Source organism: Bradyrhizobium sp. LB11.1 (genome assembly GCF_040549385.1).
Taxonomy (GTDB): Bacteria; Pseudomonadota; Alphaproteobacteria; order Rhizobiales; family Xanthobacteraceae; genus Bradyrhizobium.
Genome location: NZ_JBEPTH010000008.1, coordinates 165,754 through 343,551, shown reverse-complemented (window position 1 = coordinate 343,551; position 177,798 = coordinate 165,754). Strand labels below are relative to the sequence as shown.

Below are 177,798 nucleotides of genomic sequence, written 5' to 3'. Positions count from 1 at the left end.
CGCCGAGCCCAGCTTCTCGGCCGCCCGAGCTCTGACCTTCTCGATCAGCGCCAGAAGCCCGACGTGATCGCCTCCCTCGAGCTTGTGACGTGAGACCCGGTCGCGATCCGGACTGTGCAGCGTCACCAGCCAGGTCTTCTGACTCAGTTCGATCGCAATGAAAATTGTGCCAATATGGCCGGCGGTGGGCGTGCTCTCGGTCGATGCTTGCATCAGACGCTCCGTGGGTTCGAGTGTGGAAACCCAAACCTAACGGATAGGGCCCGCTCACCGCCCCATGGAATCTACGAGACCTGTGCCTGCCCCGCGAACAGCGGGGATGATTTCGCCCCGGCCCATATCCATTTGAGTCCGCCTCCCTATATTGGCGCCTGATCCCCGAATCAGGCAGCCCATGCGCGTTTTCAGCGTCCCCCTCTCAGTTTCGTTCCTGCGCACCATCGTATCAGCCCTGCTCGACGGCCGGCTGGTCGACGGGTTCGAGGCGCGCAAGGAACCGGCACGGCTTGCGGACGCCACGCTGTACTTGCCGACGCGGCGCGCCATGCGCGTCGTCCGCGAGATCTTCCTCGACGAGATGGCGGCGGACGCCGTGGTGCTGCCGCGCATCGTCGCGCTCGGCGACATCGACGAGGACGAGCTCGCTTTCGCTGATGAAGGCGAGCAATTTTCCGGCGCAACGCCGCTCGAGATTCCACCACGGCTCGGCGAGCTCGAACGGCGGCTGACGCTGGCGCAGCTCGTTGCCGCCTGGGCCAAGGGCCCGGTGCTGGCGCCACTGGTGGTCGGCGGACCCGCCTCGACACTGGCGCTGGCCGGCGACCTCGCCCGCCTGATCGACGACATGGTCACGCGCGGCGTCGACTGGAGCGCGCTCGACGGCCTCGTGCCGGACCAGCTCGATCGCTACTGGCAGCACTCGCTCGAATTTTTGCGTATCGCCCGCATCGCCTGGCCGAGCCACCTTGCGGAGATCAACCGGATCGAGCCCGCGGCGCGGCGCGATCTCCTGATTGCGGCGGAAGCCAAACGGCTGACCGCGCATCCGCATGGTCCGGTGATCGCGGCCGGCTCGACCGGCTCGATGCCGGCCACCGCAAAGTTCCTGCACGCGGTCGCTTCGCTGCCCCATGGCGCCGTGGTGCTGCCGGGTCTCGACACGGATCTCGATGACGACGCCTGGCGCAGCATCGGCGGCGTGCGCGATTCGCTCGGCAAGTTCGCCGAGCATCCAGCATCCAACCATCCGCAATATGCTCTGCATGCGCTGCTGGATCGCTTCGGCATCAAGCGCCGCGACGTCGAGATTCTCCAGCCGCCGGCGGAAGGCGGCCGCGATCTGCTCGCATCCGAATCGATGCGGCCCTCCGCCAAGACGGAGGTTTGGCACGACCGGCTGAAGCAGCCGGATGTCGCCGCGAAGATCGCCGGCGGCATGAAGAAGCTCACGGTTGTTGAAGCCGCCAATCCGGAGATGGAGGCGCTAGCAATCGCCATCGCAATGCGCGAAGCGCGGCATCTCGACAAATCAGCGGCGCTGGTGACGCCCGACCGCGCGCTGGCGCGGCGTGTCATGGCCGCGTTGACCCGATGGGATCTCGCTGTCGATGATTCCGGCGGCGACGTGCTGATGGAAACCTCCGCCGGCGTCTTTGCACGCCTTGCGGCCGAGGCGGCGACCAAGGGATTGGAGCCGTCGACGCTGCTGGCGATGCTGAAACATCCGCTGTGCCGGCTCGGCCGTGCGTCGGGCGGGTGGAAGACGGCAATCGAGGGCCTCGAGCTCGCAGTGCTACGCGGCACGCGGCCCCCGGCAGGCACCGGCGGCCTCTCGCGCGAATTCAACCGCTTCCGTGAGGAATTGGCAAAGCTGTGGCGCAGCGAGGTCTCTGCGCTCCACCACGCGGAGCCACGCGCGCGTCTCAAGCCGGAAGACCTCGATCGGATCCAGGCGCTGATCGATGCCTTGCAGAAGGCTTTGGCGCCGATCGAGAGCCTGGCGTCATCAAAGCCGTTCGACTTCGCCGAACTCGCGCACCGCCATCGCGAAATCATGATCGAGCTGTCGCGCGACGAACAGGACATTCCGCTCGCCTTCGAGGAGCGCGAAGGCCTCGCGCTCGCCAGCGCCTTCGACGATCTCCTGCGCGGCGGCACCACCAGCGGATTGATGGTGACGCTGCCGGACTATGCCGACGTTTTCCAGACTGCGTTCAGCGAGCGCGCGGTGCGCAGGCGAGACAAGCCCGGCGCGAGGCTCCAGATCTACGGCCCGCTGGAGTCGCGCCTGATGCAGGCCGACCGAATCATCATCGGCGGGCTGATCGAGGGCGTCTGGCCGCCGGCGCCCCGCATCGATCCCTGGCTCAGCCGGCCGATGCGGCACGAGCTCGGTCTGGATTTGCCGGAGCGGCGTATCGGCCTTTCGGCTCACGACTTTGCGCAGTTGCTCGGCGGCGACGAGGTGATCCTCACCCATTCCGCCAAGGCCGGCGGCGCGCCGGCGGTGGCTTCGCGCTTCCTGCACCGGCTAGAGGCTGTCGCGGGCGAAGAGCTCTGGAAGGCGGCCGTTCGCGCCGGCGAAAAATACGTGCAGTTCGCTGGCGCGCTGGACCAGCCCGCCGAGGTCACGCCGATCAAGCAGCCCGAGCCGCGACCTCCGCGCGCGACGCGGCCGGTGAAGATGTCGGTCACCGCAATCGAGGACTGGCTGCGCGATCCCTATACGATCTACGCCAAACACATCTTGCGGCTTGACGCGCTCGATCCGGTCGACATGCCGCTCTCGGCCGCCGACCGCGGCTCGGCGATCCACGATGCGCTCGGCGAGTTCACCGAAACGTTTGCTGCGCATCTGCCCGACGATCCTGCGCGTGTGCTGCGCACGATCGGCGAAAAGTATTTCGCCCCGCTGATGGAGCGACCCGAGGCACGGGCGCTGTGGTGGCCGCGCTTCCAGCGCATCGCGCGCTGGTTCGGAGAATGGGAAACGGTGCGCCGTGACGCAATCGAGGCGATCACCGCGGAGACCCGCGGCGAGATCTCGATCTCGCTCGACCACGGGCGCAACTTCCGCCTCTCCGCGCGCGCCGACCGAATCGAGCGGCGCCGGGGCGGCGGCTACGCCATCCTCGACTACAAGACTGGCCAGCCGCCGACCGGCAAGCAGGTCCGCATGGGCCTGTCGCCGCAACTCACGCTGGAAGCCGCAATCCTGCGCGAGGGCGGCTTTCCCGGTATCGACGCCGGCGCCTCGGTGAGTCAGCTCGTCTATGTCCGCTTGAGTGGCAACAATCCGCCGGGCGAGGAGCGCATCCTCGAACTCAAATACAAACAGGGCGACGAACCGCAGCCGCCGGATACGGCGGCGGCGGAAGCGCGGGCCAAGCTGGAAGCGCTGATCCGCGCCTTCGAGGACGAGAACCAGCCCTACACCTCGCTGAATTTGCCGATGTGGACCAACCGCTACGGCGCCTATGACGATCTCGCCCGGATCAAGGAATGGTCCGCGGCCGGCGGCCTGGGGATCGAGGAATGGTAAAAGCTCCCCGCCCCATCCCGGATGAAGTGCGCGCGCGGCAGGCACGTGCGTCCGATCCGACCGCGTCGGCCTTCGTGTCGGCCAATGCCGGCTCGGGCAAGACGCATGTGCTGGTGCAGCGCGTGATCCGCCTGCTGCTGTCGGGCGTACCGCCGGAAAAGATCCTCTGCATCACCTTCACCAAGGCCGCTGCCGCCAATATGGCCGAGCGCGTGTTCACGACGCTTGGGCATTGGGTGACGCTTGATGATAACGGGCTCGACGCCGCGATTCGTGCCGTTGGTATTCCTCACCCGGACCGAGAGGCGCGGCGCAAGGCGCGAAAACTGTTCGCCTGTGCGCTGGAGACGCCCGGCGGGTTGAAGGTCCAGACCATCCACGCACTATGCACCCGCCTGCTCCAGCAATTTCCGTTCGAGGCCAACGTACCGGCACGCTTCGCCGTCATGGACGAGCGCGACCAGACCGACATGATGGAGCGCGCCAATTTGAAGGTGCTGCTCGAGGCCGCGCGCGATCCGGAGAGTGTCACCGGACGCGCATTGCTGACGGCGATGGCGAGCGCTGCCGACGTCACGTTCAAGGAAGTGGTTCGCGAGGCGTGCCTGAGCCGCGATCATTTCATGGCCTGGACTGATGAGGCCGGGCACGCTGGGGCGGCTGCCGAGCAGATGGCGGCCGTGCTGGGCGTTGATGCAAGCGACCGCATCGAGGATGTCGAGGACAATATATTGAACGGTCCTCATCTGCCGAAATCGAGATGGGCTCAGACCGCTGAAATCCTCGATACCAGTACAAATGCAGACAGAAAGCAGGCAGATCGACTACGAGCGGCGTTGTCATTCTCCGGTTCCGATCAGGTCGACACCTATTTGGGTGTATTTCTGACTGATGCCGATCGAACGCCGCGCGCGACTGTCATTACGAACACCTTCGCGACAAAGAACCAAACTATTGGAAAAATGTTCGAGAACGAGGCGTCTCGCCTCGGCGGGTTGATTGAGAAGCGCCGCGCGGTCACCATGCGCGACCGCACCGCGGCGCTGCTGCATATCGCGACCGCCGCCGCTGCAAACTACCGCCGCGAGAAGCAGGAGCGCGGCCTGCTCGACTACGACGACCTCATCGACAAGACGCTGGCGATGCTCAACCGCATCTCCTCGGGCTGGGTACATTACAAGCTCGACCGCGGCGTCGATCATGTGCTGATCGACGAGGCGCAGGATACCAGCCCGCGGCAATGGGACATCGTCGCCCACATCATCTCGGAATTCACGGCGGGAGAAGGCGCGCGCGAAGGGCTGAACCGCACGGTCTTCGCCGTCGGCGACGAGAAGCAGTCGATCTTCTCGTTCCAGGGCGCGGAACCCCGAGAGTTCGATCGTCGCCGATATGAGCTCAAAAGAAAATTTGAGGCCGCTGAGCTCAAGTTCGATCCGGTCTCGTTCAACTACTCCTTCAGGTCGGGCGCGGCGATCTTGCATTCGGTCGATCATGTCTTTCGCGAGGAGACTATCTATCGCAGTATCCACGCGGAGAAGGCCTATCCTGTGCACAATGCGCTCGCCGATGCCGGCCCGAGCGTGATCGAGCTCTGGGATCTTGCCGAGGCCGATGACCGGCAGGAAATCGAGGGCTGGCGCGCGCCGTTCGATGGCGTCGCCGTCACCAGTCCCGAGGTCAAGTTTGCCCGCCGCATCCAGTCCGAGATCAAGCGGCTGGTGGAGAGCGGTACGCTGACGGGACATGAGGGGGAACGGCGGCCGCTGCGTTATGGCGACATGCTGATCCTGGTGCGCCGGCGCGGCAACGCGTTCGACGCCGTGATCCAGGCGCTGAAGCACGCCAACGTTCCCGTCGCCGGCGCCGACCGGCTGAAGTTGACCGAGCACATCGCGATCATCGACCTGATGAACCTCGCCGATGCATTGCTGCTGCCGCAGGACGATCTCGCGCTTGCGGTGGCGCTGAAGGGCCCGCTGTTCGGCCTCGATGACGACGATCTCTTCACGCTTGCCCATGATCGCAAGGGATCGCTGCGCCGCGCACTCGGCGAGCATGCGGCAGGAAGCGAGAAGTTCGCGACAGTGTTGCAGCGCCTCGAAGCCTGCGAGACGCGCACGCGCGAGGAGACGCCGTTTGCCTTCTACGCCTGGCTGCTCGGCGGCGACGGCGGACGCGCGCGCATTCTGCGGCGGCTCGGCCATGAGGCCAATGACGCGCTGGACGAATTCCTGGAACTGGCGCTGAACTGCGAGCGCAAGGCGCCGGCCTCGCTGCAGGGTTTCATGGCCTGGCTGCGCTCGGCCGACACAGAGGTGAAGCGCGACATGGAAATCACCCGCGATGAGGTGCGCGTGATGACGGTGCACGGCGCCAAGGGTCTCGAAGCCTCGGTCGTGTTCATGGTCGACACCACATCATCGCCCGCGGACTCGCAGCGGGTCCGGCTGATCCACGTGCCGCGTGGCAATGGCGGCGAGGTCGTGGTCTGGGCCGGGCGCAAGGCCGACGACCCGAAGCCAGTCGTCGAGGCGCGCAAGGCCATGTTGGAAGAGACCGAGGACGAATACCGGCGCCTGCTCTATGTCGCGATGACGCGCGCGGCCGATCGCCTGATCGTCGGCGGCTGTTTGCCCGGCAACATGAGGACAGTCCGCAAACTGAGCTGGTACGACCTCGTCGACACCGGGCTCACCGGCTCGGGGCTGGAGAAAGAGACGATCGAGACGCCGCTCGGCAAGGTGACCCGATTCGCCCGTCCCGAGGATGTCGCGACGCTGGGTACGCCGGCGACGGCCGTGGACCAGGCGATTGCGCTGCCGGGCTGGCTGCGCGTGCCGGCGCCACGCGAGACCGTCGACGATGATCCGGTGCGCCCGTCAGGCCAGTCCGCCGAGGAGGGCCGCGCCGTGCGGACCGGCGAATCAGTCCAGTCGCGCGCACTGGCACTCCAGCGCGGCACCCTGGTGCACCGGCTGCTGCAATCGCTCCCGGATATCGCCATTGAGCGCCGGCGCGAGGCCGCGTTCGGCTTCATGGCGCGCAATGCCTCCGACTGGACGGAGCCCAACCGCTCTGCGCTGGCAGACAGGGTGCTCGCCTTGATCACTGAGCCGCGCTTCGCCCCGGTCTTTGCCGCCGGCAGCCGCGCGGAGGTCGCCATCGTCGGTAAGCTCGACCGGCCGGGCCGAACCCCGGCGCTGGTGTCGGGGCAGATCGACCGGCTGGTTGTTCGTCCCGACGAGGTGCTGATCGTCGATTTCAAGACCAACCAGACCGCCCCCAAAAGCGCCGCGGAAGCCCCCGCCACCTATGTCCGGCAGCTTGCGCTGTACCGCGCGGTGCTGTCGCGGCTTTATCCCCAAAAGCCGATCCGAGCCGTCCTGCTCTGGACCGAGGCCCTTGAATATATGGAGATTTCAGCCCCCGCGCTGGACGCGGCGCTGGCATCCCTTCGTGCCGGCGTGAGCGTCCTTGACCCGGCAAGGGGCCGTTCATAGGTTGAGGCCATGATCCCGGGCGCGATTCCACGTCGCGCCGATTCTCTTTCAACCGAGTGAGGTACTCCAATGGCCGTTGGCAAGGTTTCCGATACCGATTTCGAAGCCGAAGTGCTCAAGGCGAACGGTCCGGTCGTCGTCGATTTCTGGGCCGAATGGTGCGGCCCCTGCCGCATGATTGCACCCGCTCTCGATGAGATCGCCGGCGCAATGGGCGACAAGGTCAAGATCGTCAAGCTCAACGTCGATGAGAGCCCGAAGACCGCGTCGAAGTACGGCGTGATGTCGATCCCGACCTTGATGATCTTCAAGGGCGGCGAGATGGCCTCGCGGCAGGTCGGCGCGGCGCCGAAGGCGAAGCTTCAGCAGTGGATCACCTCCGCGGTCTGATCCACGACGCGAGCGACGGAAATTCTGCAACGGCCGGCGTCACGCCGGCCGTTTTGTTTTGTCGTAGCCCGGATGGAGCACAGCGCAATCCGGGGCCGTCAGCGTTTGTGGCACGATTCCCGGATTGCGCTTCGCTCCATCCGGGCTACGCAGCCTCTATGCAGGAGGCGTGCCGTTGAGCCCGAGCACGTGGCCGGCGAGATAGAGCGAGCCGGTGATCAGGATACGCGGCGGCACTTCGTAGGCGAGCTGCGACAAGGCGCGCAAGGCGGCCTCGATGCCTGGCGCGATCTCGACGCGCATGCCGAGGCCGCGCACGGCGTCGGCAAGACGGTCGACCGGCATTGCGTGCTCGGTGTCCGGAATCGGCACCGCGATGATGTGGCGCGTGAGTCCGGCGAAATTAGCCAGAAACGCCTGCGCATCCTTGTTGGCCATCATGCCGGCGATGACAACCAGCGGCCGCGACACGCGCTCTTCGAGATCACCGAGCGCTGCGGCTGCGACGCGACCGCCTTCGGCATTATGCCCACCGTCGAGCCAGATCTCACTGCCATGCGGACCCCAGGAGAGCAGCTCGCCCGAGGTAAGACGCTGCATCCGCGCCGGCCATTCGGCGCCGACGATACCGGCCTCGAACGCCGCCTGGTTAACCTTGAAAGTCTGGATCGCGCGCAGCGTCGCGATCGCGAGGCCGGCATTGTCGAACTGATGGCGGCCGAACAGGCGCGGCGCCGCGAGATCCATCAAACCGCGCTCGTCGGAATAGACCAGACGGCCATGCTCGACATTGACGTGCCAGCTTTCGTTCGCGGCAAACAGCGGCGCGCGCATACGTTTGGCCTGCGCCTCGATCACGGCCATCGCCTCAGGCGTCTGCTCCGCGCACACCACGGGCACGCCGCGTTTGATGATCGCGGCCTTCTCGCCGGCGATCGACGCCAGGGTGTCGCCGAGGAACTCCGTATGGTCCAAGCTAACAGGCGTGATCACGCAGGCCGTGGGCGTATCAACCACATTGGTTGAATCGAGCCGGCCGCCGAGGCCGACTTCGAGCACCACCGCATCGGCCGGATTTTGCGCGAACAAAAGGAAGGCGGCCGCGGTCTTGAGCTCGAAGACGGTCGCGGGCTCGCCGGCATTGACGCGCTCGACCTCTTCCAGCGCCGCACGCAATTCGTCGTCGGAGACGAGCACGCCGCCGCCGACGCGGCCGAGGCGAAAACATTCGTTGATGCGGACCAGATAGGGCGACGTGTAAGCGTGGACGTGCAAGCCCGCGGCCTCCAGCGTCGCGCGCAGATAGGCAACCGTGGAGCCCTTGCCGTTGGTGCCCGCGACGTGGATCACCGGCGGCAGCTTGCGCTCGGGATGACCGAGCCGCTCGAGCAGGCGGTGCATTCGCGTCAGCCCGAGATCGATGCGTTTCTGATGCAGGGCCGACAGCCGCCCGATCAATTCACCGAGCGGCGGCTTTGCGCTGTCGGAGGCCGCGTTCACGCGTGAGGCGCGGCCGGCGCCGTCTCGGCGGCCGATACGATCTGTGCCGGGCTGACGACAGGCTGCACCGATTTCGATGCGCTCTCCTGCGCCGGCGCTCTGGTCAACAGGCGGCAGAGCCGCGCCAGGGTCGGGCGCAAATCATGGCGATGCACGACCATGTCGACCATGCCATGCTCTTTCAGATATTCGGCGCGCTGGAAACCTTCCGGCAGCTTTTCGCGGATGGTCTGCTCGATCACGCGCGCACCGGCGAAGCCGATCAGCGCGCCGGGCTCGGCGATCTGGACGTCGCCGAGCATTGCATAGGACGCAGTGACGCCGCCGGTGGTCGGATTGGTCAGCACGACGATGTAGGGCTGTTTTGCTTCGCGCAGCATCTGCACGCCGACCGTGGTGCGCGGCATCTGCATCAGCGACAGGATGCCTTCCTGCATGCGCGCGCCGCCGGACGCGGCGAACACGATGAACGGCGACTTCTTTTCGGCCGCGAGCTCGAGCCCGCGCACGAGGGCTTCACCCGCAGCCATGCCGAGCGAGCCACCCATGAAATCGAAATCCTGCACGGCGATGACGACACCGGCGCCCTCGAGCTTGCCATAGCCGACCTTGACCGCGTCGTTCAGATTGGTGCGCGCGCGCGCATCCTTGATGCGGTCGACATATTTCTTCTCGTCGCGAAACTTCAGCGGATCGGGCGTGACGTCGGGCAGGGCGACGTCGAACCAGGTCTCGTTGTCGAAGATCGATTTCAGACGCGCCACCGCACCCATGCGCATGTGGTAGTTCGAGCCGGGGATGACGAACTGGTTGGCCTCGACGTCCTTGTAGAACACGAGCTGCCCGGAATCCGGGCACTTGATCCACAAATTCTCCGGCGTCTCCCGCCGCAGCATGTTGCGGATCTTCGGCCGGACCACATTGGTAAGCCAGTTCATGGTTTGCTCCGATGTGCGAACCCGCAGGGGATCGCCTGAAGGACTATATGGCGGCCGGGCCCTTGCCCGGCAAGCCGCCGTGTCGCCCGCCCTGGCAGCGGAAGTATGGCCTATTCGGCCGCTCGTTTCGCGCCCTTGACGCCCTGGGCCAGGGCCGCCGTCAGCTCAGCCACGGCGTTAACGGTCTTGGCGGTCGCGCATCCCTCGGCATCGAGGCTGTTCTTGAGCGCATCGACCAGCGCGGTGCCGACGACCGAACCATCGGCCTTTTCGGCAATGGCACGCGCCGCCTCCGGCGTGCGGATGCCAAAACCAACGCAGATCGGCAGCTTGGTGTGCCGCTTGATGCGCGCGACGGCTTCACCGACGGCATTCGCGTCCGCCGCCGCAGCACCGGTGATGCCGGCGATAGAGACGTAATAGACAAAGCCTGACGTGTTCGCGAGCACCGCGGGCAGGCGCTTGTCGTCGGTGGTCGGGGTCGCGAGGCGAATGAAGTTCAGGCCGGCCTTCAGCGCGGGAATGCAGAGCTCGTCGTCTTCCTCCGGCGGCAAATCGACGATGATCAGGCCGTCAACGCCGGCCGTCTTGGCATCAGCCAAAAACTTGTCGACGCCGTAAATGTAGATCGGATTGTAATAGCCCATCAGCACCAGCGGCGTGACGTTGTCGTCCTTGCGGAAGCCGCGCACCAGCTCCAGCGTCTTCTTCAGCGTCATGCCGACCCTGAGGGCGCGGAGTCCGGCGGCCTGGATCGACGGACCATCCGCCATCGGATCGGTGAAGGGAATGCCAAGTTCGATGACGTCGGCGCCTGATTTCGAGAGCGCCTTGACGATCTCGAGCGACGTCGCCGGATCGGGATCGCCGGCCATCACATAGGTGACGAAGGCCGCGCGGCCGGCTTTTTTCAGCTCGGCAAAACGGGTGTCGATACGCGTGGTCACTTGGTCTTGCCCTTCAGGATGTCGCCGACCTGGGGCACGTCCTTGTCGCCGCGGCCGGAGAGATTGACGACCATGAGGTGATCCTTCGGCCGCTTCGGCGCGAGCTCCATCACCTTGGCGATGGCGTGCGCGGGCTCGAGTGCAGGAATGATGCCTTCGAGCTTCGAGAGCAGCTGGAACGCGGCGAGCGCCTCGTCGTCGGTCGCGGAGAGATAGTTGACGCGGCCGATCTCGTGCAGCCAGGAATGCTCGGGGCCGATGCCGGGATAGTCGAGCCCGGCCGAGATCGAATGCGCGTCCTGGATCTGGCCGTCGGCATCCATCAAGAGATAAGTGCGGTTGCCGTGCAGCACGCCGGGACGGCCGCCCGCGATCGACGCCGCATGCAATTGCGTGAGCCCGTGGCCCGCGGCTTCGACACCGAAGATTTCGACAGAGGGATCGTCGAGGAACGGGTGGAACAGGCCCATCGCGTTCGAGCCGCCGCCGATGCAGGCGACCAGCGAATCCGGCAGGCGGCCTTCAACCTCCTGCATCTGCACCTTGGTCTCGTTGCCGATGATCGACTGGAAATCGCGCACCAGCGTCGGATAGGGATGCGGCCCTGCCACCGTGCCGATGCAGTAGAAGGTGTCGTGCACGTTGGTGACCCAGTCGCGCAGCGCCTCGTTCATGGCGTCCTTCAGCGTGCGCGTGCCCGACTGCACCGGGATCACCGTTGCGCCCAGCATCTCCATGCGGATCACGTTGGGCTGTTGCCGCTCGACATCGACGGCGCCCATATAGACCACGCATTCCAAGCCGAAGCGCGCGCACAGCGTCGCGGTGGCGACGCCATGCTGGCCGGCGCCGGTCTCGGCGATGATGCGCTTCTTGCCCATGCGTCGCGCCAGCATGATCTGGCCGAGCACGTTGTTCACCTTGTGCGAACCGGTGTGGTTGAGCTCTTCGCGCTTGAGATAGATCTTGGCGCCGCCGAGATGCTCGGTGAGGCGCTCGGCGAAATAGAGCGGCGAGGGCCGGCCGACATAGTTCTTGAGATAGCCGTTCATCTCGGCCTGAAAGGCCGGATCGGCCTTGGCCGCGGTGTAGGCCTTCTCCAGATCGAGGATCAGCGGCATCAGGGTTTCGGCGACGAAGCGTCCGCCGAAGATACCGAAATGGCCGTGCTCGTCGGGGCCGCTGCGGTAGGAATTTGGTTTGGCGATGTTCATCGAACGCTCAACTCTTGAGTGGCGCGCGCGGCGCGAATGAAGGCCTTGATCAGCTCGGGGTCCTTGACGCCGGGGGCGCTTTCGACACCCGAGGACACGTCGGCGCCACCGGCGCCGGTGACGCGGAGGGCTTCCGCGACATTGTCGGCGTCAAGCCCGCCCGAGACCATGTAGGGCAATTTCAGGTCGAGATTTTCCAGCAGGTGCCAGTCGAAGGGCGCCCCTAGGCCGCCGGGTCGGGTCGCATCCTTGGGCGCACGCGCATCGAACAGGATACGGTCGGCGATCGCGGCATAGCCGGGCAGCACGGCGAGATCGGCCGATGTTGCGACCGGCACCGCCTTCATCACGGGGCGGCCGAATCTCTGCTTGATGTCGCGCAGCCGCGCCACGCTCTCCTTGCCGTGGAGCTGAAAAATGTCCGGCGACAGCGCGTCCATGATGTTGTCGAGCGTGGCATCGTCGGCATCGACAGTGAGCGCGACCTTGAGCGCGCGCCGCTTCACCTGCCGGCCGAGATCGCGTCCCGTCTCCAGCGACACATGCCGGGGCGAGGGCGGAAAGAACACGAACCCCACCATGTCGGCGCCCGCATCGAGCGCCGTTTCGAGCGTCTCGCGCGTGGACAGGCCGCAGATTTTGACGAGCAGGGACATGGTCACAAAGCAGGTGGAAGCCGCAAGCGGCGGCCGGGAAACGGGTTTTTCAGTCGGGGCCGCTTCTACAACGTCGCGCGCTGCTTGTCTCGCCCAACGGGCCCGTAAAGGCCCACCCCAGAGGGCGCCGGGAGGTGCCGGGACTCGGGCTTGGCCGGGGCCGTCTGGGCCCGCAAATCGGCCAGCTCGGCTCGGGCGGCCCGGGCATCCGCCTCATTCCGGCGTGCGGCGCGCCGCCAGTGCCGCTGGCCGAACCAGACGGCGCAACCGCCGGCGATGACGCCGAGGGCCGCCACCAGGATCAGCAGCAGGAACAGCGGCAGCGTGACCGACAATGACGGGTCGTTCGACATGAAGGGATCGAATGAAACCGTGATGGAATGGTGGTTGGCGACGGTGAAGTCCACCAAGACCAGGCCCAGCGGAATCACGATCAGCGCGGTCAGGAACTTTCGCATCGCGATCGCTCGTCTTGAATCAAGCTTGCTGCCGCATCATGCGGCCGTTCGGTTAAGTCCGGACGACAGACTAAGAGCATGATCCGGAAAAGGGCGCAGCGGTTTTCCGAAAAGATCATGCTCAAACAATACCCTAAAGCGCGATCTCATCGCGCTTTAGTCCGGCGCGCCCGGATCCGGATGATCGCGGTTCAGCCGCTCGCGCATTTCCTTGCCGGTCTTGAAGAACGGAACGCTCTTCTGATCGACGGGGACATGGGCGCCGGTGCGCGGATTGCGACCAGCGCGCGCGGGGCGATGCTTGACCGAGAAAGCGCCGAAGCCGCGCAGCTCGACGCGATCTCCGCGCGCGAGTGCTGCGACGATCTCCTCGAGAATCGCATTCACAATGTTCTCGACATCCCGCTGGTACAGATGCGGGTTGTGCTCGGCGATACGCTGAACAAGTTCGGATTTGATCATCGAGAGATAGGACCCGGAAGCGTGCGGATGACCATTTCCGTGAAAATACCGTGATCTGTCAAGACGCTAAATGAAGGTTGAGCGTCGTGAAAATGCGTGACAAATGCCGAAAAAGCGGACTGCACCGCTACCCGCCGGGCGGGAAAAGGCTCTTAGACTCGCGTTGTTCCCGCTCAATCCCGGTCAATTCGACGCAGCCGGCTGCCACAGGGCCAGCATTCCATCCATCCCGGCGCGATCGACCGCCTGCACAACCCCGATTTGCGCGATTTGGTGCGCAATCGAGCCGAATCCAAGCGCTTCCAGCGTCACTGAGGCGGCCGTCTTGAGGAACGATAGATCGCCAAAGCGCGGCTCGAGCTTGTAATCGCGGACCGAAAGACCCTTCTTGACGCCCTTCTGCTCCTCGAGCCAGGTCACGGCGGTCTTTTCGTCGCCGAGCTGATCGATCAGCTTGAGATCGATCGCCTGGCGGCCGGTGAAGACGCGACCGTCGACCACTTTTTCGAGCTGCGTGTCATCCATGCCACGGCGCTGCTTCACCAGATCCTTGAACCAGGCATAGGAATCCTTCACCAGCGCATCCAGCGCGGCCCGTGCCTCGGGGCTGGTCGGCTCAAAACCATTGGGCGCGGCCTTCAACGGCGTGGACTTCACCTCCTCGACCTTGACGCCGATGGTCTTCAAGAGCTCCGAGAAGTTGGGAAACTGGAACAGCACGCCGATCGAGCCCACCAGCGAGCTCTGCTGGGCAATGATGTGGTCGCTCGCAATCGCAGTGATGTAGCCGCCGGACGCTGCAAGTCCCTCGACCACGACGACCAGCGGCTTCTTGGCCTTCAGGCGCGTCAGTGAATCGTACAGCTGCTCGGAGCCGGCGGTGGTGCCGCCAGGCGAGTTGATGTGAACGATGACGGCGGCGGCCTGCGAATTCTCCAGCCGCTCCAGCGCCCGCGTGCGCTCGGAATCGCTGCGGATCAGGCCCTCGATCTGCACGCGCGCGATTGAGCCTGAGGCGAAGCTACCGCGCGCACCGGGCGTAACGATCAGCGCAAAGCCCGCGATCGCAGCGATCGCGATCAGCGCTGCCACGACGCGCCAGAACGTCAGCTTGCGGCGGATCCTGCGGCGATCGACGATGATGTCCGAATCGAGCGACATCTCAATATCTCCAAATGAAAGGCCGCTGGCGTTGTGCCGTCACAACGTAACCAATGGCCTGTCTGGATACATCAATTGCGGCGCAATTTGAAGAAAACAAGGCCCCGCGCACCCTGGTTGGGGCCACAACAAAAAAGCCCCGGCTTGCGCCGGGGCTCTGATGTCAACGAAAGGAAGCCTTTCGCTTACTTGCTGTCGCGGTTCTTGAGCGCGGTGCCCAGAATGTCGCCGAGCGTCGCACCCGAATCCGAGGAGCCGTACTGCGCGATGGCTTCCTTCTCTTCGGCGACTTCGAGCGCCTTGATCGACACCTGGACCTTGCGGGCCTTCTTGTCGAACTGGATCACGCGGGCATCGACCTTCTCGCCGACGGCAAAGCGTTCGGCGCGCTGATCATTGCGGTCACGCGCGAGCTCCGAGCGCTTGACGAAGGTGGTGAAGTCGGTACCGGTGATCTTCACCTCGATGCCGCTTTCCTTCACCTCGATCACTTCGCAGGTTACGACCGCGCCCTTCTTGACATCGCCCGGCTCGGCGAATGGGTCGCCTTCGAGCTGCTTGATGCCGAGCGAGATACGTTCCTTCTCGACGTCCACATCGAGCACCACGGCTTTCACCACGTCGCCCTTCTTGTAGTTGTCGATCACCTGCTCGCCCGGAAGCTTCCAGTCGAGGTCGGAGAGATGGACCATGCCGTCGACGTCGCCCTCGAGGCCCAGGAACAGACCGAACTCGGTCTTGTTCTTGACTTCGCCCTCGACGGTCGAACCGGTCGGGTGACCTTCGACGAAGACCTCCCACGGGTTGCGCATGGTCTGCTTGAGGCCGAGCGAGATGCGGCGCTTGACGGAATCGACTTCCAGCACCTGCACGTCGACTTCCTGCGAGGTCGACACGATCTTGCCGGGGTGCATGTTCTTCTTGGTCCACGACATCTCGGAGACGTGGATCAGGCCTTCGATGCCCGGCTCGAGCTCGACGAACGCACCGTAGTCGGTGATGTTGGTGACACGGCCGGTGAAGCGGGCACCCAGCGGGTACTTGGCTTCGATGCCCTGCCACGGATCGTCCAGCAGCTGCTTCATGCCCAGCGAGATGCGGTGCGTCTCGTGGTTGATCTTGATGATCTTGACCTTCACGGTCTGGCCGATCGAGAGCACCTCGGTCGGGTGGTTGACGCGGCGCCATGCGATGTCGGTGACGTGCAGCAGGCCGTCGATGCCGCCGAGGTCAACGAACGCACCGTAATCGGTGATGTTCTTGACCACGCCGTCGATGACCTGACCCTCTTCGAGATTCTGCACCAACTCCTGGCGCTGCTCGGCGCGGGTCTCTTCGAGAACCGTGCGGCGGGAGACCACAATATTGCCGCGGCGGCGGTCCATCTTGAGGATCTGGAACGGCTGCGCGTTGTTCATCAGCGGTGCAACGTCGCGGATCGGACGGATATCAACCTGCGAACGCGGCAGGAAGGCAACGGCACCGTCGAGGTCGACGGTGAAGCCGCCCTTGACCTGGTTGAAGATGACGCCCGTGACCTTCTCGTTGTTCTGGAACGCCTTCTCCAGCTTGCCCCAGCTCTCTTCGCGGCGCGCTTTGTCACGCGACAGCACGGCTTCGCCGAGGGCGTTCTCGATGCGATCGAGGAACACTTCCACCTCGTCGCCAACCTTGATCTCGCTGTCACGGCCGGGGCCGGAAAATTCGCGCAGCGCAACGCGGCCTTCGGTCTTCAGGCCGACGTCGATGACGGCCATGTCCTTTTCGATTGCAACAACCTTGCCCTTGACGACGGAGCTCTCCTGCAGGTTGCCACCTGCGAAGGACTCGTCGAGCATCGCAGCGAAATCGTCGCGCGAGGGGCTATAGGTATCGGCGGAAGTCGAAGCCATTTGTTCTCCAGTTGCGGATGTCTTGCCGGCCGTTGGGTTTTTGGGCGTATCGCGCGCGCAGTGTCGGAAGGTCCGCAAGACCTTCGGGCGACCGCTCGTTGCGCCGGTCTTGCGACCAGAACAGCGGAAGCGGGCCGGCTGGGCCCGCACGTTCGATACGTGAAATCTTTTGTCCGGAGCCTGGATCGCGTCGGCCCCAAGCGGGGGACCGAGGTATCGACCTCAAAGAGCGGGAGCGGGCACTTCCTCCAATGACGGCTGCGGCTTAACCCCGCGACCGGCCCGCTCGGACGGCCTCGATAATGTCGATGGCGGCCCGGACGCCGCCTTCTATATCCAGTTGGGAGTTATCAAGCAAGTAAGCATCCGCGGCCGGTTTTAGAGGCGCAATCGGCCGGTTCTTGTCCCGTTCGTCGCGCCGGATGATGTCGGCGAGCACCGCCGCCTCATCGGCCTCCTCGCCCCGCGCCTTGGCCTCCATGGTGCGGCGGCGGGCACGGACCCTGGGGTCGGCCACCACGAAAATCTTCACGTCGGCATCGGGGCAGATCACGGTTCCAATGTCCCGTCCGTCCAGCACGGCGCCGGGCGGATCGGCGGCGAATTGCCGCTGGAAATTGACCAGGACCTCGCGAACCCTGGGGATCGCCGAGACGATGGAGGCGCCCTCACCGGCTTCCTGGGTCTTCAGGGCGGGATTGCCGAATTTTTCTGGATCGAGCTCCAGCGCTGCTGCGACTGCCGCCGCTTCGTCCCGAAGGTCATGGCCGGACTGCATCAGGGCGTAGGCGACCGCGCGATAGATCACGCCGGTATCGAGGTGACGGTAGCCGTAATGATGGGCGAGGCGCTTGCCGAGCGTGCCCTTGCCCGACGCCGCTGGTCCGTCGATGGCGATGATCATGAAAACTCGGCCCCCAGCGACCGCATCATCGGAATGAAGTCCGGGAAACTGGTGGCGATGAAGGCGGTGTCGTCGACCGTCACCGGCTGATCGGAGGCGCAGCCCATCACCAAAGCGGACATCGCGATGCGGTGGTCCATATGCGTGGCGACGGTGCCGCCGCCGGGGACGTGGCCGCGGCCCTCGACGATCAGATCGTCGCCGGAGACAGTGACGTTCACACCGTTGACGCGGAGCATGTCGGCGGTGGCCTCGAGCCGGTCGGATTCCTTCACGCGCAGCTCCTGCAGGCCGCGCATGATGGTCGTGCCTTCGGCGAAGGCGGCCGCGACCGCCAGCACCAGATATTCGTCGATCATCGAGGGCGCGCGCTCCGGCGGCACCTCGACGCCGCGCAGCTTTGACGCGCGCACGCGCAATTGCGCCATCGGCTCGCCGGCATCGCCGCGCACGTCGCTTTCCTCGATGGAGGCGCCCATTTCACGCAGCGTCGTGAAAAGGCCGGTGCGCAGCGGATTGGTCATCACGTCCGAAAGAACCACATCGGAGCCTTCGACGATCAGCGCCGCGACGACCGGAAAGGCCGCTGAAGAGGGATCGGCGGGGACGATGACGGTGGCGCCGTGCAACTCGGGCTGGCCGACCAGCGTGATGCGGCGGCCGTGAGCCCCCTCGGCCGCCGAGGTGATATCAGCGCCAAAATGTTTCAGCATCAATTCGGTGTGGTCGCGGCTGGCCTCGTTCTCGATCACGGTGGTGGTGCCCGGCGCAGACAGGCCCGCCAGCAGCACCGCCGACTTGATCTGGGCCGAAGCGACGGGGGTCTTGTAGGTGATCGGCAGCGGATCGCGCGCGCCCTGGATGGTCAGCGGCAACCGGCCGCCCTCAGCGGTGGACGCGACCTTGGCGCCCATCTTTTCGAGCGGATCAAGGATCCTGCGCATGGGACGGGTGCGCAGCGAGGCATCGCCATCGAACACCGCCGTAATAGGACAGCCCGCGACCGCCCCCATGACCAGCCGGCAGCCGGTGCCGGAGTTGCCGAAATCGAGTGCGGCCTTGGGCTGGGCAAAGCCTCCGACGCCCACACCCTGCACCTTCCAGGCGAAATCACCGGTGCGTTCGACCGTGGCACCGAGCGCCTGCATGGATTTCGCGGTGTTGAGGACGTCCTCGCCCTCCAGAAGACCCGAAATCCGGGTCTCGCCGACCGCAAGCGCACCCAGGATGAGAGCGCGGTGGGAAATCGATTTGTCCCCGGGCACCCGTACTTTTCCGGTCAGGGGACCGCTTGAACGCGACTGAAGCGGCGTCGGCTGGTCGGAATGGGTCAAGATTGTGTCCTTGGATGCGCCCGTGCAGGCTGCGGGCAGGTACCACATGGTCTCCCCGCCGTCACGGGCATGTCGTTCTCTCGTAATGCGCTATTGACAGCGGGCCGCCAACTAGCCAAGTGAAACACCGCTTTTCAGACATTCCCAGGATTCCTCTGCCGTGGCCAAGTCCGAACTCGGAACCAAACGTATTTGCCCAACTACGGGCAAGAAATTCTATGACCTCAACAAGACTCCGGTGATCTCGCCGTATACTGGCGAAGTCGTGCCGCTCGCGCCCGTGGCGCCGGCTCGCGCAACCCGCGGCGCCGAACCCCGTCACACGCCGGCCGCCGACACCAAGCCGGAGCCGGCGGAGGTCGAGGAGGTCTCGCTCGAGGAGGCCGATGCCGAGGAGAACACCGGCAAGGTCAAGGCCGCTGTCCCCGAATCCGAGGACGATATCGAGGCCGACGAGACGATCGACGACGACGATGACGATGATTCGACCTTTATCGCCGACGACGAAGAGGGCGATGAGGACGTGACCGACATCATTGGTGACGTCGGTGGCGATGAAGAGACTTGAGATCAGCCCTGATCTGTGAAAAAGGGTGCACCGCGCGAGTCGCTTAGGGCTCGCCGGCCGGGACGGATCCCCCAGGATCATCCCAACTGAAGACTTAGGGGCCATAGCTCAGCTGGGAGAGCGCTTGCATGGCATGCAAGAGGTCGGCGGTTCGATCCCGCCTGGCTCCACCAGCCTTCGCAGGCTACGCCTGCTTCGGCTGGGCAAGCCCTTTCGTAGCGAAGGCTGTCCCGCCATAGCCCGAAGGGCGACGGCGGACTGTGACGGCCCCTCCAAGACTTTGATTGGCCTGCTAACCTCCTGCCGGGGGAGGAAGCGCTATGAAGTATGTCTACATTCTCCAAAGCCTGGACGGCGAGCACTTCTATGTGGGCATCACGGACGACCTTCGGGCTCGCCTGGTGAAGCACAATGCCGGCGAAGTGCCACACGCATCGAAATACGGACCTTGGCGAATACGAACCTATTTCGCGTTCGATGATACGGCGCGCGCGGTCGCGTTCGAGCGATATCTGAAATCCGGCTCAGGCCGCGCATTCGCGAAAAAGCACTTCTGACTATCCACGGGGCAAAGGCACTCCCCTACTCCGCAATCACCGCATTCAACCGGTCCCGCAGCGCGACGATCTCGTCTTTCATCGCGACCAGCTCTGATACCGAGCAATCCGACGCCGCCAGGATCGACTGCGGCACGCTGCGCGCCTTGTCTTTCAGAGCGTGGCCCTGCGGGGTCAGGGCGATCAACACCTGTCTCTCGTCCTCTCTGCTCCGCGTGCGTTTGACGAGATGCGCGGCTTCGAGCCGCTTGAGCAGCGGCGTCAGCGTTCCCGAGTCGAGAAAGAGCTTTTCGCCGATGTCCTTGAGCGGCACGTCATCGCGCTCCCACAGCACCAGCATCACCAGATATTGCGGATAAGTCAGGCCGAGCCGGTCCAGAAGCGGCTTGTAGACGCGGTTGAAGGCGTGCGCGGCCGAATAGATCGCGAAGCAGATCTGGTTGTCGAGGCGTTGTGGATCGAGGGTCGATAATTTCCGAACCATAGAGAATCTCACGAGATTGATCCGCATTGTGGGACCGCACGGACCTACATTCAATTGCGAACAATTAAATGTGAGGCATTCAAATTTCAATTGTGCGCAATATAATTGTTTGCGATAGAGGTTCGCACCCCAACCCGAAGACCCAAGGGAGACGAAAATGTCCGTGAACGTCCTCTACAAGACCAGTGCAAAAGCCACCGGCGGCCGCGACGGCCATGCCGCGACCCTCGACGGCGCGCTCGACGTCAAGCTCACCACGCCGAAGGAACTCGGTGGCGGCGGCGGCGCCGGCAATAATCCCGAGCAGCTGTTTGCGGCCGGCTATGCCGCCTGCTTCATCGGCGCGATGAAGTTCGTGTCCTCGCAGGGCGGCCCGAAGGTCCCCAACGACGCCTCCGTGACCTCGACTGTCGGCATTGGCCCGCGCGCTGCCGGCGGCTTCGGCCTCGACATCGATCTGGCCGTCTCGCTGCCGGGCCTTGCCCGCGCGGACGCCGAGGCGCTGGTCGAGAAGGCCCACCAGGTGTGTCCGTACTCCAACGCGACCCGCGGCAATGTCGACGTCCGCCTGACGGTCGTCTGATCTGACGGTGGATTGGCTGGCCCGAGATCCCCCTCGGGCCGGCCGCTTCCATTTTGCCATGCTGCGGGATTGCCGCCTGCGCTGCATGACCCTCTACGCAACAAGCCATTGCTGGCTTGGACGAACCTCGCTAGGCCTGTGGTCAATTATCGACACAGGGGAAGCGAAGGCATGACTGAAGCGGCCGGTTCTGGAGCAGCTACGGGCGCAATGAGCGGCCTGCGCGTCATCGATCTCACGCGCGTGCTCGGCGGTCCCTATTGCACCCAGATCCTCGCCGACCATGGCGCCGACGTGATCAAGGTCGAGCCGCCCGCGGGCGACGAGGTGCGCGACTGGGGCCCTCCCTTCCACGAGGAAGACGCGGCCTATTTCATCGGCATCAACCGCAACAAGCGCTCGATCGGCCTCGACCTCGCCTCCGAGGGCGGCCGTGTCGTGCTGCTCAAGATGCTGGAGACGGCCGACGTCCTGATCGAGAATTTCAAGCCGGGCACGCTGGAGAAATGGGGCATCGGCAACGATGTGCTCAGCCAAAAATTCCCCCGCCTCGTGCATTGCCGGATCTGCGGCTTCGGCGCCGACGGCCCGCGCGGCGGCAATCCCGGCTATGACGCCATCATCCAGGCCATGACCGGCATGATCGCGGCGACCGGCTCGCCCGAAAGCGGCCCGATGCGGATCGGCGTGCCGCTGGTCGACATCGGCACCGGCCTTTATGCGGCGATCGGCATCCTGATGGCGCTGTCCGAGCGGCAGCGCTCGGGCAAGGGCCAGTTCCTGGAGACGACGCTGTACGAGACCGGCCTTGCCATCATGCATCCGCACACCGCGAATTATTTCATGCACGGCAAGCCGCCGGGCCTCACCGGCAACGAGCACCCGAACCTCGTGCCTTATGCAATCTTCCCGACCAAGACCGACAACATTTTCATCGGCGTCGGCAATGACGGCACCTTCCGCAAGCTCGCCAAGGAAATCGGCAAGCCCGAGCTCGGCACCGATCCGCGCTTTGCCCGCAACAAGGACCGCATCGCCAATCGCGAAGCGCTGCGCGCCGAGCTTGCCGCGGTGTTCAGCCAGCACGAGGCCGAGCCGCTGTGCAATCGCCTGCTCGCCGCCGGGCTTCCTGCCGGGCCCGTGCAGAAGATCGACCAGGCGCTGACCAACCCGCACACGATCGCCCGCGGCGATGTCATCGAGAAGGACTGGTACAAGGGCGTGGCCTCGCCGATCCGACTTGATCGCAGCAAGCCGAGCCTGCGCCGCTTGCCGCCGAAGTTCAGCCAGCACTCCCAGGAGGTGTTGGGCGAGTTCGGCTACTCGAAGGCGGAAATCGACGCGATGGTCGCCAACGGCGTGGTCTGCGGGCCCGAACGCAAGCGCTAGGGCCCTCGCCTCCGCACCCAAACAAATGCCGCAGTGCGGCGCGGGCACCCATGTGCACCGCGAACGGAGGGGGTGTCCGAGCGCGCCTTCGCCTATTTGACGGCTTCCCTTTTAGCAGCGCTTGCTGCTTTCGTTTCGGCCGCTTACACAGTCATGTGAACGTCATACGGCGCTGCTAGCGCAAGCGATCTTTTTGACGGCCAAGGGAGGTTTACTTGATGGCTCTTCGACATTTTGGGGCAGCTGCCGCTGTTGCAATCGCGGTTGGCATGACGGCTTCGCCGGCGCTGGCCGCGACTGAAATCCAGTGGTGGCACGCGATGACGGGCGCGAACAACGACGTCATCGTCAAGCTCGCAAACGACTTCAATGCATCGCAGAGCGGCTACAAGGTCATCCCGACCTACAAGGGCAATTACGCCGACACGATGAACGCGGGCATCGCGGCATACCGCGCCGGCAACGCACCGCACATCATGCAGGTGTTCGAAGTCGGAACCGCGACCATGATGGCTGCGACCGGCGCCGTGAAGCCCGTCTACAAGCTGATGGCCGAGACCGGCGAGAAGTTCGATCCGAAGGCCTATCTGCCCGCGATCACCGGTTACTACTCGACTTCCAAGGGCGAGATGCTGTCCTTCCCCTTCAATTCGTCGTCCACGGTCATGTGGGTGAACCTCGACGAGCTCAAGAGGGTCGGCGTCGCGATCCCGAAGACGTGGCCCGAAGTCTTCGAGGCCGCCAAGAAGCTCCATGCCAACGGCCATCCGAACTGCGGCTTCTCCAACTCCTGGGTCACCTGGGTCAACCTCGAGCAGCTCTCCGCCTGGCACAACGTACCCCTCGCGACCAAGGCCAACGGCCTCGACGGCTTCGACACCAAGCTGGAATTCAACGGACCGCTCCAGGTCAAGCACCTCGAGAATCTGATCGAGCTGCAGAAGGACAAGACCTACGACTATGCCGGCCGCACCAACACCGGCGAAGGCCGCTTCACCTCGGGTGAGTGCGCGATCTACCTGACCTCGTCGGCCTTCTTCGGCAACGTCAAGGCCCAGGCCAAGTTCGCCTTCAACGCCGTGCCGATGCCGTATTATCCGGACGTCAAGGGCGCGCCGCAGAACTCGATCATCGGCGGCGCCTCGCTCTGGGTCATGGGCGGCAAGTCGGCCGACGAATACAAGGGCGTCGCAAAATTCCTGACGTTCCTCTCGGACACCGATCGTCAGGTCTACATCCATAAGGCCTCGGGCTATCTGCCCATCACCAAGGCGGCCTACGCCAAGGCGAAGGAAGAGGGCTTCTACAAGGATCAGCCCTATCTCGAGACCCCGCTGCTCGAGCTGACCAACAAGGAGCCGACCGAGAATTCGCGCGGTCTGCGCCTTGGCAACATGGTTCAGCTCCGTGACGTCTGGTCAGAAGAGATCGAGCAGGCGCTGGCCGGCAAGAAGACCGCCAAGCAGGCGCTCGACGCCGCCGTCGAACGCGGCAACACGATGCTGCGGCAGTTCGAAAAGACCGCCGTCAAGTGAGGCGATGAGCGGCAGGTCGCCACCCGGCCTGCCGCTCACCTGACATCATGCAAAAGCAGGCCATTTTCCAATCGAAGCTGCTGCCCTACGCGCTGGTTGCCCCGCAACTCGCGATCGTCCTGATTTTCTTCTATTGGCCTGCATTGCAGGCAATCATCCAATCGTTCCTGCTCCAGGACGCTTTCGGACTCTCGATCACCTTCGTCTGGTTCGATAATTATATCGAGCTGTTCAAAGACCCCGCTTATTTCGAGGCGATCGTCCGCACCTTCTTCTTCTCGTTCGCGATCGCGATATCGTCACTGTCCTTCGCGCTGCTGCTCGCCGTGATGGCCGACAAGCCGCTGCGCGGCTCGATGCTCTACCGCACACTCCTGATCTGGCCCTATGCGGTCGCGCCGCCCGTCGTCGGCGTGCTCTGGATCTTCATGCTACATCCCTCGCTCGGCGTGCTCGCGCGTTACCTGCGCGCCGCCGGCATCGACTGGAATCCGCTGCTCGACGGCAATCAGGCCGCAGGGCTGATCATCATGGCCGCCGCGTGGAAGCAGATCTCCTACAATTTTCTGTTCTTCCTCGCGGGTCTGCAAGCCATCCCGAAAAGCGTGTTCGAGGCTGCCGCGATCGACGGCGCGCGCCCGATGCGCAGGTTCTGGACCGTGACCTTCCCGCTGCTGTCGCCGACCATCTTCTTCCTGCTGGTCGTCAACATCGTCTACGCCTTCTTCGACACCTTCGGCATTATCGACACCATGACCCGCGGCGGTCCGGGCACGTCGACGGTGACGCTGGTCTACAAGGTCTATTCCGACGGCCTGCTCGGCGGCAATCTCGGCAGCTCCGCGGCGCAATCGGTGATCCTGATGGTCATGGTCATCGTGCTGACGGGAATCCAGTTCCGCTTCGTCGAACGCAAGGTGACCTACTGATGGTCGAGGAAGAAGGTTTTCGTCGCTACGTCGCTCACGCCATCCTGTGGATCGGAATCGCGATCGTCGCGTTCCCCGTCTACATCGCGATCGTCGCCTCAACCCAGGACAACGCGCTGATCGCCAATGGGCAGATGTCGCTGCTGCCCGGCGGGCATTTCTTCGAGGTCTACTACCAGACCATCTTCGTCGGCACGAGCGGCTCGACCCGCGAGCCCGTCGGCAACATGATGCTGAACTCGCTGGTGATGGCGCTGCTGATCGCGGTCGGCAAGATCGCGATCTCGATCATCTCGGCCTATGCGATCGTGTATTTCCGCTTTCCGTTCCGGATGCCGATCTTCTGGATCATCTTCATCACGCTGATGCTGCCGGTCGAGGTGCGCATCTATCCGACCTACAAGATCGTCGCCGACCTGCACATGCTCGACAGCTATGCGGGCCTGGCACTGCCGCTGATTGCATCCGCCACTGCGACGCTGCTGTTCCGCCAATTCTTCATGACCGTACCGGATGAATTGCTGGAGGCCTCGCGCATCGATGGTGCGGGTCCCTTGCGGTTCTTCTGGGATACGCTGCTGCCGCTGTCGCGCACCAACATGGCGGCGCTGTTCGTGATCCTCTTCATTCTCGGCTGGAATCAATATCTCTGGCCGCTGCTGATCACCACGCGCGACGACATGCAGACCATCCAGGTCGGCATCCGCAAGATGATCACCACCACCGACGCGCTGACCGAATGGCCCATCGTGATGGCGACCGCCGTGCTGGCGATGCTGCCGCCGGTTTTCGTCGTCGTCGCCATGCAGAAATTGTTCGTGCGCGGCCTGGTCGAGACGGAGAAGTAGAGAGTTATGGCCAACGTCACCCTGCGCAACGTCCGCAAGACCTATCCCGGCGGCTTCGAGGCCATCAAGGGTGTCCACGTCGATGTCGGCGACGGCCAGTTCTGCGTGCTGGTCGGTCCCTCCGGCTGTGGCAAGTCGACGCTGCTCCGGATGGTCGCGGGGCTCGAGACCGTCACCGGCGGCGAGATCGACATCGGCGGCCGTGTCGTCAACCAGGTCGAGCCCGCCGATCGCGACATCGCGATGGTATTCCAGAACTACGCGCTCTATCCGCATATGAGCGTCTTCAACAACATGGCCTATGGCCTGCGCAACCGCGGCATGAAGGAGGCCGAGGTCAAGACCCGCGTCGACGAAGCCGCGCGCGTGCTCGAGCTCTCAGCCATGCTGGAACGCAAGCCGCGCCAGCTCTCCGGCGGCCAGCGCCAGCGCGTCGCCATGGGCCGCGCCATCGTGCGCCAGCCCAAAGTGTTCCTGTTCGACGAGCCGCTGTCGAACCTCGACGCCAAGCTGCGCATCGCGATGCGCGTCGAGATTCGTAAATTGCAGCGCCGCCTCAACACCACGTCGATCTACGTCACCCACGACCAGCTCGAAGCGATGACGCTCGCCGACATTCTCGTGGTGATGAACGGCGGCCAGGTCGAGCAGGTCGGCAATCCCCTCGCGATCTACGAGAAGCCGGCGACGACCTTCGTTGCCTCCTTCATCGGCGCGCCGCCGATGAATCTGATGTCGACGCGCACGGACGAGATCAAGTCGCAGCTCGGCAGCGCAGGCGACGCCGGCATCCTCGGCATCCGTCCGGAGGATTTCGTCATCACCGACCAGACCCCCGCCGGCGGCATCGCATTGCCGCTCACCGTGGAAGCGATCGAGCGCGTCGGCGCCGAAACTTTTATTTATGGCTCGCGCGCCCAGGACGAGCAGCGCGTCGCCGCCACCCCGGGCGAACTCCCGCCCGGCGAAGTCATCGTCCGCATCCCCGGCTCCGAGGCGCCGCCGATCGGCCAAAAGATCCGCGTCGCGTCGGTACGCCAAAAGCTGCACCTCTTCAGCGGCGACGGGCGGACGCGAATCGAGGCCTGAGATCAAAAGCTGCGAAAACAACCCCATGCACAGTAGAAGGGGGTCTGTTTTCGTTGAGATAAATCGGCCCGCAAACCCATCATCACCGGGCCACGCGGAAACAGTGAATCCACAGCCCTCCGCTACGTCCTTGAACCCCCACGGGGATATGCCCATATTGCTGACCAAGGGGCGCCGCTTCCGGGCCCTGAAATGCCAAAGTCGCTTCGAGAGGACTTTGTAAACTATGTCTCGTGTTCCCACGCTTTCCAGCCCGTTCCTTCTGGGCTTCGACGAAATCGAGCGCGTGCTCGATCGCGTCGTCAAAGGCGCCGACGGTTATCCTCCCTACAATATCGAGAGGTGCGACCGGTCGGACGGCCAGCCCGAGCGTTTGCGCATCACGCTGGCGGTCGCCGGATTCACCCGCGACCAACTCGATGTAACCATTGAGGAAAACCAGCTCGTGATCCGCGGGCGGCAGCAGGACGACAAGACCCGGCAATACATCCATCGCGGCATCGCCGCGCGCCACTTCCAGCGCACCTTCGTGCTGGCGGAGGGGATGCTGGTGCTGGGTGCGGATCTGAAAAACGGGCTGTTGTCGGTCGAACTTGCCCGGCCTGAACCGGAGAGGATCGTTAAGACAATCGCTATCAATGAGCACGAATAATGGAACGAGTAGCGGACTCGACCGCTTAGTTTCTGTGAAGGAGTCGAGACCATGAGTGAAGGTCACGTTGCGTTCGAATACGAAGCCAAGGCCGTCTCGCCCGAGACGCTGGCAACCCTCGGCGAAGGTCATATCGCCTATGTGAAGCAGATCCGCTCCGAGGATGTGCCCGGCCTGTTCCCCGAAGCGCCGAAGATTGCGCCCGGCCTCAAGCTGTTCGCGCTCCACGCCGCCGACGGCACGCCGATCATGCTGACCGACAGCCGCGAAGCCGCGGTGGCGAATGCCTGGAGCAACGAGCTGCAAGCGGTGAGCGTGCACTGACGCACGCGCGTCGCACGAATAGAGTTTTGAGCGGGCATGCCTTCAGACGAAGGCGTGCCCGTTTTCATTTTGTGAGATGACGTCCCCTCCTCGTCATTGCGAGCGCAGCGAAGCAATCCAGAGTCTTTCCGCTGAGGGAATCTGGATTGCTTCGCTACGCTCGCAATGACGCATGGATAGATCAGGGTTCGATCGTCCGCGCCTTACGCGCGGGGCAGCTTGATCAGGTCAATCAGGTCAATCGCGCGCGGATGTCCGGCTTCAGCACCTTGCCGACCTTGGAACGCGGAAGATCGTCCCAGACCTCGATCTGCTTCGGCGTCTTGACGCTGCCGATCTGTCCCTTGACGAAGGCGGCGAGCGCCACGGGGTCAATTCGATGGCCGGCGCGAGGCTGCACCACGGCGACGATCCGCTCGCCCCATTTCTCGTCCGCCAGTCCGATCACGGCGCAATCCTGCACCGCCTCATGCGCCCGCAGCGCGTTCTCGACCTCGATCGAGTAGACATTGAACCCGCCGGTGATGATCATGTCCTTGGCGCGATCGACGATATAGAGGTAGCCGTCGTCGTCGATGTAGCCGATGTCGCCGGTGTGGTGCCAGCCATGCGCTGAGGCCTCCGCCGTAGCCTCGGGATTTTTGTAATAGCCCTCCATCACCAGCGAACCGCGGACCACGATTTCGCCGCGTGCGCCGTTCGGCAGCAAATTGCCGTCGCCATCCATGATGCCGGCCTGCACCAGCGGGCTGATCCGCCCGGCCGAGGCGAGACGCTCCATCGCGATCGTGCCGTCGGCATTGTAATGCTCGCCAGGTGCCATCATCGAGATCATCATCGGCGCTTCGGTCTGACCGAACAACTGCGCCATCGGCCCGATACGCTGGAGCGCCTCCGCCAGCCGCGCGGCCGAGATCGGCGCCGCGCCGTACCAGAAGCATTGCAGCGACCCGAGCCTCGCGGAGCTGAGCTTCGGATGATCGAGCAGCATGTAGATCACGGTCGGCGGCAGGAAGGTGTGCGTGACGCGATAGCGCTCGATCAGATCGAGAAATTCGGCGATGTCGGGGTGATGCATGATCACGATGCGGCCGCCGAGCGCCATGATCGGGAAACACAGCACGCCGGCCGCGTGGGTCAGCGGCGCGAGCGCGAGATAGATCGGACGTCCCTTGAAGGGATAGCCCATCAGCGTCAGCGCCGTCATGGCCTCGATGTTTCGGCCCGACAGCATGACCCCCTTCGGTTTGCCGGTGGTGCCGCCGGTGCCGGGAATCATCGCGAGATCGTCGACCGTCTCGCGTTGATAATGGTCCTCAGTGAGGCCCGCGAGCCAGCTGTCGAACGAGGGCGCGAAGGATAACTCGGCATCGAGGCAGACAAGGGCGCGCAGCTTTGGCAGCTCTGCGCGCACCGCCTCGACCATCGGTGCGAAGCTCGAATGAAACAGCAGCAGGCTGCAGTCGAATTGGTCGAGGATGAGCCGATTTTCGGCCGCCTCGTTGCGCGGATTGATCGGGCACCAGACCAGGCCCGCGCGGGAAATGCCGAACACGCAGGCAAACGCGACCGGATCGTTGCTGGAGAGGATTGCGACCTTCTCGCCGGCAGCTAGACCCGATCGGGCGAGCCCGCGCGCGACGCGATAGCTCAGCGACTGCACCTCGCGATAGCTGAGGTCGCGTCCATCCATGGTCAGGCACGGCGCATCAGCGCGGAGCGAGGCGCCTTTGTCCAGGTAATCGATGAAGCGCATGGTCAACACCCGAAGCGGCAGCGGGTGACGCAAGGCCGCGCCACCCGCGATTGACTTAATCGTGCACGGTCAGGATGGGCTTGCTTACGAGCCCGAAGCTGCGCAATTGCCCGAGCAGCTCGTGATGGCCGAACGCCTGGCAGCCGGAGGCGAATCCCACGCGCTTGGGCGGCTGCTGCAGCAAATGCGCCGCGGCATAGGCTTGCAGCAAGCCGGTCTGCTTGTAGTTGCTGTTGCCGTAGATGACGCAGTGCGCGCGCCCCAGCGGTCCCGAGGCGTGCACCGAATCCATCGACTTGTTGACGCGCGGGTTTTCCCGTGGCGGCATGGTGTTCATCACGCCGGCGGCGGTCTGCGCCAACGCGGCATAGCGGTCGTCGGGCTTCATGTCCTTGGTCGCATCCAGCGCGGCGGCAACGATCTGCGGCACGGCCAGCATCAGGGCGCGGTTGAACACGCCGCCCAGCACCTTGACGTTGGCCACGCGGGGATCGCGCTTGAACCACACCGGGTGCGAGGTGCCGCCCCAGGGCAGCGCCAGCGCCAGCTCGTGCTGGCCGGGGATGGCGAGATTGTAGAGACCCGCATCGGGCTGATGCTCGACGTACCTGTTCTGCTCCAGATAATAGGCCTTGGCCATCGCGGCGTTGACCAGGATGGTCTGCGTCGATGCGATGGTCGGGCTGCCGCCCCAGAACACGGCGATGTCGAGCGTGTCGAGGCCGGGCGTCTCCAGGCACAGCTGCGCGGCGATCTCGCCGGTGGTGTACATCTGCGCGATGCCTGGCGCCAACAGCAGCCCGGCATTGGCGAACTGAGTGCCCCACTCCTGCTCGAGCGTGATCAGCCAGTCCTGCTCACCGGTGGTGTCGGTGTAATGACACTTGGAGGCGAGGCAGGCCTGTACGACCTCGCCGCCGAATTTGGCGAAGGGGCCCACGGTGTTGAGCACCACCGAGGCGCCCTTGAACAATTCAGTCAGCGCGGCCACGGTGTGCGGCACCTTGACCACCTCGTAGTCGGCGGTCTCGATGCCCGCTACATTCGACTTCATCGCAGCGTTGAGCTTCTCATTGCTGCGGCCGGCGGCGATGAAGGGGATGTTGTACTCGCGTAGATATTCGCAGACCAGCCGGCCGGTGTAGCCGGAAGCGCCATAGACGATGACGGGCTTCTTCTCGCTCATTGCGATCCTCCGAAATGCTTGTTGTCGGCTTTGTCGTTACATGCCCATGCCGCCATCGACCGGCAATCCGATGCCGGTGATGAAGCGCGCCTCGTTCGAGCACAGGAACACCGCGGCATCGCCGATATCCGTGACCTCGGCGAGCCGGCCAAGCGGGGTTTGCTCCACCACCGAGCCGACCGCGGCGTTGACGTCAGCCGCGAGCCCGACCTTGACGATGTCGTTGGCGAGCTGCATGCCCATGTCGGTCGGGATCAGGCCCGGATAAATGCAGTTCACGCGCACGCCGAAACCGAGCTTGCCGGCTTCCATCGCTCCCACCCGCGTCATGCGGTCGACCGCGGATTTGGTGCCCGAATAGACCGCGATGCCTGGGAAGGCGATCGTTGCCGCAACCGAGGCGATATTGACGACGGCGCCGCCCTTGCCGGCCGGCCCGCCCGGGCGCATGGCACGGAAGGCGTGCTTCATGCCGAGCACGGTGCCAACGATATTGACGTCGCACATCCGCCGCGCGTCCTCGGCCTTGACCTCGGAAATCAGCGACGTGATCTCGATGCCGGCATTGTTGATCAGAATGTCGTAGCCGCCGAGGGTTGTGACGGTCTTGGCAACCGCCTGCTCCCATTGAGCGTCGTCGGTGACGTCGAGCTGGACGAAGCCCGTCGCGACGTCTTCCTTCGCAATGGCGGCTGCGCTGGCGCGGCCGGTCTCCTCCAGGATGTCGGCGATCATGATCGAGGCGCCGGCTCGCGCCAGCGCCTGCGCGATGGCCGCGCCGATCCCTCGGGCACCGCCGGTGACCAGGGCTTTCCTGCCTGCAAGGCTCTTCCCACTCATGACGCACTCCTCCGTTGCTGGTGATTGATCTTTTCGTGCCGCGCCAATCGGCGCGCACCAGATCGATGGGCGCAGGCCTTTCGGCGGCACCCAGCGAAGCGTTCCTCCATGGTCGGACGTCTTGACGACTGTCCAAATTCTTGGTGCGAACCTCCGCCAGAATCTTGACACTTGTCAAGAACGAATTTGACAGTTGTCAAAGGAAGTGGTTGTGAGGGATGGAGCTATCCGCGATCGACGCGGTATAAGTCCTTGAAAGAACGGGACTGAGGAAGGGACGAGATGGCGCGGCAGGTGACGGGAGCGGCCCGGCGTGTGGCTGATGCGGCCGAGGTGCTGCGCGACGAGAAGTTCAACGCGCGGCGCATCGAGCTTGCCGAGGCCGCGCTCGAAACGCTTGGAGAGCTCGGCTTCGCACGCACCAGCCTGCGCGAAATCGCGCAGAACTCGGCGTTCACGCACGGCGTGTTCCACTATTATTTCAGCGACAAGCTCGACCTGATCTGCTGCTGCGTCCGCCACTACAAGGCAAAGTGCGTGACGCGATATGACGATGTCGTCGCGACCGCAACGAGCCGCGACGCATTGACGGAGGGTTTCCTCGCCAAGCTCGCAGCAACTCTGCAGAGCGAAGCGCGTATGCACCGCCTTTGGTACGATTTGCGCTCGCAGGCGATGTTCGAGGCGGCGTTTCGCAAGGATGTCCTCGAGATCGACAAGAGCCTGGAAGCGATGATCTGGCGCATCGCCTCCCGCTATGCCGAGCTCGGCAACAAACGGCCGGCGTCATCGCCGGCTGCGCTCTACGCGCTGTTCGACGGTCTATTCCAGAGTGCGCTGCTCAAGCACCTCGCGGGCGACAAGACGGCGATTGCCGAACTGCTCGACGAAGTCCGGCGCCTACTTCCGACGGTCTGCTGACGCGCACGAGCGGCGCCGGCGTGGCCGTTTTCATTTTGGGAGATGATTTTTTCGCGCCGTCATTGTGAGCGCAGCGAAGCAATCGCGGACCCGGTGGCTCGCAATGACGATCAGGCTGCAGCCGAAGCATGTTCAACGTTCGGCCATCGCCGACAGATATTCGATCATCCACTGTCCGGCGCGACCCAGCCGCTGATCCGCTCGATAGGCGCCAGCCATGACGAGTCGAGCAGCACGGGCATCGAACTCGACCGGGCGGATGATTTTCAAACGCCCCCGCGCGATGTCGTCCTCAACCATGTGCGCGGGCATGTTTCCCCATCCAAGGCCGGCCAGCAGCATCGAATGTTTTGCGCTGAGATCCGCGAGGCGCCAGGTCTGACCGGAGAGGACGCCGTAGTCCCGGCCCGCGGTCATCGCCGATCGGTCTGTCAACACGAGCTGAACATGTCGTTGCAAAACACGTGTCTCGATCGGACCATCGTATGCAGCCAGCGGATGCTGCGGGGCGACCACGGGGATCAAGTCGATGGTCAGCAAGTGGAAGCGCTTCAGCTCGGCGATGTCGGTGAAGATGAATTGCAGCAGCCCGATCATGCAGGTCCCGTCGAGCAGGAGCTCCGTTGCCGCCCCCAGGGCCTGCACGTAAACGCGTGGCGGAACGGTCGGAAACTTCTCTGTAAACGCCTTCAACGCATCGACGACCGGACGCATCGGAAACATCGAGTCCAGCACGATGGTCAATTCGGCTTCGAGCCCGCTGGCGAGACTTCGCGCAGAATCGCGAAAGGCACTCGTCTCTTCCGCGATACGGCGCGCCCGGAGCAGGAGCGTGCGGCCTGCCTCGGTCAGGGCCGGGCGGTAAGCGGTGCGATCGAACAGCGGCATGTCGATCTGTGATTCGAGCTTCTGAATCCCATAGGTCACGGCCGATTGAGCGCGGTTCAGCTTCTTCGCCGCCTTCGAGAAACTGCCCTCGTCGACGATGGCGAGGAAGATCTGAATTTGATCGAGGGTCAGGGCGTCCATATTCTAATTTATAGATCGAGATGAACTAAAGTTCATCAGTTTCTTCGGCGGCAACAACCGTCTACCGAGTCCCAACGCGAACGATGGCGCGCCCTGATGTCCAACCCGTGTGTCGAGGACCCGACCAGATGACCCATGTCTTGATGCTTCTGTCCAGCCCGCGCGGCAAAGCCTCGCTTTCGACGCGAGTCGCGAACGCGCTCGCCGACCGGTTGACCCTGAGGCCGGGCGCGACACTCAAGGTCCGCGATCTTGCCGCCGAGACCCTGCCGCACATCAATCCTGCCTATGTCGTTGGCCGCATGCTCGCGCCCGAGAAGCGGACGGCCGCCCAGCTTGAAGCGGTGGCGTTGGCCGAGACCCTGGTCGCTGAACTGGAGGCCGCCGATGTGTTGATCATCGCCGCGAGCATGATCAACTTTGCCCCGTCTTCAACGCTCAAGGCCTGGATCGACCATATCGTATGGCCGGGCCGCACGATGCTCCCGACACCGGAGGGGCCGCGCGGTCTGATCAAAGGCAAGAAGGTCTTCGTGGTCGCCGCCAGTGGCGGCATCTATTCGAGCGGCCCGATGGCGGCCAACGATATGCTGGTTCCCTATCTGAAGCAGATCCTCGGCTTCATCGGCATAACGGACATCGAGACCATCCGTGCTGAGGCCCAAAGCTTCGGTCCGGACAAGGCGGCGCAAGGCGCTGCTGCCGCCCTGGAGCAAGTTGCGGTGGTGGCGTAGCCATCTCGCGCGAGAGCGGTGCACGAAGAGGATTTTGGCGGGCATGCCTTCACATGAAGGCGTGCCCGTTTTCATTTTGAATGATGATGCTCTCGCGGCGTCATCGCGAGGAGCTCGCGACAAGGCAATCCGGAATCCTTCCGCGGAAAGATTCTGGATTGCTTCGCTTCGCTCGCAATGACGGAGTGCGAGGCTAACAGCGTGCTCAACTCTCGTGTCCCGGCTGCGCTGGATCCGGGGCACGAGCGAGTTGCGACACTCGCTCTCTCGCTGGTCGGCAATGATGCGAGGCGTTAAGCCGCGGTCGCCGGCGGCAGGGCCAGCACCGAGTAGATCGCCTGCGCATCGCGCGAGGCGCGGAGCTTCTTGGCGATGTCCTGGTCGCGCAGCAGGCGGGCGATGCGGGCCAGCGCCTTCAGATGATCGGCGCCGGCGCCTTCGGGGGCGAGCAGCAGGAAGACGAGGTCGACCGGCTGTCCGTCCATCGCCTCGAAATCGATTGGGCGATCGAGCCGGGCGAACAGGCCAAAAATCTTTTCCAGCTTGGGCAGCTTGCCGTGGGGAATGGCGACGCCGTAGCCGACCGCGGTGGTGCCGAGCTTCTCGCGCTGGAGCAGCACCTCGAACACCGCGCGCTCGTTCTGGCCGGTCTGCTCGGCGGCCTTGGCCGCGAGTTCCTGGAGCGCCTGCTTCTTGCTGTTGACCTTCAATGCCGGGAGAATCGCCTCCGGGGCGACCAGATCGGTAATCGGCATGGAAGTGTTCCGAGGTGAATTAAACCGTCAGGTTCCGAATTGGCCGGCTCGGTGAAACCGAGCCGGGCCGGCGTCAAGAAGGTGAAGCAGGAGGCGGACTTAGCCCCGATCTGATGTGGGGCGCTTCTACTCCAACGCAATCCCGGTGCCAACTCCCGCGTGCGGCTTTGCCCCGGTCATTGTTAAGGGCTGTGGTTGATACGGGCTCCCGTGCGCCGGCTAATCGCCCGATTTGGCGCCAGGGGGGTCGATCCAGCCGACATTGCCGTCGGCCCGGCGGTAGATGATGTTCACCCGGCCCGAGGAACCGTGCTGGAATACCAGGCAAGGTGCCCCGCTGAGGTCGAGTTCCATGACGGCTTCGCTGACCGACAGCTGCCTCAGCGACGTCGTGGCCTCCGCGATGATCACGGGGCTATAGCCGGTGACCTCGTCCTCATCGTCGCCCTCGCCCGGCGCCTCCAGCACGTAACTGGTCGCGTCGAGCGCAGCCAGCGCTGCCGAGGCGACATGGGCTTTGCGCGCCGAGCGGTCCTTGAGCCGGCTCTTGTAGCGCTTGAGCCGCTTCTCGATCATCACCAGCGCCTGGTCGGCGCTGGCATAGGCATCCTGCGCGTTCGAATCGGCTTCCAGCGTAATGCCGGAATCAAGATGCAGCGCGCAGTCGGTGCGAAAGCCGATGCCGTCCTTGCTGAGCGTGATGTGGCCGGAATAATTGCCGTCGAAATATTTACGGAGGACCTCTTCGGTCCGGTCGGTCACGCGGCCGCGCAAGGCCTCGCCGACGCTAACGCTCTTGCCCGAGATCCGAAGAGTCATCTGATACCTCGCTTGGTTTGCTTGCCCAGCTTGGATCGGTCGCGATGGGGGAGGAGAGTAGCGCGATTTCGCGCCAGCGCAATCAGGCCGGCTCGGTGTTGCGGGAGCGATCGGGCATTGCGGTGGAAAGGACGTTACCAAGAGCGCTCTGCTTGTCACGACGGCGTTGCACCGAGGACGGAATGCGCATGGCTTCGCGGTACTTCGCGACCGTGCGGCGGGCAATATCAATGCCCGAGGCGCGCAAGCGTTCCACGATGGTATCATCCGACAGGATCGCGGCAGGCGCTTCCGAATCGATCAGTTGCTTGATGTGGTGGCGCACGGCTTCGGCGGAATGCGCTTCGCCGCCGTCGGCCGAGGCGATCGACGCCGTGAAGAAATATTTCAATTCGAATGTGCCGCGATTTGTCGCCATGTATTTGTTGGCGGTGACGCGCGACACCGTGGATTCATGCATCTGGATGGCGTCGGCAACCGCCTTCAGATTCAGCGGCCGCAGATGCGCGACACCATGCGTGAAGAAGCCGTCCTGCTGGCGCACGATCTCGGTCGCAACTTTCAGGATGGTGCGAGCGCGCTGGTCGAGCGCGCGCACCAGCCAGGTCGCGTTCTGCAGCGCGTCGGTGAAATACGATTTGTCGCCGTCCTTGCCCTTCTTCTTCGACAGCTCGGAATAATAGGTCTGGTTGACCAGCACGCGCGGCAAGGTGTCGCTGTTGAGCTCGACATGCCAGCCACCGTCCGGACCCGGGCGAACATAAACGTCCGGCACCATGGTCTGCAGGCGCGCCGCGCCAAACTTCATGCCGGGCTTGGGATTGAGGCGGCGGATCTCGCCGATCATGTCGGCGATGTCCTCGTCGTCGACACCGCAGAGCTTGCGCAAGGCGGCGATGTCGCGCTTGGCGAGGAGATCGAGATGCTCGATCAGGGCCTGCATCGCCGGATCATAGCGGTCGAGCTCGCGGAGCTGGATCGCCAGGCATTCGCTCAAATTGCGCGCGCAGACGCCGGGCGGATCGAATTTTTGCAGCACGGCAAGAACGCCCTCGACGTCGGCGTGCGTTGCGCCAAGACGCTCGGCAGCCTGGCCGAGATCGGGCGGCAGATAGCCGGCCTCGTCGACGAGATCGATCAGGTACTGCCCGATCATACGCTGCGCCGCACCGGTGAAGGCGACCGAGAGCTGCTCGGCGAGATGATCGCCAAGCGTGGTTTCCGCGGCGACGAAGGCTTCGAGATTGTAGTCCTCGTCACCGGAGGCACCGCCGCCCCATTCCGTATAGGTCGTCGGCGCGGCATCCTGGGCGTTTCGCGCCGCCGCCTCGGCGGGTTCCTCGGAGAAGACGTTGTCCAGGCCTGTGTCCAGGGTCTGCTCGATCTCGGCGCGGGTGCCGAGATCCTTGCTCAGCCATTCTTCCTGGCCGGGCTCGAAGGCGTCGCCGCTGCCGCCAAATCCGTCAGTATCGCCCTGACCGTCCCCTTGGCTGCCTGAATCGTCGCCATCGCTGCCGCTGAACTGGCCGGCCTCGGCCGGGGCGTCGCCGCCGGGGGCCTCGTCATTGGCCCGCTCCAGCAGGGGATTACGCTCGAGTTCCTCTTCCACGAAGGTCGTGAGATCGAGATTGGACAATTGCAGCAGCTTGATCGCCTGCATCAACTGCGGCGTCATGACCAGCGACTGCGATTGCCGGAACTCTAATCTCTGCGTCAGCGCCATCGAACAAGAACCGTTCCCAAAAATTGGTCCGATTCTTGCTTATCTCAGTCGCGGTCCGATGTACACGCCTTGACGAGATGGAAAAAAGGGCTAGAGGCGGAATTCCTCGCCAAGGTAAAGGCGGCGAACATCCGGATCAGCGACGATCTCCTCCGGGCTGCCCTCCGTCAGAATTTCACCGGCATAGACGATATAGGCGCGATCGGTGAGGCCGAGCGTCTCGCGCACATTGTGATCGGTGATCAGCACGCCGATGCCGCGATTGGTGAGATGACGGACGAGGTCCTGAATGTCGCCGACCGCAATCGGATCGATGCCGGCGAAGGGCTCGTCCAGCAGCATGTAGTTCGGACGCGTTGCCAGCGCGCGCGCAATCTCGACGCGGCGGCGCTCACCGCCGGACAGCGCAATCGACGGCGATTTCCGCAGGCGCGTGATGTTGAATTCGTCGAGCAGCGAGTCCAGCTGTGCCTCGCGCTTCTTGCGTGAGGGCTCGACCACTTCGAGCACGGCGCGGATGTTCTGCTCGACCGTGAGGCCGCGGAAGATCGAGGCTTCCTGCGGCAGATAGCCGATGCCGAGCCGCGCGCGCTGATACATCGGCAGCTTGGTGACGTCGTGACCGTCGAGTTCGATCGCGCCGCGATCGGCCTTGATCAGGCCGGTGATCATGTAGAACACGGTGGTCTTGCCGGCGCCGTTCGGCCCGAGCAGGCCGACCGCTTCACCGCGCCGCACATAAATGCTGACGCCGCGCACCACCTGCCGGCTGCCAAAACTCTTTTCCACGCTATGCACAGCCAGGAAGCCGGGCCGCCGCAACAGCTGCGGGCCGCTCGAGCCGTTTGTCCTGGTTTTGGGAGCGGCCTTCGGAGGCTGCACCGCCCCCGGCCGCGGCCGCGGCGGGGCCTCGACGCCATAGGGGTCCGAGGCCTGCATCGGCTGGTCACGGGCAATCGGCGGCGCGTCCCGCACCGGGCTCGCCACGAGGCCGCCGACGCTGTCACCGAGCGCGGTGATGTCCTGACGGGCAAATCCTGGCCGGCCGCGCTTGGCGGGGCGCCGACGGAACATGCTGAATAGATCGACCATCCCCGCCTTCTAGCCCTCTACGGATCCTGCGCGGTGCTCGCGCGGTCTCCCGCGCCGGCCTCTTGCTTCGCCGGCGCAGCATGAATGTAGGGATGTCTCATGCCCAGTGAAACACGCCCGAAAAGCGGCGGACCCCGCTTCGAAAGCCCTGGGCGCTAGATACAGTCTCGCCGGGCAAGCTTCAACCTCGGATCGGCCGCATTAGGGCCAAGCCATTGAATTTACTTTTGTTTACTTCCGCCAGGCAATTGCAGAGGCGATCCCGCCCCCGGGGCTGCGGGGGTTCCGCATTTGCCGTTCGCACCACCCTGGGACTGGATGAACAGGCCCTGCACCCGGCCGCTGTCGGATTCCACCCGGGAGACGCCGGTGGTCATGTCGACCATCAGGCGGTCACCGCGCAGCACGTTCTGGCACTGGGTCAGGACCACCTGGCCAGCGGGTCCGCCAACCATGGTGATGAGGTTGGTCTTGGTGTCGAACACGGCAGTCTCTCCGGTCACCACCTGATCCTTCTGGGTCACCACGACATTGCCGCGCGCCTCGAGCCGCTTGATCGAGGAAGCGCCGCCGGGCCCCGGCGTCGCCGATTGCATCGGCGCCGCCTTCGCGCCCTTGGCAGGTGCCGACTGCGGTGTGGCAGCCGTCTTGTCGCCGCCCGACTCGTAGAACACCACCAGCGTCTTCGAGGTCATGGTGGTGTCACCCTGCACGACCTTCACATTGCCGGAGAAGGTCGCTTCCTTCTTCTTGTCGCGCATCTCCAGCGACGCAGCGTCGATCTGGATCGGCTGATCGCGGTTCTGCGAAAACCCCTGCATGGCGTTGGGTACGCCCTGCATGGCACCTTGCGCGTACGCTGCGCCTGCCGCGATCAGCGACAGGGCGAGGATCAGCACTGCGGCGCTACGCTTGTTTTCGCTGCGCATGAAAAATCCGGTTCTGGAAATCATTTTGAGTTGGCTGATTTGTTCTTGGACTTCGGCTGTGGTGCCGGCGCGGGCTGCTCGACCGGCGCGGGGGCGGTCTCGTCCGTGCTGATCTTGTCCAGATGCATCACGACATTGCCTTCGAAACGAATGACGTCACCACCTTCGGTGATGCGGAGCCGGTCGGCGGTGAGCGTACCGTTGGTCAGCTTGACGTCGACATGATCATCCGAAGAAACCGTGCCCTTGTTCATGTCGACGAAAGCGGAGTTCAACCGCGCCTCGTAGCCGGTCGAGGTGCGCAGGAAGACGTCCTTGTGCAAATCGAGCTGCTGCTGCTTGTTGTCGAAACGGCCGGTGCGGGCATCGAGGAACAGGGTCGACTGGTCTTCCATCAGCACCTTCGCGCGCAAATCGTTGAGGTCGACATGATCGGGGTCGGTGATGTCCTGCGTCGCGGTCTTGGCCCAGAGCTCGTAGGGCCGCTGATCCGGAGTGAAGCCGGAGAGGTGCGGCGATTCCATCGTGATCCTGGTGCCGGTCACCACGAGATTTCCGGAGTCGAGCTTTATGGGAATCTTGAAGGGATTAAGGAAGGTCGAGATGACGACGATGGCGGCCATGGACACGGCCACCGTTACCGGCACCGCGATGCGCAGAATCCGCACCAGGCGGCTGTGGCGCGCCGCGCTGGCAAACTTCGCCGCGAGTGCGGCGTCGTAGGTGGAAAACTGGGCCGAATTCACCGCTGCTCCAGGGTGTCGCTCGCCTTGTCCGGTTCAAGGGCGCCCCATTGTACCCGGCGCCGCCAAAATATGCAGCCTTGGACATATCAGCCTTGGACAGGCCGTACGAAAGTGTCCGAAACGGGGCGATTGCCCTGGGCAAACCGTCGCCGGGCCCGCTCAGGAATGCGCGAAAATGTCCTCTTCCTCCCAGCCCTGGAGGTCGAGCAAAGCGCGGGTCGGCAGAAAGTCGAAGCAGGCCTTTGCCAGCGCGCTGCGGCCCTCCCGGACCAGCATGGCGTCGAGCCGCTCGCGAAGTGCGTGCAGATGCAGCACGTCGGAGGCGGCATAGGCGAGCTGCGGCTCGGTCAGGCTGTCGGAACCCCAATCGCTCGATTGCTGCTGCTTGGAGAGGTCGACATTGAGCACCTCGCGGACGAGGTCCTTGAGGCCATGGCGGTCGGTATAGGTGCGGGTCAGGCGGGAGGCGATCTTGGTGCAGTAGATCGGCCCGGTCATCACCCCGAAGCTCTGGTACAGCACCGCGACGTCGAACCGCGCAAAATGGAAGATCTTCGTGATCGCGGGATTGGCCAGCAGGGCCTTCAGGTTCGGCGCGTCGGTGTGGCCTTTCGGGATCTGCACCACGTCGGCGCTGCCGTCGCCGGGCGAGAGCTGGACCACGCAGAGCCGGTCGCGGTGCGGGTTCAACCCCATGGTCTCGGTGTCGATCGCCACCGCTGAGGTGTAGCGGGAGAGGTCAGGCAGGTCGCCGCGATGCAGGCGTACGGTCATGGCGTTTCAAACCCTCAATCGAATCGGTCGCGTCGATATCATAAGCCAATCGATAGTCCGCGATGTATCGACTGCCGCCGGACCACGCAAGCGCCGGATAGGGGCCAGATCGGGGCTGCAGTCAGATCGCCGCCAGCATGATGCAGACCATCGCCGCCACCGTGGTGCGGCTCGCGCCGTCCCGGAAGGCGTAGATAATGGGATCGTCGGGCATCTCGCGGCGATGCGCGATCATCAGGGCGCGGCCGAACCAGTAGAGCAGCAGGGGCGCGAGCAGCCAGAGCATCCAGGGACGGCTGTAGAGCGGCGTCACCGCCGAGGACGACACATAGAGCGCAAACACTGTCACCGCATTCATCGCGCTCGCGGCCGCCATCGCGGCGATGATGTGCAAATCACTCACGCGATAGTCGCGGTTGGAGGGATCGGCGAGGCCTTCGCCCTGGCGCATGCTAAGTTCGCTGAAGCGCTTGATCAGCGCGAGCGCGGTGAACACGAACAGCGAGAACACCATCAGCCATTCCGACAGCACGACACCCGCCGCGACCGCGCCGGCGCCGATGCGCAAGGAGTAGAGCCCGGCGAGCGTCACGACATCGACCAGCATCTTGCGCTTGAGCACGAGCGAATAGGCGATGGTGGTGGCGAGATAGGCGGCGAGCACGCCGAGGAAGGTCAAGGAGATGCAGAGGCTGGCGGCGAGCGCGAACAGCCACAGCGCCGGGATCACCGATAGCGCCGACGAGATCGGCAAGTCGCCTGCCGCGAGCGCGCGATGGCGCTTGGTCGGGTGCTGCCGGTCGGCGGCGAGATCGAGCAGATCGTTCATCAGATAGGCGCCCGACGCACAGGCCGAGAACGCCAGGAACGCCAGCAGCGTGGTGCCCAGCGTGGCGACATTCACCTGATGCGCGGTGATAACAGGCACGAACACCAGCGTGTTCTTGGCATATTGATAGACCCGCAGCGCCTTCGCCCAAATCTTCAGGCTGGCGCGGCGGCGGTTGACGTTATCGATGCGCTCGATTGCGGCGCGATCGAACGGCAGGCTGTCGCCCGCAGCAAGATCGGCCGGCGTCACGACGCCGTCGAAGCCGAGATGCGCGGCAATGCCGGCGGCATGGCGAGCGAAGCGGCCTGCAACGAGATAGATTTTCTCGCCCCGGGCCCGTGCCGCCAGCGCCTGGTTCAGCACATCGGACTCATAGGGCAGATGGGCGTAGTCGATCTCGGCCCGCGACAGAATATCGATGAGGGCCGCCATGCCCGGACGTCCGCCTGCGCCGAAACGGCCAAGCATTCGGCCGGGGCTGCTGAACAGCGCTTCCATCAGCAGCTCGGACCGCAACAGCGCACCTTCGAGATCGATCACGAGGGTGCGCCCCGGCGCCGAAACAGCCTGCGACGCGGCCTCGCTCCGATCGTACTGCCTGACGGGCTGCTCCATCCGAAAACGCTCTGACTGACTGTGACTCGGCCGGCCCGAGGGCTGGCCGGGAAGCCGGAAAAGGACGGCCGCGAGCCTAGGCAGCATTGGCTAAGGGCGGCTTAATTCGGCCGGAGAACGGCAACCGAGAGAGCCCGCCGCCGGGCTGTTGCAGGGATCCCACAATCCGGCGCGCACTCGATATACCAGCGGAACTCAGGCCCGGCGCCCGTGGAAATCGCCGACGCGCACCCTATCTGAGGCCAGCTTCCCGCGCCCTTGCCCCACGTATCAGGTGTCATGACAGACCAGACGCTCGCCGCGCCGATCGACGATCAACAGGAACGCCAGCGCGGCTTTACGCGCTACCAGTCACTGCTGGTGGCGCTGCTGGCGTTCGCTCAGTTCACGATCATTCTCGACTTCATCATCATGTCGCCGCTCGGCGCCATCCTGATGCCCTCGCTCAACATCACGGCCGGGCAATTTGGCGTCGCGGTGTCGGCCTATGCGTTCAGCGCCGGATTTTCCGGCATCCTGGCCGCCGGCTTTGCCGATCGCTTCGATCGCAAGCGCCTGCTGCTGTTCTTCTATGTCGGCTTCACGCTCGGAACCATGCTCTGCGCCGTGGCCCAGACTTACCAGGTCCTGCTGATCGGCCGGATCGTGACCGGATTGTTTGGCGGCGTGATCGGCTCGATCGTGCTCGCCATCACCACCGATTTGTTTCCGCTGCACCTGCGCGGCCGCGTGATGGGATTCGTGCAAACGGCCTTCGCCGCGAGCCAGGTGCTGGGCGTTCCGGCCGGGCTGTTTCTCGCCAATCACTGGAATTGGCATGTCTGCTTCATTGCGATCGTCGGCCTGTCGATCGCAGCAATCGCCGTCATCGCTTTCGCCATGGAGCCGGTCGACGCGCATCTGAAGCTGAAGCAGGACAAGAACCCGTTCCGCCATCTGGTCGCGACCATCGGAGAGCCGCGCTACACGCTGGCTTTCGTCGTCACGACATTGCTGGCGACGGGCGGCTACATGCTGATGCCGTTCTCCAGCGCCTTCACCGTGAACAATATCGGCATCGACCTCGAGCATTTGCCCACGATCTATCTCGTCTCCGGCCTGTTCAGCATCATCACGGGACCGCTGGTCGGCCGTGCCAGCGATGCGTTCGGCAAATATCCGACCTTCGTGTTCGGCTGCGCGATGACCGCCGTCATGGTGCTGATCTACACCCATCTCGGCCACGTCTCGCTGGTGACTGCGATCATCGTCAACGTGCTGATGTTCGTCGGCATCTTCTCGCGCATGATCCCGTCGCAGGCGCTGATGTCGGCGATCCCCGATCCCAGCCAGCGCGGCTCGTTCAGCGCGGTCAGCGCCTCGCTCCAGCAACTCTCCGGCGGGCTCGGCTCGGTGTTCGCCGCCGCGATCATCTCGCAGCAACCGGACGGCTCGCTGCTCCATTTCGACCGGATCGGCTACGTCGTCGTCACGACGACGATCATCACGCTGGTGATGATGTATTTTGTGCAGAAATCGGTGGCGGAGCGGGCGGGGAGGAGCGTGGTGTGAGGGATTTTGGTCCCATCAGCCATCCCGCGGCGGCGATGCGAAGATCGCGGTCCGGCTAGCTCCGATGATTGGAAGCAGGCCTATTTGGGGACCAAATCCCGCAAAATGGTGCCCAGGAAAGGACTCGAACCTTCACGGCCGTTAAGCCACTGGCACCTGAAGCCAGCGCGTCTACCAATTCCACCACCTGGGCATGCCGTTTGGGGCACGGAGGCGGTTACTACGGTTCAGTGACGCGGTTGTCAATTCATGGTTCGGCTTGCGGATTGCGCATCGCAAACCGGCCCGATACAAGCCTGATAACACGCACTCTTCCCGCAGGAACGGACCCAGGATAATTCCTATGGCATCGAATCTGGAAACTCTCGTCACGGTTTTCGGCGGATCGGGGTTTTTGGGCCGGAATGTCGTCCGCGCGCTGTGCCGGCGGGATTACCGGGTCCGGGTCGCGGTGCGGCGGCCGGAGCTTGCCGGCTTCCTCCAGCCCTCCGGCAAGGTCGGGCAGGTCCACACCATCCAGGCCAATCTGCGCTATCCGGCCTCGGTCGAGGCGGCGGTGCGTGATTCGCATGTCGTGATCAATCTGGTGGGCATCCTCACTGAGGGCGGCGGGCAGACGTTTGACGCCGTCCAGGCCAAGGGCGCCGAGACCGTCGCCAAGGCGGCAGCCGCCGCGGGTGCGCACCTGATCCATGTCTCGGCGATCGGCGCCGATGCCGAATCGCCCGCGCGCTATGCCAAGGCCAAGGCGGCCGGCGAGGCGGCGGTGACGGCTTCCGTGCCATCGGCCACGATCTTTCGCCCCTCCGTGATGTTCGGCCCCGAAGACCAGTTCACCAACCGGTTCGCGGCGCTGGCGCGGATGTCGCCGGTGCTGCCGCTGATCGGCGGCGACACGAAGATGCAGCCGGTCTATGTCGGCGACGTCGCCACCGCGATCGCCGATGCCGTCGACGGCAAGGCCAGGGCGGGCGCGACCTATGAGCTCGGCGGGCCGGAAGTGCTGACCATGCGCGAGATCATCGAGGCCATCGTCGAGATCGCCGATCGCAAGCCGATGCTGGTGCCGCTGTCGTTCGGCCTCGCCCGCCTCCAGGCCGCCGTCCTGCAATTCGCACCGGGCGCGCTGAAGCTGACGCCGGACCAGGTCACGCTGCTCGAGCGCGACAATGTCGTGTCGGATGCCGCGAAGGCCGCCGGGCTCACGCTGGAAGGCCTCGGCATCACGGCTGACTCGCTGGAAGCGATCGCGCCGCAATATCTCTGGCGTTTCCGCCCGCAGGGCCAGTTCCAGCGCAAGAGCGCGTAACCCTACGTTGACGGCGGTCTTTCTTAACCTCTCCCGCTTGCGGGAGAGGTCGCCGCGTAGCGGCGGGTGAGGGCTTTCTCCTCGTTGGGAGTCTCTCTGCGGAGACACCCTCTCCCCTGCCCTCTCCCGCAAGCGGGCGAGGGAGCGCACCGCCGCCGCAGCAGCCTCAAAACTTCAGCTTCTTGAACACCGCCTCGGGCAGCGTCTTGATGATGAGCATCACGAGACGCCATTTGCCGCTGACATAGACGACGTCGGTCTTTGTCTCGACAGCATTGAGGATCGCATCGCCGACGACAGGCGCGTCGACGGTGAGCGGGCCGATCAGCTTCATGCCTTCCGTCATCCTGGTGCGGACGAAACCGGGCTTCACGGTGACGACGTGCACGCCACCGCGGCTGGCGCGGGCGCGCAGGCCCGACAGGAAGGCGGAGAAGCCGGCTTTCGCCGAGCCGTAGACATAGTTCGAAGCGCGGCCGCGATCGCCTGCGACCGACGACACGCCGACAATCGTGCCATTGCCGCGCGCCAGAAACTTCTCCGCAAACAAGCCGAGGATCAATGACGGTCCCTCGTAGTTCGAGCGCATGATCGTCGTCGCGTGGGCGAGATCGCTCTCGGCGTTTGGCTGCACGCCCAGCAGGCCGATGATCGAGACGACGACGTCAGGCAAGGCGGGAAGGCCCGCGACAAAGCTGTCGAATGAGGCGGTGTCGAGCACGTCGAATTTGCACGTGCTCGCTTCGACAGCGTAGCGCGCGCGCAAATCCGCCGCGTCAGGCTCCAGCGCGGCAATGTCGCGGCCTGCGATGCCCACATCGTAGCCGGCCTTGGCAAAGGCGCGCGCTGCGGCGCGGCCGATATCGGAGGAGCCACCGAGCACCAAAACGGTCTTGCGTGACGTCACGGCTTAAACCTCATCGAACAGACGTTGTGAAAGTTTTGAGCGGATGTTCCTGGCGGGATCGAGCGATTTGCGGATCGCGTTGAAGCGCGGCAAAGCGGGATACCCGGCCTCGAAGGTCGCGCGCGACTGCCGCGCGTCCTTCGCGAGATAAAGCCGTCCGCCGGCGGCGACGACCAGACGGTCGATCTCGTCGAGGAAATTCAGGATGTCGCCCTTCACCGGGAAATCCAGCGCGAGCGTGTAGCCGGGCCGCGGGAACGACAGCAGGCCATCGCCGTGGCCGAGTTTTTTGAGTACCGCGAGAAACGAGGCATCGCCGCGCTTCGAGACACGATCGAGGATGTCACCCAACACGTTGCGCGCGCCGGCCTCGGGGATCACGCATTGATGCTGGAGGAAACCGCGTCGTCCATAGATGCGGTTCCAGTCGGCAATGCTGTCGAGCGGGAAGAAGTACGGATAGAGCGAGACGACATGATCGCCGCCGGCGCGCCGCGCGCCCATACGATAGTAGAGCTCGTTGAAGGCGCGGATGCTGAAGCGGTTGAGCGTCACCGACGGCAGGTCAATCGGCACCGCAAGGCCGGGATTTTTGCCCACGGGAAAACGATCGGCGCCCTCAGTAAGCTCGTCGGCGCTTGCGTGCTCACCGAGATAGATCAGCGAGCGGCCGAGATCGCGCCCGCGCGCCACGCAATCGATCCACGCCACCGAATAGGTCGCGGCCTCGCTCGCCTCGAGCGCGCGCATCGCCGCGTCGAGATCGGATGCCGGGATCACGCGCTCGCGAATCCAGCCGGTCTCGACGGTGCGCAGCCGCATCGTGGCCTCAAGAATGATTCCGGTGAGGCCCATGCCGCCGACGGTCGCGAAGAAGGCATCGGGATTTTGCCCGCGCGAGATCTCGATGGTCTCGCCTGCCCCGGTGCGCAGCAGAATGCTGTCGACATAGCGGCCAAAACCGCCCTCGCCATGATGGTTCTTGCCATGCACGTCGGCAGCGATGGCGCCGCCGACCGACACGAACCGCGTGCCGGGTACGACGAAGGGCAGGAAGCCGCGCGGGCCAAAGGTATCGATCAGGTCCGACAGCAGCACGCCGGCTTCCAGGCGGATGCGGCCCGTGGCCGGATCGAACGACCTGACCCGGTCGAACCCGGTCATCGCGATGGTCCGGCTGACGCCGATCGCGGCATCGCCATAGGCGCGGCCATTGCCCCGGGCCACGGAGCCGGTCACGTCAGCGACAGCCGCGCCCACGGCCTCGAACGAGCGCGGCCGAAGCACTTCGCTATCGACGACCGGGAAGCGCCCCCAGCCGCTGACGAGGGTCATTGGTCAGCTCCGCCCGCGGGCCACCCCGCTCCGGACACTGCCTACCGGTCAAAAGCTGATATTGCGTTGAGGCTTGTCAGCGAGTTTTCAAAAGTTAACGCCCGAGCGCAGCTGCGTAGCCCGGATGGAGCGTAGCGAAATCCGGGATCGTGCCACAAGCGATGCCGGCCCCGGATTGCGCTACGCTCCATCCGGGCTACGGCCACAACGAACTGTCAGAAGTTAATGGCCGAGCGCCAGCGCGATCAGGCCGAGGGTGCCGACGATGACGCGCCACCAGGCGAACACCACGAAGCCGTGGCGGGTGACGTATCCGAGGAACGCCTTCACCACGATGATCGCGGTAATGAACGACACCACGAAGCCGATGGCGACGATGCCCATGTGGTCCATCGTCATCTCGGAGCGGTTCTTGTAGAAATCGTAGGCGAACGCGCCGATCATGGTGGGGATGGCGAGGAAGAACGAGAATTCCGCCGCCGCCCGCTTGTCCGCGCCCAGAAACATTGCCGCGACGATGCTGGCGCCGGAGCGCGACACGCCCGGGATCATCGCGATGCACTGCGCGATGCCGATATAGAGGTACATCAGTAGCGGAAACTTGGTGGCGTCACGCTCGCGCACCTTGAGATCGAGCCGATCGACCCACAACAGGATGGCACCGCCCACGATCAGCGAGAAGCATACGACCCACGGATTGAACAGCATGCTCTTGATGTATTTGCCGGCGACGAGACCGACGACCACCGCAGGCAGGAACGCGACCAGCACGCCGATCACGAAGCGACGCGCATAGGCATCGCCCGTGAACATGCCGATCGCGACGTCCCACAATTTCTTGAAGTAGAGCACGACGATCGCGAGGATCGCGCCGAGCTGGATCAGGACGGTAAACGAATCCCAGAAGGCGCCCTCGCCGAGGCCGAAGAAGCGCTCCGCGAGCAGCAAGTGGCCGGTCGATGAAACGGGAAGGAACTCGGTCACACCCTCGATGATGCCGAGGATCACTGCCCGTATTGTATCTGACATATTTACGGTCCATTTCCGCTGGAAAAGCGGGGTTCTTCTCGCCTATTCGCCCCTCGCTCGCAATCGCAAAATGCGCTATCGCGCCTTTGCCTCGCGGTTTTGAAGGGCTAGTGTGGCGCCGCACAAATATTGATGGATTCTTAAGCACCATCAAATAGTCAAAGGCTTCATGTTTACGCTGTTCCATCATCCGTTCTGTCCGCATTCGCGTTTCATCCGCCTGATCGTGGGCGAATACGGGCTCGAGTTGAAGCTGGCCGAGGAGCGCAGCTGGGAGCGGCGCGAGGCATTCATGCTACTCAATGCGGCCGGCACGACGCCGGTGCTGGTGGACGACGAGCAGCCGCCGATTCCGGGCGCGGCCATCATCGCGGAGTATCTCGACGAGGCTTATGGCGCAGAGATGGGACCCAAGCGCCTGATGCCGGAGACGATCGCCGAGCGCGTCGAGGTGCGCCGGCTGATGGCCTGGTTCAACGAAAAATTCTTCGAGGAGGTCTCCCACCCGCTCGTCACCGAGCGCATCTACAAGCGCTTCATGAGCGAGGAGAATGGCGGCGGACCGCCCTCGCCGGACGTGATGCGCGCGGCCAAGGCCAACGTGCGCTATCATCTCGCCTATATCGGCTGGCTGGCGCAGACCCGTAACTTCCTCGCCGGCGACCGGCCCACTTACGCGGATCTCGCCGCCGCGGCGCATCTCTCGGCGATCGACTATCTGGGCGACGTGCCATGGAGCGAGGACGACGCAGCAAAGGCGTGGTACGCGCGGGTGAAATCCCGCCCGTCGTTCCGTCCGCTGCTGAGCGAATGGCTGGCGGGCGTGCCGGCGTCGCGGACCTATGTGGACCTGGATTTCTGAACTCCGATCCGACTGAACTGAAGACGGCGCTTGCGCGCGAAGCGCAGGCGCTCGGCTTCGACTGCATCGGGATCACCGAGCCGGGCACGATCGAGAACGCTGGACAACATTTCCTCGAGTTCATCGCCGCGGGCGGCCATGGCGACATGGAGTGGCTCGCGAACCAGCCGGAACGCCGTGTCGATCCGCGCGGGCTGTGGGCTGACGTGCGCAGCGTGATCATGCTCGGCGTCAATTACGGCCCCGACCAGGATCCTCTCGCGATCCTGCGAGAGCGCACCCGCGCGGCGATCTCGGTCTACGCGCAGGGCGACGACTATCACGATCTCATCAAGAAGCGGCTGAAGGCGCTGGCGCGCTGGCTGGTCGCGACCGCGCCGTCGGACGTGAAGGTATTCGTCGACACCGCGGCGGTGATGGAGAAACCACTCGCGCAAGCCGCGCATCTCGGCTGGCAGGGCAAGCACACCAATCTCGTCTCGCGTGAATTCGGCTCGTGGCTATTTCTTGGCGCGATCTACACCACGCTCGATCTGCCGCGCGATCATGCCGAGATCGATCATTGCGGCTCGTGCCAGGCGTGTCTCGACATCTGTCCGACCGCGGCGTTCCCCGCGCCCTACAAGCTCGATGCGCGGCGCTGCATTTCGTATCTCACCATCGAGAACAAGGGGCCGATCCCGCGCGAGTTTCGCAAAGCGCTGGGTAACCGCATCTATGGCTGCGACGATTGCCTTGCGGCGTGCCCCTGGAACAAATTTGCGCAGGAGGGACGCGAAGCCAAGCTCGCCGCGCGCGATGAATTGCGTGCGCCGGAGCTTGCTGAACTTTCACGGCTCGACGACGCCGCGTTTCGCGCGCTGTTCACGAAGTCGCCGGTGAAGCGCATCGGCCGCGACCGCTTCCTGCGCAACGTGCTGATCGCGATCGGTAACTCCGGCGATGTGGCGCTGGCGGAGGAAGCGCGGCGGTTGCTGGATGATGCGAGCCCGCTGGTGCGCGGGGCCGCGGTGTGGGCGTTGGGGCAGTTGCTGGAGCAAGATCAGTTTGACGCGATGAAAAGCGCTGCAATGAGCAACGAGCGAGACGAAAATGTGCGTGAGGAGTGGGGCAAAACCTGATCCTCATCCTGAGGAGCCGCGCAGCGGCGTCTCGAAGGATGCAGGCCGAGATGCAGCAGCGGGGCCTTCATGGTTCGAGACGGCGCTTCGCGCCTCCTCACCATGAGGATTGAGCATCTTGATTTCCCCGCGCGATCCTTCAAGGTCGCGCGCCATGATAAACATGCCTTTCTTCACCCGCGACGGCGATACATTCCATCCGACGGAAGTGGCCAACGGCCCCTGGGATCCGAAATCGCTGCACGGACGCGTCATCATCGGCCTGCTCGGCTTTGCCATCGAGGAGCGCCATTCCGGGCCTGAATTCGTGCCGGCGCGGTTGACCGTCGACATGTTTCGGCTGCCGACCATCGACAAGCCGATCGAGGTGACGACGCGGCTGGTGCGCGACGGAATGCGCATCCGCGTGATCGAGGCGGAGTTTGTCTCCGGTGGCGTCAGCATGGCGCGCGCCTCGTGCCAGCTGTTGCGGCGGACGCAAAATCCTGACGGCAATGTCTGGTCGCCGCCGAACTGGGACGTGCCGAGGCCGGACGATATTCCAAAGCCGACCGATCCCAGGCTCGGCATGAACGGCAAATGGACGACGCGGCCGATCGTCGGCCATATGGGCTCGCTCGGACCGCGAAAACTCTGGATGAGCGAGGTGCGCGAGCTCGTCGCGGGCGTACCGATGTCGCCGTTCGTCCATGTCGCCACGGGTGCCGATTTCGCGAGCCCGTTTGCCAATGCCGGCGACAAGGGGCTCGGTTACATCAACAGCGACGTGACGATCTACCTGCACCGTCTGCCGGTGACGAACTGGATCGGTTTCGACGTGGTGAACCACCAGGCTACCGACGGCGTGGCGATCGGCGAATGCTGGCTCTACGACGAGCAAGGTCCGATCGGCACCGCGACGGTGGCGGCCCTGGCGCAGCGCAAGCCGATGGCGAAACCGCCGCCGCCGTAAGGGCTCCCCCGTCAGCCCAGATGCCGCTTCATCTCCGGCCGCGCCTTGAGCTCCGCACCTTGCTTGCCGACGATTTTCACAATCCGTTCCGGCGCAAATTTCAGATCGACAAACGCCGGCGCGGTGTTGGCGACCTCATGATAGCTGGCGATCTTGCCGTCGCGCAGCGTCATGATTGCGACGCCCTCGAACATCGCTCGCGCGCCGTTCGCTTCCGGCAGGGTCGACTTGTAGCTGAAGGTGTAGCGCGCATAGAGCGTGGTGCCGTTGGTAACGGGGTCGTGCATGTCCCAGCGGAAATCCGTCGCCGTGCGATAGAAGAAGTCGTCGACCATCGCAGTGATTTTTTCGCGGCCCGTGAACGCGCCGTAGAATACGTCGTGATAGACGCCGTCCTCGGTGAACAGGTCAGCGAAGGCATTGCCGTTGCGCTGTTCGACCGCGTCGCAGAAGGCGCGCAGCATGGCGGTGGTGGTCATCGGATCGCCTCCCGGTGTTTTTTAGCTCCGCTGGTAGACACGCATTCACTTGGGTGAGGGGTCTATCTCCGCGGAAGGAACCCCTCATCCGGCGCTTCGCGCCACCTTCCCCCACAAGGGGGGAAGGAAACAAGACTTCACCCGATCTCCGCCACCGCGGCAAGAATGCGCGCGATGTCCTGCGGGCGGGACAGGCGATGGTCGCCGTCCTGGATCATGGTCAGCACGACGTCGTCCGCGGGCAGGCGGTGCGTCAGCGCGAAGGCGTGCTGCCACGGTACGTCGGGATCCTGCGCGCCTTGCAGAATGCGGACGGGACAGCCGAGATCGATGGCGCTGCCGAGCACGAGATGGTTACGCCCCTCCTCGATCAGCCTGCGCGTGATCGGATAGGGCGTGCCGTCGCCATATTCGGACGGCCGCAGCCAGAAGCCCCTGGTCTCGATCTCGGTCTTCACCTCGGGCGAAAACTTCTTCCACATCAGCTCTTCCGTGAAGTCGGGCGCCGGCGCGATCAGCACCAGGCCCGCGAGCGATGCCTTGGCTTGCTGTTTCTCTTGCCGCTTCCTGATTTCGCGCGCCAGCAGCAGCGCCATCCAGCCGCCCATGGAGGAACCGATCAGCACTTGAGGCCCGGTGCAGAAGCGCTCGAACACCGCGACGCTATCCTCGAGCCAGGTTCCGATGGTTCCGTCGGCGAAATCGCCGCTGGACTCGCCATGGCCGGAATAGTCGAACCGGACGGCGGCACGGCCATGCTCTGCGGCCCAGGCGTCCAGCGCGATCGCTTTGCCGCCCTGCATGTCGGATTTGAAGCCGCCGAGCCAGACCAGGCCGGGCCCTTGTCCTAAGCGTCCTTGCCCGGCGCGGCGACGCACCGCGATCTTGCGCGCTGACGGGCCCTCGCCGATTTCGATGAAGTCGAGCACGGCTTCGGAGATCGCGTTGGTCATGGAACATTTACTCCGACTGCGCGGTTTAAGCTGTCCAGGCCGGTTTGACAGCATAATCCGATATCAACCCTGACCCTTTGGGACGCTTGCGGAACCGGAGCAAGGTGTCTATGTCCAGCACCGTGCCGTCAGGCGTGACCCAAAAGCCTCGCATTTGAGGCTTTTTCGATCGCGATACACGCGACTTGCTTGCCGGCAAACGCATCTTCCTTCAAAATAGCCGCTTGCTTCCACAACTTTGGAGAACCACCCATTCGCCGTCCCAATAGAGCCCCGCCCGTTGCCAGCAAAGACGGGCCGCGCATCAATGATGATATTCGAAATGCGCAGATCCAGCTGATCGATCAGACCGGTGACAACAGAGGCACGGTCGAGACGATGATGGCTATCAAGTTGGCCCAGGAAGCCGGCATGGATCTGGTCGAGATTTCGCCAAATGTCAGCCCTCCCGTCTGCAAGATCATGGACTACGGGAAGTACAAGTATGGCGCCCAGAAGAAAGCCGCCGAAGCCCGCAAGCGCCAGAAGACCGTCGAGATCAAGGAGATCAAGCTCCGTCCGATGATCGATGATCACGATTACGACGTGAAGATGCGCGCGATGCTGCGGTTCTTCGAAGAGGGCGACAAGGTCAAGATCACCCTGCGCTATCGCGGCCGCGAAATGGCGCACCAGGAGATCGGCACCAAGCTGCTCGACAAGATCAAGACCGACGTCGCCCAACTTGCCAAGGTCGAGCAGGACGCCCGGTTCGAGGGCCGTCAGGTCGTCATGGTGCTGGCGCCGCGCTGACGCCTGCTCGTTACAGCCAGAGTTTCAACGGCCCGTCCGGATCTCCGGCGGGCCGTTTTGTTTTGTCGCAGGTGCAACCCCGAGCTCCACTGCACCTCTCCCGCTTGCGGGAGAGGTCGTGTCGCGTAGCGACGCGGGTGAGGGCTTTCTCCTCTTGGGGGTTCTCGCCTGGGGAGACACCCTCTCCCCAACCCTCCCCCGCAGGCGGGGGAGGGAGCGCACCTAGCGCTTGGCGCCTAAGTTCGCGTCGCCTGCCAGGTGCCGCTGCATTGGTCGCCGGAAATGATGCCTTTCCACGAGCCGCCCCCGACTGCGCCGCCGAGCCGGCCGCCGCCGCTGGCGTGAGAAGCGCCGACCGACACTTCGACCGCAACGGCCCCACCACGATTGACCGAACCCGAGACCCGTCCGCCGCCGGCGGACGACACCCGGCTGCCGGTTACGGTGAAGGGAACGCTGTAGCCCGAGCTGCAATTGCCGCGGGTGGTGGCGAAGGTGACATTCCAGACGCCGTCATAGCCGCCGATGCGGGCATCGGCCGTCGATGGGACGGCGGCCGTGGCAAGCACGGCAAACAGCGCCAGACGGCGCGGAGAAGCGAAGACAGACAAAAGCGATTGGGAAAAATGGGCCATTTTGGTCCTGCTCGAGCCACGCGACTTGGACAAGGATGTAGTAACTCCGAATAGTCGGCGCCCGGGTTCGGGCGGTTCATCGTTGCCAATTCGCCCGTTCTCTGTCATAAGCCCGGCCTTCATCGCCCGGCTGATTAAGGGCTGCCGTGGCGGTGTTCCGTGCGGGTTTCGCGCTTGTTCGTAAAACCTGAGCACAATCACCGCTCTAACGAGCATTTTGACGGCCAGCCGCCTTCGCGGGCGGAATTCTGTGGCCATTAGGAGAGCTAAATGCCCAAGCTGAAGACCAAATCGGGCGCTAAAAAGCGCTTCAAGGTGACTGCCACCGGCAAAGTGATGTTCGCTCATCGCAGCAAGCGTCACGGCATGATCAAGCGGACAAAGAAGCAGATCCGTCAGCTTCGCGGCACCGCGGTGCTGTTCAAGACCGACGGCGACAACGTCAAGAAGTACTTCTTGCCGAACGCCTGATCGCGTCCACGATCATTGCCATTTGCGCCGCGTTCGCGCGGCGATCCGAAAAACCAAGTCATCTCTGAAGGATTATGTCATGTCTCGCGTCAAACGCGGTGTGACCGCCCACGCCAAGCACAAGAAAGTCTACAAGGCCGCCAAGGGTTTCCGCGGCCGCCGCAAGAACACGATCCGCACCGCCAAGCCGGCTGTCGACAAGGCCCTGCAGTACGCCTTCCGTGACCGCAAGCGTAAGAAGCGCACCTTCCGCGCGCTCTGGATCCAGCGCATCAACGCTGCCGTCCGTCCGTTCGGCCTGACCTACAGCCGGTTTATCGACGGCATGGCCAAGTCGGGCATCACGGTCGACCGCAAGGTGCTGTCGGATCTCGCGATCAACGAGCCCGCGTCGTTCCAGGCGATCGCCGAGAAGGCCAAAGCTGCGCTCGCAGCCTAAAGGCTTACGTTAGCGGGCCTTCGGGCCCGCAGCCTTCAGCGCGCGTTGCGAGTAGCGCTGGGCGACCTCCGCCCGGCAGAATGCCGTGAACGAGAGATACATGGTGCCGGACTTGTTCCGGTACTTGCGGTCGCATACGCGCATCTCGCGTTTGTAGGCCTGCCTCTCGGCGGCGTTGAGGCCGGACTTGAAGTCCGCCTCGCATTTCTTTTCGACGGCGGCACCGAGTTGGACATCGCCGCTCGCGGTCAGTTCGCAATCCCTGAAGACCTTCATCGCGCTTTCGCAGCCCTTCTGGGCGCTGATGGTGTCGGCGACCTCGTCCAGCGTCATGGATTTGTCCATGCAGACCATGGCGCACGCCGGGGTGGCAGCGACCGCGAGAGCGATGGCGAGAGCGGCCAAACAGGATTTCAAAAGCATCGCAAAGGTCTCCTCGTATCCCCCTTGGTGCCCGGCCCCCGCGCGAGGTTCAACCCAGCTGGTCCTGGGTGCGAAATGACCGGCTTTTTGCTTGACGTTACGGCCTTCGGGCGGCGACAACCCAGCCGAATTTGGCAGCAAGGATTTGACTGTGTCCGACCTCGCAACGCTCGAAGCATCCATCCTCGACCAGATCGCCGCCGCCGGCGATGAAGCCGCGCTCGAAGCGGTGCGCGTCGCAGCCCTCGGCAAGAAGGGCTCGATCTCGGCACTGCTTGCCACGCTCGGCAAGATGTCGCCCGACGACCGCAAGACGCAAGGCGCTGCGATCAACCAGGCCAAGGACAAGGTCACCGAGGCGCTCGCCGCACGGCGCGACCTGCTGAAGTCGGCGGCGCTCGACGCGCGTCTCGCATCCGAGACCATCGACGTCACCTTGCCGCTGCGCGATGCGCCGGCTGATACGGGCCGCATCCATCCGCTGAGCCAGGTCTGGGACGAACTGACCACGATCTTCGCCGACATGGGATTCTCGGTCGCCGAAGGCCCTGACATCGAGACCGACGACTACAACTTCACCAAGCTGAATTTTCCGGAAGGCCATCCCGCGCGCGAGATGCACGACACGTTCTTCTTCAATCCGAAGGAGGACGGCTCGCGCATGCTGCTGCGGACCCACACCTCACCGGTGCAGGTGCGCACCATGCTGACCCAGAAGCCGCCGATCCGCGTGATCTGCCCGGGCCGCACCTACCGTATCGATTCCGACGCGACCCACACGCCGCAATTCCACCAGGTCGAAGGCCTCGTCATCGACAAGCATTCGCATCTCGGCCACCTCAAATGGATCCTGCACGAATTCTGCAAGGCGTTCTTCGAGGTCGACCACCTCAACATGCGCTTCCGCCCCTCGTTCTTCCCGTTCACCGAGCCGTCGCTGGAAGTCGACCTCCAGTGCCGCCGCGACAAGAACGAGATCCGCTTCGGCGAGGGCGAAGACTGGATGGAGATCCTCGGCTGCGGCATGGTGCATCCGAACGTGCTGCGCGCCTGCGGCATCGATCCCGACGAATACCAGGGCTTCGCCTGGGGCATGGGCATCGACCGTATCGCCATGCTGAAATACGGCATCGCCGATCTGCGCCAGCTGTTCGACAGCGACGTCCGCTGGCTCAACCATTACGGCTTCAAGCCGCTGGAAGTGCCGACACTTGCGGGAGGGCTGAGCTCGTGATGCTCGGTTTCAAACAAGAGCTAGCGAAGACTCTCTCCGTTCCCTTCGCGGAGACAACCCTCTCCCTGCCCCTCCCCCGCAAGCGGGGGCGGGAATGGATAGAGCGCGCGTGTGACCTTGATTGTATGGATACGTTCCCTCTGTCCGCTCAAGAGGTCGGACTCCCTCCCCCGCTTGCGGGGGAGGGTTGGGGTGAGGGTTTCTCCTCGATGGGGTTGCCAATGGTCGATCCTGAACATCCGGATTGGAAAATACCGGCCAAGCTCCGCGCCAATGCGCGCGCACTTAGGCGCAACTCGACCGATGCGGAGCGTATCCTGTGGTCCGAGCTGCGCGCCGGCCGATTGAACGACATTATTTTTCGCCGCCAAGTGCCGATCGAGCGCTACGTCGCCGATTTCATCTGCCATGCGGCCGGGCTCATCATCGAGCTCGATGGCGGCCAACACTTCTCGGACGACGGCGAGCGCGCCGATGCGCGGCGCTCTGCCGCAATCAAAGCGAAGGGCTTCAAGGTGCTCCGCTTCAGCAATCTGGATGTCATGACCAACCGTGCCGGCGTTCTCGAAACCATCGCGACCGCCATCGCGGAGAGAGCCCCCTCCCCAACCCTCCCCCGCAAGCGGGAGAGGGAGCAGACCGTCTCCGTGGAGAAAAAGCAGCCATGAAATTCACCCTCTCCTGGCTGAAGGATCATCTCGACACCGACGAGCCGCTGGAAAAGCTTGCCGACAAGCTCACCATGATCGGGCTCGAGGTCGAGAACATCGAGGACAAGGCGAAGGCGCTCAAGCCGTTCACCATCGCGAAGGTGATTTCGGCCGAGCAGCATCCGAATGCGGATCGGTTGCGCGTCTGCATGGTCGACACCGGGGACGGTGGCGCGCCGGTGCAGGTCGTGTGCGGGGCGCCGAATGCGCGGGCTGGCCTCGTCAGCGTGTTCTCGCCGCCCGGCACCTACATTCCCGGCAAGGACATCACGCTCGGCGTCGGCACCATCCGCGGCGTTGAGAGCCGCGGCATGTTGTGCTCGGCGGCCGAATTGCAGATCTCCAACGACCATGACGGCATCATGGAATTGCCGGCGGATGCACCAATCGGCGCCGGCTATGCCGAATGGGCCGCGCTCGGCGATGCCGTGATCGAGATCAATTTGACGCCGAACCGGCAGGACTGCACCGGCGTGCACGGTATCGCGCGCGACCTTGCGGCTGCCGACATGGGCAAGTTCAGGGATCCGTCGATCAAGCCGATCAAGGGCGAATTCCCCTGCCCGGTGAAGGTCACGGTCGAGGACGCGACGCTGTGCCCGGGCTTCGCGCTCCGCCTGGTGCGCGGTGTCAAGAACGGCCCGTCGCCGGAATGGCTGCAGAAGCGATTGACCGCGATCGGCCTGCGTCCGATCAATGCGCTGGTCGACATCACCAACTTCATGACCTACGACCGCGCGCGTCCGCTGCACGTGTTCGACGCCAAGAAGGTGGTCGGCAATCTCGTGGTGCGCCGCGCCCGCGACGGCGAGGCGCTGCTCGCGCTCGACGGTCGCGCCTACAATCTCGATCCCTCGATCTGCGTGATCGCGGACGAGCACGGCGTCGAATCGCTGGCCGGCATCATGGGCGGCGAAGCCTCGGGCTGCGACGAAAACACCACCGACGTGCTGATCGAATCGGCGCTGTGGAACGAGATCAACGTCGCCCAGACCGGTCGCAAGCTCGGCATCAATTCGGATGCGCGCTACCGCTTCGAACGCGGCGTCGATCCGGCCTTCATGGTGCCGGGGCTGGAGCTCGCCACCAAGCTGGTGCTGGAGCTGTGCGGCGGCACGCCGTCAGAGAACGTCGTGGTGGGCAAGACCTTCGGCGATGATCGCGTGATCGATTTCCCGCTCACCGAGGTCAAGCGTCTCTCCGGCATCGAAGTGCCGCAGGTCGAGATGAAGCTCATTTTGACCCGTCTCGGCTTCATGATGGCGGGTCCGGGCCCCGTGGTGAAGGTCGCGGTGCCCTCCTGGCGCACTGACGTGCATGGCAAGGCCGACATCGTCGAGGAAGTCGTCCGCATCTACGGCGTCGACAAGGTGCCGATGACGCCGTTCGAGCGCGGCGAGGACGCGCGCAAATCCGTGCTGACGCCGCTCCAGCTTCGCACCCGCCGCGCCAGGCGCGCGCTCGCGAGCCGCGGCATGGTCGAGGCCGTGACGTGGTCGTTCATCACCAAGCCTGCGGCACAACTATTTGGCGGCGGACAGCGCGAGCTCGAAGTCGCCAATCCGATCGCCGCCGACCTCTCCGACATGCGGCCGAGCCTGTTGCCGGGTCTGGTCGCGGCCGCGCAGGCCAATGCTGATCGCGGCTTTGGCGACGTCGTGCTGTTCGAGGTCGGCCAGATCTTCAAGGGCGATCGCCCGCAGGATCAGTTCGTGGCCGCAAGCGGCGTGCGCCGCGGCCTTGCGTCGTCGGACGGATTGGGACGGCACTGGTCGGGCTCTGCACAAGCCGATGTGTTCGACGCCAAGGCCGATGCGCTGGCGGTGCTGGCTGCGGCCGGCGCACCGATGCAGGCGCTGCAGATCGTTGCCGGCGGGCCCGCTTGGCTGCATCCGGGCCGTTCGGGCACGATCCAGATCGGACCGCAGAATGTGCTCGGCACTTTCGGCGAGATGCATCCGCGCGCGCTGGAAGCGCTCGGCGCCGATGGTCCGCTGATGGTGTTCGAAGTGATCCTCGACCGCGTTCCGGAGGCGAAGAAGAAGCCGACCCGCGCAAAACCGCTGATCGAGCTGTCGGCATTCCAGCCGGTCTCGCGCGACTTCGCCTTCATTGTCGATCGCGCCGTGAAGGCTGGCGACATCGTGCGCGCCGCGCAGGGTGTCGACAAGAAGCTGATCACCGGCGTCAACGTGTTCGACGTCTATGAAGGCAAAGGCATCGACGGCGGCAAGAAGTCGATCGGCATCGCAGTGACGATCCAGCCGCGCGAGAAGACCTTGACCGATCAGGAGATCGAGGCCGTCGCCGCGAAGATCGTGGCGGAGGTCACGAAGAAGACCGGCGGCACGTTGCGGGCATGACGCCGAAAAGTGTGAAGCGGTTTTCGGACAACGTCATGCTCAAGAGTCATGGAGCATGAGTTTTACGGACTTCCTTCCGAAGGATGTCAGCCTCACCATCGCGATGGCGCTCTGCGCCATCGCTTTCGTTTCGGGCACCGCGCGCGGCTTCTCCGGCTTCGGCTCGGCACTGATCTTCATGCCCTTGGCGAGCAGCGTCGCGGCACCGCGGCTGGTTGCAGCACTGCTCCTCGTCATCGATCTTGTCGCGGCCGCGCCGCTGCTGCCCGACGCCTGGCGGAAGGCCGACCGCAAAGCGACCGCCGTGATCGTGCTGGGCGCGCTGGTCGGCGTGCCCGTCGGCACCTATTTCCTCAGCGTGCTCGAGCCGATCACCACGCGCTGGATCATCTCGTGCTTCGTGGCCGCGCTGCTTCTGTTGCTGTTGTCGGGCTGGCGCTATCGCGGCAAGGACCACAATTGGCTTTCGGTCGGCATCGGCGGCCTTTCCGGCTTTTGCAGCGGACTGGCGCAGACCGGCGGGCCGCCGATCGTCGGCTACTGGCTCGGCCGCCCCATTGCTCCCATCGTCGCGCGCGCCAACATCGTCTTGTTTTTCGGCGCGTCGGATTTCTTCTCGATGGTCAGCTATGCCACGACCGGATTGATCTCCCGCGAGTCGCTCGCGCTCGCGCTCATCGTCGGCCCGGTCTATGCGATCGGCGTCGCCTTCGGCGCATCACTGTTCGGCCGCGCCAGCGAAACGATATTTCGCGCCATTTGCTATGTGCTGATTGCGATGGCGGTGATCGCCGGGCTGCCCGCGCTGGATGGGATTTTGCGCTAGTTGCTCTTCGGCCGCGGCGCGCGGCGGCGTTTCGTCGACTGCGTCGGCACCTCGGCCGGCTCAACCTTCAGCGCACCGATCTTGCGGAGCGCAGCGTCCGCCGCGCGCTCGCCGCTTTCCCAGGCGCCGTCGACGGTGCCCCACAGCGTCTCATGCGTGGCTTCGCCGGCGAGAAACAAATTGCCGATCGGCTCGGTTAAAACCTTTCGCGAGAGCTGGCCGCCCGGCGAGGCCGCCGACATTGCGCCCATGACATAGGGCGAGGCGTTCCAGCGCGTCACCGCGGTCTTCTGCACATTGGCTGCGGCCTCGCTGCCGAACAGCTTTGTGATCCACTCCCTTGCGAAGGCCGTCATCGCCTTCTCACCCTGCTCCGAGAGATCACGGCCGAACGAACCGCCGACGTCGATCGAGCACAGCGAGGATCCGCCGATATTGGCGAACATCAACGCGGTGCGCGTCGAGTTGCTCTGCTCGATCAGGATATCGTCGCGCGACAACCCGAGCGGATTGCCCGGCAGCTGCAGCACGATGTGATCGTAGCTACCGAGGCCAAGTTTTGACGCCGCATCGAGCGTGCGCTTGGGAATATCAGGCGCGAACTTGATCGCGCCGCTCGTGAGCACATTGGTCGAGACCGTGATGATGGCCGCGCGCGCGGCGATCTTGCCTCCTTGCGTCTCCACGCTGACGTCGCGATTGCTCCAGACGATCCGGCTTGCCGGTGTCGCGAGCGCAACCGGCGCCTGCTCGCCGAGCCTGGCGATCAGGGTGCCCAGACCTTGGCGGCAGGCGATCGGGGCATTGCGGTCCTGCGCGCGCGCCTTGTCGATCGCCGACAGTTCCTTGAGATCCTTGCCGGCAAAACCTGCGCCGAGCACGAACTCGGCGGCGCCCGCCCAATCGCCGAGATCCTTCGGCAGCACCGACGCGCACGAGGTATCGAGCTTGCCGCGCGCCGCCTCGTCGATGGCACGGTTGGCGCGCACCAGCGCCGCCAAAAATTCCTCGGTCTCGCCCGCGCGCGCATTGCGGCGGCCGATGCGCATCTTCTGGCCCGACGGCGCAGGCGACACATCGAGCCCGGCGCCGCGCGCAAGGCGAATCATCGGGTTGGTGTCGGGATTGTGCATCCAGCGCGCGCCGCGATCGAACGGCACGTCGAAGGTGATGCTGTCGGTGATGCAGCGCCCGCCGATCTGCGACGCCGCCTCCACCACCACCACCTTGCGATTGGCCGCCATGACGCGCCGCGCCGCAGCGATACCCGCCGCACCCGCACCGATCACGACAATGTCAGCCTCGCGCGGCAGCGGCGCGGCCGTTGCGCGCAGGACCGGCGCTGCGGCAAAGGCCGCCGACGCCGATAGGAAGCAGCGGCGGGTGATTGTCATGTCATGGTTTCCGGAGACTTGCGGCGAACGGGAACAGCAAGCGAACCTTGCCGCATCTGATGTTGCGCAGCAACCATCATGGTGAATCAATCGTGCTTGACCTCACAGACCCATGAACCGAATTGCAACAGGTTTCGACCATGATACAGATGGAAAAAAGGCGGCCAGAAAGGCCCGGGGAGAGTTCATGGGGACGGTCCTAGATTCAGTCGGCAAGGTGATTGCCGCGTACCTCTCGAAGGAGGTGCCGGGCTACGAGCCGTTCACGCCGAGCGACCCCGAGCACCTGCGCGGCGTGATCCAGCCGGGCGACGTGATGCTGGTCGAAGGCAACAATCGCATCTCCGGCATCATCAAATATCTGACGCAGTCGACCTGGTCGCATGCGGCGCTCTATGTTGGCCCGGTCGAGGGCGCACAGGAGCCCGACGGCGAACCGCATGTGCTGATCGAGGCCAATATCGGCGAAGGCGTCACCTCTGCACCGCTGTCGAAATATTTCCCTTACCACACCCGTCTCTGCCGTCCGGTCGGGCTGTCCTACGAGGACCGCACCACGGTGTGCCGCTATGCGATCAACCGCATCGGCTTCGGCTACGACACCAAGAACATCATCGATTTGATGCGCTTTCTGTTTCCGCTGCCGATTCCACAGCGCTGGCGGCGGCGCATGATCTCGATCGGCTCGGGCGATCCGACCAAGATCATCTGCTCGGCGCTGATCGCGCAGGCCTTCGACGCCGTGCGCTATCCGATCCTGCCGAAGATCACCAAGGCCGGCAGCCGCGCCGCCCGCCGCGAGATCCTGCACATCCGCGATTCCTCGCTCTACATGCCCCGCGACTTCGACATCTCGCCCTATTTCGAAGTGGTCAAACCCACCATCGTGCATGGCTTCGACTACACAGCGCTGCACTGGGCCGACAAGCAAAAGCCGCTCGAGGAGGTAGCAGGCTCATTCGGGGTGTTTCCAGAAACGGTCAGGGCGCCGCCGCTCGTTCCTGAAGCGGCTGACGAAGAAGCGCCGGCTGAAGTTCAGGCTGAGCAAGTGATGACCGAAGCGGCTGCTGAGATGGGCGTCGCCTTCTCGGAGCATTTTGTGATGCTGAAAGAGCTCGCGACGTATCGCGCGCGGCACGACGGACACGTCCGCGAGATCGCGGCGTAGGCATCGGTGTCGTCCCTGCGAACGCAGGGACCCATACCGCGGAATCTATCGCGTATCGGCGGTGGCAGTACCGAACAAGCAGTCGTCGCCAAACCTCTCCCTGGGGTTATGGGTCCCTGCGTTCGCAGGGACGACACCTGAGGGTGGGGTGCGCATTTTTCTCCCCGTCATTGCGAGCGCAGCGAAGCAATCCAGACTGTCTCAGCGGAGGGACTCTGGATTGCTTCGCTGCGCTCGCAATGACGGAAGAGAGAGCGCGCCCTACCGCTCCGCCCGCCCGATCACCGCCATCAGCTCCGCGATCTTCTCGCGTTGATCCGACTTGTCACCGCTTGCAATCGCGTGCTCGACGCAATGGGCGACGTGGTCCTTCAAAACCTCTTCCTCGACCCGGCGCAGCGCGGCGCGCACCGCCGAGATCTGGGTGACGATGTCGATGCAGTAGCGGTCCTCCTCGACCATTTTCGACAGGCCGCGAACCTGGCCCTCGATCCGGCCGAGACGTTTTCCGACGGATGCCTTGATGTCCTTGCGCATGGGGTCTATATACCCCTACCGGGTATAGGTTACAAGGCCGGAGTGCAGCAATGAACGACGCGGACCACAAGCATCATCACAGCGGGGACACGCATTCCGGATGCGGCTGCTCCGCCAGGACCGCGGCGCCCGCTCCGAAGCCTGCCGCCTCGTCCTGCTGCGGCGGCCACGGGGATCATGCCCATCACCACGCCCATGACCATGGCGCAGCCGCAACAAAGGTCCTCGATCCCGTCTGCGGCATGACGGTCGACCCCGCGACCTCGAAGCACCGCTTTGATCACCACGGCGAGACCTTCCATTTCTGCTCGGCCGGCTGCCGCACCAAGTTTGCGGCCGATCCCGCAAAATATCTTGCGAAAGAGAAGGCGCCCGAACCGGAGATGCCGGCGGGCACGATCTACACCTGCCCGATGCATCCGGAGATCCGCCAGGTCGGACCCGGCAGTTGCCCGATCTGCGGCATGGCGCTGGAACCGGAGGTCGCGAGCCTGGAGACCGGACCCAATCCGGAACTCGCCGACATGACGCGGCGCTTCTGGATCGGCGGCGCGCTGGCGTTGCCCGCTGTGGTGCTGGAGATGGGCGGACACCTTGCCGGCCCGCACAACTGGATCGACCCGACCTTGTCGAACTGGATCCAACTCGTCTTCGCCACGCCTGTCGTGGTCTGGGCCGGCTGGCCGTTCTTCGTCCGCGGCTGGCAGTCGCTGCTCACCCGCAACCTCAACATGTTCACGCTGATCGCAATGGGCACCGGTGTTGCCTATGTCTACAGCCTGATCGGCACCATCGCGCCGCAGATTTTCCCTGACACGTTCCGCGGCCATGAGGGCGCGGTCGCCGTGTATTTCGAAGCGGCTGCCGTTATCACCGTCCTGGTGTTGCTCGGCCAGGTGCTGGAGCTGCGCGCCCGCGATGCCACGTCGGGCGCAATCAAGGCACTGCTCCAGCTCGCGCCAAAAACCGCGCGCCGCGTCGATGCCGATGGCAGCGAGCATGAGATCGAAATCGACTCTCTACACGCCGGCGATTCCCTGCGCGTACGTCCCGGCGAAAAAGTGCCGGTCGACGGAACTATCCTCGAAGGCCGCTCCTCGCTCGACGAATCCCTCGTCACCGGCGAATCCATGCCCATCACCAAGGAGGTTGACGCCAAGGTGATCGCCGGCACACTCAACCAGTCGGGCAGCTTCATCATGCGCGCGGACAAGGTCGGGCGCGAGACGCTGCTGTCGCAGATCGTGCAGATGGTCGCGGATGCGCAGCGCTCGCGCGCGCCGATCCAGCGCCTGGCGGACCATGTCGCCGGCTGGTTCGTGCCGACCGTCATCGCCATCGCTATCGCAGCCTTCGCCGCCTGGACCTGGTTCGGGCCGGAGCCGCGGGTGGCCTTCGGCCTCGTCGCCGCCGTCAGCGTGCTGATCATCGCCTGCCCCTGCGCGCTGGGCCTGGCGACCCCGATGTCGATCATGGTCGGCGTTGGCCGCGGCGCGCACGCTGGCGTCCTGATCAAGAATGCCGAAGCACTGGAGCGGATGGAGAAAATCGACACGCTGGTGGTCGACAAGACCGGCACGCTGACCGAGGGCAAGCCCAAGGTGGTGTCGATCGTGGCGGGTTCCGGCTTTGCCGAGGATGACATCCTTCGGCTTGCAGCCAGTGTCGAGCGCGCCAGCGAGCATCCGCTCGCCGACGCGATCATGCGCGCGGCAAAGGAGAAGCAGCTTGCGCTGAGCCAGGTCGAAGAGTTCGACTCGCCGACCGGCAAGGGCGCGACGGGCATGGTTGACGGCAAGAGTATCGTGCTCGGCAACGCCAGGTACCTGACATCGATCGGCATCGACACCAGGGCGCTCGATACAGAGGCTGAGCGCCTGCGCGGCGACGGCGCGACCGTCATCAACATGGCGGTCGACGGCCGGCTTGCCGGCCTGTTTGCCATCGCTGATCCCGTGAAGACTTCGACGCCCGAAGCGCTGAGAGCACTCGCGGCCGAAGGCATCAAGGTGATCATGCTGACCGGTGATAACCGCACCACGGCCGAAGCCGTCGCGCGGCGGCTCGGAATCTCTGATATCGAAGCCGAGGTGCTGCCGGACCAGAAGAGCGCGGTGGTGACAAAACTGCAAAAGGCCGGCCGCAGCGTCGCGATGGCCGGCGACGGCGTCAACGACGCGCCGGCGCTGGCGGCGGCCGAGGTCGGCATCGCCATGGGCACCGGCACGGATGTGGCGATGGAAAGCGCAGGCATCACCCTGCTCAAGGGCGACCTCACCGGCATCGTGCGTGCACGAAGACTATCGCAGGCGACGATGGGCAACATCCGCCAGAACCTGTTCTTCGCCTTCATCTACAACGCCGCCGGCATTCCAATTGCAGCCGGCATCCTCTATCCCGCTTTCGGCGTGCTGCTGTCGCCGATCATCGCGGCAGCGGCCATGGCACTATCCTCAGTGAGCGTTGTCGGGAATGCGTTGAGGTTGCGTGGGACGCGATTGTGAGGCGAGCGAGCTGAATTCGTAGCCCGGATGGAGCGAAGCGAAATCCGGGTCTTGCTCACAAATTGGCACCGTCCCGGATTGCGCTGCGCTCCATCCGGGCTACGGTTCACGGGCATAGGCAAGACACGGGACATATCTCATGCAGCGGATTACGATCACGATCGAGGACGATTTGCTGGCGGAGATCGATGCCGCAGCCGAAGCGCGCGGTTACCAGAACCGCAGCGAGATCATTCGCGACCTCGCCCGCGCCGGGCTGCAGCAATCGAGCGAGGACACGGCCCAGAGCGGCCCCTGCGTCGCCGGCCTCGTCTATGTCTACGACCACGCTGCGCGCGATCTCTCAAAGCGGCTGGTGCAGGAATTCCACGGCCATCACGACCTCGCGCTCGCGACCCTGCACGTCCATCTCGACGACAACAATTGCATGGAGATGACCGCGCTGCGCGGCGACGCCGCCGAGGTCAAGCATTTCGCGGACCACATCATCGCGGAGCGTGGCGTGCGTTATGGGCGTGTGGTGATGATCCCGACGGGAGAGGGGAAGCCGGTCAAGGTGCGTAAGCACGGGCATCGGCATGAGTAGGCTTTGAGCCACGCGGACCATGCGGATCTCTCTCTGCGAGTCGGGAATCGCAGGGTGGGCAAAGGCGCACTTGCGCCGTGCCCACGATTGATCGAAGACGTCACCAAGATGGGCGACGCCATCCTGGGCCTCGTCGCTCAGGAGATGGGTGCGAAGGCACCGCGCTGGCTGGCGATCCGCAACGTCTCCGATCCGCGGATCAAGGCCGAAGGCACGCTGAAGCAGCAGGAGCAGGCCGCCGCTCTGATCTACAGGGGCTTTGGCCGCTGGAGCACGGTCTGTAGTGCCATCACCTGCTGGGCCAGTATCGTGGCGGAGCCATAGGCCTCTGTCGTCCCTCATGGTGAGGGGCGAGAGTGCTTATGACGCAATCAGAGCAGGTCAGCCTCCCTTGCCGAACGGGCCTGGGGTGTCTACCTCTCGCGGGTGGTTTCGTGAGAGGTTCCCATGCTGGATGCCGCCGTGAAGGCGCTGTCGCAAATGATGTCGCCGGCCATGCGTTCGATCCTGTGGCGCTCGATCGGGTTTGCGCTGGTGCTGATCGTCGTGCTCGCGATCGGGTTGCAGCGGCTGCTGAGCTGGTTCGCCACCTATGGCGAGGTCTGGCTTGAGGGCCTGCTCGGGCCGAGCTGGCACTCGTCGCTGGAGGTGCTGGCGTGGATTATCTCGATTGCGGCCGGTCTCGGCGTCGTGTTCGGCAGCGTGTTCCTGATGCCCGCGATCACCTCGCTGGTGGCGAGCTTCTTCGTCGACGACGTCGCTGACGTCGTTGAGCGCGAATATTATCCTGCCGAGCGACCGGGCACGGCGCTGCCGTTCAACCAGGCCATCCTCGAAGGCATCAAGACCGCGCTGCTGACCATCCTCGTCTATCTCGTCGCATTGCCGCTGGTGTTTCTGGCCGGCGCCGGTTTCCTGATCTTCTTCCTCGCCGCCGCCTGGCTGTTGGGGCGCGAGTATTTTGAGCTCGCCGCGATGCGCTTCCGTTCGCCGGAGGACGCCAAGGCGATGCGGCGCGACAATGCCGCAACGATCTTCACCGCCGGCCTGTTCATCGCGGCCTTCGTCTCGATTCCGATCGTCAATCTGGCGACGCCGATCTTCGGCATGGCCTTCATGGTCCATATGCACAAGCGCCTGTCGGGATCGCGACCCGAGCTGATCGAGCCGGCGCGGCAGATGCGGTGATTGACTAATCCGCGCGGACGGTGCGCTCCCTCTCCCGCTTGCGGGAGAGGGTGTCTCCGCAATGGGACACTCCCCAAGAGGAGAGAGCCCTCACCCGGCGCAATGCGCCGACCTCTCCCGCAGGCGGGAGAGGTGACCGACCCCGCGGCGCGATTGAACGAACCAACCGCCATCCGATTCAAGTCCCCTGCACGCCGCACTTTCGCAACAGCATCCTGGCGAAGCCGAACGGCGCCGGGGTGAACGGGCCCGGCGGCGCGCGGGTGATCAGGGCGATGACGCCGAGCGCGACCAGCGCCAGCCAGAAGCAGAGCCAGAAGCCGTCGATATAGGCGAGCACATTGGCCTCGCGCTGCACGAAGCTCGCGAGCGTGCCCAGCGCGCGCGCCGGCGCCGAGCTGGCGCCATGCGCCGCGAAATGATCGGCGAGCTGTTTCAGCGCACGCACCACATTGGCGTCGCCGACTTCGAGATTCTGGCCGATATAGAAAGAATGGACCTGCTCGCGGACACGCAGCCACGTCCCCATCAGCGCCACGCCGATCTCGGCACCGCCGAGCCGCATGACCTGGATATAGGCGGCAAAGGAGGTGGCACGGCTCGGATCGGAGTTCGACAGCAGCGTGATGATGAGCGGCAGCAAGGTCAGCGACTGTCCGATCGCCTGGAGCAGGACGATGCCGATGAAGTCCTCGCGGGCCCAGTCGTGGGTGAGCTGTGTGCCCCAGAGATTGGCTGCGGCAAAGCAGGCAAATCCGACAACCACCACCGTCCGCGCATCGAAATGCCGTAGCAGCCAGATCGAGAGTGGCACCAGCACGAACATCGGCAGCGCGCCATAGGTCAGCAACAAGAGGCCGCTCTGCTCTGGCCTGAGCAGACCGACATTGCCGAGGAAGTTTGGCACCAGCGACGAGTTAGAGAGGCTGGTCAGCGTGTAAAGCAGGATCAAGACCAGGCCCAATCCGATGTTGCGCGAGAACAGCACATCCACATGGGCCCAGGGTTGGCGCACCAGCGATTCGTTGATCAGGAAGCCCACGAACAACACGGATCCGCCAACGAGCAATGCCATCACCGTGCCGGAGCCGAGCCAGTCGAGGCGATTGCCCTGGTCGAGGCCGGCATAGATCATCGAAACCGATGTGCCGAGCAGCAGCATGCCGCCCCAATCGGCCTCGCGCAGCAGTACGCGATTCACCGGCTCGCTCGGCGTGCCCAGATAGACCATCAGGCCCATCAATGGCGCGATCACCACGCTCTGCCAGTACACCCATTGCCAGCCGAGATGATCGACATAGAAGCCGACCAGCGAACTCGACGTGTCGAACGCAAAGCCGACGCGGATCGAGTAGAGCGCGATCGCCGGCAGCCACCAGCGGATCGGCAGATTGCGGAACACGATCATCAGCGTCGCTGGCACGAAAGTGCCGAGGAGGAGGCCATGTACGACGCTGAGTGCGATCAGCGTCGTATAATCGTGCACGAAGGGGACGATCAGCGAGATCACCGCATAAATCAAACTCGGGATGCCGAGCACGCGACGCAGACCGAACACGGTCGCAAGCCACGGCACTGCGGGCGCGATCAGGATCTGCGATCCGATACCGGCGGTGGAAAGCCACGCACCCTCGTCGAATGAGAGCGAGAACGCACCGCGCAAATCCGGCAAGCCGATTGTGGTCAGGCGGCTGTCGACATTGGTGAGGAACGAGCCGAGCAGCACCGCCGCCACGGCGAACAGCGGTTGAGGCGCAATGCCGCCGCGCGAGACCGGTCCGCGGCGGGCATCGTCATTTTCCGCCATTGCCGGCCCTGGTGTCGATGCTGGTCACGACCGACATGCCCGGCACGAGCCTCGCCAGCAGCGGCTGATTGTCGTCGAACTGGATGCGGACGGGAATGCGCTGCACGACCTTGGTGAAATTTCCGGTCGCATTGTCGGGCGGCAGCAGCGCGACCTGTGCGCCGGTCGCGGGCGCGATACGCTCGACCCTGCCCCGCAGCTTTTCGCGCGAGAAACCGTCGACGGTGATCTCGACCGGCTGGCCAGGTGCTACGTGCGTCAGCTGGGTCTCCTTGTAGTTCGCGATCACATAGACTTTCGGCAGCGGCACGACGTTGATGAGGTTGGTGCCGATATTGACGTAGTCGCCGGGCTGCACCTGGCGCTCGCCGACGACGCCGTCGAACGGTGCCGTGATCTTCGTATAGCCCAGCTTGAGCTTGACGCTCGCCAGCGTCGCCTTGGTGGCGTCGAGATCGGCGGCGCGCTGCTTCCTGGTGCCTTGCAGGACCTCGAGCTGATGCTGCTGGGCGGCGATCACGGCGCGGCTGGCGCGCACGTCGGCCTGCGCCTTGGCGAGCCCGGCGACCGCCTGCTCGAGCCGCTGCCGTGTGCCGGATTCGGTCTGCGACAGCGATTGCTGGCGCTCCTGCTCCTGCTTGGCCTCGACTTCCAGGGCTTCCGCCGACAGTCGCGAAGCCTCGGCCTGGGCGATCGTCGCATATTGCAGCTCGATCTGGTTGGCGAGATTGTCGAGCACGGCCTGCGCGGCGGCAACCGCCGCTTCCGACTGCGCGACCTGGGCCTGATAGTCGGCGGGATCGATCTGAATCAGGAGATCGCCGGCCTTGACGCGCTGAAAATCGGTCACCGCGACGGTCAGCACCTCGCCGGAGACGCGGCTTGCAAGCCGCGTCAAGTCGGCGCGCACATAGGCGTCATTGGTGGTCTGGACCACCGCATTGCCGACCCATTCGTCGAACCGCAGCGTCGCCAGCGCGACGAAGGCGAGCGCGACGATCACGGCGAACAGCGGGATCGCGAGCCGGCTCCAGAGCGAAGTCGCCGGCCGCTGCGTCGGCTTGGGCGGCGGAACCGGTGTGGCTGCGGGCGGCGGCGAGGTTTGTTCCTGCTGACTCAACGAATGCCCCCAAAACCACTTTGCCCGAACGCCATGCTCAGACCGTCTTCTCCGGCCACCGGCAGAGATCGTTGATCAAGCAGACCTCGCAGCGCGGCTTGCGCGCGAGGCAAGTATAGCGGCCGTGCAGGATCAGCCAATGATGGGCGTGCAGCATGAACTCGGACGGGATCACCTTTTCGAGACCAAGCTCGACTTCGAGCGGCGTCTTGCCGGGCGCGAGCCCGGTGCGGTTGCCGACGCGGAAGACATGCGTGTCGACCGCCATGGTGTGCTCGCCGAACGCCATGTTGAGCACGACGTTTGCGGTCTTGCGTCCTGCGCCCGGTAGCGACTCGATCTCGGCGCGCGTGCGCGGCACCTCGCCGCCGAAATCGCTGAGGACCTTGGCCGACAGCGCGATGACGTTCTTCGCTTTGGTGCGATAGAGGCCGATGGTCTTGATGTAGTCGCGCAGGCGCTCTTCGCCGAGGTCGAGCATCTTCTGCGGCGTGTCGGCGATCTCGAACAAGGCGCGCGTCGCCTTGTTGACCCCGGCATCGGTCGCCTGCGCCGACAGCACCACGGCAACCAGCAGCGTAAACGGATTGACGTGCTCGAGCTCGCCCTTCGGCTCGGGATTGGCCTTGCGGAAACGGCTGAAGACCTCGCGAACCTCTGCCGGCGTCCAAGGTTTGATAGCCTTGAGCGATTTCTTCGCCGGCGCCGATTTCTTCGCGGGCCTGGGCTTCGCGCTGGCTGCCTTTGCCTTTTTCTTCGGCATCGCCGCTTTGCGCGGGGCCGGCTTGCGGGTGATTTTCGCCATGATCGGGATATACTGAGGGACGATGAGCACAGGCAACGAAATTGAGCGCGCAGACTCTGAAGGTCTTGCCGAAGTGCAGATCTTTTCCGCGCTGCTGACGCCACACCGCTCGCTCAACCGCACCGGCTTCCTTGCCGTGATGCTGTTTCTGAGCGTCGTCAGCTTCGTCACCGGAATTGTCTTCCTGCTGAAGGGCGCCTGGCCGGTGTTCGGCTTTTTCGGCCTCGACGTTCTCGTCGTCTGGTGGGCGTTCAAGGCCAATTTCCGCACCGCGCGGGCGCGCGAGGAGATTACGGTCACGACCACCGAATTGCGCGTGCGGCGCGTCAGCCATCGCGGCCAGGTCGCCGAATGGACCTTCAACCCGCTCTGGGTCCGCCTCGACATGGAAGTCGACGAGGATTTTGGCATCGAACATCTCTATCTGATCTCGCGGGGCCGCCAGATCCAGATCGCAAGGTTCCTCGGGCCTGATGAAAAGGCAAGTTTTTACAAAGGCTTGGTTGAGGCACTCAACGCCGCCAAGCGCGGCCCGACCTATAACCCGGTGACCTGAGCGCGGTCAGAAATCGGGTGGTTTCGAAGCCTCCCCTCTCCTACATTTCCGGTCATGATGACACTCGCCATACATGATCAGCGCCTGGCCAAGCCGGGCTCCCAGAACGCCGCGCTGCGCGACTATGATTCCGTGCGCCGGGCCATCGCCTTCATCTCGGAGAATTGGCGCACGCAGCCGGCCATCGAGGCGATGGCGGATGCGGCCGGCGTCACGCCGGATGAGCTGCACCATCTGTTCCGCCGATGGGCCTCGATCACGCCAAAGGCCTTTATGCAGGCGCTGACGCTCGACCACGCCAAGGGACTTTTGCGGGACTCCGCGAGCATCCTCGATGCGGCGCTCGACTCAGGTCTCTCAGGTCCGGGCCGGTTGCATGATCTCTTCGTCACGCACGAAGCGATGTCGCCGGGTGAATGGAAGAACGGCGGCGCGGGATTGACCCTGCGCTACGGCTTCCATCCCTCGCCGTTCGGCACGGCGATCGTGATCGCGACCGATCGCGGCCTGTCGGGCCTCGCCTTCGCCGACCCCGGCGAGGAGAAGGTCGCGCTCGCCGACATGACCAGACGCTGGCCGAACGCGACCTATGTCGAAGATCACGAGGGCACGGCCGCGCTGGCCCAGCGCATCTTCGACACAAAGCTGTGGCGACCGGACCAGCCGTTGCGCGTGGTGATGATCGGCACCGATTTCGAGGTGCGGGTGTGGGAGACGCTGTTGAAGATCCCGATGGGACGCGCGGTGTCTTATTCCGACATCGCCTGCAACATCAGCAATCCGAAGGCCTCGCGCGCCGTCGGTGCAGCCGTCGGCAAGAACCCGGTCTCCTTCGTCGTGCCCTGCCACCGCGCGCTCGGCAAGAGCGGCACGCTCACCGGCTATCACTGGGGCATCACCCGCAAGCAGGCGATGCTGGGCTGGGAAGCCGGACAGCTGGGGATGCAGTGATCACCGTCCCGGCGAAGGTCTTGTAGGGTGGGCAAAGGCGCTCTTGCGCCGTGCCCACCATATCTCTCGATCGGAAAAGGCGTGGGCACGCTGCGCTTTGCCCACCCTACGGCACTGGTGCTAACCCGCCAGATCCAGCTTCGATGCCACGGTCGAATCCGCATTGAGCCGATAGATGATCGGCACGCCGGTGGCGAGCTCGCGCTTCAAGATACCTTCGGGCGACAGCTTTTCCAGCACCATGATCAGTGCGCGCAACGAGTTGCCGTGGGCGGCAACCAGTGTGCGTTTGCCGTTGAGCACGCCAGGCAGGATTTCCTGCACGTAATACGGCAGCGCCCGCGCGAGCGTGTCCTTCAGGCTTTCGCCGCCGGGCGGCGGTACGTCATAGGAACGGCGCCAGATCAACACCTGGTCCTCACCCCACTTCTTGCGCGCATCGTCCTTGTTGAGGCCGGAGAGATCGCCGTAGTCGCGCTCGTTCAGCGCGAGGTCCTTCGAAGTCGGCAGACCCTTCTGGCCAAGCTCGCCGAGGATGAGATCGAGCGTCTGCTGCGCGCGCGTGAGCACCGACGTATAGGCGACGTCGAACTCGAGGCCCTGCGCCTTCAGCTTGCGGCCCGCTTCCGAAGCTTCCTTCATGCCGAGCTCGGTGAGGTCAGGATCCTTCCAGCCCGTGAACAGGTTCTTCAGATTCCATTCGCTCTGACCGTGACGCACGAGCACGAGAAGACGTTCGCTCATTGACTATTTCCGTTCCAGTTAACGTTTGAGCATGATCTTGTCGGAAAACCGCTTCACATTTTTCCGGATCATGCTCTCGCTCAGATGTCTGCGAGGCCGAGCACGTCGGCCATGGAATAGTGTCCCGGCTTCTTGCCATGCGCCCACAGCGCCGCCTTGAGCGCACCGTGCGCGAACAGCATGCGGTCTTCGGCAAGATGCGACAGCGTCAGGCGCTCGAACGGGCCGAGGAAGGTCACGCTGTGCTCGCCGGCGACGGTGCCACCGCGCAAGGAGGCAAAGCCGATCGCGCCCGGCTTGCGCGCGCCGGTGATGCCGTCGCGGCCGCGTTCCGAATTGTCCTCGAGCGAGATGCCGCGGCCGGCCGCCGCAGCCTGGCCCAGCATCAGCGCGGTGCCGGAGGGGGCATCGACCTTCATGCGGTGATGCGCTTCGACGATCTCGATGTCGAAACTCTCGTCGAGCGCCTTGGCGACGCGCTTCACCACCGCGGCGAGCAGATTGACGCCCAGGCTCATATTGCCTGATTGCACGACGATGGCGCGATTGGTGACGCTCTTGATCACGGCGTTGTCCGAACCTGAAAGCCCGGTGGTACCGACGACGTGCACGATGCCACGCTCGGCCGCGATCGCGACATTGGCGATGGTCGCGGCCGGCACGGTGAAATCCAAGATGCCGTCGGCCTCTTTCGACATCGCCCAGAGATCAGCGGACAGCTTGATGCCGTTGGCCGGGAGCCCTGCGAGCACGCCGGCATCCTTGCCGAGCAGCTCCGAGCTCGGCGCCTCGAGGGCGCCAGCCAGCACCGCGCCTTTGCTGTCCGCAATCGCCCGTATCAGGGCGCGGCCCATCCGGCCGCCGGCTCCAGCAACAATCAAGCGCATGTCTGACATGGTGCGATCCTCTCAGGTGCGTTGTAGCGGCGGGATGCAGTTCCGGCAACCGAGGGGGATTAGACACCATCGTCATTCCGGGGCGCCTGAAGGGCGATCCTCGAATGACGATGTGTCTCAACCGTCCGACGGCTGCGGGCCGTCATGGCCCTCGATGATGATGAGGTCGGCGATGGAGTGCGGCTGGCGCACCTTGATGTTGGCCTGGTATTCCGGCGAGTTGTAGCAGGCGATCGCGGTCTCGTAGTCCGGGAATTCGATCACGACGTTGCGGGTGCGACTTGCGCCCTCGACGGTGGTGAACTTGCCGGCGCGGACGGCGTAACGGGCGCCCCATTTCTTGAAGATCGGACCGTTGGCGACGGCATAGGGCTTGTAGCCCTCGTCATTGCTCACATCGACGCGTCCGATCCAGTAGCCTTTTGCCATTGTTCTTCTCCTTGGTTGTTATTCAGGTGATTGCTTGTGCGATCTCGGCCTGGATGGCTTCTGCGACCGCCTTGGGCTCGGTGGCTTCCACCACCGGCCGCCCGACGACGAGATAATCCGCGCCCGCGGCAATTGCCCGGCCCGGCGTCATGATGCGTTTCTGGTCGCCGCTTGCAGCACCAGCCGGTCGGATGCCGGGCGTGACGAGATGCATCTGGTGGCCGACGATCTTGCGCAGGCTTCCGACTTCCTCAGGCGAGGACACGAGCCCGTCGATGCCAAGCATTTGCGCCTGTTGCGCGCGGGCTTCGACGAGCTCGGAGACGCCGAGCCGGAAACCTGCCGCATGCAGATCGTCCTCGTTGTACGAGGTCAGCACCGTGACGGCGAGGATCTTCAGCTTCGAGCTGCCGCGGCCCTCGACGGCGCCCTTCATGGTCTGCGGATAGGCGTGCACGGTGAGGAAGGTTGCACCCAGTTTGGTGATGCTTTCGACGCCCTGCGTCACGGTGTTGCCGATGTCGTGCAGCTTGAGATCGAGAAAGACCTTCTTGCCCGTGTCGGCAAGCCTGGCGACCAGCGGCAAGCCGCCGGCATAAGCGAGGCGATAGCCGATCTTGTAGAAGGTGACGCTGTCGCCGAGCCTTGCGATCATCGCCTCCGCGGCATCGACGCTGGGCAAATCGAGCGCAACGATCAGGCGGTCCTTCGGAGCGATTTCGGCTGGCGTCATGTCACCTCACATCATGCGTTGGGAAATGTCGATCAACTGCCGCACCATCTCCTTCAGCCCATCGCTATCGGCCTGGTTCTTGAGCCTGTCCATATCGTCATAGGCCTGGTCGGCAAAGGCGAGCGTGAACTGGCTGGCGATCACATTGGCGTGGCAGGAAGTCAGAATCAGCCGCAACGCCCCGAGCGCGCGAGCGGCACCGAGCCGGCTCTGCGACGCACCGGCGAGCGCGAAGGCACGGTCGCGGAACACGTCGCCGCGCGTCTCGTGCGGATCCTGCACGCGGCTGACCCAGTCGATCGCGTTCTTCAGGAGCGGCGGCACCGAGGCGTTGTATTCGGGCGAGACGAACAGCACGCCGTGATGCGCGCCGATCATGCGCTTGAGATTGATCGCGTGCTTGGGCACGCCGGATTTGGCCTGGAGATCGCCGTCATAGATCGGCAGTGGAAAATCGGCGAGCGAGACGCGAGTCACGTCCACGCCGGCCTGGGCGAATTCATACGCGGCGACCGCCGCCAGCTTCGCGTTATGCGAGCCGGTGCGCAGCGAGCCGGGAATGACCAGGATTTTCGGAGCTGACATCCAATCCAATACGTTCGGCGAAACGAGCCCGCCGCGCAAAGCAGGAAGCCGGCGGAATTAGTCCTTGCGATACACCCAGACGCGGGCCGGCGGAAGGTTCATCCAGATCCGTTCCGAGGCCTCTGTGGATACGCCGGGCAGCGATTTGGGGATCGGCGGCACCACCGCATAGGTAAACTGGACGAAGGGCGCGCCGGGCGTGAGCGCCAGGAAGGCGTCGCGGATCAGCCGCAGCCGCGTCAGCATCGGTTTTGTGACGAGCGGCAGGCCGGAGACCACCGCGGAGGCCGGCGCACTCAAAACGTTCCAGAGCGTGTCGCGCAGGCGATAGGCGTCGCCCTGCACCACCGTGGCCTGCGGATAACGGTCGCGCAGCAGCGCGCAGAAGCCGGGATTGTATTCGACGAGCACGAGACGCTTCTGGTCGACGCCGCGCTCGACCAGGGCCGAAGTGATGGCGCCGGTGCCGGGCCCGAGCTCGACCACCGGAGCATCCGAATTGACATCGACGTAATGCGCCATGGTCCGGGCCAGGAGCTTGCCCGACGGCATCACCGCGCCCATGTGCAGCGGCTTTTCGATCCACGACCTGAGAAAACGCACCTCGTCATCAAGACGGGGCTTCTTCAACGCTCGCGCGGACGATGGCAATGGCATGTCAGGACCGGCCGGGACCGCGTGACCGCGGCGTGTCAGAAAATGGTCATAAACAGGTATAGGCCGAACACGATACGGTCAAGCCGAGTCAATTCGCCCGATTACCGAAGAAATCCTTGACCTTGGCGAAGAAACCCTCGGATTCCGGCTGGGTGTTGCCGGAGGAGAGCTTTTCGAATTCGGCCAGCAATTCCTGTTGCTTCTTGGTGAGATTCTGCGGGGTCTCGACCACGACCTGGACGTACATGTCGCCCATCTGGCGCGAGCGCAGCACCGGCATGCCCTTTGATGCGATGCGAAATCGGCGGGCGGATTGGGTTCCGGCGGGCACCTTCACTTTGGCCTTGGCCTTGTCGATGGTCGGCACCTCGAATTCGCCGCCGAGCGCCGCGGTCACCATCGAGATCGGCACGCGACAATGCAAATCAGCGCCATCGCGCTGAAAGAACTGGTGCTGGGCCAGCGACAGGAAGATGTAGAGGTCGCCGGGCGGGCCGCCACGGACGCCGGCCTCGCCTTCGCCGGCGAGCCTGATCCTGGTGCCGTCCTCGACGCCCTGGGGGATGTTGACCGACAGCGACCGCTCGCGGGTGACACGGCCCTGGCCCGAACAGGACGGGCAGGCGTCCTCGATCATCTGGCCGCGGCCCTGGCAGCCGGGGCAGGTGCGCTCGAGGGTGAAGAAGCCCTGCGACTGCCGCACGCGGCCGGCGCCACCGCAGGTCGAGCAGGTCTTGGGCTTGGTGCCGGCCTTGGCGCCGATGCCCGAGCAGGCTTCGCAAGTGACGGAGACCGGAATCTCGATCTGCGCTGTCTTGCCGCCAAAGGCTTCCTCGAGGGTGATTTCCATGTTGTAGCGCAGATCGGCGCCACGCTCGCGGCCGCCGCGGCCACGTTGTCCGGCCATGCCGAACAGGTCTTCGAAAATATCGGAGAAGGAGGAGGCGAAACCCGCGCCGAAACCAGCGCCGCCGCCGGGGCCGCCCTGCTCGAAGGCGGCGTGGCCGAAGCGGTCATAGGCCGCCCGCTTGTCCTTGTCCTTGAGGATCTCGTAGGCCTCGTTGATTTCCTTGAACTTGACCTCGCTGGTGTCATCCCCGGGATTGCGGTCGGGGTGAAACTTCATCGCAAGCTTGCGGAACGACGATTTCAGGACGGAATCGTCGGCAGAGCGTTCGACTTCGAGGGTTTCGTAATAGCAGCGCTTGGTGGACGTGGACATGTGGGACTCGGTCTATCCAATCGCGATTCAAGTCGGAGCGAAACAACGTCGCCACGCGACGATATAGTCAGCCTTCCGCCTCACGGCAGAGGGCTGCATGGCAGCGTTGAGCATAGCGGCTGGGAATTGATTGATCGTAACGGGCGTCCCGCCCGTCGAGCCCGACACGACAGCCTCCCCCCTGAAGGGGGAGGCTGTGAGAGCGTGTGGGGTCCAAGCCGTCCGCATCATACCCTCTCGGGGCTTATGCGGACTTCTTGTTGTTCTTGTCGTCGTCGACTTCGGTGAATTCCGCGTCGACGACGTCGTCCTTGGCCGCATCCCTCTTGGCGTCGGCCTCGGCCTGCTGCGTGTACATCGCTTCGCCGAGCTTCATCGAAGCCTGGGCCAGCGTGTTGGTCTTGGCCTTGATCGCTTCGGCATCGCTGCCCTTCAGCGCTTCCTTGAGGTCGCTGACGGCGTCCTCGATGGCGCGGCGCTCGGGCTCGCCGACCTTCGAACCGTGTTCGGCCAGCGCCTTCTCGGTGGAGTGCACCAGCGCGTCGGCATGGTTCTTGGCATCGACCGCCTCGCGGCGCTGCTTGTCGGCCGCGGCATTGGCCTCGGCATCCTTGACCATCTTGTCGATGTCGGCTTCCGACAGGCCGCCGGAGGCCTGGATGCGGATCTGCTGCTCCTTGGCCGTCGCCTTGTCCTTGGCCGAGACGTTGACGATGCCGTTGGCGTCGATGTCGAAGGTCACCTCGATCTGCGGCATGCCGCGCGGCGCCGGCGGAATGCCCATCAAATCGAACTGGCCGAGCATCTTGTTGTCGGCCGCCATTTCACGCTCGCCCTGGAAGACGCGGATGGTGACGGCGTTCTGGCTGTCCTCGGCGGTCGAGAACACCTGGCTCTTCTTGGTCGGGATCGTGGTGTTGCGGTCGATGATGCGGGTGAACACGCCGCCCAGCGTCTCGATGCCCAGCGACAGCGGGGTCACGTCGAGCAGCAGCACGTCCTTGACGTCGCCCTGGAGCACGCCGGCCTGGATCGCGGCACCGATCGCCACGACTTCGTCCGGGTTGACGCCCTTGTGCGGCTCCTTGCCGAACAGCTGCTTCACGACTTCCTGGACCTTCGGCATGCGCGACATGCCGCCAACCAGAACGACTTCACCGATCTCACCGGCGGTGAGGCCGGCATCCTTGATCGCCTTGCGACAGGGCTCGACGGTCTTCTGCACGAGGTCGTCGACCAGCGCCTCGAACTTGGCGCGGGTGAGCTTCATCGTCAGATGCTTCGGGCCGGTCTGGTCTGCGGTGATGAAGGGCAGGTTGATCTCGGTCTGCGTCGTCGACGACAGCTCGATCTTGGCCTTTTCAGCGGCTTCCTTCAGGCGCTGCAACGCGAGCTTGTCGTTGCGCAGGTTGATGCCCTGCTCCTTCTGGAACTCGTCGGCCAAATAGCCGACCAGGCGCATGTCGAAATCTTCGCCACCGAGGAAGGTATCGCCGTTGGTCGACTTCACCTCGAACACGCCGTCGCCGATTTCGAGAATGGAGATATCGAACGTGCCGCCGCCGAGATCGTACACGGCGATCGTGCCGGTCTTGGTCTTGTCCAGACCATAGGCCAGCGCAGCCGCGGTCGGCTCGTTGATGATGCGCAGCACCTCAAGGCCCGCGATCTTGCCGGCGTCCTTGGTGGCCTGGCGCTGGGCGTCGTTGAAGTAGGCGGGAACGGTGATGACCGCCTGGTCGACCTTCTGGCCGAGATGGGCTTCCGCGGTCTCCTTCATCTTCTGCAAGATGAAAGCGGAGACCTGCGAGGGCGAGTAGGTCTGGCCGTCGGCCTCGACCCAGGCGTCGCCGTTGGAAGCCTTCACGATCTTGTACGGAACGAGCTTCTTGTCCTTCTCGACCATCGGGTCGTCGTAGCGGCGGCCGATCAGGCGCTTCACTGCGAAGAACGTACGCTCTGGATTGGTGACGGCCTGGCGCTTGGCTGGCTGGCCGACGAGGCGCTCACCGTCGTCCGTGACGGCGACGATCGAAGGCGTCGTGCGCATGCCTTCGGAATTCTCGATGACTTTGGCGTTCTTGCCATCCATCACGGCGACGCACGAATTCGTGGTGCCGAGATCGATCCCAATGACCTTTCCCATGGTCCTGATATCCTTGTTTTTGCGGCAGGCTGGCTGGGCCCAGAAGGCACCCGAACCGAACCCCCTAAGATCAAACATCCGCGATATTGCGATGATTGAAGGCTCATATAGGAGGGGGGGTGGGCCCCGCAAGGACCGAACGCAAGTTTCAGCCGTGAAAACATTGGGTTTTGGAAGAACATATCTGGGCTGAACCGCTCTTGCAGGTGATGAATTATTAACAGGTTCAGGCTTCAGCCAGCCCTTCCGCCACCGTGATCTGCCCTGCCCTGTTACCGGCGAACTAAACCCGCTAAAAGGCGGCGGCCGGACAACCTCGCCATGGGGCTGCTTTGCGCGACAAAGCGGCCTATTGGCCGACCATCGAACGGCCTCAATGTGAACCAATCAGAGTGCCCATGAAGCTGACCCGCCTCCTCGCCGCGCTCGCGCTCCTCGTTGCCACGGCACTTCCGGCGCTTGCTGCCGACGCCGTCTACCCGCCCGGCTTGCGCCTCGGCATGGTGCCGCTGGTCGGGCTGAACACGGCAAAAACCTTTCCGGGCTTCCAGAGCGAGGACGGCAGCGTCAAGGTGCTGATCACCGAGCTGCCGCCGGCAGCCTATGGCGAGGTCGTGAGCGCCCTCAACGCCAATCCGAACGGCTCTAACGGCGTCAAGCCGGACAAGATCGAGACATCAGCGGGCCTTGCCTATTTCACCGCCGAGAGCGGCAAGGCCGGCACGACGCCGGTGAAGCGCTATTCGATGATCGTGCCGGGCGCCGGCTTCTCCGGCTATGTCGCGGTGCAGGTTCCCGAGAACGCCTCGAAGATCTATACCGACGAGGCGGTGCGGCAGATGTTTGCGACCGCGGTGATCCGCAAGGAGGTGTCCGCTGACGAGCAGATCGGGCTGCTGCCGTTCAAGGTCACCAATCTCGCCGGCTTCAAGGATATCCGCACGCTGGTGCCGGGCTCGAGCATCATCCTGGCCGACGGCAATGAGAGCTCCGGATATGAGTCGAAGCCGTTCCTGATCCTCGGCCTGATCGGTGCCACCCCGCAGCAGACTGACGACCGCGCCCGCTTCGCCCAGGAGGCGGCGCTGCAGATCCCCGGCCTGCGCGAGTCCCGCGTCACCATGTCCGAGCCGATCCGCATCAACGGCCAGCCGGGCTTTGAGACCCGGATCGACGGCGTCAGCGGCAAGGACAAGACCCCGGTGACCGTGGTGCAATGGATCCGCTTCAGCGGCGCCAGTGCCTCGCTGCGCATCATCGCCAGCGCTCCGCGCGACCAGTGGTCGGACGCCTTCACCCGCTTCCGCGCCGTGCGCGACGGCATCCAGCCCAAGGGTTAGAATCTGGGGCTGATAGCCCAAGCGCTCACCAGGGCCGGCTGCATTTTCGGGCTTCTGGTCGTACACGAACGGAATTAGGCTGCCCTCCATTGGATCATCCCAAGGGGAGGCGGACGATGCTCAATCGGCGACGGATTTTGGCGGCGCTTGGGACCACGGCGCTTGCGAGCCTTGCTCCCACCCGGTTGTTTGCGGCGGCTTCGATCAAGCCGGATGATTCATCCGCGCTGCTCGTAATCGACGTGCAGAATTGCTTCCTGCCGGGCGGCAGCCTCGCGGTGAAGGAAGGCGAACAGGTCGTGCCCGTCATCAACAGAATCGCGAAAGCGTTCTCGAACGTGGTGATGACGCAGGACTGGCACACGGCCGGCCACATCTCGTTCGCATCGGTGCATTCCGGCAAGAAGCCGTTCGAGACCATCGATCTGCCCTACGGCAAGCAGGTGCTGTGGCCCGACCATTGCGTCCAGGGCACCGATGGCGCCTCGCTATCGAAGGACCTCTCGATCCCGCAGGCCGAGCTCATCATCCGCAAGGGCTTTCACAAGGACGTCGACAGCTATTCGGCGTTCCTCGAAGCCGACGGCAAGACCTCGACCGGACTTGCCGGCTATCTCAGGGGTCGCAAGATCAAGCGCGTCTTCGTTGCCGGTCTCGCCACGGATTTCTGCGTCGCCTGGACCGCGCTCGATGCGCGCAAGGCGGGCTTTGAAGTCTACGTCGTGGAAGACGCCTGTCGCGGCATCGACAATCAGGGTTCACTCGCAAAGGCCTGGGCCGATATGGCCAAGGCTGGCGTGAAGCGGATTCAGTCCGCGGATATCGCCGCGGGCGCGTAAGGCGCGCTCACCTGCCAGACCGAGGCGCGCGCGAGCGCGCTCCTCGGGATGAGGTTCATGCCGCTCAGTTCGCTTCGTTGCTGTTCGCGGCGGGCGCGGGCTTTGCGCCACCCTTGGCAACGCCGACCAGCGCCGGGCGCAGCACGCGCTCGCCGATGGTGTAGCCGGCTTGCATGACCTGCACGACAGTGCCTGCGGGCACCGAAGCATCCGGCACCTCGTACATCGCCTGCTGGAAGTTCGGGTCGAACTTCTGGCCCTGCGGATCGAACTTCTTGACGCCGTGCTTTTCCAGCGCGTTGAGCAGCGAGCGCTCGGTGAGCTCGACGCCCTCGATCAGCGAGGTCAGGCCGGGATCGGCCGCGGCACGGGCTTCGACGGGAACGGCATCGAGCGCGCGCTGGAGATTGTCGGCGATGTCGAGCACGTCGCGGGCAAAGCCGGTGACGCCGTAGAGCTTGGAGTCGGCGACCTCCCTGGCGGTGCGCTTGCGCAGATTTTCCATCTCCGCCAGCGTCCGCAGCATGCGGTCGTGCGCCTCGGCGGCTTCCTTCTGCAACAATTCCACCGAACCGGGCTCGGGATCGTCGGGCATGATGTAGGGTTTTGACACCACGGGCTCGCCGGTCGCTGCAGTCGTGTCTTCGGGTTGCCGGTCTCGATCGGTCATCGGCTCTCTTCTCGAACTGGTCTCAAGGGATTTTGCTGGCCCGGATATCGTGCTTCGGGCGCCGAAAATCAAGCGCCCGTGATCAGCCCAAATGCCGGTCAGCCCCCCAGAAGGCGGCTGACGATGCGGGCGGCGTAGTCCACGGTCGGGATCACGCGGGCATAATTCAGCCGCGTCGGCCCGATGACGCCCAAAACACCGACGATGTGGCCGGCGGCATCCCGATAGGGCGAGATGATGGTGGAGGAGCCCGACAGGGAAAACAGCTTGTTCTCCGAACCGATAAAAATCCGCACGCCTTCGGCGGTTTCGGCGCGCCCCAACAGGTCGATCACCCCGCGCTTGGTCTCGAGGTCCTCGAACAACAGGCGCACCCGCTCGAGATCCTCCAGCGCGTGCAAGTCCTCGAGCAGATTGGCGTGGCCGCGGACGATGAGCTGGCGGTCCTCGTTTTCGCCGCCAGACCAGCTCGCGATCCCGGCCGAGATCACCTTCTGCGTCAATTGATCGAGCTCGGCGCGAGCCTGTCCGAGCGCGGTTTCCAGCTCGAGCCGTGCCTCGGCCAGCGTCCGGCCGCGAATCCTGGCGTTGAGGAAATTGCCGGCTTCGGTGATCGCCGAGGAGGGAACCCCCGGCGGCAGCGTCAGCACGCGGTTTTCAACCTGGCCGTCTTCGCCGACCAGGATCACCAGCGCCTTCTCCGGTTCCAGCCGGACGAACTCGATGTGCTTCAGTCGCGCATTGGACTTTGGCGTCAGCACCACCGCGGCGGCCCGCGTGAGACCGGACAGTCGCGTCAAGGCCTGATCCAGCGCCGCCTCCACCGAGTGCGCCTGGCCGACAGAGGTGAGCTGGCTCTGGATCGACTGCCGCTCGGCGTCAGTGAGATCTCCGACCTGCATCAGCGCGTCGACGAAGAAACGCAGTCCGAGTTCCGTTGGCAGCCGACCCGCGGACGTATGCGGGGCGTAGATCAGGCCGAGCTGTTCCAGATCGGCCATGACATTGCGGACCGAGGCCGGCGACAGCGGCATTGCGATCAGCCGCGAGATGTTGCGCGAGCCCACGGGCTCACCGGTCGCGAGATAGCTTTCGACAATTTGACGAAAGATGTCGCGGGAACGCTCGTTGAGCTGGGCGAGGCCTGCGCGCGGCGCGATCAGATGGATCGGATCGTGATGGGCCACAGACGGTAACTCCTCTCGGATGCTTGTAATTTGTCCATCCGGGACCGTTCTGACAAGCATGGCGTTTGCGGGTCGTGAATCAAGGGGTGAATAAGGCCTTGCCGCATACCCTCGCCCCACCTACAAGCTCGGCGAATAGCCCTTTTTCGAGAGTTTTGGAGGATTTCCCATGCGGCCAAGCCACCGTGCGCCCGACGAATTGCGCCCCGTGACGCTGGAGCGCGGCGTGGTCAAATACGCGGAAGGCTCCTGTCTCGTGAAATTCGGCGACACCCATGTGTTGGTCACCGCCACGCTGGAGGACCGCCTGCCGCCTTGGCTGAAGGGCCAGGGCCGCGGCTGGGTCACCGCCGAATACGGCATGCTGCCGCGCGCGACCTCCGAACGCACCCGCCGCGAAGCCTCCGCCGGCAAGCAGAGCGGCCGCACTGTCGAGATCCAGCGCCTGATCGGCCGCTCGTTGCGCACCATCGTCGATCTCGAAGCCCTCGGTGAGCGCCAGATCACGGTCGATTGCGACGTACTCCAGGCCGACGGCGGCACCCGCACCGCCTCGATCACCGGTGCCTGGGTCGCGCTCGCCGACTGCATCAACTGGATGAAGACGCGCAATATGATCAAGGCCAACGTGATGCGCGACAATGTCGCTGCAATCTCCTGCGGCATCTATAAACGCACGCCAGTGCTCGACCTCGATTATGCCGAGGATTCCGAGGCCGAGACCGACGCCAATTTCGTCATGACCGGAGATGGCCGCATCATCGAGGTGCAGGGCACGGCGGAGCGTGAGCCGTTCACACAAGACGAGCTGCTGGCGCTGATGGCGCTCGCCCGCAAGGGCGTCGCGCGTCTTGTTGACTTGCAGAAACTGGCGGTCGCGTAGTCAATAAGCCATGCACCGCCGAATCACCGGAAAGCTCGTCATCGCGACCCATAATCCCGGCAAGCTCGCCGAGATGAAGGAGCTGCTCGCGCCTCACGGCATCGAGGTGGTGTCGGCCGGCGAACTCGGCCTGCCCGAGCCGGACGAGACCGGCGACGATTTCCGCAGCAATGCCGCGATCAAGGCGGTCGCGGCGGCGCAGGCGACGAAGTTGCCCGCTTTCGCCGATGATTCCGGCATCGTGGTCGACGCGCTCGACGGCGCGCCCGGCATCTACAGCGCGCGCTGGGCCGGACCGTCCAAGGATTTCGCCGCGGCGATGGCGCAGATCGAGCGCCTGTTGCAGGAGCGCGGCGCCACCACGCCGGACAGGCGTAAGGCACATTTCGTCTCCGCGCTCTGCGTGGCCTGGCCCGATGATCATCTCGAAGAGGTCGAGGCCCGCGTCGACGGCACGCTGGTGTGGCCACCGCGCGGCACAGCCGGCTTCGGCTACGATCCGATGTTTTTGCCGGATGGTTACGACCGCACCTTCGGCGAGATGACCAGCATTGAGAAGCACGGCCTGCCGCCGCTTGGCCTCGGCCTGTCGCACCGCGCCCGCGCCTTCGTGAAACTGGCGGAGATCTGCCTTGAGCCGCGCTAAGGAAGCCTTTGGCGTCTACGTGCACTGGCCGTTCTGCCTGTCGAAGTGCCCCTATTGCGACTTCAACAGCCATGTCCGCCATGCCGCGATCGACGAGACGCGCTTTACGAGCGCCTTCGCGCGCGAGATCGAAACGACCGCGCAGCGCTCGCCCGGCCGCGAGGTCACTTCGATCTTCCTCGGCGGCGGTACGCCCTCGCTGATGCAGCCGGCAACCGTCGGCGCCGTGCTCGATTCCATCGGCAAGCACTGGAATGTTGCCAACAACGTCGAAGTGACGCTCGAGGCAAATCCCACCAGCGTCGAAGCCACCCGCTTTGCCGGCTATCGCACGGCCGGCGTCAACCGCGTCTCGCTCGGCGTGCAGGCGCTCGACGATGCCTCGCTGAAAGCACTGGGCCGCATGCACAGCGCACGCGAGGCGCTCGATGCTGTCGCCATCGCGCGCCGCTCGTTCGACCGCTACTCGTTCGACCTGATCTACGCCCGCCCCGACCAGACGCCAGCGATGTGGGCCGATGAACTGCGTCTCGCGATCGATGAAGCGGCCGAGCATCTGTCGCTCTATCAGCTCACCATCGAAGAGGGCACGCCGTTCTTCGGCCTGCACCAGGCCGGCAAATTGAAGACGCCGGATGAAGCGGTCGCACGCGCGCTCTATGATGTGACGCAGGAGACCTGCGACAGACTGGGCCTGCCCGCTTACGAGATTTCCAACCACGCGCGGCGTGGTGCCGAGTGCCGGCACAATCTGGTGTACTGGCGCGGCGAGGAATATGCCGGCATCGGTCCCGGCGCCCACGGCCGCCTCGATATCGACGGCGTGCGCCATGCCACCGCCACCGAGAAGCGCCCCGAAGCCTGGCTGATGCGCGTCGAAAGCAGCGGCCACGGTGTCGTCACCGACGATCTCCTCAACAGCGAAGAACGCGCCGACGAATTTTTGCTGATGGGATTGCGCTTGGCTGAAGGTATCGACCCCGAGCGCTACAGGGCGCTGTCGGGCCGCTCGCTCGATCCCAAGCGCATCACACTGCTGCGCGAAGAAGGCGCGATCACGGTGGATGCGACGGGACGGCTGCGCGTCACGAGCAGCGGATTTCCGGTGCTGGATGCGGTGGTCGCAGATCTCGCGGCATAGCGAGATCTCGGGTGGGCAAAGGCGCACTTGCGCCGTGCCCACGAACTCTCTCGATCGCAAAAAATGCGTGGGCACGCTTCGCTTTGCCCACCCTACGGCACCGTCGTTCCGAACTACGCCCCAAAACTCTTCGGCGAGCCCGCGACCGCGACACCGCCGCCCGTCGTCACTTTCATCACCGCGAGCCCGCGCTCATTGGTGCCGTCCGCGCGGAAGCGGAACAGGCCGTCGATGCCGGCGAAGCCTGAGGGATTGGTGAGCACGTCAGGCGAGAAGCGCGTGGTGCCCTGCGTGCGCGCGAGTGCGGCGACGAGAGCCACGGCGTCGTAAGCGAGCGTTGCGGTGCGGATCGGATCGGCTCCGTATTTGGTGCGGTAGCGGCCGGAGAAAGCGCGGAAGCCGGCGGGATCGGGCGCGGCGTAGAGACCGCCTTGCAAGGCCGGGCTCGCATAAACACGCGGGCTGTCCCACAGGCCGGTGCCGAGCAGCTGGATGTTGCGCAGATTCGCGCCCGCCGCGGTCAGCGCGTCCGCGACCGAGACGACGGCATCGCCGTCATCGGCAATGAACAGGGCGTCCGCGCTGCCGAGTTGCTGCGCCACGGTACGCGCCGGCGTGGCGCGATCGGCGCCGTATTTCTCGAACGCAACGATGCGTCCGCCGCGCCTGGGCACGGCGGCCTTCACCGCGGCTTCGACCACATTGCCATAGGCATTGTCCGGCACGAGCACGGCGACCGAGCGTTTTCCGATGCTGGCAGAATATTCGACGATGCGATTGACGTCAGACTCCGGCAGGAAGCTCAGCAGATAGACGCCGCGGCCCGCAATGCTCGAATCGGTGGAGAACGCCATCACCGAGATGCCGCGCGTACGCGCGACCTGCGCCACGGCCGGGACCGATTGCGCGAACAACGGTCCCAAAATGATCTCGGCGCCTTCGTCGACCGCCTGCTGCGCGCCCGCTTGCGCGCCCTGCGGGCTGCCATTGTCGTCCTTGATCAGGAGCTGGATGTTCGGATTCTGGAACTCGGCCAGCGCCATCTCTGCGGCGTTGCGCATCGATTGCGCGGCAAGCCCGGCATTGCCGGCGGCCGAGAGCGGCAGAATCACGCCAACCTTCACGCCACCAGTGCCGGCGGTGGTCGCCTGCTGCGGCGGGCCGGCCGGCTGGGCCGGCGATGAAGAGGAGCTCGAGAACGGGCTGGAAAACTGGCTGAGGCTCTGCTGCACGCCAGCGCAGGCCGACAGCAAGGGCGTGCCGAGCAGCAGGCCAAGCGCACTCCGCCGGGTCGCCCCTGTTAATCGGGGCCCCGGGACGGGAGACTTCGGATCGCGCGGGCGCACCATGGCAGCTTCTCTTCTGATCGACCGCAGCCGGCCAGTCACAACATTCTTCGCCCGCGACAGAAGCCGCAGATTCAGGCATATTGTCGGCAAATAGTTAACCAAAACAAAAGGATAATACCCGCTTAACGCGGCCGCCCTTGGTTCCCGGCTGGCTATTCCCCGTCCGTCATCCAGCATCAAGGCGGGGTTTCCGCCGCGAATAAGGTGCTGACGCTTCATTCCCGAGGGAATGTGATACCGGATGGATCACATTCCAGTCCTTCCTCGCCTAAGTCTTAGTATCAAGCCTCAATATCCTGGCGTGGCACGATCTTTTTCGAAGGACCGGTTCCCAGCCCCGGGGATCATGCCTAAGTTCGATTCATTATGCGCGCAAAGCCGGCCCCAATAAATACGCCTGAAGGCACAGACGCCGCCCCGCGCGGTTTCTCCATCGACGCCCATCGGCTCACCGCGCCGAAACCGGCGGCGGGCCTCTATCTGGTCGCGACCCCCATCGGCAATCTCGGCGATATCACCCTGCGCGCGCTCCAGACGCTCGCCGGGGTCGATGTCATCGCCTGCGAGGACACCCGGATCACGCGGCGCCTGACGGAGCGTTACGACATCTCGGCGCAGCTCAAGCAATATCACGAGCACAATGCCGAGGCCGCGCGACCAAAGATCCTGGAGGCGCTCGCGGCAGGTGGCTCGGTCGCGCTGGTGTCGGATGCCGGCACGCCGCTGATCTCCGATCCCGGCTTCAAGCTGGTGCGCGAGGTCTGCGCTGCGGGCCACGCGGTCTACGCGCTGCCCGGCCCGTCCTCGGTGCTGGCGGCGCTGTCGGTCGCGGCCCTGCCGACCGACCGCTTCTTCTTCGAGGGCTTTCTGCCGTCGAAATCCGCCGCGCGGCGGTCGCGCCTGGCCGAACTCGCCCGCATCGATGCGACGCTGGTGATGTTCGACTCCGGCAACCGGGTGCAGGACACGCTCGCCGAGCTCGCCGAGATCATGGGCAACCGTGAAGCCGCGATCTGCCGCGAGCTGACGAAACTGCACGAAGAGATTTCGCGCGCGAAGCTCTACGAGCTGGCGCGCGAGGCAGACACGCTGGAGACGCGCGGCGAATTCGTGCTGGTGATCGCTCCGCCCGCTGCGGATGCCGACGTGCTGACATCGGACGCGCTGGATGACCTGCTGCGCGAGCAGCTCGCCACGCACAGCGTCAAGGACGCCGTCGCGCACGCCGTCGCGCTCTCGGGACGGCCACGCCGCGAGGTCTATGCCCGCGCGCTCGAGCTCGCAAAAGATTTGCGGGGCCGCGATGGCGAAGACTAAGGATGCCCAAGAACCGAAACATGAGCCTAAACAGGAACCGAAGATCGCCTCGCCTGAGCGCGTCGCCGCGTTCCGCACCGGCATCTCGGCCGAGAGCCGCGCCGCTGCCTTCCTTATGGCGAAGGGCTACCGCATCCTGGCCAAGCGCTACCGCACCCCGCATGGCGAGATCGACCTCGTGGCGCGGCGTCGCAATCTGATTGCCTTCGTCGAGGTCAAGGCGCGCGCCAGCCTCGATGAGGCCGCCTATGCGGTAACGCCGCGCCAGCAGCAGCGTATCATCGACGCCGCGCAGGGCTGGCTTGCCACGCATCCCGAGCATGCGGAATTCGAATTGCGATTCGATGCCATGCTGATTGCGCCGCGATCACTTCCACGCCATGTGTTGGCGGCATTCGACGCCTCGACCTGAAAGGCAGACCATGAAACTGAACGTCGCCGTCCAGATGGACCCTATCGCCCGCATCAACATCAAGGGCGATTCCACTTTTGCGCTGCTCCTGGAGGCGCAGAAGCGCGGCCACGGCCTGTCCTATTACACGCCCGACAAGCTCTCGATGGTCGGCGAGGAGATCGTTGCGCCCGTCCAGCTCCTGACCGTGCGCGACGAGTCTGGCGACCACTTCACCCTCGGCGAGCCCAAGCGCGAGGCGCTGAACGGCTTTGACGTCGTGCTGCTGCGCCAGGATCCGCCGTTCGATCTCGCCTACATCACCTCGACGCATCTGCTCGAGCGCATTCACCCGAAGACGCTGGTCGTCAACGACCCGGCCTCGGTGCGCAACGCGCCCGAAAAACTGTTCGTGATGAATTTTCCGCAGTTGATGCCGCCGACCCTGATCTCGCGCGACCTCGACGAGATCAACGCGTTCCGCGACAAGTACGGTGCCGTCGTGATGAAGCCGCTGCATGGCCATGGCGGCGCCGCGGTGTTTCGGGTGATGCCGCAGGACATGAATTTCGGCTCGCTGTTCGACATGTTCTCGGTCACCTTCAAGGAGTGCTGGGTGATCCAGCAGTTCATCCCCGAGGTGAAGCTGGGCGACAAGCGCATCATCCTGGTCAATGGCGAATTCGCAGGCGCGGTGAACCGCGTGCCGGCCACCGACGACCTCCGCTCCAACATGGTGCGTGGCGGTGCGGCAAAGGAGACCGAACTGACGCCTCGCGAACGCGAGATCTGCGCCACCGTCGGCCCGGCGCTGCGCGAGCGCGGCCTGCTGTTCGTCGGCATCGACGTCATCAACGGCAATCTCACCGAGATCAACGTCACCTCGCCCACCGGCATCCGCGCCATCGCGCGGCTCGGCGGCCCGGATGCTGCGGCGAAAGTCTGGGACGTGATCGAGCAGAAGCGGGCGAAGTAGCCCCGGCTCGTAGCCCGGATGGAGCGAAGCGAAATCCGGGATTCCGACAACACGCTCAGCTGCCCCGGATTGCGCTTCGCTTCATCCGGGCTGCGGAGATCGATAGAAACACATCCCTCCCTTCACTAACCACCCGTTCACCATGACGCCCCGCGTCTCATGCGAACGCAGGGGCGCACTTGCGTGATTCTACGGGGCCGGGCGCTGTCCGAATAACGCGGCATTCACCATCTGCCCAAAACTCGCGTCGTCACGGACCATCACACTCGGCCTCGCAACACCCCTTATACTTTTACTCCCTACTCATCGACGCCGGGGAACCCGCCATGTGCGGTTCGAGTGCCCTGCGTAAGAGTAGAAGCGTATGAACACCGCACGCATTGTCGTTCTCGTCATTGCGCTCGGCGCCGGCGGCGTCGCTGCGTATCTGGCGAGCGGCTACGACAACAAGCCCGCGCCCGCGCTCCCGGTGGCCGAGAAGCTGCCCACGGTCGAGGTGCTCGTCGCCAAATCCGACATTCAGCTCGGCCAGGCCGTGAGGGCCGAGGATCTGCAATGGCAGACCTGGCCGCAATCGACCGCAAGCAGCGCCTTCATCCGCCGCGACAGCAGGCCCGAGGCACAGACCCAGATCGCCGGCTCGATCGCACGCGTGCCGTTGATGCAGGGCGAGCCGATCCGCGAGCAGAAGCTGGTGAAGGCTGACGGCTCCGGCTTCATGGCCGCGATCCTGCCGTCCGGCATGCGGGCCGTGTCCACCGAGATCTCCGCCGAGACCGCGGCCGGCGGCTTCATCCTGCCGAACGACCGCGTCGACATCGTCCTGACGCGCCGCCAGAAGAATCCTGAAGGCGCCAACTCGACCGGCGGCGATGACCTGATCCTGTCGGAGGTCATCCTGACCAACATCCGCGTGCTCGCGATTGACCAGGCACCGAAGGAAAAAGACGGCCAGAACGCCGTGGTCGGCAAGACCGTCACGCTCGAGCTCCGGCCCGACCAGGTCGCGACGCTCTCGGCCTCGCGTCAGGGCGGCTCGCTGACACTCGCACTGCGCAGCATCGCCGATGCCAGCGCCTCCGACGGTGGGCCAGAGGACCAGGCGCGAAAGCGTCAGAGCAGCGGCGTGAACGTGATCCGCTACGGCGTGCAAACGCGACAAATGACGTCACAGAAGTGATGGGGACATGATGAACTACGGGGACAATCGGACGGGCCTGCGCATTCGGGGGAAGCGCGCCGGCTCGTTCTGGGTCGGGGCAATGCTGATGTTGGGGCTGGTCGCAGCCCCCGACTGGGTCCGCGCTGCGGATGCGCCGGTCGGAGACCAGGCGCCGATGCAGGCGCCGGACCTCGGCGTGTCACCGGTCGCGACCATCGCGCCGGCGCGAACGCGCTCACTGTCGCTCGGCGTCGGCAAGTCGGTCGTCATCGACCTGCCGCGCGAGGTCAAGGACGTGCTGGTGGCCGATCCCAAGATCGCCAACGCGGTGATCCGCTCGGCGCAGCGCGCCTATATCATCGGTGGCCAGGTCGGCCAGACCAATGTGGTGTTCTTCACCGCCGATGGCCAGCAGGTTGCTTCCTACGACATCGCGGTCAAGCGCGACCTCAACGGCATGCGAACGGCGCTACGCCAGTCGCTGCCAGGCGTGCAGGTCGAGGGCATCGGCGACAGCGTGATGCTGACCGGCTCGGTGTCGAGCCCGGTCGAGGCCCAGCAGGCCGGCGACGTCGCCGCCAAGCTCGTCGGCGGCGCCGAAAAGGTCGTCAACAACATCGTCGTGCGCGGCCGCGACCAGGTGATGCTGAAAGTCGTCGTCGGCGAAGTCCGCCGCGATATCGTCAAGCAATTGGGCGTCGATCTCAGCGCCAGCCTGAATGCCGGCACCGCGGTGGTGAATTTCAACAACTCCAACCCGTTCTCGGCCAGCGGCGGGCCGCTGGTCAGCAGCAACGGGCTTGGCGTCACGGGCCTCGCGAAGGGCGTGGCCACTGTCAACGCCACGATGCGCGCGATGGAAACCGCGGGCGTGATGCGGACGCTGGCCGAGCCGAGCCTGACCGCGATCTCCGGTGAATCCGCGACCTTCATCGCGGGCGGCGAATTTCCAATTCCCGGGGGCTATGCCTGCGATCCGACCACGCATGTCTGTACCACCCAGATCACCTACAAGAAATTCGGCATCTCACTGAACTTCACGCCGGTTGTGCTCAGCGAAGGCCGGATCAGCCTACGGGTGATGACGGAAGTGTCGGAGCTGTCGAACCAGAACGCCATCACGGTGACGCAAGCGCTGTCCTCAAGCTCATCGAGCTCCATCACCATTCCCTCGATCCAGACCCGCCGCGCCGAGACCACGCTCGAGATTCCCTCGGGCGGCTCGATGGCGATGGCCGGCCTGATCCAGCAGCAGACCAAGCAGGCGATCAACGGCCTGCCCGGCCTCGACCAGGTGCCGATCCTCGGCGCGCTGTTCCGCAGCCAGGACTTCGTCAACAACGAGACCGAGCTGATGGTGATCGTAACCCCCTATGTGGTGCGCGCGGTCGCCCAGAAAGAATTATCGCGGCCCGATGACGGCTTCGCGCCGTCCTCGGATGCGCAGTCGGCGCTGCTCGGCCGCATGAACCGCCTCTACGGAATCGCGCAACGCGTTGATCCGATCGACGGCAATCGCGGCGATTTCGGCTTCATCATCGACTGACACGAACGGTTTGGGGACCGGGGCAAGAAACTGGACAAGACAGGGGCAAGAGGGGACCGGGCGATGACGAAGACAACCGATCGACGTCGCAATTTGCGCATTGCGCTCGCGCTGACGGGGCTCTCCGTCATGCTGGGAGCCTGCAACACCACGGGCGAGGTCCTCACCACCCAGACGGTGCCGACCGACTATCGCATGCGTCACCCGATCGCGGTGCAGGAAGGCAAGCGCTCGATCGTGATCTTCGTCGGCAAGGCGCGCGGCGGCCTTTCGGCCGCGCAGCACGCTGACGTGAAGGGCATCGCCCAGGACTGGGTGCGCGAAGGCACCGGCTCCGTCGTCGTCGACGTGCCCATCGACACCGCGAACTCGCGCGCCGCGGCGGCGACCTATCACGAGATCCGGACCGTGCTCGGCAGCGGCGGCGTACCGTCGCGCGCCATCGTCCAGCATCCCTATCGTCCCGAAGATCCCGCCCTGCTGCCGACCATCCGGCTGAGCTATTCCAAGATCGCGGCGGTGGCCGGTCCCTGCGGGCTGTGGCCCGAGGACATGGGACCGTCGATCCTGGACCCCGGCTACAACGAGAACCGGCCTTACTTCAATCTCGGCTGCGCCACCCAGCGCAATCTTGCCGCGATGATCGACAACCCCGCCGACCTCGAGCAACCGCGCGCGGAGACGCCGGCCTACACCGCACGACGCGACATCGCCTTCGACCGCTACCGCAAGGGCAATGCGACCACGACCATGTATCCCGAGGCTGACAAGGCCAAACTCAGCGACACAGGCAAATGACAAACGTCCACGACGAAGAGGCGGACGACCCGCAGCACCCCGAGGAACACATTGCGCCGGTTCCGCGTATCTCGGTGCAGGCCTTTTGCGAGACCGAGCAGACGCTCGCTGCGATGACGGCGGCCGGGCAGGATCGCCGTCTCGGCAAAGCGCATCTCACCGCCAGGAGCGGCGGCCTCGCCGCGGCGATCGAAATCTATGACACGATGCCGACGCCGAACGTCATCGTGATCGAATCCGACGGCACGCGCGACATCCTCGAAGGGCTCGACGACCTCGCCGGCGTCTGCGATCCCGGCACCCGCGTCGTCGTGATCGGCAATCCGAACGACACCGCGCCCTATCGCGAGCTGGTGCGTCGCGGCGTCAACGACTACGTGGTTGGGCCGGTCGAGACCCTCGACGTCGTGCGCTCGATCTGCAGCCTGTTCTCGGCTTCCGAGGCCATCATCACCGGCCGGGTCATCGCAGTGGTCGGCGCCAAGGGCGGCGTCGGCGCCTCCACCGTCGCGCACAACGTGGCCTGGACCATCGCGCGCGACCTCGCGCTCGATTCCGTCGTGATCGATCTCGACCTCGCCTTCGGCACCGCCGGCCTCGACTACAACCAGGATCCGGCGCAGGGCATCGCGAACGCGGTGCTGTCGCAGGATCGGCCTGATACGGCGCTGATGGAGCGCCTGCTCTCCAAATGTACCGAGCGCCTCAGCCTGCTTGCTGCACCCGCCACACTTGATCGCGTCTACGATTTCGGTGCGGAAGCGTTCGATGCGATTTTCGATACGCTGCGCATGACCACGCCCTGCATCGTGCTCGACGTGCCGCATCAATGGTCGGCGTGGACCAAGCGCGCGCTGGTCAACGCCGACGACATCGTCATCGTGGCCGAGCCGGATCTCGCCAATTTGCGCAACACCAAGAACATGCTGACTGTGCTCAAGGCGGCGCGGCCGAACGACCGGCCGCCGCTCTACTGCATCAACCAGGTCGGCATGCACAAGCGCGCCGAGATCGACGTCAAATCCTTTGCCAAGACCATGGAAAGTCAGCCGCTCGCGGTGATCCCGTTCGATTCAAAGCTGTTCTCGACTGCGGCCAATAACGGCCAGATGATCGCGGAAGTCTCCAAGAGCCACCGCACCACCGAGCTGTTCCAGAACATGGCCAACCGCCTCGCCGGGCGCGGCGAGGTGAAAAAGCCGAAGCGTTCGCTGCTCGGACCGCTGCTGAAGAAGCTGAAGGGCAGGACGGGACGCGGATCCGCTCCGCATCGCAAGGCGTCGTAAGGGCGAGAGCGTTTTTGCGCGAGCTGGACTCTCGGCGGCCGGTTACTTCTCCGCCCGCTGCCGCTGCTTCTTCGACAGCAGCTGGCGCAGCGCCGTGACCTTTGCCGCCGCCTGATCCGGCGGCAGATCGGCCTTCACGATAGTCTCTGCCTCGGCCTCGCGGCCCTGCAATCCCAGCACGAGCGCAAAATTGGCGCGGACCCGCGCATCGTTCTGATTGCGCTGATAAGCGCGGCCGAGCACCTGTTCGGCCTTCGGCAGATTGTTTTGCAGCATGTAGGATAGGCCCAGATTGGACAGCACGGTCGGCTCGTCGGGCACGATCTTCAGCGCGGTCGCATAATATTGCTGCGCTTCCTCGTTGCGGCCGAGTTGATCGAGCGCCGCGCCCTGCGCCGACAGGATGTGCCAGTCCGGATCTTCGGGCGTATGCGCGCGGCTGAGCACGTCGAAGGCCTGCTGGAAATTGCCGTTGTCGGCGAGCGCGCGGCCATAGCCGGCGAGCAGCGCCTTGTTGCTGGGATGGGCAAGCACGGCCTGCTCCATCACGGCGACCGCCTGGGCGCGCTGGCCGGTCTGGCGCAGCGCCTTGCCGTAGTCGAGGGCGATGGCGGGATCGCTGGGCTTGGCGCGATAGCGCTCGCGTAGGCCGTCCATGTCCGGCCTGGCGTCGGCCGTGGCCGCGGGGTCGGATTTGCCGCCGGTGCCAAGCGCGCCGGTCACGTCCTCCAGGCTCGTGGTCTGGCAACCACCGAGGGCAAGCACCGCGAGCGCGGGAAGCAGGAATCTCGCCGGGAAAGAGGCAAGGGACGAACGCTTGGACATACTCTGATCACCGCCGGCGGACTGATCAGAGATGCTTTGCCGATTAACGCTAAATTCCCGTTAAGGAAGCGCGCCTCGGGACTCAATTGTTAGCGCATGATCTTTTTGAAAACCGCTTCACAGTTTCCGGATCACGCGCGCTCAGTCGGTGAATTCCGCACCAAACTCGCAACCGATGCGCCAGCGCAGGCGGCATTGGCGGGAATAGTCGGGGGCGAAGATGATGGTGAATTGCGGCGGCAATTCCAGGAACTCCGCCACGACCTTCACGCCACCATCCGAGATATCCGTGATCGTGCAATCCCGCGGCAGCGATCCGGCGCCAAGATGAATCTTGGCAAGCCGGGTGCACATCCGACGTTCGCTCTTCCGGCGATTTGCAAGCATTTGAATTGTTCACCCGTTAGAGCACGGCCCATCCCGCACCTCTAGGAGTAGCGGACATTCGTTGGAATGTGCTGAGGAGAGCCGGTCGCATTCGAGGCGTAGTGTCCGCACCCCGTTTACGATTGGTTAGGGCTCGCGGCGCCGCCATCATCGTTCCCGTATTGTTCTTGTCAGGGCGATCCCGGTCTGCTACCCCTAATTGTGCGAGGGGGCAGCATGGTTCAGCGGGTTTCGACAGTCGCCTTTGAGGGGATCGAGGCTCGTGCGGTCGACGTACAGGTCCAGGTCGCACCGGGCCTGCCGGCGTTCGCCATTGTCGGCCTTCCAGACAAGGCGGTGTCGGAGGCGCGCGAGCGGGTCCGGTCGGCGCTGATCGCCTCGGGGCTTGCGCTGCCGGCGCGGCGGATCATCGTCAATCTCGCCCCCGCCGACCTGCCCAAGGAAGGCAGCCATTACGACCTGCCGATCGCGCTTGGGCTGATGGCGGCGATCGGTGCGATCCCGCCGGATGCGCTGACGGGTTTCACCGTGCTTGGCGAGCTTGGCCTCGACGGCTCGATCGCGCCCGTGGCCGGCGTTCTGCCCGCCGCGATCGGTGCCAATGTGCGCGAGGAAGGCCTGATCTGCCCGGCGGCCTGCGGCTCGGAAGCGGCGTGGGCGAGCCCGGATATCCAGATCGTCGCCGCACATTCGCTGATTCAGATCGCCAATCATTTCAAGGGCACGCAGGTGCTGTCGCGGCCCGTGCCGAAGGTGCATGAGGCGGCAGCCTCCCTGCTCGATTTGCGCGACATCAAGGGCCAGGAGAGCGCCAAGCGGGCGCTGGAAATCGCGGCCGCCGGCGGACATCACCTCCTGATGGTCGGCGCGCCCGGTGCAGGCAAATCGATGCTGGCGGCGCGTCTGCCCTCGATCCTGCCGCCGCTGTCGCCGGGTGAACTGCTTGAGGTCTCGATGATCGCCTCCGTCGCCGGCGAGATCAAAGGCGGCGCGTTGACCTCGCAGCGGCCGTTTCGCTCGCCGCATCATTCCGCCAGCATGCCTGCGCTCACCGGCGGCGGCATGCGCGCAAAGCCCGGCGAGATTTCGCTGGCGCATCAGGGCGTGCTGTTCCTCGATGAGCTGCCCGAGTTCGATCCGCGCGTGCTGGATTCGCTGCGCCAGCCGCTGGAGAACGGTGAGGTCTCGGTCTCCCGCGCCAACCACCGCGTGACTTATCCCGCGCGCTTCATGCTGATCGCGGCGATGAACCCGTGCCGCTGCGGCCATGCATTCGAGCCGGGCTATGCCTGCAAGCGCGGGCGCATCGACCGCTGCACCGGCGACTACCAGGCCCGCATCTCCGGCCCGCTGATGGACCGCATCGATCTGCGGATCGAGGTTCCGGCCGTGACCGCGGCGGATCTGATCCTGCCGCCGCCGGCGGAAGGCTCGGCCGAGGTCGCCGCACGCGTCGCGGCGGCGCGCGACATCCAGCTTGCGCGCTACGCGGATGCCGGTCTGCCGCAGGTTCGCACCAATGCCGAGGCGCCGGCGTCCGTGCTCGAAGACATCGCCAAGCCGGACGCGCAGGGACAAAAGCTGCTGCGCGAGGCCGCCGAAACCATGCGGCTGTCGGCGCGCGGCTACCATCGCGTGCTGCGGGTGGCGCGCACGCTCGCCGACCTCGACGGCGCCGACAAGATCGGCCGGCTGCATCTCGCCGAAGCGCTGTCCTATCGCGCACTCGCGGAGGATGTGCGCCAGATGGCCTGATCATCCAGCGCATCAACCCGGCGGTAACGAGTTTCCTTTACGCTCTGCAAACCATAGGCCCACAAGTTCCCGAGCGGCCTTCGCGAGTAGCTTGGCGAGTAGAGTGTCATGTTGCGTTTCAAGGTCCTGGCCTCAGTGGTTCCCCTGTTGGCGGCTGCGATATTCGCCCGCGGCGAGATTGGATCGGTCTCCCATCCCTGCGTCGCCCTCGGCGATACTTCAGTCGAGCTGACATCCCTGTTCTGGACGGCCGGCGTCCATGTCGCCTTCACCGACGACCAGTCGCGGGCCACGGTGCGGGTCCAGATCACCGACGATGCAGACGCCGCGGACTTTGCGGTCGTGGACGACGGTCTCGGCTCCGAGACAGAGTCGTGCCAGGCCAATCCGGCGGCACGCCTGATCACGATTGCCGCCCAGCCGGTCGATGGCGGCCCGGTCATTTATCTCTCCACCGAAGGCCCGGCCGATTACCGCATCTATGTGCGCTCGAAATCGTTCTCGCAGCGCGAGGCCGCGGCGCTGATCGTCGGCGCTCATGACGGCCACCGCCCTCTCCCCCTTCAGGCCGCCTCCCTCTGAGGCATTAACACCTCGTCAACCCTGTTTGGAGGCGGCCCCAAAGCCTCAAGCTGTTCGCAAGGTCGGCGAGACATCGTCGCAAACGGCGGTGGCGGGACTTCAGGAATCAGGGTCGGTGGCGATGGGTCGGACGTTCCGGATCAAGGTGCACATGCGCCGCTTCAGGCGACAGCACCCCCGAATTGCTTTCGCGATCCGCTCCTTCATGATCTTCTCGGCGACGTTCGGCGGCGCCTATGGCTTCGTCACCGGCAGCCGCGCACAAAATTCCGGCTACGATCCCAACACGTTTGCGATCGGCGCGAGCTTCCTGTTCGCGCTGGCCTGCCTTGGCCTCGCGACGCTCAGCATGCGGCTGCGCTTCGTCAACAAGCGGATGCGCAAGCTCGCCGCCCATAACGAGGCGCTGATCGATCGCAATTGGGAGCTGAAGGAAGCCGAAGAGCGCGCCCGCAGCCTGTTCGAATCGCAGGGTGACCTGATCGTGCTGCGCGACCACCAGGGCCGCATCAATTTCGCCAACGACGCCTATTGCGCGCTGGCTGGGCAGACGCGCAGCGCGCTGATCGGCACACGGTTCGACTTCGACGTGCTCGAACAGGGCGACAGCGCGCGCGAGAGCAACGGCACGCACGTCCACGACCAGAGAATTTCCACCCCGCTCGGCGCGCGCTGGATCGCCTGGCGCGAAGGTTTCGTGCGGCTCGATGCCGGCCAGCCCGCCGAACTGCAGAGTGTCGGCCGCGACGTCACCGACCGCACCGAGACCGAACGCGCCCTGTCGGATGCCCGTGATCAGGCCGACGCCGCCAACCGCGCCAAATCGCGCTTCCTCGCAATGGCCTCGCACGAGATCCGTAACCCCCTGAACGGCATCATCGGCATGGGCGGCCTCTTGCTCGACACCGCGCTGACGCCGGAGCAGACGACTTACGCGAGGGCGGTGAAAACCTCCGGCGAAGCGCTGATGGCGCTGATCGAGGAGCTGCTCGACTATTCCAAGATCGAAGCCGGCAAGCTCGATCTCGACCAACGTCCCTTTGCGCTCTCAACCTTGATTGAAGAGGTCACCGAACTGCTGGCGCCCCGCGCGCAGGCCAAGAACCTCGAGATCGCAGCCTATGTCGACGAGCGATTGCCGCTCGAGGTCACGGGCGATGCCGCGCGGCTGCGCCAGGTGCTGCTCAACCTCGCCGGCAACGCCATTAAGTTCACCGCGAGCGGCGGCGTCGCGCTGATCGTCGAGCCCGGCATCTGGCCGAACGAGATCAGCTTCCTGGTCCGCGACACCGGCATCGGCATCGCGCCCGAAGCGCAGTCGCGCATCTTCCGCGAATTCGAACAGGCCGACGACCGCGTCGCCCGCACCTATGGCGGCACCGGGCTTGGCCTCGCCATCAGCGAGCGCATCGTCAAGCGCATGGGCGGCCGCATCACCCTGGAGAGCGAGCCCGGCAAAGGCTCGACCTTCGAGGTCGCAATCCCGCTCGCGCCATCACAGGGCGACGCCGGACAAACCGCGTTCCCGAGTCCGGACCTCGCCGGCAAATCGATGCTGCTGGTCGCCGACGGCATCGAAGCGTCCCTGATCGCGCGCCGGCTGGAGCGCTGGGGCGGCCAGACCTGCCTGGTCTCCGATACGTCCGCCGCGGAAGCGTTGTTGCCGGAACGCTCATGGCATGCGGTGCTGATCGACCGCGCACTCGGTCCGGCTGCTGCCGATCGCCTGGGCGAAGTTGCCCGCGCCCATGCGACGCAGCGGCTCGTGCTGCTGACGCCCAGCTCGCGTCATGACAAGCTCTCGCCGGCCTTCACCGGCTTTCTGGTCAAGCCGCTGCGCGCAGCGTCGCTCGCCACGCGCCTCTCGCTGGCGCCGGAAGTCGCCTCGCCCGATCTCGCGCCCGAGCCTGTCGAGCCCGCCGCGATCCGAACGCCCGCGAAAGGTCTTTCAATCCTCGTCGCCGAGGACAACGAGATAAACGCGCTCTTGATGCGGTCGCTTCTCACAAAACTCGGCCACCGCGTCGTCATCGCGGTCCATGGCGAGGCCGCGCTGGAATCGTGGCTTGCGGCCAGCTCGGCCGGCACGCCCTATGATCTGGTCTTGATGGACATCCAGATGCCGCAGCTCGACGGCATCGAAGCAACGAAACGCATCCGCACGCATGAGGCTGCCACCGGCGGCCGCCACACGCCGATCCTCGCACTCACGGCGAACACGCTGGTGGAAGATCGCTACGCCTGCTTCGAAGCGGGCATGAACGGATTTTTGATCAAGCCGCTCGATCGCGAGAAGCTGGACGAGGCACTGGCGGGGCTGGCGGCGGCGCGGCAGCTGGCGGTGTAGAAAGGTCTCTCCTTCGTCATTGCGAGGAGCACTTGTGACGAAGCAATCCAGATTGCCTCCCGCTGAGGGATTCTGGATTGCTTCGCTACGCTCGCAATGACGGTGCGGGGACAAGCGTGCCACGAAGCGTGAAGCCGGAGGGTGGGCAAAGGCGCACCGCGCCGTGCCCACCACCTCTGCATGGTCGAACGAATTGGTGGGCACGCTACGCTTTGCCCACCCTACAGCGCCGCTGCTTACAGCCGCCTGAGCGCCACGCTCTCCACCGCGTGGTCCGCGCCCTTCTTCAGGATCAGCGTTGCGCGGGGGCGGGTCGGCAAAATGTTGTCCTCGAGATTGGCGAGGTTGGTGCGCTCCCAGATCGCGGTCGCGGTGGCGGTGGCCTCCTCGTCCGACAACAGGGCATAGCGGTTGAAGTAGGACTTTGGATTGGTGAACGCGGTGTCGCGCAGCGCCAGGAAGCGCTTGATGTACCAGCGCCGCAGCGCCGCCTCGTCGGCGTCGATATAGACCGAGAAATCGAAGAAGTCGGAGACCACCGGCACCGCCTTGCCGTCGCGCGGCAGTTTGCCGGTCTGCAGCACATTGACGCCCTCGACGATCAGGATGTCAGGCTGGTCGATCTCGGCCCATTCGTTCGGCACGATGTCGTAGGTCAAATGCGAATAGACCGGCGAGCGCACATGGCGGCGGCCCGCCTTGATATCGGACAGAAACCCGAGCAGCAGCGGCAGGTCGTAGCTCTCCGGAAAACCCTTCTTCTGGAGGATGCCTTGCTGCTCGAGCAGGGCCTTCGGGTAAAGAAATCCGTCGGTGGTGATCAGCTCGACCTTCGGACGCGGCGACCAGCGCGCCAGCAGTGCCTGGAGCACGCGGGCGGTGGTGGACTTTCCGACCGCGACCGAACCGGCGACGCCGATGACGTAGGGCATCTTGCGGTCGCGGATGTTGAGGAACTGGCGCTCCGCGTAGTACAGGCGCTGCATCGCATCGACATAGATCGAGAGCAGTCGCGACAGCGGCAGATAAATATCCTCGACTTCCTTGAGATCGAGGCGATCGTGCAGCGAGCGCAGCCGGTCGAACTCGCCCGGCTCCAGCGTCATCGGCGTGTCGTCGCGCAATCGCGACCACTGCTCGCGCGTATAGATGCGGTACGGATTATACTGCTGCTCGGGTGCGCGGATATCCATGACGCGACCTTCTCCGTAAAGAGCTCGACTAGCTGCCGCCCTTGCGAGACGCTTTCTCTTCCAACCCGGACATATTTGTCCGCTTGTCCAGCGCCGCTTCCACCTCTTCCAGCTTTATGCCGCGGGCCTTGAGCAGCACAAGGAAATGGTAGAGCAGGTCGGCACCCTCGGCGATCAGATGATCGCGATCGTTTTCGACTGCTGCGATTACGGTTTCGACTGCTTCCTCACCGAACTTCTTGGCGCAATGTTCGGCGCCCTTGTCGAGGAGCTTGCGGGTATAGGAGCCCTCGCCACCGGACGCCGCGCGGGCATCGATGGTTGCGGCCAGATCGTGGATCGTGAAACGCGGCATACTGAATACTCAGAAACACATCCGGCCAGAGGCCAATCCCTGCCAGCCTATGTAGCATTTTTATGAAGCGGAGTCGTCAGGCATCCAGGCGCATGGGTAGTCCACGCCGGGCCATGTGCTCCTTGGCTTCACGGATGGTGAATTCCCCGAAATGGAAGATCGAGGCGGCCAGCACGGCGGTGGCGCGCCCGTCGCGGATACCGTCGACGAGGTGGTCGAGGTTACCGACGCCTCCCGAGGCAATCACGGGAACGGGAACGCTGTCGGCAATCGCCCGGGTCAGCGGAATGTCAAAACCCTGCCTGGTGCCGTCACGGTCCATCGAGGTGAGCAGGATTTCACCAGCGCCGAGCGAGACCACCTCCTGGGCATATTCGATGGCGTCGATACCAGTCGAGTTACGGCCGCCGTGGGTGAAAATCTCCCAGCGCTCGGAGCCGCCGGCGCGCTTGACCCGCTTGGCGTCGATCGCGACCACGACACACTGCCCGCCGAATTTCTCGGCGGCTTCCTTGACGAACTCGCGCCGCGACACCGCGGCGCTGTTGATCGAGACCTTGTCTGCGCCAGCGCGCAGCAGCGTCTTGATGTCGTTGACCTCACGCACGCCGCCACCGACGGTAACAGGCATGAAGCAGGCCTCCGCCGTGCGCCGAACCACGTCCAGCATGATGCCGCGGTTCTCATGCGTCGCGGTGATGTCGAGGAAGGTCAGCTCGTCGGCGCCGGCGGCATCATAGGCGATCGCGGCTTCGACGGGATCGCCGGCGTCACGCAGATCGACGAAGTTGACGCCCTTGACGACGCGGCCGTCCTTGACGTCGAGACAGGGGATCACGCGGACCTTGAACATGTGTCAGCTCCCGGGCGCGTTGCGGATCAAAGTGAGGGCGGCGGCGGGTTCGAGCCGGCCATCATAGAGCGCCCGGCCGGCGATCGCGCCCGCGAGCTTCCTGGCGCGCGGCGTCAGCATCGCCTTGACGTCCTCGATCGAGGCGAGGCCGCCGGAGGCGATCACGGGAATCGAGATGGCGTCGGCAAGCGCGATGGTCGCATCGAGGTTCAGACCCTTGAGCAGGCCATCACGCGCGATGTCGGTGAAGATGATCGCGGCGACGCCGGCATCCTCGAAACGCTGCGCGATCTCCAGCACCGTCACCTGCGAGGTCTCGGCCCAGCCTTCGACCGCGACCTTGCCGTCGCGGGCATCAAGCCCGACCGCGACGCGGCCGGGGAATTTTTTCGCAGCCGCCTTCACCAACTCGGGATCGCGTACCGCGGCCGTGCCGATGATGACGCGGGTGATACCCTTCTCGAGCCAGGCTTCGATGGTCGCGAGATCGCGAATGCCGCCTCCGAGCTGCACAGGGATCTTGATCGTCTTCAGCATCCCTTCGACCGCCTGCGCATTCACCGGCTTGCCGGCGAAGGCACCGTCGAGATCGACGACGTGGAGATACTCAAAGCCCTGCGTGACGAAGCTCTCGGCCTGCGCGGCAGGATCGAGATTGAACACGGTCGCGCGCGCCATGTCGCCTTGCTCGAGGCGCACGCACTGGCCGTTCTTGAGGTCGATGGCAGGAAAGAGGATCACGGTTTCCATCGCAAAAAGTTCGAGATCAGAGCCAGACCAAAACGCTGGCTCTTCTCGGGGTGAAACTGCGTGCCGATGACGGTGTCCTTGCCGACGATCGCGGTGACAGGCCCGCCATACTCGGCGCGCGCGAGCACGTCCGCCTCATTGGCTGCGTTGAGGTGGTAGGAGTGCACGAAATAAGCGTGCTGGCCTTTCGGGCCGAGCGGCAGCTTGTTCAGCACCGGATGCTCTTGCAACAGGTCGAGCGTGTTCCATCCCATGTGCGGGATCTTCAGGCTCTCGTCGCGCGGCGTGATCTTCTCGACGTCGCCGCCGATCCAGTTCAGGCCTTCGGTGATGACATGTTCCTTGCCGCGGCTCGCCATCAGCTGCATGCCGACGCAGATGCCGAGGAAGGGCCGCGCCTTGACGCGCACGGCTTCGGTGATCGCCTCGACCATGCCGTTGACGGCGTCGAGACCGCGCCGGCAATCGGCGAAGGCGCCAACGCCCGGCAGCACGAGACGATCGGCACTGTAGGCCCGGTCCGGATCGCTGGTGACGAACACCTTCTCGCCGTTCTCAAGGCTGCGCGCGGCGCGCTCGAAAGCCTTGGCGGCGGAATGCAGATTCCCGGAACCGTAATCGATGATGGCGACGCTCATCTTGACCCTCCCGGTTCTGGAAACAATCCGATAATGCCGCCGGCCGGCATCGGCGGCGGACTTGAGAATGGCTGACCCGGTACGCCGCGGGTCGGCGGCGGGCCGCCGCGATCGACGGCCCATTGATCGTTGACGATGCCGCGCTGCTTCTGGCTCCAGCGCTCGAAGAAGCGGCGCTCGGCGGTGTCCTCGTCGTCAGCGACGACGACGTCGAGCTGCCGCCACTTGCCGCGCGACAGCGTCCAGCGGCGCAGGCTCGAGGCCTCGAAGCCCATCAGCAGCGCGACGATGGTGTTGGCGAAGACAATCGAGCTCCGGCCGACACCGAGGCTGTGTAGCCCGGCATCGAACGCGGCGAGGAAAACGATCCAGCCGATCAGGGCCAGCCAAAGCCTGTTCCAGGCCAGCCAGAGTGGCCCAAAGATCATCGCCCAGAAATGGAAGCCGTCGCGCACGAACACGAATCTGTCGGTCGCGCGCAGGTCGGCCCCGCCTGGGGTGGGAGCGTGAACTGTGTAGACAGGCATTTTCGATGCCCCGTTTTCAAGAATTCAGTGATGCCGCCGGCGGCGTTTGCCACCAAAACGGAGATGTCAGCCGCCGAGCGAGCCCTTGGTGGACGGAATTTCGCCCGCCGTCTTGGGATCGATCGCAACGGCGGTGCGCAGCGCCCGCGCCAGGCCCTTGAAGCAGGACTCGGCGATATGGTGGCTGTTATCGCCATATAGGGTCTCGACGTGGAGAGTCACGCCGGCGTTCATGGCAAAAGCCTGGAACCATTCGCGCACCAGCTCGGTGTCGAACTCACCGATCTTGTCGCGAGGGAAGTCGGCCTTGAACACCAGGAACGGGCGGCCCGAAATGTCGATGACCACGCGCGACAGCGTCTCGTCCATGGGCATGTGCACGCCGGCATAGCGGGTGATGCCCGCCATGTTGCCGAGCGCCTGCTTGACCGCCTGGCCAAGCGCGATGCCGGTGTCTTCGGTGGTATGGTGATGATCAATGTGCAGGTCGCCAACCGCCTTGACCGTGAGGTCGATGCGGGAATGGCGGGCGAGGAGATCGAGCATATGGTCGAAAAAGCCGATGCCGGTCGCGATATTGGCCACGCCGGTGCCATCGAGGTTCACGGTGACCTCGATGTCGGTTTCCTTGGTCTTGCGCTTGATCGTCGCGGTGCGCATTGAAACTAGCTCTCATCCTGGCTCGGGGGCCGAAAACGCCGGTCTTTTAACAGCCAAATGACGCCTTCGCTACTGCGGGAACGCTCCGGCAGGGCAGCACTTCCGCCTATGGTGAGCGAATTTGAGGCCGGAACGGCCCGTTGTGCGCCTGTTGTCCCCTTGCCCCCGACCGCCTAAATCAGGCCCGACAACGAGGTACGTCATGCAGGATACCCAGAACAGCTCGCCGGTCTGGCACGGCACCACGATTTTGACGGTCCGCAAGGGCGGCAAAGTCGTGATCGGCGGCGACGGCCAGGTCTCGATCGGCCAGACCGTGATCAAGTCCAACGCCAAAAAGGTCCGGAAACTCGGCAAGGGCGACGTGATCGGCGGCTTTGCCGGCGCCACCGCCGACGCCTTCACACTGTTTGAGCGGCTGGAGAGCAAGCTCGAGCAATATCCGGGGCAATTGACACGGGCCGCGGTGGAACTCGCGAAGGACTGGCGCACCGACCGCTACCTCCGACGGCTGGAGGCCATGATGATCGTGGCCGACAAGGACGTCTCCCTGGTGCTGACAGGCACCGGCGACGTGCTCGAGCCCGAGGCCGGCGTCATGGCGATCGGCTCCGGCGGCAATTACGCGCTGGCCGCGGCCCGCGCCCTGATCGACACCGACAAGGACGCCGAGACCATCGTCCGCCGCTCGCTCGATATCGCCGCCGACATCTGCGTCTACACCAACCGCAACGTCACCGTCGAAGCGCTGACGGCCGGTTAAGGGATCGATCTGTGGATGAACAGCCGCGCTCAGGACTCGGTGTAACCTCTCCCGCTTGCGGGAGAGGTCGCGCCGAAGGCGCGGGTGAGGGCTCTCGCCTCTTGGGGGTTCTCTCTAGGGGAGGCACCCTCTCCCCAACCCTCTCCCGCAAGCGGGCGAGGGAGCGCACCGGCGCTTGGGCATGATGCTCGCGCCCGCCAAGAGCACAAGGACGACGATCCCCGCGGTCTATTGGGTCGGCATCGCGCTCCTGCTGCTGGCGCTGCAGGCCTCGATCCTGTTTGCGATGGGGCGGGTGCCGATCTGCACCTGCGGCTACGTCAAGCTGTGGCACGGCGTGGTGAACAGCTCGGAGAACTCCCAGCACATCGCCGACTGGTACAGCTTCTCGCATGTGCTGCACGGCTTCCTGTTTTACGGATTGACGTGGTTGCTGTTCTCGCGGCGTCTCACCTGGCCGGCCCGATTGATCATCGCGATGCTGATCGAGGGCGCCTGGGAGATCGTCGAGAATTCGCCGTTCATCATCGAGCGTTACCGCGCCGGCACGATCTCGCTGGATTATTTTGGCGACAGCATCGTCAACTCGGTCTCGGACACGCTGTTCATGGTGCTGGGGTTCCTCACCGCGCGCGTGCTGCCGATCCCCGCAACCGTCGTCCTCGGGCTCGCCTTCGAGATCATACTGGCGCTGCACATTCGCGACAATCTGACGCTCAACATCCTGATGCTCATCCATCCGATCGAGGCCGTGAAGCAATGGCAATCCGGTCCGCCGATCATCTGACCGTCAAAAAAGCGGCTTGTCCCCGCCGGCTTCTAATCCTAGCTAAGGTCCCATGACAGACTTCTCTCCCCGCGAAATCGTTTCCGAACTCGACCGTTTCATCGTCGGCCAGGCCGACGCCAAGCGCGCCGTCTCGATCGCGCTGCGTAACCGCTGGCGGCGGCAGCAACTCGAAGGTTCCTTGCGCGAGGAAGTGCTGCCGAAGAACATTCTGATGATCGGCCCGACCGGCGTCGGCAAGACGGAAATCGCGCGCCGCCTCGCCAAGTTGGCCAATGCACCATTCCTGAAGGTCGAGGCGACGAAGTTCACCGAAGTCGGCTATGTCGGCCGCGACGTCGAGCAGATCGTGCGCGATCTCGTCGAGGTCGCGATCGCCCAGGTGCGCGAGAAGAAGCGCAAGGATGTGCAGGCGCGCGCCCAGCTCGCCGCCGAAGAGCGTGTGCTCGACGCGCTGGTCGGGGCCAATTCCAGTGCCGCAACCCGCGAATCCTTCCGCAAGAAGCTGCGCGCCGGTGAGCTCAACGACAAGGAAATAGAGATCGAGACGCAATCGTCCGGCAGCGGCATGCCGATGTTCGAGATTCCGGGCATGCCGGGCGCGCAGATGGGCGCGATCTCGATCGGCGACATCTTTGGCAAGATGGGCGGCCGCAGCAAGACCCGGCGGCTGACGGTGGAGAACTCGCACGAGATCCTGGTCAACGAAGAGTCCGACAAGCTGCTGGACACCGATCAGCTGACGTTGGAAGCGATCAGCGCGGTCGAGAACAACGGCATCGTATTCCTGGACGAGATCGACAAGATCTGCGCCCGTGACGGCCGCGTCGGCGGCGACGTCTCGCGCGAGGGCGTGCAACGCGACCTGCTGCCGCTGATCGAGGGCACCACGGTCTCGACCAAGCACGGCGCGGTCAAGACCGACCACATCCTGTTCATCGCGTCGGGCGCCTTCCACGTTGCAAAGCCGTCCGACCTGCTGCCGGAGTTGCAGGGCCGGCTGCCGATCCGCGTCGAGTTGCAGGCGCTGACCCGCGACGACATGCGCCGCATCCTGACCGAGCCCGAGGCCTCGCTGATCAAGCAATATGTCGCCTTGATGCAGACCGAAGGCGTGACGCTCGACATCGCCGACAGCGCCATCGATGCGCTGGCCGACGTCGCGGTCGCCGTCAATTCCACCGTCGAGAACATCGGCGCCCGGCGGCTCCAGACCGTGATGGAGCGGGTGCTGGACGAGATCTCGTTCACTGCCCCCGACCGCAACGGCGAGACCGTCCGGATCGATGCCGATTTCGTGCAGAAGCACGTCGGCGACCTCGCCAAGAACGCCGATCTGAGCCGGTTCATTTTGTAATTTTGGGCGGCCGCGCTATCAATTGCCGCGTGACCGCTCGCATCTTGCAAAACCCCTGGCGCCTTCTGCTCGCGATCAACGCCGCCGTGATCGTCGGCGTGTTTGTTCACAAGATCCAGCTGCCGCCTTACGTCCCCTACGTCCATCTCCTCGTCGACTACCATTTCGGCTTCATCAAGCGCGCCCTGATCGGGGCGATCGTTGCGTTATTCGTGGCCAAGGTGCCGGCCTGGCTGGTCTTCGCGCTCGGCGGGGCGGCGTGGCTGCTCACGCTCGCCCTATACGCAAAACTGTTCCAGAAGACGTTCGGCTTCACCGCAAAGACGCTGCCGCTGTTCGTCTTAATCGCGGGCTCACCGTTCTTCCTGAAAAACTTCATGCACACGCTCGGCCATTTCGACATCTATGGCTGCGCGCTCGCGATCGTCCTGCTGCTGATGCCGGCGAGCTCATTGTTGTTTGTTGCAACGGCGGCGCTGTTCTCGATCACTCTCGTCCTGATCCACCACATTCATCTGCTGATGTATGTGCCGACAATTATCACCATCGTCGTGACCAGGCATTATCTCGTCCACGGCATCACCCGCACGAACGTCGGGTTCGGTCTGGTCGCGCTGCTTTCCGTGACCATCCTGTTCTTCGCCGCGCAGTTCCTGGGAACGATGCCGATCCCGGAGGCGGATTTCGTCGCCTATCTGAAGACCCGGATGGTTGATTCCTCCCGCACCGATCTCTTGCAGTTCAGCTACATCTGGTATCAACCGCTGGCGAAGGAAATCTCGGACACCTGGGCCCGCCTGCCGCACAACATCCTCGGCGTGCCCGTCTTCGCCCTGCTGATCTGGCTGCACGCGCCGCTGTGGCGCTATTTTGCGAAGCTGATCGGTGCGCTCGCGAGCGAGACCCACCGCAGGCTCGTCATCGCGGCATTGATCGGCGTCAGCCTCGCCTACCTCGTGATGTTCGCGATGGTGTTCGACTATTCGCGCTGGATCTCGAACTGGGCGGTCTGCATGTTCCTGATCCTGCATGCGGTGAAGATGCTGCCGGCCAGCAAGGAGGCAGCGCTGATTTCTGAAGAGGATCGGAAGACAAATATCCTCGGTCTGATCATCACGCTGATCCCTCGCGTCGGAATCGTGCGGCCTTTTTAGACGGTGTGCTCCCTCTCCCGCCTGCGGGAGAGGGCTGGGGAGAGGGTGTCTCCAAAAAGGGGTTCCCCAAGAGGAGAGAACCTTCACCCGGCGCTTCGCGCCGACCTCTCCCGCAAGCGGGAGAGGTGTAGAGCCGCTAGAATCTCGCCCGCCTGATCCGCACGTAAAGCGCGCCCTCGCCGCCATGGCCAATCCCAGCCTCCTCGAACCCGACCACGAAAGCGCGGAATTCCGGCAGGCTCAGCCATTCCGGCACGTGCCGACGCAGCACGCCGCTTTCGCCACCGCTCCGGCCCTTGCCCGTGATGACGAGGACAAAGGTCAGGCCATCGTGATGGGCGCGGTGGAGGAACCCGGTCAAGGCGCGATGTGCCCGCATCTGGGTCATGCCGTGCAGATCAAGCCGTGCCTCGATCTCGCTGCGGCCGCGTGACAGCTTTGTACGTTCGCGCTTGCCGAGCGGCGCAAGCGGCGGCATGGCCGGTTTTGATGGACGTGGGGCCGGCGCTTGAGCCAATGGCCGCGGCGACAGCGCAGGCTTCGCAACCGGCGCTGCGGACGAAGGCTCGGCGCGCGGCGCGGCGTGCGCCTTCTTTGCGCGATGCTTCCGCAGCGGCTTGACCTGTTTCGCAACGAGCTCCCACAGCTCGCGATCTTCCTCGGTGAGCCCACGACGGCGCGGCGAGGGACGCGGATCCAGCACGGGCGGACGGGACGATCGCTTCATTGCTGGTGGGAACGACTTTTCATGTGCCTGCGCGGTTCGCGGACAGGTTCTATCACAGGACGCGGCGCCGGTAGCGGTACCGGGCCGGCAATTGCGACAGTCTCGCCCTTCCCCGGGTCCTTGGCGGGATCGATCTGCGGAAACAGCTTTGCAATCTTCGCCGACGGCCGCGGATCCGGCACCGGCAATCGCGCGGCACGCACGCCGGGATCGAGGCTCTTCGGCACCAGCATCACGAAATGCATGGGATGACGCAGCCGCCCCGAGACACGGCCGGCATCGGCCCCCGCGCCAAAATAGAGATCGGCACGGGCGGGGCCGATGATGGCCGATCCGGTGTCCTGCGCGATCATCAGGCGGTGGAACGGCGTCTTGGCGCGCTCGGACTCGATCGGCAGCTCGCCTTCGATGAAGAACGGCGTGCCATAGACATGGAGCGATTTGTCGACCGCGATCGAACGGCCGGCGGTCAGCGGGATGCCTTGAGCACCGACCGCCTCGTCCTTGTCGGACAGATTGACCTCACGGAAGAAGATGTAGGAGCGGTTCTGGCGCCGCAGCTCCTTGGCGCCGTCGGGGTTCTGCGCCATCCACTCCCTGATCTTCTGCATCGACATCTCTTCCTTCGGAATGATGCCCCGCTCGATCAGGACACGCCCGACGGCGGTGTAGGGATAGCCGTTATAGGAATCGTAGTTGAGCCGGAGGGTGGCGCCGTCGTCGAACTTGATCCGCGCCGAGCCCTGAATCTGGGCAAACAGCAAATCGGTCGGATCCTTCAGCCAGGCGATCTCGAGACCGCGGCCGGCGATCTTGCCGTCCTCGATCTCGCCGCGGTCGTAATAGGGCACGAGCTTGCGGCGGCCGATCTTGCGATAGACCGCACCCTTGTTGGGCAGGCTGACGGACGCCTGATTGTAGCCGCGCACGAACAGGTTCGAGGGCCGGCGGTAGACCGGGACGTTGTAGACATCGGTCTGCGTGCGCGAGCCGTCCAGCACCGGCTCGTAATAGCCGGTGACGAAGCCGTCGGGCTCGCCGAGACGCGAAATACGCAAGGGCGAAAAGTTCTCCTCGAAGAAGGTTTTTGCTTTCGCGTCCTCGGTGAGGTCGAGCGATTTGGCGGCCCGGCAGGGCTCGCCCAGCGAGCCGCTCAGTGCCTTGGACTCGGCAGCACCGGTCTGTGGATTGATCGAACGACAGCTTGCGCGAAAGGTCTTGTAGGCCGCGAGATGATCATCGTCGCTCCACCCCTTCACGTCCGCCCAGGCCAGCGGCAGATATTGTGCGCCGGGAATTTCGAATGGGAGAGGGAGGTGCGGATAGGGCAAGGCCCGCGGAGGGATCGCTGCCACTTCGGGAAGATGATGGTAATGGCTGCGGTAGTGGCGCCGCGCAGCTTCGGCGCCAAGCGAAAACGAAGCCAGCACGACGGCACCTGCGCAAAGCGCCGTCGCGCTGTTCTTCAGAAAACTCTTAATTCGCGCTTCCGGTGCCAACCAGCTTCCAGTTCGGATCGCGAGAGGTGATATCGCGGGCGAAAGTCCAGATGTCGGTAATGTCGGCGACCGTGTCGGCGCTGCCGTCGACGATATTGCCGGCCTTGTCACGGGTGGCCGAGATCATCTGCGAAACGAAGCGGATCGTGAGCTGGGCCGTGCGGTCGCGCAGCTCGGCGCCGACCAGCTCGGCCTTGTCGATCGAAACGAAACGGGTCTCGGTCTTCTGCTCGTTCTTCTCGCGGTCCTTGATGGCGGCATCGAAGCTCTCATAGACCTCCGACGACAGCAGATCGCGCAGCGCACGGCGGTCGCCATTGGCAAAGGCCAGTACGATCATCTCATAGGCGCCGCGGGCGCCTGAGATGAAATGGCGCGGGTCGAAGGTGGAATCCTTGTCGACGATGGCATCGAGGCCCTGGGCCAGCGGGGTGCCCGGCTCGGTCAGGCCCTTCCAGCGGTCGGAGGGCGGGGTCGGCTCGGCTGCCGGCGCCAGCGGCGCCTGGTCGATCACCTTGCCGGGCATGGTCACGACGTTCTTGTCCGGGGCTCCCCCTAGCGCATTGCGAGCCGTGCGGTCGAACGGCGGCCGCTCATTGCCGGTCCGCTGCCCCAGCACGCTGCGCAGCCGCAGGAAAATAAAGACCGCCAGCGCAAGGAAAATGATGGTGTAGATGTCCACGTCGAATCGCTTTCTGGTCTTTTCAGAGGGTCGTTGCCGGGAAAATCAATCCGGCCAGTAGACCGTTCCATACCGGAACGGCAAGATGACATCACCACTTTAAGCCGGCGTGTCACGTCCGCCGGATGTAGGCACGAAATCTGGCCCGGCCAATGGCGCCTTTTGGCACAGCGGGAAGTGTAGCGCGTTTTATGCTTAAGGGGAAACCCGATCGTGCCCGGAAATCGCGCATCTTCAAGCGTTTACCATGCGATTTCGGGTCCGGGGCCGGTCAAACGTCACAGTTGTGGGCGCGGCCCCGATCGACCCTCCGGAGCCGTTCGTCCTTGTGGAATGAGGCGCCCCTATGTTAGCCAACCGCCGCGAAATTCAGCCCCCAATCGGGTAAGGAGACACTTCGATGACCAACGGTAACGGCACCCCTCCCGAGGCGGCCCAGGTTCCCCAGCTCAACGTGCTGGCGCAATATACCAAGGACCTCTCGTTCGAAAATCCGAACGCTCCGACCTCGCTGCAGCCGCAGAGCCAGGCGCCCCAGATCAACATCCAGATCAATGTCAGCGCCAACAATCTCAGCGAAACCGAGTTCGAGGTGACGCTGTCGGTCGAAGGCAAGGCCGAGAACGCCGGTAAGGTCATGTTCTCGTTCGAGCTTGCTTATGCCGGCGTGTTCCGCATTGCCAATGTGCCGAAGGAGAACCTGCATCCGCTGGTCATGATCGAGTGCCCGCGCTTGCTGTTCCCGTTCGCCCGCGAGATCATCGCGACCGCCGTGCGGGACGGCGGGTTCCCGCCGCTGATGCTGGACCCGGTCGACTTCGTCGGTCTCTATCGCCAGAACATGGAGCGGCAAATGGCCGCCGGTGGTCAGGTAGGCCAGGCTTAACTGATAGGCCTAACCGGCAGGATTGACGGCAGCTGGAGCGGACAAGAACTCGTTCCAGATCGCCTTGTCGCCGAGCGTTGCGATGAAAGCCCGATGGGCCTCGCGCTCGGCGTCCGACACCCGCGGCGCGAGCGGCACCAGCCGCTGCCGGCGCGGAGCATCGCCGGCTGCGTTGACGCGAATATCCGCGGCATCCGAGGCGAGCAGCAGTTGCGACTGACGCGCCCCGACCAGATCGACATAGACTTCCGCGAGCAATTCGGCGTCGAGCAACGCGCCGTGCTTGGTGCGGTGTGAATTGTCGATCGAATAGCGCGAGCAGAGATCGTCGAGCCGATTCGACACGCCGGGATGCTTGCGCCGCGCCAGCAACAGCGTATCGACCAGCCGCTCGCGCGGGATCGCGGCACGCTTGATCCGGTCGAGCTCGGCATTGATGAAGCTGATGTCGAACGAGGCGTTGTGGATCACCAGCGGCGCATCGCCGATGAACGCCAGAAACTCGTCGACGACCTCGTGGAACAGGGACTTGGTCGAGAGAAACTCGGCCGACAGCCCGTGCACGGCGAACGCTTCCGCCGGCATGTCCCTCTCGGGGTTAATATAGACGTGATACGCCTGTCCCGTCGGCATGCGGTTGAATATCTCGACGCAGCCGATTTCGACCAGGCGATCGCCGCGAAGCGGATCGAGGCCGGTGGTTTCGGTATCGAGAACGATTTCACGCATGTTTCAAAGAGGCTCAAAGCGGCGTGTGAGGCAGCGAATCAGGCTCGCCGTTGCGGCATCTTAACGACCTCGGCCAGGATATGCGTGATTTGCGCGCGTACCGGCTCAAGTCCGTATGACGTATCCACCACGAAATCAGCCCGCTTGCGTTTCTCGGCATCGGGCGTCTGCTTGGCGATGATGGCGTCGAGTTTGGCCTCGTCCATGGTTCCCCGCGCCAGTACACGCTCGCGCTGAAGCTCCGGCGAGGTCGATACCACGACGACGGCGTCAACGCGTTTCTCGCCACTGGTCTCGAACAGCAGGGGGATGTCGAGCACCACGACCGGCGCCCTAGCCGCTTCCGCGTCAGCAAAGAATTTTTGGCGGGAGGCCCCGAGCATGGGGTGAACGATCTGCTCGAGCTGCTTGATGGCAGCGGGATCATGCACCACACGGGCGGACAGCTTGGGACGATCGACCTTGCCGTTCGCGGTGGTGCCGGGGAAGGCGGCCTCGATCGCGGGTGCGGCCGCACCTTCATAGAGCTGATGGACGGCGGCATCGGCGTCGTAGACGGGCACACCGGCCTCCGCGAACAATTTCGCGGTGGTGGATTTGCCCATTCCGATCGAGCCGGTCAGTCCAACGATCCGCATCAGCGCAGAACCATCCCTGTCAGTCACACCGCAACTAGCCGCACGCGCCGCAGGAACGCAAGCAGCGGCAGCAGTGGCAGGCCGAGAATGGTGAAATGGTCGCCCTCGATGCGCTCGAACAGATGGATGCCGAGGCCTTCGAGCTGATAGGCGCCGACGCTCGTGGTGACGGCGTCGCCGGCGGCGTCGAGATAGGCTGAGAGCTCGGCCTCGGACATTTGCCGCATGGTCATGCGGGCAACCGAAATATCCTCGAAGACAATCTTGCCGTCATGGGCGACGGCGACCGCGGAATTCAGCTCGTGGCTGTGACCGGCGAGATCGCGCAACTGGGACAGTGCCTGTGCGCGACCGGCGGGCTTGTTGAAGAGACGATCGCCAAGGGCCAGCGTCTGATCGGCACCGATCACATAACTTCCGGGACGAGCGGCGGAAACGATCTTGGCTTTCTCGCGCGCCAGCAGCAGGCCGATCTCGCGCGGGTTCGAAAGCTTTGAAGCAGCCTGAATACCGCGCTCGTCGATATCAGCGGTAACAGTCTCGAATTCGAGCCCGGCGTTCGCCAGCAGCATCTTTCGTGCGCTGCTCTGCGAGGCCAGGATCAGGGAAGATGTGCCGCGCCAAACACCCATTTTCGAAAACTATTCCCGAGACTATTCAGAAGGCCGGTTGCGCTGGCGATCGCTGTAGAGCTTCATGATCGCTGCCGCGGTTTCCTCGATCGAGCGCCGCGTGACATCCAGCAGCGGCCAGTCGTGCTTGGCGCTCAGCTTGCGCGCAAACGCGACCTCCTCGGTGACCGACTGCCTGTCGGTATAGGTGTCGCTGCCGGATTCGGCGCCCATGGAGAGCAGGCGATTCTGACGGATCTGGATCAGACGTTCCGGCGTCGCGTGCAGACTGACGACCAGCGGCCGGGTCAGCGTCTCCAATTGCGTCGGCACAGGAATGCCCGGCACCAGCGGCACGTTGGCAGTGCGGATGCCGCGATTGGCGAGATAGATCGACGTCGGCGTCTTCGAGGTGCGGGACACGCCGACCAGGACGACGTCGGCATCCTCGAGCCCGTCGACGTGCTGGCCGTCATCGTGGATCATCGTGTAGTTCAGCGCGTCGATACGCTTGAAATATTCGGCATTGAGCACGTGTTGCGCGCCGACGCGACCGGTGGTCGCTGCTCCAAGATAGGCTTCGAACAATTGCATGACCGGGCCAATGATCGAGAGGCTCGGAACGTTGATGTTTTTGCATTTGTCCTCGAGCCTGGAGACCAGGTCCTTCTCCAGCAGCGTGAACAGCACGATACCCGGCGCTTCCTCGATCTCGTCGAGCACGCGGTCGAGCTGCTTCTGGCTGCGCACCAGCGGATAGACGTGCTCGACCGGCGTGACGTTGGCGTACTGCGCGGCGACGGCGCGCGCGACCGTGATCAGGGTCTCGCCCGTGGAGTCGGAGACGAGGTGCAGATGGAAATAATTGCTCGAGGTCGGCACAAAAACTCTTTGTATGAGGGCGGTGTGGTTTGTGGATTTCTGTGGACCTTAACCCCTCGGAAAGGGTTGCGCGACACCAGGGTCGGGATAAGTGCGAACTTTGTTCACACCACTGCCCATCGGAACAAGTCCGGCGCCCTGCCGAGAGGGAAGCCGGATTACGCGGACAACTCCCTTGATAAGTTGCCGACAGAAAGGCGCAAGCCTTTGAAGCTGCCTGCCTTATCGGAAGGCGCCAGAACGGTCTGGGATATGTTGATGGATGTGAACAAGCGCGCGTGAACTCGCGGACGGAATTGTGTGAGTCCAATCCACGGTCACATAGACTCAAACCTTAAGAATCTAAGATTCTATATTTGAGGAAGGCGCTACGGACGGATAAGTGTGCAAGGTAAGACCTTAACGAGTTCTTACTATCCCCAACCCGCCGGAAGGCTGGGCGCAAAGTCGGACGCTGCACATGTTTGAAGATGTCTATCTCTGGATCAAGGCACTGCACGTGATCGCCGTCATCTCCTGGATGGCGGGCATGCTCTATCTGCCGCGGCTGTTCGTCTATCACTGCGAGGCCGAGATCGGCTCGAAACAGTCCGAAACCTTCAAGGTGATGGAACGCCGCCTGTTGAAGGCGATCATCAACCCCGCCATGATCGTTACCTGGCTCGCCGGGCTCTATCTCGCCTGGGCCGGCCATTGGTTCACCTTCGGCTGGCTGCACGTAAAACTGGCACTGGTCCTGGCCATGTCCGCGGTCCACGGCTTTTTTTCCCGTTGGCTCAAGGACTTCGCGGCCGACCGGCGCCCTCACAATCAGAAATTCTTTCGGATTATCAATGAGGTGCCGACCGTCCTGATGATTATCATCGTCATCATGGTGATCGTGAAGCCGTTCTAGGCAACGATCTTGAACGATCGCTCAGCGCTTCGGCTTGCGGAGTGGAAAGCGATTTTCTATATTAGCGGTATCCCACCCAACGCAGGCGGATGTGGTTGTGTCTGAGCTTTTTAAAGGCCGGACACCGCATCGGGTTTGAAGCCTCACCGGCACTCACCTCGCCAGACCTGCGGACCTTACCTTCTCGCGTCCGCATGTCAGAGCCTCCTCGCACCCCCTCCCAAGGTTACCCCACAGGACCACCCCAATGCGGGAAATTAAACTCCAGGATCTCAAGTCGAAGACGCCGGCCGAGCTTGTCTCGTTCGCGGAAGAGAACGGGGTCGAGAATGCCAGTACCATGCGCAAGCAGGAGCTGTTGTTCGCCATCCTCAAGCAGCTTGCGCTCGCCGAGACCGACATTGTCGGTGAGGGCGTCGTCGAGGTGCTCTCCGACGGTTTCGGCTTTCTCCGGTCGCCCGATGCCAATTATCTGCCGGGCCCGGACGACATCTACGTCTCGCCCTCGCAGATCCGCCGTTTCGGCCTGCGCACCGGCGATACCATCGAAGGCCACATTCGCAGCCCGAAAGAGGGCGAACGCTATTTTGCGCTGCTGAAGGTCAACACGCTCAACTTCGAGGACCCGGAAAAGGCCAAGCACAAGGTCAATTTCGACAACCTCACGCCACTGTTTCCGAATCAGCGTTTCCACATGGAAATCGACGATCCGACGCGAAAAGACCTGTCTGCAAGGGTGATCGACATCGTCGCGCCGATCGGCAAGGGCCAGCGCGCGCTGATCGTGGCGCCGCCGCGCACCGGTAAAACCGTGCTGATGCAGAACATCGCGCACTCGATCGCGCATAATCATCCCGAGTGTTATCTGATCGTGCTCTTGATCGACGAGCGTCCTGAAGAAGTCACGGACATGCAGCGTTCGGTAAAGGGCGAGGTCGTCTCTTCGACCTTCGACGAGCCGGCAGTGCGTCACGTCCAGGTCGCCGAGATGGTGATCGAAAAAGCGAAACGCCTTGTCGAGCACGGCCGCGACGTCGTCATCCTGCTCGATTCGATCACGCGTCTGGGCCGCGCCTACAACACCGTGGTGCCGTCATCCGGCAAGGTGCTGACCGGCGGTGTCGACGCCAACGCACTGCAGCGTCCGAAGCGCTTCTTTGGCGCCGCCCGCAATATCGAGGAGGGCGGCTCGCTGACCATCATCGCGACCGCGCTGGTCGATACGGGCAGCCGCATGGACGAAGTCATCTTTGAAGAGTTCAAGGGCACCGGTAACTCCGAGCTGATCCTCGATCGCAAGGTCTCGGACAAGCGGACCTTCCCGGCGATCGACATTTCGCGCTCGGGCACCCGCAAGGAAGAGTTGATCACCGATCCGCTGGTCCTGAAGAAGATGTATGTGCTCCGCCGCATCCTGAACCCGATGGGTACGATGGACGGAATCGACTTCCTGCTCGACAAGCTGCGATCCACCAAGAGCAATTCAGAGTTCTTCGACTCCATGAACACCTGAGCCGGGGTGCAGCAAGAGATCAGAGGGCGCCTTTGGGCGCCCTTTTTGTTGTGCGGCTTTGCTGCAGGAAAGGCGCAGCATTCGGATGCATGAGCGTCGCCGCCGAATTTCACATAATATGTTGATATATCTGAATAATGATTGATTTTGACCCGACCAATGCTGGTGGACGCGAGCGATTACTACCGCTGAATGCTGCGCCCTACATCGCATTGCAATATGAAATCGCTGCGGATTTGGATCGCAGCAATGCGGGTCACGGGCGCCCAACAGGCCGTTTGCCTTTTTCCCATGAGCCGGACAAATAGGCCATGCATCCGCGAGACCAGACCATCTTTGCGCTATCGTCCGGCCGTCTGCCGAGCGCGATCGCCATAGTGCGTGTCTCGGGTCCGCAAGCCGGCCTGGTGCTGACGACGCTTGCGGGCAAGGTGCCAGCGCCGCGGCAGGTTAGCCGTCGGTTGCTCCATGACGGCATGGGCCAGCCGATTGACGACGCGGTGGTGCTCTGGTTCCCGGGGCCCGGGAGCGCGACCGGCGAGGACGTCGCCGAATTCCACGTCCATGGCGGCCGGGCAGTGCTGTCGGCACTTCTCGCCTCAATTTCTGTAATTCCGAATACCCGCGCGGCCGAGCCGGGGGAGTTCACGCGGCGCGCGTTTGAGAACGGCAAGCTCGATCTCACCGAGGCCGAGGGCCTCGACGATCTCATCCACGCCGACACCGACCGCCAGCGCCGCCAGGCGCTGCGTCAGTTGCAAGGCCTGCTCGGCAATCGCGCGCGCGACTGGCGCGAGCGCATCATCGAGGCGTCAGCGCTGATCGAGGCGGGCATCGATTTTTCCGACGAGGGCGATGTGCCCGCGGAATTGATGGCGCCGGCGGTGAAGGCGATCAAGGCGCTGCACGACGAAATTGCAAAAGCCCTTGCGGCACAGGGACAAGCTGAACGTCTGCGCGACGGCCTAGTGGTTGCGATCGCAGGCGAGCCGAATGTCGGCAAGTCGACGCTGATCAATCAGCTCGCCCGCCGCGAGGTCGCGATCGTCTCACCGCACGCCGGCACCACGCGCGACGTGATCGAGGTGCAGCTCGATCTCGATGGCTACCCGGTCACGGTGATCGACACCGCCGGCATCCGCGAGACCGATGATCCCGTCGAGCAGGAAGGTGTGCGCCGCGCGAGAGCGCGCGCTGAAGAGGCCGATCTCGTGCTGTGGCTGGTGGAGGGGGAGCGAGCGGTGGATCCGTCGGGCGGCCAGTTTTGGATTGTCCGCAATAAGATCGATCTCGGGGGAGGTGGGTCGCTGGGCGAGTTTGGGATTTCGGCGAGCCGGGGCGACGGCATTCCGGAGCTGGTCGAGGCGCTCGTCAAATTCGCGGCTGACTTCTTCGGAACCACCGAGGGCGCGTTGGTGACCCGGGCGCGGCAACGAGACCTGTTGAGCCGGGCCTCCGACAGCTTGCGCCGGAGTCTGGAACTTGTAGAAGAAGGCGAAGAGCTCGCCGCCGAAGAGTTGCGTGCCGCCGCCTATGCCCTGGGTCGGCTGTTGGGTCGGGTCGACGTCGAGGACGTCCTTGGGGCCATTTTCCAGAAGTTTTGCATCGGAAAGTAGCGCTAGTTCTTCAATGTAGAACTAGTACTTGCTCCATTACTTTGTTTTGCGTGAAACGGGATTCGAGGCTTCCGGGTTGTTTCACATGAAACGAAGAGGACCGACGTGCGAAGCGCGGTCGTGCCTCGATCTCCGTCATTGCGAGGAGCTCTTGCGGCGAAGCAATCCAGATTTCCTCTTCGGGAGAATTCTGGATTGCTTCGCTTCGCTCGCAATGACCGAGTGCGAAGTGGTCATCCCGATCGAGGGCCTGCGTCTATCCCCGCTGCGCGGTCTATTTTGTTTCACGTGAAACAAGCGCTTTGGGCTGGGTTCCACGTGAAACATGCTCCCGGACCTCAACCCCGTCATTGCGAGGAGCTCTTGCGACGAAGCAATCCAGAGTCGTTCCGTGGAGCGATTCTGGATTGCTTCGCTGCGCTCGCAATGACGGAGTGTGCGGTGGGCTCGGAGCCAACGACTGCATCTTTCCGCACTGAGCGGTCTCTTGTTTCACGTGAAACAGCAGCCGCTCCAACGCACTTCCTACTGTGCATGGGGTTGTTTTCGAGAAGCCGCACCGGCCGGTGCCATCTCGTTTCACGTGAAACACCCGCCCTACCCAGTTTCCACTTCCGGCTTTCCTGCCCGTGAGCTAGAAGTCCGCTCATGCGACCAGAGCGAGAGAGTTTCGACGTCATCGTCATTGGCGGCGGCCATGCCGGCTGTGAAGCCGCGGCTGCGTCTGCCCGGATGGGCGCGGCGACAGCTCTGGTGACGCATCGTTTCTCGACCGTCGGCGCGATGTCCTGCAATCCCGCGATCGGCGGTCTGGGCAAAGGCCATCTGGTCCGCGAGGTCGATGCCCTCGATGGTCTGATGGGCCGGGTCGGCGACGCCGGTGGCATCCAGTTCCGCGTTCTCAATCGTCGCAAGGGCCCCGCGGTCCGCGGTCCGCGAGCCCAGGCCGACCGGAAGCTATATGCTGCCGCCATGCAGGCCGCGATCCAGGAGACCGCAGATCTTTCCGTCATCGAAGGTGAGGCCGACGAGCTGGTCGTGGTCGATGGTCGGGTGGTCGGACTGCGCCTCGCGGACGGTCGCGAGCTTCGGGCAGGGGCTATCGTCATCACCACCGGCACCTTTCTCCGCGGTCTGATCCATCTCGGTGAGAAAAACTGGCCCGCCGGGCGGGTCGGAGAAGCCCCCGCGATGGGACTTTCGGGCTCGTTCGAGCGCGCCGGCTTCACTCTTGGGCGACTCAAGACCGGCACACCGCCGCGTCTGGACGGCTCCACGATCGATTGGTCCGCGGTCGAGATGCAGCCCGGAGACGAGCCGCCGGAGCCGTTCTCGGTGATGACCGAGCGGATCACGACCCCTCAGATCCAGTGCGGGATCACCCGGACGACGTCGGCAACCCATGAGGTGATCCGGGCCAATGTCCATCGGTCCCCGATGTACTCCGGTCAGATCAAGAGCTCCGGTCCACGCTATTGCCCCTCGATCGAGGACAAGATCGTCCGCTTTGGCGACCGGGACGGTCATCAGATATTCCTGGAGCCGGAAGGGCTCGACGATACCACGGTCTATCCCAACGGCATCTCGACCTCGCTCCCGGAGGAGGTCCAGCTCGCAATCCTCGCCAGCATCCCCGGTCTGGAGCGGGTGAAGATGGTCCGTCCGGGCTACGCCATCGAATACGACCACATCGATCCCCGGGAGCTCGATCCGACCCTTCAGACCAAGCGTCTGCGTGGTCTCTTCCTGGCCGGGCAGATCAACGGCACCACCGGATATGAGGAGGCCGCCGGCCAGGGCATCGTGGCGGGCTTGAACGCTGCGCTCTCCGCCAGCGGCGCAGCGCTGACCGTGTTCGATCGTGCCGACGGTTATCTCGGGGTGATGATCGACGACCTCGTCACCCGCGGGATCAGCGAGCCCTATCGGATGTTCACGTCCAGGGCCGAATACCGGCTGACGCTCCGGGCGGACAATGCCGATCAGCGCCTGACCGAGAAGGGGATCGCGCTGGGATGCGTCGGCGGTGCCCGGACCCGGCATCATCGCGCCAAGATGGACGCCCTGGCTGCGGCCAGGACGCTCTCGAAGTCGCTGACGATCACTCCGAACGAGGCCATCAAGCACGGGCTGTCCCTGAACCGGGACGGACAGCGCCGGACAGCCTTCGAGTTGATGGCCTATCCGGACATCGGCTGGAGTCAGGTCCGCGCGATCTGGCCGGTGCTGGCGTCGATCGATCCCGTGATCGCCACCCATCTCGAAATCGACGCCAAGTACGACGTCTATCTCGAGCGCCAGAGCGCCGATGTCGAAGCCTTCAGGCGCGACGAGGGGATGGTGCTGTCGGAGGTCGACTACAGCCGCGTCCCCGGTCTCTCCAACGAGGTCCGGGCCAAGCTGGAGAAGGCACGGCCGTTTACGGTCGGCCAGGCCGGCCGGATCGACGGTATGACGCCGGCGGCGCTCGGCATCCTCGCGGCCTATCTCCGGCGTGAGGCGCGGAAGACTTCCAAGGCAATTGCATAGGCGTTTCACGTGAAAAAGCGCGGACCGGGCGGGGATAGACCGCTGTCGCGACGACCCGGAGCAGGTGAGGGCACGAGCCCTCGACCTGGCCCGGCGTCGGCCAGACCGAAGATCGACAAAGCCAGCGCCAACGACCGGGCACTCGATTCCATCATCGCCGCTGACAAGCGCGATGCGTTGAAGCTCGCGCCCGTTTCACATGAAACGGAGGCCCGGCTCGATCGCTACATCGCGCTGCTCAGGGAGTGGCAGGCCAAGACCAATCTGGTCGCGCTCTCGACCTTGCCAAACCTCTGGACCCGGCACATCGCGGACTCGCTTCAGCTTGTGGATCTCGCGCCGGCCGCAAAGCGTTGGGCCGATCTCGGCAGCGGCGGCGGCTTCCCCGGCATCGTCCTGGCGTGCGCGATGGCCGGGACGCCCGGTGCGAGTGTCCATCTCGTCGAGCGAATCGCCAAGAAGGCCGCGTTTTTGCGCGAAGCGATTCGCGTCACAACATCTCCGGGAGTCGTACATCTCGCGGAGATCGGGGATAATGTGGATAGAATCACCGGCCCCGTCGATTGCGTCACCGCGCGCGCGCTGGCTCCGCTACATCAACTCATCGGCTTTGCGGAGCCGCTGATGCGCCTGGGCGCAAAAGCGCTATTTCTCAAGGGTCAAGATGTAGAGGCTGAATTGACCGAAGCCGCTAAATATTGGAGTATTCAGCCGCAGCTCCACCGAAGCCGGACCGGTGACGGTTGGATCATCGAGCTGACTTCAGTTGAACGGCGCGGATGAGCGTTCAGGGGTTGAGTGGGGAATTTCGATGACCGTGACTGACGAGCCGCAGCAAGAGCAGACCGCCCAAGAAAAGACTGCAGAAGTCCCGCATGGTCACCCGCGCATCCTGGCGCTGGCGAATCAGAAGGGCGGCGTCGGAAAAACAACCACAGCGATCAATCTCGGAACGGCGCTCGCAGCGATTGGCGAGCGCGTCCTGATCGTTGATCTCGATCCGCAGGGCAACGCCTCGACGGGTCTCGGCATCGATCGCCGCAATCGCTCGTGCTCAACCTATGATGTGCTGATCGGCGAATCGAGCTTGCGCGAAGCGGTGGTCTCGACCGCAGTGCCGCGGCTGCACATCGCGCCCTCGACCATGGATCTCTCCGGCCTCGAGCTCGAGCTCGGCGCCACGCCCGGCCGCGCCTTCAAGCTGCGCGATGCGATCTCGTCGCTCAACAACAACGTTTCGCCGGACGCTGACTATACCTACGTGCTGATCGATTGCCCGCCGTCGCTCAACCTGCTCACGGTGAATGCGATGGCTGCGTCGGATGCGATCCTGGTGCCGCTGCAGTGCGAGTTCTTCGCGCTGGAAGGTCTGTCGCAATTGCTCCAGACGGTGGAGCAGGTACGCTCGACGCTCAATCCGAACCTGTCGATCCACGGCATCGTGCTGACCATGTTCGACTCGCGCAACAACCTCTCGAACCAGGTCGTCGCCGACGTCCGTCAGTTCATGGGCGAGAAGGTCTACAAGACCATGATCCCGCGCAACGTGCGCATCTCGGAAGCGCCGTCCTACGGCAAGCCGGTGCTAGTCTATGATCTCAAATGCGTCGGCAGCGAAGCATATCTGCGGCTCGCCACTGAAGTGATCCAGCGCGAGCGCGAGCTGCGCGTCACGCATTGAAGCGACGTTGATTCGTAGGATGGGTAGAGCGCAGCGAAACCCATCGTCACATGCACGAACAGCGATGGGTTTCGCTTCGCTCTACCCATCCTACAAGTTTCGATAATTCAGTTCTGGAGTGCTGCAGCGTGAATCCAAGGGAGCTGGCGATGGCCGATGAAGCGCGTTCGCGACTGGGCCGGGGTCTTGCGAGTCTGATCGGTGACGTGGGCGGCGAGGCTCAGCACGTCGACCGTCCGCGTGCACAGCGCAAGGTGCCGATCGAATTCATCAAGGCCAATCCGCGCAACCCGCGCCGCGCCTTTTCGGACACCGAGCTCAAGGAGCTCTCCGAGTCCATCAAGCAGCATGGCGTTATCCAGCCGATCGTGGTGCGCCCCGTGAAGGGCGCGCAGGATCGCTTCGAGATCATCGCCGGCGAGCGGCGCTGGCGCGCCTCGCAGATGGCCGGCCTGCACGAAGTGCCGATCGTGCCGGTCGACATCAGCGACAGTGATGCGCTGGAGTTCGCGATCATCGAGAACGTGCAGCGCGAAGACCTCAACCCGATGGAAGAGGCGCAGGGCTATCACGCGCTCGCCAACGAGTTCAAACGCAGCCAGGACGACATCGCAAAAGTCGTCGGCAAGAGCCGCAGCCACGTCGCCAACATGATGCGATTGACCAAGCTCCCGGCCGAGGTGCAGGCCTTTATCGCGACCGGTGAGCTGACCGCCGGTCACGCCCGCGCGCTGATCGGCGTGCCCGATCCGCTCGCCGCCGCCAAGCGCATCGTTGCGGAAGGCCTCAACGTTCGCCAGGCTGAAGCGCTCGCGCATGAAGAGGGCGTGCCGGAGCGCAAGCCGCAAAAGGCGCGTGCCACCGGGGGCAAGGAAAAGGATCCTGACACGATCGATCTGGAGAAGCGCGTCAGCGACGCGCTCGGCCTCAAGGTCACCGTCAGTCACCGCGACCCCGGCGGCTCGGTCCAGATCAACTACCGCAACCTCGATCAGCTCGACGAGGTGATGAAGCGGCTGGCGAAGGGCGCGCTGTAGCCTTCGTTGCTCGCGCAACTCTCCACTCGTCATTGCGAGGAGTTCTTGCGACGAAGCAATCCAGAGTCCTTCCGCGGAGGGACTCTGGATTGCTTCGCTGCGCTCGCAATGACGGCAGATGGAGCGGCGGCCCTAGCCCCGCCGCTTCGCATTCGCCGCGATCGCCATCAGCGTGCGCTGGGCGATGGCGGCGGCCAGAGTCGATTGCTTGCGGGTGTCGAGCGCGGCGGTCGCTAGTTGTTCGATGATTCCCGCAAGCCGCGCCACGCTGAAATTACGCAGCGCCGTTTCGACCGCGGGCTTTCGTGAGAAATGCAGCCGCGGATATCCGCCGTCGAGCACGGTGGAGGCCGGGGTACCGTCGGCGATGGCGAGCGCGGATTTGTGCAGCCACGCGGCTTGGCGCTGTGCGGCCGAGATGATCACGCCGGGATAGGTGCCGGCAATCATGGCCTTGGCGAATTCAGTCTCGACGATGTCGGGACGGCCCGCGAAGGCGCCGTCGACGATCGGATCGAGTTTTAGCTCGGACGCATCCGCGACCACGGACATCACGTCGTCCAGCGTGATCTCGCCTTTACCGTGGGCGTAGAGCGTGAGCTTGCGCAGCTCGTTGCGCGAGGCCTGGCGATCGCCGCCGAGAAACGACATCAGCGCGGCGCGGGCATCCTGCGCGATCCGCAAATTGGCGATACGGAGCTCGTCCTCCATCAGTTTTGCGAGGTCGCGCTCGGTGTCGGGATAACAGCCGATCGCCACGGCCGCCTTGGCCTTCTCGCAGGCCTTGCGCAGTGGTGACTCCGGGCGCAGCTCGCCGGCTTCGATCACGATGCGGCAATCCTTGACGCCCATCTCGGCCAGCGTGTCGACGCCGGCGGCAAAGCTGCGCGAGCCGGCGCGGATGCGAATGGCGCGGCGACCGCCGAACAGCGGCACGGTCATGGCTTCGTCGACAAGGCGCGACGGCTCGGCGGAGAGCTCGTCGCCGTCGAGTTTGACAAGCGAGAAGGGATCGTTGGGATCGTCGATCGCAGACGCAATCAGCGCGTCGGCGCGCTCGCGCACGAGACCGGCATCGGGACCATAGAGCAGGATGATCGGACGACCCGCGTCGGGGCGGGTGAGGAAGGCGTCGATCTCTTTTCCGCGCAGCGCGACCATCGGGCCCAATATGGATCGAGATTCCGGGTTTGCCCGTCAGGCGCCCCGGAACGATAGACTACGTCAGGTGCCGGCGGTGAAGAACGCGGCGAGCCGGGTATTGATGTTGTCGGCGATCTCGTTCGAGGCACGATCCTCGGCGTCACGCACCGCGCGGTTGCGGGCGAAGCGCTGATAGGAGCCAGGCATGTCGTAGGACACGCGTGAGAACGTCGTGCCGGTCATCACCGATTTGCCTGTCGCGACCTCGATCAGATTGTACTGGCAGTCGATGCCGTAGTTCTCGCTGTTCGGCAGGCCGGTGTTGGGATCGACGATCAGGGACGACTTGCTGGAGTTGAATCGGATCACCAGGCGGTGGGTCGGCGGCATGCCTGTGGCCGAGCCGTAGAGCTTGAATGCCAATGCGTTGCGGACCTCGACGCCGACCCGGGCTTCGCGCGAGGCATTCGCCTTCTCGACCGGCGGGAGCTCGACCCCCATCAACTTTTCACGCAAGCCCGGGGTGCCGTCGGTATGCTCGGCGTACATCGGCTGGAAGCAGCCAGCCGTCAGCGCCGCCAATGCGGCGATTGCCAGCAAGCGGGCTGCGATGCGGATCCTAGCCGACAACATTCACGATCCTCTTGGGGACGATGATCACCTTGCGGACGGGTTTACCATCCAGGGCCAGTTTTACAGCATCAAGGGCCAAAGCGGCAGCCTCGATTTCCGGATTCTGGGCCGCTGTTGCAACCGTGACCTCACCCCGTTTCTTGCCGTTGACCTGAACCACGAGGGTCACGCTGTCTTCAACCAGCAAATCGCGTTCGATTTGCGGCCAATCGGCCTCCGAAACCAGCCCGGGCTGGCCCAGAACCTGCCAACACTCCTCAGCCAGGTGCGGCATCATCGGGGAGAACAGCTGGACCAGGATCTGGCTGGCCTCCCGGATCGCCCAAGCCAAGTCAGGGGCCGGTTCGCCAGGGCGCTGAAGCACCTCCGAGAACGTGTTCGTGAATTCACGGATATGGGCGAGGCAGACGTTGAAGTGCAGCCGCTCGACCCCGGTCGTGACCTTGTCGAGCGCCCCGTGGGCGGCCTTGCGCAGGGCGATCGCATCCGGACCGAATGAGGCCGGCCGGGCCGCGGGGGCAGCCTTGTCGAGTTCCTTGCCGATTTCTTCGGCATCGTTCACCAGTCGCCACAGCCGCTGCACGAAGCGCGAGGCGCCCTGGACGCGTTCGTCGCTCCAGATCACGTCGCGGTCGGGCGGGGAGTCCGACAGCATGAACCAGCGGGCGACGTCGGCGCCGTAGGTCGCGATGATGTCGTCGGGGTCGACCGTATTCTTCTTCGACTTCGACATCTTCTCGATCGCGCCGATCGTAATGTCTTCGCCGGTTGAAAGCAGCGTCGCGCGGCGTCCGTTGCCGCTAACCTCGACCTTCACCTCGGCCGGCTGCACCCAGCTGCCGTCGGCCTTCTGGTAGGTCTCGTGCACCACCATGCCCTGCGTGAACATGCCGGCGAACGGCTCGTCCAGCGCGATGTGCCCGGTCGCCTTCATGGCGCGGGTGAAGAAGCGGCTGTAGAGCAGATGCAGGATCGCGTGTTCGACGCCGCCGATATATTGGTCGACCGGTAGCATCCGGTTGGCGACCGCGGGCGTCGTCGGCGCGTTCTCGTTCCAGGGATCGGTGAAGCGCGCGAAGTACCAGGACGAATCCACGAAGGTGTCCATGGTGTCGGTTTCGCGCAGGGCTTTAGCCCCGCATTTCGGGCAGTTGACGTGCTTCCAGGTCGGGTGATGGTCGAGCGCGTTGCCCGGCTTGTCGAAGCTCACATCCTCCGGCAACACCACCGGCAGATCGGCGTCAGGCACCGGCACCACGTCGCATTTCGGGCAGTGGATGACGGGAATCGGACAGCCCCAATAGCGCTGCCGCGAAATGCCCCAGTCACGCAGGCGGAAATTGACCTGACGCTCGCCGACCGGCGCGTTGCCGCGCAGCTCGTTTTCCAGGCGCTTTGCGACCTCGTCCTTTGCCTGCTCGATGGTCATGCCGTCGAGGAAACGCGAATTGATCATGCGGCCGTCACCGTCATAGGCGGTGTCGGTGATGACGAAGGTCTTGGGATCCTGGCCCTCGGGACAGACCACAGGCGTGTTGCCGAGATTGTATTTGTTGACAAAGTCGAGGTCGCGCTGGTCATGCGCGGGACAGCCGAAGATCGCGCCGGTGCCGTATTCCATCAGCACGAAGTTGGCGACATAGACCGGCAGTTTCCAGGAGGGGTCGAACGGGTGAACCGCGCGGATGCCGGTGTCAAAACCCTGCTTCTCCGCGGTGTCGATGATCGACTGAGCGGTGCCGATCTTCTTGATGTCGGCGATGAACTCCGCGAGTTTCGGGTTCTTCGCGGCCGCGGCCTGCGCCAGCGGATGATCCGACGAGATCGCCATGAACTTTGCGCCGAACAGCGTGTCGGGACGGGTGGTGAAAATCTTCAGCTCGTTCTCGCCGGCGGGCGTAGTCGCCTGATCCAGCGCGAAGCGGACCAGCAGGCCCTCGGAGCGGCCGATCCAGTTGCGCTGCATCAGCCGCACCTTGTCGGGCCAGCGCTCGAGCCCATCCAGCGCGGACAGCAATTCCTGCGAGTACTTCGTGATTTTGAAGACCCACTGGCTCATTTCCCGTTGTTCGACAACGGCACCGGAACGCCAGCCGCGGCCGTCGATCACCTGCTCATTGGCGAGCACGGTCATGTCGACCGGATCCCAGTTCAGCTTGCGCTTCTCACGCTCGGCCAGACCTGCGCCGAGCATGTCCAGGAACATCTTCTGCTGATGCTTGTAGTAGCTGGGGTCGCAGGTCGCGAATTCGCGGGACCAGTCCAGTGACAGCCCGATCGAGCGGAGCTGCTTCTTCATCGCGGCGATGTTGTCGTAGGTCCAGGCCTTTGGCGCGACCTTGCGCTCGATGGCGGCGTTCTCGGCCGGCAGGCCGAAGGCATCCCAGCCCATCGGGTGCAGCACGTTGAAGCCCTTGGCGCGCATGAAGCGGGCCAGCACGTCGCCAAGCGTGTAGTTGCGGACATGGCCGATATGGATGCGCCCGGACGGGTAGGGGAACATCTCCAGCACATAGTATTTCGGCCGCGAATCGTCGTTCTTCGAGACGAAGATCGCCTGTTCGTCCCATTGGCGTTGCCAGCGCGGTTCGGCGTCGCGGGCGTTATAGCGTTCGGAGGTCATGGAATCGTTGGGTTTTCGTGGTTTCGGCCGGCTGAAGAGGCCGGACTAGGCCATAGAAGTCCTCGGGGGGTCAATGGGTTGCCGCGAGCGGCGGCACCCCGCAATGCTGCTCCGCAAAAGTACGGATGAGCCTATTGGGATCGGATTAAGGGGTCGGTGCGAGGTTGGCCGCCAACAGCACCCGCGTCAGGCAATGGACTCAGATTTCGACGATCCCGATTATGACTATGCCGCGTCCATCGCCGGACGGGCGATGCGGGGCATGGCCGAGCAGCGGATTCCGCCGACACCGACCAATTTTGCCGTCTGGTTCCAATATTTCGCAGGCAGCCATGACGATTTGCGCAACGCCATCGAGCTTCTGATCGACCACAACCGTCCGTTCGACAGCCGGACCAATCAGAATCTGTTCGAGGCCTATATCGCGCCCCAGGTGAGCGCCGTTGTCGTCAACACCTCCGAGCGGCTGCATACGCTGATGGGGACCGCGAGGGAGTTTCTGACGACCGCGATTGCCGACAACCGCTCCCAGATGCAGGTGATCAGCCAGGTTGCCGACCAGGGCCAGGCCGGCGTCGATCCGAAGGCGCTGGTTGCCCAGCTCATGAACGAGCTGGCGCGGGCCGCCACCAGGACGACACGGCTCGAGGCAGGCTTTGCGGAAAAGACCCGCGAGCTCGACGTGATCCGCGATTCGCTCACCAAATCCGAGGAGCACGCCCGGACCGACACGCTGACGTGCCTCGCAAACCGGCGGGCGCTCGATGAATTCCTGCGCAAGGCGCAGACGACTGCGGATTGGGGCGAACCGCTCAGTGTGCTCATGCTCGACATCGACCACTTCAAGACCTTCAACGACAATTTCGGCCACGGCGTCGGCGACCAGGTGCTGCGGCTGATGGCAAAGGTGTTGCGCGAAAAGGTTCGCGCGCAGGATCTGCCGGCGCGCTATGGCGGCGAGGAGCTGATCGCGGTGCTGCCGGACGCCGATCTTGCCGCCTGCACCGACACCGCCGAGCGCATCAGGCGTGCGCTCGCGGAATGCACCATCACGCGCCGTTCGACCGGCGAGGTGCTGCCGAGTATCACGGTTTCAATTGGCGTTGCGCAATATCGCCCCGGCGAAACCACCGCGGATTTGATCGAGCGCTGTGACCGCGCGCTCTATCTCGCCAAGGGCGGTGGCCGCAATCGCGTGGTGACTGAGAACGAGCTCGATCGCGCCTTCGCCGCGGGCTAGAAACTAGCCCGCCATCGCGATATCGGCGGTGGTGCCCTCGATCCGCACAATGCCGTGCTCGACGACATTGTTGCGGCCGCGGTGTTTTGCGGCGTAGAGCGCGGCGTCAGCAGCTTCGATCAGATCGCCGGGCCGCAAGGTCTCGTTCGGCTCCGTTGCGGCGACGCCGATCGAAACGGTGACGATCATGTGCGCGGACGTGATGTGCGGCAGGCAGAGCTTCAGCACTGCGGCACGCACCAGCTCGCCGATCTCGACCGCGCGCATCACGTCGGTGTTCGGCAGCAGCAGGCAGAATTCTTCGCCGCCATAGCGCGCCGCAAAGCCCATCGTGTCGGCGGCGATGCCGGACAGCGACTCGCCGAGCCGGGTCAGGCAGGAATCGCCTTCGAGGTGGCCGTAGGTGTCGTTGAACAGCTTGAAATGGTCGACGTCGATCATCAGGAGCGCGAGTTCGCTGCCATATTGCTGCGCGCGCATCCATTCGAAGTCGAGCCGGCTCTGGAAGCCGCGGCGGTTGGCAAGCCCCGACAGCATGTCGATCGAGGCCATCACTGTCAGCCGGTCGTTGGTCGCGATCAGCTCGCGCTCGCGCTGGCTGAGCTGGGCGGCCATCGCGTTGAACGCGCGCGCCAGCGGCACGAATTCGGAGGGTAGCCGATTGCGCGCCGCGCGGGCCGACAGATCGCCCTCGCCGAGACGCTTGGCCATGTCGGCGAGCATTTCGATCGGCTTGATCACCAGCTTCTCGGCCGCGATCAGCGCACCGAGCAGCACGAACATGACGACGAATGCCAGCTGGAGATAGGCAGTGCGAATGTCGCGGCTGACCGCCGCGGACACCTTGTCCTCGTCGATGCTGGCGATCAGGCGGGCATTGGTGCCGGCGATGCGGATGAAGCTGACCGCGCGCCGCGATCCGTCGGCGGCGAGGAACGACAGCGAGCCTTCGTCCTGGTCTGAGCGCAGGGCCATGTCTGCGATCGCCGACATCAGCGGCATGTTGTCGAGCGGACGACCGACCGCGCTGTGCTGGTCGGTGGGCGCAGCCAGCACGGTGCCGGCGCTGTCGACCAGCACCGCCGTGATCCCGGCGCGGCCGCCCAGATTGTTCATCACCTTCGACATCCAGTCGAGGTTGACGGTTGCGAGTACGACAGCGTCGGCGACGCCGCTGAACACGGAGACCGGATAGACCGCCATGACGGTCGGCGACTGCACCGGCCGCGACAGGATGAAGTCGGACAGCACGAAGCGCCCGGTTTGCTGCGCCTGCTGGAAATAGGGCCGGTCCGAGAGGTCGAGGCCGACATACATGTTGTTGGTCGCGCACTGGATGCGGCCGTCCTGGCCGGCGATCAGCAGCGTACGGATCCAGGGCAGGCTCGTCGGCAGGCTCGCGCGCAGCACGTCGCAGCTCTTGCTGACGCCGCCGGCGGATGCGCGAATGAAGGCCTCGGATTTCAGGATGGTCTCGACTGACGAGATCACTTCGCGTTGTGCGTCGGCGCTGTGCCTTGCCACCGTGGTGAACTCGGCCGCGGCCTGCGCAATCTGCTTGGTGCGGGTGTCTTCAAGCGAACGAATGCGCTCGAGCATCAAGGGCGCGACCAGAATCACCGCGAGCAACGCAAGCCGGGCCCTGATACCCAGGACCTGCTTGAGTTTTGCTCGTTTGCGGTTGAAACTAACGTTTGCCATCTTCGCTACCACCCCGCGGGCTAAGGTAAAGCGAAGGGTTCAAAAACTCTTTCTTGAACTTGGTAAAATTGGAACTACCTCCGTTACTCCTGCGATTGATCGACGTCATGACAGAAGCCAATGCCGCGCCGGTAACCGGCGATTCACCAAGCGCGCTCGCTGAGGTCGAGACGGAGATTGCACGTGCTTGCAAAGATGCGCGGCGCGATCGTGCCTCGGTGACGCTGATCGCGGTGTCCAAGACTTTCGCGGCGGATGCAATTACCCCGGTGATCGGCGCCGGGCAGCGCGTGTTTGGCGAAAATCGCGTGCAGGAGGCCAAAGGCAAGTGGCCGGCGTTAACGTCTGTTTACCCGGGCATCGCGCTGCATCTGATCGGACCGCTGCAATCCAACAAGGCCAAAGAGGCGGTGGCGCTGTTCGATGCCATCCATTCGGTCGACCGTCCGAGCATTTGCCAGGCGTTAGCCAAAGAAATCGAATCCCAGAACAAGCACCCGCAACTCTTCGTTCAGATCAACATCGGCGAGGAGCCGCAGAAGGCCGGCGTCGCGCCCGGCGAGGCTGACGCCTTCCTCGCGAGCTGCCGCGACACCTATGGCCTGACGATCTCCGGCCTGATGTGCATCCCGCCGGTGGACGAGCCGCCGGCGGCGCATTTCGCGCTGACCGCCAAGATCGCCGCGCGCAACGGATTGCAGAACCTGTCGATGGGCATGAGCGCGGATTATGCGACCGCCATCATGTTAGGTGCCACCCATGTGCGCGTGGGAAGCGCGATCTTCGGGCACCGGTAAGAGCCGTCGGCGAGGGCAGTGCCCACCAACGCGCTTTTGATTTCGTCATTGCGAGCGGAGCGAAGCAATCCAGAATCGTTCCGCGGAGGGACTCTGGATTGCTTCGCTCCGCTCGCAATGACGGACGGAGAGAGATGGGCTCGCGATGATGGCGGAGCCCGCGCGGCCTACGCGAACCCCACCGACACCTTCCCGAACACGCCGAAATCCGCCGCAAAATGATCGCCGGCCTGGATCGGGAGTGGCGGATGGCAGGTGCCTGTCGTCACCACCTCCCCTGCCCGCAAGGTGAGGCCGAGTCCGCGCAGCTCGTTCGCAAGCCAGGCCAGTGCCGCGCGGGGATCGCCGAGCACGTTCGCGCCGTGACCGACATAGCGCTGACCGCGCAGCGTGATCTGCGGCCGCTCCTCGATGAGATCCATTGCGCGCCAGTTTGCGGTCGTCGCCGCGCCCAGCACGAACTGATGGGCACAGGCATTGTCGGCGATGAGCTGCGCCTCGCCTGCGCTGGCGAAATCGATGAAGCGCGAATCCGGAATCTCGATCGCGGGATGCAAGGTGTCGACGGCGGCAAGCACCTCGTCGACACTGTACGACGAGGGTCGCGGCGCCAGATCGTGTCCCATGCGGAAGCAGAATTCAGGCTCGCCGACGCGCATCGCGTTGCCCTTCATCGATGCGATGCCGCCATCGGCGATCACCGTGTCGCGCATGATGCGCCCGGCCAGCGGTCCCGCGACATTGATGTGCTTCTGTCCGGCCTCGCTCGTTGCTGCGATCTTCCAGCCGAACAGCTGACCGCCAAGTGCTGCCTGCACCGCGTAACCTTCGGCGCGGCTCTGCGGCCGCAGCCGCGTCTCCAGCGCATCAAGCTTGCTGCCGTCACGCCAATGTTGAACGAGGACCCGCGAGGCAGCGGCGATCTGATCCTTGTCGAGCATGTGTCCTCACCCGATGATGATTTTTGTTCTTGGTCCTATCAGCCGCAGCAATTGTAGCATCGCCGCCCTGGTCATGGAGACACAGCCCGCGGTCGGGCCGAAATTGTCGCGCGCCAGATGCAGGAACACGGCGCTGCCGCGGCCGGCGATGCGGGGCCTGGTGTTGTGGTCGATTTCGATGATGAAGTCATAGAGTTGGTCGGCGCGCTTGAGCCGGTCACCGCCCTCTCCCTCCCCGCGCCGTATCCACTGGTTGTAGTGGCGATTGCCGGGATCTTCGCACCAGGCGTCCGCGCTGGTGATGATCCGGGCCGGCAGAAACGTCCTGGGCCGGCTGTGGCGGTCGCCCCGCCACCACAATTGCCGGGGCCGAAAGCTGCCCCTGGGGGTGCCGCCGTCGCCCTCGCGCTTGTTCGCCAGAATACCGCCGCGCCCCAGTGCAACCGGGATCGTCAGCGCGCCGGCCGTCAGCCAGCCCCTGCGCGGATTGCCGGCGGCGGGCTTAACGCGGATCGCGGAAAGCGGTCCGGAGCCTCGTTTCCTGGGGTAACCGACTGACACAGCTTTGTTTTTCATATGAACGTGCGATGTAATATTCATTACAGGACATTCATCAAGACGGCCTGCTATTCTGGGTTAGAGTAATTCCGGCTTGTGAATCGGTAACAGCCCACTACTTCAACACGAACAACAATAAAAACAGCGACCCTTTAAACTTCCCATCACGGCTGGGTGCGGCATGCATGCGCGCCTCGTCGGACTCCAAAAGGATGACCCCCTATGGCCAATGCCCGCAAGATCCTGATCGTGGATGACGATACCGATCTGCGCGACACGTTGGTGGAGCAATTATCGCTGCACGAAGAATTTGAAGCCTCCGCCGTCGATACTGGCGCCAAGGGCGCGAGCGCCGCAAAGGCCAACGCCCCGGATCTCGTGCTGATGGACGTCGGCCTCCCCGACACCGACGGTCGCGAGGTGGTCCGCTCCTTACGCAAAGGCGGCTTCAAGGCGCCGATCATCATGCTGACGGGGCATGACACCGATTCCGATACGATTTTGGGCCTGGAATCAGGCGCCAACGACTATGTGGCAAAGCCTTTCCGTTTCGCCGTGTTGCTGGCCCGCATCCGCGCCCAGCTCCGCCAGCACGAGGCCAGTGAGGACGCAGTCTTCTCGGTCGGCCCCTACTCCTTCCGTCCCGGCTCGAAGATGCTGACCGCCGCCAATGCGCGAAAAGTCCGCCTCACCGAGAAGGAAACGGCGATCCTGCGCTTCCTCTACCGGGCCGGCCAGATGCCGGTCTCGCGCGAGACCCTGCTCCAGGAGGTCTGGGGCTACAATTCCGGCGTCACCACCCACACGCTGGAAACCCACATCTACCGTCTTCGCCAGAAGATCGAGAAGGATGCCGCCAACCCGGAAATCCTGGTGACGGAAGCCGGTGGCTACAAGCTGGTGCCGTGATACGCTCCAGGAGCGCGCGATTCGTCGTAAATTAGCGCGTTCCATGAGCCTCGGACCGGAATGTCAATCGACGACGACGTAGCGCTGCTCGAGCGTGTCCCGACACTGCGCCTGTTGGGAGACGCCTCGTTGCGCATGCTGGCGATCGGCTCCGAGCAGCGTGACTTCGTCCGCGGCGACATCCTGTTCAATCTTGGAGACGATGCCGACGCCGGCTTCGTGGTCCAGCGCGGTGCCTTTCGCGTCGATGACGGCGCCGGCGCCGAGATGATCGCAGGCCCCGGCACGCTGATCGGCGAGCTCGCGCTGGTCGTGCCGATGAAGCGGCCGTCCGGCGCTGTCGCGATCGAGCATTCCTCCGTCATCCGCGTCGCGCGAAGCCTGTTTCAGCGCGTGCTCGAAAGCGACCCTGCCGCCGCAGTTCGCCTCCGCGACGAATTCGCGGTTCGCTCCAGCCAGATCGCGAGCGACATTCTGATGGCCGGTGCGAAGCTGAGCACCTGAGCGGGGCGGGATTTAGCCGTGCCCTCCTCCGCGGATTTCATTCTCTGCTGAATTCAAACAGCGCGCTGCGGTCGTCCTGGTAAAGCCGCCGCAGTCCCGGAATGACCGCCAGCTGCGACGCATCGATGTCGAGCAACCAGACATGGTCGAAGCGATCGCGAGGAATTTGCGCGATCCTTTGCGCGAGCGTGGCACTCAGATCGCTATCGCAGCCGCCCGGGGGCACCACAATGTACTGCGACGGATCTGCGTTGAACGCGGTGCCGCGGGCACGGAGTGGCGTCAGCAACTGTTGACCACCCGATGCATCCCATTGCGAGTTGACGAAGGCGTCCCGTCGGACGATGGCGAGCGACCCCAGATGCGCCACACGCGGTGCACGCCATTGCTCGCAGGCCGGCGGCCGTGTCAGAACCGCGATGCTTGCACCGCGCGGGACGTCCTTCAGGGCCTGCAAATGCTGCACGTAAGCGGAATCATAGGCCGCAAACCCGACAGCCATGGCGACGATCCGAATCGCAAAAACAGCCAGCGCGATGCCCGCGATGATCGCGGAGCCGCGCTTCATGCGGCCGGTGGGCGCGATGGCGGTGAGGCCGACGATGAAGAAGACCGGCCATAGCCGGACATCGGCATAAACAGCGCCGAACATCTGGCCTGGCATCAGCAGAATCAGAATGAGGAAGCTCGCTGCTCCGACCAGCAGTGTTGGATTGCGCCTGACGTCACGGCTGCGGATCCCGAAATACAGCAGGCCGATCGCCAACAGCAGGCTCAGCGTGTCCAGCCAGATATTCTGATCACGCAGCGTCCAAACCAGTCCAAGGACCTTTGTGCCGATGTCGAAGAAATGCCCCGTCGAGGCGGCGCCATTGCCTTGCCGCCAGGCAATCATGAGCACAGCGGGAATCATGACGGGCCAGGCGCGTCGCAGAATGACGAGCACCATGGAAGGCCACGCTCCTGGCGCGCGATTCCAGCTGCGGCAGAGCTCAAAGGCGCCGACGAGGACGACCAGGACCACCCAGCCATAGGCGTGAGCGAGCCAGACCAGGCACGAGGCCGCCGCGAACAGCGCGGCACGCATCACCGAGCCATTCTTCCCTGTCGTCTCGACCCAGGATGCGAAAACGTGAAACGCGAGCGCACAGCCAAGCCAGTAATTCACGAAGCCGAGCTGGAACGGATAGGACATCGCGAACCATGCGGCCACGATGGCAAAGGGCGTGAGCTCCCCATGCAACGCTCGGCTGATCCGCCCGATGGCAGAGATCATGACGAGCGGAAGCGCCAGCGCAATCAGCCAAGCCGCGCGTTCGAGACCGAGCACCGGTGCCAGCGGAGTGATGAGCAATTCAACGCCCAGATTGCCGACCAGCTGCCAGTGAAAATCCCAGCTCTGCTGGAGCGCCGGCGAATCCGCCAGATGCAGCTGCACATGGTAGCGGCCGATATGGGCGAGGAAATCGATCAGCGGCGGCGTGTGCACGAACCAGAAGGGTATCGTGCTCAGCAACATCAATCCCGGGACGACGAAACGGGAATTCCACCATGCACGAACCGGTGATTCTGCAGGGTCCGACGGCGCTTGTGTGCGCATCATCCTCTCCGAAGGCTTGGAGCGTTTTCCAGCGCAGTGAATACCGGTTCGCGTTAAGAAAACGCGTCAAGACAAAAATTCAGACGTCCAGCGTCACCGTCACCGGCACGTGATCCGACGGTCGCTCCCAACTGCGCGCATCGCGCAAAATCTTGAAATCCTGGACCGCGTCTTTTAGCGCGCGCGACACCCAGATGTGGTCGAGCCTGCGGCCGCGGTCGCCGACGGTCCAGTCGGCGGAACGGTAGCTCCACCACGTATAGACCTTTTCCGACATCGGGATGCGGTCGCGCGCGACGTCGACCCATTCACCGGCGCTGAGTGCTGCCTGCAGCTTTTCGGTTTCGATCGGCGTATGCGAGACGACTTTAAGAAGCTGTTTGTGCGACCACACGTCGTTCTCGTGCGGCGCGACGTTGAGATCGCCGACCAGGATGTGGCGATCTTCTCCGCGTGGATGCAGCGGTTCGCACGCCTTCATCTCGTCGAGAAAGCGGAGCTTGTGGTCAAATTTCTCGTTCAGGGCAGGATCGGGGATGTCGCCGCCGGCAGGTACGTAGAAATTATGCACCACCAGCGGCTTTGCGATGTTGGCTTTTGCGCCGAACGACACCGAGATGTGACGCGAATCCACCTTGTCGCAGAAGGTGCGGATGTCCGTGGATTCGAATGGAATCTTCGAGACGATGGCAACGCCGTGATAGCCCTTCTGCCCGTTCAGCGCGACGTGCTCGTAGCCGAGCCGCTTGAAGCGCTTCAGCGGAAAGGCGTCGTCGATGCACTTGGTCTCCTGGAGACACAGCACGTCGGGTCGCGCGCTCTTGAGAAACTTCGCGACCAGATCGATGCGAAGCCGCACCGAATTGATGTTCCAGGTTGTCAGGGAAAGACGCATGCGAATTGCGTCATAGCATGGATTGGTGCGGGCAAAATGCTTGTCCACAGGCGAGGTTTCGTAGGGTGGGCAAAGCGAAAGCGTGCCCACCATGCCGACCGCGACGGGAGATGGTGGGCACGGCGCAAGTGCGCCTTTGCCCACCCTACGGGACCTACCCCGGTGATGGCACGTTGTAATTGGTGAAGTCGATCTTGAACATGTTGGGATCGAGCTTCTTGCTCGTATCCAGATTATAAACCGCGAATGTGGTGTCGTAGCCCTGAGGGTCGGTCACCGTCCATTGCTTCAACTGGCCGTCCTTGGCGCCGAGCATCAGCAAGAGGCGACTGGTGCCGACCAGCGCCTGCTTTTCCTCGATGGTCACACTGATGAAGAGGTCGTCCGCGGTCACGCTGACGACGTTGGTGTCCTTCATCAGGTCGATGCGGTCCGAGAGCAGAAAGCGTAGCGGCGTCTGCGACAGCGGGTAGACGTCCTGGGTTGCAAGTTTGCGGTCACGCACGACCACCGATGATCCGTCGGCAACGATGTCGATCGGGCTAGGCGGATCATATTCGACGCGCATCTTGCCCGGCTTCTGGATGTAGAAATCGCCTTGCGTCTTGCTGCCGTCGGGGCCGACCTGGACGAAATTCCCGACCAGCGTCGACAGCGAGGACAGATAGGCGCTGACCTTGGCCGCCTGCGCCTTCTGGTTTGCATCGAAGGTTTGGAAGATGCTGCTCGGCACGTTGCGGCGCGGATCGGGAATGACCGGATTCGGCGGCGCCTGCGTTGCACCCGTGATCGACGGTCCGCCCGAGGGCTGAGCAGCGTCGCGGCCCTTCGGCGCGGGCTTCGGTACGGGCACGTTCTGCGCAAACGACGCCGCGGTCACCATCGCGGCCGTGACCAGTAGCACGCTCGCCACGCGCGCGCTGCGCGCAGCGAAAGAGGCCGCGAATCGAATGTCCGGATGTTGGGTCAACGCGTCGTCCTGTGTGGCTGGGCGTCGTTTTAGCGTGATTTCGGGCAAAAGCAGATAACGTTTTTGCGTGAAATGGGATTTTGAGGTCGCTCGCCTCACATATGGCTGTCTTCTTCCTCGACCAGAATCTCGCGCTTGCCGGCGTGATTGGCGGGTCCGACGATGCCTTCCAGTTCCATGCGCTCCATAAGCGATGCGGCGCGGTTATAGCCGATCTGGAGGCGGCGCTGGATGTAGCTGGTCGAGGCCTTGCGGTCGCGTTTGACGATGGCGACGGCCTGCTGGAACAGGTCGCCGGCGCCATCCCCGCCCATTCCGGTGGCGTCGAACACCGCGCCATCCTCGCCCTCTGTCGACTCTTCGGCGGTGACGGCCTCGAGATATTCGGGCTGACCCTGCGTCTTGAGGTGGCGCACCACCTTCTCGACTTCTTCGTCCGAGGCGAATGGGCCGTGTACACGGCTGATGCGGCCGCCGCCGGCCATGTAGAGCATGTCGCCCTGGCCGAGCAGTTGCTCTGCGCCCATCTCGCCCAAAATGGTGCGGCTGTCGATCTTCGACGTGACCTGGAAGGCGATACGGGTCGGGAAGTTCGCTTTGATCGTACCGGTGATGACGTCGACCGACGGACGCTGCGTCGCGAGGATCACATGCAGGCCGGCGGCGCGCGCCATCTGCGCGAGGCGCTGCACGGCGCCTTCGATGTCCTTGCCGGCGACCATCATCAGGTCGGCCATTTCGTCGACGATGATGACGATGTAGGGCAGCGGATCGAGCGAGAGTTTCTCTTCTTCGTAGATCGCCTTGCCGGTTTCCTTGTCGAAGCCGGTGTGAACGGTGCGCGTCGGCTCTTCGCCCTTGGCCTTCAATTCGCCCAGGCGCGTGTTGTAGCCGTCGATATTGCGCACACCGAGCTTGGCCATGTTCTTGTAGCGCTCTTCCATCTCGCGCACGGCCCATTTCAGCGCGACCACCGCCTTCTTCGGATCGGTCACGACGGGGGTGAGCAGATGGGGAATGCCGTCATAGACGGAGAGTTCGAGCATCTTCGGATCAACCATGATCAGCCGGCACTGGTCCGGACGCAGCCGGTAGACGAGGCTCAGGATCATGGTGTTGATTGCGACCGACTTGCCCGAGCCGGTGGTACCGGCGATCAGCATGTGCGGCGTGCGTGCGAGATCGATGATGACGGGGTCGCCGCCGATGGTCTTGCCGAGGCAGAGCGGCAGTTTTGCCACCGTGTCGACGGTTTCCTTGGCGATCAGCAGCTCGCGCAGATAGACTTTTTCGCGATGCGCGTTCGGCAGCTCGATGCCGATGGCATTGCGGCCGGGTACGACAGCGACGCGCGCCGACAGCGCGCTCATCGAACGCGCGATGTCGTCGGCAAGCCCGATCACGCGCGACGACTTGATGCCGGGTGCGGGCTCCAGCTCGTACAGGGTGACGACGGGACCCGGATTGGCCTTCACGATCTCGCCGCGCACGCCGAAATCTTGCAGCACGCCTTCGAGCGCGCGCGAATTGGCTTCCAGCTCTGCCTTGCTGAGCGGCTGGCGATCGCCCGCCTTGGGCGCGGCCAGCACGGACACGGACGGAAGCTCGAACTTGTCGGAGGATTTCCTGGAAGCGGCCTTCGGCGCAGCCTTCTTGCGCGGAGCACGCGCGGCCGGCTCCTCCTCTTCCTCCTCCTCGTCTTCCTCTTCTTCGTGTTCGCCCTCGTCGTCCTCGTCTTCGGACCGCGGCGAGATCGAAGGCGCGGCGCGGCCACCGAGATTGGGTTCCTGCCGGCTGAAAGCAACCGCCTTGGCCTTTGGTCCGCTCGAGACCAGCGAGCGATAGGCAGCTCCAAACAGCCAGATCAGCCGAGCCTTGGTGCTCATCAGCGCGTGGAACAGCCAGCCCAGCGACACCGAGCCACGATCGCTCTCCTCGTCTTCGTCGAGCGGCTTGTCGTCGTCCTCGATCTCCGCGAGCTCTTCGTCATGCGCGCGTGCGCCGAGCCCGCAAGCAATCAGGAAGGTCGCAGCCAGCGCGACGAACAGGATGCTGCCGAGCGCCATGCGATAGATCGCGCCGGGCAGCCCGAAGATCACCGCGGGCGCACGCACCAGCGCATCGCCGACCACGCCGCCGAGCCCTGTCGGCAGCGGCCAGGCGCCACCATGCGGCCAGCAGCTGACAAAGCCCGCCGCGATCACCGTGCAGAGAATCCAGGAGCCGAGCCGCAGCGCCTCGCGGTCGAACGGGCGATGGGTCATCATGCGCCAGCCCCACACCGCGACCGTCAGGATCAGCATGATCGCGCCGAGCCCGAGGATCTGCATCGCGAGGTCGGCGCCGATGGCGCCGGCATAGCCGAGAATGTTGTGGATCGGCCGCGATGTCGCGTGGCTAAGGCTCGGGTCCTGCACCGACCAGGTCATCAGCGCAGCAGACGCAACGCCCGACAGCGTGATCAGGCCGAGACCGGTGAGTTCGCGCACGCGCCGGCTCAACGCCTCGCGGATCGAGGGCGGCAGATGGCCGACCAGAGGAATCACACGTTCGATTGCCGACATGCTCATGGGCCCCGCCTAACCCAGAGTTTCGACCAGCCGGTGCAGCGCCTGCGCCGTGGTCTCACTGTCCTGCACCAGCGCCAGGCGAATGTAGCCGGCACCGGGATTGAAGCCATCGGGCTGACGACGCGCCAGATAGGAACCGGGCACCACGCGCACGCCGGCTTCCTTGAAGAGCCGGAGAGTCACGGAGACGTCGTCACCGATCTCGGACGTGTTGAGCCAGACGCAGAAGCCGGCGTCGGGCCGGCGATAGCCGTAACGATTGCCGATGATCTGGTCGGCGAGATCGAACTTGATCCGGTAGAGCCTGCGGTTCTCCTCGACATGCGCTTCGTCGCCATAGGCAACGGTCGCGACATGCTGGAGCGGCACCGGCACCTGCGGCGCTGCGATATTGCGCAGCTCCAGGAACATGCCGATCAGCTTCATGTCGCCTGCGGCAAAGCCGACACGCAGGCCCGGCAGGTTGGAGCGCTTCGACAGCGACTGGAACGCAACCACGCGGGTGAAATCGGGGCCCGCACATTCGAGCGCGCTGCCCGGTGCCTCGCGGGTGTAGATCTCGGAGTAGCACTCGTCGCTCAGGATCACGAAGTTGTAGCGATCGGCGAGGCTCTTCAGACGCGTGAAATAATCGCGCGACGCCACCGAGCCCTGCGGATTGGCGGGTGACGCGAGATAGAACGCCACCGTGCGCGCGAGCGTCGCTTCGTCGATGGCGTCGAGATCAGGCAGGAAACCGTTTTCGACGGTGGTCGGCAGATAGACCGGCTCGCAGGCTGCGGCGCCGGCGCCAGCGCCATAGACCGGATAGAAGGGATTCGGCATCAGGATGGCGGGCTTGCCGGGACGCGGGCCGACATAGCGCGCTGCTGCGATCGCGGCGAGGAACAGCCCCTCCCGGCTGCCATTGAGGACGAGAATCTCGCTCTTGGGGTCGAGCGGTCGCGGCAGCCTGAAGCGCGATGATAACCAGGTGCTCGCTGCTTTGCGGAACAGGTCGGTGCCCTGGTTCATCGGGTACCGGCCGAAATCGGCGATGTGCTTGGCCAGGACCGGACCGACGAAATCCGGAACCGGATGCTGTGGCTCGCCGACCGCGAGCGAAATCAAGGGCTTGCCGGGCTGATGCGGCGCCAACAGCTCGTTCAGCCGGACGAAGGGCGAGCGCTCGCTGTCGGAGCTTCCACCGGCCTGCGGCGCACGGGATGAAGCGGTCATGACCATTCTGGGCGCCAGCACTCTTGGAACGGCCGACGCATGGATACGCCGGCGGGAAAGCGGTTCAGTTCACCATAGATAGGGCGAGGTTAAGACGCGATTAACCATCGGTCGGTCGGTCCGTCCAGAGCGGGAATAATGAGGCCGGATAACAACGTGGGCGGTTCTATCCTCTCCCGCTTGCGGGAGAGGAAGCACACCGTCTTGCTGGCGCGATCGATGTCTAGTGCCCCGGCAGCTTCTCGAACGTCGCCATGCCCTCCGGGATCGCGTGGAACTTCTGCTTGTCGCAGGTGTAGATCGCCATCTGCGGATGGAACTGGTTCGGTTCGTCCAGCGTGCCGACCTTCAGGACCGCCGCCGGCAGTCCCGGAACTTTCGTCACCAGATGGGTGCCGCATTCGGCGCAGAACTCACGTGTGACGGCGCGCTCGAGATCCTTGCGCGTGAATTGCTTGGGTTGCCCCGTGATGTAGCTGAAGCCCGCCGCCGGCATCGCGATGAAAGTGTTGGGCGCGCCGCCCGAGATGTACTGGCACTCGCGGCAGTGACATTGGGCCTGCATCATCGGATCGCCCTCGGCCACGTAGCGTACTTCTCCGCAATAGCATCCGCCTTCCAAACGCATGACGACCTCCCGGTTTGTTGTTCGTTGTGGTCGTTAGTTCTGCGCCGGCAATCTGGAATGGCAATCCTTTTCTTCTTTGCACTGGCCAAAAAGAATCCCGCCAAAAAGAAAGGGGCTCCAACTTGCGCTGGAGCCCCTCAACGGTCGGGGCATTGCCGGGTATGTGCCCAAACCGTAGTTGAGGACGCGATCCCCGAGGAGAGATCGCGCCCGGGAGAAGAAGTTACATGTTGTAGGCGCGCTCGGTGTGATCGGTGATGTCGAGGCCTTCACGCTCGCTCTCGACATTGGCGCGGAGGCCGACGATCACATCGACGACCTTGTAGAGGATCGCCGAACCGACACCCGACCACACCAGCGTGGTGCAGACGGCTTCGATCTGGGAGAGCATCTGCGCCGCGAAGTCGTAATCGGCAACCTTGGGCGGGATCGCGGTGTAGTCCATGATGCCCGCACCACCGAGAGCCGGATTGACCAGGATGCCGGTGCCGAGGGCGCCGATGATGCCGCCGATGCAGTGCACGCCGAACACGTCGAGCGAGTCGTCGTAGCCGAGTGCGTTCTTCACGACGGTGCAGAAGAACAGGCAGACCACGCCGACCACGAGACCGAGGACGATCGCACCCATCACGCCGGAGAAGCCGGCGGCAGGGGTGACGGCCACGAGGCCCGCGACAGCGCCGGAGATGACGCCGAGCACCGATGGGTGACCCTTGATAATCCACTCCGCGAACATCCACGACAGCGCGGCGGCCGCGGTGGCGACGAAGGAGTTGGTCATGGCGAGCGCAGCGCCGCCGTTGGCTTCGAGGTTGGAGCCGGCGTTGAAGCCGAACCAGCCGACCCAGAGCAGCGAGGCGCCGATCATCGACATGGTCAGCGAGTGCGGAGCCATCAACTCCTTGCCGTAGCCGGTGCGCTTGCCGATCAGGAGAGCGCCGACGAGGCCTGCGATGCCGGCGTTGATGTGCACCACGGTGCCGCCAGCGAAGTCGATCGCGCCCTTCTTGAAGATCCAGCCGGCGTCGGCGTTGATCTCGTCGAGCTTGGCCTGAGCCGCGGTCTTCGCCGCGCCATCGGCCGCAGCAGCAAGCGCCTTGGCCGCATCCTGGATCGCGTCCGGACCGGGCCAGTACCAGACCATGTGCGCGATCGGGAAGTAGATCAGCGTGACCCAGAGCGGGATGAACAGGGCGATCGCCGAGAACTTCATGCGCTCGGCGAAGGCGCCGACGATGAGGGCGGGCGTGATGGCCGCGAAGGTCATCTGGAAGCACATATAGATGAGCTCCGAGATGCTGGCGTCGACCGAGAAGGTCGCAGCCTTCGAGTCGGTGGTGACGCCCATCATGAAGGCCTTGGAGAAGCCGCCGATGAAGTCGGAGCCGCCGGTGAAGGTGAGGCTGTAGCCGTACACGGCCCAGATCACGGTGACGACGCAGACGGTGTAGAACACCTGCATCAGGACCGAGAGCATGTTCTTGGAACGAACGAGGCCGCCGTAGAACAGCGCGAGACCCGGGATCGTCATCAACAGCACGAGCACTGTCGATGTCAGCATCCAGGCGTTGTCTCCCTTGTTGACCGTTGGCTCGGCATAGGCTGCGGTCGCAGCGAACAGGCCAACTGCGAGAGCCGCCAATCCCGCGCCATAGGGACGCTTAAACGTCATTTCATTTACTCCTGATTGGATTTTGGTTGAGCGCGAAATCAAAGGGCCGCGGCGTCGGCCTCGCCGGTGCGGATGCGGACCGCATGATCGAGGTTGATGACGAAGATCTTGCCGTCGCCGATCTGTCCGGTTTTGGCGGCGGACGTGATGGCGTCGATGGTCTTGTCGACCTGCTCGGAGGCGACGGCGACTTCGATCTTGATCTTGGGCAGGAAGCTCACGGCATATTCGGCGCCGCGGTAGATTTCCGTATGGCCTTTCTGACGGCCATATCCCTTGACTTCCGTCACCGTGAGACCGTGAACGCCAATGGCGGTCAGGGCGTCACGGACTTCTTCCAGCTTGAATGGCTTGATAATCGCCATAACAATTTTCATGGGTCCTATCCCCGCTTGGGCCCGGTCCGGACGTGGCCGGGCGCTTCTCGGCTGGTTCGCCACGAGGGAGAAAGTTCACTACGCGGGCACAGCCGGGACCCTTAGAATCAAATGCCGTGCCAGATCGGGCGCGTTGCCTAACGGACTATGAAAGCGGGGCTTTTCGCGTTGGGCGGGTGTTCCGCTGCAGTGCGCTAATACGTCGCGCTCAATCCATGGTCAGGCCTGATCAAAAAGCAGGCATGACAGGCTGTCGACACAATTGCTGCTCACGCGTCGGGCAGCGGAGAGGTATTATATTAAAGGAGCAGCTCGCTGGGCCGCGCCGCGCTGCAAAATATCGACGCCGCTGGCGGCGTGCTCGCGGGATACGCGCAACCTGTCTGGACCGTCAGGCGGCCTCACGCTCCGCAAAGACGCGGTCGATCAATCCCCACTCGACCCCCTGCTGCGCGGTCATGAAGTGGTCGCGGTCGAGGGTCCTCTCCACCTCCTCCTCCGAACGCCCGCAATGCTGCGCATAGAGCCGGGTGATCCGCCGCTTGGTCTCCTGCATTTCGTTGGCATGGATCAGGATGTCGGACGCCTGGCCCTGGAAGCCGCCGAGCGGCTGATGGACGTGAAGGCTCGCATTGGGCAGCGCGGCGCGATGACCGGCCTCGCCGGCCATCAGCAGGAACGAGCCCATGGAGCGCGCGGTGCCCATGCACAGCGTATGAACCGGCGCCTTGATGAACTGCATGGTGTCGTACATCGCCAACCCGGAGGTGACCACGCCGCCATAGGAATTGATGTAGAGATTGATCGGTCTGTTCGGGTTTTCCGCCTCCAGGAACAGCAGTTGCGCGCAGACCAGGCCGGACATCGCGTCATTGACCTCGCCGTTGAGGAAGATGATGCGCTCGCGCAGGAGCCGCGAGTAGATGTCGAAGGATCGTTCGCCGCGGGCGGATTGTTCGACGACCATAGGGACGAGCTGAAGCATGTCGCGCATCGGCGACCTCCATGTCTGCAGGTGATGAAGTCTGTTTGCTGTTAGGCCGCCGCGCGCATCACGCAGCGATTGCTGTTGGCCGGCTGCGGCAGCTCGACGCCATCGTCGCAGGCCCGCTGGATGATGCGAAAACGCGTGCCGCCGTCTTCGTTCGGCTCGATGCGGAAGATGACGTGGCTTTCGCGAAACGGCGGCTCTGAATCGCGAAGCCGGTAGCGCACCTCTTCGCCTGCGATCGATGATTCCGGCTCGGCGCCGGCAAGGTCGCAATCCGGCAGCCAGCGCTCGCGCAGGGCCGGAATGGTCACGGCGCGCCAGACTTTTGCCGGCGGCGCATCGAGTTCATATTCGAGCACCAGGGCGGCGTCGGAGGGATCAGGCTTCGCTGCGTCGCTCATTGATCCATATCCTTCAAGAGATCGGCGAGTGCGTCCATGCGCTTCGGCCAGTAGGCGCGGTAGCGCGCGAGCCAGGCTCCGATGGCGATGATTCCGTCCGGGTCGACTTCGTAATTCACAAAGCGGCCCTGCCGCTGCTCGCGCACCAGGCCTGCCGCGCGCAGCACCGAAAGATGCTGCGACATCGCCGGCTGGCTGATCTCCAAGCCGTCGCGCAAGACGCTGGCATTCAGGCTTCCGCCCGCGAGCTTCTCAAAGACTTTTCGGCGCGTCGGGTCGGCCAGCGCCTTGAAGATGTCGGCTTCAATCATGTCAACACATAAGCATGTACTTATGTATTGTGCAAGCCCCGATTACTGAAGCGCTTCGCCGTGCTGCGAGATATCGAGCCCCTCGAGCTCGTGCTCGCGCGATACGCGCAGGGGCACGAACAGGCTGACCAGCTTGAGCAGGACAAAACTCACACCCGCCGACCAGACGAAGGTGACGGCGACCCCGTAAAGCTGGATCAGCAATTGCTGCGGATGGCCCTCGAGCAGGCCGGCCGTGCCGCCGATCGCGCTGGTCGCGAACACGCCGGCGAGCAGCGTACCGGTCAACCCGCCGATACCGTGGACGCCGAACACATCGAGCGAATCGTCGTAATTGAAACGGTGCTTCAGCCAGGTGCAGGCCCAGTAGCAAATCCCGCCTGCGGCGATGCCGATGACGATGCCGTGCCACGGTGCGACGAAGCCCGAGGCCGGCGTGATGGTGCCGAGGCCCGCCACCGCGCCCGAGATCATGCCGAGCACGGACGGCTTGCGCCGCGTCGACCATTCGATCGCACCCCAGGTCAGCGCACCGGAGCAGGCCGCCAGATGCGTCGCGATGATCGCCATCACCGCGCGCGAATTGGCAGCGCCCGCCGAGCCGCCGTTGAAGCCGAACCAGCCGACCCACAACAGGCCCGTGCCCATGACAGCGAGCGAGAGATCGAACGGCGACAGATTTTCGGTGCCGTAGCCGTGACGGCGCCCCATCACTTTGGCGGCAACGAGGCCTCCCGTGCCGGCCGACAGATGCACGACGAGACCGCCGGCGAAATCCAGCACGCCCATGCCGGCGAGGAAGCCACCGCCCCACACCCAATGCGCCAGCGGAATGTAGACAAAGATGAACCAGGCCACCGAGAACAGCAGATAAGCGGAGAACCGCATCCGGTCGGCGACCGAGCCTGCGACCAGCGCCACCGTGATGATCGCAAACGTCATCTGGTACAGCATGAACAGCGCTTCAGGGATCGTTTTCGCGGCCGGATTGACGCTGTCCATGGTCATGCCGGCGAGGAACCAGCGATCGAGCGAGCCGATCCACGGGCCGTCGCCGACGAAGCACAGCGAATAGCCGAACGCGACCCAGAGAATGGAGATGATCATCACCGCGGCAAGGCTCTGCGCCATGGTCGCGAGCACGTTCTTCTTGCGCACCATGCCGGAATAGAACAGCGCAAGTCCCGGAATCGTCATCATCAGCACCAGCGCGGTGGCGACGATCATCCAGGCGGTGTCGGCGGGGTTGATCTCGGCGTTTGCCGCCTGCGCCGGCGCTGCCATGATCGACAAGAGTACGATCGGCGCAGCCATAGCGGCTACGCGGCGCAACAATCCCGCCATGTCATTTCCCCCAGCACAGTGATGGCGTCGCACGCGATGGCGTCGTTGCCCGGTGCGATCGAATGGATGTGTTTAGAGCGCGTCGCTGTCGGTTTCGCCGGTGCGGATGCGCAGCGCGTGGTCGATCGGCGTGACGAAGATCTTGCCGTCGCCGATCTGCCCGGTGCGGGCGGAGGCGGTGATCACGCCGACGGCCTTATCGGCGATGTCGGAGGCGACCGCGATCTCGATCCGCAGCTTCGGCAGGAAGTTCACGACATATTCCGCGCCGCGATAGATCTCGGTGTGACCCTTCTGGCGGCCGTAGCCCTTGACCTCCGTCACGGTCATGCCGTGGACGCCGATCGCCGTCAGCGCCTGGCGGACTTCATCGAGCTTGAAGGGTTTGATGATCGCGACGACGAGTTTCATGGTCAGGCCTATTCCCCGGGATGCGCCCCGCCGTATGTCCCCGGCGCTGCGTCAATCTGGCATCTTTCCGGGCAAATGGCACAAAAAACTTGCAGATTGAAGCGGAAAAACGTTTGGCCAAGGGAGGCCATGTGAACGGCCGCCTCTGTACAGGGCAACGATTCATCCTTCACACTGTATTTTCGGCATGGATGCGGTGAACCCGCACCTGTCGAGCGGGACATAAGTATTTTGGGGGACGCGTCATGGCGAGTTGGTTCTATGCATCCGAGGGCAAGCAGCAGGGCCCTTATCCGGAGGGGCAATTCCGTGACCTGATCGCCCAGGGCGTCGTGCGGCCGGATACGCTGGTGTGGTCCGAGGGCATGGCCGGCTGGCAGAAGGCCGGTGAAATTCCAGGTATGATGTCGGGCGGGGGCGCACCGCCGATGATGCCGGCTGCCGGCCCCCCGATGATGGGCGGCGGTGGCTATACCGGTGCCGGCAGCGCTGCCGGCGGATCGCTGTCGGTCGATTTCGGCATCCTCGAGTTCACCTGGCGAACCCTTGTGCTGCTGATCGGCTCGTGCCTCGTCATCCCGATTCCGTGGCTGTTCGTCTGGTACACGCAATGGATCGTGTCCTGCGTGAAGGTTCCGGGGCGGCCGAACCTCTCCTTCACCGGCACGGCCATGGCGATCGTGCCCTGGTTCTTCGGCTTCATCGTTCTGGCGATTGTCGTCGGCTACACCGGCATCCAGATTTTGAGTACCGCGCTCTACATCGTCCAGGTCGTTCTCTACTGGATGCTGCTGAAATGGATGATCGCCAACATCGCCTCCAACGGGCAGCCGCTCGGCCTCAGCTTCACCGGGTCGATCCTGGGCTATATCGGCTGGAGCCTGCTGTTCGCAATCTCCATCATCACCATCATCGGATGGGCCTGGGTCGCCGCAGCCCAGCTGCGCTGGGTGTATCGCAACATCCAGGGCACGCGGCGGGAGATCATCTTCAGGGGCAGCGGGCTCGGGATCCTCTGGCGCGGAATCGTGGCCGCGATCCTGTGCGGCTTCATCATCCCGATTCCGTGGGTGTATCGCTGGATCATGAACTGGTTCGCATCACAGACCGAGCTCGCACCGCGCGGTTCGATGTAAGCACGACTCAAAAAGCCCTGAGCACGATTCATCGCGCTCGGGGTGATCAGCTCCGCCGCTCGCGCACGGAGCCTTCCTGCGCGACGGAGGCGACCAGCGTGCCGTCGGGCTTGAAGATCGAGCCCCGGGTCAAGCCGCGGCCGCCTTGCGCGCTCGGTGAATCCTGCGCGTAGAGCAGCCATTCGTCGGCGCGGAACGGGCGGTGAAACCACATCGCGTGGTCAAGGCTCGCCGGCATCATGCGCTTGTCGAACAGCGTGCGGCCATAGCGCGCCATGATGGCGTCGAGCAGCGAGAAGTCCGACGCATAGGCCAGCGCGCACATGTGCAGCGCCGGATCGTCCGGCAGCGTGGCCGCGGTCTTGATCCAGACGTGGATGCGGCCATCCTCGATCTTCTGGCCGAAGTAACGGCCGAGTTCGACCGGGCGTAGCTCGATCGGACGATCGGACTCGTAGTAGCGGCGGATGAAGTCCGGCATCTCGCGGAATATCGGTTGCTTCGCCACCTCCTCCGCGGTGAGCTTTTCCGGCGGTGGCACATCAGGCATTTTCTCCTGATGGTCGAACGCGCTCTCCTCCCCGGTATGGAACGACACCATGATCGAGAAGATCGCGTTGCCATGCTGGATCGCGGTGACGCGGCGCGTCGAATAGCTCTTGCCGTCGCGCAGCCGCTCGACCTGGTAGATGATCGGAATCTGCGGATCGCCCGGCAGGATGAAATAGCAATGCAGCGAATGCGGCAGCCGGCCCTCGACGGTGCGGCACGCCGCCACCATCGCCTGTCCGATCACCTGGCCGCCGAATACCCGCTGCCAGCTCGTCTTCGGGCTGTTGCCGCGGAACAAATTCACCTCGAGCTGCTCGAGGTCGAGGATCGAAATCAGGTCGATCAGGCTTTTGGACATGGTGGTGCTTTCCTGCCGTCGTCTCCGGCGCGAGCCGTCGCCCCGGAATGACACATGTGGCGGTTCCGCCCTTGTTTCACCGCACTGTTTCGCCCACCTCAAGTCTGCTAGCAAGACCAGGATTTAGCCCGGGAATTTTGTATGTCGGTACAGGGTAGTATTGTCATTGGCGGCGGCGCGTTTGCGGGGCTGGCACTGGCACTGGCGCTGCGCCAGGGGCTGGGACCCGAGATCCCCGTCATCGTGGCCGATCCCGCGCTCGCCACACGGCCAAGCCGCGATCCCCGTGCGACCGCGATCGTCGCGGCGTGCCGCCGCCTGTTCGAGGCGCTCTGTGCCTGGGACGACGTCAAAGCCGAGGCCCAGCCGATCCTCGATATGGTCGTCACCGATTCCAAGCTCGAGGATGCCACGCGCCCGGCGTTTCTGAATTTCGCCGGCGACGTCGCGCCCGGCGAGCCCTTCGCGCATATGGTCGAGAACCGCCGTCTGATCGATGCGCTGGTCGTCCGCGCCGAGGCCGCGGGCATCGATCTCCGCGCGACCACGGTCGGGTCTTACGATGCGCGCAGCGAAGGCATCGACGTGACGCTTGGCGACGGCAGCGTCATCGCCGCGAGCCTTCTGGTGGCGGCCGATGGGGCGCGGTCAAAACTGCGCGAGCGTGCCGGCATTGCGACCCATGGCTGGGAGTACGATCAGTCCGGCATCGTCGTCACCGTCGGCCATGAGCGCGATCACGAAGGCCGCGCTGAAGAGCACTTTTTGCCCGCGGGTCCGTTCGCGATTTTGCCGCTCACGGGAAAACGCTCCTCGCTGGTGTGGACCGAGCGCCGCGCAGAGGCCGCGCGCATCATTGCGCTCAGTGAAGAGGAATTTCACGGCGAGCTCGAGCAGCGTTTTGGTTTGCATCTCGGCGAGGTGAAGGCGCTCGACAAGCCGCGCGCGTTCCCGCTGTCCTATTTCGTGGCGCGCTCCTTCGTCGCAGAGCGCCTCGCGCTGGTCGGCGATTCCGCCCATGTCATCCACCCCATCGCCGGTCAGGGCCTCAACATGGGGCTGAAGGATGTCGCAGCATTGGCCGAAGTGGTGGTCGATGCCGCACGGCTCGGCATGGATCTCGGCGGCGCCGATGTGCTCGAGCGCTACCAGCGCTGGCGCCGCTTCGACACGATGGCGATGGGCGTCGCCACCAACTCGCTGAACTTCCTGTTCTCGAACCAGTCGACGCTGCTGCGCTCGTTGCGCGACATCGGCCTCGGCATCGTCGATCGCACCCCGCCGCTGAAGAACCTCTTCATTCGCCAGGCGGCGGGTTTGACGGGTGAGATCCCCAAGTTGTTGAAGGGCGAGGTGCTATAGGCGCCTCGTAGCCCGGATGGAGCGAAGCGTAATCCGGGGCTGGTGCATCATTCGCGGCGTCCCGGATTTCGCTGCGCTCCATCCGGGCTACGAATTCGTCAATCGATCTTCCGCGCCTCTTCCGGCAGCATGATCGGAATGCCGTCTCGGATCGGATAAGCGAGCTTTGCGCTCCGCGAGATCAGCTCCTGCTTGGCGGAATCATATTCCAGCGCACCCTTGGTCAGCGGGCAGACCAGGATCTCCAGCAGCTTGGGATCGACGCTGGTTTCGGGGCGTTCGGTGGGCGCGTTCATCATGGTCTCCGGCGGTCGGTTGCATCTAGCATAGAAAATCGCTCCCGCCCACCGCGGGCTACGCTGACACCATCCGCTGGATCTCGTCGAGCAGGCCCTGCAGCCGTCCGGTCGACAACTGGGGAGCCGAGAACGCATAGCCCAGGAAGGTCCAATACAGGATCTGCGCGCGCGCCTGCGCGATGGCCGCGGCAAGCCCCCGCTTCTCCAGCAGCCCCTCGATATAGTCGAGCCTGCGGCGGTCGATGGCGCGGACTGCCGCCTGCGCGCCCGGATCGAACGCCGCCCAGTTGCGCACCGCGCGTTCCAGATCGAGCCGGGCGCCAAAGGTCCTGCGCAGCAGCGCCTTCAGTGGTTCGTCGCCGTCGGCCTCGACGCGAGCGATGATCTCTTCGGCCGCGATCTCGCGCCAGCGTTTCAGCACGGCCGCGTGGAACGCGCCGAGATCGGCAAAATGCCAATAGAAACTACCGCGGGAGACGCCCATCGCCTTTGCCAATGGATCCGCCTTCAGCGCGGTGAAGCCGCTCTTGGTGAGCGCCTTGAGGCCCTGGCCGATCCAGTCGTCGGCGCGGAGTTGTTCGGTCATGTCAGGTTCCGGGTTCTCACCATACACTAGTGTATTGACAAGCGGCGCGCCAGCGCCTATCTCACCATACACAGATGTATGGACGAAGCTTCAAGGGAGCTTTGAAGATGCGTGATCTCTTGCTCCAGTGCGCCGGCGGCTTGGCTATTGTCGTGGCTTTCATCCATGGCATCCTCGGCGAGACCAAGGTCTTTGCCCGCGCCCGCATCGAGCCGGAACGGCTCCGCACCTTGATCCGCCTGGTGTGGCAGGCCTCGACCGTCGCCTGGATCGGCTGCGGTGTGCTCCTGATCGCGACACCCCGGATGGACTCGGTGCCGGCGCGCCACTGGATCGTCATCACAATGGTCTGCGTGTTCGGCTTCTCCGCCTGCGCCAACGCATGGGCTACACGTGGCCGGCATTTCGGCTGGATGGCGCTGAGTGTGGTCGTGGTGATGGCGATCGCCGGCTACTGACATCGGAACGACAGACCATTGAAGTGGAGCTGCGTCATGGAAGATCGTGTTCGGCTGACCATCGCGGATGGCGTGGCCCATGTCCGGCTCAATCGCCCGGACAAGATGAATGCACTCGACCCCGCGATGTTCGAAGCGCTGATCGCGGCCGGAACGCAGCTCGGTGCGCGCAGGGACGTCCGCGCCGTCATTCTCTCCGGCGAAGGGCGGGCGTTCTGCGCGGGCCTCGACCTGGATCGGCTTCTGGCGACGACGAGAGGCGATTCGTTGATTCCGTCGATCGACCTGACGCAGCGAAGCCACGGCATGGCAAACTATGCACAGCATCTGGTGTGGCTCTGGCGCGCGTTACCGGTGCCCGTAATTGCTGCAGTCCATGGGGTTGCCTTCGGCGGCGGCTTCCAGCTCGCGCTCGGAGCGGACCTTCGCTATCTGGCGCCGGAAACAAAGCTCGGCGTCATCGAAGCCAAATGGGGACTGGTGCCCGACATGGCCGGCACGCAATTGATGCGTCGCCTCGCGCGCGAAGATGTCGTGCGCGAGCTGACCTATACTGGTCGCGTGTTTTCGGCCGACGAAGCCCTGGCTTATGGTTTCGCGACCGGACTCGCCGACGATCCGCTGGCTACGGCATTGAAGGTTGCGGACGAGATCGCAAGCCGTAGCCCGGATGCGGTCCGTGCCGCCAAGCGGCTCCTCAATCTTGCCGCGAGCTCGGACGTTGCCACGGTTCTTGCCGCCGAGACCGCCGAGCAGGCCGCGCTGCTCGGCACCCCCAATCACATCGAAGCGGTCAGGAGCAATCTCGAGAACCGCGCACCGCGATGGAGCTGAAGGATGGCGCTGACACTCGTTACGGGAGGCACAGGGCATCTTGGCCGGGATATCGTCGATCGCCTCGTTCGCGACGGGCATTGCGTGCGGTTGCTTGCGCGCGCGAGAGGCGCCCGGTCGGACGTTGAATGGGCCATTGGCGATCTCGCGACGGGCATTGGCCTGCCAGACGCCTTGCATGGCGTCGACACCGTCATCAATGCGGCGACGTATTCGCCGATCGCGCGGCGAGGTGGCGTTCGGCCCGTCGATTTCTTCACGTCTCCTTCCGCCGTGGATGTCGAGGGAACGCAGCGATTGCTGTCGCTCTGCCAGCAGCAGCCCGTGCGGCACTTTCTCCACGTGTCGATCGTCGGGCTCGACGACGCCACGTTGCCCTATGCACGGGTCAAACTCGCCGGCGAGCGGCTGGTTCGCGCCTCCGCACTGTCCTGGTCCGTCGTTCGCGCGATGCCGTTCTATTATCTGCTCGACAAGATGCTTGCGAGCCTCGCCTGGCTTCCGGTGTGGCCGATGCCGACGACGCTCTTCAATCCCGTCGATACAAGCGACGTCGCCGATCACGTGGTGGCCTGCGCTTTCGACGGGACACGCGGTGAGCGCGCGGAGATTGGCGGTCCCCAAGACCTCAGCGTTACCGCGCTGGCCGGTCAGTATCGGGATGCGCGAGGACTGCATCGAATAATCCTGCCGATATCCATGTCCGAGACAAAAGCCCGCGGCATGGGCTTTGTCGTCAGTCAGGGCGTGCGCGGGCGTCTCGCCTGGGCGGACTGGCTGCAACGCCAGCATTCCGGTCCGCGCCACGCGGCCTGACGCAGTTCGCGACGTTTGCGGGCGAATCCGAGCCGTGAGGCTTAAGGCCGCAGCGAGCCGCCAAACAAGCGCTGTGCCCGGAGGGCGCTGATCTTTTGACGACCGTTAGAATATCTCTAAGGCCATCCGATCCTCGCGCCGAGTTGACTTCACCCCCTCCTTTGCTTCCTTCAGGCGCGCTTCGCGCACACGACAGAGGAGGAGACATTCGTGAGAGTCATTCGTGTTCTTGCCATTGCACTGACGGTCGGGATCGGCATGGGATCGTCGGCGATGGCCGACGGTTTCAAGAACTGCACCAAGCTCGACAAGGCGTCGTGGAAGCCGGCGAGCGACGCCGAAGCCAAGGCCAAGGCACTGGGCTACGAGGTGCGGCGCTCCAAGATCGAAGGCTCGTGCTATGAGGTCTATGGCGTCAAGGAAGGCAAGCTCTACGAGCTGTTCTACAGCCCGGAAGATCTCAGCCTGAAGCACACGATTGCCAAGTAGGACTTTGGCTAACGTCTGAGGGTGGTCCCGGATTGAACGACAAAGCGGTGCCAGAAGCGCGCGGGGTGCCGGTCAGACGCCCCGCAGGTCGGACGGTCGCGGTCTGGGACCTTCCGCTGCGCATCTGGCACTGGGCTCTCGCGGCGAGCGTCCTGGTCGCGTGGTTCACGCCCACTGTCTACGACAGCCTTCACCGCATCGTCGGGTATACGGTCATCGCCCTGCTGGGTTTCCGCCTGGTCTGGGGGTTTTGGGGCAGCCGCTATTCGCGCTTTCGCATGATCGGCGTCAGGCTTCGCGCGGCGCCCTTCTATATCTGGAATCTGCGCCGCGGCATCACCGGCCGCTATATCGGGCTCAATCCCGCCGGCACCTTGATGCTGGTGGCGCTGCTGTTGTCACTCACCGTCTCGGCGATCACGGGAGCGCTGTCGATCACCGTCACGTTCTTCGGCGTGTGGTGGATCGAGGACACCCACGCCTTCGCATCCGACGCCGTCATCGTCCTCGTCGTGCTGCATGTCGCTGGTGTGGTGCTGATGGGCACGCTTCAGCGCGAGAACCTGATCCGCGCCATGATCACCGGCCGCAAACGCATCCGCCATCATTGAGTTGGACTGATCGAGCCGCGGGCGTGCTTCACCTCTCCCGCTTGCGGGAGAGGTCGTCGCGCTCGGAGAGCGCGGCAGGTGAGGGCTTTCTCTCCCTGGGGTTCTCGCTTGCGAAAGCACCCTCTCCCCCAACTCTCCCCCGCAGGCGCAGGGCAATCGCATATGATGTTTCGGATAGGCCTGAGCAAGCGCCTCGTCCTTCGAGACGACCGCTTCGCGGTCTCCTCAGGATGAGGCTTCGTGGTAGCAGCGCTGGTGAAACTGCTACGGCATCCTCTGCTCTCATCCTGAGGGCCCGCCGAAGGCGGGCGTCTCGAAGGATGGCTGCGGGCGAGCTCCTCGCTACGTTTGTCCATCTGCGATAGCCCTGCCCGCAGGCGGGGGAGAGAGCGCACCGCGTTCGCGGAGGCTCAGTCTCACTGCAACGGCGGGTCGCCGCTGGTGCGCTTCTTGGCGAGATCCATCTCGGTGACCGCGATCAGGATCTCGGCGCGGGTCTTCAAATCCAGCGCTTCCAGCATCGCCTGCTTCTCAGGCACGCCGTAGGGCGACATCATCGCCAGCGCATTGACCAGCGCCTCGTTGGGCGCGCTCTCGACGTCTTCCCAATCGACCTTGAGATTGTTGGCCTTTAGGAAATCCGCCAGCACCGTCAGCAGCGCCTCGCGATCGACCTCGTCCTCGCCCTTGCGTGCGGTGAAGTCGTCGACGAAGGCAAAGAAGTCCGCCTTGCACTGCCGGTAGGCGGTCAGCACTTCCAGCTCCTCGACCACCTTGAAGCGTGAAACGCCGGTGAGTTCGAGGATGTAGCGGCCGTCACCGGATTCGGCGAGCTGGGTGATCCGGCCGACGCAACCGACGCGGAACAACGTCGGCTTGTCGGAATTCTTCGGCGAGTGCGCGGCATCCGGCTGGATCATGCCGATCAGGCGATGGCCGTCGCGAAAACTGTCGTCGACCATTGCGAGATAGCGCGGCTCGAAGATGTTGAGCGGCATCTGGCCGCGCGGCAACAGCAGCGCGCCCGGCAGTGGAAACACCGGAATGATCTCCGGAAGGTCGCCGGGCCCGCGATATTCGATGTTGATCGGCATCTGGTCCCCGCGTCGCTAGAGTATGATCCGGACCCGGAGGGCCGCGTGAGCGCAAAGCGTGCAGCGGTTTTCCGGTAAGATCATGCCCAAACAATAATTGCGCTAATCCCTATGAGAACAGGATGATCGATAAGCGCTTGCGTCCCTCGACGGTTGCATCATCCGTGCCGCCCCAGGCCTCGAAGAACTGCACCAGCTGCTTGCGGGCGCCGTCGTCGTTCCATTTGCGGTCGCGCTTGACGATCGCGAGCAGCTGTTCGGTGGCCGCCGCCCGGTCACCTTTCGCGTTCAGCGCGGTGGCGAGGTCGAAGCGCGCCTGATGATCGAGCGGGTTTGCGGCGACTTTCTGTTCCAGCTCAGCGACCGGTCCGAGTTGTTCCGCCTGTTCGGCGAGGTCGATCGCGGTCTGCACCGCCTTCACGGCCGGGTCGTTGCGCTTGGCTTCCGGCACCATGGCCAGCGTCTGCTTGGCCTGCTCCATTGCGCCGGAGGCGGCGTAGCATTTTGCGAGTCCGGCAAGCGCCGCGATGTTGGTCGATTCAAGCTGCAGCACTTCGGCATAGATCTGCGCGGCGGCGGCGGCATCGCCCTCGGCGAGCACGGCCTCGGCCTCCTGGAGAATCTCGGCGATGTTGGCCTCGCCCGGCGCTGTCACGCCCTTGGTCACCTTTTCGATGAAGGCGTTGATCTGGCTTTCCGGCACCGCGCCCATAAAACCATCAGCCGGCTGGCCGTTGACGAAGGCGATCACGGCGGGGATCGACTGGATGCCCATCTGGCCCGGGATCGCGGGATGCTGGTCGATGTTCATCTTGACCAGCTTGACCTTGCCCTTGGCCGCCTTGACTGCCTTCTCCAGCACGGGGGTGAGCTGCTTGCAGGGGCCGCACCACTCCGCCCAGAAGTCGATCAGCACCGGCTGGCGCTTCGATTCCTCGATGACGTCCTTCACGAAGGTCTGGGTGGTGGTCTCCTTGATCAGATCGGCCGCAGCCGGGCTCGCTCCGTTACCCTGGTCGATGATCGTCACGGGATCCCCTCGTCTGATGTCTGGAATGGCGGGGTCTTTAGCACGTCGCCATCACATATGCTTCGCTGTCGGGCCTAAAATTGGGCCGGGACGGCCGAATTTCAATCCACCGGCACCGATTCGGCGGCTCCGGGCCATTTTCGGTCGATTTCTCCGGTTTCGGGGCCCATATAGGGCTTCGAAAGCGAATTGATGCCGCCTGTAGCTGTTGCATTCGCCGCCCGGTTTTGGCATACGACAGCCGTTGCCGGCGCGTCACGCGACCGACACAGGATGCGGGTGTAGCTCAGTGGTAGAGCACGACCTTGCCAAGGTCGGGGTCGAGGGTTCGAGCCCCTTCGCCCGCTCCAATTTTTTCTCCCAGAGCATCCAGCCTAATCAGGTCAGGCCGTGGTTTTCCACGCCGCTGGTGGCTGGTCTGGATCTCACATGACAATTCTGGTCACGGGCAGTGCCGGCCACCTCGGGGAGGCCGTTCTCCGGACGCTCCGGCGTCGCGGGTCATCCGCGCGTGGGGTCGACCTGAAGCCCTCCCCCTTCACCGACGCGGTCGGCTCGATCATCGATCCCTGCTTCGTCCGGGCGCAGATGGACGGCGTCACCGCCGTCATCCACACCGCGACCCTGCACAAGCCGCATGTGGCGACCCATGGCAGACAGGCCTTCGTCGACACCAACGTCACCGGCACGCTCAATCTGCTCGAGGCGGCCGCTGCCGCCGGCGTAGCGAGCTTCGTGTTCACCAGCACCACCAGCGCCTTCGGCTCGCAGCTTCGGCCGGAAGCCGGGCAGGCTGCGGTGTGGGTCACCGAGGAGCTGCCGGCGATCCCGAAGAACATCTACGGCACCACCAAACTGATGGCGGAAAATCTGTGCGAGCTGTTCTTTCGCGAGCGGGGGCTGCCGGTCATGGTATTGCGGACCTCGCGGTTCTTTCCCGAGGACGACGATGATCCCGCAGTGCGCTCGGCTTACGCGCCGGAGAACGCGCGGGCCAACGAGCTGCTCTATAGACGGCTGGATATAGCGGACGCTGTCAGCGCCCATCTGCTCGCCGCGGCGCGTGCGGCGGAGATTGGCTTTGGCCGTTACATCGTCTCGGCGACGAGCCCGTTCAAGCAACGTCACCTCGCGGCGCTTGCGCGCGACGCAGCCGGGGTCGTGCGCGAACTCTATCCGGATTGTGCGCAGCTCTATGCCGCGCACGGCTGGCGGCTGTTTGCGGAGATCGACCGCGTCTATGTCAATGGCCGCGCGCGGTGCGCGCTAGGTTGGCACCCGGAATTCGATTTCGCCCATGTGCTGCGCAGCCTGCGCGAGGGCTCCGATTTCCGCAGCTCCCTGGCGCGCGAGGTGGGTGCGAAGGGCTATCACGATACGCAACTTGACGATGGACCGTACCCCGTCGCCAAATAGTCGCCGCTTTTGTCAATTCGCACGATATTTCAGACCTGTGGCCGGTGTCACCCCGCACCATCCGGCCGCGGCCGTTCTACTGTGCATGGGGTTGTTTTCGCGGTTTGGGATTGGTCGACCATTCTGCAGACCGTAAATGAGGCGCGGATCATTTCGATTCCGCGTTGCAGCGAGAGCGTTGTCGTCGCCGCGTGAGCTCCGCGAGAGAATCCGTCTCAATTTTTATTGAGCGCAACTGCAGCGCACGCGACGCGCTTTTCACGGCTCGCAGATGTGCTAACCTTTTTGCGTCTGCCTCTCGACAGACTCCGAACTTCGCCTACTCGAACAGCAAAATAAAATAACGTGCAGCCTACGGCTGCCTTAGGGGAGTGACGCGATGACATCGATGTTCCATCGATCCGTGTTGGCGCTTGCAGCCGTGGCCCTTCTTGCGGGGACCAGCGTTGGCAATGCGCAGGACAAAAGCAAACCGCTGAAGAAATACGAATCCGGCAACAAGGAATTCTGGACCCATCCGCCGGACGACTGGTTCCTCGGCGACGAGACCGAGGCGCAGAAGGGCCTCGTGCCGCCCTCGGGTCCGCCGACCGGCGCCTCTGATGCCGAGCTCGCCAACATCATCAAGAAGGTGAAGCTGCCGGCGGGCTTCAAGATGGAGGTTTATGCCTCCGGCGTGCTGGCCGCGCGGCAGATGGCCTGGGGTGACAAGGGCACGCTGTTCGTCGGCTCGTTCGGCCTCGGCAACGTCTATGCCATCAAGGACAACAACGGAAAGAAAGAGGTCAAGACCATCCTCAAGGGGCTGAACATGCCCACGGGTCTGGCCGTCAAGGACGGCGCGCTCTACGTCATCGCGGTCGACAAGCTGATCCGCTACGACGACATCGAAAACAAGCTCGACAATCCCGGCGAGGGCAAGGTCGTCTATGACGACATGCCGTCCTATGCCGCGCATGGCTGGAAGTACATCGCGGTCGACAAGGAAGGCTGGTTCTACATTCCGTTCGGACCGCCCTTCAACATCGGCATCCCGCCGACCAGCGTCGCCCAGATCCGGCGCGTCGATCCCAAGACCGGCAACGCCGAAACCGTGGCGCTCGGCGTCCGCAACTCGGTCGGCGGCGACGTCGATCCGCGTACGGGCAAGTACTGGTTCACCGAGAACGCCCGCGACTGGGTCAGCGACGATCTGCCCAGCGACAAGCTGAACATGATCGCGAAGATGGGCGAGCATTTCGGCTATCCGTACTGCCACCAGGGCGACCTTCCCGATCCGAAGTTCGCCATGGGCCACAAATGCTCCGAGTTCGCGCCGCCGGTGCTGAACCTCGGCGCCCACGTCGCTCCGCTCGGCATGAAGTTCTATACCGGCGATCAGTTCCCCGCCGAGTACAAGAACAACATCCTGATCGCCGAGCACGGCTCCTGGAATCGTCACAAGTACCAGGGCGGCCGTATCATGCGCGTGATCGTCGGGCCCGATGGCAAGAACGCCAAGCAGGAGGTGTTCGCCTCCGGCTGGATCGAGGGTGACCAGGGCTATCTCGGTCGTCCCGACGACATCGTTCTCGCCAAGGACGGCTCGATCCTCGTCGCCGACGATTGGGCCGGCGCGATCTATCGCATCAGCTACAGCAAGAAGTAGCGCACGACGACACGAGGCTGCGGTGGCCGCAAGGCGCCGCAGCCTCTTTCATTTCAAATTCACACGCTGTCGTTCCTGGTTGCGCGCAACTCGCGCCTAAGTCTGGAACCCGTACCCTCGAATGGTGGTTATGGATTCTCAGACGCGCAATTGTGCATCGTAGCTCGCCCTTCAGGCGCCCAGGAATGACGAACCAGTCTGAGTGGAATTCCATCATGCGCCGGCAATTCATCTCGCACGCAATCAGCGCGGCTGCGCTCCTCACGCTTGGCGCCCTTTCCGCAAGCGCCGCAGACAATACTGCCGTCCAGGAGAAGGCTGCCGTTTGCTCCGGCTGCCATGGCGAGAACGGTATCTCGCAGACCGAGAACATCCCCTCGCTGGCCGGCCAACCCGATCAATTCCTGCAATGGCAGCTCGTCTTCTTCCGTGCCGGCTCGCGCAAGAACGAGCAGATGCAGCCGATTGCCGCGGAGATCACCAACGAGGACGTTCGCAGTCTCGGCGCCTATTTCGCGGCCATGACGCCGCCGAAGCCCGCCGAGGACAAGGATCCGGACCTCTCGAAAAAAGGCGCGCAAGTTGCCGTCGGCCGCCGCTGCGCCTCATGTCACACGGATAGCTTTGCCGGCACCAAGGCCGTCGCGCGGCTCGCGGGTCAGCGCGAGGAATATCTGGTCAAGGCGCTGCGCGACTACAAGACCAGCCAGCGCGTCGGCGGCGGCGGCGCCGCGATGGCCGATGTCGCCTATCACATGAGCGATGAAGAGATCACGGCAGTCGCGCACTATCTGGCGTATTTCAAATAGCGCCGGGGTGAGTGCGGTTACCCCGCCCGCTGCTTCTCATACGCCTTGAGATGCGTGTAGGCGATGCGCAGCTTCGGCACCGGCACCTTGGCCGCGTCGGCGCGCGCGATGAGGTCGCCGATTACGTGATCGGCCTCGACGGGAAAACCCGCCTTGACGTCGCGGAACATCGAGGCCGTCATCGGCGATCCCTCGGTGGTGAGGTTGCCCTTCACGCGCTCGAAGAACGGGCCGCCCGGCGTATAGCCTGACGCGGCGGCGATCGCGCTGGTCTCGTCCAGCATACCGAGCAAAAAGTCGCGACCGCCGGGCGCGGCGAGGATGTTGCCGACGGAGGTGCGCATCAGGCTGGTGCTTGCGGCGAGCGAGGACAGGAACACCCACTTCTCCCACATGTCCTGCATGATGTTCTGGCTGGCGGTGGCGCCAACGATGCCGCTCTTGAAGGCTTCGTCGATCGCCTTGACGCGATCGGACAATTTGCCGTCGCGCTCACCGTAGTTGATCGATTGCATCGGCTGCAGCTGCACCACCTCGCGCTTCTCGTTCAAGGTTGCGGCGATGGCGCAGAGGCCGCCGAGCACGCGCTCCTTGCCGAATTTTTGGTCGAGCGTGTCGAGATGCTTCATGCCGTTGAGCATCGGGATGATCGCGGTGTTCGGGCCCACCGCCGCCGCGAACGACCTGATCGCGTCGTCGAGGTCGAACGCCTTGCAGCTGAGCAGCACGACGTCGAATTTTTCCCTGAGCGCGTCGGCCTGCACGGTCGGCGGGTTCTTCAGGGTCACGTCGCCATTCGGACTCTTGATGACGAGGCCATCGCTCGCCAGTTCGGAGGCGCGCCGCGGCCGGACCAGGAAGGTGACGTCGCGGCCGGCCTGCAACAGCCTGCCACCAAAATAGCCGCCGATGGCGCCGGCGCCGACCACGAGGATACGCATGGGAGAACTCCGTTGTTATTTCCGGCGAATGGCGAATAGGGAGTAGCGAATAGCAAACGCGATTTCCATCGCTATTCGCTACTCCCCATTCGCGCGCTTCACTTTCCCGACACCATCTCCTCAACCTCCCGCAGCTGCTCCTTGCCAAAGAACATCTCATTGCCAACGAAGAAAGTCGGCGAGCCGAAGGCGCCGCGGGCGACGGCCTCCTCGGTGTTCTTGATCAGCCTGCCCTTCACCTCGGGCTCCTGGGCGCGGGCGAACAGTTTCTGGGCATCGAGCCCTGAAGACGTCAGTGCCTTCGCCGCAATTTCAGGGTCGTCCATCTTTTTCGGTTCGCGCCACATATGGTGGAAGGCGGCATCGACGTATCCCTCGAAGACGCCTTCGAGCTGCGCCGCGATCGCGGTGCGCATCAAGTTCAGCGTGTTGACGGGGAAATTGGGATTGAAGACGTAAGGCTGGACCTTGTAGCGCTTGAGGAAGCGCTCGGTTTCGACCTGCTGGAATTCGCGCTTGTTCTTGACGCCGGCGAGCGTCTCGGCCGGCGACTTGTTGTTGGTCGACTTGAAGATGCCGCCGAGCAGGATCGGCACATACTCGAATTTGACGCCGATACGCTGTTCGATCGCCGGGATCGCCAGGTGGCTGAGATAGGCGTTCGGGCTGCCGAAATCGAACAGGAATTGCGGGGGCGTGCGGGTCAAAATCATTCTCCCTGACGTCGCTTTTCCGACATTGTGGCGCAGGGCGCGCCACAGGTCCACCGTTTAATGATGGTCATAATATCTTGATGATCAGATCAGACGCCGGATCGCCTTCTTGCGCCACACCAGAAGGTAATAGCCCATCTGCAAAACGAACATGGCGCAAAACACGATCGGATAGGCCGCCCACACACCCTCAAGGCCGATCGTGCGGCTCAGGATCACCGCCGATGGCAGCTCGATCGCGACAATGGCGAAGATCGACAGCAGCATCGGCGTCAGCGCCACGCCGGCGGCACGCATCGCGCCGGAAAACGTCGTCGCAAGGCCGAACGGCACCGAGCTCCACAAGGCGATGAACAGCAGCCCTTTCGCCAGATCGAGCACGGCGCCATCGGTAATGAAGATGCCGAGCACAGCGCGCGGTACCAGATAGATCAACGCGACCAGCCCGCCTGTCAGCACGAGGTTGAACGCGAGGCCCGTGCGGACGATGCCGTCGAGCCGCGCCCGGTCGCCGCCGCCGATGGCTTGCGCGCCGAGGATCGAAACCGCGATCGAAATCGACATCGCGGTGAACTGCGTATAGCCCATCACCTGATTGACCGCGCCGTAAGCCGCGGTGGCGTCCGAGCCGAAGCCGTTGACGAGGCCGAGCAGCACTAATTCGGCGATCGCCATCACCACCATGCCGACAGCACTCGGTAGTCCGATGCTGAGGATTTGTCCGATCACAGTGCGATTGAGCCGCAGATGGCGCAGCAGTGCGACGTCCGGCGCGAGCGCGTGCTTCTTCCGCAGCAGATAGGCCGCCAGCGCGAGCAGCGTCACTGCATTGGAGATCGCAGCCGCCCAGGCCGGGCTGGTGATGCCGAGCGCCGGCAGTCCGAATGCGCCGCGGATCAGCATCGGCGTCAGGATCAGGCCGATCGCAGTCGACAACGCCAGCGCCAGCAGCGGCGTCACGACGTCGCCGACGCCGCGGATCATCGCCGTCATCAGCAGAAAGACGAAGCCGAGCGGCATCGTTAGCAGCATGATCCGCGCGTAGGCACTAGCCTGGTCGAGAATGTCCGCGGGCGTCGCGAGTGCCATCATCAATTGGCGGCTGAAGAGGCCGCCGGCCAGCCCCACCGATATTGAGAGCAGCAGGCCGACCGCGAGCGTCGCGCCGACGACGATCTTGATCCTGCCGTGCGCGCCCGCGCCAAAGGCCTGGCCGATCAGCACGGTGGCGCCGGTGCTCAGCCCCATGACGAAGGCGAACAGGAAGAAGAACACCGGGAAGAATGTCGAGACCGCCGCGAGCGCGTCGATGCCGATCATCTGGCCGAGATAGACATTGCTGACGGTGCCGAACAGCGATTGCAACCCGTTGCTCAGAATCAACGGCGCGAGGAAGCGCAGGAAGCTTTTCCAGAGCGGTTTTGGAGCGGTCATGGATGTACCTTTCATCAGGGCGAGCGAAGCCGTTGCCGCGCGAAGCACGCGCGGCCTGGCCGTCGATGGGGTGGTTGGAGATTGCGCCTAGGCGCGGTCGCTGTAGGCGAGCTTGACGATGTGGTCGCGGATGTCGGCCGGCCAGTCGGCGATCAGTCCGGTGAAGCGCCGCCGGTCATCTGCGAACAGTGCGCGCGAAGCTTCCTCGAACTGCGCCAGATTGCCGGCCATGGTCGACATGAAGTGATAGGCCGCGTCACGAGCCTGCCGCTCGCGGTCCTTGTCGCCGCTCGCACTCCGCGCCTCGTCGACGAGTTTTCGCAACGCGACCGAAGCGCCGCCGGGCTGCGCGCCGAGCCACTCCCAGTGCCGCGGCAGCAGCGTCACCTCGCGCGCGACCACGCCGAGTTTCGGCCGGCCGCGGCCGCGCGGTTCGGTTGATGGAGCAGTCGCCTCGACCGGCGGCGGGATCAGCTTCGCCAAACGCGCCAGCACCTCGCGGTCCCCGCCGCGCAGGTCGAAGTCGATCGATCGGCCAGTGGCGTCCTCGAAGATAATGATGGGCTCGTCCGGCCGAGGCGCCATCCGCTTGACGACCAGCGCGACCTCTCCTGCCGGCCCGGACACCAGGCGACGCTGCCCCTGGAAGGCCGTGAAAGTTCTCTGCATTGAAATCATTGCCATATCGATGACGTTAGCAATTTAATACCCGGGTAAATTATCGACGTCAATATACCCGGATGAAAATATCCCGCCCGGATGGCTCGACATTGCAGTCCGGGGCTGGCAGGTACGCGGCCGACCGATCACGCCTAGCCCTGAGGATCTCGCGATGCTGACCGTCCACCACCTCAACAATTCGCGTTCGCAGCGGGTGCTGTGGCTGCTCGAGGAGTTGGGCGTGCCCTATGAGATCGTGCGCTACCAGCGCCAGCCCGACATGCGTGCGCCGAAAGAGCTGCGTGCGATCCATCCGCTCGGCAAGTCGCCAGTCATCACCGACAACGGCAACACCATTGCCGAGTCCGGCGCGATCATCGAATATCTCATCGCGACCTACGGCGATGGCCGTCTGATCCCGCCGCCGAATACGCCGGAGCGATTACGCTTCACCTATTGGCTGCACTATGCCGAGGGGTCTGCGATGTCGCCGCTGCTGTTGAAGCTGCTGTTCACGCTGATGCCGAAGCGCGCGCCGGCGCTGCTTCGCCCATTGGTGCGCAAGGTCTCGAACCAGGCGCTGACCGCGCTGGTCAATCCGCAGCTCAAGCAGCACATGGATTATTGGGAAGGCGAGCTGGGAAAGACCGAGTGGTTTGCCGGCAATGAATTCTCCGCGGCTGACATCCAGATGAGCTTTCCGCTGGAAGCTGCCCAGGCGCGCGGCGGGCTCGAGCAAGGCCATCCCAAAGCGATAGCGTTCCTGGAGCGTATTCACGCGCGGCCAGCCTATGCGCGTGCGTTGGCGAAGGGCGGCCCCTATCAAGTGGGGCGGTAAGTTCCTCACCGCCGCGCGATGACTTGTCAGTCCGCATGCAGCACGCGCCCGCGCGTTTCCGGCAATGCATACGCTGCGATGAAGAACAGCGCGTAAGCCACCACCGCGAAGATCGCGATCGCATTGGCAAGCGACGTCGATGACGACAGCGCACCGACCAGGAACGGAAATAGCGCGCCGATGCCTCGGCCGAAATTGTAGCAAAAGCCCTGCCCGGAACCGCGCAACCGCGTCGGATAGAGCTCGGTCAGGAACGCGCCGATCCCCGAGAAATAGCCCGAGGCGAAGAAGCCGAGCGGGAAACCGAGCACCCACAGGATCTCGTTGGTCAGCGGCAGTTGCGTATAGAGCAGCACGATTGCCATCGCACCGATCGAGAAGATCAGGAACAGATTGCGCCGACCGATCCGGTCGGCAAGCCAGGCGCCGACGAGATAGCCGATGAACGAGCCAATGATCAGCGTCGAGAGATAGCCGGTCGAGCCGACGACCGACAGATGCCGCTCCTTGGTCAGGAACTGCGGCACCCAGAAAGTGACGGCGTAATAGCCACCCTGGCAGCCCGTCGCTGCGAGTGACGCGAGAATCGTGGTTTTCAGGATCGGGCCCGAAAAGATCTCCCAGAGCGCAGGGCGGTCGCCGCTCACGGCCTGCTTGGCGCGAGCCTCAACTGCGATCTCGGGCTCGGTGACGGAGCGGCGGATGTAGAACACCAGCAGCGCCGGCAGCGCGCCGATCACGAACATCCAGCGCCACGCGGTCTCAGCCGGCATCAGTGAGAACAGCACCGCCTGCGACAGCACCGCAAGGCCCCAGCCAACGGCCCAGCCCGATTGCACCGAGCCGACCGCGCGTCCGCGATACTGCGGCCGGATCGCTTCGCCCATCAGCACGGCGCCCGCGGCCCATTCGCCGCCGAAGCCGAGACCAAGCACGGCGCGCGCGACCAATAGCTGCTCGAAATTCTGCACCACGGCGCAGACCAGCGAGAAGACCGAGAACCAGATGATGGTGATCTGGAGCGTCCTGACCCGGCCGATATGGTCAGAGAGATAGCCGCCGAGCCAGCCGCCGATGGCGGAGGCCAGCAACGTCACCGTGCCGGCAAGACCGGCCGACGCCGCATCGACTTTCCACAGAGCAATGATAGTGCCGATCACCAGCGGATAGATCATGAAGTCCATGCCGTCGAGCGCCCAGCCTGTCGCGCAGGCCCAGAACGTCCTTCGCTCCGGCGCATTCATGTCGCGATAGAAGGCGAGAAGGCTGGTGTCCTCGATTTCGGCGCGCTCGATGCGGTCAGTCGGATCGGCTGCGGTCATGTGCGGTTCCCCGGCAAATTCCTTTGGCCGGGCGGTGGTAGCACGCGCGGCCGCCGGCGCAAGCCGGTGCGCGCGCTGATGCCATGCAGGGGCAGGGTTACTGTCCTGCTGCTTCCGCACCACGCGTGCGCGGATCGGGCGCGCCGAGCGGCCCGTTCGGCGTCACGAGAATCGAGTTGGCCGACGTCTGCCCCATCGGCTCGACGATGAGATGGTCCATCGCCTTCAGCTCGAACAGCACGTCGTCGGGAAACCCGCGCTCGACGCGCACTTCGTCCGGCAGCCATTGATGATGCAGCCGCGGCGCCGCCACGGCGGCCGCCACGTCCATCTTATAGTCGAGCACGTTCACGATCACCTGAAGCACGGTTGAGATGATGCGGCTGCCGCCGGGCGAGCCCGTCACCAGCACCGGTTTGCCGTCCTTCAGCACGATGGTCGGCGACATCGAGGACAGCGGCCGCTTGCCGGGCCCCGGTAGATTGGCCTCATAGCCGACGAGGCCATAGGCATTGGAGGCGCCGACGGCGGCGGTGAAATCGTCGAGCTCGTTGTTGAGCAGCACGCCGGTGCCATCGGCGACGAGGCCGACGCCGTAGCTGAAGTTCAGCGTATAGGTGTTGCTGACGGCATTGCCGCTGCTGTCGACGACGGAATAGTGCGTGGTGTTGCTGCCTTCGCGCGGCGCGGGCGGGGCCGAAAGGATCTCTTTCGACGGCGTCGCGCGATCGGTCGAGATGTTCGCACGCAGCTTGGCCGCATAGGTCTTCGCCGTGAGCGTTTCGATCGGTGCGTTGACGAAGGCGGGATCGCCGAGATAGCGCGCACGATCCGCATAGGCGCGCTTCATGGCTTCGATCAGCAGATGCAGCGATGCCGCTGAGCCCTGCTTCAAATCGGTGAGCTGAAAGCCTTCGAGGATGTTGAGCGATTCCACCAGCACGATGCCGCCGGACGATGGCAGCGGCATCGAGACGATGTCATAGCCGCGATAGGTGCCGCGCACCGGCGAACGGATCACGGCCTGATAGGCCTTCAGATCGGCCGGCGTCATGATGCCGCCGGCGTCGGACACGGCCTTGGCGAGCTTCTCCGCGACCGGGCCCTCGTAGAAGCCGCGCGGTCCTTGCGATGCGACACTCGCCAGCGTGTCGGCGAGATCGCTCTGCACCAGCCTGTCGCCTTCGCCAAACGGCTTGCCATCGGGCTTTGCGAAAATCCTGGCCGAGGACGGCCAGCGCGCCAGCCGCGGATACCAGCCCGGCAGGGTATCGGCGATGTCGTCGGTGACAATGAATCCGTCGCGCGCGAGCACGATCGCAGGTTCGAGTAATTGCGCCAGCGTGAACTTGCCCGAGCCGTATTTCTCAAGCGCGAGCGCCAAGCCCGCGACCGTGCCGGGCACGCCGATGCCAAGCCCGGAATCACGCGATTTGGCGGGATCGGGCTTACCGTCGGCTCCAAGGAATATCTGCGCCGTGGTCGCCGCCGGCGCGGTCTCGCGATAATCGATCGCGATGTCTTCATTGCGCTCGGCGGAATGGATCACCATGAAGCCGCCGCCGCCGATATTGCCGGCGCGCGGATAGGTCACCGCCATCGCAAAGCCGGTCGCGACGGCCGCGTCGACGGCATTGCCGCCACGTCGCAAGATGTCGGCGCCGACCTGCGCAGATATTTTCTCCTGCGCCACCACCATGCCGTGTTCGGCCGGGATTGCGTGCACAGTGTCGAGCATCGGCGGGACATAGGCCCGCCGCGCATCCTGCGCGGTTGCTGAGGCAAGACCAAACGCCAGAGTGGCGACGAGAGCGAGAAAAGTCCGCCGTGTCGAAAATGACGCCATCATCAAATTTCCGCCGGGCCTTCAGGCCAATTCAAACGCGTCGCTGTAATGCTATACGGTTTGCGCTAAGAGAGGCAAAGCTGTTTGTGATGAGGACTGCGTCATGACGACGATCGCCCCGGCGGCGCGCATGGCCGGCGCCCCGCGGACCTATCCGCCGCGCGCTGCCGTCGTCAGCTGGATCTTCTTCGACTGGGCCGCGCAGCCCTATTTCACCCTCATCACGACCTTCGTGTTCGCGCCCTATTTCGCCACCAGCATCGCGCCAGATCCCGCCACGGGCCAGTCGCTCTGGGGTTTTGCAATGGCCGCCGCAGGCCTGGCGATTGCGTTGTTATCACCCGTGCTCGGCGCCATCGCGGATGCCTCGGGCCGCCGCAAGCCGTGGATCGCCGCGTTCGGTGCGCTGCTGGTCGTGGCCTCCTGCACATTGTGGATAGGCAAGCCTGGCGATCACGCCATCATTCCGCCATTGCTGATCGCGGTCGCGCTGGCCAGCGTCGGCGCGGAATTCGCCACCGTCTTCAACAATGCGATGATGCCGACCCTGGTGCCGCCGGAGCGCATCGGTCGGCTCTCCGGCACCGGCTGGGCCACGGGTTACATCGGCGGCATCGTCAGCCTGATCATCGTGCTCGGCTTCCTCGCCGCCAATCCAGAGACCGGCCGCACGCTGCTCGGCTTCACGCCGCTGTTCGGGCTCGATCCCGCCATGCATGAGGGCGATCGTGCCGCGGGACCGTTGACAGGGCTGTGGTTCATCATCTTCGTGACACCGATGTTTTTGTTCACGCCGGATTATCCGGCGAAGCGACCGGTGCGCGAGGCGCTGCATGAAGGCCTGGCCGATCTGAAGCGATCGCTGAAGGATTTGCCGCAGCAGAAATCGCTCGCGGCGTTTCTGCTGGCCAACATGATCTACACCGACGGCCTGGTGTCGCTGTTCGCGTTCGGCGGCATCTATGCCGCGGGCACCTTCGGCTGGCACACGATCCAGATCGGCACGTTCGGCATCATCCTCGCCATCGCCGGCACCTTTGGCGCCTGGCTCGGTGGCAAGCTCGACGATTCCCTCGGACCGAAGCGTGTCATCGCCGGCAGCATGCTGATCCTGCTGCTCGCGGTCGCAGCGATCCTGCTTGTCGACAAGGACAGCGTGCTGTTTGTTGAAGTCGCGCCGCCACAGCCCGGCGCTGCCATGTTCTCGAGCGCTGCCGAGCGCGCCTATGTCATTCTGGGCTGCCTGATCGGCGCGGCCGGCGGGCCGCTCCAGGCCGCGTCGCGCACGCTCTTGATCCGTCTCGCGCCGAAGGATCGCATCGCACAGTATTTTGGGTTGTTCGCGCTGACCGGAAAGGTGACGTCCTTCATCGGACCGCTGCTGATCGGCGTGATCACGGCCGTGACCGCGAGCCAGAAGGCCGGCATGGCCGTGCTGGTGGTGTTTTTCGTTACGGGGTTCGCACTGCTGATGCGGGTGCGGGAGTAGTTCGCACTGCGCAACTTCACGCCCGTCACTGCGAGGAGCGAAGCGACGAAGCAATCCAGACTTTCCCTGCGGTAAGTTCTGGATTGCTTCGCTGCGCTCGCAATGACGACGTGGATGGGATCGTCGTCGCTCTTGGGGCCGTTACGCCGATCGACCTTAATGCCTGAAATGCCGCGTGCCGGTGAACACCATGGCGATGCCGTGCTCGTCGGCGGCCTTGATCACCTCGTCATCGCGCATCGAACCGCCGGGCTGCACCACGGCGGTGGCGCCGGCCTCGATGCAGGCGAGCATGCCGTCGGCAAACGGGAAGAACGCGTCCGACGCCACGACCGAACCCTTGGTCAGCGGCTCGGCGAGCTTCAGCTCGCTGGCCGCATCCTGCGCCTTGCGAGCGGCGATCCGCGCTGAATCCACGCGGCTCATCTGGCCTGCGCCGATGCCGACGGTGGCGAGATCCTTGGCGTAGATAATGGTGTTCGACTTGACGTGTTTTGCGACCCGGAACGCGAACTTGAGGTCGCGCATTTCCGCATCGGACGGCGCACGCTTGGTCACGACCTTGAAGGTCATGTCGTCGACCACGGCGTTGTCGCGGCTCTGCACGAGCAAACCACCCGCCACGGTCTTTGCGGTGAGACCAGCTGTGCGCGGATCGGGCAGGCTGCCGGCGAGCAACAGACGAAGGTTCTTGCGCGCGCCGATGATGGTGATCGCTTCCTCGCTGGCGTCGGGCGCGATGATCACCTCGGTGAAGATCTTTGTGATCTCGCGCGCGGTATCGGCGTCGAGCGCACGGTTCATCGCGATGATGCCGCCGAAGGCCGAGGTGGAGTCGCAGGCGAGCGCTTTGCGATAGGCGTCGACGAGATTCGAGCCCTCCGCGACGCCGCAGGGATTGGCGTGCTTGACGATGACGCAGGCCGCGGTGCGCTTGGTGTCGAACTCACCGATGCATTCATAGGCCGCATCGGTGTCGTTGATGTTGTTGTAGGAGAGCTCCTTGCCCTGCAGCTGCCGCGCGGTCGAAACGCCCGGGCGCTTGTCGGGCGTCGCATAGAACGCCGCGGTCTGGTGCGGGTTCTCGCCGTAGCGCAGCGACTGGATCAATTTGCCGCCGAAGGCGCGGAAATCGGGCGCGTCGATTTCGAGCTGGCGGTTGAACCAGTTCGAAATCGCGGCGTCATAAGCTGCGGTGCGCGCGTAGGCCTTCGCGGCGAGCCGCCGGCGCAGCGTCAATGTGGTCGCGCCCTTGTTGGCGGCGAGCTCGTCGAGCACGGCCTTGTAGTCGTCGGCTTCGACCACGACGGCGACATCGTCATGGTTCTTCGCGGCGGCGCGGATCATCGCGGGGCCGCCGATGTCGATGTTCTCGATGCAATCCTCGAAGCCTGCGCCTTTGTCGACGGTCGCCTCGAACGGATAGAGATTGACGACGAGCAGATCTATCGGCGCGATGCCGTGCGCCTTCATCGCCTCGGCATGTTCCTTGCTGTCGCGGATCGCGAGCAGGCCGCCATGCACTTTCGGATGCAGCGTCTTGACGCGGCCGTCCATCATCTCGGGGAAGCCGGTGAGGTCGGAGACGTCTTTCACCTTGAGGCCGGCAGCAGCGATCGCTTTCGCGGTGCCGCCGGTCGAGACCAGCTCGACATCATGCGCGGCAAGCGCCTTGGCGAATTCGATCAGGCCGGTTTTGTCGGAGACGGAAAGCAGGGCGCGGGTGACGCGGCGGGGATGGTCAGTCATGAGCAAGATCCTCTGTCTTAAGGAGTGTCTATGCCCAGGCGCGCGGCGGATATGTCTCGCGCTTCCCGATGGTGCTCCATCCAAGGTCGCCAGTCGCGCGAACGACCGCTCGATAGCAGTTTTCGACGCCCATCACAACGATCAGATAGGGCCAAATAGCGGCTCTTTACAGCGGAAGTTCCGGTTCGCGCCAGGCGTTGCGGCGGGCATTGGTGACCGCGGGCGAGACGGTGGAGCGGACAAAGCTCCAGCGGATCGAGGGCGCCTGGCGGGCATCCTGGCGGATCACGATCTGCGCGGTCCGGCGGGGGCCGTCATTGCCGGCCAGGAACACGCTGTCTTCGAGATCGACCTTGTCGTCGAGAGCTTCGAAGGTCCAGACGTCCCGGTTCGGCAGCACCAGCATGACGCCGCGTGCATCCGACAGCCGGCTTGCCTTCACCGAGGGATGCAGATGGAAGCGCAGCGCGAAATCGGCGTCGGCGCCCTTGAGGCGCGCGCCCTGCGGCGGCGACAGCGTGTCCTCGCCATCGATCCGCGCGCCGTCATTGGCGACCATCAGCACGCGGCGATGGATCACGCCGAACTTGGCGAGATAGCCGTCATGCGAGGTCGTCAGCAGCGTGCCGTCCTGGACGATTTCGCGATGGCTCTCCACCTCATGGGGGCCGCTGATGATCGGCGCGCCATGCAGCAGCCGCTTCATCGCCGACATCTCGACGAACTGGCAGGACGACGTCTCGTGATAGGTCAGCGTCGAATGCGCTGCCGTGCCGCGCGCAAACGGCCGCCAATTGTCGCGGCCCGTGGTCGGCATGCCGCAATTGGTCACGATGCGGCTAATGCCGGAGGACAGTTCGAACGACAGGCAGCCGGCATGTGCGTCATGGCTGACGCCGGGCGGCGGCGGCGGCCCGGTGTCGATGATCAGGGTGGTCGGGCCGGCATCGAGGCGCTGGAAGCCGGTGTGCGGCATGTTCGCCATAGGGGCGCCATGGGCGTCGTCATAGGCGAGCAGGGTCGCGAGCAGATCCGACGGCGTCGCGCTCATGCCGTTGAACAGCGCGAAATTGCCGTCTCCGTGCCGGAAGAAGCGCAGCATCGGCATCATGCGGTCGATCGCATTGAGCAGCGCCGGCGGCGGCGCGATGTTGCGCGCGGCAAAGGTCTGCCGCAGCGGCAACAGGTCGATCAGGAGCTCGATCAGCGCGCCCGGATTGCGCGAGATGTGCCCGCCGTCGGGGAGAATCTGCCGCTGCAATTCGTCGGAGAGCTTTTTCGATGCGCTGCGGATATGACCGGCCCGGTTGGCGAGGCAGAGCGTCGTGTAGCACAGCGCGATCTGCACCTGGAGCTTCGGCACCCCGTCAGGAATGTTGACCATGGTGTAGCGCAGGAAGCGGATCTCGCGTGCCAGCGCGCGCAAGTAACGGCGGTAGAATTTGTTGTCGGTG

173 protein-coding genes, 3 tRNA genes, 1 pseudogene and 1 riboswitch (1 of these 178 only partly in view) are annotated in these 177,798 nt (G+C 64.1%); of the genes and pseudogenes, 80 read left to right on the top strand and 97 right to left on the bottom strand.

Features of this window, described 5'->3' with window-relative positions:
• Window positions 1–213, bottom strand: a pseudogene (locus ABIA96_RS22820) (IS110 family transposase); the annotation flags it as partial.
• A gap of 181 nt (window positions 214–394) precedes the next feature.
• On the opposite strand from ABIA96_RS22820, the gene addB reads away from it, so the two are divergent.
• From addB to trxA (ABIA96_RS22805), 3 genes are all read left to right on the top strand, one after another.
• Window positions 395–3,541 carry a double-strand break repair protein AddB gene (gene addB / locus ABIA96_RS22815; protein WP_354139286.1) on the top strand — a complete coding sequence of 1,049 codons (3,147 nt, stop codon included), beginning with the start codon at window positions 395–397 and terminating at the stop codon, window positions 3,539–3,541.
• Entirely contained in the window at window positions 3,535–7,044 is a 3,510-nt protein-coding gene (addA, locus tag ABIA96_RS22810; protein WP_354139285.1) for a double-strand break repair helicase AddA, read from the top strand. The genes addB and addA overlap by 7 nt, the downstream gene beginning before the upstream one ends.
• Window positions 7,045–7,113: 69 nt before the next feature.
• Window positions 7,114–7,434, top strand: a complete 321-nt coding sequence (trxA, locus tag ABIA96_RS22805; RefSeq protein ID WP_007598398.1) for a thioredoxin — start codon at window positions 7,114–7,116, stop codon at window positions 7,432–7,434.
• Between the two features lie 156 nt (window positions 7,435–7,590).
• Here trxA (ABIA96_RS22805) and ABIA96_RS22800 read toward each other — a convergent pair whose 3' ends face one another.
• The 11 genes from ABIA96_RS22800 to aroA form a co-directional block, all read right to left on the bottom strand.
• Complete coding sequence (locus ABIA96_RS22800; protein WP_354139284.1) at window positions 7,591–8,934, bottom strand: bifunctional folylpolyglutamate synthase/dihydrofolate synthase; 1,344 nt, start codon at window positions 8,932–8,934, stop codon at window positions 7,591–7,593.
• Window positions 8,931–9,872 (bottom strand): acetyl-CoA carboxylase, carboxyltransferase subunit beta, encoded by a 942-nt coding sequence (gene accD / locus ABIA96_RS22795; RefSeq protein ID WP_354139283.1) that lies wholly within the window; start codon window positions 9,870–9,872, stop codon window positions 8,931–8,933. The genes ABIA96_RS22800 and accD overlap by 4 nt, the downstream gene beginning before the upstream one ends.
• Before the next feature lie 110 nt (window positions 9,873–9,982).
• Window positions 9,983–10,819, bottom strand: a complete 837-nt coding sequence (gene trpA / locus ABIA96_RS22790; RefSeq protein ID WP_354139282.1) for a tryptophan synthase subunit alpha — start codon at window positions 10,817–10,819, stop codon at window positions 9,983–9,985.
• Window positions 10,816–12,033, bottom strand: coding sequence for a tryptophan synthase subunit beta (gene trpB, locus ABIA96_RS22785; RefSeq protein WP_354139281.1), 1,218 nt, complete (start codon window positions 12,031–12,033; stop codon window positions 10,816–10,818). Before trpB ends, trpA begins: the two co-directional genes overlap by 4 nt.
• Window positions 12,030–12,689: a phosphoribosylanthranilate isomerase gene (locus ABIA96_RS22780; protein WP_354139280.1), complete on the bottom strand. Its 660-nt coding sequence runs from the start codon at window positions 12,687–12,689 to the stop codon at window positions 12,030–12,032. Before ABIA96_RS22780 ends, trpB begins: the two co-directional genes overlap by 4 nt.
• A 65-nt stretch (window positions 12,690–12,754) precedes the next feature.
• The gene (locus tag ABIA96_RS22775) at window positions 12,755–13,147 is read right to left on the bottom strand and encodes a lipopolysaccharide assembly protein LapA domain-containing protein (RefSeq protein WP_354139279.1); all 393 of its coding nucleotides are present in this window, start codon (window positions 13,145–13,147) and stop codon (window positions 12,755–12,757) included.
• 156 nt (window positions 13,148–13,303) lie between these two features.
• The gene (locus ABIA96_RS22770) at window positions 13,304–13,609 is read right to left on the bottom strand and encodes an integration host factor subunit beta (protein WP_007598410.1); all 306 of its coding nucleotides are present in this window, start codon (window positions 13,607–13,609) and stop codon (window positions 13,304–13,306) included.
• Between the two features lie 183 nt (window positions 13,610–13,792).
• Window positions 13,793–14,770: a signal peptide peptidase SppA gene (gene sppA, locus ABIA96_RS22765; RefSeq protein WP_354139278.1), complete on the bottom strand. Its 978-nt coding sequence runs from the start codon at window positions 14,768–14,770 to the stop codon at window positions 13,793–13,795.
• 185 nt (window positions 14,771–14,955) lie between these two features.
• Complete coding sequence (gene rpsA / locus ABIA96_RS22760) at window positions 14,956–16,662, bottom strand: 30S ribosomal protein S1 (RefSeq protein ID WP_354139277.1); 1,707 nt, start codon at window positions 16,660–16,662, stop codon at window positions 14,956–14,958.
• Window positions 16,663–16,927: 265 nt separating this feature from the next.
• Window positions 16,928–17,566, bottom strand: a complete 639-nt coding sequence (cmk, locus tag ABIA96_RS22755) for a (d)CMP kinase (protein ID WP_354139276.1) — start codon at window positions 17,564–17,566, stop codon at window positions 16,928–16,930.
• Entirely contained in the window at window positions 17,563–18,948 is a 1,386-nt protein-coding gene (gene aroA / locus ABIA96_RS22750; protein WP_502918845.1) for a 3-phosphoshikimate 1-carboxyvinyltransferase, read from the bottom strand. Before aroA ends, cmk begins: the two co-directional genes overlap by 4 nt.
• Before the next feature lie 112 nt (window positions 18,949–19,060).
• Between aroA and ABIA96_RS22745 the strand changes: the two genes are divergently transcribed.
• From ABIA96_RS22745 to ABIA96_RS22735, 3 genes are all read left to right on the top strand, one after another.
• Window positions 19,061–19,468 carry a TIGR02300 family protein gene (locus ABIA96_RS22745; protein WP_354139274.1) on the top strand — a complete coding sequence of 136 codons (408 nt, stop codon included), beginning with the start codon at window positions 19,061–19,063 and terminating at the stop codon, window positions 19,466–19,468.
• A gap of 97 nt (window positions 19,469–19,565) precedes the next feature.
• Window positions 19,566–19,641, top strand: a tRNA-Ala gene (locus tag ABIA96_RS22740).
• A gap of 147 nt (window positions 19,642–19,788) precedes the next feature.
• A complete protein-coding gene (locus tag ABIA96_RS22735; RefSeq protein WP_354139273.1) occupies window positions 19,789–20,025 on the top strand; it encodes a GIY-YIG nuclease family protein in 237 nt (78 codons plus the stop codon).
• 25 nt (window positions 20,026–20,050) lie between these two features.
• Here ABIA96_RS22735 and ABIA96_RS22730 read toward each other — a convergent pair whose 3' ends face one another.
• On the bottom strand, window positions 20,051–20,509 hold the full coding sequence (locus tag ABIA96_RS22730) for a MarR family winged helix-turn-helix transcriptional regulator (RefSeq protein WP_354139272.1): 459 nt from the start codon (window positions 20,507–20,509) through the stop codon (window positions 20,051–20,053).
• Between the two features lie 157 nt (window positions 20,510–20,666).
• Here ABIA96_RS22730 and ABIA96_RS22725 point away from each other — a divergent pair, with 157 nt between their 5' ends.
• The 8 genes from ABIA96_RS22725 to ABIA96_RS22690 all read left to right on the top strand — a co-directional run bounded on the left by ABIA96_RS22725 (window position 20,667) and on the right by ABIA96_RS22690 (window position 27,858).
• Complete coding sequence (locus ABIA96_RS22725) at window positions 20,667–21,092, top strand: organic hydroperoxide resistance protein (RefSeq protein WP_354139271.1); 426 nt, start codon at window positions 20,667–20,669, stop codon at window positions 21,090–21,092.
• 171 nt (window positions 21,093–21,263) lie between these two features.
• Window positions 21,264–22,481 carry a CaiB/BaiF CoA transferase family protein gene (locus ABIA96_RS22720; protein WP_354139270.1) on the top strand — a complete coding sequence of 406 codons (1,218 nt, stop codon included), beginning with the start codon at window positions 21,264–21,266 and terminating at the stop codon, window positions 22,479–22,481.
• A 218-nt stretch (window positions 22,482–22,699) separates the two neighbouring features.
• Window positions 22,700–24,016 (top strand): sn-glycerol-3-phosphate ABC transporter substrate-binding protein UgpB, encoded by a 1,317-nt coding sequence (ugpB, locus tag ABIA96_RS22715; RefSeq protein WP_354139269.1) that lies wholly within the window; start codon window positions 22,700–22,702, stop codon window positions 24,014–24,016.
• A 47-nt stretch (window positions 24,017–24,063) separates the two neighbouring features.
• Window positions 24,064–24,945: a sn-glycerol-3-phosphate ABC transporter permease UgpA gene (gene ugpA / locus ABIA96_RS22710; RefSeq protein ID WP_354139268.1), complete on the top strand. Its 882-nt coding sequence runs from the start codon at window positions 24,064–24,066 to the stop codon at window positions 24,943–24,945.
• A complete protein-coding gene (gene ugpE, locus ABIA96_RS22705) occupies window positions 24,945–25,793 on the top strand; it encodes a sn-glycerol-3-phosphate ABC transporter permease UgpE (protein ID WP_247352766.1) in 849 nt (282 codons plus the stop codon). The genes ugpA and ugpE overlap by 1 nt, the downstream gene beginning before the upstream one ends.
• A gap of 6 nt (window positions 25,794–25,799) precedes the next feature.
• The gene (locus ABIA96_RS22700; protein ID WP_354139267.1) at window positions 25,800–26,882 is read left to right on the top strand and encodes a sn-glycerol-3-phosphate import ATP-binding protein UgpC; all 1,083 of its coding nucleotides are present in this window, start codon (window positions 25,800–25,802) and stop codon (window positions 26,880–26,882) included.
• A 226-nt stretch (window positions 26,883–27,108) separates the two neighbouring features.
• Window positions 27,109–27,534, top strand: a complete 426-nt coding sequence (locus ABIA96_RS22695) for an Hsp20 family protein (RefSeq protein WP_354139266.1) — start codon at window positions 27,109–27,111, stop codon at window positions 27,532–27,534.
• Between the two features lie 51 nt (window positions 27,535–27,585).
• Window positions 27,586–27,858, top strand: a complete 273-nt coding sequence (locus ABIA96_RS22690; RefSeq protein WP_097663320.1) for a BQ00720 family protein — start codon at window positions 27,586–27,588, stop codon at window positions 27,856–27,858.
• A 232-nt stretch (window positions 27,859–28,090) separates the two neighbouring features.
• On the opposite strand, the gene ABIA96_RS22685 is transcribed toward ABIA96_RS22690, so the two are convergent.
• From ABIA96_RS22685 to ABIA96_RS22675, 3 genes are read right to left on the bottom strand one after another with little or no spacing between them, the layout of a single operon-like run.
• On the bottom strand, window positions 28,091–29,614 hold the full coding sequence (locus ABIA96_RS22685; RefSeq protein ID WP_354139265.1) for an AMP-binding protein: 1,524 nt from the start codon (window positions 29,612–29,614) through the stop codon (window positions 28,091–28,093).
• 55 nt (window positions 29,615–29,669) lie between these two features.
• Entirely contained in the window at window positions 29,670–30,800 is a 1,131-nt protein-coding gene (locus ABIA96_RS22680) for a DUF5938 domain-containing protein (protein ID WP_354139264.1), read from the bottom strand.
• Between the two features lie 36 nt (window positions 30,801–30,836).
• Window positions 30,837–31,640: an SDR family NAD(P)-dependent oxidoreductase gene (locus tag ABIA96_RS22675; RefSeq protein ID WP_354139263.1), complete on the bottom strand. Its 804-nt coding sequence runs from the start codon at window positions 31,638–31,640 to the stop codon at window positions 30,837–30,839.
• Window positions 31,641–31,922: 282 nt separating this feature from the next.
• Here ABIA96_RS22675 and ABIA96_RS22670 point away from each other — a divergent pair, with 282 nt between their 5' ends.
• Window positions 31,923–32,561, top strand: a complete 639-nt coding sequence (locus ABIA96_RS22670; protein WP_354139262.1) for a TetR/AcrR family transcriptional regulator — start codon at window positions 31,923–31,925, stop codon at window positions 32,559–32,561.
• Window positions 32,562–32,693: 132 nt separating this feature from the next.
• On the opposite strand, the gene ABIA96_RS22665 is transcribed toward ABIA96_RS22670, so the two are convergent.
• Window positions 32,694–33,590: a LysR family transcriptional regulator gene (locus ABIA96_RS22665; RefSeq protein WP_354139261.1), complete on the bottom strand. Its 897-nt coding sequence runs from the start codon at window positions 33,588–33,590 to the stop codon at window positions 32,694–32,696.
• A gap of 83 nt (window positions 33,591–33,673) precedes the next feature.
• Between ABIA96_RS22665 and ABIA96_RS22660 the strand changes: the two genes are divergently transcribed.
• Window positions 33,674–34,324 carry an FMN-dependent NADH-azoreductase gene (locus ABIA96_RS22660; RefSeq protein WP_354139260.1) on the top strand — a complete coding sequence of 217 codons (651 nt, stop codon included), beginning with the start codon at window positions 33,674–33,676 and terminating at the stop codon, window positions 34,322–34,324.
• 293 nt (window positions 34,325–34,617) lie between these two features.
• On the opposite strand, the gene ptsN is transcribed toward ABIA96_RS22660, so the two are convergent.
• The 8 genes from ptsN to ABIA96_RS22620 all read right to left on the bottom strand — a co-directional run bounded on the left by ptsN (window position 34,618) and on the right by ABIA96_RS22620 (window position 42,609).
• Entirely contained in the window at window positions 34,618–35,079 is a 462-nt protein-coding gene (gene ptsN / locus ABIA96_RS22655) for a PTS IIA-like nitrogen regulatory protein PtsN (protein WP_354139259.1), read from the bottom strand.
• 219 nt (window positions 35,080–35,298) lie between these two features.
• On the bottom strand, window positions 35,299–35,898 hold the full coding sequence (hpf, locus tag ABIA96_RS22650) for a ribosome hibernation-promoting factor, HPF/YfiA family (protein WP_354139258.1): 600 nt from the start codon (window positions 35,896–35,898) through the stop codon (window positions 35,299–35,301).
• Between the two features lie 82 nt (window positions 35,899–35,980).
• On the bottom strand, window positions 35,981–37,621 hold the full coding sequence (gene rpoN / locus ABIA96_RS22645) for an RNA polymerase factor sigma-54 (protein ID WP_354139257.1): 1,641 nt from the start codon (window positions 37,619–37,621) through the stop codon (window positions 35,981–35,983).
• A 90-nt stretch (window positions 37,622–37,711) separates the two neighbouring features.
• Window positions 37,712–38,713, bottom strand: a complete 1,002-nt coding sequence (gene lptB / locus ABIA96_RS22640; RefSeq protein ID WP_354139256.1) for an LPS export ABC transporter ATP-binding protein — start codon at window positions 38,711–38,713, stop codon at window positions 37,712–37,714.
• Window positions 38,714–38,934: 221 nt separating this feature from the next.
• Window positions 38,935–39,642 carry an LptA/OstA family protein gene (locus ABIA96_RS22635; RefSeq protein WP_354139255.1) on the bottom strand — a complete coding sequence of 236 codons (708 nt, stop codon included), beginning with the start codon at window positions 39,640–39,642 and terminating at the stop codon, window positions 38,935–38,937.
• A 20-nt stretch (window positions 39,643–39,662) separates the two neighbouring features.
• Complete coding sequence (gene lptC / locus ABIA96_RS22630) at window positions 39,663–40,388, bottom strand: LPS export ABC transporter periplasmic protein LptC (protein WP_354139254.1); 726 nt, start codon at window positions 40,386–40,388, stop codon at window positions 39,663–39,665.
• A gap of 159 nt (window positions 40,389–40,547) precedes the next feature.
• Entirely contained in the window at window positions 40,548–41,162 is a 615-nt protein-coding gene (locus ABIA96_RS22625; RefSeq protein WP_354139253.1) for a ribonuclease D, read from the bottom strand.
• A gap of 121 nt (window positions 41,163–41,283) precedes the next feature.
• Window positions 41,284–42,609, bottom strand: coding sequence for a UbiA family prenyltransferase (locus tag ABIA96_RS22620; RefSeq protein WP_354139252.1), 1,326 nt, complete (start codon window positions 42,607–42,609; stop codon window positions 41,284–41,286).
• Between the two features lie 279 nt (window positions 42,610–42,888).
• Between ABIA96_RS22620 and ABIA96_RS22615 the strand changes: the two genes are divergently transcribed.
• On the top strand, window positions 42,889–44,160 hold the full coding sequence (locus ABIA96_RS22615) for an MFS transporter (RefSeq protein ID WP_354139251.1): 1,272 nt from the start codon (window positions 42,889–42,891) through the stop codon (window positions 44,158–44,160).
• 106 nt (window positions 44,161–44,266) lie between these two features.
• Here ABIA96_RS22615 and ABIA96_RS22610 read toward each other — a convergent pair.
• A tRNA-Leu gene (locus ABIA96_RS22610) sits at window positions 44,267–44,353 on the bottom strand.
• A gap of 150 nt (window positions 44,354–44,503) precedes the next feature.
• Between ABIA96_RS22610 and ABIA96_RS22605 the strand changes: the two genes are divergently transcribed.
• Entirely contained in the window at window positions 44,504–45,469 is a 966-nt protein-coding gene (locus ABIA96_RS22605) for a complex I NDUFA9 subunit family protein (protein WP_354139250.1), read from the top strand.
• A 166-nt stretch (window positions 45,470–45,635) separates the two neighbouring features.
• Here ABIA96_RS22605 and ABIA96_RS22600 read toward each other — a convergent pair whose 3' ends face one another.
• The 3 genes from ABIA96_RS22600 to ABIA96_RS22590 all read right to left on the bottom strand — a co-directional run bounded on the left by ABIA96_RS22600 (window position 45,636) and on the right by ABIA96_RS22590 (window position 48,740).
• The gene (locus tag ABIA96_RS22600) at window positions 45,636–46,376 is read right to left on the bottom strand and encodes an SDR family oxidoreductase (protein WP_354139249.1); all 741 of its coding nucleotides are present in this window, start codon (window positions 46,374–46,376) and stop codon (window positions 45,636–45,638) included.
• 3 nt (window positions 46,377–46,379) lie between these two features.
• Complete coding sequence (locus ABIA96_RS22595; protein ID WP_354139248.1) at window positions 46,380–47,711, bottom strand: FAD-binding oxidoreductase; 1,332 nt, start codon at window positions 47,709–47,711, stop codon at window positions 46,380–46,382.
• A gap of 222 nt (window positions 47,712–47,933) precedes the next feature.
• Window positions 47,934–48,740, bottom strand: coding sequence for an undecaprenyl-diphosphate phosphatase (locus tag ABIA96_RS22590; RefSeq protein ID WP_354139247.1), 807 nt, complete (start codon window positions 48,738–48,740; stop codon window positions 47,934–47,936).
• 169 nt (window positions 48,741–48,909) lie between these two features.
• On the opposite strand from ABIA96_RS22590, the gene ABIA96_RS22585 reads away from it, so the two are divergent.
• From ABIA96_RS22585 to ABIA96_RS22575, 3 genes are all read left to right on the top strand, one after another.
• The gene (locus tag ABIA96_RS22585) at window positions 48,910–49,602 is read left to right on the top strand and encodes a glutathione S-transferase family protein (RefSeq protein ID WP_354139246.1); all 693 of its coding nucleotides are present in this window, start codon (window positions 48,910–48,912) and stop codon (window positions 49,600–49,602) included.
• A complete protein-coding gene (queG, locus tag ABIA96_RS22580) occupies window positions 49,551–50,723 on the top strand; it encodes a tRNA epoxyqueuosine(34) reductase QueG (RefSeq protein ID WP_354139245.1) in 1,173 nt (390 codons plus the stop codon). The genes ABIA96_RS22585 and queG overlap by 52 nt, the downstream gene beginning before the upstream one ends.
• Before the next feature lie 154 nt (window positions 50,724–50,877).
• On the top strand, window positions 50,878–51,675 hold the full coding sequence (locus ABIA96_RS22575) for an acyl-CoA thioesterase domain-containing protein (RefSeq protein ID WP_354139244.1): 798 nt from the start codon (window positions 50,878–50,880) through the stop codon (window positions 51,673–51,675).
• Between the two features lie 11 nt (window positions 51,676–51,686).
• On the opposite strand, the gene ABIA96_RS22570 is transcribed toward ABIA96_RS22575, so the two are convergent.
• On the bottom strand, window positions 51,687–52,154 hold the full coding sequence (locus tag ABIA96_RS22570) for a nuclear transport factor 2 family protein (RefSeq protein ID WP_354139243.1): 468 nt from the start codon (window positions 52,152–52,154) through the stop codon (window positions 51,687–51,689).
• Between the two features lie 137 nt (window positions 52,155–52,291).
• A complete protein-coding gene (locus ABIA96_RS22565) occupies window positions 52,292–53,107 on the bottom strand; it encodes an alpha/beta hydrolase (RefSeq protein WP_354139242.1) in 816 nt (271 codons plus the stop codon).
• Between the two features lie 252 nt (window positions 53,108–53,359).
• Here ABIA96_RS22565 and infC point away from each other — a divergent pair, with 252 nt between their 5' ends.
• Window positions 53,360–53,899: a translation initiation factor IF-3 gene (gene infC / locus ABIA96_RS22560; protein ID WP_354139302.1), complete on the top strand. Its 540-nt coding sequence runs from the start codon at window positions 53,360–53,362 to the stop codon at window positions 53,897–53,899.
• A gap of 236 nt (window positions 53,900–54,135) precedes the next feature.
• Here the strand turns inward: infC and ABIA96_RS22555 are convergent, their stop codons facing one another.
• A complete protein-coding gene (locus ABIA96_RS22555) occupies window positions 54,136–54,534 on the bottom strand; it encodes a hypothetical protein (RefSeq protein ID WP_354139241.1) in 399 nt (132 codons plus the stop codon).
• Between the two features lie 270 nt (window positions 54,535–54,804).
• Here ABIA96_RS22555 and rpmI point away from each other — a divergent pair, with 270 nt between their 5' ends.
• Both rpmI and rplT read left to right on the top strand, forming a co-directional pair.
• Window positions 54,805–55,005 (top strand): 50S ribosomal protein L35, encoded by a 201-nt coding sequence (rpmI, locus tag ABIA96_RS22550; RefSeq protein WP_007598540.1) that lies wholly within the window; start codon window positions 54,805–54,807, stop codon window positions 55,003–55,005.
• 79 nt (window positions 55,006–55,084) lie between these two features.
• Window positions 55,085–55,444 (top strand): 50S ribosomal protein L20, encoded by a 360-nt coding sequence (rplT, locus tag ABIA96_RS22545; protein WP_354139240.1) that lies wholly within the window; start codon window positions 55,085–55,087, stop codon window positions 55,442–55,444.
• A 9-nt stretch (window positions 55,445–55,453) separates the two neighbouring features.
• Here the strand turns inward: rplT and ABIA96_RS22540 are convergent, their stop codons facing one another.
• Window positions 55,454–55,867 (bottom strand): hypothetical protein, encoded by a 414-nt coding sequence (locus ABIA96_RS22540; RefSeq protein WP_354139239.1) that lies wholly within the window; start codon window positions 55,865–55,867, stop codon window positions 55,454–55,456.
• Window positions 55,868–56,018: 151 nt separating this feature from the next.
• Between ABIA96_RS22540 and pheS the strand changes: the two genes are divergently transcribed.
• The 4 genes from pheS (at window position 56,019) to ABIA96_RS22520 (ending at window position 61,000) form a co-directional block, all read left to right on the top strand.
• Entirely contained in the window at window positions 56,019–57,101 is a 1,083-nt protein-coding gene (gene pheS / locus ABIA96_RS22535) for a phenylalanine--tRNA ligase subunit alpha (RefSeq protein WP_354139238.1), read from the top strand.
• A gap of 221 nt (window positions 57,102–57,322) precedes the next feature.
• A complete protein-coding gene (locus ABIA96_RS22530; protein ID WP_354139237.1) occupies window positions 57,323–57,769 on the top strand; it encodes an endonuclease domain-containing protein in 447 nt (148 codons plus the stop codon).
• Window positions 57,766–60,174, top strand: coding sequence for a phenylalanine--tRNA ligase subunit beta (gene pheT, locus ABIA96_RS22525; protein WP_354139236.1), 2,409 nt, complete (start codon window positions 57,766–57,768; stop codon window positions 60,172–60,174). Before ABIA96_RS22530 ends, pheT begins: the two co-directional genes overlap by 4 nt.
• A 55-nt stretch (window positions 60,175–60,229) precedes the next feature.
• The gene (locus tag ABIA96_RS22520; RefSeq protein ID WP_354139235.1) at window positions 60,230–61,000 is read left to right on the top strand and encodes a sulfite exporter TauE/SafE family protein; all 771 of its coding nucleotides are present in this window, start codon (window positions 60,230–60,232) and stop codon (window positions 60,998–61,000) included.
• On the opposite strand, the gene ABIA96_RS22515 is transcribed toward ABIA96_RS22520, so the two are convergent.
• Window positions 60,997–62,394 (bottom strand): flavin monoamine oxidase family protein, encoded by a 1,398-nt coding sequence (locus ABIA96_RS22515; protein ID WP_354139234.1) that lies wholly within the window; start codon window positions 62,392–62,394, stop codon window positions 60,997–60,999. The two genes, ABIA96_RS22520 and ABIA96_RS22515, sit on opposite strands and share 4 nt — an antisense overlap.
• A 187-nt stretch (window positions 62,395–62,581) precedes the next feature.
• Here ABIA96_RS22515 and ABIA96_RS22510 point away from each other — a divergent pair, with 187 nt between their 5' ends.
• On the top strand, window positions 62,582–63,562 hold the full coding sequence (locus tag ABIA96_RS22510) for a YiiX/YebB-like N1pC/P60 family cysteine hydrolase (RefSeq protein ID WP_354139233.1): 981 nt from the start codon (window positions 62,582–62,584) through the stop codon (window positions 63,560–63,562).
• Window positions 63,563–63,823: 261 nt separating this feature from the next.
• Here the strand turns inward: ABIA96_RS22510 and ABIA96_RS22505 are convergent, their stop codons facing one another.
• The gene (locus ABIA96_RS22505; protein ID WP_027535553.1) at window positions 63,824–64,099 is read right to left on the bottom strand and encodes a metal-sensitive transcriptional regulator; all 276 of its coding nucleotides are present in this window, start codon (window positions 64,097–64,099) and stop codon (window positions 63,824–63,826) included.
• Window positions 64,100–64,149: 50 nt separating this feature from the next.
• On the opposite strand from ABIA96_RS22505, the gene ABIA96_RS22500 reads away from it, so the two are divergent.
• The 4 genes from ABIA96_RS22500 to ABIA96_RS22485 all read left to right on the top strand — a co-directional run bounded on the left by ABIA96_RS22500 (window position 64,150) and on the right by ABIA96_RS22485 (window position 68,377).
• The gene (locus tag ABIA96_RS22500) at window positions 64,150–66,603 is read left to right on the top strand and encodes a heavy metal translocating P-type ATPase (RefSeq protein ID WP_354139232.1); all 2,454 of its coding nucleotides are present in this window, start codon (window positions 64,150–64,152) and stop codon (window positions 66,601–66,603) included.
• Between the two features lie 139 nt (window positions 66,604–66,742).
• Complete coding sequence (gene nikR / locus ABIA96_RS22495) at window positions 66,743–67,189, top strand: nickel-responsive transcriptional regulator NikR (protein ID WP_354139231.1); 447 nt, start codon at window positions 66,743–66,745, stop codon at window positions 67,187–67,189.
• Window positions 67,190–67,243: 54 nt separating this feature from the next.
• Window positions 67,244–67,513, top strand: coding sequence for a hypothetical protein (locus ABIA96_RS22490; protein ID WP_354139230.1), 270 nt, complete (start codon window positions 67,244–67,246; stop codon window positions 67,511–67,513).
• A 123-nt stretch (window positions 67,514–67,636) separates the two neighbouring features.
• Window positions 67,637–68,377 carry a sulfate transporter family protein gene (locus ABIA96_RS22485; protein ID WP_354139229.1) on the top strand — a complete coding sequence of 247 codons (741 nt, stop codon included), beginning with the start codon at window positions 67,637–67,639 and terminating at the stop codon, window positions 68,375–68,377.
• A gap of 178 nt (window positions 68,378–68,555) precedes the next feature.
• Here ABIA96_RS22485 and ABIA96_RS22480 read toward each other — a convergent pair whose 3' ends face one another.
• The 3 genes from ABIA96_RS22480 to nth are packed head-to-tail and all read right to left on the bottom strand — an operon-like array spanning window position 68,556 to window position 72,109.
• A complete protein-coding gene (locus tag ABIA96_RS22480) occupies window positions 68,556–70,184 on the bottom strand; it encodes an MFS transporter (RefSeq protein ID WP_354139228.1) in 1,629 nt (542 codons plus the stop codon).
• On the bottom strand, window positions 70,171–71,304 hold the full coding sequence (locus ABIA96_RS22475) for an HlyD family secretion protein (RefSeq protein ID WP_354139227.1): 1,134 nt from the start codon (window positions 71,302–71,304) through the stop codon (window positions 70,171–70,173). The genes ABIA96_RS22480 and ABIA96_RS22475 overlap by 14 nt, the downstream gene beginning before the upstream one ends.
• 37 nt (window positions 71,305–71,341) lie before the next feature.
• Complete coding sequence (gene nth / locus ABIA96_RS22470; RefSeq protein ID WP_354139226.1) at window positions 71,342–72,109, bottom strand: endonuclease III; 768 nt, start codon at window positions 72,107–72,109, stop codon at window positions 71,342–71,344.
• A 22-nt stretch (window positions 72,110–72,131) separates the two neighbouring features.
• On the opposite strand from nth, the gene ABIA96_RS22465 reads away from it, so the two are divergent.
• On the top strand, window positions 72,132–72,665 hold the full coding sequence (locus ABIA96_RS22465; RefSeq protein WP_354139225.1) for a DUF2244 domain-containing protein: 534 nt from the start codon (window positions 72,132–72,134) through the stop codon (window positions 72,663–72,665).
• 54 nt (window positions 72,666–72,719) lie between these two features.
• Window positions 72,720–73,616, top strand: coding sequence for a methylated-DNA--[protein]-cysteine S-methyltransferase (locus ABIA96_RS22460; protein ID WP_354139224.1), 897 nt, complete (start codon window positions 72,720–72,722; stop codon window positions 73,614–73,616).
• Window positions 73,617–73,736: 120 nt separating this feature from the next.
• Here ABIA96_RS22460 and ABIA96_RS22455 read toward each other — a convergent pair whose 3' ends face one another.
• The 8 genes from ABIA96_RS22455 to dnaK form a co-directional block, all read right to left on the bottom strand.
• Entirely contained in the window at window positions 73,737–74,360 is a 624-nt protein-coding gene (locus ABIA96_RS22455; RefSeq protein ID WP_354139223.1) for a 2,3-bisphosphoglycerate-dependent phosphoglycerate mutase, read from the bottom strand.
• 80 nt (window positions 74,361–74,440) lie between these two features.
• Window positions 74,441–75,256, bottom strand: a complete 816-nt coding sequence (gene dapB / locus ABIA96_RS22450) for a 4-hydroxy-tetrahydrodipicolinate reductase (protein ID WP_354139222.1) — start codon at window positions 75,254–75,256, stop codon at window positions 74,441–74,443.
• Window positions 75,257–75,373: 117 nt separating this feature from the next.
• Window positions 75,374–75,685 (bottom strand): DUF1330 domain-containing protein, encoded by a 312-nt coding sequence (locus tag ABIA96_RS22445; protein WP_354139221.1) that lies wholly within the window; start codon window positions 75,683–75,685, stop codon window positions 75,374–75,376.
• Window positions 75,686–75,707: 22 nt separating this feature from the next.
• Complete coding sequence (gene pyrF / locus ABIA96_RS22440; RefSeq protein WP_354139220.1) at window positions 75,708–76,418, bottom strand: orotidine-5'-phosphate decarboxylase; 711 nt, start codon at window positions 76,416–76,418, stop codon at window positions 75,708–75,710.
• A gap of 6 nt (window positions 76,419–76,424) precedes the next feature.
• On the bottom strand, window positions 76,425–77,003 hold the full coding sequence (locus tag ABIA96_RS22435) for an NADPH-dependent FMN reductase (RefSeq protein ID WP_354139219.1): 579 nt from the start codon (window positions 77,001–77,003) through the stop codon (window positions 76,425–76,427).
• Window positions 77,004–77,060: 57 nt separating this feature from the next.
• Window positions 77,061–77,660 (bottom strand): class I SAM-dependent methyltransferase, encoded by a 600-nt coding sequence (locus tag ABIA96_RS22430; RefSeq protein ID WP_354139218.1) that lies wholly within the window; start codon window positions 77,658–77,660, stop codon window positions 77,061–77,063.
• An 88-nt stretch (window positions 77,661–77,748) separates the two neighbouring features.
• Window positions 77,749–78,882, bottom strand: coding sequence for a molecular chaperone DnaJ (dnaJ, locus tag ABIA96_RS22425; protein ID WP_354139217.1), 1,134 nt, complete (start codon window positions 78,880–78,882; stop codon window positions 77,749–77,751).
• A 244-nt stretch (window positions 78,883–79,126) separates the two neighbouring features.
• Complete coding sequence (gene dnaK, locus ABIA96_RS22420; protein WP_354139216.1) at window positions 79,127–81,028, bottom strand: molecular chaperone DnaK; 1,902 nt, start codon at window positions 81,026–81,028, stop codon at window positions 79,127–79,129.
• A 398-nt stretch (window positions 81,029–81,426) separates the two neighbouring features.
• Between dnaK and ABIA96_RS22415 the strand changes: the two genes are divergently transcribed.
• Both ABIA96_RS22415 and pncA read left to right on the top strand, forming a co-directional pair.
• Window positions 81,427–82,368, top strand: coding sequence for a hypothetical protein (locus ABIA96_RS22415; protein ID WP_354139215.1), 942 nt, complete (start codon window positions 81,427–81,429; stop codon window positions 82,366–82,368).
• Between the two features lie 116 nt (window positions 82,369–82,484).
• The gene (gene pncA / locus ABIA96_RS22410) at window positions 82,485–83,207 is read left to right on the top strand and encodes a bifunctional nicotinamidase/pyrazinamidase (protein ID WP_354139214.1); all 723 of its coding nucleotides are present in this window, start codon (window positions 82,485–82,487) and stop codon (window positions 83,205–83,207) included.
• Window positions 83,208–83,271: 64 nt separating this feature from the next.
• Here the strand turns inward: pncA and grpE are convergent, their stop codons facing one another.
• Complete coding sequence (gene grpE, locus ABIA96_RS22405; protein WP_354139213.1) at window positions 83,272–83,877, bottom strand: nucleotide exchange factor GrpE; 606 nt, start codon at window positions 83,875–83,877, stop codon at window positions 83,272–83,274.
• 98 nt (window positions 83,878–83,975) lie between these two features.
• Window positions 83,976–85,064 carry a heat-inducible transcriptional repressor HrcA gene (gene hrcA, locus ABIA96_RS22400; RefSeq protein ID WP_354139212.1) on the bottom strand — a complete coding sequence of 363 codons (1,089 nt, stop codon included), beginning with the start codon at window positions 85,062–85,064 and terminating at the stop codon, window positions 83,976–83,978.
• A 169-nt stretch (window positions 85,065–85,233) separates the two neighbouring features.
• Here hrcA and rph point away from each other — a divergent pair, with 169 nt between their 5' ends.
• Genes rph through hemW form a run of 3 tightly spaced genes read left to right on the top strand, consistent with a single transcriptional unit; the run spans window position 85,234 to window position 87,734 of the window.
• A complete protein-coding gene (gene rph, locus ABIA96_RS22395) occupies window positions 85,234–85,947 on the top strand; it encodes a ribonuclease PH (RefSeq protein ID WP_354139211.1) in 714 nt (237 codons plus the stop codon).
• A 10-nt stretch (window positions 85,948–85,957) separates the two neighbouring features.
• Window positions 85,958–86,593 carry an RdgB/HAM1 family non-canonical purine NTP pyrophosphatase gene (gene rdgB, locus ABIA96_RS22390; protein ID WP_354139210.1) on the top strand — a complete coding sequence of 212 codons (636 nt, stop codon included), beginning with the start codon at window positions 85,958–85,960 and terminating at the stop codon, window positions 86,591–86,593.
• On the top strand, window positions 86,580–87,734 hold the full coding sequence (gene hemW / locus ABIA96_RS22385) for a radical SAM family heme chaperone HemW (RefSeq protein ID WP_354139209.1): 1,155 nt from the start codon (window positions 86,580–86,582) through the stop codon (window positions 87,732–87,734). The genes rdgB and hemW overlap by 14 nt, the downstream gene beginning before the upstream one ends.
• Before the next feature lie 113 nt (window positions 87,735–87,847).
• Here hemW and ABIA96_RS22380 read toward each other — a convergent pair whose 3' ends face one another.
• A complete protein-coding gene (locus ABIA96_RS22380; RefSeq protein ID WP_354139208.1) occupies window positions 87,848–89,083 on the bottom strand; it encodes a penicillin-binding protein activator in 1,236 nt (411 codons plus the stop codon).
• A gap of 366 nt (window positions 89,084–89,449) precedes the next feature.
• On the opposite strand from ABIA96_RS22380, the gene rsmI reads away from it, so the two are divergent.
• The 7 genes from rsmI (at window position 89,450) to ABIA96_RS22345 (ending at window position 96,559) form a co-directional block, all read left to right on the top strand.
• Window positions 89,450–90,400 carry a 16S rRNA (cytidine(1402)-2'-O)-methyltransferase gene (gene rsmI, locus ABIA96_RS22375; RefSeq protein ID WP_354139207.1) on the top strand — a complete coding sequence of 317 codons (951 nt, stop codon included), beginning with the start codon at window positions 89,450–89,452 and terminating at the stop codon, window positions 90,398–90,400.
• Entirely contained in the window at window positions 90,387–90,812 is a 426-nt protein-coding gene (locus ABIA96_RS22370; protein WP_354139206.1) for a YraN family protein, read from the top strand. Before rsmI ends, ABIA96_RS22370 begins: the two co-directional genes overlap by 14 nt.
• Before the next feature lie 10 nt (window positions 90,813–90,822).
• A complete protein-coding gene (gshB, locus tag ABIA96_RS22365; protein WP_354139205.1) occupies window positions 90,823–91,767 on the top strand; it encodes a glutathione synthase in 945 nt (314 codons plus the stop codon).
• A gap of 364 nt (window positions 91,768–92,131) precedes the next feature.
• Window positions 92,132–92,947 carry a Flp pilus assembly protein CpaB gene (cpaB, locus tag ABIA96_RS22360; RefSeq protein WP_354139204.1) on the top strand — a complete coding sequence of 272 codons (816 nt, stop codon included), beginning with the start codon at window positions 92,132–92,134 and terminating at the stop codon, window positions 92,945–92,947.
• Window positions 92,948–92,957: 10 nt separating this feature from the next.
• On the top strand, window positions 92,958–94,475 hold the full coding sequence (locus ABIA96_RS22355) for a type II and III secretion system protein family protein (protein WP_354139301.1): 1,518 nt from the start codon (window positions 92,958–92,960) through the stop codon (window positions 94,473–94,475).
• A gap of 63 nt (window positions 94,476–94,538) precedes the next feature.
• The gene (locus ABIA96_RS22350; protein WP_354139203.1) at window positions 94,539–95,273 is read left to right on the top strand and encodes a CpaD family pilus assembly protein; all 735 of its coding nucleotides are present in this window, start codon (window positions 94,539–94,541) and stop codon (window positions 95,271–95,273) included.
• Complete coding sequence (locus ABIA96_RS22345) at window positions 95,270–96,559, top strand: CpaE/TadZ family protein (RefSeq protein ID WP_354139202.1); 1,290 nt, start codon at window positions 95,270–95,272, stop codon at window positions 96,557–96,559. Before ABIA96_RS22350 ends, ABIA96_RS22345 begins: the two co-directional genes overlap by 4 nt.
• Window positions 96,560–96,601: 42 nt before the next feature.
• Here the strand turns inward: ABIA96_RS22345 and ABIA96_RS22340 are convergent, their stop codons facing one another.
• The gene (locus tag ABIA96_RS22340) at window positions 96,602–97,384 is read right to left on the bottom strand and encodes a tetratricopeptide repeat protein (RefSeq protein WP_354139201.1); all 783 of its coding nucleotides are present in this window, start codon (window positions 97,382–97,384) and stop codon (window positions 96,602–96,604) included.
• A 141-nt stretch (window positions 97,385–97,525) separates the two neighbouring features.
• On the bottom strand, window positions 97,526–97,771 hold the full coding sequence (locus tag ABIA96_RS22335) for a PilZ domain-containing protein (protein WP_354139200.1): 246 nt from the start codon (window positions 97,769–97,771) through the stop codon (window positions 97,526–97,528).
• A gap of 216 nt (window positions 97,772–97,987) precedes the next feature.
• Between ABIA96_RS22335 and ABIA96_RS22330 the strand changes: the two genes are divergently transcribed.
• The 3 genes from ABIA96_RS22330 (at window position 97,988) to ABIA96_RS22320 (ending at window position 102,455) form a co-directional block, all read left to right on the top strand.
• Window positions 97,988–99,526 carry a YifB family Mg chelatase-like AAA ATPase gene (locus tag ABIA96_RS22330; RefSeq protein WP_354139199.1) on the top strand — a complete coding sequence of 513 codons (1,539 nt, stop codon included), beginning with the start codon at window positions 97,988–97,990 and terminating at the stop codon, window positions 99,524–99,526.
• A 108-nt stretch (window positions 99,527–99,634) separates the two neighbouring features.
• Entirely contained in the window at window positions 99,635–100,108 is a 474-nt protein-coding gene (locus ABIA96_RS22325) for a hypothetical protein (protein WP_354139198.1), read from the top strand.
• 121 nt (window positions 100,109–100,229) lie between these two features.
• Window positions 100,230–102,455, top strand: coding sequence for a PAS domain-containing hybrid sensor histidine kinase/response regulator (locus ABIA96_RS22320; RefSeq protein ID WP_354139197.1), 2,226 nt, complete (start codon window positions 100,230–100,232; stop codon window positions 102,453–102,455).
• A gap of 236 nt (window positions 102,456–102,691) precedes the next feature.
• Here ABIA96_RS22320 and coaA read toward each other — a convergent pair whose 3' ends face one another.
• From coaA to hisB, 7 genes are all read right to left on the bottom strand, one after another.
• A complete protein-coding gene (gene coaA, locus ABIA96_RS22315) occupies window positions 102,692–103,648 on the bottom strand; it encodes a type I pantothenate kinase (protein ID WP_354139196.1) in 957 nt (318 codons plus the stop codon).
• A 28-nt stretch (window positions 103,649–103,676) separates the two neighbouring features.
• Entirely contained in the window at window positions 103,677–104,003 is a 327-nt protein-coding gene (locus ABIA96_RS22310) for a phosphoribosyl-ATP diphosphatase (RefSeq protein ID WP_354139195.1), read from the bottom strand.
• Window positions 104,004–104,079: 76 nt separating this feature from the next.
• Window positions 104,080–104,856 carry an imidazole glycerol phosphate synthase subunit HisF gene (hisF, locus tag ABIA96_RS22305; RefSeq protein ID WP_354139194.1) on the bottom strand — a complete coding sequence of 259 codons (777 nt, stop codon included), beginning with the start codon at window positions 104,854–104,856 and terminating at the stop codon, window positions 104,080–104,082.
• Window positions 104,857–104,859: 3 nt separating this feature from the next.
• Window positions 104,860–105,597: a 1-(5-phosphoribosyl)-5-[(5-phosphoribosylamino)methylideneamino]imidazole-4-carboxamide isomerase gene (hisA, locus tag ABIA96_RS22300; protein WP_354139193.1), complete on the bottom strand. Its 738-nt coding sequence runs from the start codon at window positions 105,595–105,597 to the stop codon at window positions 104,860–104,862.
• Window positions 105,594–106,244, bottom strand: a complete 651-nt coding sequence (gene hisH / locus ABIA96_RS22295; RefSeq protein ID WP_354139192.1) for an imidazole glycerol phosphate synthase subunit HisH — start codon at window positions 106,242–106,244, stop codon at window positions 105,594–105,596. The genes hisA and hisH overlap by 4 nt, the downstream gene beginning before the upstream one ends.
• On the bottom strand, window positions 106,241–106,771 hold the full coding sequence (locus tag ABIA96_RS22290) for a DUF2628 domain-containing protein (RefSeq protein WP_354139191.1): 531 nt from the start codon (window positions 106,769–106,771) through the stop codon (window positions 106,241–106,243). Before ABIA96_RS22290 ends, hisH begins: the two co-directional genes overlap by 4 nt.
• 66 nt (window positions 106,772–106,837) lie before the next feature.
• The gene (gene hisB / locus ABIA96_RS22285; protein WP_234684149.1) at window positions 106,838–107,431 is read right to left on the bottom strand and encodes an imidazoleglycerol-phosphate dehydratase HisB; all 594 of its coding nucleotides are present in this window, start codon (window positions 107,429–107,431) and stop codon (window positions 106,838–106,840) included.
• Between the two features lie 202 nt (window positions 107,432–107,633).
• Here hisB and hslV point away from each other — a divergent pair, with 202 nt between their 5' ends.
• From hslV to ABIA96_RS22265, 4 genes are all read left to right on the top strand, one after another.
• Window positions 107,634–108,194 carry an ATP-dependent protease subunit HslV gene (gene hslV / locus ABIA96_RS22280; RefSeq protein WP_354139190.1) on the top strand — a complete coding sequence of 187 codons (561 nt, stop codon included), beginning with the start codon at window positions 107,634–107,636 and terminating at the stop codon, window positions 108,192–108,194.
• A 184-nt stretch (window positions 108,195–108,378) separates the two neighbouring features.
• Entirely contained in the window at window positions 108,379–108,981 is a 603-nt protein-coding gene (locus tag ABIA96_RS22275) for a DUF2585 domain-containing protein (RefSeq protein WP_502918846.1), read from the top strand.
• 52 nt (window positions 108,982–109,033) lie between these two features.
• Window positions 109,034–110,338 (top strand): ATP-dependent protease ATPase subunit HslU, encoded by a 1,305-nt coding sequence (gene hslU / locus ABIA96_RS22270; RefSeq protein ID WP_354139188.1) that lies wholly within the window; start codon window positions 109,034–109,036, stop codon window positions 110,336–110,338.
• A gap of 29 nt (window positions 110,339–110,367) precedes the next feature.
• On the top strand, window positions 110,368–111,492 hold the full coding sequence (locus tag ABIA96_RS22265; protein ID WP_354139187.1) for a hypothetical protein: 1,125 nt from the start codon (window positions 110,368–110,370) through the stop codon (window positions 111,490–111,492).
• Between the two features lie 136 nt (window positions 111,493–111,628).
• On the opposite strand, the gene ABIA96_RS22260 is transcribed toward ABIA96_RS22265, so the two are convergent.
• From ABIA96_RS22260 to ABIA96_RS22250, 3 genes are read right to left on the bottom strand one after another with little or no spacing between them, the layout of a single operon-like run.
• Window positions 111,629–112,219: a Smr/MutS family protein gene (locus tag ABIA96_RS22260; RefSeq protein ID WP_354139186.1), complete on the bottom strand. Its 591-nt coding sequence runs from the start codon at window positions 112,217–112,219 to the stop codon at window positions 111,629–111,631.
• Window positions 112,216–113,718, bottom strand: coding sequence for a murein transglycosylase A (gene mltA / locus ABIA96_RS22255; protein WP_354139185.1), 1,503 nt, complete (start codon window positions 113,716–113,718; stop codon window positions 112,216–112,218). Before mltA ends, ABIA96_RS22260 begins: the two co-directional genes overlap by 4 nt.
• Window positions 113,696–114,400 carry a Tim44/TimA family putative adaptor protein gene (locus ABIA96_RS22250; protein WP_354139184.1) on the bottom strand — a complete coding sequence of 235 codons (705 nt, stop codon included), beginning with the start codon at window positions 114,398–114,400 and terminating at the stop codon, window positions 113,696–113,698. The genes mltA and ABIA96_RS22250 overlap by 23 nt, the downstream gene beginning before the upstream one ends.
• Before the next feature lie 400 nt (window positions 114,401–114,800).
• Here ABIA96_RS22250 and secB point away from each other — a divergent pair, with 400 nt between their 5' ends.
• Window positions 114,801–115,286, top strand: coding sequence for a protein-export chaperone SecB (gene secB, locus ABIA96_RS22245; RefSeq protein ID WP_354139183.1), 486 nt, complete (start codon window positions 114,801–114,803; stop codon window positions 115,284–115,286).
• Between the two features lie 9 nt (window positions 115,287–115,295).
• Here secB and dnaQ read toward each other — a convergent pair whose 3' ends face one another.
• The 4 genes from dnaQ to ABIA96_RS22225 are packed head-to-tail and all read right to left on the bottom strand — an operon-like array spanning window position 115,296 to window position 118,146.
• Window positions 115,296–116,015 (bottom strand): DNA polymerase III subunit epsilon, encoded by a 720-nt coding sequence (dnaQ, locus tag ABIA96_RS22240; protein ID WP_354139182.1) that lies wholly within the window; start codon window positions 116,013–116,015, stop codon window positions 115,296–115,298.
• A 38-nt stretch (window positions 116,016–116,053) separates the two neighbouring features.
• Window positions 116,054–116,653, bottom strand: coding sequence for a dephospho-CoA kinase (gene coaE, locus ABIA96_RS22235; RefSeq protein ID WP_354139181.1), 600 nt, complete (start codon window positions 116,651–116,653; stop codon window positions 116,054–116,056).
• 23 nt (window positions 116,654–116,676) lie between these two features.
• Window positions 116,677–117,285: a Maf family nucleotide pyrophosphatase gene (locus tag ABIA96_RS22230; protein ID WP_354139180.1), complete on the bottom strand. Its 609-nt coding sequence runs from the start codon at window positions 117,283–117,285 to the stop codon at window positions 116,677–116,679.
• 21 nt (window positions 117,286–117,306) lie between these two features.
• Complete coding sequence (locus tag ABIA96_RS22225; protein ID WP_354139179.1) at window positions 117,307–118,146, bottom strand: pyruvate, water dikinase regulatory protein; 840 nt, start codon at window positions 118,144–118,146, stop codon at window positions 117,307–117,309.
• 460 nt (window positions 118,147–118,606) lie between these two features.
• Here ABIA96_RS22225 and hemJ point away from each other — a divergent pair, with 460 nt between their 5' ends.
• From hemJ to ABIA96_RS22185, 8 genes are all read left to right on the top strand, one after another.
• Window positions 118,607–119,041, top strand: coding sequence for a protoporphyrinogen oxidase HemJ (gene hemJ, locus ABIA96_RS22220; protein ID WP_354139178.1), 435 nt, complete (start codon window positions 118,607–118,609; stop codon window positions 119,039–119,041).
• A 247-nt stretch (window positions 119,042–119,288) separates the two neighbouring features.
• Window positions 119,289–120,554: a transcription termination factor Rho gene (gene rho / locus ABIA96_RS22215; RefSeq protein WP_354139177.1), complete on the top strand. Its 1,266-nt coding sequence runs from the start codon at window positions 119,289–119,291 to the stop codon at window positions 120,552–120,554.
• A gap of 137 nt (window positions 120,555–120,691) precedes the next feature.
• Window positions 120,692–120,862: a hypothetical protein gene (locus tag ABIA96_RS22210; protein ID WP_354139176.1), complete on the top strand. Its 171-nt coding sequence runs from the start codon at window positions 120,692–120,694 to the stop codon at window positions 120,860–120,862.
• A 3-nt stretch (window positions 120,863–120,865) separates the two neighbouring features.
• Window positions 120,866–122,170, top strand: a complete 1,305-nt coding sequence (mnmE, locus tag ABIA96_RS22205; protein WP_354139175.1) for a tRNA uridine-5-carboxymethylaminomethyl(34) synthesis GTPase MnmE — start codon at window positions 120,866–120,868, stop codon at window positions 122,168–122,170.
• 648 nt (window positions 122,171–122,818) lie between these two features.
• On the top strand, window positions 122,819–124,699 hold the full coding sequence (gene mnmG / locus ABIA96_RS22200; protein ID WP_354139174.1) for a tRNA uridine-5-carboxymethylaminomethyl(34) synthesis enzyme MnmG: 1,881 nt from the start codon (window positions 122,819–122,821) through the stop codon (window positions 124,697–124,699).
• 9 nt (window positions 124,700–124,708) lie between these two features.
• Window positions 124,709–125,482, top strand: a complete 774-nt coding sequence (gene rsmG, locus ABIA96_RS22195) for a 16S rRNA (guanine(527)-N(7))-methyltransferase RsmG (RefSeq protein WP_502918844.1) — start codon at window positions 124,709–124,711, stop codon at window positions 125,480–125,482.
• Between the two features lie 28 nt (window positions 125,483–125,510).
• Complete coding sequence (locus tag ABIA96_RS22190; RefSeq protein WP_354139173.1) at window positions 125,511–126,380, top strand: ParA family protein; 870 nt, start codon at window positions 125,511–125,513, stop codon at window positions 126,378–126,380.
• 149 nt (window positions 126,381–126,529) lie between these two features.
• Window positions 126,530–127,417 (top strand): ParB/RepB/Spo0J family partition protein, encoded by an 888-nt coding sequence (locus ABIA96_RS22185; RefSeq protein WP_354139172.1) that lies wholly within the window; start codon window positions 126,530–126,532, stop codon window positions 127,415–127,417.
• 132 nt (window positions 127,418–127,549) lie between these two features.
• Here the strand turns inward: ABIA96_RS22185 and holA are convergent, their stop codons facing one another.
• The 3 genes from holA to leuS form a co-directional block, all read right to left on the bottom strand.
• Window positions 127,550–128,578, bottom strand: coding sequence for a DNA polymerase III subunit delta (gene holA, locus ABIA96_RS22180; RefSeq protein ID WP_354139299.1), 1,029 nt, complete (start codon window positions 128,576–128,578; stop codon window positions 127,550–127,552).
• 63 nt (window positions 128,579–128,641) lie between these two features.
• Window positions 128,642–129,193 carry a hypothetical protein gene (locus ABIA96_RS22175; RefSeq protein WP_354139171.1) on the bottom strand — a complete coding sequence of 184 codons (552 nt, stop codon included), beginning with the start codon at window positions 129,191–129,193 and terminating at the stop codon, window positions 128,642–128,644.
• Window positions 129,180–131,816 (bottom strand): leucine--tRNA ligase, encoded by a 2,637-nt coding sequence (leuS, locus tag ABIA96_RS22170; RefSeq protein ID WP_354139170.1) that lies wholly within the window; start codon window positions 131,814–131,816, stop codon window positions 129,180–129,182. Before leuS ends, ABIA96_RS22175 begins: the two co-directional genes overlap by 14 nt.
• 193 nt (window positions 131,817–132,009) lie before the next feature.
• Here leuS and ABIA96_RS22165 point away from each other — a divergent pair, with 193 nt between their 5' ends.
• Window positions 132,010–133,056 carry a GGDEF domain-containing protein gene (locus ABIA96_RS22165; protein ID WP_354139169.1) on the top strand — a complete coding sequence of 349 codons (1,047 nt, stop codon included), beginning with the start codon at window positions 132,010–132,012 and terminating at the stop codon, window positions 133,054–133,056.
• 3 nt (window positions 133,057–133,059) lie between these two features.
• Here the strand turns inward: ABIA96_RS22165 and ABIA96_RS22160 are convergent, their stop codons facing one another.
• Window positions 133,060–134,757 (bottom strand): diguanylate cyclase domain-containing protein, encoded by a 1,698-nt coding sequence (locus ABIA96_RS22160; protein WP_354139168.1) that lies wholly within the window; start codon window positions 134,755–134,757, stop codon window positions 133,060–133,062.
• 107 nt (window positions 134,758–134,864) lie between these two features.
• Between ABIA96_RS22160 and ABIA96_RS22155 the strand changes: the two genes are divergently transcribed.
• Window positions 134,865–135,554, top strand: a complete 690-nt coding sequence (locus ABIA96_RS22155; RefSeq protein WP_354139167.1) for a YggS family pyridoxal phosphate-dependent enzyme — start codon at window positions 134,865–134,867, stop codon at window positions 135,552–135,554.
• 167 nt (window positions 135,555–135,721) lie between these two features.
• Here ABIA96_RS22155 and ABIA96_RS22150 read toward each other — a convergent pair whose 3' ends face one another.
• Entirely contained in the window at window positions 135,722–136,495 is a 774-nt protein-coding gene (locus tag ABIA96_RS22150) for a 2-keto-4-pentenoate hydratase (RefSeq protein WP_354139166.1), read from the bottom strand.
• A 6-nt stretch (window positions 136,496–136,501) separates the two neighbouring features.
• Window positions 136,502–137,071 carry a L,D-transpeptidase family protein gene (locus ABIA96_RS22145; protein WP_354139165.1) on the bottom strand — a complete coding sequence of 190 codons (570 nt, stop codon included), beginning with the start codon at window positions 137,069–137,071 and terminating at the stop codon, window positions 136,502–136,504.
• A gap of 204 nt (window positions 137,072–137,275) precedes the next feature.
• Between ABIA96_RS22145 and ABIA96_RS22140 the strand changes: the two genes are divergently transcribed.
• Together ABIA96_RS22140 and ABIA96_RS22135 are read left to right on the top strand one after the other, a co-directional pair.
• Window positions 137,276–137,962 carry a response regulator transcription factor gene (locus ABIA96_RS22140; RefSeq protein ID WP_007598630.1) on the top strand — a complete coding sequence of 229 codons (687 nt, stop codon included), beginning with the start codon at window positions 137,276–137,278 and terminating at the stop codon, window positions 137,960–137,962.
• Window positions 137,963–138,022: 60 nt separating this feature from the next.
• Window positions 138,023–138,466: a cyclic nucleotide-binding domain-containing protein gene (locus ABIA96_RS22135; RefSeq protein WP_354139164.1), complete on the top strand. Its 444-nt coding sequence runs from the start codon at window positions 138,023–138,025 to the stop codon at window positions 138,464–138,466.
• A 37-nt stretch (window positions 138,467–138,503) separates the two neighbouring features.
• Here ABIA96_RS22135 and ABIA96_RS22130 read toward each other — a convergent pair whose 3' ends face one another.
• The 13 genes from ABIA96_RS22130 to ABIA96_RS22070 form a co-directional block, all read right to left on the bottom strand.
• Window positions 138,504–139,982 carry a hypothetical protein gene (locus ABIA96_RS22130; RefSeq protein ID WP_354139163.1) on the bottom strand — a complete coding sequence of 493 codons (1,479 nt, stop codon included), beginning with the start codon at window positions 139,980–139,982 and terminating at the stop codon, window positions 138,504–138,506.
• A 163-nt stretch (window positions 139,983–140,145) separates the two neighbouring features.
• A complete protein-coding gene (gene xth, locus ABIA96_RS22125; RefSeq protein WP_354139162.1) occupies window positions 140,146–140,961 on the bottom strand; it encodes an exodeoxyribonuclease III in 816 nt (271 codons plus the stop codon).
• Window positions 140,962–141,115: 154 nt separating this feature from the next.
• The gene (locus ABIA96_RS22120; protein ID WP_354139298.1) at window positions 141,116–141,874 is read right to left on the bottom strand and encodes an outer membrane lipoprotein carrier protein LolA; all 759 of its coding nucleotides are present in this window, start codon (window positions 141,872–141,874) and stop codon (window positions 141,116–141,118) included.
• A 152-nt stretch (window positions 141,875–142,026) separates the two neighbouring features.
• Window positions 142,027–144,501 carry a DNA translocase FtsK gene (locus ABIA96_RS22115; protein WP_354139161.1) on the bottom strand — a complete coding sequence of 825 codons (2,475 nt, stop codon included), beginning with the start codon at window positions 144,499–144,501 and terminating at the stop codon, window positions 142,027–142,029.
• Between the two features lie 9 nt (window positions 144,502–144,510).
• Complete coding sequence (locus ABIA96_RS22110; RefSeq protein WP_354139160.1) at window positions 144,511–145,725, bottom strand: aminotransferase class I/II-fold pyridoxal phosphate-dependent enzyme; 1,215 nt, start codon at window positions 145,723–145,725, stop codon at window positions 144,511–144,513.
• A gap of 217 nt (window positions 145,726–145,942) precedes the next feature.
• Window positions 145,943–146,347, bottom strand: a complete 405-nt coding sequence (locus ABIA96_RS22105; protein ID WP_354139159.1) for a GFA family protein — start codon at window positions 146,345–146,347, stop codon at window positions 145,943–145,945.
• Between the two features lie 223 nt (window positions 146,348–146,570).
• A complete protein-coding gene (locus ABIA96_RS22100) occupies window positions 146,571–148,019 on the bottom strand; it encodes an ammonium transporter (protein ID WP_354139158.1) in 1,449 nt (482 codons plus the stop codon).
• Window positions 148,020–148,057: 38 nt separating this feature from the next.
• Window positions 148,058–148,396 carry a P-II family nitrogen regulator gene (locus tag ABIA96_RS22095; RefSeq protein WP_027535364.1) on the bottom strand — a complete coding sequence of 113 codons (339 nt, stop codon included), beginning with the start codon at window positions 148,394–148,396 and terminating at the stop codon, window positions 148,058–148,060.
• 391 nt (window positions 148,397–148,787) lie between these two features.
• Window positions 148,788–149,390 (bottom strand): ATP-dependent Clp protease proteolytic subunit, encoded by a 603-nt coding sequence (locus tag ABIA96_RS22090; RefSeq protein WP_354139157.1) that lies wholly within the window; start codon window positions 149,388–149,390, stop codon window positions 148,788–148,790.
• Window positions 149,391–149,431: 41 nt separating this feature from the next.
• A complete protein-coding gene (locus ABIA96_RS22085) occupies window positions 149,432–149,788 on the bottom strand; it encodes an SRPBCC family protein (RefSeq protein ID WP_354139156.1) in 357 nt (118 codons plus the stop codon).
• On the bottom strand, window positions 149,785–150,099 hold the full coding sequence (locus tag ABIA96_RS22080; RefSeq protein ID WP_354139155.1) for an ArsR/SmtB family transcription factor: 315 nt from the start codon (window positions 150,097–150,099) through the stop codon (window positions 149,785–149,787). The genes ABIA96_RS22085 and ABIA96_RS22080 overlap by 4 nt, the downstream gene beginning before the upstream one ends.
• A 42-nt stretch (window positions 150,100–150,141) precedes the next feature.
• Window positions 150,142–151,443 (bottom strand): ammonium transporter, encoded by a 1,302-nt coding sequence (locus ABIA96_RS22075; RefSeq protein ID WP_354139154.1) that lies wholly within the window; start codon window positions 151,441–151,443, stop codon window positions 150,142–150,144.
• A gap of 72 nt (window positions 151,444–151,515) precedes the next feature.
• Window positions 151,516–151,854 (bottom strand): P-II family nitrogen regulator, encoded by a 339-nt coding sequence (locus ABIA96_RS22070; protein WP_027535359.1) that lies wholly within the window; start codon window positions 151,852–151,854, stop codon window positions 151,516–151,518.
• 245 nt (window positions 151,855–152,099) lie between these two features.
• Here ABIA96_RS22070 and ABIA96_RS22065 point away from each other — a divergent pair, with 245 nt between their 5' ends.
• Window positions 152,100–152,990 (top strand): DUF4339 domain-containing protein, encoded by an 891-nt coding sequence (locus ABIA96_RS22065; protein ID WP_354139153.1) that lies wholly within the window; start codon window positions 152,100–152,102, stop codon window positions 152,988–152,990.
• A 46-nt stretch (window positions 152,991–153,036) separates the two neighbouring features.
• On the opposite strand, the gene tesB is transcribed toward ABIA96_RS22065, so the two are convergent.
• Window positions 153,037–153,900 carry an acyl-CoA thioesterase II gene (tesB, locus tag ABIA96_RS22060; RefSeq protein ID WP_354139152.1) on the bottom strand — a complete coding sequence of 288 codons (864 nt, stop codon included), beginning with the start codon at window positions 153,898–153,900 and terminating at the stop codon, window positions 153,037–153,039.
• A gap of 141 nt (window positions 153,901–154,041) precedes the next feature.
• On the opposite strand from tesB, the gene ABIA96_RS22055 reads away from it, so the two are divergent.
• Window positions 154,042–155,262 (top strand): ubiquinone biosynthesis hydroxylase, encoded by a 1,221-nt coding sequence (locus tag ABIA96_RS22055; protein ID WP_354139151.1) that lies wholly within the window; start codon window positions 154,042–154,044, stop codon window positions 155,260–155,262.
• A gap of 98 nt (window positions 155,263–155,360) precedes the next feature.
• Here the strand turns inward: ABIA96_RS22055 and ABIA96_RS22050 are convergent, their stop codons facing one another.
• Both ABIA96_RS22050 and ABIA96_RS22045 read right to left on the bottom strand, forming a co-directional pair.
• Window positions 155,361–155,558 (bottom strand): Trm112 family protein, encoded by a 198-nt coding sequence (locus ABIA96_RS22050; RefSeq protein WP_354139150.1) that lies wholly within the window; start codon window positions 155,556–155,558, stop codon window positions 155,361–155,363.
• A gap of 58 nt (window positions 155,559–155,616) precedes the next feature.
• Window positions 155,617–156,147: a TetR/AcrR family transcriptional regulator gene (locus ABIA96_RS22045; protein WP_354139149.1), complete on the bottom strand. Its 531-nt coding sequence runs from the start codon at window positions 156,145–156,147 to the stop codon at window positions 155,617–155,619.
• 107 nt (window positions 156,148–156,254) lie between these two features.
• On the opposite strand from ABIA96_RS22045, the gene ABIA96_RS22040 reads away from it, so the two are divergent.
• The 5 genes from ABIA96_RS22040 to ABIA96_RS22020 all read left to right on the top strand — a co-directional run bounded on the left by ABIA96_RS22040 (window position 156,255) and on the right by ABIA96_RS22020 (window position 159,355).
• On the top strand, window positions 156,255–156,605 hold the full coding sequence (locus ABIA96_RS22040) for a hypothetical protein (RefSeq protein ID WP_354139148.1): 351 nt from the start codon (window positions 156,255–156,257) through the stop codon (window positions 156,603–156,605).
• Window positions 156,606–156,641: 36 nt separating this feature from the next.
• Entirely contained in the window at window positions 156,642–157,439 is a 798-nt protein-coding gene (locus ABIA96_RS22035; protein ID WP_354139147.1) for a crotonase/enoyl-CoA hydratase family protein, read from the top strand.
• A 3-nt stretch (window positions 157,440–157,442) separates the two neighbouring features.
• Window positions 157,443–158,255 carry an SDR family oxidoreductase gene (locus ABIA96_RS22030; RefSeq protein ID WP_354139146.1) on the top strand — a complete coding sequence of 271 codons (813 nt, stop codon included), beginning with the start codon at window positions 157,443–157,445 and terminating at the stop codon, window positions 158,253–158,255.
• A gap of 210 nt (window positions 158,256–158,465) precedes the next feature.
• The gene (locus ABIA96_RS22025; protein WP_354139145.1) at window positions 158,466–158,744 is read left to right on the top strand and encodes a PepSY domain-containing protein; all 279 of its coding nucleotides are present in this window, start codon (window positions 158,466–158,468) and stop codon (window positions 158,742–158,744) included.
• A 32-nt stretch (window positions 158,745–158,776) separates the two neighbouring features.
• On the top strand, window positions 158,777–159,355 hold the full coding sequence (locus tag ABIA96_RS22020) for a cytochrome b/b6 domain-containing protein (protein WP_354139144.1): 579 nt from the start codon (window positions 158,777–158,779) through the stop codon (window positions 159,353–159,355).
• Window positions 159,356–159,771: 416 nt separating this feature from the next.
• On the opposite strand, the gene ABIA96_RS22015 is transcribed toward ABIA96_RS22020, so the two are convergent.
• A complete protein-coding gene (locus tag ABIA96_RS22015) occupies window positions 159,772–160,449 on the bottom strand; it encodes an LON peptidase substrate-binding domain-containing protein (RefSeq protein WP_354139143.1) in 678 nt (225 codons plus the stop codon).
• A 109-nt stretch (window positions 160,450–160,558) separates the two neighbouring features.
• A complete protein-coding gene (trxA, locus tag ABIA96_RS22010) occupies window positions 160,559–161,479 on the bottom strand; it encodes a thioredoxin (RefSeq protein WP_354139142.1) in 921 nt (306 codons plus the stop codon).
• Between the two features lie 275 nt (window positions 161,480–161,754).
• On the opposite strand from trxA (ABIA96_RS22010), the gene ABIA96_RS22005 reads away from it, so the two are divergent.
• From ABIA96_RS22005 to ABIA96_RS21990, 4 genes are all read left to right on the top strand, one after another.
• Window positions 161,755–161,829 (top strand) — tRNA-Gly (locus ABIA96_RS22005).
• Window positions 161,830–161,908: 79 nt separating this feature from the next.
• Complete coding sequence (locus ABIA96_RS22000) at window positions 161,909–162,895, top strand: NAD-dependent epimerase/dehydratase family protein (RefSeq protein ID WP_354139141.1); 987 nt, start codon at window positions 161,909–161,911, stop codon at window positions 162,893–162,895.
• Window positions 162,896–163,274: 379 nt separating this feature from the next.
• Complete coding sequence (locus ABIA96_RS21995) at window positions 163,275–164,543, top strand: PQQ-dependent sugar dehydrogenase (RefSeq protein WP_354139140.1); 1,269 nt, start codon at window positions 163,275–163,277, stop codon at window positions 164,541–164,543.
• A gap of 215 nt (window positions 164,544–164,758) precedes the next feature.
• Window positions 164,759–165,352, top strand: a complete 594-nt coding sequence (locus ABIA96_RS21990; protein WP_354139297.1) for a c-type cytochrome — start codon at window positions 164,759–164,761, stop codon at window positions 165,350–165,352.
• Window positions 165,353–165,369: 17 nt separating this feature from the next.
• Here the strand turns inward: ABIA96_RS21990 and panE are convergent, their stop codons facing one another.
• From panE to ABIA96_RS21970, 4 genes are all read right to left on the bottom strand, one after another.
• Window positions 165,370–166,293, bottom strand: a complete 924-nt coding sequence (gene panE, locus ABIA96_RS21985; protein ID WP_354139139.1) for a 2-dehydropantoate 2-reductase — start codon at window positions 166,291–166,293, stop codon at window positions 165,370–165,372.
• A 98-nt stretch (window positions 166,294–166,391) separates the two neighbouring features.
• Window positions 166,392–167,006 carry a 2-hydroxychromene-2-carboxylate isomerase gene (locus ABIA96_RS21980; protein WP_354139138.1) on the bottom strand — a complete coding sequence of 205 codons (615 nt, stop codon included), beginning with the start codon at window positions 167,004–167,006 and terminating at the stop codon, window positions 166,392–166,394.
• A gap of 84 nt (window positions 167,007–167,090) precedes the next feature.
• The gene (locus ABIA96_RS21975; protein ID WP_354139137.1) at window positions 167,091–168,440 is read right to left on the bottom strand and encodes an MATE family efflux transporter; all 1,350 of its coding nucleotides are present in this window, start codon (window positions 168,438–168,440) and stop codon (window positions 167,091–167,093) included.
• Window positions 168,441–168,527: 87 nt separating this feature from the next.
• Window positions 168,528–169,124, bottom strand: coding sequence for a DUF2239 family protein (locus tag ABIA96_RS21970; RefSeq protein ID WP_354139136.1), 597 nt, complete (start codon window positions 169,122–169,124; stop codon window positions 168,528–168,530).
• A 148-nt stretch (window positions 169,125–169,272) separates the two neighbouring features.
• Here ABIA96_RS21970 and ABIA96_RS21965 point away from each other — a divergent pair, with 148 nt between their 5' ends.
• Window positions 169,273–169,938, top strand: a complete 666-nt coding sequence (locus tag ABIA96_RS21965) for a glutathione S-transferase family protein (protein ID WP_354139135.1) — start codon at window positions 169,273–169,275, stop codon at window positions 169,936–169,938.
• A gap of 26 nt (window positions 169,939–169,964) precedes the next feature.
• On the opposite strand, the gene ABIA96_RS21960 is transcribed toward ABIA96_RS21965, so the two are convergent.
• Both ABIA96_RS21960 and ggt read right to left on the bottom strand, forming a co-directional pair.
• Window positions 169,965–171,260: an MFS transporter gene (locus tag ABIA96_RS21960; protein ID WP_354139134.1), complete on the bottom strand. Its 1,296-nt coding sequence runs from the start codon at window positions 171,258–171,260 to the stop codon at window positions 169,965–169,967.
• Between the two features lie 97 nt (window positions 171,261–171,357).
• The gene (ggt, locus tag ABIA96_RS21955; protein ID WP_354139133.1) at window positions 171,358–173,109 is read right to left on the bottom strand and encodes a gamma-glutamyltransferase; all 1,752 of its coding nucleotides are present in this window, start codon (window positions 173,107–173,109) and stop codon (window positions 171,358–171,360) included.
• Window positions 173,110–173,209: 100 nt separating this feature from the next.
• Between ggt and ABIA96_RS21950 the strand changes: the two genes are divergently transcribed.
• Window positions 173,210–174,595, top strand: coding sequence for an MFS transporter (locus tag ABIA96_RS21950; protein WP_354139132.1), 1,386 nt, complete (start codon window positions 173,210–173,212; stop codon window positions 174,593–174,595).
• Window positions 174,596–174,751: 156 nt separating this feature from the next.
• Here ABIA96_RS21950 and purH read toward each other — a convergent pair whose 3' ends face one another.
• Window positions 174,752–176,344, bottom strand: a complete 1,593-nt coding sequence (purH, locus tag ABIA96_RS21945) for a bifunctional phosphoribosylaminoimidazolecarboxamide formyltransferase/IMP cyclohydrolase (RefSeq protein WP_354139131.1) — start codon at window positions 176,342–176,344, stop codon at window positions 174,752–174,754.
• A 25-nt stretch (window positions 176,345–176,369) separates the two neighbouring features.
• Window positions 176,370–176,451: riboswitch (ZMP/ZTP riboswitch) on the bottom strand.
• Between the two features lie 59 nt (window positions 176,452–176,510).
• Window positions 176,511–177,798 carry the 3' portion of a heparinase II/III family protein gene (locus tag ABIA96_RS21940; protein ID WP_354139296.1) on the bottom strand. It continues 431 nt past the right edge of the window, so the window shows 1,288 of its 1,719 coding nt (coding positions 432–1,719); the start codon falls outside the window, past its right edge; the stop codon is at window positions 176,511–176,513.

Coding starts and splice junctions, on each gene's coding strand:
- addB (WP_354139286.1), top strand. CDS start 395: ATGCGCGTTTTCAGCGTCCCCCTCTCAGTTTCGTTCCTGCGCACCATC.
- addA (WP_354139285.1), top strand. CDS start 3,535: ATGGTAAAAGCTCCCCGCCCCATCCCGGATGAAGTGCGCGCGCGGCAG.
- trxA (WP_007598398.1), top strand. CDS start 7,114: ATGGCCGTTGGCAAGGTTTCCGATACCGATTTCGAAGCCGAAGTGCTC.
- accD (WP_354139283.1), bottom strand. CDS start 9,872: ATGAACTGGCTTACCAATGTGGTCCGGCCGAAGATCCGCAACATGCTG.
- trpB (WP_354139281.1), bottom strand. CDS start 12,033: ATGAACATCGCCAAACCAAATTCCTACCGCAGCGGCCCCGACGAGCAC.
- ABIA96_RS22780 (WP_354139280.1), bottom strand. CDS start 12,689: ATGTCCCTGCTCGTCAAAATCTGCGGCCTGTCCACGCGCGAGACGCTC.
- ABIA96_RS22775 (WP_354139279.1), bottom strand. CDS start 13,147: ATGCGAAAGTTCCTGACCGCGCTGATCGTGATTCCGCTGGGCCTGGTC.
- ABIA96_RS22770 (WP_007598410.1), bottom strand. CDS start 13,609: ATGATCAAATCCGAACTTGTTCAGCGTATCGCCGAGCACAACCCGCAT.
- sppA (WP_354139278.1), bottom strand. CDS start 14,770: ATGTCGCTCGATTCGGACATCATCGTCGATCGCCGCAGGATCCGCCGC.
- rpsA (WP_354139277.1), bottom strand. CDS start 16,662: ATGGCTTCGACTTCCGCCGATACCTATAGCCCCTCGCGCGACGATTTC.
- cmk (WP_354139276.1), bottom strand. CDS start 17,566: ATGATCATCGCCATCGACGGACCAGCGGCGTCGGGCAAGGGCACGCTC.
- aroA (WP_502918845.1), bottom strand. CDS start 18,948: ATGTGGTACCTGCCCGCAGCCTGCACGGGCGCATCCAAGGACACAATC.
- ABIA96_RS22735 (WP_354139273.1), top strand. CDS start 19,789: ATGAAGTATGTCTACATTCTCCAAAGCCTGGACGGCGAGCACTTCTAT.
- ABIA96_RS22730 (WP_354139272.1), bottom strand. CDS start 20,509: ATGGTTCGGAAATTATCGACCCTCGATCCACAACGCCTCGACAACCAG.
- ABIA96_RS22725 (WP_354139271.1), top strand. CDS start 20,667: ATGTCCGTGAACGTCCTCTACAAGACCAGTGCAAAAGCCACCGGCGGC.
- ABIA96_RS22720 (WP_354139270.1), top strand. CDS start 21,264: ATGACTGAAGCGGCCGGTTCTGGAGCAGCTACGGGCGCAATGAGCGGC.
- ugpB (WP_354139269.1), top strand. CDS start 22,700: ATGGCTCTTCGACATTTTGGGGCAGCTGCCGCTGTTGCAATCGCGGTT.
- ugpA (WP_354139268.1), top strand. CDS start 24,064: ATGCAAAAGCAGGCCATTTTCCAATCGAAGCTGCTGCCCTACGCGCTG.
- ugpE (WP_247352766.1), top strand. CDS start 24,945: ATGGTCGAGGAAGAAGGTTTTCGTCGCTACGTCGCTCACGCCATCCTG.
- ABIA96_RS22700 (WP_354139267.1), top strand. CDS start 25,800: ATGGCCAACGTCACCCTGCGCAACGTCCGCAAGACCTATCCCGGCGGC.
- ABIA96_RS22695 (WP_354139266.1), top strand. CDS start 27,109: ATGTCTCGTGTTCCCACGCTTTCCAGCCCGTTCCTTCTGGGCTTCGAC.
- ABIA96_RS22690 (WP_097663320.1), top strand. CDS start 27,586: ATGAGTGAAGGTCACGTTGCGTTCGAATACGAAGCCAAGGCCGTCTCG.
- ABIA96_RS22685 (WP_354139265.1), bottom strand. CDS start 29,614: ATGCGCTTCATCGATTACCTGGACAAAGGCGCCTCGCTCCGCGCTGAT.
- ABIA96_RS22680 (WP_354139264.1), bottom strand. CDS start 30,800: ATGAGCGAGAAGAAGCCCGTCATCGTCTATGGCGCTTCCGGCTACACC.
- ABIA96_RS22675 (WP_354139263.1), bottom strand. CDS start 31,640: ATGAGTGGGAAGAGCCTTGCAGGCAGGAAAGCCCTGGTCACCGGCGGT.
- ABIA96_RS22670 (WP_354139262.1), top strand. CDS start 31,923: ATGGCGCGGCAGGTGACGGGAGCGGCCCGGCGTGTGGCTGATGCGGCC.
- ABIA96_RS22665 (WP_354139261.1), bottom strand. CDS start 33,590: ATGGACGCCCTGACCCTCGATCAAATTCAGATCTTCCTCGCCATCGTC.
- ABIA96_RS22660 (WP_354139260.1), top strand. CDS start 33,674: ATGGCGCGCCCTGATGTCCAACCCGTGTGTCGAGGACCCGACCAGATG.
- ptsN (WP_354139259.1), bottom strand. CDS start 35,079: ATGCCGATTACCGATCTGGTCGCCCCGGAGGCGATTCTCCCGGCATTG.
- hpf (WP_354139258.1), bottom strand. CDS start 35,898: ATGACTCTTCGGATCTCGGGCAAGAGCGTTAGCGTCGGCGAGGCCTTG.
- rpoN (WP_354139257.1), bottom strand. CDS start 37,621: ATGGCGCTGACGCAGAGATTAGAGTTCCGGCAATCGCAGTCGCTGGTC.
- lptB (WP_354139256.1), bottom strand. CDS start 38,713: ATGGTCGATCTATTCAGCATGTTCCGTCGGCGCCCCGCCAAGCGCGGC.
- ABIA96_RS22635 (WP_354139255.1), bottom strand. CDS start 39,642: ATGCGCAGCGAAAACAAGCGTAGCGCCGCAGTGCTGATCCTCGCCCTG.
- ABIA96_RS22625 (WP_354139253.1), bottom strand. CDS start 41,162: ATGACCGTACGCCTGCATCGCGGCGACCTGCCTGACCTCTCCCGCTAC.
- ABIA96_RS22620 (WP_354139252.1), bottom strand. CDS start 42,609: ATGGAGCAGCCCGTCAGGCAGTACGATCGGAGCGAGGCCGCGTCGCAG.
- ABIA96_RS22615 (WP_354139251.1), top strand. CDS start 42,889: ATGACAGACCAGACGCTCGCCGCGCCGATCGACGATCAACAGGAACGC.
- ABIA96_RS22605 (WP_354139250.1), top strand. CDS start 44,504: ATGGCATCGAATCTGGAAACTCTCGTCACGGTTTTCGGCGGATCGGGG.
- ABIA96_RS22595 (WP_354139248.1), bottom strand. CDS start 47,711: ATGACCCTCGTCAGCGGCTGGGGGCGCTTCCCGGTCGTCGATAGCGAA.
- ABIA96_RS22590 (WP_354139247.1), bottom strand. CDS start 48,740: ATGTCAGATACAATACGGGCAGTGATCCTCGGCATCATCGAGGGTGTG.
- ABIA96_RS22585 (WP_354139246.1), top strand. CDS start 48,910: ATGTTTACGCTGTTCCATCATCCGTTCTGTCCGCATTCGCGTTTCATC.
- queG (WP_354139245.1), top strand. CDS start 49,551: ATGGCTGGCGGGCGTGCCGGCGTCGCGGACCTATGTGGACCTGGATTT.
- ABIA96_RS22575 (WP_354139244.1), top strand. CDS start 50,878: ATGATAAACATGCCTTTCTTCACCCGCGACGGCGATACATTCCATCCG.
- ABIA96_RS22570 (WP_354139243.1), bottom strand. CDS start 52,154: ATGACCACCACCGCCATGCTGCGCGCCTTCTGCGACGCGGTCGAACAG.
- ABIA96_RS22565 (WP_354139242.1), bottom strand. CDS start 53,107: ATGACCAACGCGATCTCCGAAGCCGTGCTCGACTTCATCGAAATCGGC.
- ABIA96_RS22555 (WP_354139241.1), bottom strand. CDS start 54,534: ATGGCCCATTTTTCCCAATCGCTTTTGTCTGTCTTCGCTTCTCCGCGC.
- rpmI (WP_007598540.1), top strand. CDS start 54,805: ATGCCCAAGCTGAAGACCAAATCGGGCGCTAAAAAGCGCTTCAAGGTG.
- rplT (WP_354139240.1), top strand. CDS start 55,085: ATGTCTCGCGTCAAACGCGGTGTGACCGCCCACGCCAAGCACAAGAAA.
- ABIA96_RS22540 (WP_354139239.1), bottom strand. CDS start 55,867: ATGCTTTTGAAATCCTGTTTGGCCGCTCTCGCCATCGCTCTCGCGGTC.
- ABIA96_RS22530 (WP_354139237.1), top strand. CDS start 57,323: ATGGTCGATCCTGAACATCCGGATTGGAAAATACCGGCCAAGCTCCGC.
- pheT (WP_354139236.1), top strand. CDS start 57,766: ATGAAATTCACCCTCTCCTGGCTGAAGGATCATCTCGACACCGACGAG.
- ABIA96_RS22520 (WP_354139235.1), top strand. CDS start 60,230: ATGAGTTTTACGGACTTCCTTCCGAAGGATGTCAGCCTCACCATCGCG.
- ABIA96_RS22515 (WP_354139234.1), bottom strand. CDS start 62,394: ATGACAATCACCCGCCGCTGCTTCCTATCGGCGTCGGCGGCCTTTGCC.
- ABIA96_RS22510 (WP_354139233.1), top strand. CDS start 62,582: ATGGGGACGGTCCTAGATTCAGTCGGCAAGGTGATTGCCGCGTACCTC.
- ABIA96_RS22505 (WP_027535553.1), bottom strand. CDS start 64,099: ATGCGCAAGGACATCAAGGCATCCGTCGGAAAACGTCTCGGCCGGATC.
- ABIA96_RS22500 (WP_354139232.1), top strand. CDS start 64,150: ATGAACGACGCGGACCACAAGCATCATCACAGCGGGGACACGCATTCC.
- nikR (WP_354139231.1), top strand. CDS start 66,743: ATGCAGCGGATTACGATCACGATCGAGGACGATTTGCTGGCGGAGATC.
- ABIA96_RS22485 (WP_354139229.1), top strand. CDS start 67,637: ATGCTGGATGCCGCCGTGAAGGCGCTGTCGCAAATGATGTCGCCGGCC.
- ABIA96_RS22480 (WP_354139228.1), bottom strand. CDS start 70,184: ATGGCGGAAAATGACGATGCCCGCCGCGGACCGGTCTCGCGCGGCGGC.
- nth (WP_354139226.1), bottom strand. CDS start 72,109: ATGGCGAAAATCACCCGCAAGCCGGCCCCGCGCAAAGCGGCGATGCCG.
- ABIA96_RS22465 (WP_354139225.1), top strand. CDS start 72,132: ATGAGCACAGGCAACGAAATTGAGCGCGCAGACTCTGAAGGTCTTGCC.
- ABIA96_RS22460 (WP_354139224.1), top strand. CDS start 72,720: ATGATGACACTCGCCATACATGATCAGCGCCTGGCCAAGCCGGGCTCC.
- ABIA96_RS22455 (WP_354139223.1), bottom strand. CDS start 74,360: ATGAGCGAACGTCTTCTCGTGCTCGTGCGTCACGGTCAGAGCGAATGG.
- dapB (WP_354139222.1), bottom strand. CDS start 75,256: ATGTCAGACATGCGCTTGATTGTTGCTGGAGCCGGCGGCCGGATGGGC.
- ABIA96_RS22445 (WP_354139221.1), bottom strand. CDS start 75,685: ATGGCAAAAGGCTACTGGATCGGACGCGTCGATGTGAGCAATGACGAG.
- pyrF (WP_354139220.1), bottom strand. CDS start 76,418: ATGACGCCAGCCGAAATCGCTCCGAAGGACCGCCTGATCGTTGCGCTC.
- ABIA96_RS22435 (WP_354139219.1), bottom strand. CDS start 77,003: ATGTCAGCTCCGAAAATCCTGGTCATTCCCGGCTCGCTGCGCACCGGC.
- ABIA96_RS22430 (WP_354139218.1), bottom strand. CDS start 77,660: ATGCCATTGCCATCGTCCGCGCGAGCGTTGAAGAAGCCCCGTCTTGAT.
- dnaJ (WP_354139217.1), bottom strand. CDS start 78,882: ATGTCCACGTCCACCAAGCGCTGCTATTACGAAACCCTCGAAGTCGAA.
- dnaK (WP_354139216.1), bottom strand. CDS start 81,028: ATGGGAAAGGTCATTGGGATCGATCTCGGCACCACGAATTCGTGCGTC.
- ABIA96_RS22415 (WP_354139215.1), top strand. CDS start 81,427: ATGAAGCTGACCCGCCTCCTCGCCGCGCTCGCGCTCCTCGTTGCCACG.
- pncA (WP_354139214.1), top strand. CDS start 82,485: ATGCTCAATCGGCGACGGATTTTGGCGGCGCTTGGGACCACGGCGCTT.
- grpE (WP_354139213.1), bottom strand. CDS start 83,877: ATGACCGATCGAGACCGGCAACCCGAAGACACGACTGCAGCGACCGGC.
- rph (WP_354139211.1), top strand. CDS start 85,234: ATGCGGCCAAGCCACCGTGCGCCCGACGAATTGCGCCCCGTGACGCTG.
- rdgB (WP_354139210.1), top strand. CDS start 85,958: ATGCACCGCCGAATCACCGGAAAGCTCGTCATCGCGACCCATAATCCC.
- ABIA96_RS22380 (WP_354139208.1), bottom strand. CDS start 89,083: ATGGTGCGCCCGCGCGATCCGAAGTCTCCCGTCCCGGGGCCCCGATTA.
- rsmI (WP_354139207.1), top strand. CDS start 89,450: ATGCGCGCAAAGCCGGCCCCAATAAATACGCCTGAAGGCACAGACGCC.
- ABIA96_RS22370 (WP_354139206.1), top strand. CDS start 90,387: ATGGCGAAGACTAAGGATGCCCAAGAACCGAAACATGAGCCTAAACAG.
- gshB (WP_354139205.1), top strand. CDS start 90,823: ATGAAACTGAACGTCGCCGTCCAGATGGACCCTATCGCCCGCATCAAC.
- cpaB (WP_354139204.1), top strand. CDS start 92,132: ATGAACACCGCACGCATTGTCGTTCTCGTCATTGCGCTCGGCGCCGGC.
- ABIA96_RS22355 (WP_354139301.1), top strand. CDS start 92,958: ATGAACTACGGGGACAATCGGACGGGCCTGCGCATTCGGGGGAAGCGC.
- ABIA96_RS22350 (WP_354139203.1), top strand. CDS start 94,539: ATGACGAAGACAACCGATCGACGTCGCAATTTGCGCATTGCGCTCGCG.
- ABIA96_RS22345 (WP_354139202.1), top strand. CDS start 95,270: ATGACAAACGTCCACGACGAAGAGGCGGACGACCCGCAGCACCCCGAG.
- ABIA96_RS22340 (WP_354139201.1), bottom strand. CDS start 97,384: ATGTCCAAGCGTTCGTCCCTTGCCTCTTTCCCGGCGAGATTCCTGCTT.
- ABIA96_RS22335 (WP_354139200.1), bottom strand. CDS start 97,771: ATGCTTGCAAATCGCCGGAAGAGCGAACGTCGGATGTGCACCCGGCTT.
- ABIA96_RS22330 (WP_354139199.1), top strand. CDS start 97,988: ATGGTTCAGCGGGTTTCGACAGTCGCCTTTGAGGGGATCGAGGCTCGT.
- ABIA96_RS22325 (WP_354139198.1), top strand. CDS start 99,635: ATGTTGCGTTTCAAGGTCCTGGCCTCAGTGGTTCCCCTGTTGGCGGCT.
- ABIA96_RS22320 (WP_354139197.1), top strand. CDS start 100,230: ATGGGTCGGACGTTCCGGATCAAGGTGCACATGCGCCGCTTCAGGCGA.
- coaA (WP_354139196.1), bottom strand. CDS start 103,648: ATGGATATCCGCGCACCCGAGCAGCAGTATAATCCGTACCGCATCTAT.
- ABIA96_RS22310 (WP_354139195.1), bottom strand. CDS start 104,003: ATGCCGCGTTTCACGATCCACGATCTGGCCGCAACCATCGATGCCCGC.
- hisF (WP_354139194.1), bottom strand. CDS start 104,856: ATGTTCAAGGTCCGCGTGATCCCCTGTCTCGACGTCAAGGACGGCCGC.
- hisH (WP_354139192.1), bottom strand. CDS start 106,244: ATGAGCGTCGCCATCATCGATTACGGTTCCGGGAATCTGCATTCCGCC.
- ABIA96_RS22290 (WP_354139191.1), bottom strand. CDS start 106,771: ATGCCTGTCTACACAGTTCACGCTCCCACCCCAGGCGGGGCCGACCTG.
- hisB (WP_234684149.1), bottom strand. CDS start 107,431: ATGCGCACCGCGACGATCAAGCGCAAGACCAAGGAAACCGACATCGAG.
- hslV (WP_354139190.1), top strand. CDS start 107,634: ATGCAGGATACCCAGAACAGCTCGCCGGTCTGGCACGGCACCACGATT.
- ABIA96_RS22275 (WP_502918846.1), top strand. CDS start 108,379: ATGCTCGCGCCCGCCAAGAGCACAAGGACGACGATCCCCGCGGTCTAT.
- hslU (WP_354139188.1), top strand. CDS start 109,034: ATGACAGACTTCTCTCCCCGCGAAATCGTTTCCGAACTCGACCGTTTC.
- ABIA96_RS22260 (WP_354139186.1), bottom strand. CDS start 112,219: ATGAAGCGATCGTCCCGTCCGCCCGTGCTGGATCCGCGTCCCTCGCCG.
- secB (WP_354139183.1), top strand. CDS start 114,801: ATGACCAACGGTAACGGCACCCCTCCCGAGGCGGCCCAGGTTCCCCAG.
- dnaQ (WP_354139182.1), bottom strand. CDS start 116,015: ATGCGTGAAATCGTTCTCGATACCGAAACCACCGGCCTCGATCCGCTT.
- coaE (WP_354139181.1), bottom strand. CDS start 116,653: ATGCGGATCGTTGGACTGACCGGCTCGATCGGAATGGGCAAATCCACC.
- ABIA96_RS22230 (WP_354139180.1), bottom strand. CDS start 117,285: ATGGGTGTTTGGCGCGGCACATCTTCCCTGATCCTGGCCTCGCAGAGC.
- hemJ (WP_354139178.1), top strand. CDS start 118,607: ATGTTTGAAGATGTCTATCTCTGGATCAAGGCACTGCACGTGATCGCC.
- rho (WP_354139177.1), top strand. CDS start 119,289: ATGCGGGAAATTAAACTCCAGGATCTCAAGTCGAAGACGCCGGCCGAG.
- ABIA96_RS22210 (WP_354139176.1), top strand. CDS start 120,692: ATGATTGATTTTGACCCGACCAATGCTGGTGGACGCGAGCGATTACTA.
- mnmE (WP_354139175.1), top strand. CDS start 120,866: ATGCATCCGCGAGACCAGACCATCTTTGCGCTATCGTCCGGCCGTCTG.
- mnmG (WP_354139174.1), top strand. CDS start 122,819: ATGCGACCAGAGCGAGAGAGTTTCGACGTCATCGTCATTGGCGGCGGC.
- ABIA96_RS22190 (WP_354139173.1), top strand. CDS start 125,511: ATGACCGTGACTGACGAGCCGCAGCAAGAGCAGACCGCCCAAGAAAAG.
- ABIA96_RS22185 (WP_354139172.1), top strand. CDS start 126,530: ATGGCCGATGAAGCGCGTTCGCGACTGGGCCGGGGTCTTGCGAGTCTG.
- holA (WP_354139299.1), bottom strand. CDS start 128,578: ATGGTCGCGCTGCGCGGAAAAGAGATCGACGCCTTCCTCACCCGCCCC.
- ABIA96_RS22175 (WP_354139171.1), bottom strand. CDS start 129,193: ATGTTGTCGGCTAGGATCCGCATCGCAGCCCGCTTGCTGGCAATCGCC.
- leuS (WP_354139170.1), bottom strand. CDS start 131,816: ATGACCTCCGAACGCTATAACGCCCGCGACGCCGAACCGCGCTGGCAA.
- ABIA96_RS22165 (WP_354139169.1), top strand. CDS start 132,010: ATGGACTCAGATTTCGACGATCCCGATTATGACTATGCCGCGTCCATC.
- ABIA96_RS22160 (WP_354139168.1), bottom strand. CDS start 134,757: ATGGCAAACGTTAGTTTCAACCGCAAACGAGCAAAACTCAAGCAGGTC.
- ABIA96_RS22155 (WP_354139167.1), top strand. CDS start 134,865: ATGACAGAAGCCAATGCCGCGCCGGTAACCGGCGATTCACCAAGCGCG.
- ABIA96_RS22150 (WP_354139166.1), bottom strand. CDS start 136,495: ATGCTCGACAAGGATCAGATCGCCGCTGCCTCGCGGGTCCTCGTTCAA.
- ABIA96_RS22145 (WP_354139165.1), bottom strand. CDS start 137,071: ATGAAAAACAAAGCTGTGTCAGTCGGTTACCCCAGGAAACGAGGCTCC.
- ABIA96_RS22140 (WP_007598630.1), top strand. CDS start 137,276: ATGGCCAATGCCCGCAAGATCCTGATCGTGGATGACGATACCGATCTG.
- ABIA96_RS22135 (WP_354139164.1), top strand. CDS start 138,023: ATGTCAATCGACGACGACGTAGCGCTGCTCGAGCGTGTCCCGACACTG.
- xth (WP_354139162.1), bottom strand. CDS start 140,961: ATGCGTCTTTCCCTGACAACCTGGAACATCAATTCGGTGCGGCTTCGC.
- ABIA96_RS22115 (WP_354139161.1), bottom strand. CDS start 144,501: ATGAGCATGTCGGCAATCGAACGTGTGATTCCTCTGGTCGGCCATCTG.
- ABIA96_RS22110 (WP_354139160.1), bottom strand. CDS start 145,725: ATGGTCATGACCGCTTCATCCCGTGCGCCGCAGGCCGGTGGAAGCTCC.
- ABIA96_RS22105 (WP_354139159.1), bottom strand. CDS start 146,347: ATGCGTTTGGAAGGCGGATGCTATTGCGGAGAAGTACGCTACGTGGCC.
- ABIA96_RS22100 (WP_354139158.1), bottom strand. CDS start 148,019: ATGACGTTTAAGCGTCCCTATGGCGCGGGATTGGCGGCTCTCGCAGTT.
- ABIA96_RS22095 (WP_027535364.1), bottom strand. CDS start 148,396: ATGAAAATTGTTATGGCGATTATCAAGCCATTCAAGCTGGAAGAAGTC.
- ABIA96_RS22090 (WP_354139157.1), bottom strand. CDS start 149,390: ATGCGCGACATGCTTCAGCTCGTCCCTATGGTCGTCGAACAATCCGCC.
- ABIA96_RS22085 (WP_354139156.1), bottom strand. CDS start 149,788: ATGAGCGACGCAGCGAAGCCTGATCCCTCCGACGCCGCCCTGGTGCTC.
- ABIA96_RS22080 (WP_354139155.1), bottom strand. CDS start 150,099: ATGATTGAAGCCGACATCTTCAAGGCGCTGGCCGACCCGACGCGCCGA.
- ABIA96_RS22075 (WP_354139154.1), bottom strand. CDS start 151,443: ATGGCGGGATTGTTGCGCCGCGTAGCCGCTATGGCTGCGCCGATCGTA.
- ABIA96_RS22070 (WP_027535359.1), bottom strand. CDS start 151,854: ATGAAACTCGTCGTCGCGATCATCAAACCCTTCAAGCTCGATGAAGTC.
- ABIA96_RS22065 (WP_354139153.1), top strand. CDS start 152,100: ATGGCGAGTTGGTTCTATGCATCCGAGGGCAAGCAGCAGGGCCCTTAT.
- tesB (WP_354139152.1), bottom strand. CDS start 153,900: ATGTCCAAAAGCCTGATCGACCTGATTTCGATCCTCGACCTCGAGCAG.
- ABIA96_RS22055 (WP_354139151.1), top strand. CDS start 154,042: ATGTCGGTACAGGGTAGTATTGTCATTGGCGGCGGCGCGTTTGCGGGG.
- ABIA96_RS22050 (WP_354139150.1), bottom strand. CDS start 155,558: ATGAACGCGCCCACCGAACGCCCCGAAACCAGCGTCGATCCCAAGCTG.
- ABIA96_RS22045 (WP_354139149.1), bottom strand. CDS start 156,147: ATGACCGAACAACTCCGCGCCGACGACTGGATCGGCCAGGGCCTCAAG.
- ABIA96_RS22040 (WP_354139148.1), top strand. CDS start 156,255: ATGCGTGATCTCTTGCTCCAGTGCGCCGGCGGCTTGGCTATTGTCGTG.
- ABIA96_RS22035 (WP_354139147.1), top strand. CDS start 156,642: ATGGAAGATCGTGTTCGGCTGACCATCGCGGATGGCGTGGCCCATGTC.
- ABIA96_RS22030 (WP_354139146.1), top strand. CDS start 157,443: ATGGCGCTGACACTCGTTACGGGAGGCACAGGGCATCTTGGCCGGGAT.
- ABIA96_RS22015 (WP_354139143.1), bottom strand. CDS start 160,449: ATGCCGATCAACATCGAATATCGCGGGCCCGGCGACCTTCCGGAGATC.
- ABIA96_RS22000 (WP_354139141.1), top strand. CDS start 161,909: ATGACAATTCTGGTCACGGGCAGTGCCGGCCACCTCGGGGAGGCCGTT.
- ABIA96_RS21995 (WP_354139140.1), top strand. CDS start 163,275: ATGACATCGATGTTCCATCGATCCGTGTTGGCGCTTGCAGCCGTGGCC.
- ABIA96_RS21990 (WP_354139297.1), top strand. CDS start 164,759: ATGCGCCGGCAATTCATCTCGCACGCAATCAGCGCGGCTGCGCTCCTC.
- panE (WP_354139139.1), bottom strand. CDS start 166,293: ATGCGTATCCTCGTGGTCGGCGCCGGCGCCATCGGCGGCTATTTTGGT.
- ABIA96_RS21980 (WP_354139138.1), bottom strand. CDS start 167,006: ATGATTTTGACCCGCACGCCCCCGCAATTCCTGTTCGATTTCGGCAGC.
- ABIA96_RS21975 (WP_354139137.1), bottom strand. CDS start 168,440: ATGACCGCTCCAAAACCGCTCTGGAAAAGCTTCCTGCGCTTCCTCGCG.
- ABIA96_RS21970 (WP_354139136.1), bottom strand. CDS start 169,124: ATGGCAATGATTTCAATGCAGAGAACTTTCACGGCCTTCCAGGGGCAG.
- ABIA96_RS21965 (WP_354139135.1), top strand. CDS start 169,273: ATGCTGACCGTCCACCACCTCAACAATTCGCGTTCGCAGCGGGTGCTG.
- ABIA96_RS21960 (WP_354139134.1), bottom strand. CDS start 171,260: ATGACCGCAGCCGATCCGACTGACCGCATCGAGCGCGCCGAAATCGAG.
- ggt (WP_354139133.1), bottom strand. CDS start 173,109: ATGATGGCGTCATTTTCGACACGGCGGACTTTTCTCGCTCTCGTCGCC.
- ABIA96_RS21950 (WP_354139132.1), top strand. CDS start 173,210: ATGACGACGATCGCCCCGGCGGCGCGCATGGCCGGCGCCCCGCGGACC.
- purH (WP_354139131.1), bottom strand. CDS start 176,344: ATGACTGACCATCCCCGCCGCGTCACCCGCGCCCTGCTTTCCGTCTCC.